At 63.5% G+C, this 226,550-nt stretch carries 202 protein-coding genes, 6 tRNA genes, 3 rRNA genes, 2 pseudogenes and 1 riboswitch (2 of these 214 running past the window's edge); of the genes and pseudogenes, 96 read left to right on the top strand and 117 right to left on the bottom strand.

Translation table 11 applies throughout. The annotated features are described in order from the left end of the window. Positions 1–604, top strand: partial view of a YciK family oxidoreductase gene (locus tag C2H86_RS18615; RefSeq protein ID WP_110639597.1) — the 3' portion only. 137 nt of this gene lie to the left of the window's left edge; 604 of the gene's 741 nt are visible here — the last part of the coding sequence; the start codon falls outside the window, past its left edge; the stop codon is at positions 602–604. A gap of 79 nt (positions 605–683) precedes the next feature. Here C2H86_RS18615 and C2H86_RS18610 read toward each other — a convergent pair whose 3' ends face one another. The 7 genes from C2H86_RS18610 to C2H86_RS18580 form a co-directional block, all read right to left on the bottom strand. Beyond that, positions 684–1,469, bottom strand: a complete 786-nt coding sequence (locus C2H86_RS18610; RefSeq protein WP_159409285.1) for a TenA family transcriptional regulator — start codon at positions 1,467–1,469, stop codon at positions 684–686. Between the two features lie 39 nt (positions 1,470–1,508). Then, entirely contained in the window at positions 1,509–3,965 is a 2,457-nt protein-coding gene (locus C2H86_RS18605) for an EAL domain-containing protein (RefSeq protein WP_159409284.1), read from the bottom strand. A 156-nt stretch (positions 3,966–4,121) separates the two neighbouring features. After that, positions 4,122–5,954, bottom strand: a complete 1,833-nt coding sequence (locus C2H86_RS18600) for an ABC transporter ATP-binding protein (protein WP_159409283.1) — start codon at positions 5,952–5,954, stop codon at positions 4,122–4,124. Then, positions 5,947–6,579, bottom strand: coding sequence for a DsbA family protein (locus tag C2H86_RS18595; protein ID WP_159409282.1), 633 nt, complete (start codon positions 6,577–6,579; stop codon positions 5,947–5,949). Before C2H86_RS18595 ends, C2H86_RS18600 begins: the two co-directional genes overlap by 8 nt. A 3-nt stretch (positions 6,580–6,582) precedes the next feature. Continuing rightward, positions 6,583–7,515 (bottom strand): rhodanese-related sulfurtransferase, encoded by a 933-nt coding sequence (locus tag C2H86_RS18590; protein ID WP_159409281.1) that lies wholly within the window; start codon positions 7,513–7,515, stop codon positions 6,583–6,585. Positions 7,516–7,624: 109 nt separating this feature from the next. Next, positions 7,625–7,921, bottom strand: a complete 297-nt coding sequence (locus C2H86_RS18585) for a BolA family protein (RefSeq protein ID WP_027918171.1) — start codon at positions 7,919–7,921, stop codon at positions 7,625–7,627. A gap of 10 nt (positions 7,922–7,931) precedes the next feature. Next, positions 7,932–8,456 carry a DUF2059 domain-containing protein gene (locus C2H86_RS18580; protein WP_159409280.1) on the bottom strand — a complete coding sequence of 175 codons (525 nt, stop codon included), beginning with the start codon at positions 8,454–8,456 and terminating at the stop codon, positions 7,932–7,934. 154 nt (positions 8,457–8,610) lie between these two features. On the opposite strand from C2H86_RS18580, the gene C2H86_RS18575 reads away from it, so the two are divergent. Next, a complete protein-coding gene (locus C2H86_RS18575) occupies positions 8,611–10,005 on the top strand; it encodes a class II fumarate hydratase (protein WP_159409279.1) in 1,395 nt (464 codons plus the stop codon). 193 nt (positions 10,006–10,198) lie between these two features. On the opposite strand, the gene C2H86_RS18570 is transcribed toward C2H86_RS18575, so the two are convergent. Together C2H86_RS18570 and pap are read right to left on the bottom strand one after the other, a co-directional pair. Further along, positions 10,199–11,152 (bottom strand): DMT family transporter, encoded by a 954-nt coding sequence (locus tag C2H86_RS18570; protein WP_159409278.1) that lies wholly within the window; start codon positions 11,150–11,152, stop codon positions 10,199–10,201. 117 nt (positions 11,153–11,269) lie between these two features. Continuing rightward, a complete protein-coding gene (pap, locus tag C2H86_RS18565) occupies positions 11,270–12,763 on the bottom strand; it encodes a polyphosphate:AMP phosphotransferase (protein ID WP_159409277.1) in 1,494 nt (497 codons plus the stop codon). A 103-nt stretch (positions 12,764–12,866) separates the two neighbouring features. Here pap and mnmC point away from each other — a divergent pair, with 103 nt between their 5' ends. The 5 genes from mnmC (at position 12,867) to C2H86_RS18540 (ending at position 20,369) form a co-directional block, all read left to right on the top strand. Continuing rightward, on the top strand, positions 12,867–14,834 hold the full coding sequence (mnmC, locus tag C2H86_RS18560; RefSeq protein ID WP_159409276.1) for a bifunctional tRNA (5-methylaminomethyl-2-thiouridine)(34)-methyltransferase MnmD/FAD-dependent 5-carboxymethylaminomethyl-2-thiouridine(34) oxidoreductase MnmC: 1,968 nt from the start codon (positions 12,867–12,869) through the stop codon (positions 14,832–14,834). Positions 14,835–15,254: 420 nt separating this feature from the next. Beyond that, positions 15,255–17,042, top strand: coding sequence for an N-acetylglutaminylglutamine amidotransferase (locus C2H86_RS18555; protein WP_159409275.1), 1,788 nt, complete (start codon positions 15,255–15,257; stop codon positions 17,040–17,042). A 3-nt stretch (positions 17,043–17,045) separates the two neighbouring features. Next, entirely contained in the window at positions 17,046–18,791 is a 1,746-nt protein-coding gene (gene ngg / locus C2H86_RS18550; RefSeq protein WP_159409274.1) for an N-acetylglutaminylglutamine synthetase, read from the top strand. 110 nt (positions 18,792–18,901) lie between these two features. Then, the gene (locus C2H86_RS18545; RefSeq protein ID WP_159409273.1) at positions 18,902–20,086 is read left to right on the top strand and encodes an osmoprotectant NAGGN system M42 family peptidase; all 1,185 of its coding nucleotides are present in this window, start codon (positions 18,902–18,904) and stop codon (positions 20,084–20,086) included. Positions 20,087–20,141: 55 nt separating this feature from the next. Next, on the top strand, positions 20,142–20,369 hold the full coding sequence (locus C2H86_RS18540; RefSeq protein ID WP_003252629.1) for a YheU family protein: 228 nt from the start codon (positions 20,142–20,144) through the stop codon (positions 20,367–20,369). A gap of 51 nt (positions 20,370–20,420) precedes the next feature. Here the strand turns inward: C2H86_RS18540 and C2H86_RS18535 are convergent, their stop codons facing one another. Then, positions 20,421–20,609 carry a carbon storage regulator gene (locus C2H86_RS18535; RefSeq protein WP_159409272.1) on the bottom strand — a complete coding sequence of 63 codons (189 nt, stop codon included), beginning with the start codon at positions 20,607–20,609 and terminating at the stop codon, positions 20,421–20,423. Positions 20,610–20,736: 127 nt separating this feature from the next. Then, entirely contained in the window at positions 20,737–21,546 is an 810-nt protein-coding gene (locus C2H86_RS18530) for an SDR family oxidoreductase (RefSeq protein ID WP_159409271.1), read from the bottom strand. 203 nt (positions 21,547–21,749) lie between these two features. On the opposite strand from C2H86_RS18530, the gene C2H86_RS18525 reads away from it, so the two are divergent. Next, positions 21,750–21,902, top strand: a complete 153-nt coding sequence (locus C2H86_RS18525) for a DUF3309 family protein (protein WP_012271016.1) — start codon at positions 21,750–21,752, stop codon at positions 21,900–21,902. A 54-nt stretch (positions 21,903–21,956) separates the two neighbouring features. Here the strand turns inward: C2H86_RS18525 and C2H86_RS18520 are convergent, their stop codons facing one another. The 3 genes from C2H86_RS18520 to C2H86_RS18510 all read right to left on the bottom strand — a co-directional run bounded on the left by C2H86_RS18520 (position 21,957) and on the right by C2H86_RS18510 (position 24,994). Then, positions 21,957–23,621, bottom strand: a complete 1,665-nt coding sequence (locus C2H86_RS18520; RefSeq protein WP_103449573.1) for a cation acetate symporter — start codon at positions 23,619–23,621, stop codon at positions 21,957–21,959. Further along, positions 23,618–23,929 carry a DUF485 domain-containing protein gene (locus tag C2H86_RS18515; protein WP_110639578.1) on the bottom strand — a complete coding sequence of 104 codons (312 nt, stop codon included), beginning with the start codon at positions 23,927–23,929 and terminating at the stop codon, positions 23,618–23,620. The genes C2H86_RS18520 and C2H86_RS18515 overlap by 4 nt, the downstream gene beginning before the upstream one ends. Positions 23,930–24,133: 204 nt before the next feature. Then, positions 24,134–24,994: a glycine betaine ABC transporter substrate-binding protein gene (locus C2H86_RS18510; RefSeq protein ID WP_159409270.1), complete on the bottom strand. Its 861-nt coding sequence runs from the start codon at positions 24,992–24,994 to the stop codon at positions 24,134–24,136. A 197-nt stretch (positions 24,995–25,191) separates the two neighbouring features. Between C2H86_RS18510 and C2H86_RS18505 the strand changes: the two genes are divergently transcribed. Further along, positions 25,192–26,757, top strand: a complete 1,566-nt coding sequence (locus C2H86_RS18505) for a beta (1-6) glucans synthase (protein ID WP_159409269.1) — start codon at positions 25,192–25,194, stop codon at positions 26,755–26,757. A 27-nt stretch (positions 26,758–26,784) separates the two neighbouring features. Here the strand turns inward: C2H86_RS18505 and C2H86_RS18500 are convergent, their stop codons facing one another. Then, positions 26,785–27,153: a hypothetical protein gene (locus tag C2H86_RS18500; protein ID WP_159409268.1), complete on the bottom strand. Its 369-nt coding sequence runs from the start codon at positions 27,151–27,153 to the stop codon at positions 26,785–26,787. A 189-nt stretch (positions 27,154–27,342) separates the two neighbouring features. On the opposite strand from C2H86_RS18500, the gene C2H86_RS18495 reads away from it, so the two are divergent. Both C2H86_RS18495 and C2H86_RS18490 read left to right on the top strand, forming a co-directional pair. After that, a complete protein-coding gene (locus C2H86_RS18495) occupies positions 27,343–28,641 on the top strand; it encodes a serine/threonine protein kinase (protein ID WP_159409267.1) in 1,299 nt (432 codons plus the stop codon). Between the two features lie 76 nt (positions 28,642–28,717). Beyond that, complete coding sequence (locus C2H86_RS18490; protein WP_430738593.1) at positions 28,718–29,461, top strand: MlaA family lipoprotein; 744 nt, start codon at positions 28,718–28,720, stop codon at positions 29,459–29,461. A 101-nt stretch (positions 29,462–29,562) separates the two neighbouring features. Here C2H86_RS18490 and C2H86_RS18485 read toward each other — a convergent pair whose 3' ends face one another. Next, complete coding sequence (locus C2H86_RS18485) at positions 29,563–30,711, bottom strand: patatin-like phospholipase family protein (protein ID WP_099814776.1); 1,149 nt, start codon at positions 30,709–30,711, stop codon at positions 29,563–29,565. A gap of 15 nt (positions 30,712–30,726) precedes the next feature. Beyond that, positions 30,727–31,662: a lipid A biosynthesis lauroyl acyltransferase gene (locus C2H86_RS18480; protein ID WP_159409265.1), complete on the bottom strand. Its 936-nt coding sequence runs from the start codon at positions 31,660–31,662 to the stop codon at positions 30,727–30,729. Between the two features lie 111 nt (positions 31,663–31,773). Here C2H86_RS18480 and minC point away from each other — a divergent pair, with 111 nt between their 5' ends. From minC to C2H86_RS18450, 7 genes are all read left to right on the top strand, one after another. After that, positions 31,774–32,541 carry a septum site-determining protein MinC gene (gene minC / locus C2H86_RS18475; protein WP_159409264.1) on the top strand — a complete coding sequence of 256 codons (768 nt, stop codon included), beginning with the start codon at positions 31,774–31,776 and terminating at the stop codon, positions 32,539–32,541. Between the two features lie 100 nt (positions 32,542–32,641). Beyond that, the gene (gene minD, locus C2H86_RS18470) at positions 32,642–33,454 is read left to right on the top strand and encodes a septum site-determining protein MinD (protein WP_054893840.1); all 813 of its coding nucleotides are present in this window, start codon (positions 32,642–32,644) and stop codon (positions 33,452–33,454) included. A gap of 3 nt (positions 33,455–33,457) precedes the next feature. After that, entirely contained in the window at positions 33,458–33,712 is a 255-nt protein-coding gene (minE, locus tag C2H86_RS18465) for a cell division topological specificity factor MinE (protein ID WP_003252572.1), read from the top strand. Between the two features lie 84 nt (positions 33,713–33,796). After that, positions 33,797–34,432 (top strand): RluA family pseudouridine synthase, encoded by a 636-nt coding sequence (locus tag C2H86_RS18460; RefSeq protein WP_159409263.1) that lies wholly within the window; start codon positions 33,797–33,799, stop codon positions 34,430–34,432. A gap of 44 nt (positions 34,433–34,476) precedes the next feature. After that, positions 34,477–35,766, top strand: a complete 1,290-nt coding sequence (locus C2H86_RS18455) for a M18 family aminopeptidase (protein WP_159409262.1) — start codon at positions 34,477–34,479, stop codon at positions 35,764–35,766. Between the two features lie 203 nt (positions 35,767–35,969). After that, positions 35,970–36,137 carry a hypothetical protein gene (locus C2H86_RS28205; protein ID WP_165837385.1) on the top strand — a complete coding sequence of 56 codons (168 nt, stop codon included), beginning with the start codon at positions 35,970–35,972 and terminating at the stop codon, positions 36,135–36,137. Positions 36,138–36,181: 44 nt separating this feature from the next. Then, a complete protein-coding gene (locus tag C2H86_RS18450) occupies positions 36,182–38,335 on the top strand; it encodes a mechanosensitive ion channel family protein (protein ID WP_159409261.1) in 2,154 nt (717 codons plus the stop codon). A 4-nt stretch (positions 38,336–38,339) separates the two neighbouring features. On the opposite strand, the gene C2H86_RS18445 is transcribed toward C2H86_RS18450, so the two are convergent. Further along, positions 38,340–39,053, bottom strand: coding sequence for a UTRA domain-containing protein (locus C2H86_RS18445; protein WP_159409260.1), 714 nt, complete (start codon positions 39,051–39,053; stop codon positions 38,340–38,342). Between the two features lie 317 nt (positions 39,054–39,370). Between C2H86_RS18445 and C2H86_RS18440 the strand changes: the two genes are divergently transcribed. From C2H86_RS18440 to C2H86_RS18415, 6 genes are all read left to right on the top strand, one after another. Next, positions 39,371–40,435: an ABC transporter substrate-binding protein gene (locus C2H86_RS18440; protein ID WP_159409259.1), complete on the top strand. Its 1,065-nt coding sequence runs from the start codon at positions 39,371–39,373 to the stop codon at positions 40,433–40,435. 126 nt (positions 40,436–40,561) lie between these two features. Then, positions 40,562–41,368 (top strand): alkaline phosphatase family protein, encoded by an 807-nt coding sequence (locus C2H86_RS18435; protein ID WP_159409258.1) that lies wholly within the window; start codon positions 40,562–40,564, stop codon positions 41,366–41,368. Next, the gene (locus C2H86_RS18430; RefSeq protein WP_159409257.1) at positions 41,365–42,204 is read left to right on the top strand and encodes an ABC transporter permease; all 840 of its coding nucleotides are present in this window, start codon (positions 41,365–41,367) and stop codon (positions 42,202–42,204) included. Before C2H86_RS18435 ends, C2H86_RS18430 begins: the two co-directional genes overlap by 4 nt. Then, a complete protein-coding gene (locus C2H86_RS18425; RefSeq protein WP_159409256.1) occupies positions 42,194–42,988 on the top strand; it encodes an ABC transporter permease in 795 nt (264 codons plus the stop codon). The genes C2H86_RS18430 and C2H86_RS18425 overlap by 11 nt, the downstream gene beginning before the upstream one ends. A 1-nt stretch (position 42,989) precedes the next feature. Beyond that, on the top strand, positions 42,990–43,979 hold the full coding sequence (locus C2H86_RS18420; RefSeq protein WP_159409255.1) for an ABC transporter ATP-binding protein: 990 nt from the start codon (positions 42,990–42,992) through the stop codon (positions 43,977–43,979). Between the two features lie 14 nt (positions 43,980–43,993). Further along, entirely contained in the window at positions 43,994–44,647 is a 654-nt protein-coding gene (locus tag C2H86_RS18415) for an HAD family hydrolase (protein ID WP_159409254.1), read from the top strand. Between the two features lie 60 nt (positions 44,648–44,707). Here the strand turns inward: C2H86_RS18415 and C2H86_RS18410 are convergent, their stop codons facing one another. After that, on the bottom strand, positions 44,708–45,670 hold the full coding sequence (locus tag C2H86_RS18410; protein WP_159409253.1) for an NAD(P)H-quinone oxidoreductase: 963 nt from the start codon (positions 45,668–45,670) through the stop codon (positions 44,708–44,710). 143 nt (positions 45,671–45,813) lie between these two features. Here C2H86_RS18410 and C2H86_RS18405 point away from each other — a divergent pair, with 143 nt between their 5' ends. Next, positions 45,814–47,895: a carboxy terminal-processing peptidase gene (locus tag C2H86_RS18405; RefSeq protein WP_205524554.1), complete on the top strand. Its 2,082-nt coding sequence runs from the start codon at positions 45,814–45,816 to the stop codon at positions 47,893–47,895. Between the two features lie 114 nt (positions 47,896–48,009). Continuing rightward, a complete protein-coding gene (locus C2H86_RS18400) occupies positions 48,010–48,984 on the top strand; it encodes an EAL domain-containing protein (RefSeq protein ID WP_159409251.1) in 975 nt (324 codons plus the stop codon). On the opposite strand, the gene C2H86_RS18395 is transcribed toward C2H86_RS18400, so the two are convergent. The 6 genes from C2H86_RS18395 to C2H86_RS18370 all read right to left on the bottom strand — a co-directional run bounded on the left by C2H86_RS18395 (position 48,966) and on the right by C2H86_RS18370 (position 53,386). Then, positions 48,966–49,334: a hypothetical protein gene (locus C2H86_RS18395; protein WP_159409250.1), complete on the bottom strand. Its 369-nt coding sequence runs from the start codon at positions 49,332–49,334 to the stop codon at positions 48,966–48,968. The two genes, C2H86_RS18400 and C2H86_RS18395, sit on opposite strands and share 19 nt — an antisense overlap. Continuing rightward, positions 49,331–49,669, bottom strand: coding sequence for a helix-turn-helix domain-containing protein (locus C2H86_RS18390; protein ID WP_159409249.1), 339 nt, complete (start codon positions 49,667–49,669; stop codon positions 49,331–49,333). The genes C2H86_RS18395 and C2H86_RS18390 overlap by 4 nt, the downstream gene beginning before the upstream one ends. A 101-nt stretch (positions 49,670–49,770) precedes the next feature. Beyond that, entirely contained in the window at positions 49,771–50,211 is a 441-nt protein-coding gene (locus C2H86_RS18385; protein ID WP_054886433.1) for a YkvA family protein, read from the bottom strand. 280 nt (positions 50,212–50,491) lie between these two features. Then, entirely contained in the window at positions 50,492–51,247 is a 756-nt protein-coding gene (locus C2H86_RS18380; RefSeq protein ID WP_027918134.1) for an FKBP-type peptidyl-prolyl cis-trans isomerase, read from the bottom strand. A gap of 266 nt (positions 51,248–51,513) precedes the next feature. Beyond that, positions 51,514–52,446, bottom strand: a complete 933-nt coding sequence (pcaQ, locus tag C2H86_RS18375) for a pca operon transcription factor PcaQ (RefSeq protein ID WP_159409248.1) — start codon at positions 52,444–52,446, stop codon at positions 51,514–51,516. 10 nt (positions 52,447–52,456) lie between these two features. After that, positions 52,457–53,386 (bottom strand): helix-turn-helix transcriptional regulator, encoded by a 930-nt coding sequence (locus tag C2H86_RS18370; protein WP_159409247.1) that lies wholly within the window; start codon positions 53,384–53,386, stop codon positions 52,457–52,459. Positions 53,387–53,680: 294 nt separating this feature from the next. On the opposite strand from C2H86_RS18370, the gene C2H86_RS18365 reads away from it, so the two are divergent. From C2H86_RS18365 to C2H86_RS18350, 4 genes are all read left to right on the top strand, one after another. Next, positions 53,681–55,021, top strand: coding sequence for an MFS transporter (locus C2H86_RS18365; RefSeq protein WP_159409246.1), 1,341 nt, complete (start codon positions 53,681–53,683; stop codon positions 55,019–55,021). A 92-nt stretch (positions 55,022–55,113) separates the two neighbouring features. Then, positions 55,114–55,824 (top strand): fumarylacetoacetate hydrolase family protein, encoded by a 711-nt coding sequence (locus tag C2H86_RS18360; protein WP_159409245.1) that lies wholly within the window; start codon positions 55,114–55,116, stop codon positions 55,822–55,824. A 16-nt stretch (positions 55,825–55,840) separates the two neighbouring features. Then, a complete protein-coding gene (locus C2H86_RS18355) occupies positions 55,841–56,599 on the top strand; it encodes an SDR family oxidoreductase (RefSeq protein ID WP_159409244.1) in 759 nt (252 codons plus the stop codon). A gap of 24 nt (positions 56,600–56,623) precedes the next feature. Further along, on the top strand, positions 56,624–57,574 hold the full coding sequence (locus tag C2H86_RS18350) for a 2-hydroxyacid dehydrogenase (RefSeq protein ID WP_159409243.1): 951 nt from the start codon (positions 56,624–56,626) through the stop codon (positions 57,572–57,574). A 62-nt stretch (positions 57,575–57,636) separates the two neighbouring features. Here C2H86_RS18350 and nirD read toward each other — a convergent pair whose 3' ends face one another. The 3 genes from nirD to C2H86_RS18335 form a co-directional block, all read right to left on the bottom strand. Further along, a complete protein-coding gene (gene nirD / locus C2H86_RS18345) occupies positions 57,637–57,999 on the bottom strand; it encodes a nitrite reductase small subunit NirD (RefSeq protein WP_159409242.1) in 363 nt (120 codons plus the stop codon). Further along, positions 57,999–60,548, bottom strand: a complete 2,550-nt coding sequence (nirB, locus tag C2H86_RS18340) for a nitrite reductase large subunit NirB (protein WP_159409241.1) — start codon at positions 60,546–60,548, stop codon at positions 57,999–58,001. Before nirB ends, nirD begins: the two co-directional genes overlap by 1 nt. Positions 60,549–60,852: 304 nt before the next feature. Continuing rightward, complete coding sequence (locus C2H86_RS18335; protein ID WP_159409240.1) at positions 60,853–64,863, bottom strand: bifunctional nitrate reductase/sulfite reductase flavoprotein subunit alpha; 4,011 nt, start codon at positions 64,861–64,863, stop codon at positions 60,853–60,855. Positions 64,864–65,204: 341 nt separating this feature from the next. Between C2H86_RS18335 and map the strand changes: the two genes are divergently transcribed. Then, positions 65,205–65,981 carry a type I methionyl aminopeptidase gene (gene map, locus C2H86_RS18330; protein WP_159409239.1) on the top strand — a complete coding sequence of 259 codons (777 nt, stop codon included), beginning with the start codon at positions 65,205–65,207 and terminating at the stop codon, positions 65,979–65,981. 77 nt (positions 65,982–66,058) lie between these two features. Here the strand turns inward: map and C2H86_RS18325 are convergent. From C2H86_RS18325 to C2H86_RS18310, 4 genes are all read right to left on the bottom strand, one after another. Continuing rightward, positions 66,059–66,135, bottom strand: a tRNA-Asp gene (locus tag C2H86_RS18325). A 13-nt stretch (positions 66,136–66,148) separates the two neighbouring features. After that, positions 66,149–66,224, bottom strand: a tRNA-Val gene (locus tag C2H86_RS18320). Positions 66,225–66,394: 170 nt separating this feature from the next. Beyond that, positions 66,395–66,471: transfer RNA gene (locus tag C2H86_RS18315), tRNA-Asp, on the bottom strand. Between the two features lie 13 nt (positions 66,472–66,484). Then, positions 66,485–66,560, bottom strand: a tRNA-Val gene (locus C2H86_RS18310). Positions 66,561–66,776: 216 nt separating this feature from the next. On the opposite strand from C2H86_RS18310, the gene rdgC reads away from it, so the two are divergent. The 3 genes from rdgC to sugE all read left to right on the top strand — a co-directional run bounded on the left by rdgC (position 66,777) and on the right by sugE (position 69,265). Beyond that, the gene (rdgC, locus tag C2H86_RS18305) at positions 66,777–67,697 is read left to right on the top strand and encodes a recombination-associated protein RdgC (RefSeq protein ID WP_159409238.1); all 921 of its coding nucleotides are present in this window, start codon (positions 66,777–66,779) and stop codon (positions 67,695–67,697) included. A 189-nt stretch (positions 67,698–67,886) separates the two neighbouring features. After that, on the top strand, positions 67,887–68,852 hold the full coding sequence (locus C2H86_RS18300; RefSeq protein ID WP_159409237.1) for a bile acid:sodium symporter family protein: 966 nt from the start codon (positions 67,887–67,889) through the stop codon (positions 68,850–68,852). A 95-nt stretch (positions 68,853–68,947) separates the two neighbouring features. Then, complete coding sequence (sugE, locus tag C2H86_RS18295) at positions 68,948–69,265, top strand: quaternary ammonium compound efflux SMR transporter SugE (RefSeq protein ID WP_103449539.1); 318 nt, start codon at positions 68,948–68,950, stop codon at positions 69,263–69,265. Between the two features lie 9 nt (positions 69,266–69,274). Here sugE and C2H86_RS18290 read toward each other — a convergent pair whose 3' ends face one another. Further along, positions 69,275–71,152: a 1-acyl-sn-glycerol-3-phosphate acyltransferase gene (locus C2H86_RS18290; protein WP_159409236.1), complete on the bottom strand. Its 1,878-nt coding sequence runs from the start codon at positions 71,150–71,152 to the stop codon at positions 69,275–69,277. A gap of 266 nt (positions 71,153–71,418) precedes the next feature. Between C2H86_RS18290 and C2H86_RS28745 the strand changes: the two are divergent. Then, a pseudogene (locus C2H86_RS28745) lies at positions 71,419–72,435 on the top strand (methyl-accepting chemotaxis protein); the annotation flags it as partial. Positions 72,436–72,474: 39 nt separating this feature from the next. Then, positions 72,475–73,338 carry a methyl-accepting chemotaxis protein gene (locus tag C2H86_RS28740; protein ID WP_430738592.1) on the top strand — a complete coding sequence of 288 codons (864 nt, stop codon included), beginning with the start codon at positions 72,475–72,477 and terminating at the stop codon, positions 73,336–73,338. A 123-nt stretch (positions 73,339–73,461) separates the two neighbouring features. On the opposite strand, the gene C2H86_RS18280 is transcribed toward C2H86_RS28740, so the two are convergent. The 3 genes from C2H86_RS18280 to C2H86_RS18270 form a co-directional block, all read right to left on the bottom strand. Next, complete coding sequence (locus C2H86_RS18280) at positions 73,462–74,295, bottom strand: amidohydrolase family protein (RefSeq protein ID WP_159409234.1); 834 nt, start codon at positions 74,293–74,295, stop codon at positions 73,462–73,464. Between the two features lie 21 nt (positions 74,296–74,316). Beyond that, positions 74,317–75,591 (bottom strand): MFS transporter, encoded by a 1,275-nt coding sequence (locus C2H86_RS18275; protein ID WP_103449536.1) that lies wholly within the window; start codon positions 75,589–75,591, stop codon positions 74,317–74,319. Positions 75,592–75,731: 140 nt separating this feature from the next. Continuing rightward, positions 75,732–76,463, bottom strand: coding sequence for a GntR family transcriptional regulator (locus C2H86_RS18270; protein WP_159409233.1), 732 nt, complete (start codon positions 76,461–76,463; stop codon positions 75,732–75,734). Between the two features lie 151 nt (positions 76,464–76,614). Here C2H86_RS18270 and C2H86_RS18265 point away from each other — a divergent pair, with 151 nt between their 5' ends. Further along, on the top strand, positions 76,615–77,793 hold the full coding sequence (locus tag C2H86_RS18265; protein ID WP_159409232.1) for an MFS transporter: 1,179 nt from the start codon (positions 76,615–76,617) through the stop codon (positions 77,791–77,793). A 196-nt stretch (positions 77,794–77,989) separates the two neighbouring features. Continuing rightward, positions 77,990–81,466 (top strand): hybrid sensor histidine kinase/response regulator, encoded by a 3,477-nt coding sequence (locus tag C2H86_RS18260; protein ID WP_159409231.1) that lies wholly within the window; start codon positions 77,990–77,992, stop codon positions 81,464–81,466. Here the strand turns inward: C2H86_RS18260 and rmuC are convergent. Both rmuC and C2H86_RS18250 read right to left on the bottom strand, forming a co-directional pair. After that, positions 81,438–82,811, bottom strand: coding sequence for a DNA recombination protein RmuC (gene rmuC / locus C2H86_RS18255; protein WP_163986035.1), 1,374 nt, complete (start codon positions 82,809–82,811; stop codon positions 81,438–81,440). The genes C2H86_RS18260 and rmuC overlap by 29 nt on opposite strands. 172 nt (positions 82,812–82,983) lie before the next feature. Further along, positions 82,984–83,325: pseudogene (locus C2H86_RS18250) on the bottom strand (sel1 repeat family protein); the annotation flags it as partial. Between the two features lie 955 nt (positions 83,326–84,280). Here C2H86_RS18250 and C2H86_RS18245 point away from each other — a divergent pair. From C2H86_RS18245 to C2H86_RS18235, 3 genes are all read left to right on the top strand, one after another. Beyond that, complete coding sequence (locus C2H86_RS18245; RefSeq protein WP_012313162.1) at positions 84,281–84,505, top strand: hypothetical protein; 225 nt, start codon at positions 84,281–84,283, stop codon at positions 84,503–84,505. A gap of 248 nt (positions 84,506–84,753) precedes the next feature. After that, positions 84,754–85,236 carry a hypothetical protein gene (locus C2H86_RS18240; protein WP_159409228.1) on the top strand — a complete coding sequence of 161 codons (483 nt, stop codon included), beginning with the start codon at positions 84,754–84,756 and terminating at the stop codon, positions 85,234–85,236. A 157-nt stretch (positions 85,237–85,393) separates the two neighbouring features. Beyond that, positions 85,394–86,647 (top strand): OmpP1/FadL family transporter, encoded by a 1,254-nt coding sequence (locus C2H86_RS18235; RefSeq protein WP_163985980.1) that lies wholly within the window; start codon positions 85,394–85,396, stop codon positions 86,645–86,647. A 43-nt stretch (positions 86,648–86,690) separates the two neighbouring features. Here C2H86_RS18235 and C2H86_RS18230 read toward each other — a convergent pair whose 3' ends face one another. Continuing rightward, positions 86,691–87,620 carry a LysR family transcriptional regulator gene (locus C2H86_RS18230; protein WP_159409226.1) on the bottom strand — a complete coding sequence of 310 codons (930 nt, stop codon included), beginning with the start codon at positions 87,618–87,620 and terminating at the stop codon, positions 86,691–86,693. Positions 87,621–87,734: 114 nt separating this feature from the next. On the opposite strand from C2H86_RS18230, the gene C2H86_RS18225 reads away from it, so the two are divergent. Next, complete coding sequence (locus tag C2H86_RS18225) at positions 87,735–87,995, top strand: DUF2798 domain-containing protein (protein ID WP_159409225.1); 261 nt, start codon at positions 87,735–87,737, stop codon at positions 87,993–87,995. A 280-nt stretch (positions 87,996–88,275) separates the two neighbouring features. On the opposite strand, the gene C2H86_RS18220 is transcribed toward C2H86_RS18225, so the two are convergent. The 15 genes from C2H86_RS18220 to cobO form a co-directional block, all read right to left on the bottom strand. Further along, positions 88,276–88,827 (bottom strand): glutathione peroxidase, encoded by a 552-nt coding sequence (locus tag C2H86_RS18220; RefSeq protein ID WP_159412952.1) that lies wholly within the window; start codon positions 88,825–88,827, stop codon positions 88,276–88,278. Between the two features lie 46 nt (positions 88,828–88,873). Then, on the bottom strand, positions 88,874–89,002 hold the full coding sequence (locus C2H86_RS28555; RefSeq protein WP_275898205.1) for a hypothetical protein: 129 nt from the start codon (positions 89,000–89,002) through the stop codon (positions 88,874–88,876). Continuing rightward, on the bottom strand, positions 88,999–90,201 hold the full coding sequence (locus tag C2H86_RS18215) for an MFS transporter (RefSeq protein ID WP_159409224.1): 1,203 nt from the start codon (positions 90,199–90,201) through the stop codon (positions 88,999–89,001). Before C2H86_RS18215 ends, C2H86_RS28555 begins: the two co-directional genes overlap by 4 nt. A gap of 63 nt (positions 90,202–90,264) precedes the next feature. Continuing rightward, positions 90,265–90,669, bottom strand: coding sequence for a MarR family winged helix-turn-helix transcriptional regulator (locus C2H86_RS18210; RefSeq protein WP_103449525.1), 405 nt, complete (start codon positions 90,667–90,669; stop codon positions 90,265–90,267). Positions 90,670–90,711: 42 nt separating this feature from the next. Then, positions 90,712–91,890 carry a glycoside hydrolase family 5 protein gene (locus C2H86_RS18205; protein ID WP_159409223.1) on the bottom strand — a complete coding sequence of 393 codons (1,179 nt, stop codon included), beginning with the start codon at positions 91,888–91,890 and terminating at the stop codon, positions 90,712–90,714. Positions 91,891–92,036: 146 nt separating this feature from the next. Next, positions 92,037–92,765, bottom strand: a complete 729-nt coding sequence (locus C2H86_RS18200; protein WP_159409222.1) for an adenosylcobinamide-GDP ribazoletransferase — start codon at positions 92,763–92,765, stop codon at positions 92,037–92,039. A 1-nt stretch (position 92,766) separates the two neighbouring features. Continuing rightward, a complete protein-coding gene (gene cobC / locus C2H86_RS18195) occupies positions 92,767–93,324 on the bottom strand; it encodes an alpha-ribazole phosphatase family protein (RefSeq protein WP_159409221.1) in 558 nt (185 codons plus the stop codon). Further along, positions 93,321–94,376 carry a nicotinate-nucleotide--dimethylbenzimidazole phosphoribosyltransferase gene (gene cobT, locus C2H86_RS18190; RefSeq protein WP_159409220.1) on the bottom strand — a complete coding sequence of 352 codons (1,056 nt, stop codon included), beginning with the start codon at positions 94,374–94,376 and terminating at the stop codon, positions 93,321–93,323. The genes cobC and cobT overlap by 4 nt, the downstream gene beginning before the upstream one ends. Further along, entirely contained in the window at positions 94,373–94,894 is a 522-nt protein-coding gene (gene cobU / locus C2H86_RS18185) for a bifunctional adenosylcobinamide kinase/adenosylcobinamide-phosphate guanylyltransferase (RefSeq protein ID WP_159409219.1), read from the bottom strand. The genes cobT and cobU overlap by 4 nt, the downstream gene beginning before the upstream one ends. A 1-nt stretch (position 94,895) precedes the next feature. Then, positions 94,896–96,350 (bottom strand): cobyric acid synthase, encoded by a 1,455-nt coding sequence (locus tag C2H86_RS18180; protein ID WP_159409218.1) that lies wholly within the window; start codon positions 96,348–96,350, stop codon positions 94,896–94,898. Beyond that, positions 96,347–97,339 carry a threonine-phosphate decarboxylase CobD gene (gene cobD / locus C2H86_RS18175; protein WP_159409217.1) on the bottom strand — a complete coding sequence of 331 codons (993 nt, stop codon included), beginning with the start codon at positions 97,337–97,339 and terminating at the stop codon, positions 96,347–96,349. The genes C2H86_RS18180 and cobD overlap by 4 nt, the downstream gene beginning before the upstream one ends. Beyond that, entirely contained in the window at positions 97,332–98,240 is a 909-nt protein-coding gene (gene cbiB / locus C2H86_RS18170) for an adenosylcobinamide-phosphate synthase CbiB (protein ID WP_159409216.1), read from the bottom strand. The genes cobD and cbiB overlap by 8 nt, the downstream gene beginning before the upstream one ends. Continuing rightward, positions 98,237–98,887, bottom strand: coding sequence for a 5,6-dimethylbenzimidazole synthase (gene bluB, locus C2H86_RS18165; RefSeq protein WP_159409215.1), 651 nt, complete (start codon positions 98,885–98,887; stop codon positions 98,237–98,239). The genes cbiB and bluB overlap by 4 nt, the downstream gene beginning before the upstream one ends. After that, entirely contained in the window at positions 98,884–100,179 is a 1,296-nt protein-coding gene (locus tag C2H86_RS18160; RefSeq protein ID WP_159409214.1) for a cobyrinate a,c-diamide synthase, read from the bottom strand. The genes bluB and C2H86_RS18160 overlap by 4 nt, the downstream gene beginning before the upstream one ends. Then, complete coding sequence (gene cobO, locus C2H86_RS18155; RefSeq protein WP_152954129.1) at positions 100,176–100,787, bottom strand: cob(I)yrinic acid a,c-diamide adenosyltransferase; 612 nt, start codon at positions 100,785–100,787, stop codon at positions 100,176–100,178. Before cobO ends, C2H86_RS18160 begins: the two co-directional genes overlap by 4 nt. A gap of 119 nt (positions 100,788–100,906) precedes the next feature. Continuing rightward, positions 100,907–101,128: riboswitch (cobalamin riboswitch) on the bottom strand. A gap of 166 nt (positions 101,129–101,294) precedes the next feature. Between cobO and C2H86_RS18150 the strand changes: the two genes are divergently transcribed. Continuing rightward, complete coding sequence (locus tag C2H86_RS18150; RefSeq protein WP_159409213.1) at positions 101,295–101,873, top strand: hypothetical protein; 579 nt, start codon at positions 101,295–101,297, stop codon at positions 101,871–101,873. Between the two features lie 12 nt (positions 101,874–101,885). Here the strand turns inward: C2H86_RS18150 and C2H86_RS18145 are convergent, their stop codons facing one another. From C2H86_RS18145 to C2H86_RS18120, 6 genes are all read right to left on the bottom strand, one after another. Beyond that, positions 101,886–104,432 (bottom strand): dermonecrotic toxin domain-containing protein, encoded by a 2,547-nt coding sequence (locus tag C2H86_RS18145; protein WP_159409212.1) that lies wholly within the window; start codon positions 104,430–104,432, stop codon positions 101,886–101,888. A 96-nt stretch (positions 104,433–104,528) separates the two neighbouring features. Next, the gene (locus C2H86_RS18140; protein WP_159409211.1) at positions 104,529–105,062 is read right to left on the bottom strand and encodes a C40 family peptidase; all 534 of its coding nucleotides are present in this window, start codon (positions 105,060–105,062) and stop codon (positions 104,529–104,531) included. 138 nt (positions 105,063–105,200) lie between these two features. Beyond that, positions 105,201–105,839, bottom strand: coding sequence for a C40 family peptidase (locus C2H86_RS18135; protein WP_159409210.1), 639 nt, complete (start codon positions 105,837–105,839; stop codon positions 105,201–105,203). Positions 105,840–105,966: 127 nt separating this feature from the next. Further along, entirely contained in the window at positions 105,967–106,674 is a 708-nt protein-coding gene (gene hda, locus C2H86_RS18130) for a DnaA regulatory inactivator Hda (RefSeq protein WP_008092169.1), read from the bottom strand. A gap of 153 nt (positions 106,675–106,827) precedes the next feature. Beyond that, complete coding sequence (locus tag C2H86_RS18125) at positions 106,828–107,901, bottom strand: AI-2E family transporter (RefSeq protein WP_159409209.1); 1,074 nt, start codon at positions 107,899–107,901, stop codon at positions 106,828–106,830. Between the two features lie 12 nt (positions 107,902–107,913). Then, entirely contained in the window at positions 107,914–108,978 is a 1,065-nt protein-coding gene (locus C2H86_RS18120) for a DUF2066 domain-containing protein (protein WP_159409208.1), read from the bottom strand. 254 nt (positions 108,979–109,232) lie between these two features. Between C2H86_RS18120 and purM the strand changes: the two genes are divergently transcribed. The 4 genes from purM to C2H86_RS18100 all read left to right on the top strand — a co-directional run bounded on the left by purM (position 109,233) and on the right by C2H86_RS18100 (position 112,015). Continuing rightward, positions 109,233–110,291 carry a phosphoribosylformylglycinamidine cyclo-ligase gene (purM, locus tag C2H86_RS18115; RefSeq protein ID WP_016391600.1) on the top strand — a complete coding sequence of 353 codons (1,059 nt, stop codon included), beginning with the start codon at positions 109,233–109,235 and terminating at the stop codon, positions 110,289–110,291. Then, a complete protein-coding gene (purN, locus tag C2H86_RS18110) occupies positions 110,291–110,944 on the top strand; it encodes a phosphoribosylglycinamide formyltransferase (protein WP_159409207.1) in 654 nt (217 codons plus the stop codon). The genes purM and purN overlap by 1 nt, the downstream gene beginning before the upstream one ends. A gap of 8 nt (positions 110,945–110,952) precedes the next feature. After that, positions 110,953–111,663, top strand: a complete 711-nt coding sequence (locus tag C2H86_RS18105; protein ID WP_159409206.1) for a DUF3108 domain-containing protein — start codon at positions 110,953–110,955, stop codon at positions 111,661–111,663. 169 nt (positions 111,664–111,832) lie between these two features. After that, positions 111,833–112,015, top strand: a complete 183-nt coding sequence (locus tag C2H86_RS18100; RefSeq protein WP_159409205.1) for a hypothetical protein — start codon at positions 111,833–111,835, stop codon at positions 112,013–112,015. Between the two features lie 46 nt (positions 112,016–112,061). Here the strand turns inward: C2H86_RS18100 and C2H86_RS18095 are convergent, their stop codons facing one another. The 7 genes from C2H86_RS18095 to C2H86_RS18065 all read right to left on the bottom strand — a co-directional run bounded on the left by C2H86_RS18095 (position 112,062) and on the right by C2H86_RS18065 (position 120,347). Beyond that, positions 112,062–112,601 (bottom strand): DUF2058 domain-containing protein, encoded by a 540-nt coding sequence (locus C2H86_RS18095; RefSeq protein ID WP_110638807.1) that lies wholly within the window; start codon positions 112,599–112,601, stop codon positions 112,062–112,064. Between the two features lie 26 nt (positions 112,602–112,627). Further along, a complete protein-coding gene (mazG, locus tag C2H86_RS18090) occupies positions 112,628–113,461 on the bottom strand; it encodes a nucleoside triphosphate pyrophosphohydrolase (RefSeq protein ID WP_159409204.1) in 834 nt (277 codons plus the stop codon). Between the two features lie 64 nt (positions 113,462–113,525). Beyond that, positions 113,526–115,766 (bottom strand): GTP diphosphokinase, encoded by a 2,241-nt coding sequence (gene relA / locus C2H86_RS18085; protein ID WP_079226867.1) that lies wholly within the window; start codon positions 115,764–115,766, stop codon positions 113,526–113,528. A 96-nt stretch (positions 115,767–115,862) separates the two neighbouring features. Next, on the bottom strand, positions 115,863–117,221 hold the full coding sequence (gene rlmD / locus C2H86_RS18080; protein ID WP_159409203.1) for a 23S rRNA (uracil(1939)-C(5))-methyltransferase RlmD: 1,359 nt from the start codon (positions 117,219–117,221) through the stop codon (positions 115,863–115,865). Beyond that, positions 117,222–118,121 (bottom strand): cysteine synthase CysM, encoded by a 900-nt coding sequence (cysM, locus tag C2H86_RS18075; protein ID WP_085675334.1) that lies wholly within the window; start codon positions 118,119–118,121, stop codon positions 117,222–117,224. Positions 118,122–118,229: 108 nt separating this feature from the next. Continuing rightward, positions 118,230–119,627 carry a sensor histidine kinase gene (locus C2H86_RS18070; RefSeq protein WP_159409202.1) on the bottom strand — a complete coding sequence of 466 codons (1,398 nt, stop codon included), beginning with the start codon at positions 119,625–119,627 and terminating at the stop codon, positions 118,230–118,232. A 3-nt stretch (positions 119,628–119,630) separates the two neighbouring features. Continuing rightward, positions 119,631–120,347 carry a response regulator transcription factor gene (locus C2H86_RS18065; protein WP_159409201.1) on the bottom strand — a complete coding sequence of 239 codons (717 nt, stop codon included), beginning with the start codon at positions 120,345–120,347 and terminating at the stop codon, positions 119,631–119,633. A gap of 193 nt (positions 120,348–120,540) precedes the next feature. On the opposite strand from C2H86_RS18065, the gene C2H86_RS18060 reads away from it, so the two are divergent. The 4 genes from C2H86_RS18060 (at position 120,541) to C2H86_RS18045 (ending at position 125,454) form a co-directional block, all read left to right on the top strand. Then, positions 120,541–123,300, top strand: coding sequence for a response regulator (locus C2H86_RS18060; RefSeq protein ID WP_159409200.1), 2,760 nt, complete (start codon positions 120,541–120,543; stop codon positions 123,298–123,300). Positions 123,301–123,594: 294 nt separating this feature from the next. Next, the gene (locus C2H86_RS18055; RefSeq protein ID WP_159409199.1) at positions 123,595–124,584 is read left to right on the top strand and encodes a 2-hydroxyacid dehydrogenase; all 990 of its coding nucleotides are present in this window, start codon (positions 123,595–123,597) and stop codon (positions 124,582–124,584) included. Positions 124,585–124,615: 31 nt separating this feature from the next. Beyond that, complete coding sequence (locus C2H86_RS18050; RefSeq protein WP_159409198.1) at positions 124,616–125,053, top strand: hypothetical protein; 438 nt, start codon at positions 124,616–124,618, stop codon at positions 125,051–125,053. After that, a complete protein-coding gene (locus C2H86_RS18045; RefSeq protein ID WP_159409197.1) occupies positions 125,050–125,454 on the top strand; it encodes an META domain-containing protein in 405 nt (134 codons plus the stop codon). Before C2H86_RS18050 ends, C2H86_RS18045 begins: the two co-directional genes overlap by 4 nt. Before the next feature lie 34 nt (positions 125,455–125,488). Here the strand turns inward: C2H86_RS18045 and C2H86_RS18040 are convergent, their stop codons facing one another. Continuing rightward, a complete protein-coding gene (locus C2H86_RS18040; RefSeq protein ID WP_159409196.1) occupies positions 125,489–125,953 on the bottom strand; it encodes a TlpA disulfide reductase family protein in 465 nt (154 codons plus the stop codon). Positions 125,954–126,038: 85 nt separating this feature from the next. Here C2H86_RS18040 and arsC point away from each other — a divergent pair, with 85 nt between their 5' ends. Genes arsC through C2H86_RS18025 form a run of 3 tightly spaced genes read left to right on the top strand, consistent with a single transcriptional unit; the run spans position 126,039 to position 127,400 of the window. Further along, complete coding sequence (gene arsC, locus C2H86_RS18035; RefSeq protein ID WP_159409195.1) at positions 126,039–126,392, top strand: arsenate reductase (glutaredoxin); 354 nt, start codon at positions 126,039–126,041, stop codon at positions 126,390–126,392. Beyond that, a complete protein-coding gene (gene wrbA, locus C2H86_RS18030) occupies positions 126,389–126,994 on the top strand; it encodes an NAD(P)H:quinone oxidoreductase (protein ID WP_016501124.1) in 606 nt (201 codons plus the stop codon). The genes arsC and wrbA overlap by 4 nt, the downstream gene beginning before the upstream one ends. Next, positions 126,987–127,400, top strand: a complete 414-nt coding sequence (locus C2H86_RS18025; protein ID WP_159409194.1) for a DUF2069 domain-containing protein — start codon at positions 126,987–126,989, stop codon at positions 127,398–127,400. Before wrbA ends, C2H86_RS18025 begins: the two co-directional genes overlap by 8 nt. A 30-nt stretch (positions 127,401–127,430) precedes the next feature. Here the strand turns inward: C2H86_RS18025 and C2H86_RS18020 are convergent, their stop codons facing one another. Further along, the gene (locus C2H86_RS18020; RefSeq protein ID WP_159409193.1) at positions 127,431–128,102 is read right to left on the bottom strand and encodes a DNA-3-methyladenine glycosylase I; all 672 of its coding nucleotides are present in this window, start codon (positions 128,100–128,102) and stop codon (positions 127,431–127,433) included. Between the two features lie 4 nt (positions 128,103–128,106). Further along, entirely contained in the window at positions 128,107–128,931 is an 825-nt protein-coding gene (gene ttcA / locus C2H86_RS18015) for a tRNA 2-thiocytidine(32) synthetase TtcA (protein WP_027918067.1), read from the bottom strand. A gap of 263 nt (positions 128,932–129,194) precedes the next feature. Here ttcA and C2H86_RS18010 point away from each other — a divergent pair, with 263 nt between their 5' ends. Both C2H86_RS18010 and C2H86_RS18005 read left to right on the top strand, forming a co-directional pair. Then, complete coding sequence (locus tag C2H86_RS18010; RefSeq protein WP_159409192.1) at positions 129,195–129,794, top strand: Yip1 family protein; 600 nt, start codon at positions 129,195–129,197, stop codon at positions 129,792–129,794. 146 nt (positions 129,795–129,940) lie between these two features. Further along, positions 129,941–130,435: a SprT family zinc-dependent metalloprotease gene (locus C2H86_RS18005; protein ID WP_110638820.1), complete on the top strand. Its 495-nt coding sequence runs from the start codon at positions 129,941–129,943 to the stop codon at positions 130,433–130,435. Positions 130,436–130,488: 53 nt separating this feature from the next. Here the strand turns inward: C2H86_RS18005 and C2H86_RS18000 are convergent, their stop codons facing one another. The 4 genes from C2H86_RS18000 to C2H86_RS17985 all read right to left on the bottom strand — a co-directional run bounded on the left by C2H86_RS18000 (position 130,489) and on the right by C2H86_RS17985 (position 134,883). Next, complete coding sequence (locus C2H86_RS18000) at positions 130,489–131,811, bottom strand: dicarboxylate/amino acid:cation symporter (RefSeq protein ID WP_060509215.1); 1,323 nt, start codon at positions 131,809–131,811, stop codon at positions 130,489–130,491. A gap of 295 nt (positions 131,812–132,106) precedes the next feature. Further along, entirely contained in the window at positions 132,107–133,453 is a 1,347-nt protein-coding gene (locus C2H86_RS17995; protein ID WP_159409191.1) for an ATP-binding protein, read from the bottom strand. Then, complete coding sequence (locus C2H86_RS17990; RefSeq protein ID WP_103449488.1) at positions 133,450–134,127, bottom strand: response regulator; 678 nt, start codon at positions 134,125–134,127, stop codon at positions 133,450–133,452. The genes C2H86_RS17995 and C2H86_RS17990 overlap by 4 nt, the downstream gene beginning before the upstream one ends. A gap of 150 nt (positions 134,128–134,277) precedes the next feature. Continuing rightward, positions 134,278–134,883, bottom strand: coding sequence for an outer membrane beta-barrel protein (locus C2H86_RS17985; protein WP_159409190.1), 606 nt, complete (start codon positions 134,881–134,883; stop codon positions 134,278–134,280). Positions 134,884–135,012: 129 nt separating this feature from the next. On the opposite strand from C2H86_RS17985, the gene C2H86_RS17980 reads away from it, so the two are divergent. Both C2H86_RS17980 and C2H86_RS17975 read left to right on the top strand, forming a co-directional pair. After that, a complete protein-coding gene (locus C2H86_RS17980) occupies positions 135,013–135,807 on the top strand; it encodes a dienelactone hydrolase family protein (protein WP_159409189.1) in 795 nt (264 codons plus the stop codon). A gap of 66 nt (positions 135,808–135,873) precedes the next feature. After that, a complete protein-coding gene (locus C2H86_RS17975; protein WP_159409188.1) occupies positions 135,874–136,575 on the top strand; it encodes a 4'-phosphopantetheinyl transferase family protein in 702 nt (233 codons plus the stop codon). A gap of 3 nt (positions 136,576–136,578) precedes the next feature. Here the strand turns inward: C2H86_RS17975 and C2H86_RS17970 are convergent, their stop codons facing one another. Further along, positions 136,579–138,180, bottom strand: coding sequence for an ATP-binding protein (locus tag C2H86_RS17970; RefSeq protein ID WP_159409187.1), 1,602 nt, complete (start codon positions 138,178–138,180; stop codon positions 136,579–136,581). Continuing rightward, positions 138,177–138,875 carry a response regulator transcription factor gene (locus C2H86_RS17965; protein ID WP_103449483.1) on the bottom strand — a complete coding sequence of 233 codons (699 nt, stop codon included), beginning with the start codon at positions 138,873–138,875 and terminating at the stop codon, positions 138,177–138,179. The genes C2H86_RS17970 and C2H86_RS17965 overlap by 4 nt, the downstream gene beginning before the upstream one ends. A gap of 639 nt (positions 138,876–139,514) precedes the next feature. On the opposite strand from C2H86_RS17965, the gene C2H86_RS17960 reads away from it, so the two are divergent. Further along, the gene (locus C2H86_RS17960; RefSeq protein ID WP_159409186.1) at positions 139,515–142,394 is read left to right on the top strand and encodes a ribonucleoside-diphosphate reductase subunit alpha; all 2,880 of its coding nucleotides are present in this window, start codon (positions 139,515–139,517) and stop codon (positions 142,392–142,394) included. A 246-nt stretch (positions 142,395–142,640) separates the two neighbouring features. Then, positions 142,641–143,891 (top strand): ribonucleotide-diphosphate reductase subunit beta, encoded by a 1,251-nt coding sequence (locus C2H86_RS17955; protein ID WP_027918055.1) that lies wholly within the window; start codon positions 142,641–142,643, stop codon positions 143,889–143,891. Positions 143,892–143,976: 85 nt separating this feature from the next. Here the strand turns inward: C2H86_RS17955 and C2H86_RS17950 are convergent, their stop codons facing one another. Next, positions 143,977–144,264: a type II toxin-antitoxin system RelE family toxin gene (locus C2H86_RS17950; protein WP_159409185.1), complete on the bottom strand. Its 288-nt coding sequence runs from the start codon at positions 144,262–144,264 to the stop codon at positions 143,977–143,979. Continuing rightward, positions 144,254–144,493 carry a type II toxin-antitoxin system RelB/DinJ family antitoxin gene (locus C2H86_RS17945; protein ID WP_103449480.1) on the bottom strand — a complete coding sequence of 80 codons (240 nt, stop codon included), beginning with the start codon at positions 144,491–144,493 and terminating at the stop codon, positions 144,254–144,256. Before C2H86_RS17945 ends, C2H86_RS17950 begins: the two co-directional genes overlap by 11 nt. Before the next feature lie 260 nt (positions 144,494–144,753). On the opposite strand from C2H86_RS17945, the gene C2H86_RS17940 reads away from it, so the two are divergent. Next, positions 144,754–146,184, top strand: coding sequence for an L-lactate permease (locus C2H86_RS17940; RefSeq protein ID WP_159409184.1), 1,431 nt, complete (start codon positions 144,754–144,756; stop codon positions 146,182–146,184). A 16-nt stretch (positions 146,185–146,200) separates the two neighbouring features. Further along, positions 146,201–147,661 (top strand): PLP-dependent aminotransferase family protein, encoded by a 1,461-nt coding sequence (locus C2H86_RS17935; protein ID WP_159409183.1) that lies wholly within the window; start codon positions 146,201–146,203, stop codon positions 147,659–147,661. A gap of 68 nt (positions 147,662–147,729) precedes the next feature. On the opposite strand, the gene C2H86_RS17930 is transcribed toward C2H86_RS17935, so the two are convergent. Beyond that, complete coding sequence (locus tag C2H86_RS17930; RefSeq protein ID WP_159409182.1) at positions 147,730–148,614, bottom strand: hypothetical protein; 885 nt, start codon at positions 148,612–148,614, stop codon at positions 147,730–147,732. Positions 148,615–148,951: 337 nt separating this feature from the next. Between C2H86_RS17930 and C2H86_RS17925 the strand changes: the two genes are divergently transcribed. The 8 genes from C2H86_RS17925 to C2H86_RS17890 all read left to right on the top strand — a co-directional run bounded on the left by C2H86_RS17925 (position 148,952) and on the right by C2H86_RS17890 (position 156,888). After that, positions 148,952–150,196 (top strand): OprD family porin, encoded by a 1,245-nt coding sequence (locus C2H86_RS17925; RefSeq protein WP_159409181.1) that lies wholly within the window; start codon positions 148,952–148,954, stop codon positions 150,194–150,196. A gap of 113 nt (positions 150,197–150,309) precedes the next feature. Further along, positions 150,310–151,116, top strand: coding sequence for an NAD-dependent epimerase/dehydratase family protein (locus tag C2H86_RS17920; RefSeq protein ID WP_159409180.1), 807 nt, complete (start codon positions 150,310–150,312; stop codon positions 151,114–151,116). A gap of 25 nt (positions 151,117–151,141) precedes the next feature. Continuing rightward, positions 151,142–152,017 (top strand): glucurono-1,5-lactonase, encoded by an 876-nt coding sequence (locus tag C2H86_RS17915; protein ID WP_159409179.1) that lies wholly within the window; start codon positions 151,142–151,144, stop codon positions 152,015–152,017. Between the two features lie 74 nt (positions 152,018–152,091). Further along, complete coding sequence (locus tag C2H86_RS17910) at positions 152,092–153,063, top strand: TRAP transporter substrate-binding protein (protein ID WP_159409178.1); 972 nt, start codon at positions 152,092–152,094, stop codon at positions 153,061–153,063. A gap of 67 nt (positions 153,064–153,130) precedes the next feature. Beyond that, the gene (locus tag C2H86_RS17905; RefSeq protein ID WP_159409177.1) at positions 153,131–153,658 is read left to right on the top strand and encodes a TRAP transporter small permease; all 528 of its coding nucleotides are present in this window, start codon (positions 153,131–153,133) and stop codon (positions 153,656–153,658) included. Beyond that, on the top strand, positions 153,659–154,939 hold the full coding sequence (locus tag C2H86_RS17900) for a TRAP transporter large permease (RefSeq protein WP_159409176.1): 1,281 nt from the start codon (positions 153,659–153,661) through the stop codon (positions 154,937–154,939). Positions 154,940–155,098: 159 nt separating this feature from the next. Continuing rightward, a complete protein-coding gene (locus tag C2H86_RS17895) occupies positions 155,099–156,019 on the top strand; it encodes an EamA family transporter (RefSeq protein ID WP_159409175.1) in 921 nt (306 codons plus the stop codon). Next, positions 156,019–156,888, top strand: a complete 870-nt coding sequence (locus tag C2H86_RS17890; RefSeq protein ID WP_159409174.1) for an aldose 1-epimerase — start codon at positions 156,019–156,021, stop codon at positions 156,886–156,888. Before C2H86_RS17895 ends, C2H86_RS17890 begins: the two co-directional genes overlap by 1 nt. Here the strand turns inward: C2H86_RS17890 and C2H86_RS17885 are convergent. From C2H86_RS17885 to C2H86_RS17835, 11 genes are all read right to left on the bottom strand, one after another. Then, positions 156,863–158,164, bottom strand: coding sequence for an MFS transporter (locus tag C2H86_RS17885; protein ID WP_159409173.1), 1,302 nt, complete (start codon positions 158,162–158,164; stop codon positions 156,863–156,865). The two genes, C2H86_RS17890 and C2H86_RS17885, sit on opposite strands and share 26 nt — an antisense overlap. Before the next feature lie 195 nt (positions 158,165–158,359). Then, positions 158,360–159,256, bottom strand: coding sequence for a LysR family transcriptional regulator (locus tag C2H86_RS17880; protein WP_159409172.1), 897 nt, complete (start codon positions 159,254–159,256; stop codon positions 158,360–158,362). A 76-nt stretch (positions 159,257–159,332) separates the two neighbouring features. Then, positions 159,333–161,345, bottom strand: coding sequence for a pyridoxamine 5'-phosphate oxidase family protein (locus C2H86_RS17875; RefSeq protein ID WP_159409171.1), 2,013 nt, complete (start codon positions 161,343–161,345; stop codon positions 159,333–159,335). A gap of 28 nt (positions 161,346–161,373) precedes the next feature. Beyond that, the gene (locus C2H86_RS17870; protein WP_159409170.1) at positions 161,374–162,045 is read right to left on the bottom strand and encodes a glutathione S-transferase family protein; all 672 of its coding nucleotides are present in this window, start codon (positions 162,043–162,045) and stop codon (positions 161,374–161,376) included. 76 nt (positions 162,046–162,121) lie between these two features. Then, positions 162,122–162,676 carry a UPF0149 family protein gene (locus C2H86_RS17865; RefSeq protein WP_159409169.1) on the bottom strand — a complete coding sequence of 185 codons (555 nt, stop codon included), beginning with the start codon at positions 162,674–162,676 and terminating at the stop codon, positions 162,122–162,124. A 176-nt stretch (positions 162,677–162,852) separates the two neighbouring features. Beyond that, entirely contained in the window at positions 162,853–164,496 is a 1,644-nt protein-coding gene (locus C2H86_RS17860) for an acetolactate synthase large subunit (RefSeq protein ID WP_159409168.1), read from the bottom strand. Between the two features lie 299 nt (positions 164,497–164,795). After that, positions 164,796–164,911: ribosomal RNA gene (gene rrf / locus C2H86_RS17855) — 5S ribosomal RNA — on the bottom strand. Positions 164,912–165,051: 140 nt separating this feature from the next. Then, positions 165,052–167,943, bottom strand: a 23S ribosomal RNA gene (locus C2H86_RS17850). Positions 167,944–168,188: 245 nt separating this feature from the next. Beyond that, a tRNA-Ala gene (locus C2H86_RS17845) sits at positions 168,189–168,264 on the bottom strand. A gap of 21 nt (positions 168,265–168,285) precedes the next feature. Beyond that, a tRNA-Ile gene (locus tag C2H86_RS17840) sits at positions 168,286–168,362 on the bottom strand. Between the two features lie 85 nt (positions 168,363–168,447). Then, positions 168,448–169,984: ribosomal RNA gene (locus C2H86_RS17835) — 16S ribosomal RNA — on the bottom strand. Together the 16S, 23S and 5S rRNA genes with 2 tRNA genes alongside form the textbook arrangement of a ribosomal RNA operon. Before the next feature lie 457 nt (positions 169,985–170,441). Between C2H86_RS17835 and C2H86_RS17830 the strand changes: the two genes are divergently transcribed. Beyond that, positions 170,442–171,323 carry a formate/nitrite transporter family protein gene (locus C2H86_RS17830; protein ID WP_159409167.1) on the top strand — a complete coding sequence of 294 codons (882 nt, stop codon included), beginning with the start codon at positions 170,442–170,444 and terminating at the stop codon, positions 171,321–171,323. A gap of 2 nt (positions 171,324–171,325) precedes the next feature. On the opposite strand, the gene C2H86_RS17825 is transcribed toward C2H86_RS17830, so the two are convergent. Next, a complete protein-coding gene (locus C2H86_RS17825) occupies positions 171,326–172,420 on the bottom strand; it encodes an MBL fold metallo-hydrolase (protein WP_159409166.1) in 1,095 nt (364 codons plus the stop codon). 130 nt (positions 172,421–172,550) lie between these two features. Here C2H86_RS17825 and C2H86_RS17820 point away from each other — a divergent pair, with 130 nt between their 5' ends. Together C2H86_RS17820 and C2H86_RS17815 are read left to right on the top strand one after the other, a co-directional pair. Next, the gene (locus tag C2H86_RS17820) at positions 172,551–173,624 is read left to right on the top strand and encodes a diguanylate cyclase (RefSeq protein ID WP_159412951.1); all 1,074 of its coding nucleotides are present in this window, start codon (positions 172,551–172,553) and stop codon (positions 173,622–173,624) included. Positions 173,625–173,679: 55 nt separating this feature from the next. Then, positions 173,680–176,250, top strand: a complete 2,571-nt coding sequence (locus C2H86_RS17815; RefSeq protein ID WP_159409165.1) for a bifunctional diguanylate cyclase/phosphodiesterase — start codon at positions 173,680–173,682, stop codon at positions 176,248–176,250. Between the two features lie 6 nt (positions 176,251–176,256). On the opposite strand, the gene C2H86_RS17810 is transcribed toward C2H86_RS17815, so the two are convergent. Beyond that, entirely contained in the window at positions 176,257–176,577 is a 321-nt protein-coding gene (locus C2H86_RS17810) for a DUF2025 family protein (protein WP_159409164.1), read from the bottom strand. A gap of 87 nt (positions 176,578–176,664) precedes the next feature. Then, positions 176,665–177,621, bottom strand: a complete 957-nt coding sequence (locus C2H86_RS17805; protein ID WP_159409163.1) for a LysR family transcriptional regulator — start codon at positions 177,619–177,621, stop codon at positions 176,665–176,667. Between the two features lie 112 nt (positions 177,622–177,733). Here C2H86_RS17805 and C2H86_RS17800 point away from each other — a divergent pair, with 112 nt between their 5' ends. Further along, positions 177,734–178,492, top strand: a complete 759-nt coding sequence (locus tag C2H86_RS17800; protein WP_159409162.1) for an SDR family NAD(P)-dependent oxidoreductase — start codon at positions 177,734–177,736, stop codon at positions 178,490–178,492. A gap of 38 nt (positions 178,493–178,530) precedes the next feature. Here C2H86_RS17800 and C2H86_RS17795 read toward each other — a convergent pair whose 3' ends face one another. The 7 genes from C2H86_RS17795 to C2H86_RS17775 form a co-directional block, all read right to left on the bottom strand. After that, positions 178,531–179,400 carry an efflux RND transporter periplasmic adaptor subunit gene (locus C2H86_RS17795; protein ID WP_159409161.1) on the bottom strand — a complete coding sequence of 290 codons (870 nt, stop codon included), beginning with the start codon at positions 179,398–179,400 and terminating at the stop codon, positions 178,531–178,533. Between the two features lie 11 nt (positions 179,401–179,411). Beyond that, a complete protein-coding gene (locus C2H86_RS17790; RefSeq protein ID WP_027918922.1) occupies positions 179,412–179,618 on the bottom strand; it encodes a DUF1656 domain-containing protein in 207 nt (68 codons plus the stop codon). Next, positions 179,605–181,602, bottom strand: coding sequence for an FUSC family protein (locus C2H86_RS17785; protein ID WP_159409160.1), 1,998 nt, complete (start codon positions 181,600–181,602; stop codon positions 179,605–179,607). Before C2H86_RS17785 ends, C2H86_RS17790 begins: the two co-directional genes overlap by 14 nt. A gap of 169 nt (positions 181,603–181,771) precedes the next feature. Then, a complete protein-coding gene (gene ccoM, locus C2H86_RS28550; protein ID WP_275898203.1) occupies positions 181,772–181,888 on the bottom strand; it encodes a cytochrome c oxidase subunit CcoM in 117 nt (38 codons plus the stop codon). A 135-nt stretch (positions 181,889–182,023) separates the two neighbouring features. Next, entirely contained in the window at positions 182,024–182,185 is a 162-nt protein-coding gene (locus C2H86_RS28200) for a hypothetical protein (RefSeq protein ID WP_165837386.1), read from the bottom strand. 67 nt (positions 182,186–182,252) lie between these two features. Beyond that, complete coding sequence (locus C2H86_RS17780; protein WP_103449455.1) at positions 182,253–182,585, bottom strand: aspartate-semialdehyde dehydrogenase; 333 nt, start codon at positions 182,583–182,585, stop codon at positions 182,253–182,255. A gap of 108 nt (positions 182,586–182,693) precedes the next feature. After that, complete coding sequence (locus tag C2H86_RS17775; RefSeq protein ID WP_159409159.1) at positions 182,694–183,389, bottom strand: M949_RS01915 family surface polysaccharide biosynthesis protein; 696 nt, start codon at positions 183,387–183,389, stop codon at positions 182,694–182,696. Positions 183,390–183,521: 132 nt separating this feature from the next. On the opposite strand from C2H86_RS17775, the gene rapA reads away from it, so the two are divergent. Together rapA and C2H86_RS17765 are read left to right on the top strand one after the other, a co-directional pair. Further along, on the top strand, positions 183,522–186,368 hold the full coding sequence (rapA, locus tag C2H86_RS17770; RefSeq protein ID WP_159409158.1) for an RNA polymerase-associated protein RapA: 2,847 nt from the start codon (positions 183,522–183,524) through the stop codon (positions 186,366–186,368). A 198-nt stretch (positions 186,369–186,566) separates the two neighbouring features. Continuing rightward, positions 186,567–188,831 carry a putative bifunctional diguanylate cyclase/phosphodiesterase gene (locus C2H86_RS17765; protein ID WP_159409157.1) on the top strand — a complete coding sequence of 755 codons (2,265 nt, stop codon included), beginning with the start codon at positions 186,567–186,569 and terminating at the stop codon, positions 188,829–188,831. Here C2H86_RS17765 and C2H86_RS17760 read toward each other — a convergent pair. Both C2H86_RS17760 and C2H86_RS17755 read right to left on the bottom strand, forming a co-directional pair. Further along, complete coding sequence (locus C2H86_RS17760; RefSeq protein WP_159409156.1) at positions 188,731–189,618, bottom strand: NAD(P)-dependent oxidoreductase; 888 nt, start codon at positions 189,616–189,618, stop codon at positions 188,731–188,733. The two genes, C2H86_RS17765 and C2H86_RS17760, sit on opposite strands and share 101 nt — an antisense overlap. A gap of 255 nt (positions 189,619–189,873) precedes the next feature. Then, positions 189,874–190,179: a DUF2288 domain-containing protein gene (locus C2H86_RS17755; protein ID WP_159409155.1), complete on the bottom strand. Its 306-nt coding sequence runs from the start codon at positions 190,177–190,179 to the stop codon at positions 189,874–189,876. A gap of 360 nt (positions 190,180–190,539) precedes the next feature. On the opposite strand from C2H86_RS17755, the gene C2H86_RS17750 reads away from it, so the two are divergent. The 7 genes from C2H86_RS17750 (at position 190,540) to C2H86_RS17720 (ending at position 197,958) form a co-directional block, all read left to right on the top strand. Next, on the top strand, positions 190,540–191,655 hold the full coding sequence (locus C2H86_RS17750; RefSeq protein WP_027918931.1) for a branched-chain amino acid ABC transporter substrate-binding protein: 1,116 nt from the start codon (positions 190,540–190,542) through the stop codon (positions 191,653–191,655). Positions 191,656–191,841: 186 nt separating this feature from the next. Continuing rightward, a complete protein-coding gene (gene livH, locus C2H86_RS17745) occupies positions 191,842–192,765 on the top strand; it encodes a high-affinity branched-chain amino acid ABC transporter permease LivH (RefSeq protein ID WP_054886946.1) in 924 nt (307 codons plus the stop codon). Then, on the top strand, positions 192,762–194,018 hold the full coding sequence (locus C2H86_RS17740; RefSeq protein ID WP_159409154.1) for a high-affinity branched-chain amino acid ABC transporter permease LivM: 1,257 nt from the start codon (positions 192,762–192,764) through the stop codon (positions 194,016–194,018). The genes livH and C2H86_RS17740 overlap by 4 nt, the downstream gene beginning before the upstream one ends. After that, the gene (gene livG / locus C2H86_RS17735) at positions 194,015–194,782 is read left to right on the top strand and encodes a high-affinity branched-chain amino acid ABC transporter ATP-binding protein LivG (protein WP_003254878.1); all 768 of its coding nucleotides are present in this window, start codon (positions 194,015–194,017) and stop codon (positions 194,780–194,782) included. Before C2H86_RS17740 ends, livG begins: the two co-directional genes overlap by 4 nt. Then, a complete protein-coding gene (locus tag C2H86_RS17730; protein WP_003254879.1) occupies positions 194,783–195,484 on the top strand; it encodes an ABC transporter ATP-binding protein in 702 nt (233 codons plus the stop codon). Positions 195,485–195,572: 88 nt separating this feature from the next. Beyond that, entirely contained in the window at positions 195,573–196,247 is a 675-nt protein-coding gene (locus tag C2H86_RS17725; RefSeq protein ID WP_159409153.1) for a COG3650 family protein, read from the top strand. 103 nt (positions 196,248–196,350) lie between these two features. Continuing rightward, positions 196,351–197,958 carry an NAD(P)/FAD-dependent oxidoreductase gene (locus tag C2H86_RS17720; RefSeq protein WP_159409152.1) on the top strand — a complete coding sequence of 536 codons (1,608 nt, stop codon included), beginning with the start codon at positions 196,351–196,353 and terminating at the stop codon, positions 197,956–197,958. Between the two features lie 112 nt (positions 197,959–198,070). Here C2H86_RS17720 and C2H86_RS17715 read toward each other — a convergent pair whose 3' ends face one another. The 6 genes from C2H86_RS17715 to dinG form a co-directional block, all read right to left on the bottom strand. Then, positions 198,071–198,535, bottom strand: coding sequence for a glycine zipper 2TM domain-containing protein (locus tag C2H86_RS17715; protein WP_009684613.1), 465 nt, complete (start codon positions 198,533–198,535; stop codon positions 198,071–198,073). A gap of 221 nt (positions 198,536–198,756) precedes the next feature. Further along, positions 198,757–199,404, bottom strand: a complete 648-nt coding sequence (pdxH, locus tag C2H86_RS17710; RefSeq protein WP_159409151.1) for a pyridoxamine 5'-phosphate oxidase — start codon at positions 199,402–199,404, stop codon at positions 198,757–198,759. 19 nt (positions 199,405–199,423) lie between these two features. Further along, the gene (locus tag C2H86_RS17705; RefSeq protein ID WP_159409150.1) at positions 199,424–200,401 is read right to left on the bottom strand and encodes an OmpA family protein; all 978 of its coding nucleotides are present in this window, start codon (positions 200,399–200,401) and stop codon (positions 199,424–199,426) included. A gap of 99 nt (positions 200,402–200,500) precedes the next feature. Then, the gene (locus tag C2H86_RS17700; RefSeq protein WP_085675258.1) at positions 200,501–201,646 is read right to left on the bottom strand and encodes a serine hydrolase domain-containing protein; all 1,146 of its coding nucleotides are present in this window, start codon (positions 201,644–201,646) and stop codon (positions 200,501–200,503) included. Positions 201,647–201,790: 144 nt separating this feature from the next. Next, on the bottom strand, positions 201,791–204,028 hold the full coding sequence (locus tag C2H86_RS17695) for a beta-galactosidase (RefSeq protein ID WP_159409149.1): 2,238 nt from the start codon (positions 204,026–204,028) through the stop codon (positions 201,791–201,793). Positions 204,029–204,109: 81 nt separating this feature from the next. Further along, on the bottom strand, positions 204,110–206,254 hold the full coding sequence (dinG, locus tag C2H86_RS17690; protein WP_159409148.1) for an ATP-dependent DNA helicase DinG: 2,145 nt from the start codon (positions 206,252–206,254) through the stop codon (positions 204,110–204,112). A 98-nt stretch (positions 206,255–206,352) separates the two neighbouring features. On the opposite strand from dinG, the gene C2H86_RS17685 reads away from it, so the two are divergent. Then, the gene (locus C2H86_RS17685) at positions 206,353–206,817 is read left to right on the top strand and encodes a CopD family protein (RefSeq protein WP_159409147.1); all 465 of its coding nucleotides are present in this window, start codon (positions 206,353–206,355) and stop codon (positions 206,815–206,817) included. A 292-nt stretch (positions 206,818–207,109) separates the two neighbouring features. Here the strand turns inward: C2H86_RS17685 and C2H86_RS17680 are convergent, their stop codons facing one another. The 4 genes from C2H86_RS17680 to C2H86_RS17665 all read right to left on the bottom strand — a co-directional run bounded on the left by C2H86_RS17680 (position 207,110) and on the right by C2H86_RS17665 (position 209,732). Next, a complete protein-coding gene (locus tag C2H86_RS17680) occupies positions 207,110–207,868 on the bottom strand; it encodes a collagen-like protein (protein WP_159409146.1) in 759 nt (252 codons plus the stop codon). After that, positions 207,861–208,136, bottom strand: a complete 276-nt coding sequence (locus tag C2H86_RS17675; protein WP_159409145.1) for a DUF1145 domain-containing protein — start codon at positions 208,134–208,136, stop codon at positions 207,861–207,863. The genes C2H86_RS17680 and C2H86_RS17675 overlap by 8 nt, the downstream gene beginning before the upstream one ends. Before the next feature lie 101 nt (positions 208,137–208,237). Next, positions 208,238–208,951: an OmpA family protein gene (locus C2H86_RS17670; RefSeq protein ID WP_159409144.1), complete on the bottom strand. Its 714-nt coding sequence runs from the start codon at positions 208,949–208,951 to the stop codon at positions 208,238–208,240. Between the two features lie 88 nt (positions 208,952–209,039). Next, entirely contained in the window at positions 209,040–209,732 is a 693-nt protein-coding gene (locus C2H86_RS17665; protein ID WP_159409143.1) for an OmpA family protein, read from the bottom strand. A gap of 159 nt (positions 209,733–209,891) precedes the next feature. Here C2H86_RS17665 and C2H86_RS17660 point away from each other — a divergent pair, with 159 nt between their 5' ends. From C2H86_RS17660 to C2H86_RS17640, 5 genes are all read left to right on the top strand, one after another. After that, positions 209,892–210,386, top strand: a complete 495-nt coding sequence (locus C2H86_RS17660; RefSeq protein ID WP_159409142.1) for a DUF6231 family protein — start codon at positions 209,892–209,894, stop codon at positions 210,384–210,386. Between the two features lie 2 nt (positions 210,387–210,388). Continuing rightward, entirely contained in the window at positions 210,389–210,865 is a 477-nt protein-coding gene (locus tag C2H86_RS17655) for a YchJ family protein (RefSeq protein ID WP_159409141.1), read from the top strand. 2 nt (positions 210,866–210,867) lie between these two features. After that, positions 210,868–211,344 (top strand): LEA type 2 family protein, encoded by a 477-nt coding sequence (locus tag C2H86_RS17650; protein ID WP_159409140.1) that lies wholly within the window; start codon positions 210,868–210,870, stop codon positions 211,342–211,344. Between the two features lie 7 nt (positions 211,345–211,351). After that, a complete protein-coding gene (locus tag C2H86_RS17645; protein ID WP_023379046.1) occupies positions 211,352–211,552 on the top strand; it encodes an SEC-C metal-binding domain-containing protein in 201 nt (66 codons plus the stop codon). 146 nt (positions 211,553–211,698) lie between these two features. Continuing rightward, on the top strand, positions 211,699–214,140 hold the full coding sequence (locus C2H86_RS17640; RefSeq protein WP_159409139.1) for a penicillin acylase family protein: 2,442 nt from the start codon (positions 211,699–211,701) through the stop codon (positions 214,138–214,140). Between the two features lie 46 nt (positions 214,141–214,186). Here the strand turns inward: C2H86_RS17640 and C2H86_RS17635 are convergent, their stop codons facing one another. Next, the gene (locus C2H86_RS17635) at positions 214,187–214,612 is read right to left on the bottom strand and encodes a type II toxin-antitoxin system HicB family antitoxin (protein ID WP_346266723.1); all 426 of its coding nucleotides are present in this window, start codon (positions 214,610–214,612) and stop codon (positions 214,187–214,189) included. Between the two features lie 17 nt (positions 214,613–214,629). Continuing rightward, positions 214,630–214,815 carry a type II toxin-antitoxin system HicA family toxin gene (locus C2H86_RS17630; protein ID WP_159409138.1) on the bottom strand — a complete coding sequence of 62 codons (186 nt, stop codon included), beginning with the start codon at positions 214,813–214,815 and terminating at the stop codon, positions 214,630–214,632. A 209-nt stretch (positions 214,816–215,024) separates the two neighbouring features. Here C2H86_RS17630 and C2H86_RS17625 point away from each other — a divergent pair, with 209 nt between their 5' ends. The 5 genes from C2H86_RS17625 (at position 215,025) to pdeM (ending at position 222,085) form a co-directional block, all read left to right on the top strand. Then, entirely contained in the window at positions 215,025–216,041 is a 1,017-nt protein-coding gene (locus C2H86_RS17625) for a ligase-associated DNA damage response exonuclease (protein WP_159409137.1), read from the top strand. After that, positions 216,038–217,696 carry an ATP-dependent DNA ligase gene (locus tag C2H86_RS17620; protein WP_159409136.1) on the top strand — a complete coding sequence of 553 codons (1,659 nt, stop codon included), beginning with the start codon at positions 216,038–216,040 and terminating at the stop codon, positions 217,694–217,696. The genes C2H86_RS17625 and C2H86_RS17620 overlap by 4 nt, the downstream gene beginning before the upstream one ends. A gap of 98 nt (positions 217,697–217,794) precedes the next feature. Beyond that, positions 217,795–218,910 carry a succinylglutamate desuccinylase/aspartoacylase family protein gene (locus C2H86_RS17615; RefSeq protein WP_159409135.1) on the top strand — a complete coding sequence of 372 codons (1,116 nt, stop codon included), beginning with the start codon at positions 217,795–217,797 and terminating at the stop codon, positions 218,908–218,910. 68 nt (positions 218,911–218,978) lie between these two features. Continuing rightward, a complete protein-coding gene (locus tag C2H86_RS17610; protein ID WP_159409134.1) occupies positions 218,979–221,429 on the top strand; it encodes a ligase-associated DNA damage response DEXH box helicase in 2,451 nt (816 codons plus the stop codon). After that, complete coding sequence (gene pdeM, locus C2H86_RS17605; RefSeq protein ID WP_159409133.1) at positions 221,426–222,085, top strand: ligase-associated DNA damage response endonuclease PdeM; 660 nt, start codon at positions 221,426–221,428, stop codon at positions 222,083–222,085. Before C2H86_RS17610 ends, pdeM begins: the two co-directional genes overlap by 4 nt. On the opposite strand, the gene C2H86_RS17600 is transcribed toward pdeM, so the two are convergent. Both C2H86_RS17600 and dcd read right to left on the bottom strand, forming a co-directional pair. Continuing rightward, positions 222,086–222,313, bottom strand: coding sequence for a hypothetical protein (locus C2H86_RS17600; RefSeq protein ID WP_159409132.1), 228 nt, complete (start codon positions 222,311–222,313; stop codon positions 222,086–222,088). Between the two features lie 99 nt (positions 222,314–222,412). Next, positions 222,413–222,979, bottom strand: coding sequence for a dCTP deaminase (gene dcd / locus C2H86_RS17595; RefSeq protein WP_003258001.1), 567 nt, complete (start codon positions 222,977–222,979; stop codon positions 222,413–222,415). Positions 222,980–223,307: 328 nt separating this feature from the next. On the opposite strand from dcd, the gene C2H86_RS17590 reads away from it, so the two are divergent. Then, the gene (locus C2H86_RS17590) at positions 223,308–223,517 is read left to right on the top strand and encodes a cold-shock protein (RefSeq protein ID WP_003254922.1); all 210 of its coding nucleotides are present in this window, start codon (positions 223,308–223,310) and stop codon (positions 223,515–223,517) included. A gap of 143 nt (positions 223,518–223,660) precedes the next feature. Here the strand turns inward: C2H86_RS17590 and apbC are convergent, their stop codons facing one another. Beyond that, positions 223,661–224,755 carry an iron-sulfur cluster carrier protein ApbC gene (apbC, locus tag C2H86_RS17585; RefSeq protein ID WP_159409131.1) on the bottom strand — a complete coding sequence of 365 codons (1,095 nt, stop codon included), beginning with the start codon at positions 224,753–224,755 and terminating at the stop codon, positions 223,661–223,663. A 156-nt stretch (positions 224,756–224,911) separates the two neighbouring features. On the opposite strand from apbC, the gene metG reads away from it, so the two are divergent. Further along, positions 224,912–226,550, top strand: the 5' portion of a protein-coding gene (gene metG, locus C2H86_RS17580) for a methionine--tRNA ligase (protein ID WP_159409130.1). Its footprint extends 401 nt past the window's final position; 1,639 of the gene's 2,040 nt are visible here — the first part of the coding sequence; the start codon lies at positions 224,912–224,914; its stop codon lies beyond the right edge, outside the window.

Here is a 226,550-nt window from a genome sequence, read left to right as displayed (position 1 = left end):
CGAAGCCAACCTCAACGAGGTCTACGACCAGATCGAGGCCGCCGGCCACCCGCAGCCAGTGGTGATCCCGTTCAACCTGGAAACCGCCCTGCCCCATCAGTACGACGAGCTGGCAGTGATGATCGAGGAACAGTTCGGACGCCTCGACGGCTTGCTCAACAACGCCTCGATCATCGGCCCGCGCACGCCCCTGGAGCAGCTGTCGGGCGACAATTTCATGCGGGTGATGCACATCAACGTCGACGCCACCTTCATGCTCACCAGCACCCTCCTGCCGCTGCTCAAGTTGTCGGAGGACGCCTCGGTGGTGTTCACCTCCAGCAGCGTCGGGCGCAAGGGCCGGGCGTACTGGGGGGCCTACGGGGTGTCGAAGTTCGCCACCGAAGGGCTGATGCAGACCCTCGCCGACGAGCTGGAGGGCGTGGCGCCGGTGCGCTCCAACAGCATCAACCCGGGCGCCACGCGCACGGCGATGCGTGCCCAGGCGTACCCGAGCGAAAACCCGCAGAACAATCCGCTGCCGGAAGAGATCATGCCGGTCTATCTGTACCTGATGGGGCCGGATAGCAAAGACGTGAATGGGCAGGCGCTCAACGCCCAATAAGCCTTCCATTGCCTGTTCCGGCCTCTTCGCGGGGCAAGCCCGCTCCTACAGCTTGCCCGCGAAGGGGCCGGAACAGGTTTCAGCCGGCGGCCAAGGCCGGGCGCATGCGCCCTTGCTGGCGCCCTTCCAGTTGCATGCACCGCTCCAGGAACAGGTACATGCAGTCATAACTCTTGCAGATCGCCTTGCGCAGCTCGTTGCGCAGCCCCAGGGTCGGGTTCTCGCCCGCCAGCGTGCAGATGATCTCCAGCGCCTCCCACGGGTGCGCATCATCGTACTGGGCATGCATCTTCAGCCACTTCATCGCACGCTTGCGTACATCCTCCGGGAAACCCATGGCATAGGTGTCCTCGGCGCACACCACCGCTGACCACTCACCGGTCGCCCCCTCGATCGCATAGTTGGTCGCCGCCATGGCAATCGCCAGCGACTCGGTGGTGCAGACCCGCCAGCACCAGTCGTTCAGCCCATTCAGTTCTGGCGGCACATCCTGCGCCTGCAGGTCGTGCAGGTGCACGCCATGGGCATGGCACCAGTTCACCCAGTAGTCGGCATGGTTGAGCTCGACGCGGATGTTGCGCATCAGCCAGCGCCGCGCCATGTCCTCACCAGGATGGCGGGCATAGCGGGTCTTGGTCAGGTTGTGGGCCATGTACAGGGAAAACTGCTCGACCACCGGCCAGCCACCGATCAGGTACTGGCGAATGGTCGACTGGCGCAGCTCGCCATCACGCAGGCGCTGATAGAACTCGTGTTCGACCACCCGGCGCTTGCTCTCACGGCAATCCTCGATGAGTTGCTGGGCCCACTGGGGGTAACTGGCCGGGTCCATCAAGGGCCCGATACGTACGAATGCATCAATCACTTTCAGCTCCTTGATCCTTGTGATTTTGCGGACGTGTTTTCAGCGAAATGTACCTGGCGCCCGATGCAACAAGGGCCGCGCAGCAATCCGTTGGCGCTGCAGACTGTCACAGGTGAACACCTGTGGCCGTTCAATCAGATAGCCCTGGGCGTAATCCACGCCGATCTCCTGCAAGGCCTGCTCTATCAACGGTGTTTCGACGAACTCGGCGATGGTCCGCTTGCCCATGACGTGGCCGATGTGATTGATCACCTCGACCATGGCACGGTTAACCGGGTCGTCGAGCATATCTTTGACAAAACTTCCGTCGATCTTCAAGAAGTCGACGGGTAAATGTTTCAAATAGGCGAATGACGACATCCCGGCACAGAAGTCGTCCAGGGAGAACTTGCAACCCAGCCCCTTCAATTCATTGATGAAGCGGATGGCACTGCCGAGGTTGGCAATGGCACTGGTCTCAGTGATCTCGAAACAGATCATGCGCGGTGGAATGGCGTATTCGACGAACAACCGCTGCAGGTACTCGAGGAACTTATCGTCGCCGATGCTGGTGCCCGAAAGGTTGATCGCGCACATCGCCAGTGGCCCGTCCCGCCCCTCGTCCAGGCATTGGCGGATGACCTCGAATACGCTGCGCACCACCCAGCGGTCCAGCGCCGTCATCAGGCCATAGCGCTCGGCGGCCGGAATGAAGCTGTCCGGCAGGATGGTGCGACCGCTTTCGTCGTGCAGGCGCAGCAAGATCTCGATATGGCCTGGGCCCTCGATGGCCTTCAACGCGGCGATTTCCTGGCAATAGAGGCAGAAGCGGTTTTCCTCCAGGGCCACATGCAGGCGCTGGATCCAGGCCATTTCACCAAAGCGCATGGACAGCTCGCTGTCGTCGGCATGGTACACCTGGACCCGGTTACGGCCCTTTTCCTTGGCCATGTAGCAGGCCATGTCGGCAGCCCGCAACGAAGCCTCCAGCGTACCCGGCGCCTGCGCCATATGCACCAGGCCGATACTGACGGTGGTCACGAACGGCCTGCCCTTCCACACGAAGTGCAGGCTCTGCACGGCCTGGCGCAGGTTCTCGCCGATGCGCTCGGCCTGGTCGGCCGGGCAGTTTTCCAGCAGCACACCAAATTCATCGCCACCCAGGCGCGCGAGTGTATCGCCTTCACGCAGCCCCGACTGCAACACCGCACAGATGTGCCTGAGCAGCTCGTCACCGGCAGCATGGCCGCAGGTGTCGTTGACCAGCTTGAACTGGTCGAGGTCGAGGAACATCAACGAATGCCGCCCGGCTTGGCGCACCAGGCCATTGAGTGCCTGCTCCAGGCGATACTCGAATTCACGGCGGTTAGCCAGGCCGGTCAGGGCATCATGGGTGGCCTGCCAGGACAGGTTGGCGATGTACTGCCGCTCCTGGGTCATGTCGTGCAGCACCAGCACGATACCGGCCAGCTGGTCGTTATTGACGATCGGCGAGCCGACCAGGTTGACCGACACCGTACTGCCATCCAGGCGCTGGATCAGCCGGGAGTGCTCGGCGCCGCCCTTGAGGCTGCCATTGAGTACCTGCTCGACCAAGGTGCAGCCTTCGCCCTGCTCCTCCTCGTCGAGCAGGCTGAACAGCGCCCCCAGCGGCAGGCCCTGCGCCTGGCCGGACTGCCAGTGGGTCAGCTGCTCGGCAGCGGGGTTCATGTAGACGATATTGCCCTCGACATCGGCGGTGATCACCGCGTCGCCAATCGACTCGAGGGTGATCTGCGCCCGCTCTTTCTCCTCCCGCAGGGCACTGGCGAAGGCCTGGCGCTGGGCCAGCAGCTTGCTCGAGCGACGCCAGGCAATGGTAATGAGGAACAGTGCGGTCAGCAGGTTGGTGACCAGCAGCACCCGCAGGAGCATTCGCGAGCCCTCACCCAAGGCATCGCTGAAGGCCTTGGCTGCGGGCGTGACGCCTTCGTTGATGGCAACGATGCGGCTCTTCCAATCCTTGAGCTGGGTGGCGTCGACCTGGCCTGCGGCGATACTCGCGTGCATTTCGCTGGCCAGCACATCGAGCTTGATCAGGTAGTCATCGCCGATGTTCCAGTAGTCGATCGCCGTCTGCATGTAGCTGACCTGGCGGAAATTGCGGTAGAACCAGATGATCCGGTCAACATCGTCCGGGTGGTTGCCACCCTGCAGCACGGCCCGGCGGGCGCCTTCCAGGTCCGGGCTGGCCTGGTCCAGCAATTCACGCAGCTCGTGGTCGCCCTCGGGCACGGTAATGGCCTGGCGATAGCGCTGATAGGTGCGCTCGTCGCGGTCATCGGCATACAGGTTGAGGTAATAGATGGCGTCTTTCTGCGCCTTGGACCACAGGCTTTCACCGGCCACGTAGGCACGGACCGCCGACAATGCATAAAGGCTGAGGCTGCCCAGCAATACCTGGAATACAACAACGGCGATGAAGGGCCAGATGATACCTACCAACCTTGGCGCTTCTTGAGTGCGATTTCCCTTCATTTAGTCCCTGTCGCAGAGCAGATAAGACTTCGAATCAACCCAGACAAGCACAGCGTAGGCCATTTGCCATCTACATGGAGGGGAATTTTGAGGGGCGTTCGCCGCAGAATGGTCGGCGCCTGGGAGATCCAGCGCCCCACTACAAAACCCAAGCCGTCAGGTCTGCTGCAAATGCCCGTACAACTTGGCATATAACCCACCCTCGGCGATCAGCTGCTGATGGTCGCCATCCTCGGCCACATGGCCGCCGTCGAATACCAGCACGCGGTCGGCCTGCTTCACCGCCGACAAGCGGTGGGCAATGATCAGCGTGGTCCGGCCACTGAGGAAGCGCGCCAGTGCCTGGTGCAGGTTGTACTCGGTGGCGGCATCCAGCGCCGAGGTGGCCTCATCGAGAATGACCACCTTGGGTTCGGCCAGCACCATACGGGCAATTGCCAGGCGCTGACGCTGCCCACCGGACAGGCGCACCCCCGAGCGGCCGACCACGCTGTCCAGCCCTTGCGGCAAGGCGGCGATGGTGGCGTCCAACTGGGCAATACGCAGTGCCTGCCAGCAGGCCTCGTCGGTGCATTCGCGCCCCATGGTCAGGTTGGCGCGCACGCTGTCGTTGAACAGCGAGGGGTGCTGCAGCACCACTGCGACGTTCTCGCGCAAGGTCTCAAGGCCGATTTCCTGCAGGCTGGCACCGCCAAAGCGGATGGTCCCGGCCTGCGCGCTGTACAAGCCCAGCAGCAGCTGCACCAGGGTGCTCTTGCCGCCACCGCTGGCACCGACAATGGCTACTTTCTCACCGGGGGCAATGACCAGGTTCAACTGGTCCAGCACCGGCTCATCGGCATAGGCGAAGCGCAGGTCGCGCACCTCGATACCCACCGTCTCGCGGCCGGCGAACGGGTCGCTGGCGGCCGGGTACTGCGGTTCGTCGGCCCGCGACAGCAGCTCGTTGAGCCGGCTCAGCGCGCCGCCGGCGGCGTAGTAGGCATATTGCAGGTTCAGCAGTTGCTCTACCGGGCCGATCATGAACCACAGGTAACTGAACACTGCCAGCATCTGGCCGATCGACAGGTCGGAGAACAGGACGGTCAGCATCGCTGCCGCACGGAAAATATCGATACCGAACTGGAACAGCAGGCCACTGGCACGGCCACTGGCATCGCTCTTCCATTGCGATTCCACGGCATAGTCGCGCACTTCACGGGCCCGCAGGCCGAGGCGGCCGAGGAAGTAGCCCTGGCGGTTGCCGGCACGGATTTCCTGGATGGCATCCAGGGTTTCCGACAGCGCCTGGGTAAAGCGCGAAGTGCTGTCGTTCTCGAGTTTCTTCAGGTGCTTGACGCGCTTGCCCAACTGCACGGTGAAGTAGATCACCAGCGGGTTGAACAACAGGATCAGCAATGCCAGCTGCCAGTGCATCCAGATCAGGATCGCCGCCGTGCCGGTGAGGGTCAGCATGGCCACCAGGAAGCGGCTGAGGGTCTCGCCGACGAACTTGTCGAGGGTGTCCAGGTCGGTGACCAGGTGCGTGGTCACGGTGCCGCTGCCGAGGCTTTCGTATTCCTTGAGCGAGATGCGCTTGAGGCGCTCGATCAGGCGAATGCGCAGGCGGTAGACGATGTCCTTGGCCAACCCGGCGAACAGCTTGGCCTGCACCACGTTGAAGGCCAGTGCCGCCAGGCGCAGGCACAGCGTGGCCGCCAGCATCAGGCCGATGTAGCCGGCCGCCACTTGCCAGCTGCTCGGCAGCAAGTGGTTCATCCATTTCAGCGCGGCGTCGCCGTGGCCCAACAGCACTTCGTCGACCAGCAACGGCAGCAGCAGCGGAATCGGCACGCTGCAACAGGCCGCCAGTACGGCGACCAGGTTGGCGGTCCAGAGGTTTTTCTTGTGATGCAGGGCCAGGCGGCGGATTTCCGCCCAGCTCAGGCGATCGGACACAGCGGCGGGCTTCCCTGGCACAGGGTCTGGCGACCCTGGCAGATCAAGCACAGACGGCCTGCTGCAGCCAGCGGCCAAGCAGGGGTTGCAGGCTGTCCAGCGGCTGATAGCCGTTGGTCAGCAACGCCAGTTGGCCGTTGCGCTCGGCCAGCAGGGTCGGGAAGCCGGCGATGCCGAGGTCCTGCACCCAGCTGAAGTCCGCGCTGGTGGCAGCGCGGATGTCATGGCTGGCGAACTGCTGGGCGAAGCGCTCGCGGTCGAAGCCGGCCTGTTCGGCCAGCTCGACCAGTTGCGGGGCGCGGGTGACATCCACGCCCTGCTCGTAGAACGAACGCTGGATCAGCGCCAGCAGCGGCCAGACACGCTCGGCGTCCAGCTCGCGGGCAGTGACCAGGGCGCGACAGGCCGGTTCGGTGTCGTAGACGAAGCCATCAGGCATGGCGCCTTCGAAACGGAACGGCTGCCCGGTGGCTTCGGCCACCGCCTGCCAGTGCTCGAGGATGTACTTGCGGGTCGAGCCGTCCAGCGCGCTGCCGCCGCTGCGCAGGCCGCCCGGCACCAGCCGCGTGCTGACGCCCGCCTCGGCGGCCTGTGCGATCAGCGCCGCGGCCACTGGCGCGAACCCCCAGCACCAGGAGCACATCGGATCCATCACATAGATCAGGCGGGCGGTCATGGCTCAAGCCTCAGCTTTGTAGTTGTAACCAATCGGGTGTGGCTGGTTGCGGGCCTTGGCCAGCTCGATCTGCTTCTGTCGGTCGATGGCGCTGCGCCGGGTCTTTTCGCTCAGGGTGTCCCAGCAATGCGGGCAGCTCACGCCTGGCGAATAGTGCTCGGACTCGCGGTCCTTGGCATCGACCGGGTGGCGGCAGGCATGGCACTGGTCGTACTCGCCTTCGCTCAGGTCATGGCGCACCGTGACGCGGTTGTCGAAGACGAAACAGTCGCCGTCCCAGAGGCTTTCTTCCTGAGGCACTTCCTCGAAGTATTTCAGGACGCCACCCTTAAGATGATAGACCTCCTCGAAGCCTTCACCGAGCATGTAGCTGGAAGCTTTTTCGCAACGGATGCCACCGGTGCAGAACATCGCGACCTTCTTGTGCTTGCTCGGGTCGAAGTTGGCCTTGATGTACTCGGGGAACTCGCGGAAGGTCTCGGTCTTCGGGTCGATGGCGCCCTTGAAGGTGCCGATGGCCACTTCGTAGTCGTTGCGGGTGTCGATCAGCAGCACTTCCGGGTCACTGATCAGGGCGTTCCAGTCCTTGGGCTCGACATAGGTGCCGACGGCCTGGTTCGGGTCGACACCCGGCACGCCAAGGGTGACGATCTCTTTCTTGAGCTTGACCTTGGTGCGGTAGAAGGGCTGCTCGTCGCAGTAGGATTCCTTGTGGTCGACATCGACCAGGCGCGGGTCGTTGCGTAGCCAGGCGAGCAGGCCGTCGATGCCTTCGCGGGTGGCCGAAACGGTGCCGTTGATGCCTTCATGGGCCAGCAGCAAGGTGCCTTTGACGCCGTTGTCGAGCATGGCCTTGAGCAGTGGCTCACGCAGTTCGACGTAGTCTTCCAGGGTGACGAACTTGTACAGCGCCGCCACGACGATAGCTTGGGACATGAAATCGGTTCTCCAGGTGGTCACCCTCGTAAGGGGCGGACCGGAATGACAAATAAAAACGCGCCGACAAGCGGCGCGTTGGGCAGTCTACCAGATTGCCGGAAAGGATTCAGTGGCCGCCGCCAGCACACACCGGCGAAGCCGGCGCCACGCCCACCTTGGCCCACTCCTCGGCCGTGTAGGTGTGGATCGCCAGGGCGTGGATCTCGCCCATCAGCTCACCCATGGTGGCGTAGACCTTCTGGTGGCGCTTGACGCTGTTCAGCCCGGCAAACTGCTCGCTGACGATCACCGCCTTGTAGTGGGTTTCCTGGCCACGGCTGTGCATGTGGCTTTCGTTGAGCACTTCAAGGTGTTGCGGGGCCAGCGCGGCCAGTTGCTGCTCGATGCGTTGCTGCATGCTCATCGGGTGTTACTCACTTCTTGGCCGGGGCGGCGGCCTTGCCAGCGTTCGGGTCCAGCTCCTTGGTCATGTCGTCGAGCAGCTTGTTGACCACCGGCACGGCCGGCTCCAGGCTCTGCTGGGTCAGCTGGGCGGACTGCTGGGTGACTTTCGGCATCTGGGTCAGGACTTTCTTGCCCAGCGGCGACTCGTAGAACTTGACCAGGTCCTTGAGCTCCTGCTCGGTGAAGGTCTGGGTGTAGAGGTCGACCATCTTCGGCTTCAGCTTGTTCCAGCCGATGGCACCGTCCAGCGCAGCGTTGGCCTTGGCCTGGTAGCTCTCCAGTACTGCCTGCTTGCTGGCCGGGGCCTTGGTCTGGGCGAAGCGCTGGGCGAACATCTGCTGGACCTGCATGTACACCGGGGTGCCCAGCTTGTCGGCATGGGCCAGGGTCAGGAATTTCTCGGCGGCAGCGTTGTGGCTGGCGGTGGCAGCGAGCACCTGGCCGCTGGCACAGGCCAGGGCGACGGCAGCACAGAGGACACGGAGACGGGTCATTGCATTTCCTTCAGGAGGGGGAGGCGGTACCTCAGAGTAGAGCATTCTGCTCCCGTCGGGGCGCAGCGCTCAAGTGGCACGACGAGCGAATGAACCGCTCGATCGCATGAGGGCCTAAACTGCTGATTCTGACTGACAAAGGAGTGAACGCAGCATGAGCCGTATCGAGACAGACAGCCTGGGCCCGGTCGAAGTTCCTGAGGACGCCTACTGGGGCGCCCAGACCCAGCGCTCGCTGATCAACTTTGCCATCGGCAAGGAACGCATGCCGCTCGCGGTGCTGCACGCCCTGGCACTCATCAAGAAAGCCGCCGCGAGGGTCAACGACCGCAACGGCGACCTGCCAGCCGACATCGCCCGGCTGATCGAACAGGCTGCCGACGAAGTGCTCGATGGCGAGCACGACGACCAGTTCCCACTGGTGGTGTGGCAGACCGGCAGCGGCACCCAAAGCAACATGAACGTCAACGAGGTGATCGCCGGGCGCGCCAACGAGCTGGCCGGCAAGGGCCGCGGCGGCAAGGCGCCGGTGCACCCCAACGATCACGTCAACCGCTCGCAGAGCTCCAACGACTGCTTCCCCACCGCCATGCACATCGCCGCCGCCCAGGCGGTGCATGACAAACTGCTGCCGGCGATTGCCGAGCTGTCGGCGGGGCTGGCCGAGTTGTCGGCGCGCCACAGCAAGCTGGTCAAGACCGGCCGCACGCACATGATGGACGCCACGCCGATCACCTTCGGCCAGGAAGTGTCGGCCTTCGTCGCCCAGCTCGACTACGCCCAGCGCGCCATCCGCGCCACCTTGCCGGCGGTGTGCGAGCTGGCCCAGGGCGGTACCGCCGTGGGCACCGGGCTGAACGCCCCACATGGCTTTGCCGAAGCCGTGGCCGCCGAGCTGGCCGCCCTCTCCGGCCTGCCCTTCATCACTGCCCCCAACAAGTTCGCCGCCCTCGCCGGCCATGAGCCGCTGACCAGCCTGGCCGGCGCCCTTAAGACCCTGGCAGTGGCGCTGATGAAGATCGCCAACGACCTGCGCCTGCTCGGCTCCGGCCCGCGCGCGGGGCTGGCAGAAGTACGCCTGCCGGCCAACGAGCCGGGCAGCTCGATCATGCCGGGCAAGGTCAACCCGACCCAGTGCGAAGCGCTGTCGATGCTGGCCTGCCAGGTATTGGGCAACGACGCGGCAATCGGCTTTGCCGCCAGCCAGGGGCACCTGCAACTGAACGTGTTCAAGCCGGTGATCATCCACAACTTGCTGCAGTCGATCGAGCTGCTGGCCGATGGCTGCAGCAACTTCCAGCAGCACTGCGTGGCCGGCATCGAGCCGGATGCGGAGCAGATGGCGGCGCATCTGGAGCGCGGCCTGATGCTGGTGACGGCGCTGAACCCGCACATTGGCTATGACAAGGCGGCGGAGATTGCCAAGAAGGCCTACAGCGAGGGCAAGACCTTGCGCGAAGCGGCGCTGGAGTTGAATTACCTGACCAATGAGCAGTTCGACCAGTGGGTAAGGCCGGAGAACATGCTGGCGCCCGGCGGCAAGGGCTGAGTCGGCTTTTAAAGCTGGCGCGATCCTTGTGGGAGCCGCGCTTGCCGGCGATGGGCCGCAAAGCGGCCCCGGCAATTTAGGCAGCAACCTTGAAATCGTGGGGCCGCTTCGCGCCCCATCGCCGGCAAGCGCGGCTCCCACAAGTACAGCGCACACCTGGAAGCCGGTGACAGTCCTGTTGAAACGCGCAATCCTATGCCAGGCGCGCTCTTCTGGCCTTCCACCCGGCCACCAGCGAAGGCCCCAGAGCCACCAGGCTAGAGCCCGCCACCACCGTCACCGCCCCCACATAGCCCAGGGTATTGATATCCTCGGCCTGCACATATTCCGGCCACACCACAGCCGCCAGCGCCACCGCGACAAAGGTCACCAGCGGTGTCAGCGCCAGCGTGGCACTCACCCGCGATGCCTCCCAGTGCGCCAGCGCCTCGGCAAACGCGCCATACGCCACCAGGGTGTTCAGGCAACAGGCCAGCAGCAGCCACCCCTGCACCGGCGTCAATTGCAGCGCCTCCAGCGGATGCACCCAAGGCGTCAGCAGCGCCGCACAGCTCAGGTAGATGACCATCATCACCTGCTGCGAATGCCATACCGTCAGCAGCTGCTTCTGGCTCAGGGCATAGAACACCCAGATGCTGGTGGCCAGCAGGACGGTCAGGACCCCCGTGGTGTATGCGCCCAGCGAAGTCAGCAACTCTTCCAGGCGCTGGTTGAAGAACAGGCCAAAACCGCCCAGCAGCACCAGCAGGCCGATGCCCTGCCCCAGGCTGAAGCGCTCCTTGAATACCAGAACGCTAGCCACCAGCAACAGCACTGGCCCCATCTGCACCACCAGCTGGGCGGTGCCAGGGCTCAGCAGGTTCAGGCCGATCAGGTACAACACGTAGTTGCCCATCAGCCCGAACACGGCCACCACGATCAGGGCCCTGCCCTTGGGTGCCAGCTTGCGCAGCGAAGGCAGGCGCCGCTGGGCCGCCAGCCAGGCGAACAGCACACCGCCGGAGACCAGCAGGCGGTACCAGGTGACGGTCATCGGGTCGACCACCTGCAGTACCTGCTTGAGTTTGATCGGCAGGACGCCCCAGAGCAGCGCGGTCAGCAGTGCCAGGAACAGGCCGTAGCCCCAACGGCCGGAAGTTGTGTGCATACAGTCCTCGAATTAGCCCTTGGTGGGGGTAACCGAATTCTAAGGGCTTGGCGCACCGAGCCGGAGGAAAATGCCGGGAAATAAATTCATCGGGTCATTCCCTCACGGCATGCCTGGCTATTTCTTGTCCTTGGCGAAGGCCGCCTCCAGCGCCTCGTTGATCGTGCGCAGCACCTTCACCCGTGCCCAGCGCTTGTCGTTGGCTTCGACCAGCGTCCAGGGCGCGATCTCGCTGCTGGTGCGGTCGACCATGTCGCCCACGGCCTGGGTGTAGTCGTCCCACTTGTCGCGGTTGCGCCAGTCGTCTTCGGTGATCTTGTAGCGCTTGAACGGGATCTGCTCACGCTCTTCAAAGCGCTCCAGCTGGGTCTGCTGGTCGATCGCCAGCCAGAACTTGACCAGCACCACGCCCGCATTGACCAACTGCTCCTCGAAATCGTTGATTTCGCCATAGGCGCGCATCCAGTCGGCTGGCGTGCAGAACCCCTCGATGCGCTCAACCAGCACCCGGCCGTACCAGGAGCGGTCGAAGATGGTGAACTTGCCGCGCGCCGGAATGTGCCGCCAGAAGCGCCACAGGTACGGCTGCGCCCGCTCTTCCTCGGTGGGCGCGGCAATCGGCACGATCCGGTACTGTCGCGGGTCGAGTGCGGCGGCGACGCGGCGGATGGCCCCGCCCTTGCCAGCCGCATCATTGCCCTCGAAGGCGGCCACCAAGGCATGCCGGCGCATATGCTTGTGGCGCAGCAGGCCAGCCAGCCGGGCCTGCTCGGTGACCAGCTGTTCCTGGTAGTCGTGCTTGTCCAGGCGCAGGGTCATGTCCAGCGCACCCAGCAAGTTGCGCTGGTCGATGCTGCGACCCAGCGGCGCGATATTGCCCTGGTGCTTGCCCTTGGGGTTGACGGCGAGTGCGGCCTGCAGGCTATCGAGCAGGATGCGGCCCACGGCCAGGCTACGGTAGTGCGGGTCGACACCCTCGACCACATGCCAGGGTGCGTAGTCGCGGCTGGTGCGGCGCAGCACACGCTCGCCGAAGCGCACGAAACGGTCGTAGGTTTCCGATTGCTGCCAGTCCAGCGGGCTGATCTTCCAGCTGTGCAACGGGTCGTCCTTGAGCGATTTCAGGCGCGCCTTCATCTGCTTCTTGGACAGGTGGAACCAGAACTTGATGATCAGCGCGCCTTCGTCGCAGAGCATCTGCTCCAGGCGCTCGGCCCCGGCAATGGCCTGGTCGAGCACGGCATCCTTGAACACGCCATGCACCCGGCCCTGGAGCATCTGGCTGTACCAGTTGCCGAAGAACACGCCCATCCGCCCTTTCGGCGGGAGCGCTCGCCAGTAGCGCCAGGCCGGGGGCCGGGCCAGTTCTTCGTCGGTCTGCTGGTCGAAGGTGAGCACGTCGATCATGCGCGGGTCCATCCACTCGTTGAGCAGCTTGACCGTTTCGCCCTTGCCGGCGCCTTCGACGCCATTGATCAGCACGATCACCGGGAAACGCGCCTGCTGCTTGAGTTCGTACTGGGCCTCCAGCAGCGCCTCGCGCAGGGCGGGGACTTCTGCGTCGTAGGTTTCCTTGTCGATGCTGTGACCGATTTCCGCAGATTCGAACATGCACTGGCTCCTTCATTGGATAAGCAAGACTAGCGGATTTGCAGAGTGCCTGTGCAAACCCAGATGGCATAAAATCCGTACATCCGCTGCAACCGAGCCAATCATGTCCACCCTTCTCCAGCATGCCCAGATCGACTGGGACGACCAGGGCCGCCCTCACTCGCGGCAGTACGACGACGTCTATTTCTCCAAGAATGAAGGCACCGACGAAACCCGCTACGTGTTCCTCGAGCAGACCCGCCTGGCGCAGCGCTTCGCCGACCTGGCGCCACACGGCTGCCTGGTGATCGGCGAGACCGGTTTCGGCACCGGCATGAACTTCTTCTGCGCCTGGCAGCTGTTCGCCGAACAGGCCCACGCCGATGCGCGCCTGCACTTCATCAGTGTCGAGAAGTACCCGCTCGGCCATGACGACATGGCCCGTGCCGTGCGCCTGTGGCCCGAGATGGCGGCTTTCACCGAACCGTTCCTGGCGCAGTACGTGGCGATACATCCGGGTTTCCAGCAATTCAGCTTCGACAATGGCCGGGTCACTCTGACCCTGCTGATCGGTGACGTACTGGAACAACTGCCGCAGCTCGACGCGCAGATCGACGTGTGGTTCCTCGACGGCTTCGCTCCCGCGAAAAACCCTGACATGTGGACCCCCGAGCTGTTCGCGCAACTGGCCAGGCTGGCGCATGCCGGTACCGCGTTGGCTACCTTCACCACCACCGGCTGGGTACGACGCGGGCTGATCGATGCCGGCTTCACCATGAAGAAGATCCCTGGCATCGGCAAGAAGTGGGAGGTGATGAGTGGAGAATACACCGGGCATCCATCCGCAGTCGGCGCAGCGCCCTGGTACGCACGCCCTGCCCCTGTGGCCGGCCCGCGCCAGGCACTGGTGATCGGTGCCGGCCTGGCGGGCAGCGCGAGTGCCGCCAGCCTGGCCGCACGCGGCTGGCAGGTGACGGTACTGGAGCGCCACGATGCGCCTGCCCGGGAAGCCTCGGGCAATCCGCAGGGCGTGCTGTACCTGAAGCTGTCCGCCCATGGCACCGCCCTGTCGCAGATGATCCTGTCCGGTTTCGGCTTCACCCGGCGCCAGCTCGAACGCTTGCAGCGTGGCCGCGACTGGGATGCTTGCGGCGTGCTGCAGCTGGCCTTCGACAGCAAGGAAGGCGAGCGCCAGGCCAAGCTTGCCGAGGCCTTCGACAGTAGCCTGCTACGGGCACTTGAGCAGGCCGAAGCCGAGGCGATTGCCGGGGTGGCGCTGCCGGCAGGCGGCCTGTTCTACCCGGAAGGTGGCTGGGTGCACCCTCCCGCGCTGTGCGAGGCGCAGCTGCAGCATCCGGGTATTCGCGTTCAGCTGCACCAGAACGTGGTCGAACTGCGCAAGGCCGACGGCCTCTGGCAGGCGTGGGATGGCGAGCGTTTACTGGCCAGCGCGCCCCTGGTGGTGCTGGCCGGGGCCGCCGATGTGCGCCGTTTCGAGCCTTGCGCGCAGTTGCCGCTCAAGCGCATTCGCGGGCAGATCACCCGCCTGCCGGCCACCGCGGCCAGCCGAGCATTGAGTACTGTGGTCTGTGCCGATGGCTACGTCGCACCGCCCCGGCGTGATGAGCACACCTTGGGCGCCAGTTTCGATTTCCATAACGACGACCTGACGCCAACGGTCGCCGAGCATCAGGGCAACCTGGCATTGCTGGACGAGATTTCCACCGACCTGGCCTCGCGCCTGGGGGTAGAGGCACTCGACGTCGAGCAGTTGCAGGGCCGTGCTGCGTTTCGTTGCACCAGCCCCGACTACCTGCCGATAGTCGGGCCGGTGGCCGACCCTGCGTTGTTTGCCGAGGCTTATGCCGTGCTCGGCAAGGATGCGCGGCAGGTGCCGGAGGTGGCGTGCCCGTGGCTGGACGGGCTGTATGTCAACAGTGGGCATGGCTCGCGGGGATTGATTACAGCGCCGTTGAGTGGCGAGCTGATTGCAGCATGGGCCAGTGGTGAGCCATTGCCGTTGCCACGGGCAGTGGCTGAAGCCTGCCATCCTAACCGGTTCATGTTACGCAAGATTATTCGTGGGAAGTGAGTGTGGTTGCAGGTGCAGGACAGTGGATTTGCAGCGCCGTTGAGATCGAGCGCCGCCCGCGCGGCGCATCGCGAGCTGCGCTCGCTCCTACGTTTGTTTCGGGCCATTAATGCCTGTGACAGGCGCGCGCGACCGCCTAGGTGGTACGGCGCGACATCGAGCCATGCGCGAAGGCGTGCGCGCGCAAATGCCACAGGAAACATTGGCCCGAAACAAACGTAGGAGCGAGCGCAGCTCGCGATGCGCCGCGCGGGCGGCGCTCGATCTCAACGCCCACAAAAAACCATCGCCAAACACCCCCGCCCTCACGCCCCATATAACATATTGATCTAAAACTCCCGCAAACCACACGGGTCAGTTCCTTACAGGGTGCCCTAATCCGGGGCACTCATTCCCCAACGGAAAAACCGGTAAGGACCTATGTGCGGATTAGCAGGAGAGTTGCGTTTCACCCCCATCGACCAAGCCCCTCGCCCAGCCGACCTGGCTGCGGTAGAGCGCATCACCCATCACCTGGCGCCTCGCGGCCCAGACGCGTGGGGCTTCCATAGCCAGGGCCCGATCGCCCTCGGCCACCGCCGGCTGAAGATCATGGACCTGTCCGACGGTTCGGCACAGCCGATGGTCGACAATACCCTGGGCCTGTCGCTGGCCTTCAACGGCGCCATCTACAACTTCCCGGAACTGCGCCAGGAGCTGCAGGACCTGGGCTACAGCTTCTGGTCCGAAGGCGACACCGAAGTGTTGCTCAAGGGCTACCACGCCTGGGGAGCCGCCCTGCTGCCCAAGCTCAACGGCATGTTCGCCCTGGCTATCTGGGAGCGCGACAACCAGCGCCTGTTCCTGGCCCGCGACCGCCTCGGCGTCAAGCCGCTGTACCTGTCGCGCAACGGCGAGCGCCTGCGCTTCGCCTCGACCCTGCCGGCGCTGCTCAAGGGTGGCGACATCGACCCGATGATCGACCCGGTGGCACTCAACCACTACCTCAACTTCCATGCCGTGGTGCCTGCACCGCGCACGTTGCTGGCCAATGTGCAGAAGCTCGAGCCCGGCACCTGGATGCGCGTCGACCGCCACGGTGAAGTCGAGCGCCAGACCTGGTGGCAGCTGAAGTACGGTCCCAACCTGGACGAGCGCGATCTCGACCTGGAAGACTGGACCACCCGCGTACTCGACGCCACCCGCGACGCCGTGGCGATCCGCCAGCGCGCCGCCGTGGACGTGGGTGTGCTGCTGTCTGGCGGTGTCGACTCCAGCCTGCTGGTCGGCCTTTTGCGCGAGGTCGGCGTGGACGACCTGTCGACCTTCTCCATCGGTTTCGAGGATGCCGGCGGCGAACGCGGTGACGAATTCCAGTATTCCGACCTGATCGCCAAACATTACGGCACCCACCACCACCAGCTGCGCATCGCTGAACACGAGATTATCGAGCAGTTGCCGGCCGCCTTCCGCGCCATGAGCGAACCAATGGTCAGCCACGACTGCATCGCCTTCTACCTGCTGTCGCGGGAGGTGGCCAAGCATTGCAAGGGCGTGCAGAGCGGCCAAGGCGCCGACGAGCTGTTCGCCGGCTACCACTGGTACCCGAAAGTGGACGGTGCCGACGATGCCTTCGCCGCCTACCGTGACGCCTTCTTCGACCGCAGCCATGACGAGTACCGCGACACGGTCCAGGCCCCTTGGCTGCTGGAAACCGATGCCGCCGGCGATTTCGTCCGCGAACACTTCGCCCGCCCCGGCGCCGCCGATGCCGTGGACAAGGCCTTGCGCCTGGACAGCACGGTGATGCTGGTCGACGACCCGGTCAAACGGGTCGACAACATGACCATGGCCTGGGGCCTGGAGGCGCGCACGCCGTTTCTCGACTACCGCCTGGTCGAGCTGTCGGCGCGCATTCCAGCCCGCTTCAAGCTGCCCGACGGTGGCAAGCAGGTGCTCAAGCAGGCCGCACGGCGGGTGATCCCTCACGAGGTGATCGACCGCAAGAAGGGCTACTTCCCGGTGCCCGGCCTCAAACACCTGGAGGGCGCGACCCTGGGCTGGGTGCGCGACTTGCTGACCGACCCGAGCCAGGACCGCGGCCTGTTCAACCCGGCGATGCTCGACCGCCTGCTGAGCAACCCGCACGGCCAGCTCACCCCGCTGCGCGGCTCCAAGCTGTGGCAGCTGGCGGCCCTGAACCTGTGGCTCAGCGAACAAGGAATCTGACCGATGAAAGCCCACGAGATCGCTTACGGTCAGCGCCTGCTGCGCGGCCAGGCGCCGTCCTACGAGCGCCTGCAGGCACGCCTGGCCGGCGACGGCAGCGAGCCCCACGACCAGCCACGCGCCTTGCACTGTGGCTGGGGGCGGCTGCTGATCGGCCACACCTACCCGGACCCCGCCAGCCTGGCCGCCGCGCTGCAGGACGAACGCCCCGGCGAGCGCGACATCGCTTTGTACGTGGCCGCCCCTCAGCAGCTGCTGGCCCAGGCACCGCAGCAGCTGTTCCTCGACCCCTCCGACACCTTGCGCCTGTGGTTCACCGACTACCGCCCGGCGCAGCGGGTGTTCCGCGGCTTCCGCGTGCGCCGGGCGCAGAACCCCGCCGACTGGCAGGCGATCAACACCCTGTACCAGGCCCGCGGCATGCTGCCGGTCGACCCCGACCTGCTCACCCCGCGCCACCTTGGTGGCCCGGTGTACTGGCTGGCCGAGGATGAAGACAGCGGCGCGGTGATCGGCAGTGTCATGGGCCTGAACCACAGCAAGGCATTCGACGACCCCGAACACGGCAGCAGCCTGTGGTGCCTGGCAGTAGACCCGCAATGCACGCGCCCTGGCGTCGGTGAGGTGTTGGTGCGTCATCTGATCGAACACTTCATGAGCCGTGGCCTGGCCTACCTCGACCTGTCGGTGCTGCACGACAACCGCCAGGCCAAGCGCCTGTACGAAAAGCTCGGTTTCCGCAACCTGCCGACCTTTGCGGTCAAGCGCAGGAATGGCATCAACCAGCAGCTGTTCCTCGGCCCCGGCCCGGAAGCCGGCCTGAACCCCTACGCCCGCATCATTGTCGATGAAGCCTTGCGCCGGGGTATCGAGGTGCAAGTCGACGATGCAGCAGGCGGCCTGTTCACGCTCAGCCTCGGCGGCCGCCGGATTCGCTGCCGCGAATCGCTGAGCGACCTGACCAGCGCGGTGACCATGACCCTGTGCCAGGACAAGCGCCTGACCCAGCATGCCCTGCACAACGCCGGGCTGCAGGTGCCGGCGCAGCAGCTGGCCGGCAATGCCGACGACAACCTGGCGTTTCTCGACGAGCATGGCGCGGTGGTGGTCAAGCCGGTGGATGGCGAACAGGGCCAGGGGGTGGCGGTCAACCTCACCTGCATCGAGGAAGTGACCCAGGCCGTGGAAAACGCCCGCCGCTTCGACAGCCGCGTGCTGCTGGAGAGCTTCCATGCCGGCAGCGACCTGCGCATCCTGGTGATCGGCTATGAGGTTGTGGCAGCGGCGATTCGCCACCCGGCCCAGGTGATCGGCGATGGCAAGCACAACATCCGTCAGCTGATCGAGGCGCAGAGCCGTCGGCGCCAGGCGGCGACCGGTGGCGAAAGCCGCATCCCGTTGGACGACGAGACCGAGCGCACCCTGCGCGGCGTGGGCCTGGGCTACGACGATGTGCTGCCAGCCGGGCAGCGCCTTGCGGTGCGGCGCACGGCCAACCTGCACACCGGTGGCACCCTGGAAGACGTCACCGAGCGCCTGCACCCGGTGCTGGCCGATGCCGCGGTGCGTGCGGCGCGGGCGCTGGAGATCCCGGTGGTGGGCCTGGATTTCATGGTCCGCGATGCCGAGCACCCGGATTACGTGATCATCGAAGCCAACGAGCGGGCCGGCTTGGCCAACCATGAACCGCAGCCGACGGCTGAGCGGTTTATCGACCTGCTGTTCCCGCATAGCCGGGCTTTGGCGTAACGCAGTGCCGGCCCTTTCGCGGGGCAAGCCCGCTCCTACAGGGGTATGCGATCTCCTGTAGGAGCGGGCTTGCCCCGCGAAAGGGCCAGCACAGGAAACGAGGAACTTCCATGACCGAACGACTCCCCGAACCCGACCTCGACTACATGAAGCGCGTCCTGCTGGAGATGCTCGCCATCCCCAGCCCGACCGGTTTCACTGACACCATCGTGCGCTACGTGGCCGAACGCCTGGACGAACTGGGCATCCCCTTCGAACTGACCCGCCGCGGCACCATCCGCGCCACCCTCAAAGGCAGGCAGAGTTCGCCCGACCGCGCCGTCTCGGCCCACCTCGACACCATCGGCGCCAGCGTGCGCCAGTTGCAGGACAATGGCCGCCTGGCCCTGGCCCCGGTGGGTTGCTGGTCGAGCCGCTTTGCCGAGGGCAGCCGGGTCAGCGTATTCACCGACACTGGTGTGTTCCGCGGCAGCGTGCTGCCGTTGATGGCCAGCGGGCACGCGTTCAACACCGCGATCGACCAGATGCCGATCAGCTGGGAACACGTCGAAGTGCGCCTGGATGCCTATTGCACCACCCGCGCCGATAGTGAAGCGCTGGGCATTGCCATCGGTGACTTCGTCGCCTTCGACCCGCTGCCGGAGTTCACCGAAAGCGGCCACATCAGCGCCCGCCACCTGGATGACAAGGCCGGCGTGGCAGCCCTGCTGGCGGCACTCAAGGCGGTGGTGGAAAGCGGCCGCCAGCCGTTGATCGACTGCCACCCGCTGTTCACCATCACCGAAGAAACCGGCTCTGGCGCCGCCGCCGCCCTGCCCTGGGACGTCAGTGAGTTCGTCGGCATCGACATCGCCCCGGTCGCCCCCGGCCAGGCCTCCAGCGAGCACGCGGTGAGCGTGGCCATGCAGGATTCTTCCGGGCCGTACGATTACCACCTGTCACGCCACCTGCTGAAGCTGGCCGGCGACCAGGATGTGCCGGTGCGCCGCGACCTGTTCCGTTACTACTTCAGCGATGCGCACTCGGCCGTGACGGCCGGGCATGACATCCGCACCGCACTGGTGGCGTTCGGCTGCGATGCCACCCATGGCTACGAACGGACCCATATCGACAGCCTGGCCGCGCTCAGCCGCCTGCTCTCGGCCTACCTGCTCAGCCCACCGGTGTTCGCCAGCGACTCGCAACCGGCCAATGCCTCGCTCGAGCGCTTCAGCCACCAGCTGGAGCACGATGCGCAGATGGAGAGCGACACCCGGGTGCCGGCGGTGGACAGCCTGGTAGGAAACAAAAGCTGATGGCCATGGAATCGCGTAGCATGCAGGGATTCCTGAACAAGACCGTGCGCTGCCCATGCTGATCCCCTACGACCAACTGCAAGCCGAAACCCTGACCCGCCTGATCGAGGACTTCGTCACCCGCGACGGCACCGACAACGGCGACGACACGCCGCTGGAAACCCGTGTGCTGCGGGTGCGCCAGGCATTGGCCAAGGGCCAGGCGTTCATCCTGTTCGACCTGGAGAGCCAACAGTGCCAGTTGCTGGCCAAGCATGATGTGCCCCGCGAGCTGCTCGACTGACAGGCCCGGCCTCTTCGCGGGCTTGCCCGCGTAGAGGCCGGCACAGGCTGATCAGGGCTGATTAGCCTTGCGCACCTGCGCTGCCTTGATCCGCCGATACACTTCGGCCCGATGCACCGGTACCTTGCGCGGTGCCTCCACGCCAAAGCGCACCATGCCATTGCGCGACTCCACCACCTTGATCCGAATATCGTCACCAATAGTGATGACTTCACCGACTTCACGCCCGATCACCAACATGCTCCGGTCCTCTCGCAACAGGAAAAACCGCAGAATGCTTGGGGATATTCGTCTGGACAATGCTTCGCCAGCAATTCAGAGCGAGCCTACAACGGCTAGTAATTTCTCCTACAGACAACTCCTACAATCAGCGTGACTGAGCCTTGGCCCGCATCTTGACTGCCATGTCCGCCATCTCATCGTACAGCCGCTCCGGCGCCTGGCGTTTGAGTTGCCAGGCCTGGCGCCCGGCCTCATGGGGCAGAATCAGGAACTCACCCGCCGCCACTTGCTGGTGGATGTAGTCGGCGATATCCGCCGCGCTGATCGGCGAGCCTTCCAGCAGCTTGCCGACCTGGGCCTTCATCGCCGGGTTCGGCCCGCGGAAGGAATCGAGCAGGTTGGTCTGGAAGAACGATGGGCACACGCAGTGCACCGCCACTTCAAGCTGGCGCAACTCCACCAGCAGGCTTTCCGACAGCGCCAGCACACCGGCCTTGGCCACGTTGTAGTTGCTCATCCCCGGGCCCTGCATCAGTGCCGCCATGGAAGCGACGTTGATGATGCGCCCCTTGCTGCGCTCAAGCTGTGGCAGGAACGACTTGCAGCCCTTGACCACGCCCATCAGGTTGACCGCGATCTGCCAGTCCCAGTCTTCCAGCGACAACTCGGCGAAGAAGCCGCCCGAGGCGACACCGGCGTTGTTGACGATCACGTCGATGCCGCCGAACCTTTCTTCGCAGGCCTGGGCCAGAGCGGTGAGCTGGCTGTAGTCGCGCACATCGCAGCGCTGGACGAAGCCCTCGCCGCCTGTGGCCCGCACCAACTCCAGGGTTTCGCGCAGGCCCGCTTCGTTGACATCGGCCAGCGCCAGGCGCCAGCCCTCGCGCGCCCAGCGCAGGGCGATCTCGCGGCCGAGGCCGGAGCCGGCGCCAGTGATCATGATGCGGTTTTGCATGGTGGCACGCCTTGTTCTGACAGGTTGTGCAACGAGTCTAATCAAGGCCTTGGCCAGAGGCAGGGTTCATCAGGGTAGTGAATGGGCGGGCATGACCGGGTGGTCGGTACACAAATGGAATCTTTCGCAAGCGGCACCGGTCCGAAGTTACAAGAGGCCAGCAGTCCGAGGCCCTTGACCCTCAACCACGCAAGGACTCCGTCATGACCACGATTCTCATCATCATCCTGATCCTTCTGCTGATTGGTGGCTTACCGGTCTTCCCGCACTCGCGCAGCTGGGGCTATGGCCCGTCCGGCATCGTCGGCGTGGTACTGGTGATTCTGCTGGTGCTATTGCTGCTAGGCATGATCTAGCCGCAGAAAATGAAAAACCGCGCCAAGGCGCGGTTTTTCAATTGCCGAGGGGTATCAGTGAGAAACCGCGCCAGAAGCCCCCAGGCCAGTCTGCGAACGGACAAACTGCGGGTAGAACAGCGCACGCTCGTCGTCAGCCGCCTTGGACTTGTCGGTGACCGAGAAGAACCAGATGCTGACGAAGGCAATGGCCATCGAGAACAGCGCCGGGTATTCGTACGGGTAGATGGCTTTTTCGTGACCGAGGATCTGCACCCAGATGGTCGGGCCGAGGATCATAAGCGTCACCGCACTCACCAAGCCCAGCCAGCCGCCGATCATGGCACCGCGGGTGGTCAGCTTCTTCCAGTACATCGAGAGCAGCAGTACCGGGAAGTTGCAGCTGGCGGCGATGGAGAACGCCAGGCCGACCATGAAGGCGATGTTCTGCTTCTCGAACAGGATGCCCAGGCCGATCGCCAGCACGCCGAGGGCGACGGTGGTGATCTTCGACACACGGATTTCATCCTTGTCGTTGGCCTTGCCCTTGCGCCAGACGCTGGCATAAAGGTCGTGGGAGACCGCCGAGGCACCGGCCAGGGTCAGGCCGGCGACCACCGCCAGGATGGTGGCGAAGGCAACCGCCGAGATGAAGCCGAGGAACACGCTGCCACCCACGGCATCGGCCAGGTGCACCGCCGCCATGTTGTTGCCGCCGATCAGGGCGCCGGCGGCGTCCTTGAAGTCCGGGTTGGTGCTGACCAGCAGGATCGCACCGAAGCCGATGATGAACGTCAGGATGTAGAAGTAGCCGATGAAGCCGGTGGCGTACAGCACGCTCTTGCGCGCTTCCTTGGCGTCACTGACGGTGAAGAAGCGCATCAGGATGTGCGGCAGGCCAGCGGTGCCGAACATCAGCGCCAGGCCCAGCGAGAATGCCGAGATCGGGTCCTTGACCAGGCCGCCCGGGCTCATGATCGCCTCACCCTTTGCGTGCACCTTGATCGCTTCGGAGAACAGCGTGTTGAAGTCGAAGCCGACATGCTTCATCACCATCAGCGCCATGAAGCTGGCACCCGACAGTAACAGCACGGCCTTGATGATCTGTACCCAGGTGGTGGCCAGCATGCCGCCGAACAGCACGTACAGGCACATCAGGATGCCCACCAGGATCACCGCGACATGGTAGTCGAGGCCGAACAGCAGCTCGATCAGCTTGCCCGCGCCGACCATCTGCGCGATCAGGTAGAAAGCCACCACCACCAGCGAACCGGAGGCCGACAGGGTGCGGATTTCCTTCTGCCCGAGGCGGTACGAGGCGACGTCGGCGAAGGTGTACTTGCCGAGGTTGCGCAGGCGTTCGGCAATCAGGAAGAGGATGATCGGCCAGCCGACCAGGAAGCCGATCGAGTAGATCAGGCCATCGTAGCCCGAGGTGAACACCAGGGCGGAGATACCCAGGAACGAGGCCGCCGACATGTAGTCGCCGGCAATCGCCAAACCGTTCTGGAAGCCGGTGATCTTGCCACCGGCAGCGTAGTAGTCCGCCGCCGACTTGTTGCGCTTGGAGGCCCAGTAGGTGATGCCGAGGGTGAAGGCGACGAACGCCACGAACATGGCGATCGCCGGAACGTTCAGCGGTTGTTTCTGCACCTCGCCGGTCAGGGCATCGGCGGCCCACACGGCGGGTGCAAAGGCTCCGCAGGCCAGTACGGCCAGGGCTTTGGCGTGGCGAATCATTGTTGCGCCTCCTTCAGGATGGCCTTGTTCAGCTCATCGAACTCGCCGTTGGCGCGGCGCACGTAGATGGCAGTCAGGACGAATGCCGAAACGATCAGGCCGACGCCCAGGGGAATGCCCCAGGTAATCGACGAGTCAGGGCTGAGCTTGGTGCCCAGAATCTGAGGACCGTAGGCGATCAGGAGGATGAAGGCGCAATAGAGGCCGAGCATGATCGCCGAGAGAATCCAGGCGAACCGTTCACGTTTGCTGACCAGCTCCTTGAAACGGGGGCTGTTTTGTATCGAGAGGTAAATGCTGTCGTTCATTGTTTTTGTCCTAGCAGCACAGGTAGGGGATGGAACCCACACCCTTACTTTATGCAGCTGTTGGACGCCAACCAGACGACCTTAGTCTTAGATGCAACGGTGTTTTACCGATTGCGTAACAAAGTGATGGCCCTTTCGCGGGTAAACCCACTCCCTGTAGGAGCGGATTTATCCGCGATGGCCCAAAACTGGCCCTGCAGGTTTTTACTTACCCGTCCACTCCTTCACCCGGTCCGGGTGCTTGGCCACCCAATCCTTGGCCGCCGCTTCAGGCTTGGCACCTTCCTGGATGGCCAGCATCACCTCACCAATCTCGTCCTTGGACTGCCAGCTGAATTTCTTCAGGAAGTCCGCGACTTCCGGAGCCTTGGTCGCCAGCTCCTTGCTGCCGATGCTGTTCACGGTCTCGGCCGCGCCATACACGCCTTTCGGGTCTTCGAGGAACTTCAGCTTCCACTTGGCGAACATCCAGTGCGGCACCCAGCCGGTCACGGCAATCGACTGCTGCTTGGCGTACGCGCGGCCCAACTCGGCGGTCATCGCCGCACCGGAACTGGCCTGCAGCTTGTAGCCGGTCAGGTCATAGTCCTTGATCGCCTGGTCGGTCTTGAGCATCACCCCGGAGCCGGCATCGATACCGACGATCTTCTGCTTGAAGCTGCTGTCGGTCTTGAGGTCGGCAATGCTCACGGCCTTGACGTACTCGGGGACGATCAGGCCGATCTTGGCATCCTTGAAGTTCGGGCCGTAGTCGACCACGTTGTCCTTGTTCTTGGCCCAGTATTCACCGTGGGTGACCGGCAGCCAGGCCGAGAGCATGGCGTCGAGCTTGCCGGTGGCCACACCCTGCCACATGATGCCGGTAGCCACGGCTTGCAGTTTCACGTCGTAGCCAAGCTTCTGCTTGATCACTTCTGCGGCGACGTTGGTGGTCGCCACACTGTCGGCCCAACCATCCACGTAACCAATGCTGACTTCTTTGGCCATGGCCTGTGCAGCGCCCATGGCCAATACCAGGGCGGTGCCCACACCCAGGAAACGGCGCATTCTTGTAAAAGTTGCCATCAAAGCATCCCCTCGTCAGGTCTTGGAGATTGCATCATCTTCCTGCAACAAAGGTCGACCTGCTCCCACTGCGACCTGTACCCGCCCCATATGCGACAGCACTGTGCCATTAGCGGCATCGACTTACGCAGCCCTGCGCGATCCTTGCATGCCAAAGGTTTGGCGCCGGGCTACTATCTAACATTTTGCGCCTGACGATGGACCGCCCGATGCCTGATGCTTCCCGCCTGCTGCTGCCGTTGTACCTGCTCGCCTGCCTGCTGGCCCTGCTCGGGCTGGGGGCGCTCTGGTACGGGCTGGGCAAGCCGGTCCTGCTGCCCGACGCTGCCAGCCCCACGCATAAACTGCAGTGTGCGTCGTACACCCCGTTCGACAAGGACCAGTCGCCCTTCGACCAGCCTTTCCGCCTGCGCCCGGCGCGCATGGACGCCGACCTGGCGTTGCTGGCCGAGCGATTCCAGTGCATCCGCACCTATTCGATGACCGGCCTTGAGGCAATCCCGGCGCTGGCGCGCAAGCATGGGCTGAAAGTGATGCTCGGGGCCTGGGTCAACGCCAACCCGGTCGACACCGGGAAGGAGGTGGACGCGCTGATCGCCGCCGCCAATGCCAACCCGGACGTGGTCAGCGCGGTGATCGTCGGCAACGAGGCGCTGTTGCGCAAGGAGGTTACCGGCGAGCAGCTGGCCACGCTGATCAATAAAGTGAAAAGCCAGGTCAAGGTGCCGGTGACCTATGCCGACGTCTGGGAGTTCTGGTTGCAACATCCGCAGGTGGCGCCAGCAGTAGAGTTCCTGACCATCCACTTGCTGCCTTACTGGGAAGATGAGCCGCGCAGTATCGACGATGCCCTGGCCCATGTCGCCGATGTGCGCCAGGTGTTCGGCAACCGTTTCGCGCCCAAGGACATCTTCATTGGCGAAACCGGTTGGCCCAGTGAAGGCCGCCAGCGCGAGACCGCCGTGCCCAGCCGGGCCAACGAAGCGCGTTTCATTCGAGGCTTCGTCAGCATGGCCGAGGCCAATGGCTGGCACTACAACCTGATCGAAGCGTTCGACCAGCCATGGAAGCGTGCCAGCGAGGGCGCCGTGGGGGGCTATTGGGGGCTGTACGATGCCGACCGGCAGGACAAGGGCGTACTCGAAGGACCGGTCAGCAACCTGCAGTACTGGCCGCAGTGGTTGCTGGCGAGCGCCCTGTTGATGGCGGTGACGCTGCTGATGGCCGGGCGCCCCGCTACACCGCTGGCGGCCCTACTGCTACCGCTGCTGGCCGCATTTGGCGCAGGCTGCCTGGGATTGTGGGGCGAGCTGATGCGCACCCATGCGCGGTTCGCCGGGGAATGGGTGTGGGCGGTGGTGCTGACCGGGTTGAATCTGCTGGTGCTGATGCATGCAGCCCTTGCCTTGGTCCGTCGTGACGGTTGGCGTCGGCGGCTGTTCGGTGGCTTGCAGGCTTGGGCGGGCTGGCTGTTGCTGGCTGCCGGTTTTGCCGCGGCGGTGAGCATGCTGGCGATGGTGTTCGACCCGCGCTACCGCAGCTTCCCAAGCGTGGCGCTGGCATTGCCAGCGGTGGTGTACCTGCTGAGGCCGGTGGCGGCTCGGCGAGCGGAGGTGGCGTTGCTGGCCTTTATCGTCGGGGCAGGGGTGTTGCCGCAGTTGTATCGGGAAGGTTTGGAGAACCAGCAGGCTTGGGGGTGGGCGGTGGTCAGTGTGTTGATGACCGCAGCCTTGTGGCGGAGCTTGCGGCTGCGCAGGGCTTGAGATTCTGGGGCTGCAAAGCAGCCCCTGTCACCCCCGGCGCGGTTGCCGAACCAGGCGCAACCCCGCCAGCACCACCACAAACACCGCAATGCTGGCGGTATACAAAACCAGGGCAGGAACGCCGAACACCAGCGCCAGCACCGCCAGCCACCAGCCGCCGCGACCGGCAATGACCTGGGCAAGCAAGGCAAACCCCAACCCGGCCCAGGCCATCACCTGAAAGTGAATGCCCAGCCCCAACCAGGAACGCACCTGGCACTGCCAGTAGTCGCCTGGCACCGCGCACAGGCCAACCCACTGTGCATCCTCCATCAACCGATAGCGCACGCCATAACTGGCCGCGAGCCAGAGCGCCAGAAACATCAGTAATAGAGCGGCCGGCAGCGATCGAGACATCCCATTCTCCAATAGCGGTAATCGAAATCATCCATGATCGCCCAAGCCCTGTTGTAAGGCAAAATCACAACCCTGCAGCTATGTTGCAGATAACAAGCACACCAAAGGCCAGCGCACTCGGCAACTTTGCCCCGGCAACCGTGGTCCTAGCCTGCATACTGCACGACCTTGATCCTTCTGGGGGAATACATGCTTCGATCTTGGCGCCTCGCCGCCCTTCTTGGCGGCCTGCTCATGGCTGCGGCCGCTTCGGCGCGGGATATCGACGCCGCAAGCTACGGCTACCCCTTGACCAACCCGTTCGAGGCGACCATCGCCACCACACCGCCAGAGCAGCGCCCGACCCTGCCCAGCGACGACGAGATCAACCAGTCCGACTACAGCCTGAACCTGCGCCCCGAGCGCGAGTTCACCCTGCCCGACAACTTCTGGGCAGTGAAGAAGCTCAAGTACCGCCTGGCACGCCAGGACCACGAGGCGCCGCTGATCTTCCTCATCGCCGGTACCGGTGCGCCCTACTCCAGCAGCATCAACGAATACCTCAAGAAGCTGTTCTACCAAGCCGGTTTCCATGTGGTGCAGCTGTCGTCGCCAACCAGCTACGACTTCATGAGCGCCGCCTCACGCTTCGCCACCCCCGGGGTCAGCCAGGAAGACGCCGAAGACATGTACCGGGTGATGCAGGCCGTGCGTGCCCAGCACCCACGCCTGCCGGTCAGCGAGTACTACCTTACCGGCTACAGCCTGGGCGCGCTGGATGCCGCCTTCGTCAGCCACCTCGACGAAACCCGTCGCAGCTTCAACTTCAAGCGCGTGCTGCTGCTCAATCCGCCGGTCAACCTGTACACCTCGATCAACAACCTCGACAAGCTGGTGCAGACCCAGGTCAAGGGCATCGACCGCAGCACCACCTTCTATGAGCTGATGCTCGAGAAGCTCACCCGCTACTTCCAGGACAAGGGCTACATCGACCTCAACGACGCCCTGCTGTATGACTTCCAGCAGTCGAAACAGCACCTGTCCAACGAACAGATGGCCATGCTCATCGGCACCTCGTTCCGCTTCTCGGCGGCCGACATCGCCTTCACCTCCGACCTGATCAACCGCCGCGGCCTGATCATTCCGCCGAAGTTCCCGATCACCGAGGGCAGCAGCCTGACGCCGTTCTTCAAGCGGGCCCTGCAATGCGACTTCGACTGCTACATGACCGAGCAGGTGATCCCGATGTGGCGTGCCCGCACCGATGGCAACAGCATCCTGCAGCTGGTCAACCAGGTCAGCCTGTATGCCCTGGAAGACTACCTGCACAAGAGCAACAAGATCGCCGTGATGCACAATGCCGACGACGTCATCCTCGGCCCCGGCGATATCGGTTTCCTGCGCAAGGTGTTCGGCGACCGGCTGACCCTTTACCCCCATGGCGGCCATTGCGGCAACCTCAATTACCGCGTCAACAGCGACGCCATGCTGGAGTTCTTCCGTGGCTAACCAATTTCTCCTCGCCACCGCGCTGCTCGTCGTCGCTGGCAATGCCCTGGCTGCGGAAACCGCGCCACGGGCCAGCGTGGTCGAAGCCGACCCGCAAGTTACCCAGGCGCCGCTGACACCGGAGGCCGACGGCTTCGTCGACCCGCTGCGCGAACTGAAATTCAACCCCGGGCTCGACCAGCGCGAGTTCGAACGCTCGACCCTGGAAGCGCTGAACGTGTACGACCCGCTGGAGTCGATGAACCGGCGCATCTACCACTTCAACTACCGCCTGGACCAATGGGTGCTGCTGCCACTGGTCAGCGGCTACCAGTACGTCACGCCCAGCTTCGTGCGCACCGGGGTGAGTAACTTCTTCAACAACCTGGGTGACGTGCCGAACCTGTTCAACAGCGTGCTGCAGTTCAAGGCCAAGCGCTCGGCACAGATCACCGCGCGGCTGATGTTCAACACCATCATCGGCGTGGGGGGCTTGTGGGACCCGGCCACCAGCATGGGCCTGCCGCGCCAGAGCGAGGACTTTGGCCAGACCCTGGGCTTCTATGGCGTGCCGGAGGGGCCCTACCTGATGCTGCCGGTGCTCGGCCCGTCGAACCTGCGCGACACCACCGGGCTGGTGGTGGACTATGCCGGCGAGCAGGCAGTCAATTACCTGAACGTGGCCGAGGCCAGCGAAAATCACCCGGAGATCTTCGCCTTGCGCGTGGTGGACAAGCGCTACACCACCAATTTCCGCTATGGGCAGCTCAATTCGCCGTTCGAATATGAGAAGGTGCGATATGTGTATACCCAGGCGCGCAAGCTGCAAATAGCCGAGTAAGCAGGCCCGGCCTCTTCGCGGGACAAGCCCGCTCCTACAGGATCTGTGTCTACGCGGTCATTGTGCGGGCTTGCCCCGCGAAGAGGTCGGCAAAGGCAACATCAAATCCCCAGGAACTGGCACAGCTCGCGCTTCTTGGCCAGGGCATCGCGGCGCCCCAGTTCGATCAGCTCACTGCAATAGCTGGCCTCGAACAACAGATAGCTCAACACCCCTGCCCCGCTGGTCCGGGTCGCCCCCGGCCCGCGCAGGAACAGGCGCAATGCCGCCGGCAACTCGCGCCGGTGCCGCGCCGCGATCTCGTCCAGCGGTTGGCTGGGCGCTACCACCAGCACCTCGATCGGCGCCAGCCCCAGGCGCCGTGCATCCAGGTGCGCTGGCAGTAGCCGGCTGAGGTGGTTAAGCCGCTGCAGCAGCTCGATATCGTCTTCAAGGCTGTCGATGAAGGTGCTGTTGAGCATGTGCGCGCCGATCTGCGCCAGGCTCGGCTGCTGGCCGCTGAACACACGCTGGGTCGGCAACGGCGCCGCCGGGCGCTGCGGGTTACCGCTGACCCCGACCACCAGCACGCGGCTGGCCCCCAGGTGCAGGGCCGGGCTGATCGGTGCCGACTGGCGCACTGCACCGTCACCGTAGTACTCGTCGCCCAGGCGCACCGGGGCGAATAACAGCGGAATGGCGGCACTGGCCAGCAGGTGATCGATGGTCAACGGCGTCGGCACACCGATGCGGCGGTGGCGCAGCCAGGCGTCGATGGTGCCGCGGCCTTGGTAGAAGGTTACTGCCTGACCGCTTTCGTAGCCGAATGCGGTCACGGCAACTGCCCGCAGTTGCTCGGCAGCGATGGAATGGCCGATGCCATCCAGGTCCAAGTGCGACTGCAGCAAGCCACGCAAGGGGCTGCTATCGAGCAAGGCCACCGGCACCTGGCCGCCCAGGCCCAGCAAGCTGTGGCCAACGAAGCGGCTGGCCTGGCGCACCACGCCGGGCCAGTCGCTGCGGATGACCAGGCGGCTGCGGAAGTTCTGCCAGAATGTGGTGAGGCGCTGCACGGCGTCGTTGAAGCGAGTGGCGCCACTGGCCAGGGTCACGGCGTTGATGGCCCCGGCCGAGGTGCCGACGATGACCGGGAACGGGTTGTGCGCGCCGGGCGGCAGCAGTTCGGCGATGCCGGCGAGGACGCCGACCTGATAGGCGGCGCGGGCACCGCCGCCAGAGAGGATCAGACCAGTTACCGGGGGTGGCGCCATGAAATCCTTCCTGGATCAGCGTTTTTTCTTATCGTACAGCCGTGGCGCACCCTCAGGTCGCGACTTGAAGCGCCGATGCGCCCACAGGTACTGCTCCGGGCACTCGCGCAGTACACCCTCGACCCACTGGTTGATACGCAGGCAATCCGCTTCTTCGCTCTCACCTGGGAAGTTCTCCAACGGCGGGTGAATCACCAGACGATAGCCGCTACCGTCCTCCAGCCGCTTCTGGGTGAACGGTATCACCTGCGCCTTGCCCAGGCGGGCAAATTTGGTGGTCGCGGTAACCGTGGCTGCCGGTATACCGAACAACGGCACGAAGATGCTCTGCTTGGCGCCGTAGTCCTGGTCCGGTGCGTACCAGATCGCGCGGCCCGAGCGCAGCAGCTTGAGCATGCCACGCACGTCATCACGCTCCACGGCCAGCGAATCGAGGTTGTGCCGCTCACGGCCACTGCGCTGAATGAAGTCGAACAACGGATTGCCGTGCTCGCGGTACATGCCGTCGATGGTATGGGCTTGGCCGAGCAGCGCGGCGCCGATTTCCAGGGTGGTGAAGTGCACCGCCATCAGGATCGCGCCCTGCCCGGCCTGCTGCGCCGCCTGCAGGTGCTCGAGGCCTTCGATGTGGGCCAGGCGCGCCAGGCGGGCCTTGGGCCACCACCAGCTCATGGCCATTTCGAAGAAGGCGATGCCGGTGGAGGCGAAGTTGGCCTTGAGCAGACGCCGCCGTTCGTCGTCGGACAGTTCCGGGAAGCACAGCTCAAGATTGCGCGCGGCAATGCGCCGGCGCTCGCCGGCCACGCGGTACATCAGCGCGCCCAGGGCACCGCCGAGCCACAGCAGGGCACGGTAGGGCAACTGCACCACCAGCCACAGCAGGCCCAGGCCCAGCCACAGGCCCCAGAATCGCGGGTGGAGGAAATAGGGTCGAAAACGCGGGCGTTCCATTGAAGCTTCCGGCAAGACAAAGGCCGAGCATTCTACAACGGATCGGCACCGGTTGCGGCCAACCGGTCTTATCGCTATAAGTCAGGGCACTTTTTTCGCAACAAGCCGTCTATGCAGACCATGAGCCCAAACCACACACCCGACACCGCCTCCGTGTTCCAGCTCAAGGGCAGCATGCTCGCCATCACTGTGCTGGAACTAGGGCGTAACGACCTGGAAGCCCTCGACCGCCAGTTGGCGGCGAAAGTGGCCCAGGCCCCGAATTTCTTCAGCAATACGCCGCTGGTGCTGGCGCTGGACAAGCTGCCGGCCGACGAAGGGGCAATCGACCTGCCCGGGCTGATGCGTATTTGCCGCCATCATGGCCTGCGAACCTTGGCGATCCGTGCCAACCGCATCGAGGACATCGCCGCGGCGATCGCCATCGACCTGCCCGTGCTGCCACCGTCCGGCGCCCGTGAGCGGCCGCTGGAGCCTGAGCCAGAGGTGAAAAAGGTCGAGACCGTCCCTGAGCCGGCTCCGACTCCGGCGCCAGCCGAGCTAGAAGTGCGCCCTACCCGCATCATCACCTCCCCCGTGCGCGGCGGCCAACAGATCTACGCCCAGGGTGGCGACCTGATCGTCACCGCTTCGGTCAGCCCGGGTGCGGAACTTCTCGCCGACGGCAACATCCATGTGTACGGCGCCATGCGCGGCCGCGCCCTGGCCGGAATCAAAGGCAACACCAAGGCACGTATCTTCTGCCAGCAGATGACCGCCGAAATGGTCTCGATCGCCGGCCAGTACAAGGTGTGCGAAGACCTGCGCCGCGACCCGCTATGGGGGGCCGGCGTGCAAGTCAGCCTGTCCGGTGACGTGTTGAACATCACCCGTCTTTAACGGATACTTGCCGTCATTTTTAGAGCAACTTTTTTATCTGTTGCCGTTTTTTGCATTTTGCAGGGACACGTGTCCCGACTTATTTTAGGGGTGAAACACCTTGGCCAAGATTCTCGTCGTTACTTCCGGCAAGGGGGGTGTGGGCAAGACCACCACCAGCGCCGCCATCGGCACCGGCCTCGCACTGCGCGGCCACAAGACTGTCATCGTCGACTTCGACGTGGGCCTGCGTAACCTCGACCTGATCATGGGCTGCGAACGCCGCGTGGTGTACGACTTCGTCAACGTGGTCAACGGCGAAGCCAACCTGCAGCAGGCCCTGATCAAGGACAAGCGCCTCGAGAACCTGTTCGTGCTGGCCGCCAGCCAGACCCGTGACAAGGACGCGCTGACCCAGGAAGGCGTCGAAAAGGTGCTGATGGAGCTGAAAGAACAGTTCGATTACGTCATCTGCGACTCCCCGGCCGGTATCGAGAAAGGCGCGCACCTGGCGATGTACTTCGCCGACGAAGCCATTGTCGTGACCAACCCTGAAGTGTCCTCGGTACGTGACTCGGACCGCATGCTGGGTATCCTGTCGAGCAAGTCGCGCCGCTCCGAGAACGGCGAAGAGCCGATCAAGGAACACCTGCTGATCACCCGTTACCACCCAGAGCGTGTCGAAAAGGGCGAAATGCTCAGCATCGCCGACGTCGAAGAGATCCTGGCGATCAAGCTCAAGGGTGTGATCCCCGAATCGCAGGCCGTACTCAAGGCCTCCAACCAGGGTATCCCGGTCATCCTCGACGACCAGAGCGATGCCGGCCAGGCGTACAGCGACACGGTCGACCGCCTCCTGGGCAAAGAGAAACCCCTGCGTTTCATCGAAGTGCCGAAGCAAGGATTCTTCGCGCGCCTGTTTGGAGGCAAGTAAACCATGAACCTTTTTGACTTCTTTCGTGGCAGACAGAAACAGACCAGCGCGTCGGTAGCGAAAGAGCGTCTACAGATCATCGTGGCGCATGAGCGCGGCCAGCGCAGCGAACCGGACTACCTGCCGGCGCTGCAGAAAGAACTGCTGGAAGTGATCCGCAAGTATGTGAACATCGGCAACGATGATGTGCATATCGAGCTGGAAAACCAGGGCAGCTGCTCGATTCTGGAGCTGAACATCACCTTGCCGGATCGCTGATTCAGGCGTTTCAGGCACAGGCGAAAACCACTGGGGCTGCATTGCAGCCCCAGTGGTTTTTGTCATTTTCACAGAGAACACGCAATGCCGCTGTCGAACATCCAGATCCTCCATGAAGACGCCGCCATCCTGGTGATCAACAAACCGACCCTGCTGCTGTCGGTACCCGGCCGTGCCGAGGACAACAAGGACTGCCTGATCACCCGCCTGCAGGAAAACGGCTATCCGGACGCGCTGATCGTGCACCGCCTGGACTGGGAAACCTCCGGCATCATCCTGCTGGCCCGCGATGCCGACAGCCACCGCGAGCTGTCGCGCCAGTTCCACGACCGCGAGACCGAAAAGGCCTACACCGCGTTGTGCTGGGGCCAGCCGGCGCTGGACAGCGGCAGCATCGACCTGCCCCTGCGCTACGATCCACCGACCAAACCTCGGCATGTGGTGGACCATGAACAGGGCAAGCATGCGCTGACCTTCTGGCGCATCGTCGAGCGTTGCGGGGACCACTGCCGGGTCGAGCTGACGCCGATCACCGGGCGTTCGCACCAGCTGCGCGTGCACATGCTGTCGATCGGCCATCCGTTGTTGGGCGACCGCCTGTATGCCAACCCGGAGGCGCTGGCGGCCCATGATCGGCTGTGCCTGCATGCCTCGATGCTGAGCTTCACCCACCCGGTTTCCGGAGAGCGCCTGAAGTTCGAGTGCCCTGCCCCCTTCTGAAGGTAACTGCGCTAAACTCGCGCCACTGCTGTTTGGAGTGAGTTATGCGCGAAGCACTGAATACCGGCCTGATCGAATTCCTCAAGGCCTCCCCGACGCCCTTCCATGCAACCGCCAGCCTGGCCCAGCGCCTGGAGGCGGCCGGCTACCAGCGCCTGGACGAGCGTGACAGCTGGGCTACGGTACCGGGTGGGCGCTACTACGTTACCCGCAACGACTCCTCGATCATCGCCATCAAACTGGGCAAGCAGCCGCCGCTGCTGAACGGCATCCGCATGGTCGGCGCCCACACCGACAGCCCGTGCCTGCGGGTCAAGCCGCAGCCCGAGCTGCAGCGCCAGGGCTTCCTGCAACTGGGCGTGGAAGTCTACGGCGGCGCGCTGTTGGCGCCGTGGTTCGACCGCGACCTGTCGCTGGCCGGGCGCGTCACCTTCCGCCGTGACGGTAAGGTAGAAAGCCAGCTGATCGACTTCAAGCTGTCGATCGCGATCATCCCCAACCTGGCGATCCACCTGAACCGCACCGCCAACGAAGGCTGGCAGATCAACCCGCAGACCGAACTGCCGCCGGTGCTGGCCCAGGTGGCCGGTGACGAGCGCATCGACTTCCGTGCCGTGCTCACCGAGCAGCTGGCCCGCGAGCACGACCTCAACGCCGACGTGGTGCTGGATTACGAGCTGAGTTTCTACGACACCCAGGACGCCGCGCTGATCGGCCTGAACGGCGACTTCATCGCCGGCGCCCGCCTGGACAACCTGCTGTCGTGCTACGCCGGCCTGCAGGCGCTGCTGAGCGCGGACAGCGACGAGACCTGCGTGCTGGTGTGCAACGACCATGAAGAAGTCGGCAGCTGCTCGGCCTGCGGCGCCGACGGCCCGATGCTCGAACAGACCCTGCAACGCCTGCTGCCGGACGGCGACGCCTACGTGCGCACCATCCAGCGCTCGCTGATGGTCTCGGCCGACAACGCCCACGGCGTACACCCCAACTACGCCGACAAGCACGACGGCAACCACGGGCCCAAGCTCAACGCCGGGCCGGTGATCAAGGTCAACAACAACCAGCGCTACGCCACCAACAGCGAAACCGCCGGGTTCTTCCGCCACCTGTGCATGGCCGAGGAAGTGCCGGTGCAGAGCTTCGTGGTGCGCAGCGACATGGGCTGCGGGTCGACCATCGGGCCGATTGCGGCCAGCCACCTGGGGGTGCGCACGGTGGATATCGGCTTGCCGACCTTTGCCATGCACTCGATCCGCGAGCTGTGTGGCAGCCATGACCTGGCGCACCTGGTGAAGGTACTGTCGGCGTTCTACCGTAGCCGCGAATTGCCTTGAGATTGATCTAGGCAGGTTCGGCCTCTTCGCGGGACAAGTCGGATCGCCGCACCGCCGCTCCTACAGGTGATCGCGTTTCCTTGTAGGAGCGGGCTTGTCCCGCGAAGAGGCCAGACCTGCAAACAGATGCCCAGGATCAATCCCCCTTCTGCCCAACCCGCTATGCTTGTTGTATGGCCCCCAATGCAGAAGGACCGCTGCCCATGTCCCCCTTTCTCTCGCTGTTCGTGCCGGTATTCCTGTTCCTGATGCTGCTGACCATCGGTTTCAGCATGCGCGAGCGCAATATCGGCGTGTTGATGATGTGGATCGGCACGCTGGGCATCTTTGGCCTCACCTGCTGGACGATCCTGGAGAAACTGCCGACATAAACCTCTACACTCGGTCAATCGTTTGACCTGAGGTAGATTTTCCGGTGCCAGCCTTTCTGCGTTGCCTAGCCCTGCTGCTGTTCATCTTCATGTCCCCGGTCCAGGCGGCGGGCTTGCCCAGCCTGCTGGGCTCCAGCGCCCCCGCCCAGCCCGAAGCCACCGAACCACTGGGCAAATCCCTGGACGAGGTGATCAAGAACCTCGAGAACGACCAGCAACGCGCCAAGCTGCTGGCCGACCTGAAGAAGCTGCGCGACGCCACCAAGCAATCGCAACCCACCGTCGAACAAGGGGTCCTGGGCCTGATCGGCGGCGCCCTGCACGACTTCGAAAAGCAGTTCAGCGGTGATTCCAACCCCTTCTACCGCTGGTCACAAGAAATCGAACAGGCCCAGGCCGAACTCACCGAGTTGATCGTGCCGGTGCATCAGTGGCCGGCCATCCTGTTCGGCTTTGCTGCGGTCATTGCGGTGTGGAGCCTGCTGGCCTATGCCTTCAACTGGGTCGGCCACCGCGTGCGGGTGCGTTTCGGCCTCACCGAGGAACTGCCGCAGCACCCCCGTACCTGGGACCTGGTGCGCTTTGCCCTGCGCAAGCTGGGGCCGTGGCTGGTGGCACTGATCTTCACCGTGTACCTGAGCTTCGCCCTGCCCCCGTCGCTGGGCAAATCACTGGCCATGGTGCTGGCCTATGCACTGGTGGTCGGCACCTGCTTCTCGGCCATCTGCGTGATCGCCTTCTCGCTGCTCGACGGCCCCCATCGCCACCGTGCCCTGCACATCCTGCGCCACCAGGCCTTCCGCCCGCTGTGGCTGATCGGCAGCTTCGCCGCCTTTGGCGAGGCCATGAGCGACCCGCGCATGCTGGTCGCCCTGGGTACCCACCTGGCCCACGCCCTGGCGACCCTGGCCAATGTCATCGCGGCGCTGTCGTCCGGCCTGTTCATCCTGCGCTTCCGCCGGCCGATCGCTCACCTGATCCGCAACCAGCCGCTTGCCAGGCGCCTGACCCGGCGCACCCTCAGCGACACCATCGAAATCCTCGGCAGCTTCTGGTTCGTGCCGGCGCTGATCCTGGTGGCGGTCTCGCTGTTCGCCACCTTCATTTCCGCCGGTGACACCAGCACCGCCCTGCGCCAGTCACTGATGTGCACCGTGCTGGTGGTGGTGTGCATGGTGCTCAACGGCCTGGTACGTCGCCACGCCGCCAACCCCAAACGCGCCAGCAAGCGCCAGGCGGTGTACGCCGAGCGCTTGCGCAACTTCGGCTACCTGCTGGTGCACCTGTTCATCTGGCTGGTGTTCATCGAACTGGGGCTGCGCGTGTGGGGCCTGTCGATGATCGGCTTCGCCGAAGGCGACGGCCATGAAGTGAGCGTGCGCCTGCTGGGCCTGGCCGGCACGCTGATCGTCGCCTGGCTGGTGTGGATCCTCGCCGACACGGCGGTGCACCATGCCCTGGTGCGGTCGCGCCGGGGCCTGGCCAACGCCCGCGCGCAGACCATGATGCCGCTGATCCGCAACGTGCTGTTCGTGGTGATCTTCATCATTGCGGTGATCGTCGCCCTGGCCAACATGGGCATGAACGTCACGCCGCTGCTGGCCGGTGCCGGTGTCATCGGCCTGGCCATCGGTTTTGGCGCACAGTCGCTGGTAGCCGACCTGATCACCGGCTTGTTCATCATCATCGAAGACTCGCTGGCGATCGACGACTATGTCGATGTCGGTGGCCACCTGGGCACGGTCGAAGGCCTGACCATCCGTACCGTGCGCCTGCGTGACATCGACGGCATCGTGCACACCATCCCGTTCAGCGAGATCAAGAGCATCAAGAACTACTCCCGTGAGTTCGGCTACGCGATCTTCCGTGTGGCCATCCCGCACAGCATGAACATCGACCAGGCGATCACGCTGATCCGCGAAGTGGGGCAAAAGCTGCGCAATGACCCGCTGATGCGCCGCAACATCTGGTCGCCGCTGGAATTGCAGGGGGTGGAGAGTTTCGAGTCCGGCTCGGCGATCCTGCGGGCACGGTTCAAAACCGCCCCCATCAAGCAGTGGGAAGTGTCGCGGGCGTTCAACCTGGCATTGAAGCGCCAGCTTGATGAGGCCGGGCTGGACCTGGCTACGCCGCGCCTGTCGGTGCAGGTGGTGACTGCCGGCGGCGGTGGAGCAACAGAAACCGGCGCATCCAGATAGGGCGCTAGCCCGCCTGGGCGCGAATGCGGATGGCATCGTGCCGCCAGTATTCCAGGTCACAGTCAATCAGGTGCCCATGCTGGTCGCTGTTGACCCGGGTGATATGCAAGCCGGGGCTGCCGGCTGACACCTTCAGCGCCCCCGCCGCGTCCACCGGCAAGGCGGTCGGCAGGATCTCGAAGCACACCTGCCCGTACTGGATGCCATACACCCGCCCGTAGATCTCGGTCAGCGACTGCGCCAGGTCCTGTTCAAGGATCCCGGGAAAGTACTTCGGATTCAGGTAGTGCTCGGCATACAACACCGCCCGCCCATCGATGCGCCGCAACCGGCAGATCCGCACCACGCTGGACAGCGCCGGCAGTTGCAGCCGCGCACAGATGGCTGCCGAAGCCGGCTGCAGGCGCGCCGAGAGCAGCTCGGTGCTGGCCTCCCGCCCCTGGTCCCGCACCATCGCATGAAAGTGGCTACGCTCGATCAGGTCGTAGGTCAGGCGCTGCGGGGCGACGAACCAGCCGCGCCGTTCTTCTCGGTAGATCAGCCCTTGGGCTTCCAGCTGCACAAGTGCTTCGCGCAGGGTGATGCGCGTGGTGGCGAACACCTCGCTGAGCTTGCGCTCGGCCGGCAATTTGCCGCCCGGCGCCAGCAAGCCGTGCTCGATCTGCTCCTGCAGGGCATGGCAGATAGCTGTTACCGCGCGCGGTGGCATCGACTGCATCAAAAGGTTACCTATCTGGACTAGTCCAGCCCCATGACGGGGCCTCTGGAGAATAGTGCAAGCCTAGGCAGGGCTGATGAACATCCTGTGACAAAGGCCTTGGCCAGCCACTGCCAGAAACGCGCCAAGCCAGCAGAGCCAGGGTGATCGGGTGGTCTACGCTGTAGCTTCAAGGCCTTTGCAAGCCCTGCCCTACATCAAACTGTCACGCAAGCGGCCTACCTTGGCTCAAGCTTTGCTGACCTAGACCAACGCTCAGCAAAAACAGCTTCATTCATAACAACGATCGCTAAAGGCACCCACCCAAGGAGCTTCGGATGAAAAAGTTGTTCATGGCGTCACTGCTCGGCTCGGCTATTACCCTGTGCACCTCGGCGATGGCCGCCGGCCCCGACCTCAAGGCCCTGGAAGACGCCGCCCGCAAGGAAGGCAACGTCAACAGCGTGGGCATGCCCGATGCCTGGGCCAACTGGAAAGGCACCTGGGAAGACCTGGCCAGCAAATACGGCCTCAAGCACAGCGACACCGACATGAGTTCGGCCCAGGAAGTCGCCAAGTTCGAAGCCGAGAAGGACAACGCCAGCGCCGACATCGGCGACGTCGGTGCCGCCTTCGGCCCGATCGCCGCCAGCAAGGGCGTGACCCAGCCGTACAAGCCAAGCACCTGGGACCAGGTGCCTGAGTGGGCCAAGGACAAGGACGGCCACTGGGCGCTGGCCTATACCGGCACCATCGCCTTCATCATCAACAAGGACCTGGTCAAGGAAGGCGATCGCCCGACCAGCTGGCACGACCTGGAAAAAGGCAAGTACAAGGTCGCCATCGGTGACGTCAGTACCGCCGCCCAGGCTGCCAACGGCGTGCTGGCTGCGGCCATCGCCTACAAAGGTGACGAGAAGAACATCGAGCCGGGCCTGCAGCTGTTCACCAAGCTGGCCCAGCAGAAGCGCCTGTCGCTGGCCAACCCGACCATCCAGACCATCGAGAAAGGCGAAGTCGAGGTGGGTGTGGTGTGGGACTTCAACGGCCTGAGCTATCGCGAGCAGATCGACCCCAAGCGCTTCGAAGTGCTGATCCCGTCGGACGGTACGGTGATCTCCGGCTATACCACCATCATCAACAAGTACGCCAAGCACCCGAACGCGGCCAAATTGACGCGTGAGTACATCTTCAGCGACGCCGGGCAGATCAACCTGGCCAAGGGGCATGCGCGGCCGATCCGTGCCGAGCACCTGAAGCTGCCGGAGGATGTGCAGGCCAAGCTGCTGCCGAACGAGCAGTACAAGGCGGCGCAGCCGATCAAGGATGCCGCGGCCTGGGAAGCGACCTCCAAGGCACTGCCGCAGAAGTGGCAGGAGCAAGTGATCATCGAGATGGAGTAATAGCGAGGGCTGCGCCCTCGTTCGCGGGTCAAGCCCGCTCCTACAGGCCCGCGCCGGACTGTAGGAGCGGGCTTGTCCCGCGAAAGGCCGCAAAGCGGCCGCTCTTGAAAACCCGCGGAGCTTCAAATGAACCACAACGTCATCCTGGTCCTGCTCGACGGCCTCAATTACCAGGTCGCCCACCACGCCATGGGCCACCTGCACGCCTACGTCGAGGCCGACCGCGCCGCGCTCTACCGCATGGAGTGCGAACTGCCATCGCTGTCACGGCCGCTGTACGAGTGCATCCTCACCGGCGTGGCGCCAATCGACAGCGGCATCGTGCACAACAACGTCAACCGCCTGTCCAATCAGCGCAGCGTGTTCCACTACGCCCGCGAAGCCAACCTGGGCACCGCGGCGGCGGCCTATCACTGGATGAGCGAGCTGTACAACCGCTCGCCCTTCGACCCACAGCGCGACCGCCACACGCACGCGCCAAAGCTGCCGATCCAGCACGGCCTGTTCTACTGGGACGACCGCTACCCTGATTCACACCTGCTGGCCGACGGCGAATACCTGCGTCGCCGCCATGCGCCGAATTTCCTCCTGGTCCACCCGATGAGCATCGACGATGTCGGCCACCGCCATGGCCTCGACAGCAGCCAGTACCGCAATGCCGCGCGCAGCGCCGACATCCTGTTGTCCGACTACCTGCCGGGTTGGCTCGAAGAGGGTTACCAGGTGCTGGTCACCGCCGACCACGGCATGAACAACGACCGCTCGCACAACGGCCTGCTGGCCGAGGAGCGTGAGGTGCCGCTGTTCGTATTCGGCGACGCTTTCAGCCTCGACCCGGCCGCCAAACCGCTGCAGACCGAACTGTGCGGGACCATCTGCGAGCTGCTCGGCGCCGCCCATGACAAGACCGTGTGCCGGGAGCTGCTCAAGTGAAGGCCGGCAACCGTGGCCGCTACCTGGCCCTGCTCTGCCTGCTGCCGTTCGCCGTATTCTTCGTGATCTTCCAGATCGCCCCGCTGGCATGGGTGACCATCAACAGCCTGCAATCGGAAGCCGGCTGGGGCGTGGAAAACTTCAGCAAGGTGTTCGCCTCCAAGTTCTACCTGCAGGCGCTGCAACGCAGCCTGGAGATCAGCTTCTGGTCGAGCCTGTTCGGCATCGTCATCGCCACCCTTGGCGCCTATTCGCTGCGCCAGGTCGACTCGAAGCTGCGCGACTTCGTCAGCGCCTTCGCCAACATGACCAGCAACTTCGCCGGGGTGCCGCTGGCCTTCGCCTTCATCATCCTGCTCGGTTTCAACGGCGCGCTGACCCTGCTGCTGAAACAGATCGGCCTGCTGGAGGACTTCAGCATCTACTCCAAGAGCGGCCTGATCCTGGTGTACACCTACTTCCAGATCCCCCTCGGCGTGCTGCTGCTCTACCCCGCCTTCGACGCCCTGCGCGAAGACTGGCGCGAGTCTGCGGCGCTGCTCGGCGCCAGCCACTGGCAGTTCTGGCGACACATCGGCCTGCCGGTGCTGACCCCGGCCCTGCTCGGCACCTTCGTCATCCTGCTGGCCAACGCCCTCGGCGCCTACGCCACCGTGTACGCCCTGACCACCGGCAACTTCAACGTGCTGCCGATCCGCATCGCCGGGCTGGTGGCCGGCGACATCAGCCTCGACCCAAACCTGGCCAGTGCCCTGGCGATGGTGCTGGTGGGGCTGATGACACTGGTGACGGTGGTTCATCAATGGCTGCTCAAGAGGAGCTACCATGCGCGCTGAAAAAACCTCCGCCGGGCTCTACCATCGGCTGGTGGTGTACCTGCTGTTCCTGATCCTGCTGCTGCCACTGGCCGGCACCCTGCTCTACTCGCTGGCCACCAGTTGGTCGGCGAGCCTGCTGCCCAGCGGCCTGACCTTGAAGTGGTACATCGCGCTGTGGAGCGAACCGCGCTTTCTGGCCGCGTTCGGCCAATCGCTGCTGGTGTGCGTGGGCGCGCTGCTGCTGTCGGTGGTGCTGATCCTGCCGCTGCTGTTCGTGGTGCACTACCACTTCCCGAAACTCGACGCCCTGATGAACATCCTCATCCTGCTACCGTTCGCGGTACCGCCGGTGGTGTCGTCGGTGGGCCTCCTGCAGCTTTATGGCAGCGGCCCGATGGCAATGGTCGGCACGCCGTGGATCCTGATCGGCTGCTACTTCACCATCGCCTTGCCGTTCATGTACCGGGCCATCACCAACAACCTGCAGGCGATCAACCTGCGCGACCTGATGGACGCTGCCCAGCTGCTCGGCGCCAGCACCTGGCAGGCCGCCCTGCTGGTGGTGCTGCCGAACCTGCGCAAGGGCCTGATGGTGGCGCTGCTGCTGTCGTTCTCGTTCCTGTTTGGTGAGTTCGTGTTCGCCAACCTGCTGGTCGGCACCCGCTACGAGACCCTGCAGGTCTACCTGAACAACATGCGCAACAGCAGTGGCCACTTCAACAGCGCGCTGGTGATCTCGTATTTCGCCTTCGTGCTGGTGCTGACCTGGGTCGCCAACCGCCTGAACAAGGACAAAACCTGACATGAGCTTCGTCAGCGTACAGAACCTGCAAAAAAGCTACGCCGGCAACCCGGTGTTCGAGCACATCGACTGCCAGATCGAACGCGGCGAGTTCGTCACCCTGCTCGGCCCGTCCGGCTGCGGTAAGTCCACCCTGTTGCGCTGCATCGCCGGCCTGACCCCGGTGGATGGTGGCAAGATCCTCCTCGACGGCCACGACATCGTGCCGGTAAGCCCGCAGAAGCGTGGCATCGGCATGGTGTTCCAGAGCTATGCGCTGTTCCCCAACATGACCGTGGAGCAGAACGTTGCCTTCGGCCTGCGCATGCAGAAGGTCAAGGCCGATGAAAGCCAGCAGCGCGTGCGCGAAGCATTGGACCTGGTGGAGCTGGGCAACTTCGCCGGGCGCTACCCGCACCAGTTGTCCGGCGGCCAGTGCCAGCGCGTGGCCCTGGCCCGCTCGCTGGTCACCCGCCCGCGCCTGCTGCTGCTCGACGAGCCGCTGTCGGCGCTGGATGCGCGCATCCGCAAGCACCTGCGTGAGCAGATACGCGCGATCCAGCGCGAGCTGGGGCTGACCACCATTTTCGTCACCCACGATCAGGAGGAGGCGCTGACGATGTCCGACCGCATCTTCCTGATGAACCAGGGACGCATCGTCCAGAGCGGCGATGCCGAAACCCTCTACACAGAGCCGGTGGACCTGTTCGCCGCCGGTTTCATCGGCAACTACAACCTGCTCGACGCCGACAGCGCCAGCCGCCTGCTGCAACGGCCGGTGACCGGCCGCCTGGCAATCCGCCCAGAGTCGATCACCCTGGGCGTCAACGGTGAACTGGACGCCGAGGTACGCAGTCACAGCCTGCTTGGCAACGTCATCCGCTACCGCGTAAAAGTGCGTGAGGTGGAACTGGTGGTCGACGTGCTCAACCGTTCGCCCGAGGACCTGCATGCCGACGGCCAGCGGGTTTCCCTGTCGATCGACCCCACGGCGCTGCGCGAAGTGGCCTAAGGAGAATCAGCAAGATGGCACTGGCAATTTTCGATCTGGACGAAACCCTGATCCACGGCGACTGCGCGTCGCTGTGGAGCGAACAGATGGCCCGGCTGGGCTGGGTCGATGGCAAGGAGTTCCTGCGCCGTGACCATGAACTGATGGAGGCCTACGGCAAGGGCCACCTGCAGATGGAGGATTACATGGCCTTCAGCCTGGAGCCGATTGCCGGGCGCACCCTGGAGGAGGTCGAGCACCTGGTGGGACCGTGGGTCGAGGAGGTGATCGAGCCGATCATCTACGGCGACGCCTGCCGCTGCATTGCCGAGCATCGCCAGCGAGGCGACCGGATTCTGATCATTTCTGCTTCAGGCACGCACCTGGTCGGGCCGATTGCGGCGCGGCTGGGGGTGGATGAGTACCTGGCGATCGAGCTGGAAGCGGTGAACGGGGTGTATACCGGCAAGACCCACGGGGTGCTGACCTACCGCGAGGGCAAGATCACCCGGTTACTGGAATGGCTGGATCAGGAGCAGGAGAATCTGGAAGGCGCGAGTTTCTATTCCGACTCGCGCAATGACCTGCCGCTGTTGCTGAAGGTGGATCATCCGCATGTGGTGAATCCGGATGCGGTGTTGCGCGAGCATGCAGAGGTCAATGGCTGGCCGATCCTGAGCTGGAGCTGAAGATATGTGTGGGCTGTGCCGGCCCTTTCGCGGGCAAGCCCGCGAAAGGGTCTGGCCTGCTTACGCCAGGCTCGGGTCGATGACCATCACCAGCTTGCCCGACACCTGGTTGGTCTCCAGTTCGGCATACGCCGCCTGGGCAAACTCCACCGGGTAGGTATCGACCAGTTGCGGCGACAACCGCCCTTCGGCGAACAACGGCCACACTTGTTGCTGCAGCTCGCGCAGCAGCTCAGCCTTGAAGCCATCGTCGCGGTTACGCAGAGTCGACCCGGTGATCTCCAGGCGCTTGCCCAGTACCTGGGCCAGGTCCAGTTCGAACTTGCGCCCGCCCATCAAACCGATGATTACCCAACGCCCGTCACGGGCCAGCAGCTTGAGGTTCAGCTCGCCGTAGCTGGCACCCACCGGGTCCAGAATCACATCGAACGGCCCGAAACCGTCCAGCGCGTCGAGGTTCTGGTTACGCACCACGCCACCCGCAGCACCCAGCGCCTCACAGTAGTCCAGGCGGTCCTGGGAACCGACACTGACCCATACCGGGCTGCCAAACGCCTTGCACAACTGGATCGCCGCCGAGCCCACGCCACTGGCGCCAGCATGCACCAGCACCTTCTCACCGGCCTTCACCTTGCCCAGCTGGAAGATGTTCAGCCAAGCCGTGGCATACACCTCCGGCAGCGCCGCCGCTTCGTGCAGGCTCAGACCCTCCGGCACCGGCAATACATGGCGGGCATCCACCACCACTTCCTCGGCCATGGCACCGCTGGCCAGCAGCGCGCAGACGCGGTCACCGACACGCCAATCAGCACCGGCACCGACTTCCTCGATCACCCCGGCGCACTCCAGGCCCATGTACGGGCTGGCGCCTGGCGGCGGTGGATACAGGCCCTTCATCTGCAGCAGATCGGCACGGTTCAGCCCCGCAGCGGCCACTCGAATGCGCACTTGGCCCGCGTCACAGGCGGGGCGTTCGGCCTCGACCCAGGCCACATGTCCGTCAACGCCTTGCAATGCCTTCACAGTGCCTCCATAGTTGAATCACAGACTGAGCCTGAGGAGCGCGCTCCCCAGGCTTTTTGCAGTATTTGTCCGGCTCCGATGGAACCGGCGAACGGAAAAGACGGCCTACTATGCGTGATCAATTGCCTCCACGTCGAATCAGCATGAAGCATTTCCTCCCTAGCACCGCCCTGGCCCTCATCGTTGGCCTGGGTAGCCTCACGCTCGGCGGCAATGCGGCGGCCGCCAACAAGTGGGACAGCCTGCAGCCGGACCGCGACGAAATCGTCGCCAGCCTCAACGTGGTGGAGCTGCTCAAGCGTCACCATTACAGCAAGCCGCCACTCGATGACGCCCGCTCGGTGATCATCTACGACAGCTACATCAAGCTGCTCGACCCGGCCCGCAGCTACTTCACCGCAGCCGACATCGCTGAATTCGACAAGTGGAAGACGCAGTTCGACGACTTCCTCAAGAGCGGCAACCTCGACCCCGGCTTCACCATCTACAAGCGCTACCTCGACCGCGTCAAGCAGCGCCTGGACTTCGCCCTGGCCGAGCTGGCCAAGGGTGTCGACAAGATGGACTTCACCACCAAGGAAACCTTGCTGATCGACCGCAAGGATGCCCCGTGGGAGAAGGACCAGGCCGCGCTCGACGACCTGTGGCGCAAACGCGTCAAGGACGAGGTGCTGCGCCAGAAGATCGCCGGCAAAGAGCCGAAGCAGATCCAGGAAACCCTGACCAAGCGCTACAAGAACCAGCTGGCGCGCCTGGACCAGACCCGTGCCGAGGACATCTTCCAGGCCTACATCAATACCTTCGCCCAGTCCTACGACCCGCACACCAACTACCTGTCGCCGGACAACGCCGAGAACTTCGACATCAACATGAGCCTGTCGCTCGAAGGCATTGGCGCGGTGCTGCAGAGCGACAACGACCAGGTCAAGATCGTGCGCCTGGTGCCGGCAGGCCCGGCCGCCAAGACCAAGCAGGTGGCACCGGCGGACAAGATCATCGGCGTCGCCCAGGGCAACAAGGAAATGGTCGACGTGGTCGGCTGGCGCCTGGACGAAGTGGTCAAGCTGATCCGTGGCCCGAAAGGCTCGGTGGTGCGCCTGGAGGTCATCCCGGCCAGCAATGCGCCAAGCGACCAGACCAGCAAGATCGTCTCGATCACCCGCGAAGCCGTGAAGCTCGAAGAGCAGGCGGCGAAGAAGTCGGTGCTCAAGCTCAAGCAGGACGGGCGTGACTACAAGCTCGGCATCATCGAGATCCCTGCTTTCTACCTGGACTTCAAGGCCTACCGTGCCGGTGACCCAGACTACAAGAGCACCACGCGCGACGTGAAGAAACTGCTCACCGAACTGCAGAAGGAAAAAGTCGACGGCGTGGTCATCGACCTGCGCAACAACGGCGGCGGTTCCCTGCAGGAAGCCACCGAGCTGACCAGCCTGTTCATCGAGAAAGGCCCGACCGTGCTGGTACGCAACAGCGACGGCCGTGTCGACGTGCTCGAGGACGAAAACCCGGGCGCCTTCTACAAAGGCCCGATGGCGCTGCTGGTCAACCGCCTCTCGGCCTCGGCCTCGGAGATCTTCGCCGGTGCCATGCAGGACTATCACCGTGCGCTGATCATCGGTGGCCAGACCTTCGGCAAAGGCACCGTGCAAACCATCCAGCCGCTCAACCATGGCGAGCTTAAGCTGACCCTGGCCAAGTTCTACCGGGTTTCCGGGCAGAGCACCCAGCACCAGGGCGTGCTCCCGGACATCGACTACCCGTCGATCATCGACACCAAGGAAATCGGCGAAAGCGCCCTGCCTGAGGCCATGCCGTGGGACACCATCCGCCCGGTGGTGAAGCCGGCCTCCGACCCGTTCAAGCCGTTCCTGGCTGACCTCAAGGCCAAGCATGACGCACGCAGCGCCAAGGATGCCGAGTTCACCTACATCCGTGACCGCCTGGCCCTGACCCAGAAGCTGATGGACGAGAAGACCGTCAGCCTCAACGAGCAGGAGCGTCGTGCCCGCCACGATGACGTCGAAGCCAAGCAACTGGCGATGGAGAACATCCGTCGCAAGGCCAAGGGCGAGGAGCCGCTCAAGGAGCTGAAGAAAGTCGACGAGGACGCCCTGCCGGACGAGGATGACAAGACCAAGCCGGAAGACGACGCCTACCTGGCCGAGACCGGTCGCATCCTGATCGACTACCTCCGGGAAAGCAGCACGGTGGCCAAGAAGTAACCTGACCGATGATGGCAGATTAATGTGACCCGTCATCAAACAGTCATCGCACTGTCGTGAAATAGAGGGGCCGGGCATGCAAATGCCCGGCCCTTTCATTTTCAGGATACCGTCATGACCGTCGCCGAACAGCTCACTGCCTTGAGCGCAATTCTGGCTCAGCGCAGCATTCACAGCCTGTTCCAGCCGATCGTCTGCCTCAGCGAACGGCGTATCTTCGGCCATGAAGCCTTGAGCCGCGGCCCGTCCAACAGCCCGCTGCATTCGCCATTGAACCTGTTCACCATCGCCCGCCAGTCCGGTCATCTGACCGAGCTGGAGGCCGCGTGCCGGGAAAGCGCGTGCCGACGCTTCAGCGAGCAGGGGCTCGACGGCAAGCTGTTTCTCAACATCTCACCTGAATCGCTGCTGGAACCGCACTACCCTTCCGGGCGCACCCTCAAGCTGCTCGAGCAAGTGGGGCTGGCACCCAGCCGGGTAGTGATCGAACTGACCGAGCAGACCCCTACCGACGATTTCCAGCTGCTGTCCAATGCCTTGCACCACTACCGCGACATGGGCTTTTCCATCGCCCTGGATGACCTCGGCGCCGGCTATTCGAGCCTGCGTCTGTGGTCGGAGCTGCGTCCCGAGTACGTGAAGATCGACCGCCACTTCATCGATGGCATCCACCGCGATCCGCTCAAACGCGAGTTCGTCGGCTCCATCCTGCAGATTGCCCGGGCGTCGAAGGCGCAGGTGATAGCCGAAGGGATCGAGCTGGCGGAAGAGCTGGCGGTGTTGACCGAGATGGGGGTGGACCTGGTGCAGGGGTACCTGCTGGGGCGGCCGCAGGAGATGGCGGTGCGGGAGAGTCAGCAGCTGCTGGCACAGGTGCTGCCTGCGGCTCTGGTCGAGCAACCGACAGTGGGGCTGAATGCCACGCTCGGCCAGGTCATGGAATTGTTTGGCCGCAATGGTGACTTGAAGGAACTGGATGTACTGGATGCCGACGGCAACCCCTGCGGCGTGATCCATCGAGATGCATTGCCTGTGCCCGCGAAGAGGCCAGCACAGGCAATGCATAACCCTCAGGCGTGCTCGGGATAGCTGTACTCAAACACCCGAACTACTTCGGAGGCATGCCAGGAAGCCGCTTCCATGCCATCCACCGGCCCGGTGAAGCGCCCCAGGCGCTCCACGCATTCGAAAAAGCCGGTGCGCGGCAAGCGACTGGCCCCCTGGCTGATGACCAGCGAACTGCGCAGCGGCTGCTCGGCACGGGCATCGAGCACCGCCAGGTACTCCAGCGCAGCGGTGAGGGTCTGCATGGCCGGGCTGGGCAACTGCAGGCGCTCGATCAGCGCACGGTAGGTGAGCAGGTGGCGTTGACGGCGGGCCAGGTCAAGCTCGTCCAGCAGGTTTTGCCAATGCTGTCGGCTGATCCTGACCTGGCTCATGACGGTTCGCTCCAGCCGGCCACCCCCAGGTGCCACGCCAGGGCACGGCGGATCGCAGCATCCGGCTGGCGCTCGCCCGATTCGATCATGGCCAGGTAAGCCGGGCTCACCCCGACATTACGCGCCAACTGCTCAGGGGCGATGCCTTTGGCCTGGCGCAGCTGTGCCACTTCACTGAACGCGGGCAGGCTGGCAGGCGGGGCGCTCTGTTGCGCTGATTCGACAGCCACCTCGGCGGGTGCCTGCCCGGCTGCCTTGAGCAGCGCCTGATACTGCTCCCAGGGCACGACGGCGTACTCGGGCTGACCGTCCCGGCTAATGACCTGAATACCCATTACAACCCCCTTACGTAAGGATTACCGCATGTAATCCGTAGGCATAACGCTTATGCCAATTATATTACCAAGCGCGGGAGTCTGTGGGGACTTGCTCGATTTCAGTGCGTATTGCGCTCCAGGCGCAGCGCTTCGGGGGTATCGGGCAGGCGTTCGACCACCCGCAGACGCTCGGGCGCCTGGCTGTCGCGCCAGGCCTTGAAACGCGCCAGCTCATCGGCCACGGTCTTCAGCACCCAGCCAAGCACGGCGATGTCATCGAGAAAGCCCACACCCAGAATCCAGTCGGGGATCGCGTCGATGGGGCTGACGAAGTACAGCAAGCCGGCGACGATGGTCACCAGTGCCTTGGGGCTGATGGCACGGTACTCACCGCGCCACCAGGCCAGGCACAGCGACTGCAGCAGCTTGACGTCGTCGCGCAGCTGGCCGATGCGCGGGCCTTTGCGGGCCACTGCGAACAGCAAGGCCGGCAACCGGCCACGGCTGAGCAGGCGTTCGGCCAGGGGCAGGAAACGGGCGAAATTCCAGGGTGCGCTCATGGAGCCTCCAGCAGGGAAAGGTTATCCACATTTATTGTGGATAACCTTGTGAACAGGGCGAAGTTTGTGACGGCTGGCGCCCACAAGGCAAGGGCCCCGGTCAGATCGGGCGTTTTTTACACAGTCGTTTCAGTTCCGCAAACGATTTGCTTCAGGACACGTGCGGCTTCTTCACACTACTCTTGCTCGGACAGTGGCAGCCGCATGAGGTTCGCCGAATCATCCCCCACAAACGACAACGCCCCGTCAGGACGGGGCGTTGTGCAGCTACCAGCCGTTATTACTTGGCAGGTGCTTCGGCCGGGGCTTCAGCTTCCGGCGCTTCGCCACCCTGCAGCTGGGCCGGGTCCTTGATGGCGATCAGTTCGAGGTCGAAGACCAGGACCGAGTTGGCCGGGATCAGCGGGCTCGGGCTCTGGGCGCCGTAGGCCAGTTCAGCCGGGATGAACAGCTTGTACTTCTCGCCAACGTGCATCAGCTGCAGGCCTTCGACCCAGCCTGGGATCACACCGCTGACTGGCAGGTCGATCGGGCTGCCGCGCTCGACCGAGCTGTCGAACACCTTGCCATCGATCAGCTTGCCTTCGTAATGAACGGTGACCACGTCGGTCGGCTTCGGCTGCGGGCCGTCGGCCTTCTTCACGACTTCGTACTGCAGGCCGGAGGCGGTGGTGACCACGCCAGGCTTCTTGGCGTTTTCTTCGAGGAATTTCTTGCCGGCGCTGGCAGCTTCTTCGCTGGCCTTGGCCAGGCGCTCTTCGGCGCGCTTCTGCAGCGCGGTGAAGGCTTCTACCAGCTCTTCGTCTTTGATGCGTTGCTCCTTCTTGCCGACAGCGTCTTCGATGCCGAGGGCGACCGCTTTCGAATCAAGGTCTTCCATGCCTTCCTGAGCCAGGCTCTTGCCCATGTTCAGGCCGATACCGTAGGAGGCTTTCTGTGCCGGAGTCTTCAGCTCGGGGCTGCTGGCTTGTTGATCACAGCCAGCCAGTACCAGGCCTACCAGGGCAACCGCAGCCGCCAGACGATGCTGTTTCATGCTATTTCCTTGTTCATGCGCCATAAGGGCAATCAGGGTAAAGCCGCGAGCTTATCAGGCGGCCATCACCAATGGCTACCGGCATAAGAGCGGGTTTTCGTAAGGAAGTTCAGTAGTTAAAGGCTTCTTCATGGAAGCTTTACAGCCATTGGCCAGTATTGACCCTTTGTGCCAGGTTTTCCTGGTTTTTGTGGGTTTTTATTTCGGGTGGTTCTGAGTGCCTGCCGCAAGATCTCACAGGCGCTGAAAATCTTGCGGCAGGCACCTCAAGGATACCGCCCTTCCCGATACTGCTCAGCGAGCTCGCGCAGCACCTCGCACACCCACTGCCCCGGCAGGCTCAGTGGCAATGCCGCATTCCGGCAGATGCCCACCGAACCACCCGGCTCACGCACACCGAGATCCAGTTCGGCCAGCTCCCCCCGGCGCAAATCCAGCAGCACCGCATCACGCGGCGCCACCCACAGCGCATCGCTACCCAGCAGGTAACGACGGCTCAATGCCAACGACAAGGTCTCCAGGCGCTGCGCCGGCATCTGGATGCCACACTGCACGAACAGGCTGTCAGCATGCTGGCGGATGGTGGTACCCGGCGGTGGCAGCACCAGCGGATACTGGCCGACCCGCTGCCGCTCCACTAGTGCGCTGGCAAGCAAGGGATGGCCAGGGCGCACCACCAGCGCCATGGATTCGCTGTACAAGTGCTCGAACGACAACCCCTGGATCTGCGGGCTGTCGGTCATGCGCCCAACCACCAGCTCCAGCTCACCCAGGCGCAGTTGCCCGAGCAACTGCGCACTGATCCCCGTGACCACGCTGATCACCAATGCCTCGTGGCGCTGATGCAGGCGGCACAGCACCTCGGGCATCAGCAACCCTTCGACCGTCGACAACACGCCAATGCGCACCTGCGACGGCGCCCGCGCTTCGCCACGCAAGCTGCTGACGCCATCACGCAGCGCCTGCACGCTAGGCCCGGCGTAGCGCATGAAACGCGTACCAGCCGGGGTCAGCTCGACGCCTTGGCGGCTGCGCTCGAACAGGCGCGCTTCAAGCAGGTCCTCGAGTTCCTTGAGGGTCTTGGAAATCGCCGGCTGGCTGATCGCCAGAATGTCGGCAGCCCTGGCCAGGCTGCCCTGCCGGGCAATCTCCAGGAAGCACAGCAGGTGGCGGTACTTGATACGGGTGTCGAGGTTCATGCCGGCAAGCTTACCGCATCGCCACCTGCGGCGTATCCGGGTCGCGCTGCTGGCGGCGGAACTGCCCGGGTGGCAGGCCGTGGATCTGGCGGAAGCGCCGGGAGAAGTAGGCTTCATCGGCGAAACCACAGAGCCGCGCCACCTCGCCCACCGGGCGGCTGCCGTTGAGCAGGTAGTTGCGCGCGGTGTGCATGCGCCGCTCCAGCACCAGCTCGCTGAAGGTCTTGCCGATTTCCTTGCGCAGCCAGTGGGTCAGGTAGGTCGGCGACAGGTAGGTGGCGGCGGCAACCTTCTGCAGGTTCAGGTCGGGGTCGTCGATGTGCCGACGCAAATACTCGCTCATGCGCCCCAGCGCGGCGCGGCGGCTGAGCTGGGCCGCATTGCTGTCAGCCAGTTCGCGCAGCGTCTCGGCGTACAGGCTGCAAACCTGGCCGATCAGTTGCAGCAACAGGCCCTTGAGCACTTCGCGGGTGCCAAAACGGCGGTTGGCATCCAGTGCGCGCATGCGTTCGAGGACCTGCCGGACCTCGGCGAAATCCGCCTCGTCCAGGCAGAAGTCGAGATGTTCCTGGAAGCGGAACGGTGACAGTTCCGGCGCCTGCAGGATCGACACCTCTTCCAGGTCCATCGGGTCGCAGGCCAGGTGCGGCAGCAGGAATGTCTGGGAGAAATTGATCACCACGAAGTCGCTGTCGGACGGGTGCGGGATCACATGCACCCTATGCGGCAGGATGAAGGCCAGGGTGTTGCGCCTGAATGGGCGCTGCACGCTGCCGATGTGCTGCACCGTGTCGCCGCCGAAATTGACCTGGATCTGGAAATACTCGTGACGATGCGGCGCGGTCTCGGCGGGGCGGCCGCGCTGGTCGCGGATGTAGAAATCCATCAGCTCGCTGCGCTGCTGCATGACGTAGGTCGGGACCTCGCGCTTGGGGGGCATGGGCAATCTCCGGGTTGCGGGGCACTAAGTTGTACGATGTCCAAACTCTGCAATTTAACCCCTTCTGCAAAAACCTGCGCAACAGCAAATCCACGCAGCCCGCCAAAAACGCGACATACAGCAGAAAAACAGAACAAAACCCCAACGGCGAATTTTCTTGGACAGCGCAGTCCTGCCCCGCCTGCCGTGAAAAAAACGGTCTAAAACCGCCGTTGCATTCCTATCGTTGTACGACCACCTTAGAAAAGGGACTGCAGCCCAACCTCTACCAACAACAACAAACGAGGTCGACTCATGTCGAGCACGCCTACCCCCCGCGCCGCGTCTTCATACGCGCTGGACGCGGCCCCTGCCCAGCGCCTGCCTACCCGCCGCCGCTGGTTCATGCTGTCGCTGCTGCTGCTGGCGACCATCATCAACTACGTCGACCGGGTGAACATTTCCATCGCTGCGCCGTTCATGGCCAAGGACCTGGGCCTGGACAAGGTCGAGATGGGCCTGATCTTCTCCGCCTTCGCCTGGACCTACGCCCTGGCCCTGGTGCCAGCCGGCTTCATCGCCGACCGCTTTGGTTCGCGCCTGACCTACGGCGTATCGCTGATCAGCTGGTCGGCGGTCACCGTGGCCCAAGGGCTTGCCAGCGGCTTTGCCTCGCTGTTCGGCCTGCGCCTGGCGGTCGGCGCCATGGAAGCCCCTGCCTTCCCGGCCAATAGCCGCGCGGTCACAGTGTGGTTCCCTGCCCGCGAGCGCGGCATGGCCAGCAGCATCTACGTGTGCGGCCAGTACCTGGGCACCGCGCTGTTCACTGGCGCGCTGCTGTGGCTGGCGACCACCTACGACTGGCGCCACGTGTTCTACAGCACTGGCCTTATCGGCATCCTGTTCGGCGTGGTGTGGCTGTGGCTGTACCGCGACCCGCTGTCTTGCAAGAAGGTCAGCAAGGAAGAACTGGCCTACATCGAAGACGGCGGCGCACTGGTGAAAAGCAGCCAGCAGCGCACCCGCTTCGACTGGCGCCAGGTGGCTGAGCTGTTCCGCTATCGCCAGGTCTGGGCCATCTGCCTGGGCAAGTTCGCCAGCACCTCTGCGCTGTATTTCTTCCTCACCTGGTTCCCCACCTATCTGATCGAAGAGCGCCAGCTGACCTTGATCAAGGTCGGCATCTTCGCCGTCATGCCGTTCATTGGTGCCACGGTCGGCATCCTCCTCGCGGGGATCGTGTCCGACCTGCTGATCCGCAAGGGCTACTCGCTGTCGTTCGCCCGCAAGCTGCCGCTGGTGGTGGGCTCGATGCTGGGCATGTCGATCGTGCTGGTGAACTTCACCGACTCCAATGTGCTGTGCATCGCCATCCTCACCCTGGCGTTCTTTGCCCAGGGCATCGCCTCATCGTCGTGGGCGGCGGTGTCGGAAGTGGCGCCCAAGGAGCTGATCGGCCTGACCGGCGGGATCACAAGCCTGGCAGCCAACATCGGCGGGATTGTCACGCCGATCGTGATTGGCCTGGTCGTGCAAGCCAGTGGCTCGTTCGCCATGGCGTTCTGGTTCATCGGTGGGGTGGCGCTGATGGGCACCCTGTCCTACTCGCTGCTGCTCGGCAAGCTGTATCGCATCGAGCTGAAGACGGCGGCATGAGCCCGGATTAGTCCAAGCCGACCCCGTTTTCGTCCAACTTTGCCGGCCAGCCTCTGACTTACGCTGGCCACTCCAGCACGGAGGATCCACCCATGACCTACCTGTTCAACCCGCCGGCCATCGTCAGCCTGCCGATCCGCGGCAGCGCAACGCGCTTCCCGGTCGGCCGGGTGTTCTGCCTGGGCCGCAACTACCCATGGCCGGAATCCTACGGCCCGGCGCCACAGGAGCCGGTGTTCTTCATGAAACCGGCGAGCAACGTGGTCGAGGCGCAGGGCGAACTGCCCTTCCCGCCGCAGACCGATGAGTTTTGCCACGAAATCGAGCTGGTCGCGGCCATCGCCAAGGGCGGCGCCGACATTGCCCCGGAACATGCCCTGGAACATGTGTTCGGCTTTGCCGCTGGCCTCGACCTGACCCGTCGCGATCACCAGCGCAAGGCCAAGGCCGAGGGCCTGCCCTGGGAAGGCGCCAAGGTGTTCGAAGCCTCGGCACCGATGACCGCCATCGTCCCTGCCGGCGAATGCGCCTGGCCATTGGACGCATCGCTGTGGCTACACGTGAACGGCCAGGAGCGCCAACGCGCCCACCTTAGCCAACAGACCTGGACGCTGGCCGAAGTGATCAGCCGGCTGTCCCGCCAGCTGCCACTGCGCCCCGGCGACCTGATCATGACCGGCAGCCCGCCCGGTGTGGCGCCACTGAATGCGGGCGACACGATCCATGCCGGCATCGATGGCATCGGCGAACTGCAACTGCATGTCGGCCCTCGCCCTGCCGGGCAAGCCGCCAACGCCGCCTGAATCTACTGGAGCCCCTATGAGCCAAAACAAGAAAGTTGCCCTGGTCACCGGCGCCGGCAGCGGCATCGGCCGCGCCGTCGCCCTTGCCCTGCTGCAGGACGGTTTCAGCCTGGTCCTCGCCGGGCGCCGTGCAGAACCGCTGCAAGCGGTGGTTGAACAAGCGCTGGCCGCGGGCGGTGAAGCCTTGGCCGTGCCTACCGACGTGCGCGATGAGCAGAGCGTCGCACAGCTGTTCGCCACCATCGAGGAGGTGCATGGCCGCCTCGATGTGATCTTCAACAATGCCGGCATCAACGCCCCCGCCGTACCGGTCGACGAGCTGCCGCTGGAGAACTGGCGCAACGTCATCGCCACCAACGTCGACGGGGTGTTCCTCTGCGCCCGCGCCGCCTTCGGCCTGATGCGCCGTCAGCAGCCGCAAGGCGGGCGGATCATCAACAACGGCTCGATCTCGGCGCACACCCCGCGCCCGTTCACCGCACCCTACACCGCCAGCAAGCACGCGGTGCTGGGCCTGACCAAGGCGCTGGCACTGGACGGCCGCCCCTACAACATCGTCTGCAGCCAGGTGGACATCGGCAACGCCCTGACCGAGTTGTCCGAGCGCATGACCCGTGGTGTGCGCCAGGCCAATGGCGAGATCGCCGCCGAACCGATGCTCGACGTGCGCCATGTGGCCGACGCGGTGCGCTACATCGCCGCGCTGCCGCTGGATGCCAACGTACTGAACATGACCGTGATGGCCAGCAACATGCCCTTCGTAGGCCGTGGCTGACACCTGTTCCTGATGGAGTGACCGATGAAACCTGAAGTCCTGCAACTGAGCCCGATCCTCATCCCGCAAATCCGTGAGCGCCTGGAACAGCTGTTCACCGTGCACCGCTACTACGAACAGGCCGACAAGGACGCCTATGTCAGCCAGCATGCCGACAACATCCGCGGCGTGATCACCGGTGGCCACACCGGCATCTGCCAGGCGCTGATGGCGCGCCTGCCCAACCTCGAAGTGATCGCGGTCAATGGCGTTGGTACCGATGCAGTGGACCTGGCCTATGCCCGCGATCGCGGCATTCAAGTGACCGCGACCATCGGCGCCCTGACCGAGGATGTCGCCGACCTCGCCATGGGCCTGCTGATCGGCTTGTGCCGCGGGATCTGCACCGGTGACCGTTTCGTCCGTGCCGGCCACTGGGCCACCAGCGCCACGCCGCTGGCGCCGTTGCCGCTGGCCCGCCAAGTGTCGGGCATGCGCGTGGGCATCGTCGGCATGGGCCGGGTCGGCCGCGCCGTGGCGCAACGGGCAGCGGCGTTCGGTTGCCCGATTCACTACACCGACCTGCAGGCGCTGGAGGTGCCGTATGGTTTCGAGGCAGATCTTGTGCAACTGGCCAAGGACAGCGATGCGCTGATCCTGGCGGCGGCGGCCGACAAGGGCGAGGCGCTGGTCAACCGCGAGGTGCTGCAAGCTTTGGGCGCCGAGGGGTATCTGATCAACATCGCGCGCGGCAAACTGGTGGATGAGCCGGCGTTGATTGCGGCGCTGGCGGCCGGCGAGATTGCGGGCGCGGCGCTGGATGTGTTTGCCGATGAGCCACGGGCGCCCGAGGCCTTGTTCGAGCGTGAAGATGTGGTGCTGCAGCCGCATCGGGCCAGCGCCACGGTGCAGACCCGCACGCGCATGGGTGAGATGGTGGTGGCCAGCCTGGTGGATGTGTTTGCTGGGCGTAAGCCGCAGGGGTTGGTCATTTAAGTGGCCTGTACCGGCCTCTTCGCGGGCACGCCCGCGAAAGGGCCGGTAACGATGCAAGAATGTCAGGCCAGCGCCAGTTCCACCGCCCCGCCATTCAGGCGCACCGGCCACACCCGCAGCCGCTGCCCGGCATCCTCCAGGCACGCCCCGCTCTGCAGGCTGAAGTGCTGCTTGTACAACGGCGCCGCCACCACCAACTCCCCCTGCAGACTACCCACAAGCCCGCGGCCGATGATATTGGCCCCCGACCGCGGATCACGGTTGTCCACCGCGTAAAGGCTCTGCTCCAGTTCGGGCAGGTAGAACAACGCCACCTGTGCCCCCTCAAGCCACACCACCACGCCAGAGTCGGCCACCAGATCATCGGCCTGGCACACCGCCTGCCAGTTCTCTTTGGTCTTCATAGCAGCATTGGAAAGATTCATCAGACAGCCTCCTCGACGGTTGGGATCAGGTGCAGCGGTGCAGCCGGCCGGCGTTGTTCGCGTTCGCGCACGAAGTGCACGTCCGGGTCGGCGCGCTTGTCGTTGACGAAGGTACGGAAGCGCTTGAGCTTCTCGGGGTCGTTGAGGGCGTTGGCCCATTCGCATTCATACTGGTCGACCACATGCTGCATCTGCGCCTCAAGCTCCGCCGCCAGGCCCAGGCTGTCGTCGAGGATCACCTGCTTGAGGTAGTCCAGGCCGCCTTCCAGGCTTTCGCGCCAGACCGAGGTGCGTTGCAGTTTGTCGGCCGTGCGGATGTAGAACATCAGTACGCGGTCGATCAGGCGCACCAGGGTTTCGTCGTCCAGGTCGGTGGCGAACAGTTCGGCGTGGCGCGGGCGCATGCCGCCATTGCCGCAGACGTACAGGTTCCAGCCCTTGTCGGTGGCGATCACGCCGATGTCCTTGCTCTGCGCCTCGGCGCACTCGCGGGTGCAGCCGGATACCGCGAACTTGAGCTTGTGCGGGCTGCGCAGGCCCTTGTAGCGGTCTTCCAGGCGCAGGGCCATGGCGACGCTGTCCTGCACGCCGTAACGGCACCAGGTGCTGCCCACGCACGATTTCACCGTGCGGGTCGACTTGCCATAGGCGTGGCCGGTCTCGAAGCCGGCCTCGATCAGCTCGCCCCAGATCAGCGGCAGCTCGTGCAACTGGGCGCCGAACAGGTCGATGCGCTGGCCGCCGGTGATCTTGGTGTAGAGGTCATACTTTTTCGCCACCTGGCCGATCACGATCAGCTTGTCAGGGGTGATCTCGCCACCCGGGATACGCGGCACCACCGAGTAGGTACCGTTCTTCTGCATGTTGGCCATGAAGGTGTCGTTGGTGTCCTGCAGCGGAACCAGCGCCGGGTCCATGATCGGCTGGTTCCAGCACGAGGCGAGGATCGAGCCCACCGCCGGCTTGCAGATGTCGCAGCCGACATGGCCCTTGCCGTGGCGTTCGAGCAGTTCGTTGAAGGTGCGGATGCCCTCCACTCGCACCAGCCCGTAGAGCTCCTGACGGGTGTAGGCGAAGTGTTCGCACAGGCTCTTGTCGACGGTCACGCCGCGAGCGGTGAGTTCGTGCTCGAACACCTGCTTGAGCAGCGCCGCGCAACCGCCACAGCCGGTGGCGGCCTTGGTGCAGCCCTTGACTGCGGCGAGGTCGCCGCAGCCACTGTCGATGGCCGCGCACACTGCGCCCTTGCTGACGTTGTGGCACGAGCAGATGGTCGCGCTGTCGGGCAATGCATCGGCGCCCAAGGCCGGCGCTCCGCCACTCTGCGGCAGGATCAGCGCTGCCGGGTCGGCCGGCAAGGCAATGCCGTTCTGGGCGTACTGCAGCAGGGTGTCGTAGTAGCTGTTGTCGCCCACCAGCACCGCGCCGAGCACGTGCTTGCCACTGGCATCCACCACCAGTCGGCGGTAGGCACTGTTGGCCTCGTCGATGAAGCGGTAGCTGCGCGAACCCGGCGTGGCCCCGTGGGCATCGCCAATGGAGCCGACATCCACGCCCAGCAGCTTGAGCTTGGTCGACATGTCGGCACCGGTGAAGGCGCTGGCGGCTTCGCCCGTCAGCAGCGCAGCCAGGTTGCGCGCCATGCTGTAGCCCGGAGCGACCAGGCCGAACACGCTGCCGTTCCACGAGGCACATTCGCCGATGGCGAAGATGCGCGGGTCGCTGCTGCGGCAGTGGTTGTCGATCACCACGCCACCACGCGCAGCGATCTCCAGGCCGCAGGCTCGGCCCAGGGTATCCTGTGGGCGGATGCCGGCAGAAAACACGATCAGGTCGGTTTCCAGGTGCTCGCCGCCGTCGAAATTCATGCGGTAGCGGTAGGCAACACCGGCGCTGATCGACTGGGTGGCACGCGACAGGTGCACGCCAACGCCCAGCGCTTCGATCTGCGCCTTGAGCGCGGCGCCGCCCTCGCCGTCCAGCTGCACCGGCATCAGCCGTGGGGCAAACTCCACCACGTGTGCTTCCAGGCCGAGGGACTTCAGCGCGTTGGCGGCTTCCAGACCGAGCAGGCCGCCACCGACCACCACGCCACGGCGCGCCTGGCCGGCGGCGGCGCGAATGGCATCGAGGTCGTCGAGGGTGCGGTAGACCAGGCGGGCGTTGCCGCTGGAGCCTTCGATCGGTGGCACGAACGGGTAGGAACCGGTGGCCAGGACCAACTGGTCATAGCCGTAACGGCCCTCGGCAGTCACCACCTCGCAGCGCTCGCGGTCGATTTCCAGCACCGCTTCGCCCAGGTGCAGGTGCACGCCGCTGTTGCCGTAGTAGTCCTGCCCACACAGGGCCAGGGTCTCGGCACAGCTGCCGGCAAAATACTCCGACAGGTGCACGCGGTCGTAGGCCCGCTGGCGCTCTTCACCGAACACGTGCAGCTCGAAGCGCTCGAGGGCGCCGCGTTCGACCAGTTGCTCCACGCAGTGGTGGCCGACCATGCCATTGCCGACGATGACCAGTCGCTCCCGTTGCCCGCTCGCTGTTGCCTTCATAAGCCGATCCTCGATCAAAAAAAAAGCGCCTGGAGCCGAAGCTCCAGGCGCCTTTGCCTGTGTTCATCACGGTGGGTGGCCCGGGTTGATCGCCGTTGATCAATGGGCTTTGTTGTATCAGGGGATAAAGCAGGGACTGTGCCAATTGGTTTGCCTGTACTGGCCTCTTCGCGGGCAAGCCCGCTCCCACAGGGTTTTCAGTACATTTGCGACATATCAAACCTGTGGGAGCGGGCTTGCCCCGCGAAGAGGCCGGTAGAGCCGATGCACTTTCCAAGTGCAGCGCTCACCATCCTGGGGCGCTTCAATACACATCACGCCGGTACCGCTTGGCCTTGCTCAACGCTTCGACATAGGTATCGGCATCCACGCCCCCGTGCACGGCGATGACCTCACGCAACGCCGCATCCACATCCTTGGCCATGCGCTGCGCATCACCACACACATAGAAGTACGCCCCCGCCTCCAGCCACTGCCACAGCTGCGCGCCCTGTTCGAGCATGCGCTGCTGTACATAGACCTTCTCGGCCTGGTCCCGCGAGAACGCCGTGTCCAGGCGCAGATGCCCGCTCGCCTGCCAGGCCTGAAGCTGTTCCTGATAGTAGAAATCCGTGGCCGCATACTGTTCGCCGAAGAACAGCCAGTTACCCCCTTTGGCACCCTGCGCCTCGCGTTCTTCGAGGAAGGCACGGAACGGCGCGATGCCAGTGCCGGGCCCGACCATGATCACCGGCACGTCGTTATCCTCGGGCAGACGGAAGTGCTTCGATACCTGCGGGAAGATCGCCACCTTCAGTGACTGCGCCCGATCGGCGAGGAAGGTGGAGCACACGCCCTTGCGCTCGCCATAGCGCACCGTGGAAACGGTCAGGTGTACCTGGTCCGGATGCGCCAATGGGCTTGAGCTGATCGAATACAGGCGCGGCTGCAGCGGCTTGAGCAGTTCGAGCCAGGTGGCCAGCGGCAATTGCTGAGGGAACGCCCGCAGCACGTCGACCAACTGCCGGCCCCACAGCCAGTCCTGCAGTTCGGCCTTGCACTCGGGTTGCAGCAGGCGCTGCAGGTCGGCGGCTTGTGGGCTGAATACCTGCAGTTGCTGCGGGGTGACCTTGGCGATTTCCAGATGGTTTTCCAGGGCCTCGGCCAGTGGCATCACCGGCTGCCCCTTCAACTCCACCAACGCCTGGCCATCGAGGTGCATCAGCGCCAGCAGTTCCTCGACCAGTGCAGGGCAGTTGCGCGGCCATACGCCCAAGGCATCACCGGCGGCATAGCTGAAGCCGCTGCCGGACAGGTCGAACACCAGCTGGCGCGTCTCCTTGCTCGCACCCGGGCCGTTGAGCAGGTGATTTTCCAGCAGCGGGGCCGAAAACGGTTGCTGCTTGCCGTAGCTCACGACTGGCGCCGGTTCACAGACCGGTGCTGGCGACCCTGCGCTGCCGAGTTCCGGCAGCAGGGCTTCAAGCCAACTGGCGAAGGCCTCATCGAAATCCGGTTCGCAATCGACCCGCTGCAGCAAACGGCGCCCGCCCAGCTCGGCCAGGCGCTGGTCGAGCTTGCGGCCAAAGCCACAAAACTGGTCGTAGCTGGAGTCGCCCAGGGCCAGCACCGCGTAAGGCAACTCTGCGCAGCAGGCGCCCTGCTCGCTCTGCAGCGCCTGCCAGAATGCCGTGGCGCTGTCGGGCGCATCACCGTCGCCGAAGGTGCTGGTGATCAGCACCACACTGGCGGCGCCTTGCAACTGGCTGGGGCTGACCGCCTCCATGCAACTGAGCTGAACCTCCAGCCCCGCGCCGCGCAAGCGCTCGGCACAACGCTCGGCCAGCGCCTCGCCGTTGCCCGTCTGCGAAGCCCAGAGCACCTGGTGACGCGGCGCGGCGATGGTCGACGTGGTGGCTGGCTGCGCAAACAACCCCGCCAGCAAACCATCGACGAACAGCCGCCGCGCAGCAGCCAACGGCGCGTTGGCCGGCAGGCTGGGCACGCCCTCGCCACACGCCTGGTCGAGGCCGAGCAGGAAGCCCTGCAGGTAATGACGCTCGTCATCGGCCAGCACCGGGGCTGGCAGGGTGTCCAGGCCAAGCAGGCGGGACAGGGTCGCGGTCGGCATGCGGGCAGGCTCCGGGATGGCAGTGTTCAGTTCAAGGGCATCGATGCGCTCGCCAGCAACCCGCTCCAGGGCCACAGCGCAATGTTTGAACGCCGGCTGCAGCGACAGCGGGTCGACTGCATCGCAGGTGACGGCATTGATCGCCAGTTGCTCGCCGATCAGGTCATTCCAGTGGAACGGCGCAAAGCAGTTGCCGGGCATGACCCGGTCGCTGATGCGCGCCGGCAACACGGCTTGGCCGCGACGTGAGCGGATGGCGACCTGATCCTTGTCGGCGATGCCCAGGCGGGCAGCGTCATCAGGGTGGATTTCAACGAAAGGCCCGGGCTCCAGCTTGTTCAGCGCCGGCACCTTGCCGGTCTTGGTCAGGGTGTGCCAATGGTGCTGCACGCGGCCGGTGTTGAGCACCAGCGGGTAGTCGGCGTCTGGCAGCTCGGGCGCCGGCAGCCAGGGCCGGGCGAAGAAGCGCGCCTTGCCGCTGGTGGTGGGGAATGCCAGGGCAGGCGCATTACCCTCGGCATCGCGCAACAGGGGCTGGCTGCTGCCGTCGTTGAGGTAACGCAGTGGGCTGCGGTCATCTTCGCGACCCGGCGCGCAGGGCCATTGCCGTGGGCCGTGGCGCAATTGTTCATAACCGATGCCGCGCAGGTCGTAGCCGGTTGCCGGGTTCCAGAAGCGCCGGATCTCGTCGTACACCGCCTCGGCGTCGGGGTAATCGAAGGCCTCGGCGTAGCCCATGGCGCAGGCGACCCGGGCGATGATCTGCCAGTCCGCCAGGCTCTGGCCCGGGGCCTGGACCGCAGGTGGCATCAATGTCAGGTTGCGTTCGCTGTTGATCATCACGCCCTCGCCTTCGGCCCACAGCGCGGCGGGCAAGAGGATATCGGCGTAGCGGTTGGTCTCGGTGTCGAGAAAGGCGTCCTGGGTGATTACCAGCTCGGCCTGGCGCAGGCCGTCGATCACTTGTTGGCGGTTGGCGACGCTGGCCACCGGATTGCTGCAGATCACCCAGCAGGCTTTCACCTCGCCCGCCTTCATCTGCTCGAACAATGCAATCGTGCCCTCACCGCCTTCGCTGCGCAGGCTGCCCGGTTGCAGGCGCCATTGTTCCTCGACGAAGGCGCGATCCGCCGCCACCAGCGCCGAACGCTGGCCCGGCAAGCCGGGGCCCATGTAGCCCATCTCGCGGCCGCCCATGGCGTTGGGCTGGCCGGTCAGTGAAAACGGCCCGCTGCCGGGGCGGCAGATAGCGCCGGTGGCCAGGTGCAGGTTGCACAGGGCGTTGCTGTGCCAGGTGCCGTGGACACTCTGGTTGAGGCCCATGGTCCAGCAGCTCATCCACTCCCCGGCAGTGCCGATCCATTCTGCTGCCTGGCGGATGTCGGCTTCACGCAGGCCGGTAATGGCGGCCACGCGCTCCGGGGTGTAGTCATCGAGGAAAGCAGGAAGCTCATCCCAGCCTTCGGTGTGGCGGGCGATGAAGTCAGGATCGGTGTGGCCGTTGTGGTGCAGCAGGTGCAGCAGGCCGTTGAGCAGGGCCATGTCAGTGCCGGGGCGTACTTGCAGGAACAGGTCGGCCTTGTCGGCCGTGGCGGTGCGCCGAGGGTCGACGACGATCAGCCTGGCGCCGGCCTTGACCCGGTCGAGCAGGCGCAGGAACAGGATCGGGTGGCAGTCGGCCATGTTCGCGCCGATCACCAGGAACACCTCGGCACGTTCGAAATCCTGGTAGCTGCCGGGCGGGCCGTCGGCGCCGAGCGACAGCTTGTAGCCACTGCCGGCACTGGCCATGCACAACCGCGAGTTGGACTCGATATGCCGGGTGCGGATAAAGCCCTTGGCCAACTTGTTGGCCAGGTACTGGGCTTCCAGCGACATCTGCCCGGACACATACAGCGCCACGGCGTCCGCGCCGTGCTGGTCGATGATGCCGCGCAGGCGCTCGCCAGCCTGGGCAATAGCCAGGTCCAGGCTGCTGCGCGCCGGCTGCTGGCTGCGTTGCTGGCGCACGTAGGCGTCTTCCATGCGCCCGGCGGCGGTCAGTGGCAGGTGCGCGGTGAGGCCCTTGGTGCACAGGCGGCCGAAGTTGCTCGGGTGCTGCTTGTCACCGCTGATCTTGCTGACCTTGCCGTCCTTGATGCTCATGACGATGCCGCAACCGACGCCACAGTAGGGGCAGACACTGCGTACTTCGTGGGTGGTCATGGGCGGTCTCCCCTTTTCAGGAACGCAAAAAGGCGCCGGCTGCCCGGGCTTGCATGGCAAGCGGGGCAACACGGCGCCTTTGTCGTGGGTTTGTTTGGGCTGTCGACGTTGATAGCCCTGGATAGCGTTCAGTCAGCAATTAGTGGGCCAGCTGTGCCGGCCCTTTCGCGGGGCAAGCCCGCTCCCACAGGATATCCGTGCGCTCGGAGCCTCTCGATTCCTGTGGGAGCGGGCTTGCCCCGCGAAGAGGCCGGCACAGGCAGCGCACCACGCGGTAGCAAGCGAGTGACCCATGGCGCTATGCTGGGGCAATTTCCAGCAAGAGCTACAGCCTGCATTCCATGTCCAAGGTGATCCTCAAGACCCCCGCCCAACTCGAACTGATGCGCAACGCCGGCCGGCTGTTGGCCCAGGTGTTCGCCGAACTCGACAGCTTTATCCGCCCCGGCATCACCACGATGCAGATCAACGACCGCGCCGAGGCCTTCATCGTCGATACCCTCAAGGCCCGCCCGGCGAGCAAGGGCCAGTACGGCTTCCCCTACTCGCTCAATACCTCGGTGGATCATGTGGTCTGCCACGGCATCCCCAAGGTCGATGAAGTGCTGAAGGAAGGCTCGATCATCAACGTCGACATCACCCTCGAACAGGGCGGCTATATTGCCGATTCGTCGAAGATGTACAGCATCGGGCCGATCAGTGAAGACGCCCGGCGGTTGGTCGACACCACCTACGACGCGCTGTGGAAAGGCATCGAACAGGTACGTCCCGGGGCGACGCTGGGTGATATCGGCCATGCCATCCAGGCCCATGCCGAAACGGCTGGCTACAGCGTGGTACGCGAATACTGCGGCCATGGCATCGGCCAGCAGATGCACGAAGGGCCGGAGGTGTTGCACTTTGGCGCGCGCGGCATGGGCATGAAGTTGCAGCCGGGAATGGTGTTCACCATCGAACCGATGATCAACCAGGGCGGGCGCGGGACGCGGACACTGAAGGATGGCTGGACGGTGATTACCCGGGACCACTGCCTGTCGGCACAGTGGGAGCATACGGTGGCGGTGACTGAAGAGGGGGTCGAGGTGCTGACGTTGCGGGAAGAAGAGCGCAGCCAGTGAGCACAAACAAAAAAAGCGACCTTAAGGTCGCTTTCTATGTTACTTCCGGGTGTTCAGTGGGCCCTGGAAGCGGAATATGGCGCAGCGGACGGGACTCGAACCCGCGACCCCCGGCGTGACAGGCCGGTATTCTAACCGACTGAACTACCGCTGCGCTATTCAACGAGTGGTGGGTGATGACGGGATCGAACCGCCGACCCTCTGCTTGTAAGGCAGATGCTCTCCCGGCTGAGCTAATCACCCATTCGTCTCGGTGAGGCGCGCATTCTACGGACGAACCAGCAGCCTGGCAAGCCATTGATGCAACTTTTTCGCAAAAAATATCAGCCGCAAATTTCAGGCACAAAAAAAGCGACCCTAAGGTCGCTTTCTTTGTTACTTCCGGGTGTTCAGTGGGCCCTGGAAGTGGAATATGGCGCAGCGGACGGGACTCGAACCCGCGACCCCCGGCGTGACAGGCCGGTATTCTAACCGACTGAACTACCGCTGCGCTATACATCGAGTGGTGGGTGATGACGGGATCGAACCGCCGACCCTCTGCTTGTAAGGCAGATGCTCTCCCGGCTGAGCTAATCACCCTTCGTCTCGGTGTGGCGCGCATTCTACGGACGGCCTGCCACCCTGGCAAGCACTTTTTTAATTTTTCTCAAAAAAAATTCCAAGCCTTTCAAAGACCTAGCGCAGCCGGGGCTTTTCTTCCCTTATATGGCCCTGCTGGCCCTCTGACAGGGTTGGCCTCGGAGCACTGCTCGGAGAATAATGCCCGCCTTATGCATTAAGGAGAGATTGCCCCCCATGTGGTTCAAGAACCTGCTGTCCTACCGCCTGACCCAGGAAGTACCGTTCGAGCCTGAAGCGCTGGAAGCCGCGCTGGCCACCAAGCCAGCCCGCCCCTGCGCCAGCCAGGAGCTGACCACCTACGGTTTCATCGCGCCGTTCGGCAAGGGCGAAGACGCTCCTCTGGTGCACGTCAGTGGCGAGTTCCTGCTGGTTGCCGCGCGCAAGGAAGAACGCATCCTGCCGAGCAGCGTGGTCAACGATGCGGTGAAGGAAAAGGTCGAAGAGATCGAGACCGAGCAGATGCGCAAGGTCTATAAAAAAGAGCGCGACCAGATCAAGGACGAGATCATTCAGGCCTTCCTGCCGCGCGCGTTCATCCGCCGCTCGATGATCTTCGCCGCCATCGCCCCGCGCCTGGGCATGATCCTGGTCAACTCGGCCAGCGCCAAGCGCGCCGAAGACTTGCTGTCGACCCTGCGCGAAGTGATGGGCTCGCTGCCAGTGCGCCCGGTCACTGTGAAGATCGCACCGACCGCGACCATGACCGACTGGGTCAAGTCGCAACAGGCCGCCGAAGGTTTCTACGTGCTGGACGAATGCGAGCTGCGTGACACTGCCGAAGACGGCGGCATCGTGCGCTGCAAGCGCCAGGACCTGACCAGCGAGGAAATCCAGTTGCACCTGAGCACCGGCAAGTTGGTCACCCAGCTGGCCCTGGCCTGGCAGGACAAGCTGTCGTTCGTGCTCGACGACAAGATGGTGATCAAGCGCCTGAAGTTCGAGGAGCTGCTGCAGGAGCAGGCCGAACAGGACGGTGGCGAGGAGGCTGCGCAACAGTTCGATGCCAGCTTCCAGCTGATGATGATGACCTTTGCCGAGTTCCTGCCGGCGCTGTTCGAAGTGCTCGGTGGCGAAGAGATTCCGCAAGGGGTCTGATTCGGTTTGAAATGCCGGTGCTGGCCTGACATTCGGTTGTCGCCAGTTCAGGCCCTTTCGCGGGACAAGCCCGCTCCTACAGGGATCTCACCGCTCTCAAGGGCAGTGCAGTACCTGCAGGAGCGGGCTTGTCCCGCGAAAGGGCCAGTGAAAATCACAAAAAGCTATAAATAGAAAAGGAATTGCCCCATGCGCGCCCTCGCCGCCCTCAGCCGCTTCGTCGGCAACACCTTCGCCCTGTGGGTGCTGGTGTTCGCCGTGCTGGCCTTCCTGATGCCCCAGTGGTTCATCGCCCTCAAGGTCGCCATCGTGCCATTGCTGGGCCTGGTGATGTTCGGCATGGGCCTGACCCTCAAACTCGACGACTTCGCCGCCCTCGCCCGCCAGCCCTGGCGTGTGGCCCTGGGAGTGGTCGCACACTTCGTGATCATGCCGGGCATGGCCTGGCTGTTGTGCCAGCTGTTCCACCTGCCGGCGGAAATCGCCGTGGGCGTGATCCTGGTTGGCTGCTGCCCGAGCGGCACGGCGTCGAACGTGATGGTCTGGCTGTCCAAGGGCGACCTGGCGCTGGCGGTGGCGATCGCCGCGGTGACCACACTCCTCGCCCCGCTGCTGACCCCGGCACTGATCTGGTTCCTGGCCTCTGCCTGGTTGCCGGTGTCCTTCATGGACATGTTCTGGTCGATCCTGCAGCTGGTGATGCTGCCGATCGTCCTCGGCGTGCTGGCGCAGCGCTTGCTGGGTGCGCGGGTGCAGATGGCGGTGCAGGTACTGCCCCTGGTGTCGGTGGTGAGCATCGTGATGATCGTCTGTGCGGTGGTGGCGGCCAGCCAGGCCAAGATCGCCGAATCCGGTTTGCTGATCATGGCGGTGGTGGTGCTGCACAACACCTTCGGCTATCTGCTGGGTTACCTCACCGGCCGGCTCTGCAACCTGCCGCTGGCCCAGCGCAAGTCGCTGGCGCTGGAGGTGGGCATGCAGAACTCGGGGCTGGGCGCGGCGCTGGCGGCAGCACATTTCTCGCCGCTGGCAGCGGTGCCGAGTGCGCTGTTCAGCGTCTGGCACAACATCTCCGGAGCGCTGCTGTCGACCTGCTTCCGGCGCATGGAAGAGCCTTCGACCGAGGCTGCAGAGGTTGAGCCGGCCAGGCATTGATGTGTACCCTGATGGCCACTGTGAGGACGACCTCACGACGCACTGCGTGACCATCCTGGGGACGGCCCCATCATTCACAACGATGGAGACGCATCATGTCCTGGATCATCCTGTTCTTCGCCGGCCTGTTCGAGGTCGGCTGGGCCGTCGGCCTGAAATACACCGACGGCTTCAGCAAACCCCTGCCTACCGTACTCACCGTCGCCGCCATGGCCATCAGCCTGGGCCTGCTGGGCCTGGCCATGAAGGAACTGCCGCTGGGTACCGCCTATGCCATCTGGACCGGCGTCGGCGCCGTCGGCACGGTGATCGCCGGCATCATCCTGTTCGGCGAGTCGATGGCCCTGGTGCGGCTGGCCAGCGTGGCGCTGATCGTCACCGGCCTGATCGGCCTGAAAGTCAGCGCCAGCTGATCCCCTTCCTTAACGCAGGCCGCCGCGCAAGCGGCTGACCTGCTCACGCAAGGTTTCTGGCTGCGCCGCCTCCACCGGGATGGCGGCGCCTGCCACGATGGTCACCCGCGACCACAGGCGCTTGAAGAAGCCCTTGGCCGGGTCGCGACTGAAGAAGCTCCCCCACAGGCCCTGCAGCGCCAGCGGAATCACCGGCACCGGGGTTTCTTCGAGGATGCGGCTGACGCCGCCCTTGAATACATCGATCTCGCCATCACCGGTCAATTTGCCTTCAGGGAAAATGCACACCAGCTCACCGTCTGCCAGGTATTCAGCAATACGGGCAAAGGCTCGCTCGTAGGTGGCCTGATCCTCGTTGCGCCCGGCAATCGGAATGGCGCCCGCCGTGCGGAACACGAAGTTGAGCACCGGCAGGTTGTAGATCTTGTAGTACATGACAAAGCGGATCGGCCGGCGGATCGCCCCGCCCAGCAGCAACGCATCGACGAAGGACACGTGGTTGCACACCAGCAGCGCCGCGCCTTCGTCAGGGATGCGTTCGAGGTCGCGGTGCTGCACGCGGTACATCGAGTGGCTGAGCAGCCAGATCAGGAAGCGCATGGTGAACTCGGGCACGATCCTGAAGATGTAGGCATTGACCAGCACGTTCAGCAGCGACACCACCAGGAACAGCTGCGGAATGCTCAGCTTGAGCACGCTCAGCAGGACGATGGTGAAGATCGCCGAGACCACCATGAACAGGGCGTTGAGGATGTTGTTGGAGGCGATGACCCGGGCCCGCTGATCCTCGGCGGTGCGTGCCTGGATCAGGGCGTACAGCGGCACGATGTAGAAACCGCCAAACACGCCAAGGCCGACGATCGACACCAGGATCCACCAAGCCTGGTGCATGCCCAGCAGCGCCAGCCAGTCGTGCGGCTGGGCACCAGCCGGCACGTCACCCGAGTGCCACCACCAGAGCAGGCCGAACAGGGTCAGGCCGAACGAGCCGAACGGCACCAGGCCGATTTCCACTTTGCGCCCGCTTAGGCGTTCGCACAGCAGCGAACCGAGGGCGATGCCCACCGAGAACAGGGTCAGCACCAGGGTCACTACAGTCTCGTCGCCGTGCAGCCACTCCTGGGCGTAGGTCGGGATCTGGGTCAGGTAGATGGCGCCGACGAACCAGAACCACGAGTTGCCGACAATCGAGCGCGACACCGCCGGGGTCTGCCCCAGGCCCATGCGCAGGATCACCCACGACTGCTTGAAGATGTTCCAGTCCAGTGCCATCTGCGGCGACGCGGCCGCGGCACGTGGAATCCAGCGGCTGGCCAGGTAACCCAGCACGGCGGTGCCGACCACGCCCCCGGCCACCACCGTGGCGTAGCTGTCGGTGGCCATCATCACCCCGGCGCCGATGGTGCCGACCAGGATGGCGAGGAAGGTGCCCATCTCCACCAGGCCGTTCCCCCCCACCAGCTCTTCTTCACGCAGGGCCTGGGGCAGGATCGAGTACTTCACCGGGCCGAACAGCGCCGAGTGGGTGCCCATGCCGAACAGCGCCACCAGCATCAGCGTGAGGTGGTTGGTGACGAAGCCGATGGCGCCGACCGCCATGATGACGATTTCGGCCACCTTGATCGCGCGGATCAGCGCGTCCTTGGCGAACTTCTCGCCGAACTGCCCGCCCAGCGCCGAGAACAGGAAGAACGGCAGGATGAACAGCAGCGCGCAGAGGTTGACCCAGATCGAACGGTCGCCGTCGCCCAGGCTGAGCTTGAACAGGATCGCCAGGATCAGCGACTGCTTGAACAGGTTGTCGTTGAAGGCACCCAGCAACTGGGTGACGAAGAACGGCAGGAAACGCCGCTTGCCGAGCAAGGTGAATTGCGAGGGGTGACTCATCGTCCTTGTTCCTGAGTGTCTTTTGTCATTGGAGGCACGTGGAGCGCTGCAAGCCACAAATCTGCATGGGAAAGCCTGCGCCTGGCAAGAAACAGCCAGCAACACGGGAACCCGCTCACAGCTTGATATCACAGTGACATTAATTTCCCTCCAATCACTGTTCAGATTCTGTCACACGCGCCGATAATTCATATAGATGACTATATCTAACAGAAGGAACAGACCTCAGGTCTCCTCCAACGCACAAGAAAAGGAGCTCGGCAGTAATGTTTACCTGGTTTGGCGACCTCAGGATCGCCCACAAACTCTTCCTCGGTTTCGGCCTGGTGCTGTGCCTGACCCTCGCGCAGTCGCTGATCAGCTGGGACGGCTTGGGCAACCTGGTGAGGCGCAGCGAGGTGGTCAGCGATGTTTCGCGCCTCAACGACGCCCTCGGCGACCTGCGCGAAGCGCGCTTGCGTCACGCCATGGCCAACGGCGGCCCGGCCGAGAGCAAGCAGCTGCAAGCTGCGCTGGAGGCCTTCAAGCCGACACTGGAAAAGCTGCGCGAAGTGATGATAAAGGCGCAGACCCATGCGCTGCTCAATACCGCCGACCAGGCATTGCAAGGCTATAGCGACAACCAGGCCGCCAGTTTCCGCTCCTATGAAAAGATGCGCGCCGCACAGAAAGAAATGGGTGCGCTGGCCACCCAGTCGTTCGCCAGCATCGAGCAGATTCGCAATCAGGTGCGTGCCTTGCCCGATGCCGAGCAGCGGTTCGTGCGCATCGAGGCGATCAACCAGATTCGCGAAAACCTGATTCTGCTGCGCTACCACGTTCGCGGTTATACCGGTAACACCAACGCCGAGACCGAGAAGCTGATGAACGCCCAGATCGCCACCACGGTGAATGACCTGCCCGGGCTGGTCGCCCGCTTCAACGGCAATTTCCCGCAGCAGTTCAAGCAGCTGGAGCAGCAGGTACAGGCCTACGCGAGGGCCGTCGAGGCGTTCCGTGGCGAGGTCAGCCACCTGGTGGGGTACCGCACCGCCATGGCCAACGACATCGAGACCCTCAACGGTGTCATCGGCCAACTGTTGGACGACCAGGCTGTGCTGGTCGCCAAGGACAGCCACTTCGCCCGCACCCTGCAGATCGCCACCACCCTGCTCGCCTTGCTGATCGGCGCCCTGGCTGCCGTGGTCATTGCCCGACAGATCAGCCAGCCGCTGCGCCAGGCACTCAAGGCCATGGAACAGGTGGCTGCCGGCGACCTCAGCGAACAACCGACCAGCCGCCGCCGCGACGAAGTCGGCCAGCTGCAGAACGCCCTGCAGGGAATGACCCGCAACCTGCGCGAGCTGATCGCCCAGGTGCGCGATGGCATTTCGCAGATTGCCAGCGCCACCGAGGAGCTTTCGGCGATCACCGAGCAGACCAGCGCTGGCGCCAACAACCAGAAGGTGGAAACCGACCAGGTGGCCACGGCCATGCAGGAAATGGCTGCCACCGTGCACGAAGTGGCACGCAATGCCGGCGAAGCCTCTGCGGCCGCCAGCGCCACCGACGAAGAAGCCCGTGAAGGCGATGGCGTGGTCAACCGCGCCGTGGCCCAGATCAGTCGCCTGGCCAGCCAGGTGGAGGCCACTGGCCAAGCCATGGGGGCGCTGCGCACCGAGAGCCAGCGTATTGGCAAGGTCATGGACGTGATCAAGGCAGTGGCCGAACAGACCAACCTGCTGGCGCTCAATGCCGCCATCGAAGCGGCGCGGGCCGGTGAAGCGGGCCGTGGTTTTGCCGTAGTGGCCGATGAAGTGCGCAGCCTGGCACAGCGTACCCAGGCGTCGACACTGGAGATCGAGTCGGCGATTGGCAGCCTTGAGGAAGGTACCCGTTCGGTGAGCGAGCTGATGGAGCAGAGCCAGAGCCTGACCGAAAGCAGCGTGGCGCTGGTGCGTGAGGCTGGTGTGGCACTGGAGGGGATTACCCAGCGTGTATCGGGGATTCAGCTGATGAACCAGCAGATTGCGGCGGCTTCGGAGCAGCAGAGCGCGGTGGCTGAAGAGATCAGCCGTAGTGTGGTGACGGTGCGGGATATCTCCGAACAGACCGCCGAGGCCAGTCAGCAGACTTCGGTGTCCAGCGTGGAGCTGGCGCGGTTGGGTGGGCAGTTGCAGCAGATGATCAGCCGGTTCCGGTTCTGATCTTCCTGTGCTGGCCTCTTCGCGGGGCAAACCCGCTCCTACAGGTTTTGCATTAACTCTGGGGCACGCGCAATACCAGTAGGAGCGGGCTTGCCCCGCGAAGAGGCCGGCACAGGCACCCGATCATTCGAAGCCGAACAGCGCCCGTGCAGTACCCACCAGCAACGCCCGGCGCAATTCAGCCGAGCAGCCCAAGGCCTCGAACTGCTCGACCGCCGTGGTAAAGCTCACCGCCGACTCATGCTGGGTATGCGGCCAGTCACTGCCCCACAGCAACCGCTCTGCACCATAGTGAGCCTCAAGCGCACACAGGGCCTGGCGTGCAAACGCCAGGTTCTGCTCCGGCGTGCCTTCCAGCCGGTAGATACCCGATACCTTGACCCACACCTTGCCCTTGCCGCCCAGCGTCAACAGCTCGGCAAAGCCCGGCTGCCCCAGGCCCAGCCGGGCATCGGGGCGGCCAAAGTGATCGACGACGATATCCAGGCCATAAGGCTCGAGCGCCCGCACCAGCGCAGGAATATCCGCCACATGGCGGTGCAGCTCCAGATGCCAGCCCTGCTCACCGATGCGTTCCAGCAGGGGCCGCCATTCGGCGCCCGTCAGGTCTGGGAGGCCCTGGCCCATGAGGTTCAGGCGCACGCCCCTGACCCCAAGCCGATCCATCTCCTGCAAGGTCTCGCGCTCGACGTCCCGGTCAAGCATCACCACCCCGCGCAGTTGCCCCGGCACGGTTTGCAGGGCGCTGAGCAAGTAGCGGTTGTCGGTGCCCAGGAAACTGGGCTGCACCAACACACCGTGGCTGAAACCATGGGCGAGCAACTGGCCCAGGTAATCGCCCAGCGGCGCATCGTAGCTGGGCGCGTAACGCCGCTCGCTGGCCAGGTTCAGCCCACGGCTGAACACGTGGGCATGGCTGTCGATGGCGGTCAGGTGTGAAACAGGAACGTCGGGCATGGTCATCACAGGACAGTCAGGTTACTTGGCGACAGCGCCAGCCATTGCCGGCGCTGGGGTGGCCTCGAGGTTACGGCCACGGGTTTCCGGCAGGCACAGCGCGGCGAGCATGGCCACGCCGTAGGCGATGCCGGCATCGATACCGATCGCGCTACCCAGCGACATGGATTCGCTCATGTGGCCAACCAGGAACGGGAACACCGCCGACAGCACGCGGCCGAAGTTGTAGCAGAAGCCGACCCCGGCACCGCGCACGTCGGCCGGGTACAGCTCGTTGAAGAACGCCCCCAGGCTGGCCGGGATGCCGGCGGCGAAGAAGCCCAGCGGGAAGCCAAGGAAGAGCATCTGGGTATTGGTCAGCGGGAAGAACACATAGGCCTGCACGGTGAGGACGCAGCACAGCGCGAACAGCAGGATGTTCTTGCGACGGCCGATGCGGTCGATCAGCAGGCCGCTGGCTACGCAACCGCACCAGAAGGCGAAGATGATCACCGCCAGGTAGCCACCGGAGTTCAGGACCGACAGGTTGCGTTCGGTCTTGAGGAAGGTCGGCAGCCAGGTCATCACCGCGTGGTAACCCCCGTGGGCGCCCAGGCCCAGCAGGCCGCCGAGCAGGGTCACGCGCAGCAGTTCCGGGCGGAAGATGCCGGACATGGACTTGAAGAAGCTGCCGGGAATGGCCTTGTCCTTTTGCAGGCGCTGGAAGCTGTCTGGCTCCGGCACGTTGCGGCGCACCCAGATGATCAGCAGCGACGGCAGCAGGCCGACAAAGAACATCACTCGCCAGGCGTACTCAGCCGGCACCAGCGAATAGATCAGGGTGAACAGGCCCACTGCCAGGCCCCAGCCCACGGCCCAGGCGCTCTGCACGGTGCCCATGACCTTGCCGCGGTATTTCGGGTTGATGGTCTCGGCCATCAGCACCGCGCCAGCCGCCCATTCGCCACCGATGCCGAAGCCCTGCATGGCCTTGACGAACAGCAGCGGGTAGAAGCCGGTGACGAACGCCGAGAGGAAGGTGAAGAAGGAGAACCAGAGGATCATCCACTGCAGGGTCCGCACCCGGCCATAGCGGTCCGACAGGGTGCCGCCGAGCCAACCGCCAATTGCCGAGGTGACCAGGGTCAGGCCGCTGATCAGGCCGGCATCGCCCTTGGTCAGGGAGAACGCGGCGATCAGCGCGGGGATGGCCAGGCCGAACATCTGCACTTCCAGCGCATCGAGCGACCAGCCACCGAAGCAGGCCCAGAACGTCTTGCGTTCCCGTGAAGTAATCTGGCGATACCAGCTGAACATGATTGTTATCCTTCTTAGTCGTGTGTGTTACGGCCGGGCGTGCCGAAGCTCTAGGCACGCTGACGACCGGGCAGGCGAAGCCACTGCGCCGTGGCAGAACGGCGCAGACGGGTAACGGGCAAAGCGGCCGGTTTAACGGCTCAGCGAATGTCGACGCGGTAGCGGAAATGCTGCGCGTGACCGCGCGAGCGGCGCCATTCCAGCGGTTTGCCGGCGTAGTCGCGGGCCAGGCGCTCGATCACCACCACCGGGCTGTCGGCCGGCAGTTGCAGCAAGCGACCATGGGCTGCATCGACAGCTTCGGCGGTCAGGGTCTCTTCGGCGTAGGCGACCACCTGGCCGCAAAGCTCCTCGTAGATCGGGTAGAGCAGCGGGCCTTTGCTGTCCAGCTCGACGTCGAGCAGCGGCTGGAAGGTCTGGCGCGGCAGCCAGATTTCCTCGGCGAGCACCGGCTGGGCGCCGAGCAGACGGGTACGGACAATGCGAATGACCTCGGCCTCGGCGGCCAGGCCCAGCGCTTCGGCAACGGCCGACGGTGCCGGTACCGGCTCGATCGAGAGAATGCGGCTTTCCGGCATCAGTCGCTCGCCGGTGGCGCTTTCAAAGCGGAAGAAGCGGAACAGCGAAGACTGAAACTGCGGGCGACGGATGAACGTGCCGCGGCCCTGCTGACGCTCCAGCACGCCTTCGGCGACCAGCACGTCCACAGCCTTGCGCACCGTGCCGACGGACATGTCGAACTCGGTGGCCAGGGCGGCTTCGGTGGGAATGGCCTCGCCCGGGCGCCAGCGGTTGTTGGCGATCTGCTCGATCAGGTGATCGCGCAGCTGTTGGTAGCGTGGCAGTCGAGCATCACCGGAGAGTGGGTGCATGGGTCGGCTCTCGTCTTGTTATGTAAACATATATATGAATTCTCCCGAGAGTATTCCCCTGCGGGGTGAGGGCTGTCAATCCTCCGCTGGTCGCCGATGCCGGCCTCACTTATCCTCAAGCATCGCAAAAACCCACAACAAGGACGTGGTAATGCTCGCCGCCCTGAAAGGCTACCCCGCCAGTGCCCGCCTGCTGCTGGCCACCACCTTCACCCTCACCGTGGCCCGGGCACTCACCCTGCCCTACCTGGTGGTTTACCTGGCCGACAACTTCCAGCTGTCGATCGGCCAGATTGGCCTGCTGATCGGTGGCGCATTGATCGTTGCCTCGCTGCTGAGCCTTTACGGCGGGCACCTGGTCGACACCGTGCGCAACCACACCCTGGTCAGCGCCAGCACGCTGGTCTTCGCCCTCGCCTTCGTGGCGGCCATCGCCAGCCGGTCGGTGTGGCTGTTCTTCACCTGCCTGGTGCTGATCAACCTGGCCCTGGCAGTGGTCGACATCGCCGCCAAGGCCGGCTTCTGCGCGCTGCTGCCAGTGGAACAACGGTCCGAGGTGTTCGCCATCAAGTACACCCTGAGCAACGTCGGTTATGCCGTCGGCCCGCTGCTCGGCGTGGCCATGCTGGAGCTGGACGAACACCTGCCTTTCATTGCTTCGGCGCTGACCGGCCTGGGGATGTGCCTGGCCTACTGGCGGCTCGGCGACCGTGGGCTGCAGGCCAGCGCCCAGGTGCAGCAGAGCGCCGGGTTCAGCCAGGTGGCGCTGGGCCTGGCGCGTGACCGTCGGCTGGTGTGCTTTACCTTGGGTGGCGTACTGAGTGCGGTGGTGTTCGGCCAGTTCACCGCTTATCTGTCGCAATACCTGGTGGTGACCAGCAGCGCCAGCGAGGCGGCGCGGCTGGTCGGCTACCTGGTGACCACCAACGCGGTCACGGTGATTGCCCTGCAGTACCTGATCGGTCGGCGCATTGGCCGCCAGCAGCTGATGCCCTGGCTGCTGGCCGGCATGGCGCTGTTCATTGCCGGGCTACTCGGCTTTGCCATGGCAGGGTCGATGGTGGCCTGGTGCCTGGCGATGCTTGTGTTCACCCTGGGCGAGATCATCGTCATCCCTGCCGAGTACATGTTCATCGACCTGATTGCACCGGAGCACCTGCGCGGGGTGTATTACGGGGCGCAAAACCTGTCCAACCTCGGGGCAGCGCTGGGGCCGGTGCTGGTGGGGTTTGCCCTGGGGCGATGGTGGCCGGGGGTGATCTTCTACCTGCTGGTGATGTCGGTGATACTGGCTGGGGTGTTCTACTGGCTGGGTACCCGTCGGAATTGATGCTGTCGGCACTGGCCTCTTCGCGGGACAAGCCCGCTCCTACAGGTATTGCATTGGCTCTGGGGCACGCGCAATACCTGAACGATGAGCCTGCGACGACTCGCCGCTGCGACCATCGTCGGCGCTGACGAACCGTCGCACGCGTGCCAGACTGATTGATCGGGACCGCGTTATCTTTTTTTGCTCCGGAGTTTTCATGTCGTTGTCCAGCGGGCTGATCGCCGTGGTCGCCCTGGCCTATATGGCCATCATGTTCGCCATCGCCTTCTACGGCGACCGCCGCAGCACACCGTTGCCGCCGCGCCTGCGTGCGTGGGTGTACAGCCTGTCGCTGGCGGTGTACTGCACCAGCTGGACGTTCTTCGGCGCGGTCGGCCAGGCGGCCGAACAGCTCTGGGCGTTCCTGCCGATCTACCTCGGCCCGATCCTGCTGCTGATCTTCGCGCCGTGGGTGCTGCAGAAGATGGTGCTGATCAGCAAGCAGCAGAACATCACCTCGATCGCCGACTTCATCGCCGCCCGCTACGGCAAGTCGCAGTCCCTGGCGGTGGTGGTAGCGCTGATCTGCCTGGTCGGCGTGCTGCCCTACATTGCCCTGCAGCTCAAGGGCATCGTGCTCGGCGTCAACCTGCTGATCGGCGCCAACGCCGACGCCACCGGCACCCGCGTGCAGGACACCGCGCTGGTGGTGTCGCTGGTGCTGGCGCTGTTCGCCATCGTCTTCGGCACACGCAGCCTGGACGTCACCGAGCACCACCGCGGCATGGTCCTGGCGATTGCCTTCGAGTCGCTGATCAAGCTGCTGGCATTCCTCGCCGTGGGCGTGTTCGTGGTGTTCAACCTGTACGACGGCTTCGACGACCTGCTGACCCAGGCGCGCCAGTCGGTGCAGCTGGACAGCTACTGGCAGGAAACCATCAACTGGCCGTCGATGGTGGTACAGACCGCCGTGGCGATGATGGCGATCATCTGCCTGCCACGGCAGTTCCACGTCACCGTGGTAGAGAACATCGAACCCCAGGACATGCGCCTGGCGCGCTGGGTGTTCCCACTGTACCTGGCCCTGGCCGCGCTGTTCGTGGTGCCGATCGCCCTGGCTGGGCAGATGCTGCTGCCGGGCACGGTGATCTCCGATTCCTTCGTCATCAGCCTGCCACTGGCCGAAGCGCACCCGAGCCTGGCCCTGCTGGCCTTCATCGGTGGTGCTTCGGCCGCCACCGGCATGGTCATCGTCGAGGCCGTGGCGCTGTCGACCATGGTCTCCAACGACATGCTGCTGCCCTGGTTGCTGCGCCGCAACAACGCCGAGCGGCCGTTCGAGGCGTTCCGCCACTGGATGCTGTCGGTGCGCCGGGTGACCATCGTGGTGATCCTGCTGCTGGCCTATGTCAGCTACCGCCTGCTCGGCTCCACCGCGAGCCTGGCCACCATCGGCCAGATTGCCTTCGCCGCCGTCACCCAGCTGACCCCGGCCATGCTCGGCGCGCTGTACTGGAAGCAGGCCAACCGCCGTGGCGTGTTTGCCGGCCTGGCGGCGGGCATCTTCCTGTGGTTCTACACCCTGGTGCTGCCGATCATCGCCCATAGCCTGGGCCTGTCGTTGGGGCTGTTCCCGGGCCTGGCCTGGCTGCATGGCAACCCGCTCGACCTGCCGATCAGCCCCTTGACCCAAGGCGTGGTGCTGTCGCTGGCGGGCAACTTCACCCTGTTCGTGTGGGTGTCGATGCTGTCACGCACCCGCGTCTCGGAACACTGGCAGGCGGGTCGCTTCATCGGCCAGCAGACCAGCGCCCGGCCCAGCAGCAAACCGCTGCTGGCGGTGCAGATCGATGACTTGCTCAATCTGGCATCGCGCTTTGTCGGCGAGGAACGCGCGCGGCAGAGCTTCATCCGTTTCGCCTACCGCCAGGGCAAGGGTTTCAACCCCAACCAGAACGCCGACGGCGACTGGATCGAGCACACCGAACGCCTGCTCGCCGGTGTGCTCGGCAGCTCCTCGACCCGCGCCGTGGTCAAGGCCGCCATCGAGGGCCGCGACATGCAGCTCGAGGACGTGGTGCGCATCGCCGACGAAGCCAGCGAGGTGCTGCAGTTCAACCGGGCCTTGCTGCAGGGCGCCATCGAGAACATCAACCAGGGCATCAGCGTGGTCGACCAGAACCTGCACCTGGTGGCCTGGAACCGCCGTTACCTGGAGCTGTTCAACTACCCCGACGGGCTGATCAGCGTCGGCCGCCCGATCGCCGACATCATCCGCTACAACGCCGAGCGCGGCCTGTGCGGCCCTGGCGAGGCGCAAGTCCACGTGGCGCGGCGCCTGCACTGGATGCGTCAGGGCCGTGCCCATTCCTCCGAGCGGCTGTTCCCCAACGGCCGGGTGATCGAGCTGATCGGTAACCCGATGCCCGGTGGCGGCTTTGTCATGAGCTTCACCGACATCACCCCGTTCCGCGAGGCCGAACAGGCGCTGCGCGACGCCAACGAAGGCCTGGAGCAGCGCGTGGCCGAACGGACTCACGAGCTGTCGCAACTCAACCAGGCGCTGTCGGAAGCCAAGAGCCAGGCCGAAGCGGTGAGCAAGTCCAAGACCCGCTTCCTGGCTGCAGTCAGCCACGACCTGATGCAGCCGCTGAACGCTGCGCGGCTGTTCTCCGCCGCCCTGTCGCAGCAGGCCGAAGGCATGAACGAAGAGGCCCAGAAGTTGGTGCAGCACATGGACAGTTCGCTGCGCTCGGCCGAGGAGCTGATCAGCGACCTGCTGGACATCTCGCGCCTGGAAAACGGCAAGATCACCCCCGACGCCAAACCCTTCGCCCTCAACGAACTGTTCGACACCCTCGGCGCCGAGTTCAAGGTGCTGGCGGCCGAAAAGGGCCTGGAGTTCCGCCTGCGCGGCAGCCGCCTGCGGGTCGACAGCGACATGAAACTGCTGCGCCGGGTGCTGCAGAACTTCCTTACCAATGCCCTGCGCTACGGCAAGAGCCCGATCCTGCTGGGGGTACGCCGCCAGGGCGAGCAGCTGTGGCTGGAGGTGTGGGACCGTGGCCCGGGCATTGCCGACGACAAGCTGCAGGTGATATTCCAGGAGTTCAAGCGCCTGGACAGCCACCAGACCCGCGCCGAAAAAGGCCTGGGCCTGGGCCTGGCGATTGCCGATGGCCTGTGCCGGGTGCTTGGCCACAGGCTGGAGGTCCGCTCCTGGCCCGGCAAGGGCACGGTGTTCCGCGTCAATGTACCGATAGCCCACCAGGCCGCGGCAGCGCCGAGCGCCCCGGTGGAAGCCGCGAGCCAGCCGCTGGCCGGCTTGCAGGTACTGTGCGTCGACAACGAAGACAGCATCCTGATCGGCATGAACAGCCTGCTCAGCCGCTGGGGCTGCCAGGTGTGGACCGCCCGCAACCGCGCCGAATGCGAAGCGCTGCTGGCCAAGGGTATGCGCCCGCACCTGGCGCTGGTGGACTTCCACCTGGATGACGGCGAAACCGGCACCGGGCTGATGGGCTGGTTACGTGCGCGCCTGGGCGAGCCGGTGCCCGGCGTGGTGATCAGCGCCGACGGCAGCAAGGAAACCTTGGCCACCGTGCATGCCGCAGGCCTGGACTACCTGGCCAAACCAGTGAAACCGGCGGCCTTGCGCGCCCTGCTCAATCGCCATCTGAGCCTGGTTCAGTAACCGCCTCGTCGGCCATTGCTTCGTCCGAAAGTGCCCGTTCCAGCAGCTCGGCCGGCAGGCTCTTGCTGGCACGGGCCCCAAGCAGCTTGAGCTGCTCGCTGCGGCTGACCAGGTTGCCGCGACCTTCGCACAGCTTGTTGCGTGCCGCGGCGTAGGCCTTGTCGACCTGTTGCAGGCGGTTGCCCAGTTCGTCCAGGTCCTGGATGAACAGCACGAACTTGTCGTACAGCCAACCGGCGCGCTCGGCGATCTCACGGGCGTTCTGGCCCTGGCGTTCCTGCTTCCACAGGCTGTCGATGACCCGCAAGGTGGCCAGCAAGGTGGTCGGGCTGACGATCACGATCTGCCGGTCGAACGCCTCCTGGAACAGGTTGGGCTCGGCCTGCAGGGCTGCCGAGAAGGCCGCCTCGATCGGCACGAACAGCAGCACGAAATCCAGGCTGTGCAGGCCTTCGAGGCGGTTGTAGTCCTTGCTTGAGAGACCTTTGACGTGATTGCGCAGCGACTGCACATGCTGCTTGAGCGCGGCTTCGTCGTTGCTTCCGACAAATTGCTGGTAGGCGGTGAGGCTGACCTTGGCATCGACCACCACCTGCTTGTCACCGGGCAGCATGATCAGCACGTCAGGCTGGAAGCGCTCGCCATCGGCGCTCTTCAGGCTGACCTGGGTCTGGTATTCGCGACCTTTCTCCAGGCCGGCATGCTCCAGCACCCGTTCGAGGATCAGCTCGCCCCAGTTGCCCTGGGTTTTCTGCCCCTTGAGTGCCTGGGTGAGGTTGGTGGCTTCGTCGGACAGGCGCAGGTTGAGTTGCTGCAGGCGCTCCAGCTCCTTGCCCAGCGAGAAGCGCTCGCGGGCTTCCTGCTGGTAGCTTTCCTCGACGCGTTTTTCGAACGCCTGGATGCGCTCCTTGAGCGGGTCGAGCAACTGGCCCAGGTGCTGCTGGCTGGTCTGGGCGAAACGTTGCTCGCGCTCGTCGAAGATCTTCGTGGCCAGGTCGGCGAACTGGGCACGCAGGGTGTCACGGGCCTCCTGGAGGTCTTCCAGGCGCTGCTGGTGGCTGTCCTGCTGTTCGCGCAGCTCGGCCTCCAGGCGCGCGCTCTGGGCCTCCAGGCGGCGCAGCTCGGCTTCGCGAGTGGCGCGTTCGAGGTGCCAGGCGTGGGCGGCATCGCGGGCGTTGTCGCGGTCGATCTGCAGCAGCTCCAGTTCACGGCCCTGGGCGGCCAGTTGGGTCTGCTTGACGGTATTGGCTTCGCTGAGGTCGCTGATCTCGTCGCGGCTGGCATCCAGTTGCGCCTGCAGGCCGGCCTGAGCCAGTTGCGCACTGCTCAGGCGCTCTTCGAGCAGGGCCTGCTCGCCCTGGCGTGCGCCCTGACGGCGCTGCACCTGCATGACCCAACCCAGGCAAGGCAAGGCCCCTGCCACCAAGCCCAGCAGAATGCTGGTCAGATCCACTGCCATGCTTACCCCGATCACACTGTTGCGAGTTGAGAGCAGCTTATCAGTCCGCTCGGTCGGGCGCCTGTTCCGGCGCATCGGCCTGGAACAGCCGCGCATACTCCAGTTGCGCCCGCCGGTCCCCGGCCCGCGCCGCCTGGCGCAGCAGTTCATGGCCGATGCGCCGGTCGCGGGCATTGCCGCAATCGCGACAGAGCATCTGCCCCAAACGGCTCTGCGCCACCACCACGCCTTCACGCGCGGGCTGCTTGAGCAGGCGCCCGGCGATGTGCTTGACCTGCTGCTTCTCACCCAGGCGCGGGCTGTCGAGCAGCCAGAGGGCCACTTTCAGGGAAAAGCGTTTGTGCGAGGGGGCTGATGAGGCAACAGCGGGGCTGGCGAGGGGTTTACCGCGAAACTTCATGACCGACAGGGATGGCAACTCGAAAGGCGCGCCACTCTACTCCTTTTTTTCGCGCATGACGTGTCGATTTCCGGAGGATTGAAATTTTTTTTCGATGATTTTTTCTTGACGTTTCCGAGTGGATGACTGGCTGGTCGGCTGATGCCTGTCGATTGTCGGACAGTTCTCTAATTTGCTGGCACGCCCGTCCTAGAGCAAGCGCTCGGGACAATCCACAGTTCCTGTGGATAACTCGGTGGACAACCCCTCCAATGAGCCAGCAAACCCCCGTGAAATGGGGGTTACAGTCAAACTGACGATTTTTTCACCAGCAAAAATTAGTGTTTTTTTTCATTGACTTAAGCTGCCAGTCAAGTCATTGGCGAGCCCGGGCAGCGCTGTTTCCGGGCTGTTACAAGTCGCTCCTCGAATGTGAACAAGTGCACCGAAAGCCTGCATTTGGATGCACGAAATTGGCTCATCAGGCCGGTTGCAGGCCAGTTGCCCGCTCTTCCCATAAGGCGAAAGACGAGCCATACTGCGCGGCTCACCTGAAGAAACGTGCAAGGCTTGCAAAGGTCGCACCTTTTCGGTAAGGTGCGCACCGTTAGTACCCAAGCTGAAAGTCAATTCTGGCCAGAAGCGTCCTTGCAGCCCCTCGCTCTCCCGAACGATCGCTGCTGAAACCAGGACCGGCCCACTCGATGATTCACTCGGCAGCCCAGCGCTGTTCAAGCACGAATCAACCGGAAGATTGATCAGGATTCCACCCCGACGGCCTAGAACCTTGGCCCCGGCGTGCTGCCTGCCTTCTGAAGTACCTACCAGTCAGCCCAAGCGCCCACACTTTGATTGCGCTCTCTCTGGCTGCCCTGTTCCAGTCAGGTTCGTTCGTCCCTTAATAAAGGCGTCACTGGAACGTTTCTATCATGCACGGATCATACCTTCCGTGTTTAAAGCAGGAACCTCCAACAATATGCAAACTCATCATCAAATTCAGGCTGCCATTGGCACCCTCTCCCAGGCCTTCTCGCCGTTGAAGTGCCTGATCACTGCCCCACGCAAGGGCAACTTCAGCTTCACCCTGGTGGACGAACACGGCGTCGCCTGCCACACCGAACGCCTGTACCCTGAACAGTACAGCCGCTCGGAACCGCTGCAGGCAGTGATCGCCCGCACCCGCCAATCGCTCACCGCGTGAGTGGCGAATATCGGGGTATTCAGAGGCTGAATGGCACCTGCCACATGCTGCCTGATCGTTCTTGGCTTAAGTGCTGCAAGGCATATAGCGCCGAATGGCAGGCAGCAATCGATTTAAAAACAGCCCTTTACACCACGATTATCACACTACACTTCAACTCGAGCGGTCCTTACCGCTTCCGGCGGGCCTGACCAATTTACAGCTGCCAAGCTCCAGCGCCCGTCGGCCCTTTACTGCTCGAGGGCATCATGGGTATCGCGGCGAATGAATTGTGTCAGTATGTGATCCGACCAACGTTGGTCTATCTGAATCGTCACTGCGCCAGCGCCGAGGCCCTTCTGCTCGGTATCGCGGCCTGCCAGTCGGCACTCGGCTCAGCCTTGCACGACCGTCGTGGCCACGGCCTCTACCGCATTGGCGAAAGCCGTCACCAGGCCGTCTGGGACCACTTTCTTGCCCGTGATCCGGATCTGGCCAGCCTGGTACGCGGGCTGGCCAGCCAGCACGCCTTCCTCGGCGGGCCCCACCTGGAACTGACGGTGAACCTGCGCTATTCCACCGCCATCGCCTGGATGCTCATCGAAGAGCAGTCCACGCCGCTGCCAGCGGCCGATGACCTGATTGGCCTGGCACGTATCTGGCGGCAGATTTTCCACCCTCAAGGTCGCCTGCGCGACTTCACTCAGGCCTGGCAATTGTGCGTTGAGCAGAAATTGCCACAAGCATCTTAAGACGCTTCCTACACCATTACCGGAAAAAAGGGAATTTTGGTCGGATTGTCCTACAAAACCGCTCTATCTCCTGTGATTCAGGCTATAGCGCGGCGCGTAAATTGTTGGTAGCTTTTCGCCCCGGAGATCACAAGGAGTTTCTAATAATGAAAAAGCAATGCTCAAAACCTCCCTCGGCGTAGCCGTTGCTCTCGCTTCCTGCCAACTGTTTGCTGCGGGCTTCGCCCTCAACGAACAAAGCATCAGCGGCATGGGTACCGGTTTTGCAGGTCGTTCTTCCGCTGCCGATGATGCCAGTACGGTGTATGGCAACCCTGCCGGTATGTCTCGCCTCAAGCGCCAGCAAGTGACCGTGGGCGGCGCAGCCGTCATTGCCAAGACCGACATCTCGGGCCCGGGTAGCAGCCCGCTGCCAGGGGAAACCGACGGTGACATGGTGCCAACGGTAGGGGTACCGATGGGCTACTACGTCAAGCCGCTCGATGAGCACTGGAGCGTCGGCTTCGGCGTTTACGTGCCGTTTGGCCTGGTTACCGATTACGGCAGCGGCGATGCCGCTCGCTATTGGGGCAAGAAGAGCCACGTCGAGGTCATCACGTTCCAGCCAACCGTCAGCTACGCCTTCAATGACGTCGTGTCGATCGGCTTTGGCCCGACCATCAACAAGATCAAGGGCGAGCTGGGGTCGAACACCATCAACCCGCGTTCTCCTGGCGTCAATGATGGCGAAGTGAAGATCAAAGGGGACGACACTGCCGTCGGCTACAACATCGGTATCCTGGTTCAGGCCACCGATCGCACCCGCCTCGGCCTGACATACCACTCGATGGTCGATTACAAGCTCGAAGGCAATACCAAGATCAACAACGCCCTGATCGGGCCTTTCAGCGGTAGCAAGTTCGACGCCACCCTGAAGATCAAGACGCCTGAGTCGGTAGACTTCTCGGTCACCCACGAGCTGGACGACCATTGGACCCTGTATGCAGGCAGCACCTGGACCCGCTGGAGCCGCCTGAAGGATATCACTGTCAACAACGAAGTCCCGGCACCACTGTCCGCGCAGTTCGGCACCATCAGCGAAGAGCAGAACTGGCACGACACCTGGGCCCACGCCATCGGCGCGTCCTACAAGGTGAACAAGGAGTGGGTCCTGCGTACCGGCTTCTCCGTCGACCAGTCGCCAACCAACAACACCGACCGCTCGCCGCGCATCCCTACGGGTGATCGCAAGGCAATCAGCATCGGTGCCGGTTACAGCCCAACCGACGACATGACCATCGACGTGGCCTACTCCTACCTGTGGGAAGAGGACACCAAGGTCAACCTGGCCAGCCCCACAAAGGGCCGCTACCAGGCCAAGTACGAGAACAGCGCTCACGGTATCGGTGCATCGCTCACCTACCGTTTCTGATTCGTACCCGCCCCATCAAGAAACCGCCCTCGTGGCGGTTTTTTCATGCCTGCACTTGCCAGCTATCGCCCAACGACTCACGCAGGTAGTCCATGAACGCACGCACTTTTGCGGTCATGGCAAAGCGATCGGCCACGCACAGGTAGATATCCATTGGCTCGGTCTGGGCATAGGCCTGGCCGCTGTCGCTGTATTCGAACAGCGGCAGCAGTGTTCCCGAGGCCAGATGCGGCCTGACGATAAATTCGGCCAAGCGGGTGATGCCGCCATCGTTGAGGGCCATCTGGGTCAGGGCATCGATGTCGTCACTGATCAGTACGGTGCCGAATTCCGCCTCGAAACGCATGCCATCACGTACAAAGCCCCAACGCAGGAAGCGGCCGTCCACCGGATAACGGAAGACCAGGCAGCGGTGATCCCGCAACACCTCGGGTGTAGTCGGCAAACCGGCACTGGCGAGGTAACCCGGTGACGCGCAGCAGATGAATGGGATGCGGGCGATGTGCCGCGCCAGCAGTTGGTCTTCCAGTTGCGGGGTGATGCGCAGGCTGACATCAACATCTTCGCGGGCGTGATTGACCTTGCGATCAGTCGTTATCAACTCTATCGAAAGTAATGGATAGCGGGCGCTGAAGGCCGGGATCAGCGACGCCAGCACATGGCGACCAAAAGCAGAGGTCGAGGCGATGCACAGCCGCCCTTGTGGCTCACTGTCGGGTGTGCTGACCGCTTGTTCAGCAAGGGCCAGGTCGCGCTCGATGTGCCTTACCCGCTCGTAATACTGGCTACCGGCAGGCGTCAGCGCCATGCTGCGGGTGGTACGGCTGAGCAGACGCACATGCAGGTGCCCTTCCAGCCGCGCCAGGTTCTGGCTGACCGCCGCCGGGCTGAGGCCGAGGTTGCGGGCGCCGGCGGCGATGCTGCCGGCTTCGACCACCTTGATGAAGCTGCGGATGGCGTTGAGCAGATCCATGGGAAGCTCTTCGATTCGTAAGAATCTCTTTATAAAGAACTCAATCCAGCGGGTCTACAGCCGCTGCCGGAGGCATTGCTAACCTGCAGCCTCAGTCAACTTGAAGGAGATCGCATGAGCAATCTGTCCCACGCGCGCAGCCGACGCAAATTACGCCCGAGCGCTACGCCGTACGTATTCGCGCTCTACATGTCGTCGATCATGGCGCTACTGATGTGCTTCGTGATCACCGCGGCGAATGCCGGGGTAAATCCGGAGTACCTGAGCAATGTGCTGAAGGCTTACCAATTGGCGATGCCCGTGGCATTCGTGTGCGTGCTGATGGTAAGGCCGGTGGTGCTGAAGCTGGTGGCGATGACGGTGCATCCACACTAACCGCCTAGCTTTTGCTTTTGCCTTTGCTTTTGCTTCTGAGCGCGCTATAGCTCAGCAAACGCCGAATGCGACTTCAGGAGGCCGAGCGCAGGTCTTGCGGAGGGAGTTGACGGGCATGGATGCCCGTCAAGCGCTGCGGCCCAGGATGGGCCGTTCAGCGCGGTCCTCCCGGGAGCAAGGCCGGAGCGTTCGGCCTCCTGAAGTCGCACTCTGTGTCGCCTGGACTACCGCGCGCTTAAAAGCAAAGCAAAAGCAGAGCAAAAGCGGTAATCCGCTTGCACTACGGATGCGAAGCTATCGCCTTCTCGATCGCGGCCCTAAAGGCGGGATCATCGGGTTTGGTCAGGCTCGAGAAGTTGCCGATCACCTTGCCCTGACGATCCACCACGTACTTGTAGAAATTCCACTTCGGCGCACTGCTCTGGCTCGCCAGCTCGGCAAACAGCGGTATCGCATCCTTGCCGCGAACCGCCTGGGTCTTGGTCATGGTGAAGGTCACACCGTAGTTGGCGTAACAGACCTTGGCCGTCTTCTCGCTGTCGGCATCTTCCTGCTTGAAGTCGTTGGACGGCACGCCCAGCATTTCCAGACCTTGCTCGTGATACTCCTTGTATGTCGACTCCAGCCCCTCGAACTGCGGCGCAAAACCGCAATAGCTGGCCGTGTTGACCACCACTAACGGCTTGCCGCCGAAGCGTTGGCACAGGTCGACCTGCTCCTTGCCTCGCAATTCAGGCAAGCTACCCTGCAACAGCGCCGGGCAATCGGCAGCCCAGCTGGAACTGGCAGCCAGCAGCGCCAGCAACGGCATCGTCAACCAATGGGCACGCATCATTCATTCCTCCGGCAAGACTCTCCTCGAACTTGCAGGGTAGCGCTTAACAAACACCCATGCCCAGTTGCATCAACGGCAACCCACCCCGCTGCCATCCCCACCACGCCAGCACCAGCACCAGCAACAATGCCGCAGCTGCCAGCACCAGCCCACGGGCCAGGTAGCGGTTCATGCCGCCTGCACCTGCAAGCGGGCAACCGGCCTTTCACGTACCGGCCAATTGAGCGCGGCAGCCAGCACGCTGAGCAGAATCGAAATCTGCCAGACCAGGTCATAGTTGCCGGTCTGGTCGTACACCACGCCACCCAGCCAGCCACCCAGGAAGGCGCCCAACTGGTGGAACAGGAAGACGATGCCGCCGAGCATCGACAGGTTGCGCACGCCGAAGACCGTGGCCACGGTGCCATTGGTCAAAGGCACGGTGGAAAGCCACAGCAGCCCCATGGCAATACCGAACAGGTAGGCACTCACCTGAGTCACCGGCAGCCACAGGAACAGCGCAATCACCACCGCACGCAGCAAATACAACGCGGTGAGCAGACGCGGCTTGGACATGCGCCCACCCAGCCAGCCGGCTGTGTAGGTACCGACGATGTTGAACAACCCGACCAGCGCCAGCACCGTGGTGCCGGTAGTCGCTGGCAGGTGCTGATCAACCAGGTAGGCAGGCAGGTGCACGCCAATGAAGACCACTTGAAAGCCACAGACGAAGAAGCCCAGGGCAAGCAGCCAGAACCCGGAGTGCGAGCACGCCTCGCGCAAGGCCTCGCCCAACGTCTGCTCCGCACCCTGACTGGGCAGCGGGCGGTCACGCAGAAGACCGACAAAGGGCACGATCAACGCCACCAGCAAGCCAAGCACCAACAGCGCCGACGACCAGCCCAGCCATTCGATCAGGCCAAGGGTACCAGGGAGCATGGCGAACTGGCCGAAGGAACCGGCAGCGCTGGCGATGCCCATGGCCATGCTGCGTTTCTCTGCCGGCACGGCGCGGCCGACCACACCGAGGATCACCGAAAACGAGGTGCCAGACAGGCCGATACCGATCAACAGGCCAGCACTGAGCGACAGCGACCAGGCCGAATCGGCGGTGCTCATCAACAGCAGGCCAGCGGCATAGAGAATGCCACCAATGATTACCACCCGCGCCGCACCGAGGCGATCGGCCAGCGCACCGGCAAACGGTTGTGCCAGGCCCCAGATCAGGTTCTGCAGGGCGATGGCAAAGGCGAACACTTCACGCCCCCAGCCAAAGTCGGCGCTCATCGGCGCCAGGAACAGCCCAAAACCGTGCCGCACACCCAGGGACAGCGCCAGGATCAACGCTGCCCCCACAAGTACCCACCCGCTGGTTCGCCAAACCGAAGTCATTGTCGTTATCTCCAGCACATCGCAAGGTTGTACGGGTATATACCCGCTTCTAGTCGTAATAATTCAGGCAAGCCGCTCCAGCAAGCGCACAAGCTCGTCACGCTGCCCTTCGCCCAATTGCTCGACCAGCATCAATTGCGCCTGCTCCCAGGCTGGATGAGCCTCTTGCAAGCGTGCCGCACCCGCCTCGGTCAGCAACACCACACGGTTGCGCTGGTCATCGCCATCGGCGAGGGCGACCAGGCCTTCGGCCTCCAGCACGCGCAAGTTACGGCCCAAGGTACTGCGCTCCAGGCCCATGGCCTCGGCGAGCGTGGTAATACTGGGGCGGTCGAGCCGTTGCAGGTGGCGCAACAGGGAAAACTGGGCGACATTGATGCCGAAGCCGGCAAGGGCCTCGTCGTAATGCCGGCTCACCCCACGGGCGGCGCGACGCAGGTGGGTGCAGATGCATTCACTGGTCAACATGAATACGTGTATATACCCGCACCCAGGCTGTTGCAAGAAGTTTCAGTCTGCCAGACGTCGCCGAATCGGCTCGAATTCCGCTGTGGCCTTGCGTACCAACGGGTCTGGAGCCCCTTGCTCTATGGCTTGCCAATACCGCCAAGGCACCTTGGCCGATCCCAGTTCGTAGTCCATGCCATCCCAGCTGTCTTCACGGAAGCTGTAGAACGCCCAGTGCAACCGATGCCGGTCCATGACCGAGAGGACGTCTTCCAGATATTCGCTGCAACCGGGCAGTCGGCGCATGCACCCGAACTCCCCCACGACCAGCCGGGAAGGCGGCAGCTTCATGCGCTCCATCCAGGCCAATGGCAGGTTCAGATACTGACGAACCCGTTCGGCATCCCACTGCTGGTTTTCACCCCCAAACGGCGCCGGGCCGGGGTAATCGATGGGGGGCTTGCGCAGCAGGTTCGGCGCACTGGTGGCCGCATAGGGTTCATACATGTGCACGCTGTAGAGCACGCGATCATCCTGCAAGGGCGCTTGCCAGTAACCGAAGGCGTCGGCGCTGGCGAACCAGCCCGCGTCGACCATGATCGGCGTCTTGGCATCCACCTCGCGTATTGCTGCGATCAATTGCGCGTACAGCGCAGGCAGGTCACGCGCCCCACCCTGCACCTGGGCGTACCATTGCCGCATGTGTTCAGCCGCAGCATGTTCGGCCAGGCCGCCAAGTTTTTCGGGGGCAGGTTCGTTGACCAGGTTGTAGGCGGCGATGGCAGGATGATCTTTCAGCTCCTGGGCCAGGTCTCGCCAGAAGCGGGCCGCTTGCCGAGCGTATCCGTCACCTTGCCAAAGACGGTCATCGAACTGCCCCTGGTTGTTTTGCGACCAGCGCATGCCAGGTAGCGATAGCGGCGCAATGACCACCTTGAGCCCTGCCCTGTGTGCGCGATCGAGAGCATCGCGCAGTTGTTTGAGATCGGCAGCAGGCAACTGTTCATACCGGTCCGCATCGCCCAACAGGAAGTCACGCTGCGCCGGCTTCCACTTGTCGTAGGACAGCCGTACCCAGCTCGCGCCATATGCACTCAATGCATCGAAGTAGCCCTGGTCCGGCGGCAAGCGATTGAAGCTGTTGCCGCCGTGGCGCGGGGTGTTCCAGAAGTCGATCAGGTCGGCTGCAGTAACGGAGCCGCTGACAGTAACCAACAACAAGGCCAGCAGGAGTCGTCGCATTGTCCATGCCTTCGCGGTGGAAGAAAAACCGCGAGCATAGACAGCTGCAGAAAAGGCGTCATTTCCTGAATTTTTTCAGCATTTTTCCGCAATTCTGCAGCCAGTTTCATCCGAAAGGATTTTCGCCAAGCACTGTAGGACTGTTCCTAAATCGCCAAGCCCAACAGCACAGTCAGTTCGAGAATCTCAAGCGTGGCGCCTGCGGTATCACCCGTGGTCCCACCCAGACGCTTACACATCAACCGGCGTAACCCGATGAAAACCACGATCGCCGCCAGCATCGGCAAGATCGCGCGCGCGCCACCCGCCAACAGACACAACAGCAAACTGGCCAGCAGAACCCACACGGCCGTACGCCGCGGCAAGTGCTCGGCCAGCGCCTGCCCCAGTCCCCCGCGACGCACGTAAGGCGTGCCGAGAAACAACCCGAGCATCGCCGCCCGCCCCACCACCGGCGCCAGCAGCAAGGCCATGCCCGCCCCCTGCTCCACCAGCACCCACAGGGCACAGAACTTCAACAGCAATACCAGCACCAGGGTGACCACGGCTATCGGCCCGCTGCGTGGATCTTTCATGATCTCCAGCGTGCGCTCGCGGTCACCGAAGCCACCTAGCCAGGCATCGGCACTGTCGGCCAGGCCATCCAGATGCAAAGCGCCACTGAGCAACACCCACAGCGTCAGCAACAGGGCCGCGTGCAACGGCGCCGCCGTACCTTGCAGCAGGTGGCTGGCCAGCCACAGCAACAGGCCAAACAACAGCCCTACCAGTGGGTAGCACAACAACGAGCGGCCCATTTCACGTGGCTCGGGCATCCCCGGCAAACGCACCGGCAGGCTGCTAAGGAACTGCAGGGCAATCCAGAACGGCAGCATGTCAAAGCACCTCGTGCATCGCGCCACTCTCATCCACCGCCAGGCGCATCAGGGCGCCATGGCCAACCTCGACCTGCAGCAACTGCTCCCTGGGCAGCCCACGGGCACGCGCCAGTAGCAGGCGCATGACACCGCCATGGGTGACCAGTAGCACGCGCTTGCCAGCGTGCTGCTGGCGCAGGCGCCCGACGGCAGAGAGCACACGCTCGGCAAAGGCAGCGACAGGCTCCCCTGCAGGCGGCGTGTAGCTGTATGGATCGGCCCAGAAACGCCCAAGCTCGTCAGCATGGGTTTGCATGATCTGCAAGGCACTGCGCCCTTCCCACTCACCAAAATGCAGTTCCTGCAGATCGGCCTCCAGCTGAACCGGCATGCCCAGCTGCTCGGCAAAACGCGCACAGCGCTGCAACGGCGAACTGACCAGCACATCCCAGGGGCCAGCACCTGCCAGCGCGTCACGCATCTGGCCCCAGCCCTTGTCGGTCAAGGCATCGTTCAGGCTGCCACGCAGGCCGCCGCCCTGCTCCGTTTCACCGTGGCGCAGCAGGTCGAGGATCATGCCGGGCGGTCCGCCACCGCCGCTTCGGCGAAGGTCGCCATCTGCCCATGCAGGGCGCAGGCCAGGCGTATCAGCGGCACCGCCAGGGCGGCGCCACTGCCCTCGCCCAGGCGTAGGCCCAACGCCAGCAATGGCTGGGCTTCCAGTGCCGCGAGCAGGGTCTTGTGCCCAGGCTCGGCGCCTTGGTGAGCGAACAGCAGCCAGTCACGGCTCTGCGGATTGAGGCGCACCGCCAGTAATGCCGCGACGCTGCAGATGAAGCCATCCACCAGCACGGCGATACCTTGCTGGGCGCAGGCCAGGTAGGCACCGGTCAGCGCAGCGATCTCGTAGCCACCGACACAGGCCAGCGCCTGCAGCGGCTCATCGGCGCGCAGGCCGTGCAGCACCAGGGCGCGTTCGATCACTTCGGCCTTGTGGCGAACGCCTGCGCTGTCCAGGCCGGTACCGGGCCCGCTCAGCTCACGGGCAGGGCAAGCCAGCAAGGTGCTGGCCAGGGCGGCGGCGGCAGAGGTGTTGCCGATGCCCATCTCGCCACCGATGAACAACTGCGCGCCACTGGCCGCTGCACGCAGGGCACTGTCGCGACCGGCCTGCAGGGCAGCCTGCAGCTGGGCATCGGTCATGGCCGGCTGGCGGGCGAAATTTGCGGTGCCGGCGCCGAGGCGAAGGTGCAACACCCCTGGCAGTTCCAGCTCAGGGTCGATGGTGCCCAGGTCGACCACTTCAAGGTTGGCCTGCAGCTGGCGCGCGAGCACGCTGATCGCCGCGCCACCGCCGACGAAGTTGCGCAGCATCTGCCCGGTGACTGCCTGCGGGTAGGCCGAAATGCCCTCTTCGACCACACCGTGGTCGCCTGCGAAAATAGTGATGGCGACCTGATCCAGGGACGGCCGCTCGCGGCCTTGCAGGCCAGCCAGCTGCACGGCCAGGCCTTCCAGCTGGCCGAGCGAGCCGGCAGGTTTGGTCAGCTGCTGCTGACGGGCGCGGGCCTGGTCCATGGCGGCGTTGTCGAGGGGTTGGCAGGCATCACGCCACCAGGCTTGGTTCATAGAGCGGGTCCTTTGAGCATGAGAGGTAGGCCGGCCACGGTCAGCACCACGCGCTGGCAGCGTTCGGCAACGGCCTGGTGCAGCCAGCCGGCCAGGTCGACATAACGGCGGGTCAGCTCGCCCAAGGGCACCACGCCCAGGCCGGTTTCGTTGCTGACCAGAATCAGGGTGCCAGGCAAGTGCTCCAGGCAGTCGAGCAGCGCATCGCGCTCTGCGGCCAGCCGCTGGGGATCTTCAAGCATCAGCAGGTTGGTCAGCCACAAGGTCAGGCAGTCCACCAGCAGGCAACGGCCTTCGGCGGCTTCTGCACGCAGCACGGCGGCCAGGGCCAAGGGCTCTTCGATCAGCCCCCAGTGTTCAGGCCGACGCTGACGGTGCAAGCGTACGCGCTCGTTCATTTCGCCATCGAGCGGCTCGCTGGTGGCGATATAGGTGACGGGCAGGCCGCTGTCGCTGGCCAGTTGCTCGGCCAGGCGGCTCTTGCCCGAGCGGGCGCCGCCGAGGATCAGGTTGCGCATGTCAGGCGACTCCACACAGCGTGCGCAGGTGCGCGGTATCCAGGTGCGTTTCCACCAGGTCGGCCAGGCGCTCGATGTCACGTTCGCGCAGGGCTTCGTAATCGATGGACTGCACATTTTCCAGCCCCGCCCAGCGCAGCAGCGCGGCACACGACTGGCTGCCCTCGAACAGGCCATGCAGGTAGGTGGCGAGGATCTGGCCATCGGCACTGACCGCACCGTCACAACGGCCATCGGCGAGCTGCACGGCGGGCTGCTCCAAGGCAGGCCCTGCGGTGACGCCAGCATGGATTTCATAGCCGGCGACCGGTGCGGCTTGCAGGTTCAGGGTCCCGGCAACGTTGCGCAGTTGCTTGTCGGCTTCGAGCACCGTCTCGTAATCGAACAGGCCAAGTCCAGGGCTGGAACCGGGGGCGCCCTCGAGGCCAAGCGGGTCGTGGACTTCACGGCCGAGCATCTGCAGGCCGCCACAGATTCCGATCAGTTTGCCGCCATAGCGCAGGTGCCGCTCGATGGCCTTGTCCCAACCGCGCTCGCGCAGTTGCGCCAGGTCGCCACGCACGCTCTTCGAGCCGGGCAGGATGATCAGGTCGGCGGCCGGAATCGGCTGGCCCGGGCCGATGAACTGCAGATCGACCTGCGGGTGCAGGCGCAGCGGGTCGAAATCAGTGTGGTTGCTGATGCGCGGCAACACCGGGACGATCACCTTGAGCACACGGTCCTGCTTGGTACCCTGACGGATGTCGATGCCATCCTCGGCTTCCAGGTGCAGGTCGGTGACATAGGGCAGCACGCCCAGCACCGGTTTGCCGGTGCGTTGCTCCAGCCAGTCCAGGCCCGGCTGCAGCAGCGCGATATCGCCGCGGAAGCGGTTGATGACGAAGCCCTTGACCCGCGCCTGCTCGCTCGGCGACAGCAGTTCGAGGGTGCCGACCAGGTGAGCGAACACCCCGCCACGGTTGATGTCGGCCACCAGGATCACCGGGCAATCTACCGCCTCGGCAAAGCCCATGTTGGCGATATCACCGGCGCGCAGGTTGATCTCGGCCGGCGACCCCGCCCCTTCGACCATCACCACCGGGTAGGCCGCACTGAGGCGCTGGTGCGAGGCCAGCACCGCCTGCATGGCGATGGCCTTGTAGTCGTGATAGGCCACCGCGTTCATGCTGGTGACCGCACGACCGTGGATGATCACCTGGGCGCCCGTGTCGCTGTTGGGCTTGAGCAGCACCGGGTTCATGTCGGTGTGCGGCGCCAACCGGCAGGCCTGGGCCTGCACCGCCTGGGCACGGCCGATTTCGCCACCATCGGCGGTCACCGCGCTGTTGAGCGCCATGTTCTGCGGCTTGAACGGCACCACGCCGACGCCCTGGCGCAACAGCCAGCGGCACAGGGCGGTAACCAGCGTGCTCTTGCCCGCATCGGAGGTGGTGCCTTGCACCATGAGGGTGGTCATGCCGTTTCCTTCTGATAATCGGCCAAGGCCTGGGCCAGGCGCTGCTCGTCTGCAGCAGTGGCCGGCAGGCCAAGGCGCACGGCGGCCGGCTGCTCGAACAGGCGCACGAGGATGCCACGGCGGGCGAGAAAGTCATGCAAGTGGGCTGCACGCTCGCTGCGCACGTACTGGAACAGGTCGCAGCCGCCGCTGGGCGCCAAGCCGCAGCCTTGCAGCAGCGCTGCCAGGCGCTGGCTGGCCAGGGCGCAGCGTTCGATCTGGGCCTGATGCGCCGCGTGGTCGGCGAAGCAGGCTTGCGCCAGCACCCGGGTCGGGCCACTGACGGTCCAAGGCCCGAGCAGCTCTGCAAGCCGCTGCAACAGCGGCAGCTCGGCCACTACGCAGCCCAGGCGCACACCGGCCAAACCAAAGAACTTGCCAAACGAACGCAGCACGATCAGGCCCGGGCGCTCGGCGCAATCAGCCACGCTGTGTTCCGGGGAGTTATCCATGAACGCTTCGTCCACCAGCAACCAGCCACCGCGCTCTGAGAGACGCGCATGCCAGGCCAGCAGCCGTTCACGCGGCACCAGCCGCCCGGTCGGGTTGTTCGGATTGACCAGCACCAGCACGTCGAGCTGATCGAGCTGCGCCTCGACCTGGCTTTCATCCAGCTCGATCAGCTGATGCCCCGCCCGCTGCCAGGCATGCGGGTGCTCGGCGTAGCACGGCGTCAGCACACCCACGCGCCCCAGCGGGCGCAACAGGGGCAAGGCCTGGATGGCCGCCTGGGAGCCTGCCACCGGCAATACTTGCCGTACGCCGTAATAGTGTCGCGCAGCGTCTTCGAGACCGTCGTCGGCTTCCGGCAGGCGTGCCCAGGCGTCCAGCGCAATGGGGGGAATCGGGAAAGGCCAAGGGGCAATGCCGCTGGACAGGTCCAGCCAGTCTTCGCGGGCGATTGCGTATTGCCGCACTGCCCGCAGCAGGCGGCCACCGTGTTCAAGCATTCAGATAGGCTCCCACGCAGATCAGCAGTACCCACAACCAGACGCCTCGCTGCACCAGGCTCCAGCCGCGCTCGATGGCATCGGCATCGGCCATCGGCCCTTCACCCAGGCGCGGGCGCTCGTGCAGTTCGCCGTGGTACACCGCCGAGCCGCCCAGTTCGACACCCAGCGCACCGGCACCCGAGGCCATGACCGGCCCGGCGTTGGGGCTGTCCCACAGCGGCGCCTGCTTGCGCCAGCAGGCCAGGGCCAGGCGCGTCTTGCCCAGCAGCGCGTAGGTCAGCGCCACGAGCCTTGCGGGAATGTAGTTCAGCCCATCGTCAATGCGCGCGGCGCACCAGCCGAAGCGCTCGAAGCGTTCGTTGCGGTAACCCCACATCGCATCCAGGGTATTGCTCAGGCGGTACAGCACCACACCCGGCGCACCAGCGACGACGAACCAGAACAGCGCGGCGAACACCGCATCACTGCCGTTCTCCAGCACCGATTCAGTGGCTGCGCGAGCCACGGCAGGCTCGTCCAGTTCGCGGGTTTCCCGGCTGACCAGATAACCGACACGGCGCCGCGCCTCTTCCAGGTCACCTTGGCGCAAGGCATTGGCCACCGGCAGCACATGCTCGCCAAGGCTGCGCAAGCCGAGGGCGCAATACAGCGCCAGCACGTCCACCAGCCAGCCGACGTAGGGCAGCCAGGACAGGATCAGCGCCACCAGGGTCAGCGGTACCACGGCCAGGAACCAGGCGCTCACGCCATGGCTGCGCCAGCCGCGACCACCGGCATTCAAACGGCGCTCCAGGCTCGATGCCAGGTTGCCGAAGCCCACCAGTGGATGCCGACGCCGAGGCTCACCCAGCAGCGCATCCAGGGCCACACCGGCCACGGTCAGCAAAGCGACGCTCATGGGCGCTCTCCCCATTGGTTCTCGAACAGCATTTCACTCAAGGGGCGTTCCTCAGCCCAGTTTTCCTGTACCAGCATCGGCTGTGTGTAGAATTCGGTGACCGGCCCCAGGCACAACACCGCCACCGGCTTGGCCCCAGCGGGCATGCCCAGCAGCGCGGCCAGGGCCTTTGGGTCGAACAGCGAGACCCAGCCCAACCCCAGGCCCTCGGCACGGGCGGCCAGCCACAGGTTCTGGATGGCGCAGGCCAAGGAGGCCAAGTCCATTTCCGGCAGGGTGCGGCGGCCGAAGATGTGCGGCTCGCGGTTGTCCATCAACGCCGCTATCAGCACTTCGGCGCAGTCGCTGATGCCCTCGACCTTGAGCTTCATGAAGTCATCGGAGCGTTCGCCCAGGGCTTTGGCGGTACGCACCCGCTCCTCTTCGACCAGGCCCTGAATGTGCCCGCGCAGCTCGCGTTGAGTGATGCGGATGAAGCGCCAAGGCTGCATCAGGCCGACACTGGGCGCCTGGTGCGCGGCAGCCAGCAGGCGCCCGAGCACCTCCGGCGCGACCGAGCCACCGGCAAAGTGGCGCATGTCTCGGCGCTCACCGATGGCACGGTAGATCGCGGCGCGCTCGGCGGCGCTATAGGCGTGATCACTCATGGCCGCAACAGCGCCGCCGCCGCATCAGGGTTGGACGGGAAGTAGAAGTGCACGTAGGAGGCGGTCAGCCGGCCCAGTCGATACACCGCTTCGTTGCCGCGCCCGCCATTGGGGCTCAGGCCCCGGGCGATCGGCTCCAGTTCGGTGGTCGTCAGCGAGTGGTGATAGGTATGCCCGCGCAGGGTGCCTTCCGGCAGTTCCACGGCCTGCAAGGCCAGGGCCGCCAGGCGCTTCTGCATGGTTGCCTCGCCGGGCAACAGACCAAGCAGTTCGGCACGCTCGCCTGCGACATCGGTCAGTGCATCGAGCAGATAGAGCATGCCGCCGCATTCGGCCAGCAACGGCTTGCCCTGGGCGTGATGGGTACGGATCGCTTCGCACATCGGTGTATTGGCAGCCAGCACGTGGTGATGCAGTTCCGGATAACCACCCGGTAGATACAGGCTATCCACTGCCGGCAGTTCATGATCGTGCAGAGGGGAGAAAAACGACAGCTGTGCGCCCAGGTCGCGCAGCAGATCGAGGTTCGCGCCGTAAGTGAAGGCAAACGCTTCGTCACGCGCCACGCCGATGCGCACACCGCTCAGCGACGCAGCACATGGCTGTGGTTCAGGCGCGGCAAACGCCACTGGCGGCGGCAAGGCAGCGTCGCAGCTGGCGCCGAGGGCTTCGGCAGCGGCATCGAGGCGGGCATCCAGGTCGTTCAGTTCGCTGGCCTGGACCAGCCCCAGGTGGCGGCTGGGCAGCTCGATGCCGCGCTCGCGCGACAGGCCGCCATACCAGCGCAGGCCCTCGGTCAGGCTGCCTTCGAGCAATTGCGCGTGGCGCAGGCTGCCAACCCGGTTGGCCAGCACACCGGCGAACGGCAGGTCGGCCTGATAACGCGCCAGGCCCAGGGCCAGGGCGCCGAAGGTCTGGGCCATGGCCGTGCCATCGATCACCGCCAGCACCGGCACACCGAAGTGGCGGGCCAGGTCGGCGCTCGACGGGGTGCCATCGAACAGGCCCATCACCCCTTCGATCAGAATCAGGTCGGCTTCTTCGGCGGCTTGCCACAGCAGTCGACGGCTTTCTTCGGCACCGATCATCCACAGATCGAGCTGGTACACCGGCGCGCCACTGGCACGCTCCAGGATCATCGGGTCGAGGAAATCAGGGCCGCACTTGAACACCCGGACGTTACGCCCAAGGTTGCGGTGCAAGCGCGCCAGGGCCGCAGTCACGGTGGTCTTGCCCTGGCCGGAGGCGGGTGCTGCGATCAGCACCGCCGGGCAGCTGCGCGTTTCACTCACAGTTCGACGCCCTTCTGCGCGCGGATACCGGCCTGGAAGGCGTGCTTGAGCATGCCCATCTCGGTGACGGTGTCGGCCAGCTCGATCATTTCCGGCTTGGCTGCGCGGCCGGTGACGATCACGTGCTGCATCGGTGGCCGTGCCTGGATGTCACTCAGCACCTGGTCGAGGTCGAGGTAGCCGTGCTTGAGGGCGATGTTCAGCTCATCGAGCACCACGAATTGCACACTCGGGTCTTGCAGCAGCTGGCGCGAGACCGCCCAGGCGGCTTCAGCGGCGGCGATGTCGCGTTGGCGGTCCTGGGTCTCCCAGGTGAAGCCCTCGCCCATCACGTGATAGCGCACCTGCTCGGGGAAGCGGCGGAAGAACAGCTCTTCGCCAGTGCTGTTGCGGCCCTTGATGAACTGCACCACGCCGCACTGCATGCCATGGCCCAAGGCGCGGGCAAGCATGCCGAAAGCCGAGCTGCTCTTGCCCTTGCCGTTGCCGGTGAGCACCAGCAGCAGGCCGCATTCATTAGGGGAGTTGGCAATGCGCTCGTCGATGACCGCCTTCTTGCGCTGCATGCGCGCCAGGTGGCGTTCGTCGCGTTCGGTGGATTCGCTCATGAAGGGTTCTCCGCAGGCTGACGCCACGTGAACAGCGGCGACAGGTAATAGGCGGGCAGACGGAGAACGCGCAGGAGCCATGGCCGGAGCCACGGTGCACCGCGCATCACCCTCCGTGATGCCGTTGGCAGTATCAGGCCGGTCTCCGGGCTCGTGAGCGGGCCATTCGGCCCACGCCTGCGCGCCTTCCCGGGTGCTTTTACCCAGTGGCCCTGCGCAGCTGCTTCTCACCTACCGTTGCGGGGGCAGCGCCGGAATCGCGCCATGCTGGCGCCCACCGGCTTCCCAGTTTCACCCTGCCCAGACGGGGCTGGCAGGGCACCTGAAACACGCCGCGAAGGTTAGAGGGTTGCACTGGGAGCGTCAATCGAACGGGGCCTATTACTTTGGCAGAACTGGCCTGGGTCAATGGCCGATCCGCCAGGTTGTGCCACACTGATCAGAGTGATATCACATAGCCATTATTTTGCGCTGAACGCGACCACAACGATAACAGGAGTGCGCAGCATGCAAGGCCAGATCATCAACAACCCGAAGCTGGAATTCCTCCGCCCCGTACTGGAACGCTGGGTCGACTGCATCGACCGCTTCAACCAGTTCAATGGCGATGCCGAGGCCCCGTACTGGCATGGCACCCAAGCCAACATCGGCATGCTTGCTGCGGCCGCCTGGCAGGCCGAACTGGCGGCGCTGCAGCAGTTCACCAGCAAGAAACAGCGTGACGAAGGCGAACAGGAGGGGCGCTGCGACCTGTCGATCTGCAGCGCCGATGAAACGCTGTACCTGAATGTCAGCCAACGCTGGCCGAAAGTCGCGCGGCTGGACATGGCCTCGGCGCTGCAGGAAACGACTGCCCTCGCCCGCCATAAGGCCTATGCCAGCCAACTGAAAGCGGGGGCTCTGTTCATCACCCCGTGGAAGTTTGGCCAACATGCCAGCCCCGAGGAGTTGCAGGATCTGGTGGACGACCTGCAAAAGCACACGGCCTGCGCCATCGCCTGGTACTTCCCGTACGCCTACCGCAAGCTGCACAACGATACGGGGCAGTACTATCCGGGCGTGGCACTGCTGTTCAAGCAGGCCTGAACCCAGCGACCATCATGTCGGGAAGAATCGCTCGACCACGGCAGCGCTTTTGAAGCGGCTACGGTAGCCCGCATCGTCGAACAACAGCCCTGTGCGCAAGTCGTAGAAAGGGCCCGACGCTGGCTTGGTGATTTGCCTGAGCGTTACCTTGATGAAGCGGTAATCCTCGCCCTTGACCTCCTCCAACTCCTCTATACGGAAATAGTGACCTGGGAGGAACAGGCTCTCGGCCTCATCCCAATAGAGGGAAAATGCACTGATCGGTGTCGCGTCACGATAATGCCCGGCAGGCAGTTCGAACACTACCGAACTGTCGTCGAAGCGACCGGAAACCGCGCCGGACACATGCGATTCAGGCAGCGCGGCAAACTCCGCGACCTTGTAAGGGTTTTCCGTAAACGAGGTTATATCTGTATTGACCAGCACATCGCCAACGCCAAGCTGACCTGCCCGGTAGTGTTCGCCACTGGTACTGCGAGTACGGTTTCCACCTCTGTAGAGACTGAACTCGTTACTCTTGGGCAACAATCCCAGGCTGTCGGCAAAGTCGTGAATGTATGCATCTTCATCACCGTATTTGTAAACGCCTGAACGGAACACATTGTTCACCTGCGACTCGTCACTGGTGTAGTACTCGATCATGGTATTAAAGAAATCGCGCCCGTAACGATAGGAGTAGTTAGGCCGACCGTCGACCATCACGCAATCCAGCCCGCGCGCATCGACATCCGGTGCCTGCCCGCGAGGCAGCTCGGCGACCGGCCATTGCGCCAACAGGGCCTTCTGCCTTTTCAACGAATTGGCGGACAGCTTTGCACTACGTACGCCGTTCTTGACCGTGTAGGTATCCCAGAACGCCGAGCGTACAACGGGTATGCCTGTCTCCTCCGGCGGTGCGCCACCCAACAGGCGCGGCGGTGCCAACAACTCCCATTCACTTGCTGCATTCAGCCGCACGGGCTGCAGTGATACAAACGCAAAAGGGTTATCCGCCGGCACCACCAGCCAGATCGCCAGTTCCTGACTGTAGCGCACACGATAGGTCAGGCGATTGAGGGTGATCCAGCAACTGCCATCCGGCCTGACCTGTATGCCACGCAAGCGGCCGCTGTCTGCCGCCACGCCAGCAAGCACGGCATTGCTTGCGCGATCCTCCACCTCCAGGCTGGCCGACTCCACCGGCTGCCACTCTCCAAGGTTGACGTCGATCTCATGAGGCGGGGCTTCATAAGCCAGTGAAGCGAACATCGAGGTGAAGCCGATATCCACCATGTCAAAGGTTGCATACACACTTTCCAGCATCGCCGAGCGCAAAGCGCTCTTGCGCTCTTGCTCATCAGTGGCATGCAGTGCAGTGTCTACGTCCAGCCCGACCTTCGCGACCGTGGCACCGAGCAAGATCAGCGACATTGGCCAACCCAAGGGGGCGAAGCCACCGAAGAGGTTGAGGAAGGCCGACAGATAACCGCTGTACATCGCCCTGCGCAGCCTGGCGTTGTCCTTCAGAAGCCTGCCATTACGCCGCAGCTCCGCGACAGCCTGGTCAGCCAGCCAGGCAAACAGGTCGTTGCCGAGCGCACGCTTGAACAGTGACAGCGCGACCTGTCCGGCCTCATCCGAACGGCTGTCGGCGATGCCCTGCAGATGCACCCTGATCAGTTGGTTGGCCGACCTGTCACGAGGATTGCTGTGCGCCACCTTGGCGAAATTGTCCAACGTACCCGGGACCTGCAATTGCGAGCGAAGCCAAGCGGCCATCGCCAGCTCAGAGTCAAATCCCCTCAGCGCCTCTTCTGCCCATGGCAGATAGGCGATGAAGCGGCCGCTCGGTGTCTGCATCGAAATCAGGCAGCCCCTGTCTCCCTCACCGAATGGGTATCGGTTCAAGGTCAGGGCATGATCACCGCTTTGCCGCTGCAGCATGGCAAGGGAAGGCATGACGAGGTCGGCCAGCTCAGCTGACACCAGGGTACGCAGATGCCGCGCGTCCTCGGCCGTGATCCACCCCTGGTGCAATGCGCCCGCCACCTGCCCAAGCAAGTTGACCTTGGCCAGTACACGAAAGTGCTCGCCATTGGCTGACCCGAAACGCTCGACTGCCTCACGGTAGAGTACTGCGAAGTCCAGCGCCCAGAGATCCTTCTGCACCTCGCTACCGAGCATCCGCACTTCATGGCGCTCATCGTAGGTCGCGGCATGTGGGCCCTGCAGGTAAAAGCCGCCTCGCTGATCGAGTTCATCGGCGGCATCCTGGTAATACAGGTCGAACCGCTCGATCACCAGTTCAGTCATCACCATCGATTTCTGTGGCGGCCCGCTGTGCTGCCAGCCAGTGAAGCTGCGCGCACTTGAGCTTGAGCTGTTGAACTGATGCCACCAGACAAACCGCGGATCCATCTGCTTGCCGGTGTGCCTGCGCAGGATCTGTGCAGCCTGCTGGCTGGCCAGATCATGCAGGTCAGGGAAGTTCGCGACAATCTGATCTATCAGCCCCACCATTGGACGCGCGGCATCCAGTGCGCTCAGGCTGCGGATCATTCGTTCATTGACGGTATTCATGGCCCACTCCAGACCGTTGCAATCGGAGGCACATGCTGGTGCCCCGAACGCAACGTGGAGTGGTAGATGTGTGTCGCCGCCGCCGCGGGAGAGAAATCAGCGGTTCTGCGCCAGATGCCCTTGCGGGATGACCCGCTTGGCCTGCAGGTAGGCTTTGGACCAATAGCTATTGGACAGGTAATCCAGGCGCACGGTACCGCCCGTGCGAGGCGCATGCACGAAGCGCCCTTCCCCCACGTAGATGCCGGCATGGCTGACCTGTGATCCGCCACCGGTGGCGAAGAACACCAGATCACCCGACTGCAGTGAGTTGATGTCCACGGTGGGTGCGCGCATGACGATCATTTCGCGCGTCGAACGCGGCAGGCTGATGCCTGCGGCATCGCGGTACACATAGCCGATCAGGCCACTGCAGTCGAACCCGGAATCCGGTGTGTTGCCGCCCCAGCGATACGGTGTGCCGACCAGGCCGATCGCGCGTATCAGCACGTCGTCGGCGAGTGGCGAGCCTTCGGGTTGGCTGTAGGTAATCCGTGGCTGTACCACAGGGGCCGGTGCCGGGGCATGGCTGGAGCAGGCAGCAAGCAGTGCCACCAGGGAAAGGAATGCGAAGCGCGCCATCATCGCCATGGCCAGAACTTCCTGTCTGAGACCGAACGGCCGCAGCCGAAAAGAGTTGAGAATTTAGATTAGACGCTTTCTGTAAATGCGCACGGCGGCGAGCTTTTTTCAAGCTACGCCGCCGCGAGAGGATATATCATTTTGATATCAGTTGCGCGCAATATTGGTGGTCGGCGCCATGGCCAAGGCACGCTTGGCTTCGATGAAGGTCTTGCTCCAGTAGCGATCACCGAGGCTGTCGATGCGCACACCACCGCTGCGGCGGCTGCTGGAGTGGATGAACTGGTTGTCACCCAGGTAGATGCCAGCATGGCTGACACGGCCACGGCCATTGGTGCTGAAGAACAGCAAATCGCCTGGCTTGAGCTTGTTGCGGGCCACTTTGGGCGCATCGACGTTGATCATTTCGCGGGTCGAGCGCGGCAGGTTCATGCCAGCCTCTTCGCGGAACAGGTAGCCGATGAAACCGCTGCAGTCGAAACCGGAGGCTTCCGAGGTACCACCGAAGCGGTAGCGGGTGCCGATCAGCGACATGCCACGCTCGAGGATGCTGTCTGCCAGCACCGGGAGCTGATAAGGCTTGCTGCTGGAGAAGGTCTCCAGCTCATCTTCAGTGGCCTGTTCTTCTTCGCCGAAAACGGACGAAGGGGAAGCCTTGGCCTTGTTGACCGATTGCGAGGCAATCGGGGTGTGATCCTGGGGCTGGGAATCGGGGCCGTGGGCCGCGCAGCCAAAAAGCAGGGTCACGAGTGCGAGTGGCACGAGGGGTGCGAAGCGCTTCAGCATGGGCACGACCGTGTCTGTAATCCTTTAGAAGGGTGAAACTATGCCCTCTATCATGGCCATTTGCAAATTTTATCGAAAAAGATGTGACTTTTTCGTTTTGCGCCTCAGAGCCCAGTGTTTACGGGCGTTACCAGCCGAGGGTTTCCTTCAGGAAAGGGATGGTCAGCTTGCGCTGGGCTTGCAAGGAGGCCTGGTCGAGGCGCTCGAGCAGGTCGAACAGCGCGCTCATGCTGCGCGTACCACGGGTCAGGATGAAATGGCCGACTTCGTCGGTCAGGTGCAGGCCGCGGCGCGAGGCACGCAGTTGCAGGGCACGCAGCTTGTCTTCGTCGGACAGGCCGCGCATCTGGAAGACCAGCGCCAGGGTCAGGCGCGACTTGAGATCAGGCAGCTTGATCGGCAGTTCGCGAGGTGAAGCGGAGGCCGCCAGCAACAGCCGCCTACCGCTGTCGCGCAAGCGGTTGAACAGATGGAACATCGCCTCTTCCCAGTCCGCCTTGCCGGCGATCACATGCAGGTCGTCGATGCACACCAGTTCGTACTGAGCCAGGTAATCGAGCAATTCCACGCCGCGATCGAGCAATTGCGCCAGTGGCAAGTACACGGCGGGTTCGCCGCGCTGCTGGAAACGGTGCGTGGCTGCCTGCAGCAGGTGGCTGCGCCCAACGCCCTGCTTGCCCCACAGGTAGATGAGGCTCTCGGTCCAGCCGGCGTCGGCTTCGCATAGCCGCTCGACATAGCCCAACGCCGCGGCATTGGCGCCCGGATAGTAGTTGATGAAGGTGGCGTCATCGCGCAGGCGCACACCCAGGGGCAACTGGATCGGTGGTTTCATGCTCGCGGGCGGTCGTCAGGACCGCAGGGGGCCTTTGGTGAACAATGTGCAAAGTCTATACCCGCATTGCAGGGCGCACAATCATGCAGGCGGATAGCGCAAGCAAAATCAACGAGTTGCGCCACTTTGGGGCGACGCAACCCGGTACTCAGCTCACAGATCCGGGTCGACATCCCCGGCATACATGTCCGATTCCTTGTACAGATCATGCACATGCCGCAGCAGAACCATGATCACCGCCGCCACCGGCAGCGCCAGCAACACCCCGGTAAAGCCGAACAGTTCGCCACCGGCCAGGATGGCGAAGATCACCGCCACCGGGTGCAGGCCGATGCGGTCACCCACCAGCAGCGGGGTCAGCACCATGCCCTCCAGCGCCTGCCCGACCATGAATACGGCAACGATGCCAAGCATCGGGTACAGGTCACCCCCAAACTGGAACAGCCCCGCCACCAGCGCCGCGCCGATACCAATGATGAAGCCCATGTACGGCACGATGGCCGCCAGGCCCGCGAGCATGCCGATCAGCAGGCCCAGTTCGAGTCCGACCAGCATCAGGCCGGCGGAATAGATGACGCCCAGGGCGAGCATCACCATCAATTGCCCCCGCACAAACGCCCCCAATACCTCGTGGCACTCTCCAGCGAGCCCTACCACCTGCGACTCACGCTGGCGAGGCAGCAGACTGCGCAGCTTGGCCATCATCAAGTCCCAGTCACGCAGTAGATAGAAGCCCACTACCGGGATCAGCACCATGTTGGCCAGCCAGGCGATCAGTGCCAGGCTCGAGGCCGTTGCCTGGGACAGCACCACGCCGACAATGTCAGTGGTTTGCCCCATGTGTTCGCCAATGGCAGCCTTGATCTTGTCGAACTTCCAGAAACCGTCGGCCAGCCCCAGCCGGTGCTGCACCCACGGCAGCGCCACGTGTTGCAGCCAGTCGAGCATCTGCGGTGCCAGTTCATAGAGGCGCAGCAGCTGTTTGGCCAGCATCGGCACGAGTACCAGCAGCAAGGCCATGAGTATCAAGGTGAACAGGCCGAAGACCACGACCACGCCCCAGGTACGGGAAAGGCCGAGCCGCTCGAGGCGGTCGACCAGTGGGTCGGCCAGGTAAGCCAGCAGGATCCCCACCAGAAACGGCGTGAGGATGTTATGCAGGCTGTAAAGCAGCACGGCAATCAGCAGTGCAGCGATCATCCAGATCCAGCGACGCATGTCAGTCAAGCTCCACCTCCCTTACCAACGGAACCGCAAACCGTCGAACGGCTTGGCTGGAGCAGGGGCAGGCGTGGCAGGTTGACCTGGCACGGCTTGTGGGGCCGGCGCAGGCGTGGCTGCAGCAGCCTGCTCGGCCGGCAGCTCCTGCAACTTGGCCAGCCCCAGCTGGGCGCGCAGTTGATCGCGGTTACCGGTAACCGCATAGGTCAACGTGCCGCCCTCTGCAAGCTGCAACCGCGGACCATAAGGCTCGAGCACACGGTTCAATTCGGCATAGCGTTGCAGGTTCATGCCTTGCACCTGCACCTGCAACTGGCTGCTGGTACCGGCCTTGACCACATAACGCGGCGCCAGACGGTTGCTGACCGCCAGCATGACGGCGTCCGCCAGGGCCGCCTGGTCAGCGCCTTCGGCGTTGCCCTGCTCGCGTTTGTCGCCCAGCCACAGCTGCCATGTACCCTGCCATTTGCCATCGGCTTCATGGGCATGCACCGCCAGCATGGCGTCGGCGCCGTAGCGCTCCGCTGCTTCGCGCAGGGGTGCCGGATCATTGCCTTCGAGCTGCTTGGCATTGGCCACCAGTTGCTCTTGCAGGTCGGCCAGCGGCAAGCGCAGCGGCAAGCCACGGTGCTGGGCGGCTCGACGCAGCGGCTGGGCGCTGGCCTGGCCGTCACCGACCAGGTTGCTGCCTTCGGCGCTTTCATTGAGCCACCAGCCGAGGATGGAGGGCCGGTTACTGCCCCACAGCGCCAGGCCGGCCTTGCGCAAAGCACGCTCGGTGCTGCCAGGGTCGAACTCGACCAGCACCGATTCCGGCGGCCCGGCTTCGGTGCCGACCTGGTTGATGATCTGTTGCGGGTCTTTGCGCACGTCGGCCAGCGCCGGGTTCTGCGCCACCTTTGGGTCGCCCGTCAGGCGCAGTACCAGGGTATCGAAGGCCTTGGCGGTGGCTGCGGAGCGGGCTTCGGCGCCCTGCCCTTCGACCGGCTCGCGCACTTGATAGAGCCCGGAGACGGTTTCGGCCTGCGCAGTGAGGCAGGCCAGTGCAAGGCACCCTGCTGCCAGATAATTGAATAGTCGCATGGGGATTCCTGTCCGATTGCGCATGAAGCATGTGGCTTGCAGCTTATACAGAAGGAGGCGCATCAACCACCCACACACCTTTTTCAGCAATTTACCGCCCTGCCCGTCGGCCTGAGGATGGCCGCTGCACGGCAACCCTGATAAAATCGCGCGCCTTCACAGACCACAGACGTTTCAGGCAGCCGCCGCTTTCCAGCCGGCCTTGGCCGTCATGGTCGTTTTTACGAATCCCTCCCTCTTAAAGGCCTGGATCAATGAGCAAGCAACCCTCCCTGAGCTACAAGGACGCCGGTGTAGACATCGACGCCGGCGAAGCACTGGTCGAACGCATCAAGGGCGTGGCAAAACGCACCGCACGCCCTGAAGTCATGGGTGGCCTGGGTGGCTTCGGCGCCCTCTGCGAGATCCCGGCCGGCTACAAGCAGCCGGTGCTGGTCTCCGGCACCGACGGCGTCGGCACCAAGCTGCGCCTGGCACTGAACCTGAACAAGCACGACAGCATCGGCCAGGACCTGGTCGCCATGTGCGTCAACGACCTGGTGGTCTGCGGCGCCGAGCCGCTGTTCTTCCTCGACTACTACGCCACCGGCAAGCTGAATGTCGACGTGGCCGCCACCGTGGTCACCGGCATCGGCGCCGGCTGTGAACTGGCTGGTTGCTCCCTGGTCGGCGGCGAAACCGCCGAAATGCCAGGCATGTACGAAGGCGAAGACTACGACCTGGCCGGCTTCTGCGTCGGCGTCGTGGAAAAGGCCGAGATCATCGACGGCTCCAAGGTTGCCACCGGTGACGCGCTGATCGCCCTGCCGTCCTCTGGCCCGCACTCCAACGGCTACTCGCTGATCCGCAAGATCCTCGAAGTGTCCGGCACCGATATCGAGAACACCCAACTCGACGGCAAGCCGCTGACCGACCTGCTGATGGCGCCGACCCGCATCTACGTCAAGCCACTGCTGCAGTTGATCAAGAAAACTGGCGCAGTCAAGGCCATGGCCCACATCACCGGTGGCGGCCTGCTGGACAACATCCCGCGCGTCCTGCCGAAAAATGCCCAGGCCGTGGTTGACGTGGCCAGCTGGCAGCGCCCGGCGGTGTTCGACTTCCTGCAGGAAAAAGGCAACGTCGACGAGCACGAGATGCACCGCGTCCTGAACTGTGGCGTCGGTATGGTCATCTGCGTGGCCCAGGATCAGGTCGAAGCGGCCTTGAACGAACTGCGCGCCGCCGGTGAGCAGCCTTGGGTCATCGGCCACATCGCCGAAGCCGCCGAAGGCGCCGCTCAGGTCGAGCTGCAGAACCTCAAGGCACACTGATGCCGAGCAAGCCCTGCAATGTAGTGGTACTGCTGTCGGGTTCCGGCAGCAACCTGCAAGCCTTGATCGACAGTTGCCGCGCGCAGGACAGCCAGGTGCGCATCGCTGCAGTGGTCTCCAACCGCGCCGATGCCTATGGCCTGCAACGGGCCGAGGCGGTCGGTATCGACACCGTGGTGCTCGACCACACCCAGTTCGACGGCCGCGAAGCCTTCGATGCCGCGCTGATGGCGCGTATCGACGGTTTCACCCCGGACCTGGTGGTGCTGGCCGGCTTCATGCGCATCCTCAGTGGCGACTTCGTGCGCCACTACCAGGGCCGCCTGCTCAACATCCACCCGTCGTTGCTGCCCCGCTACAAGGGCCTGCATACCCACCGTCGGGCACTGGAGGCAGGCGACGCCGAGCATGGCTGCAGCGTACACTTCGTCACCGAGGAACTCGATGGCGGGCCTCTGGTCGTACAGGCTGTGGTACCGGTGTTGTCTGATGACACGGTAGAAAGCCTGGCCCAAAGGGTCCACCATCAGGAACACCAGATCTACCCGCTGGCGGTGCACTGGTTTGCCCACGGGCGTTTGCGCCTGGGTGAACAGGGTGCGTTACTGGATGACCTGCCACTGCCGGCCAGTGGTCACTTGATCCGACCCTAGGAGAATATATGCGTCGCGCCCTGCTATTGGCTCTCGCCGTGCTCGCCCTGCCCCTCCAGGCAGCTGACCTCAAGCCGTTCTCGGCCAGCTATACCGCCGACTGGAAGCAACTGCCCATGAGCGGCACCGCCGAGCGCAGCCTGGTCAAGAATGCCAACGGCACCTGGGACCTTAATTTCAAGGCTTCCATGATGATTGCCAGCCTGACCGAGCAAAGCACCCTGCGCATGGACAACGACACCCTGCTGCCGCAGAAGTACCACTTCGAGCGCGGCGGCCTGGGCAAGGCCAAGAAGGTCGACCTGACGTTCGACTGGAGTGGCAAGAAAGTCACTGGTAGCGATCGTGGTGATGCGATCAGCCTGCCGCTCAACCGTGGCGTACTGGATAAGTCGTCCTACCAGCTGGCCCTGCAACACGATGTGGCCGCCGGGAAGAAGAGCATGACCTACCAAGTGGTCGACGGTGATGAAATCGATAACTACGATTTCCGCGTTCTGGGCAGTGAAAAGGTCACCACCAAGACCGGCCAGGTCGATGCGATCAAAGTCGAGCGTGTACGCGACCCAAGCCAGAGCAAGCGCATCACCGAACTGTGGTTCGCCAAGGATTGGGATTACCTGCTGGTGCAACTGCGCCAGGTTGAAACCGATGGCAAGGAATACGTGATCGTGCTGCAGGATGGCACGGTCAACGGCAAATCGGTGAAGGGTAACTGATCCGCCTCAGCCCGCAGTATCCGGAGCCCCGCCCTGTGCGGGGCTTCTTTTTACCTGACGTTCATGAAACTTGTTTCATGCGCGTTTTATTTACTTAGCCTGCTAACAAACTCTATAAAGGGGTTGTGCGACACAGTGTCGCAGCCAACTCAAGCAGTGGAGTTTACCGATGACAGTCAAAGTAACCGAACACGACGAATCGAAAATGTCCCACGAAGCCCAGGCCGCCGGCCTGCGGATCTGGGATGTGCATCAGCAAGGCCAGCTGGTAGGCATGTTCCACAATGAGCACGAGGCTCACCAATACCGGGTGGAGCTGGAAGACCTGGAAAACCAGCGCGACACGCAATGACTCAGCCTTTAAGCAAAAAACCCCGCCAAGGCGGGGTTTTTCGTGTTTACCACATCAGATCGTCCGGGATCTTGTAGGCCGCGTACGGATCGTCCTCGTCCGCTTCCTCAACATGGGTATTGAGCAGCAGGATGCGGTTCGGGTCGCGCTCCTGAATCTTCACCGCCGCCTCGCGCGGGATCACTTCGTAGCCGCCGGCATGGGACACGATGGCCAGCGCGCCGTTGCTCAGGCGGGTGCGCATCAGGGCGTTGACTGCAATGCGCTTGACCTTCTTGTCGTCGACGAAGTTGTAGTAGTCCTCGGTGGTCAGCTTGGGCAGGCGGGTGGCTTCGATCAACTGCTTGATCTGCGCCACGCGAGCCTTCTGCTCGGCCTTTTCCTGCTGCTGGCGATTCAGCTCCTGGTCACGCTTGGCCTTCTCGGCCATGGCTTCCTTGGCCATGCGCTGCTGGCTGTCGTCGACTTCGACCTGGCCTTTGTGCTCCATGCGCTTCTGTTTCTTTTCAGCTTTGTTGGTCTGCGAGACCTGTTTCTGGTTGACCAGACCGGCTTTGAGCAATTGGTCGCGAAGGGAAAGGCTCATGAATGTTCACTCACTTATGCAACAGCTCAGCCGCAGCTGGGCAGGTTCTTTTCCTGACGCTTGGCTTCACCCCAAAGGGCGTCCAGCTCGTCAAGGTTACAATGTTCAATCGGTCGGCCGCTGTCGCGCAATGCCTGTTCAATAAAGCGGAAACGCCGCTCGAACTTGCGGTTGGCGCGGCGCAGGGCGTTTTCCGGGTCTTGCTTGAGGTGGCGGGCCAGGTTCACGGCGGCAAACAGCAGGTCGCCGACTTCATCCTCGAGGGCCTCGGCGTCATTGTCAGCCATGGCCTGCAACACTTCGTCGAGCTCCTCGCGCACCTTGTCCAGCACCGGCAGTGCCGCTGGCCAGTCGAAACCGACGGTGGCCGCGCGCTTCTGCAGTTTGGCCGCCCGCGACAGCGCCGGCAATGCCGCCGGTACGTCATCGAGCAGTGAAAGTTGTTCAGGGGTGCTTTTCTCGGCGCGCTCCTCGGCCTTGATCTCCTCCCAGCGCGACTTGACCTGGGCCTCGTTCAGGCTGGGGGTGTCCAGCGGCGCGTACAGTTCGCCCGTCGGGAATACGTGGGGGTGACGGCGGATCAGCTTGCGGGTGATGCTGTCGACCACGCCATCAAACTCGAAACGCCCTTCTTCCCGGGCCAGCTGGCTGTAGTAGACCACCTGGAACAACAGGTCACCGAGCTCGCCCTGCAGGTGATCGAAATCGCCGCGCTCGATAGTGTCGGCGACTTCGTACGCCTCTTCGATGGTGTGCTGCACGATGCTCGCGTAGTTCTGCTTCAGGTCCCACGGGCAGCCGTACTGAGGATCGCGCAGGCGGGCCATGAGGTGCAGCAGGTCTTCGAGGGTGTAGGTCATGGTTAGGCAGGTCCTTCGGTGGTGCCTTCTTCGCGGGTTTACCCGCGAAGCAGGCGCCGCGGTCTCAAGGGGTACGATTACGCCGCGTCTCGATGATGTTTGGCAACTGCGAAATCCGCCCCAGCAAGCGCCCCAGCGCATCCAGGCCCGGAATCTCGATGGTCAGCGACATCAGCGCGGTGTTGTCTTCCTTGTTCGAGCGGGTGTTGACCGCCAGCACGTTGATCTTCTCGTTGAGCAACACCTGCGACACGTCGCGCAGCAACCCTGGGCGGTCGTAGGCGCGGATGACGATGTCGACCGGGTAAGTCTGCACCGGGATCGGCCCCCAGCTTACCTGGATCATCCGCTCCGGCTCGCGCCCGGCCAGCTGCAGCGCCGAAGCGCAGTCCTGGCGGTGGATGCTGACGCCGCGGCCCTGGGTGATGTAGCCGACAATCGCATCGCCCGGCAGCGGCTGGCAGCAGCCGGCCATCTGCGTGAGCAGGTTGCCGACGCCCTGGATCTGGATGTCGCCACGCTTGCCGGTACGCGGGCCGGTAGGCTTGCGCGGCACCAGCTCGATCTGCTCTATGCGCTCGGGCTCGAGCAGCTGCTGGGCGGCGTTGACCAGGTGCGCCAGGCGCAGGTCACCGGCACCGAGCGAGGCGAACATGTCTTCGGCGGTCTTGACGTTGGTCTTCTCGGCCAGGCGTTCGAAGTCCACCTGCGGCAGGCCCAGACGGCTGAGTTCGCGTTCGAGCAAGGTCTTGCCGGCAGCGACGTTCTGGTCACGCGCCTGCAGCTTGAACCAGTGGACGATCTTGGCCCTGGCCCGCGAGGTGGTGACGTAGCCGAGGTTGGAGTTCAGCCAGTCGCGGCTCGGGTTGCCGTGCTTGCTGGTGATGATCTCCACCTGCTCGCCGGTCTGCAGGCTGTAGTTGAGCGGCACGATGCGCCCGTTGATCTTGGCACCACGGCAGTTGTGGCCGATCTCGGTGTGCACGCGGTAGGCGAAGTCCAGCGGCGTGGCACCCTTGGGCAGGTCGATGGCGTGGCCATCCGGGGTGAACACGTAGACCCGGTCCGGTTCGATATCGACCCGCAGCTGCTCGGCCAGGCCACCGATGTCGCCCAGCTCTTCATGCCATTCGAGTACCTGGCGTAGCCAGGAGATCTTCTCTTCATAGTGGTTGGAGCTCGGCTTGACGTCGGTGCCCTTGTAGCGCCAGTGGGCGCAGACGCCAAGTTCGGCTTCCTCGTGCATGCCGTGGGTACGGATCTGCACTTCCAGCACTTTGCCCTCGGGGCCGATCACCGCAGTGTGCAGCGAGCGATAGCCGTTTTCCTTGGGGTTGGCGATGTAGTCGTCGAACTCCTTGGGGATGTGCCGCCACAGGGTGTGCACGATGCCCAGCGCGGTATAGCAGTCACGCACCTCCGGCACCAGCACGCGCACCGCACGCACGTCGTAGATCTGGCTGAACTCCAGGCCTTTGCGCTGCATCTTGCGCCAGATCGAATAGATGTGCTTAGCCCGGCCGCTGATGTCGGCCTTGACCCCGGTGGCCAGCAATTCGTTCTGCAGCTGGTTCATCACGTCGCTGATGAAGCGCTCACGGTCCAGCCGGCGCTCGTGCAGCAGCTTGGCGATCTGCTTGTACTGGTCAGGCTCCAGGTAGCGGAAGGACAGGTCTTCCAGCTCCCATTTGATATGGCCGATGCCCAATCGGTGGGCCAGCGGCGCATAGATGTCGAACACCTCGCGCGCCACGCGCAGGCGTTTTTCGTCATCGGCGGACTTCACCGCCCGGATCGCGCAGGTACGCTCGGCAAGCTTGATCAGCGCCACGCGCACGTCGTCGACCATGGCCACGAGCATCTTGCGCAGGTTCTCGACCTGCGCCTGCGAACCCAGCACCAGCGACTGGCGCGGGCTGAGGCTGGCGCTGATGGCGGCCATGCGCAGCACGCCGTCGATCAGCTTGGACACCACCGGACCAAAGCGCTGACCGACTTCGGCCAGGGTCACCTTGCCTTCACGTACCGAGCGATAGATCACCGCCGCGACCAACGAATCCTGGTCGAGCTTGAGGTCGGCGAGGATTTCAGCGATTTCCAGGCCGGCCTGATAACTGGACGTACCATCGGCCCAGGAATGCTTGGCCGGGTTGCCCTTCTTTTCGATTTCCTGGGTGAACTCGCAGGCTTCTTTCAGCGCCACGCGATCCAGTGCCGAATCGACGCTCACCACATGATCCAGCCATGCTTCGAGATTGATACTGCCGTCTGTGTTGACCGGCTGGTGCACTCTCACCTGTACCATCTTTGTTTTACCTTTCCATACAGCGCACCACACGGGTGCGCTGGCTATCACCGTGCAGCTTCGCTTCCGTGGAAGCCGCACCAAGGGGCCAGTTCGCTAGCCCGCTTCGAATAACGCCATGGCTTCGACATGCGCCGTCTGAGGAAACATGTCGAGAATCCCGGCCCTTTTTAACCGGTACCCCTGGCCGACCAGCACCTGGGCGTCTCGCGCCAGCGTGGCCGGATTGCACGATACATACACCAAGCGCTTGGCGTTGAGGCGGGCGATGCCTTGCACCACCTCGTATGCACCGTCGCGCGGTGGATCCAAGAGTACCGCAGAAAAGCCCTCGGCGGCCCATCCGGCGCCTGCCAAAGGCTGCGATAAATCGGCCTGAAAAAACGCGGCGTTATGCACGTCGTTATTCCGGGCATTGGCCGCGGCCCGATCGACCATGGCCTGTACACCTTCCACCGCCACCACTTCACGTGCCTGACGCGCCAGCGGCAAGGCGAAGTTGCCCAGGCCGCAGAACAGATCCAGCACACGCTCGTCAGCCTGCGGTGCGAGCCAGGCCAGGGCCTGCTCGATCATTGCCGTGTTGACCTGGGCGTTGACCTGAACGAAATCGCCCGGGCGCCAGGCCAGTTCCAGTTGCCAGGGGGCCAGGGCAAAGCCCAGTTTCGCCTCGGCGTCCACCGGTGCCGGCTCACCCTCGCCCTGCAGCCAGAGCTGCGCCTTGGCCTCGTCACAGAATGCCTGCAAGCGTGCCAGGTCATCCGCCGGCAGCGGCGCCACATGGCGCACCAGCACGGCTTCGGCGGTGCCACTGAACAGCTCCACATGGCCGATCGCCTGCGGCTTGCCCAGCGAGCGCAGCACGGTCGGCAAGTGGCGAAGAATAGATTGCAAAGGCTGTACCAGCACGGCGCAGTCATCGATGGAGACAATTTCCTGGCTAGCTTCGGCGCGGAAGCCGACATCCAGGTGCTTTGCCTTCACATCCCAGCGCACGGCCACCCGCGCCCGGCGCCGGTAGCCGAATTCTGGCCCGCTCAGGGGTGCGGCCCATTCTTCGGGCTGCACGCCGGCAACCCGTTGCAGCTGTTCGGCCAGGGTGCGCTGCTTGAGCGCCAGCTGGGCGTCGTGAGGCAGGTGCTGCAGGTTGCAGCCACCGCAACGCTCGTAGTGGCGGCACGGTGCCTGTCGGCGTTCGGGGCTGGCTTGCAGCACACGCTCCAGGCGTGCCTCGACGACCTTGCCGCGAGCATTGAGCACCCGTGCCTCGACCGCTTCACCGGCAAGGGCGCCACTGACGAACCAGGTGCGCCCCTCCAGGAAGGCGATACCACGGCCGTCACCGGCCAGGCGCTCGATATCCAGGCGCTGCTTCTTGCCCACGGGGACCTGGGGCGTGCGGTTGCCGCCGGCCGGCTGGAAGCGCAGGCCGCTGTTGCTCTTTTTCTTGGACATTTAGCTCGGATCAAACAGGCCGGTGGACAGATAACGGTCGCCGCGGTCACAGATGATCGCGACCATCACGGCGTTTTCCACTTCGCGGGACAGGCGCAGCATGGCTGCCACCGCACCACCAGAAGACACGCCACAGAAAATGCCCTCTTCGCGCGCGAGGCGGCGAGTGGTGTCCTCGGCCTCCTGCTGGGACATGTCCATCACGCGGTCGACGCGGGTGGCATCGAAAATCTTTGGCAGGTACTCCTCGGGCCAGCGGCGGATCCCCGGAATGGCCGAGCCCTCCATCGGTTGCAGGCCGACGATCTGCACGTTGGGGTTCTGTTCCTTGAGGTACTGCGAGCAGCCCATGATGGTACCGGTGGTACCCATGGAACTGACGAAATGGGTAATCGTGCCCTGGGTCTGCTGCCAGATTTCCGGGCCGGTACTGGAGTAGTGGGCAATCGGGTTGTCGCCGTTGGCGAACTGGTCGAGGACCAGGCCGCGGCCTTCGGCCTGCAACTTCTCGGCGAGGTCGCGGGCGCCTTCCATGCCCTCTTCCTTGGTCACCAGGATCAGCTCGGCGCCATAGGCAGTCATGGCTGCCTTGCGTTCGGCGGTGGAGTTGTCGGGCATGATCAGGATCATCTTGTAACCCTTGATCGCCGCCGCCATCGCCAGGGCGATGCCGGTATTGCCGGAGGTGGCTTCGATCAGGGTGTCGCCTGGCTTGATCTGGCCGCGCAATTCGGCGCGGGTGATCATGGACAGTGCCGGGCGGTCCTTCACCGAGCCGGCTGGATTGTTACCTTCGAGCTTGAGCAGGAGGGTATTGCTGGTTTCGCCAGCGATGCGCTGCAGGCGAACCAGGGGCGTATTGCCGACGCAATCGGCGATGGTTGGGTACTGCAAGGTCATGGCGTATTTCACAATCCGGACGGCAGGGGTGCCTATCATACCGGCAAACCCTTCCCGGCCATATCACGCAATCTGTGGTCGCTATAGCTACAAGCTATAAGCCGCAAGCTACGAGCAACTTATCGTTGCCCCTGTAGGAGCGGGCTTGTCCCGCGAAGAGGCCGGCACATGCATCGGCAATCTCATGCACAGCCGCAGCCCGCGCTTGCCATTCTCCGCCCACAAGGTCCCGCCTTGGCGCTGGATGGCACTGCGGGCAATGCTCAGCCCCAGACCAAATCCGCCATCACCCGGTCGTGAACCATCTAGCCGGGAGAACGGTGCAAAGATCCGCTCCAGGTCTTCATCGGCCACACCCCCGCCCTCGTCTTCTAGCCACAAACGCCAATACCCGCCCTCGCGTTGCCCACCCAGCCGTACCAGGCCGTTTTCCGGCGAATGACGGATGGCATTGCGCAGCATGTTCTCCACGGCCTGGGCCAGGTGGTTGAGGTTACCCTCCACCCAGCAATTGCCCGGCAGCTCGCAGCGCAACCGCTCGGCCGACCAGCCGCTCTCATAGCTGGCGTCCTCGGCCAGCAGGTCCCACAGTGCCTGGACCTGGATTGGTTCAAGGTTCATCGGCGTACGCTCGGCATCCTGCCAAGCCAGTTGCAACGTGTTCTCGACCAGCTGCTGCATGCAGTCCACCTCACGCCCCAGGCGTTCTCGCAGGCGCGCAAGGTCGGTCTCGCCGTCACAGGCCACGCGCAGACGGCTGAGCGGCGTGCGCATTTCATGGGACAGGTCGCGCAGCAGCTGCTGCTGCATCACCACGGTACCTTGCAGGCGCTCGGCCATCTGATCGAAAGCTCGGGCCAGTTCGCCCAGCTCGTCGTGGCGGGCCGTGGTCCGTGAATCCAGGCGGGCAGAAAGCTGGTCGGCACGCCAGGCATTGGCCTGCTCGCGCAACTGGTTGAGCGGGACGATCAGCATGCGGTACAGGCCGACACACAGCAGCAAGGTAAACAGGCCGGGGATGATGCCGTTGGTGACGATTTGCCAGGCCAGCCGGTAGTGGCCCGGGTTGAGCCGTTGTGGCAGCTCGATCACCAGCATGCCCTGCTGCGGTGCACCGGGGAACGGAATGCGCAGCCACGGCTGGTCGACGCTGCGCCGGCTCATGGGCCAGTCGACGCCACGCAGGCGGGTGAGCCGCTGCATGATCTCGGGGCCGAGAATGGCACTGTCGAGAGGCCGCAGGTTGAGGTCGAGCACACCGACCCAGCCGCGTTCGCGCTGCTGCATCGCCGCCACCCAGCGGTCCAGCCCCTCCCGTCCACCGCCACGCCAGGCCGTTTCCGCCTCGCTGGCATAGTCGCGCAGCACCTTGCGGGCCGGCTCGTCGAGAAAGGCGTTCTGGGTTTCCATGTGGCGGCCCCAGGTGTAGCTGAGGCCGATCATCAACAGGCAGAAGCCCACCAGCAGGATGGCCAGCTTCCAGAACAGCGAATGGCGATCGAGCATGGCCTACTCCGCTTCGCCAACGCTGAGCACGTAGCCTTTGCCCCACACGGTACGGACCTGCCGCTCGTGGTAGCCGATACTCTTGAGTTTGCGGCGGATCTGGCTGATGTGCATGTCCAGGCTGCGGTCATGCCGCGAGTAGCCGCGCTGCAACACCTGCTGATAAAGGAAGGGCTTGCTCAGCACTTCATCGACATTGCGGTAGAGAACGTCGAACAGCCGATATTCGCTGGGGGTCATGCCGGCTAGCTGGCCGCCCAGGCTGACGTCACACAGGCCTTCGTCGAAATGCAACGCATCTTCGGCGGCCTCCAGCGGCGGCTGATGACGCCGCTCAAGGGCGACCCGGCGCAGGATCGCCTCGATCCGCACCTGCAGCTCGGCCATGCTGAAAGGCTTGGGCAGGTAATCGTCGGCACCACGCTGGAAGCCGCTGATACGGTCGGCCTCGGCGCCCAGCGCCGACATCAGGATCACCGGCGTGGCGCTATGCTGGCGCAACCGGGCCAGGGCATCCAGGCCATTGAGGCCAGGCAGCAGGATGTCCATCAGCACCACGTCGAAGCTTTGCCGACCGGCCGCCTCCAGGCCATCCAGGCCATTACGGCACCAGGTGACCTGGAAGCCGCCCCGCTGCAGCTCTTCATGCAGGTACGCCCCCAGGACCGGATCGTCCTCGATCGCCAGGATGCGGGAGGTGTAATTAGCTACAGGATTCATTGGCAACTGCCATCCATTCTCAGTTACGCAATTATTGTGCATGCTCTCCTTCCAGGCAACCGCCCTGCGACCAACGCCTTGGCCAGGCTACGAAATGACATTCAATGAGTGCATTAGCGCAGCCAGCGGAGTAACTTTCCGCTTTGTTCCGTCGCAGTGACGACGGCGTCCAGGCACATCACAGGAGGCGAGTGTGCTCGATCGTTTGGGAATCAGAAGCCGGGTGCTGCTGCTGGCACTGCTGCCGGCCAGCCTGATGGCACTGGTGCTGGGCAGCTATTTCACCTGGCTGCAACAAGACCAGTTGCGCACCCAGTTGCTGCAGCGCGGCAAGATGCTCGCCGAGCAGCTGGCACCGCTGGCCGCACCGGCCCTGGCACGGCAGGCACCCGCCCAGCTGGAGCGCATCGCCGCGCAGACCCTGGAGCAGGCCGACGTGCGCGCCGTGGCGTTCCTCGCCCCCGACCGCAGCCGCCTGGCCCATGCCGGGCCAAGCATGATCAACCAGGCCCCCAGCGGCGGCACCGGCACCCAGTTGCTGCAGCGCACCGGCAACGACGCCACCCGTTACCTGATGCCGGTGTTCGGCCACCACCGCGACCTGGCCACCGATGCCGTACCGGCCGAAGCCGAGCGCCTGCTGGGCTGGGTCGAGATCGAGCTGTCCCACGACGGCACGTTGTTGCGCGGCTACCGCAACCTGTTCACCAGCGTGCTGCTGATCCTCGCCTGCCTGGCCCTCAGTGGCCTGCTGGCAATACGCATGAGCCGCACCATCAATGACCCGATTGCACGCATCAAGCACGCGGTCAATCAGCTCAAGGACGGCCACCTCGAGGAACGCCTCCCGGCCATGGGCAGCCATGAACTGGACGAATTGGCCCGCGGCATCAACCGCATGGCCGAAACCCTGCACGGCGCCCACGAGGAGCTGCAGCACAGCATCGACCAAGCCACCGAAGATGTGCGCCAGAACCTGGAAACCATCGAGATCCAGAACATCGAGCTGGACATGGCGCGCAAGGAGGCCCTGGAGGCCAGCCGCATCAAGTCGGAATTCCTCGCCAACATGAGCCACGAGATCCGCACGCCGCTCAATGGCATCCTCGGCTTCACCCACCTGTTGCAGAAGAGCGAGATGACCCCGCGGCAGCTGGATTACCTGAGCACCATCGAAAAGTCCGCCGACAACCTGTTGGGGATCATCAACGAGATCCTCGACTTCTCCAAGATCGAGGCCGGCAAGCTGGTGCTCGACAGTATTCCGTTCAACTTGCGCGACCTGGTCCAGGACACCTTGACCATCCTCGCCCCCGCCGCCCACGCCAAACAGCTCGAACTGCTGAGCCTGATCTACCGCGACACGCCGACGTCGCTGATCGGCGACCCGTTGCGGCTGAAACAGATCCTCACCAACCTGGTGAGCAATGCGATCAAGTTCACCCGCGAAGGCACCATCGTCGTCCGGGCCATGCTCGAGGACGAACAGGATGACAGCGCCCAGTTGCGCATCAGCGTGCAGGACACCGGCATCGGCCTGTCGCCACAGGATGTGCGCACGCTGTTCCAGGCGTTCAGCCAGGCCGACAACTCGCTGGCCCGCCAGCCCGGAGGTACCGGCCTGGGGCTGGTGATTTCCAAGCGCCTGATCGAGCAGATGGGCGGTGAGATCGGCGTCGACAGCACGCCGGGCGAAGGCTCGCAATTCTGGATCAGCTTGAGCCTGCCCAAGGCCCACGACGACATCGAGGAACAACCGCTGCAACCGTTGCTGGGGCGCAGAGCGGCCATTGTCGACAGCCATGAGCTGGCGCGCCAGGCCCTGGAGCACCAGCTCGAGGACTGCGGCCTGAGTGTCAGCCTGTTCGCCTCCTACGACCAGCTGCTGCAGGGTGTGCAGGCGGGCTTCCAGGCCGGTTTGCCATTCGAGTTCGCGGTACTCGGCGCCAACCTCGGCACGCTTTCGCCGGAGCAACTCGGTCAGTACAACCAGCAGCTGGAACGGTTGCACTGCCAGTGCGTGGTGCTGTGCCCGACCACCGAGCAGGCGCTGTACCACCCCTTCCTGCCTAACGGTCATGGTCAGTTGCTGTCCAAACCGACCTGCACGCGCAAGTTGCGCCGCCTGTTGCTGGAGCTGGTGCAACCGCGCCGGCCGCTGGCCGAACCGGCACTGCCCAGCAGCAGCCAACGCCGGGCGAAGATCCTGTGCGTCGACGACAACGCCGCCAACCTGCTGCTGGTGCAGACGCTGCTCGAAGACCTGGGCGCCGAAGTGCTGGCTGTCGACAATGGCCATGCCGCCGTGCACGCGGTACAGGCCGAGCCTTTCGACCTTGTGCTGATGGACGTGCAGATGCCCGGCATGGACGGACGGGCCTGCACCGAGCAGATCCGCCTGTGGGAAAAGACCCAGAGCGGCAACCCGTTGCCGATCGTCGCCCTGACTGCCCATGCCATGGCCAACGAAAAACGCGCCTTGTTGCACAGCGGCATGGACGATTACCTGACCAAGCCGATCAGCGAGCGACAGTTGGCCCAGGTGGTCATGAAGTGGACCGGGCTGAGCTTGGGCGCGTCGCCACAGGAGCATGCCATTGGGCCGCATGGCAATAGTCATGAGCTGCCGGTGCTGGACCCGGACGAAGGCTTGCGCCTGGCGGCGGGCAAGCCGGACCTCGCTGCCGACATGCTGGCCATGCTGCTGGCGTCGCTGGAAAGCGACCGCCAGGCGATTCGCGCTGCGCGCGAAGCGGATGACCAAGCGACGCTGATCGAACAGGTGCACCGGCTCAACGGTGCCTCGCGTTATTGCGGCGTACCCCAGCTGCGCGCGGCCTGCCAGCGCAGCGAGACCTTGCTCAAGCAGGAAAACCCGCAGGCAACGCAGGCGCTGGATGAATTGGATGCGGCGATCAACCGCTTGGCGGCGCAGGCGCGCCTGAGTGCTTGACTGGATATTTTCGGCGCCTGTGAGATCGAGCGCCGCCCGCGCGGCGCATCGCGAGCTGCGCTCGCTCCTACGTTTGTTTTTGGCCAGTAACGCCTGGGATAGGCGCGCGCGACCGCCTTGTTTGTACCACGCGATATCGAGACAGGTGCCAAGACGTTCGCGCGCAAATCCCACAGGAATAAATAGCCCGAAACAAACGTAGGAGCGAGCAAAGCTCGCGATGCGCCGCGCGGGCGGCGCTCGGTCTCAATGGCACCACACAACCCAAGACATGCACTGCAAAGGACTCTAACGATGCGCGTTCTGTTGTTCAGCAGCCAGCACTACGACCAGGAAAGCTTCACCCAGGCCGCCCAAGGCAGCGTCCTTGACCTGCACTTCCAGCCCACCCGCCTTACCCTCGACACCGCCACCCTGGCCCAGGGCCACGAGGTCGTCTGCGCCTTCATCAACGACGAGCTCGACGCCCAGGTGCTGCAGCGCCTGGCCGCTGGCGGCACGCGGCTGATCGCCCTGCGCTCGGCCGGGTACAACCATGTCGACCTGGCAGCCGCTCAGCACCTTGGCCTCGCGGTAGTGCGCGTGCCGGCCTATTCGCCGCATGCCGTGGCCGAGCACGCCGTGGCCCTGATCCTTGCGCTCAACCGCCGCCTGCACCGGGCCTACAACCGCACCCGCGAAGGTGACTTCACCCTCCACGGGCTGACCGGCTTCGACCTGCATGGCAAGACCGTCGGCGTGGTCGGCACTGGCCAGATTGGCGCTGCCTTCGCCCGTATCATGGCCGGCTTCGGCTGCCAGTTGCTGGCGTATGACCCCTACCCCAACCCGGAACTTCTGGCCCTGGGGGCCCGCTACCTGGACCTGCCCGATCTGCTGCGCGAGGCGCGAATCATCAGCCTGCACTGCCCGCTGACCGAGCACTCCCGGCACCTGATCAATGCGCAAAGCCTGAACCAGTTGCAGCCAGGCGCCATGCTGATCAACACCGGCCGCGGCGCGCTGGTCGACACGCCGGCGCTGATCGATGCCCTGAAAAGCGGCCAGCTCGGCTACCTGGGCCTGGACGTGTATGAAGAGGAAGCCCAGCTCTTTTTCGAGGACCGTTCCGACCTGCCGCTGCAGGATGATGTGCTGGCGCGGTTGCTGACCTTCCCCAACGTGATCATCACCGCGCACCAGGCATTCCTGACCCGCGAAGCACTGGACGCCATTGCCACCACCACCCTGGACAACATCATCCGCTGGGCGGCGGGTAATCCGCAGAATCTGGTCTCCGGTTGATGCTAGGATACGCGGCATTTCTGGAGGACCCATGGTCGAGCACGATTTCCGCTACACCCTTTTCAACCCGCAACACACCTTGATCGAGTGCCGCGCCCTGGTTCCGGGCCGTTACCAGGTGACCGGCAACGGTGGTTCGATGCACAAAGGCGACGTCCTGATCGTGACCCTCAAGGGCAGCAAGGACCTGGCCATGCGCCTGATCGTGGAGAGCGTGCGCCACCTGATCAACCCACGCGGCCAGTGGGTGGCCGTGGCCAGCGGCCCGGTGTTCAACGAGCTGGAGATTCTTACCTGGAAGGTCGAGTGCGACAGCTGCGACGCGGTGTTGGACTTCGAGTTCGCCGTCGACGCCAAACTTGGCAAGGTAGCCCGTCAGCCGGCCGCCAGCGCCCGTATCGCTGAACTGGGCTGGGCCAGCCGTGGCGACAAGCACCTGTGCCCGCGTTGCCAGGAGAGCGCCGAGTGAAGAATCTGCTGACCGGTGTGGTGATTGCCACCGGCCTGCTCGGCTGTGCTGCCGAACCGTCGAAGCTGCAGCAGGAACGCAGCTACGTACTGGAGTGGATCGGCGAGCGTCCGCTGATCGACTACAGCCACCTGACCCTGACCCTGGCCAGCGATGGCCGCGCCTACGGCAATGCCGGCTGCAACCACTGGTTTGCGCCGTATACGCTGGACGGTGAGCACCTGAGCTTCGGCAAGGTCGGCAAGACCCGCAAACTGTGTGCCCCGGCGTTGATGGAGCAGGAAAAGCGCTTCCTGCAGGCGCTTGAGACCGTGCAGCGCTGGGATGTGTCGCCCGTCGAGCAGATGCGCTTCTGGCCGGCCGAAGGCAAACCACTGCGCTTCTGGCCTGAAGAGGGCTGAGAATGTTTGGGGCCGCAGTGCGGCCCCAATTGCATCAGGCGCCTTTAAGCGCCTTGATCTTGGTCTGCAGCCCCTCCAGGGTCTGCTCGCCCAGCAGTTGCTCACGCACCTTGCCCTTGTCATCGATGATGTAGGTCACCGGCAGCGCCTCGCTGCGTGGCAGGTCATAACGCTCGGCCGGGTCCTGCGCCAGCACGGTGAAGCCGATGCCCAAGGCCTCCGCTGCCTGCTTGAGTTCCGGGCCCTGCAGGCCATCGAAGTTCACCCCGACCACCTTGATGCCATCGGCCGCCCATTGCTTGGCCGCCTGGTTCAGTTCAGGCACCTCGGTACGGCACGGGCCACACCATTCGGCCCAGTAATTGAGCACTACCCAGTGCCCGTCGATCTGTTCCGCCTTTACCGTCTTACCATCTTGGTCCACGCCGTAATCGGCACCGCAACCACCGAGCAACAGGCTCGCGGTGATGGCCAGTACTGCTGCCAGACGCCTTGCCATGGGTCAATCCTTCTCGAAGTTTCAAGCAAATTGGTCAGTCGCTGCGGTTAGAATAGCCGCCACACCCAGCTGGATGCGACCCGACATGACTGACTTGACGCTCTATCATAACCCGCGCTGCTCGAAATCCCGCGGCGCGCTGGAACTGCTTGAACAACGCGGCCTGGCACCGACCATCGTGCGCTACCTGGAAACCCCGCCCGACGCCGCCACTCTCAAGGCCCTGCTCGGCAAGCTGGGTATCGCCCCGCGCCAGCTGCTGCGCACCGGTGAAGACGAATACAAGTCCCTTGACCTGGCAAACCCGGCACTGACCGACGCGCAGCTGATCGACGCCATGGTCCAGCACCCCAAGCTGATCGAACGGCCGATCCTGATCGCCGGTGACAAAGCCGTCATCGGCCGCCCGCCAGAGAAGCTGCTGGAGATCCTGCCGTGAGCGCGCCCTACATCCTGGTGCTGTATTACAGCCGCCACGGCTCGACCAGCGAGATGGCCCGGCACATCGCCCGCGGCATCGAGCTGGCCGGCATGGAAGCGCGCCTGCGCACGGTACCGGCGATTTCCACCGAGTGCGAAGCGGTGGCGCCGGACATTCCGGCGAGCGGCGCGCTGTACGCCACCCTCGACGACCTGCGCCACTGCGCTGGCCTGGTGCTGGGCAGCCCGACCCGCTTTGGCAACATGGCCGCACCGCTGAAGTACTTCCTCGATGGCACCAGCAGCTTGTGGCTGGGTGGCGAACTGGTCGGTAAACCGGCTGGCGTGTTCACTTCCACCGCCAGCCTGCACGGCGGCCAGGAAACCACCCTGCTGTCGATGATGCTGCCGCTGATGCACCACGGCATGCTGGTAATGGGCCTGCCTTACAGTGAATCGGCACTGCTGGAGACCCGTGGTGGCGGTACCCCATACGGCGCCAGCCACCATGCCGGTGCCGATGGTAAGCGTGAGCTGGACCAACACGAGATCGCTTTGTGCCGCGCCCTTGGCCAACGCCTGGCGACCACCGCCAAGGCCCTGGAGGCCGCGCGTGGCTAAAAAGCCCAAGGTGTTGCCGCCAGTCGAATGGCTGGCACCACGGCTGCGCCTGACGCGGGCGTTGAGCCTGGCGTTCTTCTTTGGCCTGATCGCGCTGCTGGTGGTGAACAACCTGTGGTTCGCCAACCTGCACGGGGCGCGGGTTGAAGTGATCCTGGCGATCGAACTGGTGCCACTGCTGCTGTTGCTGCCGGGCATGTTGATGGGCAGTGCCCGGGCGCATGCCTGGACCTGCTTCGTGGTGAATATCTATTTCATCAAGGGCGTGCTGGCGGCGTTCGACCCGGCGCGTGCAGTGTTTGGCTGGGTGGAAGTGCTGGTGAGCCTGGGGCTGTTCATTGCCGGGCTGCTGTATGTGCGCTGGAAATTCCAGCTCGAACGGCGTATGGCGGGCGAAGGCAATTGAGTTCGGGGGCCGCTTTGCGGCCCCAAAATTTCAATGATTGACGGTATGCGCCAGCATCACCGACAACTGGCACAGCGGTCGCCCGCTCTCTTGGTGCCATTGATTGAACGCTTGCTGTACCAGGGCCAGGTCGCGCTGGCTGGTCGGCTGCTTGTCGATCACCTTCTGCGCGATCAACGCCGCCGCCATGTCTTCAGTGGGGATGAACGTGTCCTTGCCAACCATGCGCAGGAAGCGCGGCGCCGACAACCCTCCCAGCTGGTTGCCGTGCTTGGCCAGGTACTTCCACAACCCGACGATGTCGGTCTCCGGCCAGTCGGCAATGAACGCGCCGAAGCTGCCCTTCTCCTTAGCCACGTCGAGAATCATCTGCGCATTGCGCGGCACGCTCTTGAGCTTGCCCAGATGGCGGATGATGCGCTCGTCGTGCATCAACCGTTCCAGGTGCTCCGCGCCCATCAGCACCACCTTTTCCGGGTCGAAGCCGAAGAACACCTGCTCGAACGCTGGCCACTTGGCATCCACCAGGCTGTGCTTGAGCCCGGCGCGGAACACGCGCAGGGCCAGGGTCGACAGGTAGCGGTCGTCAGCGATTGCGCGCAGCTGCACCGGCGTGCGCGGCTGCGGCAGGAAGGCCTCCAGCGCCTCGGCCGAGCCAAAGCGGTTCAGGCAGTATGCGTGCAGCCACTGGTAATCGCGCATGGCCTCAGATGTTCACCACGTCGAGGAAACGCGGGGTGGCGTTCTCGTCGATCTTCAGGCTGGTGAAGTCGAACAGGTTGCGGTCGGCCAGCTGCGACGGGGCCACGTTCTGCATGGCGCGGAAGATGCTCTCGGTGCGGCCCGGGTGCTTGCGCTCCCACTCCACCAGCATGTCCTTGACCACCTGGCGCTGCAGGTTCTCCTGCGAACCGCAGAGGTTGCACGGGATGATCGGGAATTCCTTCATGTCCGAATAGGCCTGGATGTCCTTTTCGCTGCAGTAGGCCAGCGGGCGGATCACCACGTTGCGGCCGTCGTCGGCGCGCAGCTTCGGCGGCATGCCCTTGAGCGCGCCGTTGAAGAACATGTTGAGGAAGAAGGTTTCGACGATGTCGTCGCGGTGGTGCCCCAGGGCCATCTTGGTCGCACCGATTTCATCGGCGAAGGTGTACAGGGTGCCACGGCGCAGGCGTGAGCACAGCGAGCAGGTGGTCTTGCCCTCGGGCACCAGCTCCTTGACCACCGAGTAGGTGTCCTTCTCGACGATGTGGTACTCGACGCCCAGCTCCTTGAGGTAGGCCGGCAGCACATGTTCGGGGAAGCCTGGCTGCTTCTGGTCCATGTTCACCGCGACGATCTCGAACTTGATCGGTGCCACCTTCTGCAGGTGCAACAGAACGTCGAGCATGGTGTAGCTGTCCTTGCCGCCAGACAGGCAGACCATGACCTTGTCGCCATCTTCGATCATGTTGTAGTCGGTGATGGCTTCGCCAGCGAGACGACGCAGGCGTTTTTGCAGTTTGTTCTGGTTGACCGAGAGGGTGCCCATAGCGCTTGGATCCGCGAGGTGTGACAAAAGCCGACTATTTTACGCACAAACCACGCGCACCTGTAGGGATTCCGATAAAGACTTCAAGGGAATCAACATCGGCCCTGACAGCGCAATTTGCTCTAAAAACCGGGGTTTGTGCCGGGATTGGCTTCCTATACTGCGACATAAGGCCACATTACCGCTTTGCTTCGGTGTCCTGGCCTCGGGCCGCTTGCGCTCCATCTGGGGGGCGGTTGGCAACAATGAGAGGAGTGACCGGCATGATTCATCACGTTGTGGGGCTGTTTACCCATCCCGATCAGGAATGGCGGGAGATTCGTGGCGAAGAAGAAAGCATCAGCCACATGTACCTGACACATACACTCATTCTGGCGGCGATTCCCGCCATTTCGGCCTTTATCGGCACCACCCAGGTGGGCTGGGTGATCGGTGGCAGGCCGGCGGTGATGCTGACCATGGAAAGCGCGGTCTGGATGAGCATCATGTCCTACCTGGCAATGCTCGCCGGTGTCGCAGTGATGGGAGCATTCATTCACTGGATGGCCCGCACCTACGACGCCAACCCGTCCATGGCGCAATGCATCGCCTTTGCCACCTACACCGCCACCCCGCTGTTCCTCGGTGGCCTGGCGGCGCTCTATCCGCACCTGTGGCTGGGCATGCTGGTGGGGACCGCTGCCATTTGCTACACCGTGTACCTGCTGTATGTCGGCTTGCCGACGTTCATGAACATACCGTCAGATGAAGGCTTCCTGTTCTCCAGCTCCGTGCTGGCAGTAGGCCTCGTGGTGCTGGTGGCGATCATGGCTGCCACCGTGATCATCTGGGGTTTGGGCGTGGGGCCCGTGTACACCAACTAGATCAGATCCAAGCCAACATAGGGCATCAAGCCAGAGGCCGCCGCAAGGCGGCCTTTGTCTTTGTCATCATGCCTGCCTGCTGACCGGCGGCTCGGCAACCGCGACAGGCATCCGGCATAATGCCCGGTCAGGAGAACCACCCCGCCATGCCCGAGCTGCTCAAACAACGCGTCGAAACCTGTTACCAGCAAGCCGAAGCCTTCTTCAAACGCCCCTTCCCGCGCCCGGAAGTCAGCTTCAAGCTGCGCGGCCAGAAGGCCGGCGTCGCCCATCTGCACGAGAACCTGCTGCGCTTCAACCTGCAGCTGTATCGCGAGAACCAGGACGACTTCCTGCGCCAGACCGTGGCCCATGAAGTGGCGCACCTGGTGGCCCACCAACTGTTTGGTGACCGCATCCAGGCCCATGGTGAGGAGTGGCAGCTGATCATGCGCGGGGTGTATGAGCTGCCGCCAAATCGCTGCCACAACTATGCAGTGCAGCGGCGGGTGGTGACCCGTTACATCTACCGCTGCCCATGCCCGGAGGGTGATTTCCCGTTTACCGCGCAGCGGCACAAGCTGGTGCGCCAGGGGCGGCGCTATCTGTGCCGACGCTGCCGGGGGATATTGGTATACAGCGGCGAAACCCGCGTCGAATAGGCAGGCACAAGAAAGGCGACCCGAGGGTCGCCTTCTTTTTTACCGCGTCGGGATCAACGCACCGGGGTTTCTGCAACGCCCAGGTCATCGGTAGGTACCGACAACTCCAGCGGCGCGCCACCGGAAGCCAGCTCGGAGGCCAGCTTGTCGTCGTCCATCTCTTTCACCCACTTGGCCACGACCACGGTGGCCACGGCGTTGCCGACCAGGTTGGTCAGTGCGCGGGCTTCGGACATGAAGCGGTCGATGCCGAGGATCAGCGCCAGGCCGGCAACCGGCAGGTGGCCGACGGCCGACAGGGTGGCAGCCAGCACGATGAAGCCCGAACCGGTCACGCCGGCAGCACCTTTGGACGCGACCAGCAGCACCAGCAGCAGGGTGATCTGGTGGGTGATGTCCATGTGGGTGTCGGTGGCCTGGGCGATGAACACCGCAGCCATGGTCAGGTAGATCGAGGTACCGTCAAGGTTGAACGAGTAGCCGGTCGGGATCACCAGGCCGACGACCGACTTCTTGGCCCCCAGGCGCTCCATCTTGGCCAGCATGCGTGGCAGGGCCGATTCCGAAGAGGAAGTGCCCAGCACGATCATCAGCTCTTCACGGATGTAGCGGATCAGCTTGAGGACACTGAAGCCGTGGGCGCGGCAGATACCGCCCAGCACCACCAGCACGAACAGCAGGCAGGTGATGTAGAAGCAGGCCATCAGGTAGCCCAGCTGCACCAGCGAACCCACGCCGTACTGGCCGATGGTGAAGGCCATGGCGCCGAAGGCACCGACCGGGGCCAGCTTCATGATCATGTTGATGATGTTGAACATGACATGGGCGAAGCGATCGATCAGGTCCAGCACCGGCTTGCCGTAGCTGCCCAGGCGGTGCAGGGCGAAGCCGAAGATCACCGAGAACATCAGCACTTGCAGGATGTCGCCGTTGGCGAAGGCACCCACCACGGTGTTGGGGATGATGTTGAGCAGGAAGCCGACGGTGGTCTGCTGCGCGCCGGCGGCGGCGTAGGCGGCCACGCTGCTGGCGTTCAGGGTGCTGACGTCGATGTGCATGCCTGCGCCCGGCTGAACCACGTTGACGACAACGAGGCCGATGATCAGGGCGATGGTGGAGACGATTTCAAAGTACAGCAGCGCGTAGCCGCCGGTCTTGCCGACCGACTTCATGCTCTGCATGCCGGCGATGCCGCTGACCACGGTACAGAAGATGATGGGCGCGATGACCATCTTGATCAGTTTGACGAAACCATCACCCAAGGGTTTGAGGGCGACGCCGGTCTCGGGGTAGAAGTGGCCGAGCAGGATGCCGATGGTGATGGCGACCAACACCTGGACATACAGGGATTTGTACAGCGGCTGACGTGTCGTCATGGCTCATTTTTCCTCAAGTGTGCTGGCTTCACCCTTCCCAGGGTGTGCAAGCACCTGAATCGCTAACCCTCCTGCACCCGGAGGGATTTGTCGTTGTGTTCGAGCTGCCTGGGCAGGCCTCTGCCAAGTGGAATAGCAAGGGCGATGCCAAAGTGCCCAGCAAGGGTGCAAAGGCAGTGTTTGCTAGGCGTAAATGCCCAACGACGGGGCGAATTGCCCGAGGAAAGGTGGCGGATTTCCGCCCGGTGGCGGGAAATGTACAGGGGATGTGGCGGGATTCCGCCCGGGCAGCAGATCAATCGAGGTGCAAGGTGATGCAGAAGGCGGCCCCGCCCAGCGCGGATTCATCCAAGGTCAGCTCGGCGTCATAGCTGTCGACGATATCCTTGACCACCGCCAGGCCAATGCCCTGCCCCGGATGCTGCCGGTCCAGCCGTTCACCGCGCTCGAGAATCCGTTCACGCTGGTCGGCCGGCACCCCGGGGCCGTCGTCCTCGATGCACAGTGTCAGCGTGCCGCGCGCCTCCTGCAGGCTCACCCGCACGTGCCCCAGGCTCAGCCGGTAGGCATTCTCCAGCAGATTGCCCAGCAGTTCCAGCAACGCGCCCTGCTCCATCGGCACATGCGACTGCGCAGGCACATCCAGCTCGACCTCGACCCGCTTGTCTCGATAGACCTTGGCCAAAGTGCTGCACAAACTCTCCAGCACCGGCAGCAGCAGCACGCTGTGGCGCACCAGGCCGCTCTTGCGCAGGCTGGCACGCTGCAGCTGGTAATCGATCTGCTGGCTCATGCGCTCGATCTGGCTCTGCAGCACCTGTGCCTGTTCACGTTCGCCTGCACGTTGGTGCATGCTTTCGCCCACGCCCTGCAACACCGCCAGGGGCGTCTTCAGGCTGTGCGCCAGATCGCCCAGCGAATCGCGATAGCGCGTGCGCTGTTGCCGTTCACTGCTCAGCAGCCGGTTCAGCGAGCGAGTCAGGCGCAGCAGTTCGCGTGGGTGCTCGCCGCTGAGGCCGTCGCGTGCGCCAGACTCCACCTCATCCAGCTCGATGCTCAACCGACGTAATGAGCGCAGCCCCCAGGTCAGGCCGGCCCAGAGCAGCACCAGCAAGGCCAGCAGGGCCGCGCCAAAACCCAGGTAGAGTTTTTCGCGCAGGCCACTTAGCGTGGCCTTGTACTCGCTCACTGGCTGCAGCGCCACGATACTGTAGGCCGCGCTCTGGCCGCCGAGCAGTTTGATCTCGACGTCGTAGACGAAGAACTCTTCGCCGTCGTCCTGGTGAATGCGAGCGAACTCATTGCCTCGCCCGTCGTAGCGTGGGCGGTAATTGATGTGCCGGTCGGCGGTGGCACGTGAGCGCCAGACCAGGTTGCCGTCGCGGTCGAAGATATAACCCAGCAGGCCGGTGTACGGCAGGTTGTAACGCTCGTCCGGCAGCAGGTTGGGCATCTGCAGCCGGCCGTGCTCGATGCGCGCGGCAGAAATCAGTGTGGTCACGTCCGAGGCCAGGCGCTGCTCGATCGATTCCTGCAGGGCCAGGCTGAAGGCCTTCTGCAGGGCCGGCAACAGCCCCAGCATGAACAGCAGCGCCAGCACTGCCGCCGCGAGCATCAGCCGCACCCGCAGCGAGCGGATCATCTGCAGCGCTCGGTGAACAGGTAGCCGAGGCCGCGCACCGTGTCGATCGGCTTGAAACCGCTCTCGCCCTCGAGCTTGCGGCGCAGACGGCCAACCAGCACCTCGATGACGTTGGGGTCGCGTTCCTCGTCGCCGGGATAGAGCTGCTCCATCAGGCGGTCCTTGGCCACCACTTGCTGGTGATGACGCATGAGGTACTCAAGGATGCGGTACTCGTAGGCCGTCAGTGCCAGCGGCTGTTCATCCAGGGTTGCCTGCTTGCGATTGAGGTCCAGCACCAGGGGGCCAGCGGCGATGGTCGACTGGGTGAAACCGCTGGAACGACGCAGCAAGGCGTTCAGGCGCGCTTCGAGTTCCTCGAACTGGAACGGCTTGACCAGATAGTCGTCGGCGCCGGCGGCCAGGCCTTCGACCTTGTCCTGCCAGTTGCCACGGGCGGTGAGAATGAGGATGGGAAAGGTCTTGCCCTGGCTGCGCAGGCGGCCGATCAGCTCGAGACCGCTGATGCCGGGCAGGCCAAGGTCGACGATGGCCAGGTCAAAATGGAAGTGTTCGGCCTGGTACAGGGCTTCTTCGGCATTGGCCACGGCTTCGACGACGTGGCCGCTTTCACCCAGGCGTGTGTGGAGGTGGTGCCTCAAAAGGGCTTCGTCCTCTACCACCAGCAGTTTCATGTAAAGCTCCTATTCATGTTTGCCTGCACCGGCCCTTTCGCGGGACAAGCCCGCTCCTACAGGGTTTGCACAGGTTCGAAGGCTGTGCAAACCCTGTAGGAGCGGGCTTGTCCCGCGAAAGGGCCGGTACAGGATAACCCGGCTTGCCGGTCAGAACTTGTAGCTTGCAGCCAGGTAGGTCTGGGCACTACTGGTCAGGCGCAGGGTGCCTTCCTTCGGCCCACCACTGGCGCCCACTTCCGTCGCAGCATTGGTACGCAGGTAACGGTAGCCCAGCTCGACCGAAGCCTGGTCGGTGATGTCCTGGATCACGCCGGCCTGCAAGCCGTAGGCATAACCGTAGTCGGTATCACGGCTGGCCCCCGGCGAATCCTGGGTCAGCTTGGTCATGCCCAGGCTGCCACCGCCGAACAGCTTGGTGGTATCCCCCACCGGGAGGAACAGGTCGTAACTGCCCAGCAGGTTTTCCTGACGCAGCTTGAGGCCGCTGTGGTCGCCTGACACGTTGTCGTAGGTCATGTAGTAGCGACCCTGATCATTGATCTTGCCCAGGCGCACGCCCCAGGTATCGTCCTTGCCGATGATGCCATCGGCGTTCAGATGGTCGGTATTGCTCTGCAGCAGGCCGGACTTGCGCACCTTGTCGCTGGTCTGGCCATAGGTCAGGCTGGCGAAGTTGTCGTCGGCGGCCTGGGCGGAGGTCATGCCAGCGGCACAAACGGCCATGGCAGCGAGCAGGGTATTGAAGGTTTTCATGGCTTCTTACTCCAGTTGAATGCGTTGTTGCGGTCTGGAAGCTAGAGTAAGCAGGGTGCCCTGAACCGCGGCTGAACCCTGGCTGAACCGCGGCTGAACGATCTGTTGGCAAAACAAGGAGTAGTGAACATGCGTGCCCTGCTGGCCCTGACCCTGATGTGCAGCGCCGCCCTCGCCCAAGCGGCGGTCGTGACCCGCGAAATCCCCTACCAGGACGCGGACGGCAAACGCCTGATCGGGTATTACGCCTATGACGATGCACTAAAGGGCAAGCGCCCCGGCATTGTCGTGGTGCATGAATGGTGGGGGCTGAACGACTACGCCAAACGCCGCGCCCGCGACCTCGCCGCCCTGGGCTACAGCGCGCTGGCCATCGACATGTACGGCGACGGCAAGCACACAGAGCACCCACAAGATGCCCAGGCGTTCATGGCCGCCGCGATGAAAGACCCGAAGGCCGCAGCCAAACGCTTCGACGCTGGATTCGAACTGTTGCAACAGCAGCCCTACACCGACAAGAGCAGCTTGGGTGCCGTCGGTTACTGCTTCGGCGGAAAGGTAGTGCTGGATGCCGCGCGGCGCGGTGTGAACAAGCTGGATGCGGTGGTGAGCTTCCACGGCGCACTGGCCACGCAGACACCGGCCGAGCCCGGCAAGGTGAAGGCCTATGTGCTGGTCGAGCACGGTGCCGCAGATAGCATGGTGACCCCGGAACAGGTCAGGGCATTCAAGGCGGAGATGGACGCGGCCAAGGTCAACTACCAGTTCGTCAGCATTCCCGGAGCCAAGCACGGCTTCACCAACCCGGACGCCGACCGCCTGAGCCATGGCGATCATGGCGGGCCTGACATTGGCTACAACGAGGCGGCGGACAAGAGCTCCTGGGCGGACATGCAGGCGTTCTTCAAAAAGGTGTTCGAGTAGAGATCGCCGGGGCCGCTGTGCGGCCCCATCTCCCACATGAGACTCACGGCTGGCACAATACCGGTCATGAACACACTCCCCGCCTGCTGCGCCCCGCTCCAGCACCACTGGCCCCTGCCCCGCCCGCTGCCCGGCGCGGTGCTGGTCAGTTGCGCCTTCGATCCCGCCCACCTGGCCACCGATGACTTCCAGCGCGCCGGCATCGTGCCCAGCGCCAGCCTGCAACGCTCGGTGGCCAAGCGCCAGGCCGAGTACCTGGCCGGCCGTGTTTGCGCCCGTGCCGCGCTGCTGCACCTGGATGGCCGCGACTACGTCCCTGGCACCCATGAGGACCGCTCGCCAATCTGGCCCGCGGGTATCCACGGCTCGATCACCCATGGCAAAGGCTGGGCCGCCGCCGTCGTCGCTGCCGATGGCGCCTGCCGCAGCCTGGGCCTGGACCAGGAAGCGCTGCTGGATGATGAGCGCGCCGAGCGGCTGATGGGCGAGATCCTGACGCCTGCCGAACGCGAGCGCCTGGACCGCAGCCAGCTGGGCCTCACGGTCACCCTGACCTTCTCGCTCAAGGAAAGCCTGTTCAAGGCGCTCTACCCACTGACCCGGCAGCGCTTCTATTTCGAGCACGCCGAGGTGCTGGAATGGTCCGGCGATGGCCTGGCGCGCCTGCGCCTGCTCACTGACCTGTCACCCGAATGGCGACACGGCACCGAAGTCGAAGGCCAGCTCTGCCTGCAGGATGGCCACCTGCTCAGCCTGATCAGCGTCTGAGCCCTACTGCGGCGCCTGCTCACGCGGCCAGTTGAGGCTGAAGCAGGCCCCGCCCAGCGCCTCGCTGCGCCCTACCGTGGCGCGGCCGGCATGCCAGTAGATGATCCGCCGCACGATCGACAGGCCCAGGCCGTGCCCACCAGAAGCGCGGGTGCGGCTGTCGTCGAGCCGGGTGAAGGGGGTGAAGATGCGATCCCAGAAACCCTCGGGGATGCCCGGGCCATCGTCTTCCACATCGATGCGGCAGCGCTGCTGGCCCAGCTGATAGCTCAGGCGTACTTCACTGCCAGCATGGCGCAGGGCATTGCTCACCAGGTTCTGCAGCGCACGATGCAGGTAACGCGGCTCGGCCTCGACCCAGCAGCCGTCGCTGGCCTGGCACGCCCCACGCAGCAAGTGCACCTTGCTGTTGAGCGGCGCCAGCTCTGCGATCACCCGATCGAACAGGGCATCCAGCTCGACACGCTGGAACTTCAGCGCCGGGGCGCCCTGTTCCAGGCGTGCGTAGGTCAGCATCTCGTCGACCAGCTTGTCCAGGTCCTGGATATCGCCATCCATGCCGGCCAGGTGCTTGGCGCGGGCCTGCTCGGTGGTCGCGCTTTCGATCATCTCCAGGCCAAAGCGCAAGCGTGCCACCGGCGTGCGCAGTTCGTGGGACACCGCGCGCACCAGCTCGCGCTGCATGTTCAGCGAACGCTGCAGGTGCTCGGCCATGCCATTGAACGCAGCGGCCAGGCGCCCCACCGAATCGGCATCACCGGCCGGCACGCGGGTGTCCAGGCTGCCCTGGGCGATGCGCGTGGCGGCGATCTCCATGCCCGACACGCGCCGTTCCAGCTGGCGCACCAGCAGGTACACCACCAGGCCGATCAGGCACAGGCCAAGGAAGGCGATCAGGATCAGCAACTGTGGCGGATAGGGGTTGAGCTGATACAACGGGCCGATCTCCAGCACCAGTGGAGAGCCCGGCAGGCCTGCGAACACGCGGATGGAATCGCCATCGCGGCCCAGCGCCATCACCGTGTCACCCTCCTCCACCCGACGCCGCTGGTCATCGTCCAGGCCGACCCGCTCGATGCGTTGCAGGGCGACGCCGAAGCCGAAGCCCTTGCTCTGGGTGATTTCTGCCAGGCGCTGTTGCTGCTCGGTCACCGGGTAGCGCACCAGCTCATCGGCCAGCAGGTAAAGCGTGGCACGCGCCAACTGCTCGCTGACCTGCTTGACCTGGGCCACCAGCAACAAGTCCTCCTGGCCGACCTTGCGCAGCACCTGGGCGGCGTGCGGCCCGGTCTTCTCCACCACCACCAGGCCACGGTACAGGCGGGCGCGCTGGCCGCCATCCAGTGTGCGCGCCGACATCGGCTGCAGTTCAAGCGGCACGCCCAGCAAGCGCCCCCACATCAGCAGCGAGCGCTTGCGCTCGGTTTCATTCTGCTGCGCCAGGTTGCCGGCCATCAGGCTGAACGTGCCCTGGGCCAAGCGCTCACGGTGCTGGGCCGCGCGCACTTCGTTGACCAGGTGCAGGCTGAGCACGCCGAGCAGTGCCACCAGCACCAGCACTGCGAGCATGCCGCCGTAGATGCGCAGGAAGATCGAACGGTTCATGGGGCATCGCCGACGAACAGGTAACCCTTGCTGCGCAGCGTCTTGATCAGCCGCGGGTGGATCGGGTCGTCGCCGATCTTCGGGCGAATCCTGGAAATGCGCACGTCGATCGAGCGGTCCTGGCCGTCGTAGCCGACCCCGCGCAAGGCGGTGAAGATCTGTTCGCGCGTCAGCACCCGCCCGGCGTTGCTGGCCAGCAGCCAGAGCAGGTCGAATTCAGCGCCGGTGAGGTCGATCTGCTGCGCGTCGAGCCAGGCTTCACGCAGGCGGTTGTCAATGCGTAGCGGGCCAAAGGCCAGGTCGTGGCGTTTGTTGTCGGGGCCTTCGCTGCGCCGCAGCAGGGCCTGGATCCGCGCCAGCAGCAAGCGCGGCCGCACCGGCTTGCACACATAGTCGTCGGCCCCCAGGTCCAGGCCCTGGACCTGATCGAGCTCGTCGCTACGGGCCGTCAGCATCAGAATCGGGCCGGGGTACTGGCCACGCACGCGGCGGCAGATGCTCAGGCCGTCTTCGCCGGGGAGCATCAGGTCGAGGATCACCAGGTCCGGCTGACTGTCGACAATGCGGCGAGCGGCGCGGGCGCCATCGCCCTCCACGGCGACCTCGTAGCCGTTGGCCTGCAAGTATTCGGCAGTGAGTTCGGCCAGGCGCTGGTCGTCTTCGACAATGAGGATGCGGTTGCTGGGTTGGTCCATGGCGTTTTTTGTCTTTTTTTTGGGGGGATCGCTAGGGCTGAGGGTATGACTGTAGATCTCATAGCACATACACCTCTAGAGCCATACACCTGCCCCACTCGACTGAACCGTTTTTTGTGGTAGGGTTCGCGCCCGAAAAAATCTGCCTGGGGGCAGCGATCGAGAGAAAAATAGTGCACACCACTTGGCACTAGGCCTACAGCGATTACCCACTATTCACTCACAAAGTACGCACAAGTTATCCACAGGCGATCGCCTTGCAAAGACCCCTGTACCGCATTATCTTGTATCCCCAGCACAGCAAACCACTAGATGTTGGGTTTCAGTCACCAACGCCAAGCATGAGTGAGCAGAAAAATTCAAGCGATTTTTCTGGCAGAACTCGTCGTGGTTTCATCGATCCAACCGCTCCTAGCGGATACTGAACAGCCTGCTCTGGCTCACCCCAGGGCATTTGACTTCGGCCAGGGAGCGGCAAGGTTCTTGCCCCCATTTCCTGATCTGTCCCGAAGTCGGTACGCCCGAGCGGGTGGATGCGCGTGCATGACGCATCCTCGCGAAGGCCATCGAGCAAGTGGACGGAACGGTGGGCGCCCAAAAGGCGCCTGAACACTATAGAAACTGTGGAGACACCCACCCATGCAAACCGACACAACTCGCGAGAACCCGCTGGCTTCGGCGCCGCAGGCCGCCGATTCCAACCAGGATCTGGCCGCCACCGCTCCGGGCCAACTGCGCGTGATCAAGCGCAACGGCACTGTCGTCCCCTACACCGACGACAAGATCACCGTGGCCATCACCAAGGCGTTCCTCGCAGTTGAAGGCGGCACCGCCGCTGCCTCGTCGCGCATCCACGACACCGTCGCGCGCCTGACCGAGCAGGTCACTGCCACGTTCAAGCGTCGCATGCCATCGGGTGGCACCATCCACATCGAAGAAATCCAGGACCAGGTCGAACTGGCCCTGATGCGTGCCGGCGAGCAGAAAGTCGCCCGTGACTACGTGATCTACCGCGACCAGCGCGCCAAGGAGCGCGCTACGCGCAGCAACGCCGATGCCGTGGTCGAGCCGCACCCAAGCATCCGCATCACCCTGGCCGACGGCAGCCTGGCGCCGCTGGACATGGCGCGCCTGAACACCATCATCAGCGAAGCCTGCGAAGGCCTGGCCGAAGTCGATGGCGACCTGATCCAGCGCGAAACCCTGAAGAACCTGTACGACGGCGTGGCCATCAAGGACGTCAACACCGCCCTGGTGATGACCGCCCGTACCCTGGTCGAGCGTGAGCCGAACTATTCGTTCGTCACCGCCCGCCTGCTGATGGACACCCTGCGCGCCGAAGGCCTGGGCTTCCTCAACGTCGCCGACAGCGCCACCCACCACGAGATGGCCGACCTGTACGCCAAGGCCCTGCCGGCCTATGTGGCCAAAGGTATCGAGTTCGAGCTGCTGAACCCTGCCCTGGCCGACTTCGACCTGGAAAAACTGGGCAAGGCGATCAACCACGAGCGCGACCAGCAGTTCACCTACCTGGGCCTGCAGACCCTGTACGACCGCTACTTCATCCACAAGGATGGCGTGCGCTTCGAGCTGCCGCAGGTGTTCTTCATGCGTGTGGCCATGGGCCTGGCGCTGGAAGAGAAAGACAAAGAAGCCCGTGCGATCGAGTTCTACAACCTGCTCTCGTCGTTCGACTACATGGCGTCGACTCCGACCCTGTTCAACGCCGGTACCCTGCGCCCGCAGCTGTCGAGCTGCTACCTGACCACCGTGCCGGACGACCTGTCGGGCATCTACCACGCGATCCACGACAACGCCATGCTGTCGAAATTCGCCGGTGGCCTGGGCAACGACTGGACCCCTGTGCGTGCACTGGGCTCCTACATCAAGGGCACCAACGGCAAATCCCAGGGCGTAGTGCCGTTCCTGAAAGTGGTCAACGACACCGCCGTCGCCGTGAACCAGGGTGGCAAGCGCAAAGGCGCCGTGTGTGCCTACCTGGAAACCTGGCACCTGGACATCGAAGAATTCATCGAGCTGCGCAAGAACACCGGTGATGACCGTCGTCGTACCCACGACATGAACACCGCCAACTGGATCCCTGACCTGTTCATGAAGCGCGTCTTCGATGACGGCAAGTGGACCCTGTTCTCGCCATCGGAAGTGCCTGATCTGCACGACCTGACCGGCAAGGCCTTCGAAGAGCGCTACGAGTACTACGAAGCCCTGACCGAGTACAACAAGATCAAGGTGTTCAAGACCATCCAGGCCAAAGACCTGTGGCGCAAGATGCTGTCGATGCTGTTCGAGACCGGCCACCCGTGGCTGACCTTCAAGGACCCGTGCAACCTGCGTTCGCCGCAGCAGCACGTGGGCGTGGTCCACAGCTCGAACCTGTGCACCGAGATCACCCTGAACACCAACAAGGACGAGATCGCGGTCTGCAACCTGGGCTCGATCAACCTGCCGAACCACATCGTCGACGGCAAGCTGGACACCGCCAAGCTGCAACGCACCGTGAACACCGCCGTGCGCATGCTCGACAACGTGATCGACATCAACTACTACTCGGTGCCGCAAGCGCGTAACTCGAACTTCAAGCACCGCCCGGTCGGCCTAGGCATCATGGGCTTCCAGGACGCGCTGTACCTGCAGCACATCCCGTACGGCTCCGACGCTGCCGTCGAGTTCGCCGACAAGTCGATGGAAGCAGTCAGCTACTACGCGATCCAGGCTTCCTGCGACCTGGCCGACGAGCGTGGCGCCTATGAGACCTTCCAGGGTTCGCTGTGGTCCAAGGGCATCCTGCCGCTGGATTCGCAACAGATCCTGATCGAGGCCCGTGGCCAGAAGTACATCGACGTCAACCTGGAAGAGTCGCTGGACTGGGCGCCGATTCGTGCCCGCGTGCAGAAAGGCATTCGTAACTCGAACATCATGGCCATCGCGCCAACCGCGACCATCGCCAACATCACTGGCGTGTCGCAGTCGATCGAGCCGACCTACCAGAACCTGTACGTGAAATCGAACCTGTCGGGCGAATTCACCGTGATCAACCCGTACCTGGTCCGCGACCTGAAGGCCCGCGGCCTGTGGGACTCGGTCATGATCAACGACCTGAAGTACTACGACGGTTCGGTGCAGCAGATCGAGCGTATCCCGCAAGAGCTGAAAGACCTGTACGCCACTGCGTTCGAAGTCGAAACCAAGTGGATCGTCGACGCCGCCTCCCGTCGCCAGAAGTGGATCGACCAGGCTCAGTCGCTGAACCTGTACATCGCCGGCGCCTCGGGCAAGAAGCTGGACGTAACCTACCGCATGGCCTGGTACCGTGGTCTGAAGACCACCTACTACCTCCGTGCCCTGGCCGCGACCAGCACCGAGAAGTCGACCATCAACACCGGCAAGCTCAACGCCGTTTCCAGCGGTGGCGACAGCGCCCCGGTCCAGGCAGCCGGCCCAGCGCCAGTGCCGAAGGCCTGCGCGATCGACGAGCCTGACTGCGAAGCCTGCCAGTAAGGCCAGGCCGAGGCTTCCTTCGGGAAGCCTCGATGCGTTTTCCGCATCACTGCGGACCCTGTGGGAGCGGGTTCACCCGCGATGAGGCCGGCATTCCTGCCGCCTCTCCACAGCCAGACACAATAAGCCGTGACTGCAAAGCCCCGGCCAGCCCTCCCCGGGCACTCCAGATTTGCGTGCACCGCACCGCAACCAAGATCCACCGGCCATACTCCATAGATGGCCCTCGAGCAGGAGAATCTCACCATGCTGAGCTGGGACGAATTCGATAAAGAAGACGGCGAAGTCGCCGCCAAAGGCAACACCCCTGCGCAGGCTACTGCCGCCGCCACCCTCGACAAGCTCGACAGCGCCGGCGGTGCCGCCGCCCTGGAAGCCCGTGCCGCCACCGCCGCCGACTCCGACGCAGTGAAGCGCGCCAAGGCCGCCCTCGACGCCCTCGACATCGCCGAAGGCCTGGCCGAGCTGGAAGGCTCCTCGGCCCGCGTCGCCGTTGACGAAAAGCGCATGATCAACTGCCGCGCCGACCTCAACCAGCTGGTACCGTTCAAGTACGACTGGGCCTGGCAGAAGTACCTCGACGGCTGCGCCAACCACTGGATGCCGCAAGAGGTCAACATGACCGCCGACATCGCCCTGTGGAAGAGCATGGACGGCCTGACCGAAGACGAACGCCGCATTGTCATGCGCAACCTTGGCTTCTTCTCCACCGCCGACTCCCTGGTTGCCAACAACCTGGCCCTGGCCGTGTACCGCCTGATCACCAACCCGGAGTGCCGCCAGTACATCCTGCGCCAGGCCTTCGAAGAGGCGATCCACACCCACGCCTACCAGTACTGCATCGAGTCGCTGGGCATGGATGAAGGCGAGATCTTCAACATGTACCACGAGATCCCGTCGGTCGCGAAGAAAGCCGCCTGGGGCCTGAAGTACACCCGCGCCATCTCCGACCCGGAATTCAACACCGGTACCGTCGAAACCGACAAAGAACTGCTGCGCAACCTGATCGCCTACTACTGCGTACTGGAAGGCATCTTCTTCTACTGCGGCTTCACCCAGATCCTGTCCATGGGCCGCCGCAACAAGATGACCGGCGTCGCCGAGCAGTTCCAGTACATCCTGCGTGACGAGTCGATGCACTTGAACTTCGGTATCGACGTGATCAACCAGATCAAGATCGAGAACCCGCACCTGTGGGATGCGGCGATGAAGGAAGAAGCGACCCAGATGATCCTGCAAGGGACCCAGCTGGAGATCGAATACGCCCGTGACACCATGCCACGCGGCGTACTGGGCATGAACGCAGCGATGATGGAGGACTACCTCAAGTTCATCGCCAACCGTCGCCTGACCCAGATTGGTCTGAAGGAAGAATATCCGGGGACTACCAACCCGTTCCCGTGGATGAGCGAGATCATGGACTTGAAGAAGGAGAAGAACTTCTTTGAGACTCGCGTGATCGAGTATCAGACTGGCGGTGCGCTGAGCTGGGACTGATTGTCCGGGCTGAGCATCGAGAAGGCTGCCGAATGGCAGCCTTTTTTGTTGCCTGGTCAAGGCGAAAACTTGGCGTCCCATGGAGTTACTCAAGTCGCTCGGCTGCCTTCCGATAAACCTGGTCACGTTCGCGGCGATCAACGGCCACCACAAACACCACCACTTCTAGATCAATGACCTGATAGACCAAGCGGTAGCCACTACTGCGCAGCTTTATCTTGTAACAGTCGGGAAGCGAACTGAGACGATTGGCCTCCACTCTCGGGCTCAGCAGAACCTCGGCCAGTTTCTTCTTGAACTGCTGACGAACCGTATCGCCAAGCTTTTTCCATTCTTTCAACGCGCGTGAGTCGAACTCGAGGCTATAGGTCATCCAGCTGTACCCTAACGCGCTGCGGAGAAGCAAGCCGCTCTCTCACAATTGCGATCAGGTCTTCGTCTTCTTCAGTCATCAGGACGGGTCGAAAAGGCAGCTTTCCTCGCTCGGCCACGTATTGCAGCGCTTGGCGCATGAGTTCGGAAGGGGTCACGCCAAGTCGTTCGAGCTCCTGGTATGCACGAGCCTTGAGTTCGTCATCGACGCGGATATTGATGGACGCCATGAGATGATCCTCTCAGTAAAGACATTCGTCATTACAATGCGCTTATCACAGCCATTGCGCAACCGCTCTCTGTCTTTCAGCGACCAACCGACTCCAGCCGATCCACTACCTCCCCCCTCCAGTGTGATCATCACCGGGCCGGAGATCGCGGCAGAAGACACCTGGGCTGTATTGAAAAAGCCCCCAGGCCTGTATCTGTCGCCCCCCCCTTCTGCCCTTCACCATCTCTGACACCCCCGCTGGCTGAAGGAACCCGCATCATGGCTGCTCTACTGTTGCAGATGACTCCCATAGGGCTGGTAATCGCCCTGATCCTGCTGCTGCGCCGCCCACCCGTGCAGGCGGCGCTGGCCGGGGTCGCCGGGGTGTTGCTGCTGTGGGGGCTGGGCGCCGCGCAGCCGTTATCGGCAGCCGTGTCGGCGAGCATCCTGCAAGACACTCTTATCCTCTTCTTCAGCACCGCCTGCGTCATCATCCCGGGCCTGGCATTCGTCATCCTGGTCGAGCGTGCAGGGGCACCGCAGGCGATCGGGGCCTGGGTGCGCGAGCTTGGCTGGACACCGCCGGCACAGGTGATCTTCATCCTGCTGGGGCTGGCCCCGCTGCTGGAGGCGATGACCGGTTTCGGGGTCTCGCTGATCGCCACCGTACCGCTGCTGATGGGCCTGTTTTCACGGCAGATCGGCATGAAGATGGCGTTGGCGGGCATGGTGATCATGCCATGGGGCACATTGGGGCTGGCCACGGTGATCGGGGCACTGCTGGCGCACGTGCCTGCAGCGGAACTGGGTAGCCATTCGGCACTGGTCAGTGCGCCGGTATTCCTCTGTCTGGCAGCCGTAGCCCTGGGGCTGGCGGGCGTTCGCAGCGCACTGGCCTGGGCAGGGCTGGCAGCGATTGCAATGCTGTTCAGTGCGGTGCTGTACGCAGCCAACCTTTGGGTCGGGCCAGAAGTGTCGGGGGTACTGGCCGGCCTGACGGTGGTGTGCGTAGGGCTGGGCATTTCGTATGCGCGTCGCCGGGGGCTGGCGCGCTGGCCACAGGCGGCTTGGCCGTATCTGGCACTGCTGGGGGTGATCATCGCTTCGCGTGGGCTGTTCCTGGCCACCGGCTGGGATGGATTGTGGATGGTCCAGGGCGCGTCGGTGTCCTGGAAGCCGCTGGCATCGCCAGGGCTTGCGCTGCTGTTGGTGACCGTGATGATGGTCGCTCGCCAGCAGTCGGCATTCACGTGGAATGTTCTGTTCAACCGGGCACGCTTTCCAGTGGCGACGATCTTCCTGTTCCTCCTCCTCTCACAGGTGATGGTCAAGGCAGGCTTCCTGATCGAGGCGCAGCGAGCCCTGCACGCGCTGTCGGGTATGTGGCAAGTATCGACGGTCTCACTCTTGGCGGGGCTGGCCGGGTATGTCACCGGGTCGAACGTCGGCGGCAACACACTGGTGATGCCATCCATTGCGGCCTTGGCCAGCGCCCATGGGCCGTGGCTGGCGGCCATGGTCAACAGTGCCGCCGGGCACGGGGCCCTGGGGTCGTTGTCGATCCTCTCGCTGATCACCGGGCTGGCGGGGGCCAGCCGTGAAGAGGAACACGGGCTGATTCGCTTCGCCTTCGCCCTGGTGCTGCTGAACATCGTGATGGTTGCTGCATCCGGTTGGCTTTTGCTCTACCTTTCGGGAGCCTTCACCTGACCCGACGCGAGCCCCCATGGAACGGAACCCCAGGCCCGACAAACGCTGGCACACCCTCAAGGACTGGCTATTGCGCCAGATCGACAGCGGCGACTGGCCGGCCGGCACGCAACTGCCCTCGGTGCGTGAACTGGCGCGAATGTTCGGCAGCAGTATCGCCACCGTGCAACGCGCACTGGCGGAGCTGGAGAGCAATGCCTACGTATTGGCCACGCCCAGGGTCGGCTACTTTGTCGCCAAGGGCGCCACGGGGGCTCAGCAGTTCGATCTCGCCAGTGTCAGCGTCAACGTCAATCACGCAGTGGTTGCCATGCTTTCTCAAGCGGCCACACACACCAGCCTGTCGTTGAGCTCTGCCGTTCTGCACGGCGAGCTAACGCCCGAGGTGCTGTTGAACAAATGCCTGGCGACGCTGGCCAGCAAGCCCGATGCATCGCTGGCTGGCCTGATCGCCCCGCCCGGCCTCGCTTCACTGCGCAGGCGTATTGCCGGCCTGATGCTGACCCGCGGCGTGGCCTGCGGCCCGGACGATATCCTGGTGACCTCGGGCGACACCGTGGCCCTGGAGCTGGCCCTGGCGGCGGTCGCAGACAGCGGGGCAATCGTGGCCATCGAGACCCCCACCTATTACGGCATTCTGCAAACCATCGAGCGCCTGGGGATGCGTGCCCTGCCCATCCGCACCCACGCCGACAGCGGCATGGACCTCGATCATCTGGAACAGGCGCTGGCGCAGAAGAAAGTCGATGTGATCTTCCTCAACCCGACACTGCAGAACCCACGCGGCTTCATCATGCCCAACGCGGCGCGGGCGCGGCTATCGCAACTGGCCCAGGCGGCGCAGGTGCCGATCATCGAAGACGACATCTTTTTCGACCTGGTACCCGAACACCTGCGCCCGCAGGCCATCAAGCACTATGACAAGACCGGGCAGACCCTCTATTGCTCATCGTTCTCCAAGACCGTTGCACCTGGGTATCGGCTTGGCTGGTGCGTGGCGGGGCGCTATCGGGATGCAATACTGGCCCAGATGTTTTCACGCAATCTCGCGGTGTCGAGCCTGGCGCAACGGGTGCTGGACGCGTTCATCGGGCGCGGCTACATGGAAACGCACTGCGCGAAGCTCAGGGAACGCCTGGCCGCGCAGACCGCAACGGTGGCAGCTCGGGTCCTTTCGCAGTTTCCTGCAGGGACGCGCTATCTCCCACCGCAAGGTGGCTTCATCCACTGGATCGAGTTGCCCGCCGGGACGGACATGGCTGCGTTGCAGCGGCTTGCCGGCGAACGCGGGTGCCATGTCGCCGGGAGCGGGATGTTCCATGCCGACGGGCAGTGCGGCAACGGGCTGAGGGTGTGCCTTGGCAGGGTGATCACGCCTGACGTGATACAGGGGCTGGAGGTACTGGCGCAGACCGCTCGGCAGCTGGCCATGGCACAAGGTCGCCAGGGGGAGGCAACGGACTCGAAGACTGAATGATGGCTGGGGGCGCGCCGCGCCCCCTTTCGCGGCGCAAGGCCGCTCCTACAGTGGATCGTGCCAGGGCGTCAGGCGGTGACCCGGGCCGGCTCTGCTTCGAGCAGGTTGTGCAGCGTATTGAGGAACAGGTCGAAGCTCATGATGCCGTTTGCGGCAGTGGACAGCACGGTCTTGCCGCTCTCGTCCCTGATCACCACCAGTTCGGTCCAGGCACTGAGGTCGATACTGCGCAGGCTGGCCATGGGCACCTTGCTGCCTTCGACTTGAAGGGCATCGCGGGTGACCAGGATAGGTCGGGTGGTGACCTTGAGGAAGTTGCCGCTGGCGCGCTTGCTCCATACCTGGCCTGTGTCGATGTAATTGAACTGCACGGCACCGCCCTGCTCCAGCGTGGCCATGGCCTGCGGCAGTCGTTCGTTCAGGTGCAGGTCACGTACCAGGTCGATGAACCGGTACAAGTCCTTGAGGTGGGCATTGACGCGGCGGAACGCTTCACTGTCGTTGCGACGGTACGCCAGGTTGTTGATCAGGCCGGCGGCTGCCGTCTGGCCCGAGGCGAACAGGTACAGGTCGTTCATCTCGCTGAAAGGCACGTAATCGCGCTCGCTGCCAATGATCTGGCAGATGCCCTTCTCGTACACCTCATAGCGTGCGACGCGAAGCTTCTTCTGCCACAGGGCCAGGCCGAACATGCTCAAGCCGAGGACCAGAAGCAAACCGATGCTGAAATAGAACAATTGCAGCGGGCCACTGAAGTGCAGCGTGGTACCACGACGGGTTTGCAGGTCGACCGGGCCACTCACGTCGGGCGACACAATAGTGCTGAGATAGCCGACGAAAGCCGCCAGCCCCACGCAGATGATGCCGAGGGTAAGCAGGCTGATGATCAGTGCCTTGCCGTAGCCATAGCTGCCAAGCAGCTTGCCGGTGGACGTAGCTGGGGTGGGTTGCATGGTAGAGCCTCCTTGCTTGTGGAATGAAACGTCATGTCTGTGCTGGCCATGAGACATGCCTTGTTGCAATTTGTTCAGCGGTGATCGGGATGCCGCCTCAGTCGAATACCTGAAAATCCTGCGACTGACGCTCCCGCAAACCCATCAATGTGCCCGCTGTCATAGTATGACCTTTAATTCATCCAAGTCCTTGAGCTAGAGCCATCCCCGGTGATTATTCACTTGACGGCGCTAATTTATTGCGCCTCCAAGCGTTGACAGTTGATTTTCTGCTTGATAAAAAACGCCGCAGTTGTACGACAACACATAACAAAAACAACAACAGCGGACGCACTCCATGTCGAAAATCTGCCAGACAACCCTCCCCTTTGCGCTGCTTGGCGCCAGCCTGCTAGGCGGCATGCCAGGCACCAGCCTCGCCCAGGGCTTCGTCGAAGACAGCAAGGCCGTGCTGGGCCTGCGCAACTTCTACATCAACCGCAATTTCACCAACCCCAGCAACCCGCAAAGCAAGGCCGAAGAGTGGACCCAGAGCTTCATTCTCGATGCCCGATCCGGCTTCACCGAGGGGCCGGTGGGGTTTGGTGCGGACGTGCTGGGGCTGTGGTCGGTGAAGCTCGATGGCGGTGGCGGCACCTATGGCACGGCGCTGCTGCCGCGCCATGACGATGGCAAGCCGGCGGATGACTACGGCCGCCTGGCGGTGGCAGGCAAGGCACGTATCTCCAAGACCGAACTGAAGATCGGCGAATGGATGCCGGTGTTGCCGATCTTGCGCTCGGACGATGGCCGCTCGCTGCCGCAGACCTTCCGCGGCGGCCAGGTGACCTCTAACGAAATTGCCGGGCTGACCCTGTACGGCGGCCAGTTCCGTGGCAACAGCCCACGCAACGACGCAAGCATGGAAGACATGAGTTACGGCGGCGGCGTGTCGGACCGCTTCAACTTTGTCGGCGGCGAATACAAGTTCAACCAGGACCGCACCCTGGTCGGGTTGTGGAACGCGGTGCTCAAGGATGTCTACGAGCAGCAGTACCTGCAACTGAGCCACAGCCAGCCGCTGGGCGACTGGACCCTCGGCGCCAACCTGGGTTACTTCCACGGTGGCGAGGACGGCTCGGAACGTGCCGGCAAGCTGGACAACAAGACCTACTCGGGCATGTTCTCGGCCAAGTACGGCGGCAACACCTTCTGGGTCGGGCTGCAGAAAGTCGATGGCGATACCTGGATGCGGGTCAATGGCACCAGCGGCGGAACCCTGGCCAACGACAGCTACAACTCCAGTTTCGACAATGCCGAAGAGCGCTCGTGGCAGGTGCGCCATGACTTCAACTTCGTGACGCTCGGGGTGCCGGGGCTGACCTTGATGAACCGCTATATCAGTGGCCACGATGTGCACACCGGGGCGGTGACCGACGGCAAGGAGTGGGTGCGCGAGTCGGAGCTGGCCTATGTGATCCAGAGCGGGCCGTTCAAGGACCTGAGCGTGAAGTGGCGCAACTCGACCATTCGCCGGGACTACAGCAACAACGAGTTCGATGAGAACCGGTTGATCTTCAACTATCCCCTGTCGTTACTGTAACGCTCCCACAGGGCTTTCGAAACGCCAAAATGCAGCATTGACAACCCCGGAAAGCGCTGCCGATAATCAGCACAGTCATACGACAACTTACAACAATCACAAGTAGAGCCGCCATGACCACCACCCCCTTCAAGCGCCTGCTGCTCACCGGAGCCGCAGGCGGCCTGGGCAAGGTGCTTCGCCAACGCCTCAATGGCTGCGCCGAAGTCCTGCGCCTTTCCGACATCGCGCCGATGGCCCCCGCCACCGGCCCCCATGAAGAAGTCATCCCCTGCGACCTGGCCGACAAGGCTGCGGTCCATGCCCTGGTCGAAGGCGTCGACGCCATCGTCCACTTTGGCGGGGTGTCCACCGAGCACTCCTTCGAGGACATCCTCGGCCCCAATATCTGTGGCGTGTTCCACATTTACGAAGCGGCGCGCAAGCATGGGGTCAAGCGCATCATCTTCGCCAGCTCCAACCACGTGATCGGCTTCTACCGCCAGGATCAGCCAATCGACGCCCATGCCCTGCGCCGGCCCGACAGCTACTATGGCTTGTCCAAGTGCTATGGCGAGGATGTCGCCAGCTTCTACTTCGACCGCTACGGCATCGAGACCGTCAGCATCCGTATCGGCTCCTCGTTCGACGAGCCACAAAACCCACGCATGCTCAGCACCTGGCTGAGCTACGACGACCTCACCCAGCTGATCGAGCGCGGCTTGTTCACCGCCGATGTCGGCCACACCGTGGTCTACGGCGCTTCCGACAACCGTACCGTCTGGTGGGACAACCGCCATGCCGCGCACCTGGGCTACCAGCCCAAGGACACCTCGGAAGTGTTCCGCGCCGCGGTAGAGGCCAAACCCGCGCCTGCCGCCGACGACCCGAGCATGGTCTACCAGGGTGGCGCCTTCGTCGCTGCCGGCCCATTCAGCTGACACTGCCCTGCCAGGAGGCTCCAGCATGCACTGCGAACTGATCGTCGACGCCCGCAACGGCACCGGTGAAAGCCCGGTGTGGCACCCCAGCGAACAGGCCCTGTACTGGGTCGACATCCCGGCCCGCCAGCTGCACCGCTGGCAGGACGGCGCCCATCAGGTCTGGCAGGGCGACGAGATGCTCGCCTGCATCGCCCGTACCGAGCTGGGTTGGGTCGCCGGCATGGAGAGCGGCATCTTCCAGCTGCAGGCCCAGACCGACGGCAGCCTCGACAGCCGCCTGTTCGCCGCAGCCGAACACCCGCAACACGGCATGCGCTTCAACGATGGCCGCTGCGACCGCCAGGGCCGTTTCTGGGCCGGCAGCATGCTCATGGACATGCAGCAAGGTGCCCACGTCGGCGCACTGTACCGGGTCGATGGCGAAGGCCAGCTGTACCAGCAGCTCAAGGACATGATCGTGCCCAACGGCCTGGCCTTCAGCCCGGACGGCACGCGCATGTACCTTTCCGACTCGCACCCCAACGTGCAGAAGATCTGGACTTTCGATTACGACATCGACAGCGGCACGCCGCACAACCAGCGGCTGTTCGTCGACATGCGCGCCTTCCCCGGCCGCCCCGACGGCGCCGCCATCGACGCAGACGGCTGCTACTGGATCTGCGGCAACGACGCCGGGCAGATCCACCGTTTCACCCCCGACGGTCGCCTCGACCGCTCGCTTAGCGTGCCGGTGAAGAAGCCAGCGATGTGCGCCTTCGGCGGCGCCAACCTCGACACCTTGTTCGTCACCTCGATCCGCCCTGCCGGCAACGACCTCAGCGACCAGCCCCTGGCTGGTGGCGTTTTCGCCCTGCGCCCCGGCGTCCAAGGCCTGGAGGAACCTGCCTGGCGCGGCTGAACGCGACCTGCACAACCCTGCAGCACCCAACACTCACGCGCGAAACCAGATAATAAAAACCACGGAGTTTCACCATGACCTTCAAACGCAAGCTGCTTCTTGCCGTACTCCCGTTCGCTTTCAGCCTGTCGTTGCCGGCCTCGGCACTCGACATCAAGTTCGCCGAGATCCACCCGGCCGGTTACCCGACCGTGGTCGCCGAACAGAACATGGGCAAGAAGCTCGAACAGGCCAGCAATGGCGAAATCACCTTCAAGATGTTCGCCGGCGGCGTGCTGGGCTCGGAGAAGGAAGTGATCGAACAGGCGCAGATCGGTGCGGTGCAGATGACTCGCGTCAGCCTCGGCATCGTCGGCCCGGTAGTGCCGGACGTGAACGTGTTCAACATGCCGTTCGTGTTCCGCGATCATGCGCACATGCGCAAGATCATCGACGGCGAGATCGGCCAGGAGATCCTCGACAAGATCACCAATTCCGAATTCAACCTGGTGGCGCTGGCGTGGATGGATGGCGGCTCGCGCAGCCTGTACACCAAGAAACCGGTGCGCAGCCTTGAAGACCTCAAGGGCATGAAAATTCGCGTGCAGGGCAACCCGCTGTTCATCGACATGATGAATGCCATGGGCGGCAACGGCATCGCCATGGACACCGGCGAAATCTTCAGCGCCCTGCAGACCGGGGTGATCGACGGCGCCGAGAACAACCCGCCAACCCTGCTCGAACACAACCACTACCAGAGCGCCAAGTACTTCACCCAGACCCATCACCTGATCCTGCCGGAGCCGGTGGTGATGTCCAAGACCACCTGGAACAAGCTCACGCCTGAGCAGCAGGCCCTGGTGAAGAAAGTCGCCCGCGAAGCGCAGATGGAAGAACGCGCACTGTGGGACGCCAAGTCTGCCGCCAGCGAAGAGAAGCTCAAGGCCGCCGGCGTCGAGTTCATCACCGTCGACACCAAGCCGTTCTACGACGCCACTGCCCCGGTGCGCGAGAAGTACGGTGCGCAGTACGCCGACCTGATGAAGCGTATCGACGCGGTCCAGTAACCCCGCCCTCCTTCCAAGTTGAACCCGGCAGTGCGACGCCCGTCGCCCTGCCGCTTTGGTGATGCCTATGAAAATGCTTTTCCTGAGCGTCAACGACACGCTGTACCGCACATGCATCTGGGTCGCCGGGCTGTCGGTCCTGACCATGTCGCTGATCATCCCCTGGGGCATCTTTGCCCGCTACGTGCTGGGTACCGGCTCCAGCTGGCCGGAGCCGGTGGCCATCCTGCTGATGGTGCTGTTCACCTTCATCGGCGCTGCCGCCAGCTACCGCGCCGGTGCGCACATGGCGGTAGCGATGATCACCGACCGCCTGCCAGAGCCGGTTCGCCGGGTGGTGGCGGTGTTCACGCAACTGCTGATGGTGGGCGTCTGCCTGTTCATGACCTGGTACGGCTACAAGCTGTGCGTCACCACCTGGAACCAGTACATGGCCTCGCTGCCCAGCGTGCGGGTGGGCATGAGCTATGCGCCGATCCCGGTCGGTGGAGTGCTGACGCTGATTTTCGTGCTGGAGAAACTCCTGCTGGGCGACCAGAGCCAGCGCAAGGTGGTGCAGTTCGACCTGGTGGAAGAAAACGAGGGGGCGGCGTAAATGGATGCGTTCATTCTGTTGGGCAGTTTCATCGCGCTGATCCTGCTGGGCATGCCGGTGGCCTACGCCCTGGGCCTGTCGGCGCTGATCGGCGCCTGGTACATCGATATCCCGCTGCAGGCGATGATGATCCAGGTGGCCAGTGGGGTTAACAAATTCTCGCTGCTGGCCATTCCGTTCTTTGTGCTGGCCGGCGCGATCATGGCCGAGGGTGGCATGTCGCGGCGCCTGGTGGCATTCGCCGGGGTGCTGGTGGGCTTCGTGCGTGGCGGGTTGTCGCTGGTGAACATCACCGCGTCGACCTTCTTCGGCGCCATCTCCGGCTCATCGGTGGCTGACACCGCGTCGGTGGGCTCGGTGCTGATCCCGGAAATGGAACGCAAGGGCTACCCGCGCGAATTCTCCACCGCCGTGACCGTCAGCGGCTCGGTGCAGGCGCTGCTGACCCCGCCCAGCCACAACTCGGTGCTGTACTCGCTGGCTGCGGGTGGCACGGTGTCGATCGCTTCGCTGTTCATGGCCGGGGTGATGCCCGGGCTGCTGTTGAGCGCGGTGATGATGGGCCTGTGCCTGATCTTCGCCAAGAAGCGCAACTACCCCAAGGGCGAGGTGATCCCGCTGCGCCAGGCGCTGAAAATCGCCGGTGAAGCGTTGTGGGGCCTGATGGCCATGGTGATCATCCTCGGCGGTATTCTGTCGGGCGTGTTCACCGCGACCGAGTCGGCTGCAGTGGCGGTGGTGTGGTCGTTCTTCGTGACCATGTTCATCTACCGCGACTACAAGTGGCGCGACCTGCCCAAGCTGATGCACCGCACGGTGCGGACCATCTCGATCGTGATGATCCTGATCGCCTTCGCCGCCAGCTTCGGCTACGTGATGACCCTGATGCAGATCCCGTCGAAGATCACCACGGCGTTCCTGACCCTGTCGGACAACCGCTACGTGATCCTGATGTGCATCAACTTCATGCTCCTGCTGCTGGGCACGGTGATGGACATGGCGCCGCTGATCCTGATCCTCACGCCGATCCTGCTGCCGGTGATCACCGGTATCGGCGTGGACCCTGTGCACTTCGGCATGATCATGCTGGTCAACCTGGGGATCGGCCTGATCACGCCGCCGGTGGGTGCGGTGCTGTTCGTCGGGTCGGCGATTGGCAAGGTCAGCATCGAGGCCACGGTTAAGGCGCTGCTGCCGTTCTATGTGGCGCTGTTCCTGGTACTGATGGCGGTGACCTACATTCCGGCCATCTCGCTGTGGCTGCCGAGCGTCGTCCTGTAATTCTGGTATTAGGGCTGCTTTGCAGCCCATTCGCGGGACAAGCCCGCTCCCACAGTGATCACGCAAGCCCGGGCTTGTGCGATCACTGTGGGAGCGGGCTTGTCCCGCGAATGGGCCGCGAAGCAGCCCCAGGTTCTTCACTGCAAATGGATCCTGCACATGGCTGTCGCCTCTTCTGCCGTAACCCCATTCCCGCGCAAACTGGCCATCGCCCTCCTGGCCCTGCTGGCCTGCTCGTTCGCTGGCAACCACATCGCCGCACGCATCGCCTTCGACAACGACACCGGCGTGCTGCTGGCCATTCTCTGCCGCTCGGGCATCACGTTCCTGGTGCTGGCCTGCCTGGTGCTGTGGCAGCGCCAGCCGCTGCGCCTGCCTTCCGGCACACGGCGCTGGCAGCTGCTGCTGGGCCTGCTGATCGCGACCCAGAGCCTGTGCCTGTACTCGGCAGTGGCCCGCATCCCGGTGGCCCTGGCGCTGCTGGTGGGCAACACCTTCCCCATGCTCCTGGCGCTGCTGACCTGGGCATTGGGTGGCACCCGCCCGAGCGGGCGCACGGTGTTGTTCATGGGGCTGATCCTGTGTGGCCTGGTGCTGGCGCTGGATGTACCGGCACGGCTGGCCGACGGTGGCGATGCCAACCCGCACTGGACCTTGGGGGTGGGCCTGGCGTTCTGCGCCGCCTGTGTGTTCGCCTGTGCCCTGTGGATCACCGACCACAAGCTCGCCGCCGTACGCGGCCCGGTGCGCAGCCTGCTGACCTTGCTGATCGTGTTCACCAGCATGTTGGTCGCCGGCATCAGCGGCGTGATGCCGGCCGGCTTGTCGTTGCCGGGCAGCGCCAGCGGCTGGATGGCGCTGGCCAGCCTGGTGGTGTTGTATGGCGTGGCCTTCACCTTGCTGTTCGTCTGCGTACCCAAGCTGAACATGGCGCAGAACGCGCCAGTGATGAACGTCGAACCCATCGCTACGCTGCTGCTGGGCTGGGCGTTGCTCGGCCAGCAACTCAGTGGCATGCAATTGATTGGCGGTGCCGTGGTGGTGTGCGGCATCGTCCTGTTGACCTACCGGAGGCCTTGATGAGCGTCCCCCTGCTGCACCTGCAAGACCGCCTTACCCGCCTGAGCATCGCACCCGAACTGGGCGCCAGCCTGGTCAACTGGCAGGCCAGCGCCACTGGGCAAGCGTTGCTGCGCCCTGCCGACGAAGCCGCCCTGGCCAGCGGCAGCCCGCGGCGTCTGGGCTGCTACCCGCTGGCGCCGTGGTCCAACCGCATCGCCGAGGGCGGCTTCCAGCGCCCCGATGGCTGGCTGGCCCTGGCACCGAACACCGGGCATGACCCCTACCCGATCCACGGCAGTGCCTGGCAGCAACCCTGGCAGGTGGAGCAGCACAGCGAGCACCACGCCCGCCTGAGTCTCGACAGCACAATGCCGTTTGCCTACCGGGCAACGCTGGATGTGCACCTGCATGAGGGCTGCCTGAACCTCGACCTGCAGGTGACGCATCTGGATTCGGCGGACACCTGGTATGGGCTGGGGCTGCATCCCTACTTCCCGCGCCATGCCGATACGCGACTGCATGCACAAGCGCGCACCGTGTGGCTGGCGGAGAATGGCGCGTTGCCGTCACGGCAAGCTGAGATACCTGATCACTGGAGTTTCACCACCGCACGGACTCTGCCGACAACGGTGGTCGACCATGCCTTCAGCACATGGCCCGGCAACTGCGTGATCGAGCAACCGGGCGCGGGGTATCGGCTGGTGTGCAGCGCCAGCGGCGCCGAGCACTTTCTGTTGTTCTGCCCCCATGAGCAGCCGTTCTTCTGCTTTGAACCGGTGAGCCACCCGATCAACGCGCATCACCTACCGGGGCGACCGGGGCTGAGACTGTTGCAGAAAGGCGAAGCAACCAGCCTGGGATTCAGGATGCAGTATCAGGCATTGTGACTTCCTGATAATGGGGCTGCTTTACAGCCCCATTCACCTCGCGTGCAACCTTCCACACCAACACAGCCGCCACGATATCGAACGCCGCCAGCACCACGAACAGCGGGCTGTAGCCGATCTGCGTGACCAGGATGCCAAACACCAGGGTAAACACCGCCGCCCCCAGGTAACCGCACATCCCGCCCATGCCGGTCGCAGTCGCCACCTGGTCCTTGCTGAAGGAATCCGAGGTGATCGAGTACAGCGCTCCCGACAGGGTCTGGTGGGCAAAGCCGCCAATGCACAGCAGCAGAATCGCTGTGTACGGGCTTTCGACCAGGCCGATGCAGGCCGGGCCGATCATGCAGCTGGCGCCGAACACCAGCACCATCTTGCGCGAGGTGAACAGCGACACCTTGAAGTAACGATGGAACATCGGGCTCAGGTAACCCCCGAGCACGCAGCCGATATCGGCAGCAAGGAACGGCAACCAAGCGAACATCGCCACTTCCTTGATGTTCATGTGCCGCTCGGTCATCAGGTACAACGGAATCCAGGCGTTGAAGGTCTGCCAGGCCGGCTCGGAGAGGATGCGTGCCGAGGCGATGGCGTAGAAGTTGCGGGTCTTGAAGATGCGCTTCCAGGCCCCCTTCTCGCGCTGCTCGGCCTTGAAGTGGGCTTCCTGGCCGGACAGGATGTAGTCACGTTCCTCGTCACTCAGGCGCTTCTGATCACGCGGGTGCTTGTACAGCAGCATCCACAGCAAGGTCCACAGCACACCGGACACACCGACGATGACGAACGCCAGTTGCCAGCCACTGTGCAGGATCGCCCAGACCACCAGCGGTGGCGCCAGCAAGGCCCCCAGCGACGAACCGATGTTGAACCAGCCGATGGCGACCGAGCGTTCCTTGGCCGGGAACCATTCAGTGGTGGCCTTGACCCCGGCCGGCAAACCGGCGGCCTCGGTCATGCCCAGCAACCCGCGCAGGAACGCCATGCTCTGCCAACCGCTGGCCAGGGCGGCCCCGGCACAGGCCAGCGACCAGGCCAGGGCGAACACGGCAAAGCCCAGTTTGGTGCCGATGAAATCGATGAGCCAACCGGCGATCGGCTGCATGAGCGCATAGCACATCTGCCAGGTCGCGACGATCTTGGCATATTGCTCGGTGGTGATGGAGAGGTCGGTCATCAGCGTGGGGGCTGCCACCGAGAGAGTGTTGCGGGCGAGGTAGTTGACGACGAGCCCGGCCGTGACAAGGCTGACCATCCACCAACGGATGCCTTTGATCTTCATTGTTCACCTGAATCTTGTTTTTAGAGTGACGGGTGATCTGCCTCACGCGCCGGCAGGGCGAAATGAGACAAATTGTTTCAGGCGAAGAGTGCCACGTCATAGGTCGTCGTACAACAACAATCGTTATCGGTGAGTAAAACGGGAGGCAATCTTTGAAAGTGAAGACAACCCAGTTGCGTTGTACGACCTCAATGATCAATCCAATTGCCGGGCCCGCAGGTCCTGCGCCAGCATGTCGATGAACGATCGCACCTTGGCCGAGCCGTACTTGCTCTCGCGGTGCAAGACATGGATCGGCCAAGGGGCCTCCTCGTACTCGGCGAGAATGACCTGCAACTGACCGCTGGCCAGTTCATCGACCACCTGGTACGACAGCAGCCGGGCGATGCCCAACCCGCCCACTGCCGCAGCGATCGCACCATCATTACTGGTGACCGTCAGACGCGGCCTCATGCGCACCAGGGTCGGTTCGTCGGCCAGGCCGAAGCGCCAGCCGGCGCGTGGCGAGAGGTTGGTGGTGGCGATCACCGCATGGTCCGGCAAGTCCGACGGGTGCTGCGGCTCGCCCATGCGTGCGAGGTAGTCGGGCGATGCGCACAGCATCCGCCGCACCCGGCCTACACGCAGCGCCTTGAGGCCGGAGTCAGGCAGCGGCCCGATGCGCACGGCCACGTCCATGCCCTCCTCGACCATGTTCACCACGCGGTCGAGGAAGTACGCCGACACATCGACCTCAGGGTATTGCTGCAGATAACGCACGATGCAAGGCATGACGAATTTCTTGCCGAACAGGATCGGCGCAGTGATCGCCAGTTCACCTTTGGGCGTGGCGTTGATACCGGCTGCGGCTTCGTTGGCTTCATGGATGCTGGCGAGGATAAGCCGGGTGTCTTCCAGGTAGCGGCCGCCCGCCTCGGTCAGGCGCACGCTGCGGGTGGTGCGCAACAGCAGCTTGACGCCGATCTGTTCTTCGAGGGCGCTGACGGCACGGGTGACAGCGGCGGGCGAGATGTCCAGGCGACGGGCGGCAGCGGCGAAGCTTTCCAGCTCGCCGACGGCGACGAACACCTTCATCAGGTGGATCTGGTCCATGCGGGTTCCTGGGCAATCGAGGGGCGGGGATTATCGGCTATTTGCGTTACCCGCGAAGAGGCCGGCACAGGCACCATCATAACTCCAGCACCAGCGCCTGGGCCGGGACTGCACAACAAATCAGGGCGGTGCCACTTTCGGGCATCTCGGCGGGTGGAATCGGGTAATGTACTGCTCCGCTGAGCACTTTGGTCTTGCAGGTACCGCACGACCCGCCCCGGCAGCTGAACTCCGGCGACAACCCACGTGCCTCGGCCAGCTCCAGCAAGGTCCCAGAGCCCGGTGCCCAACGCGCCTCCTTGGCAGAGCTGGCAAAGTACACCGGCACCGGCTCGCTGGCAGCCGGTGGCTGTTGCAGCGTGGGCCGGTTGTCGTCGCCATGCCGCCGCAGGGTCGATGGCCCGAAGGTTTCCGCATGTATGCGGGCATCCGGCACATGCACACCGCGCAATCCCTCATACACGTCCTGGGTGAAGCTGGCCGGACCGCACAGGTAGAAGTCATAATCATCCAGCGCCAGGGTCGCCTTTATCTGCGCGATGCCCAAGCGCCCGCTGTGCTCGTAGTCACGCCCTTGCACCGCCTCGGCTTCTGGCTGGCTCAACGAGCGATGCACGCTCAAACCAGTACCGGCTTGCTGACGCAATTTCGCCAGTTCCTGCTGGAACGGCAGATCACTCAGGCTGCGGGCCCCCTGGAACAGATGGATGCGACGCCCTTTTCCGTTCGCCAACAGCTCGCGCAGCATGGCGATCAGCGGTGTGATGCCCACGCCTGCACCGATCAGCACCACAGGCCTGTCGCTGGAGCTATCCAGGGTGAAGCTGCCCATGGGCAGACGCACCTCCAGCCTGTCCCCTGCCCTGACACGCTCATGCAGATAGCGCGACGCCGGGCCCTGTGCCTTGACGCTGATCCGCAGGTAGCCGTCGGACGGCGCGCAGGACAGGCTGTAGGTGCGAACCAGCGGTGCATCGCTACCCAGCGGGATACGCACGGGAATGTGCTGGCCGGGCAAAAACGCCACCGGCTCGTCCGCAGCGAAATAGAAGGAGCGGATGTCGCGACTCTCCTGTTCCACACGCACCACCCGCCAGGTCAGCCACTGGCGCTGCCGCTCACGCTGCTTAAGCCGCTGCTCCGCCTCGGCCCAGGTGCCGGTCATCAGGCTGGTTGGCGCATATTCCTGAAAGGCCCAGCGCAAACTCACCGCCGCACGGCGCAGTACCACGTGCTCTATGTCCAACGTCCACAGCCGCTCGGCGCCCTCGAATGCCGCGATCAGCGGGCTATCGAGAATCACCTCGGTGCGCCCGGTCACCTGCAGTACATCGCCGCTGCTGAAATCGACGAACAACAGCCCGGCTCGCGGATTCTCCAGCAGGTTGCCGAGGGTGTTGAAATGCAGGTTGCCGGCGTAATCGGGAAGGGTCAGGCGGTTGCCTTCGACTCTGACGAAGCCGGGGCGGCCACCACGGTGTGAGACGTCCACCGAACGCACGCCGTGGGGGTGATCGATATAACTGGCAACGAACAAGGTGTCTGCGTTCGCGATCATCTGGGTGGTCGTGGCATCCAGCCCTTGCCCATCGATTCGTCCTTGCGCAGGTTCATCGACGCGCGTGTATTCGCGCAGCTGGATGTACTGCGGGCAATTGCCGAACGACTGCTCCACCTGCACGTCCAGCCGCCCTTCAGCGGCGTGAGCGATCAGCCCGTTGATGCGATTGCGCCGACGTGTGTGCAGCTCGATGCCGAGCAGGCCTATGGCCCCGCCTGTTACCAGTCCGGGCGTTGCCGGGTCATCGCTGACCGGGTGGATATCGATCAGCAGTTGCCGAGGGTCGGGCGAGCTGATGAAACCCTCCGTGCCTTCGAGCAGCGTCGCCCAAGGCGTGCCGCCCTGATCCACAGCGCCGGCGACGATAAACGGCAACTGCTGGTAGAACGTGCGGTGCTGGTCGGGCATGTGGTCACGAATGACCTTCTGCCCGAACACGTCCATGCGCTCCGACACACCTGCATGCTCCTGCAGGCGCTTCTCGCCGGCATGCCAGGGCGAGGTGCGATGATCGGGGAGTTGCGCCATGGCGGCATTCCTCGCGTGGGGTGGCGGCTCAGACGGTGGTCTGCAGGCCAATGGCAGTGCGTGGCATGGCGACGAAGCCAGGCAACGCTTCGATCCGTGCCAGCCAGGCACGCACGTTGGGGTAAGGTTCCAGCGAAACATTGCCCTCGGGGGCGTGGGCGATATACGAATAGTTGGCGACATCGGCGATGGTCGGTTCATTGCCGACGAGGAACGCCGACTTGGCCAGCTCAGCGTCCATCACCTTGAGCAAGGTGTGCGCGCGACCGATGACTTCGTCGGTGTTGAACGAAGCACCGAACACCGTCACCAGGCGAGCGGCTGCAGGGCCGAAGGCCAATGGCCCGGCGGCAACCGACAACCAGCGCTGTACGCGGGCGGCATTTACCGGGTCATGGGGGAGCCATTTGCCCGTCTTGTCGTAGGTGCTGGCCAGGTAGACGAGAATGGCATTGGAATCGGCGATCACAGTGCCGTTGTCATCGATCACCGGTACCTGGCCGAACGGGTTGAGGGCGAGGAAATCCGCCTGCTTGTGCGCGCCTTTGGCCAGGTCGACGAGTACCAGTTCGGTGGGCAGCTTCAGCAACGACAGCATCAGCTCGATGCGATGGGCGTGGCCGGACTTGGGGAAGTTGTAGAGTGTGATCACGGGCTGGGCTCCAGGGTTGGCACCGGGGTGGTGCCGACTGGAGCCCATGCTGCGCTGATTCGGCTGGCAGCAGAATCAGTGCCAGGAACAAACCATAATTTCGCTGGGCGAAATAATCGGGTGATCAGTGCCGCGACTGCTTCTGATAGCGATACAGGCCTCGCGCAGCCTCGATCACATGCGGCACGCAAGCCTGCAACTCATCGAAGCTCATGGCATCGAGCAACTCGAAGTTGTCTTCCAACCCATGCAGTGAAATCGCCTTGAGCAGCTGATCCTGCTCGGGCGGCAACTCGCCCCAAGCCGCTACCTGCGTGCCACGCATGTAGCCGAAGCACCACTCTTCCATGATGATCGCCGGGCCTTCCTCGGCCTCGCTCTCTTCGAACAGCGGTTCGAAGCCTTCGAGGTTCTCTGCCAATTGCTCGGCAACCTGATAGGCATAGCGCAGCATCAAGGCGGTGTAGGCCTCCTCATGGGCGGGCTTCTTGAACTTCGGTACCTTGCCGCCAGCGACGGTGGGCAGCCATTGCTCTGGCAGCACGTCGACCGGGGAGCTGGCCAGGGCGGTGAAAAAGCCGTTGAGCTCGGCCAGGTTGAGCACCGAATAGTCGTTGCCGTAGGTGATCAGCAGGTCTTCGAGGCGGGCGAGTTCTTTTTCGCTGAGGGCGGGGAGCATGTGCGGGTGTCCTGGGGTGAAGATTTGCGTGCACCCTAGCACATGGGGAATCAGCTTGAGGGAATAGTTACCTTACAAAATATTCGCGGGTGAACCCGCTCCCACTGGTATCGCACAAGGCTGGAAAGCCGTGCGCTCCTATAGGAGCGGGTCACCCGCGAATAGGCCGCTAGGCCTTATACCGCCAGCGCGCGCTCACGCAGCTCGCTGTTGAGGATGCGGTCGTTCTCACTGTAGTCGACCGGGCAGTCGATCACGTGCACGCCTGGGGTCTTGATGCAGTGCTCGAGCAGCGGCAGGAAGGCTTCGGCGCTCTCCACGCGGTGGCCATTGGCACCGTAGGCTTCGGCGTATTTGACGAAGTCCGGGTTGCCGTAGTCCAGGCCGAAATCGGTGAAGCCCATGTTGGCCTGCTTCCAGCGGATCATGCCGTAGCCGTCGTCACGCAGGATCACCACGGTGATGTGCATGCCCAGACGAACTGCAGTTTCCAGCTCCTGGCTATTCATCATGAAACCGCCGTCGCCGCACACCGAGATGACCGGGCGATCCGGGTACACCAGGTGCGAAGCCATTGCCGATGGCAGGCCGGCACCCATGGTCGCCAGGGCGTTGTCGAGCAGCACGGTGTTAGGCTTGTGCGCCTTGTAGTTACGGGCGAACCAGATCTTGTAGATGCCGTTGTCCAGGGCCACGATGCCTTCGGACGGCAGTGCGCGACGAATGTCGGCGACCAAACGCTGCGGGTAGACCGGGAAGCGGTTGTCGTCAGCGCCTTCGGCGATCTGCGCTTCGTTGGCTTCACGGATCGCCATCAGGCGGGTGAAGTCCCAGTGCGCGGTGTCGTTCAGCGCTTCGCTGATCTGCCACACGGCGTTGGCGATGTCGCCGATCACTTCGACCTGCGGGAAGTACACGGCATCGACTTCGGCGGAGCGGAAGCTGATGTGGATGACTTCGGTGCCGCCACGGACCATGAAGAACGGTGGCTTCTCGATCACGTCGTGGCCGATGTTGATGATCAGGTCGGCCGCTTCGATGGCGCGGTGGACGAAGTCACCGGAGGACAGCGCAGCGTTGCCGAGGAAGCGCGGGTGGCGCTCGTCGACCACACCTTTACCCATCTGGGTGGTGATGAACGGGATGCCGGTCTTGTCGATCAGTTGCTTGAGGACCTTGGCGGTCATCTTGCGGTTGGCGCCGGCGCCGATCACCAGGATCGGGCTGCGGGCCTTCTGCAGTTTCTCGACGGCAGCTTCGATGGCCACGTGCTCGGCCAGCGGGCGACGGTGCAGGCTGCGTGGGATCGGCAGGGCGTCGGTCTGCTCGGCGGCGATGTCTTCCGGCAGCTCAAGGTGCACTGCACCCGGCTTTTCTTCTTCAGCCAGGCGGAACGCTTCGCGCATGCGCGCCGGGATGTTGTCGGCCGAGGCGAACTGGTGGGTGTACTTGGTGATGGGGTCCATCATGCCGCACACGTCGATGATCTGGAAGCGGCCCTGCTTGGACTTCTTGATCGGCTTCTGGCCGGTGATCATCATCATCGGCATGCCGCCCAGGTAGGCGTACGCACTGGCAGTTACCAGGTTGGTTGCGCCAGGGCCCAGGGTCGACAGACTGACGCCGGTCTTGCCGGTCAGGCGGCCGTAGGTGGCAGCCATGAAGCCCGCGGACTGCTCGTGGCGGGTCAGAACCAGCTTGATCTTCGACTTGCGCAGGGATTCCAGCAGGTCGAGGTTTTCCTCACCAGGAATGCCGAACACATACTCGACACCTTCGTTTTCCAGGCATTGCACAACGACATCGGCGGCCTTGGCCATCTTGCTTGTAACCTCAAGTGATCGGACAGTGAAAGTCCAGAAATGCGCAGCACGGTACGCTGGCATCGCTCGGCTCGGGGGCCAGGATTGCCCCGAACTTAAGTCTTGACGCAGCTTAAGCGCAAACAAGTCACGTTAATTTGCGAGAAATATTGTCGCACCGTACAAACGGAGCAGATAGGAGGATACAGACAAAAGACATTTGGCTGCAGCGCCAAAGCGCCGCATGACGGGAGGGCAGAGGGTCGAAAAGACAAAACCCCTACCTGCATGCGCAGATAGGGGTTTTGCGAAATGAATCTTGACGATGACCTACTCTCACATGGGGAAACCCCACACTACCATCGGCGATGCATCGTTTCACTACTGAGTTCGGGATGGGATCAGGTGGTTCCAATGCTCTATGGTCGTCAAGAAATTCTGTAGCCAGAATGTCCAGATGGACAGCCCAGCGAATTCGGATATGTGAATTTGTGCTGCTCTTGTGAAAAGCGAATCTTCGGTTCTTTCGTCTTCACCACCGCAATCTGCATGAGCAAATTGCTTGGGTGTTATATGGTCAAGCCTCACGGGCAATTAGTATTGGTTAGCTCAACGCCTCACAGCGCTTACACACCCAACCTATCAACGTCGTAGTCTTCGACGGCCCTTTAGGGGATTCAAGATCCCAGTGAGATCTCATCTTGAGGCAAGTTTCCCGCTTAGATGCTTTCAGCGGTTATCTCTTCCGAACATAGCTACCCGGCAATGCCACTGGCGTGACAACCGGAACACCAGAGGTTCGTCCACTCCGGTCCTCTCGTACTAGGAGCAGCCCCTCTCAAATCTCAAACGTCCACGGCAGATAGGGACCGAACTGTCTCACGACGTTCTAAACCCAGCTCGCGTACCACTTTAAATGGCGAACAGCCATACCCTTGGGACCGGCTTCAGCCCCAGGATGTGATGAGCCGACATCGAGGTGCCAAACACCGCCGTCGATATGAACTCTTGGGCGGTATCAGCCTGTTATCCCCGGAGTACCTTTTATCCGTTGAGCGATGGCCCTTCCATACAGAACCACCGGATCACTAAGACCTACTTTCGTACCTGCTCGACGTGTTTGTCTCGCAGTCAAGCGCGCTTTTGCCTTTATACTCTACGACCGATTTCCGACCGGTCTGAGCGCACCTTCGTACTCCTCCGTTACTCTTTGGGAGGAGACCGCCCCAGTCAAACTACCCACCATACACTGTCCTCGATCCGGATAACGGACCTGAGTTAGAACCTCAAAGTTGCCAGGGTGGTATTTCAAGGATGGCTCCATGAGAACTGGCGTCCCCACTTCAAAGCCTCCCACCTATCCTACACAAGCAAATTCAAAGTCCAGTGCAAAGCTATAGTAAAGGTTCACGGGGTCTTTCCGTCTAGCCGCGGATACACTGCATCTTCACAGCGATTTCAATTTCACTGAGTCTCGGGTGGAGACAGCGCCGCCATCGTTACGCCATTCGTGCAGGTCGGAACTTACCCGACAAGGAATTTCGCTACCTTAGGACCGTTATAGTTACGGCCGCCGTTTACCGGGGCTTCGATCAAGAGCTTCGCTTGCGCTAACCCCATCAATTAACCTTCCGGCACCGGGCAGGCGTCACACCCTATACGTCCACTTTCGTGTTTGCAGAGTGCTGTGTTTTTAATAAACAGTCGCAGCGGCCTGGTATCTTCGACCGGCATGGGCTTACGGAGCAAGTCCTTCACCCTCGCCGGCGCACCTTCTCCCGAAGTTACGGTGCCATTTTGCCTAGTTCCTTCACCCGAGTTCTCTCAAGCGCCTTGGTATTCTCTACCTAACCACCTGTGTCGGTTTGGGGTACGGTTCCCAGTTATCTGAAGCTTAGGAGCTTTTCTTGGAAGCATGGCATCAACCACTTCGTCGCCTAATGGCAACTCGTCATCAGCTCTCGGCCTTGAAATCCCGGATTTGCCTAAGATTTCAGCCTACCACCTTAAACTTGGACAACCAACGCCAAGCTGGCCTAGCCTTCTCCGTCCCTCCATCGCAATAACTGGAAGTACAGGAATATTAACCTGTTTTCCATCGACTACGCTTTTCAGCCTCGCCTTAGGGACCGACTAACCCTGCGTCGATTAACGTTGCGCAGGAAACCTTGGTCTTTCGGCGTGCGAGTTTTTCACTCGCATTGTCGTTACTCATGTCAGCATTCGCACTTCTGATACCTCCAGCAAGCTTCTCAACTCACCTTCACAGGCTTACAGAACGCTCCTCTACCGCGTCATCAAAGATGACACCCGTAGCTTCGGTGCATGGTTTGAGCCCCGTTACATCTTCCGCGCAGGCCGACTCGACTAGTGAGCTATTACGCTTTCTTTAAAGGATGGCTGCTTCTAAGCCAACCTCCTAGCTGTCTAAGCCTTCCCACATCGTTTCCCACTTAACCATGACTTTGGGACCTTAGCTGACGGTCTGGGTTGTTTCCCTTTTCACGACGGACGTTAGCACCCGCCGTGTGTCTCCCATGCTCGGCACTTGTAGGTATTCGGAGTTTGCATCGGTTTGGTAAGTCGGGATGACCCCCTAGCCGAAACAGTGCTCTACCCCCTACAGTGATACATGAGGCGCTACCTAAATAGCTTTCGAGGAGAACCAGCTATCTCCGAGCTTGATTAGCCTTTCACTCCGATCCACAGGTCATCCGCTAACTTTTCAACGGTAGTCGGTTCGGTCCTCCAGTCAGTGTTACCTAACCTTCAACCTGCCCATGGATAGATCGCCCGGTTTCGGGTCTATACCCAGCGACTAAACGCCCTATTAAGACTCGCTTTCGCTACGCCTCCCCTATTCGGTTAAGCTCGCCACTGAATATAAGTCGCTGACCCATTATACAAAAGGTACGCAGTCACCTAACAAAGTAGGCTCCCACTGCTTGTACGCATACGGTTTCAGGTTCTATTTCACTCCCCTCTCCGGGGTTCTTTTCGCCTTTCCCTCACGGTACTGGTTCACTATCGGTCAGTCAGTAGTATTTAGCCTTGGAGGATGGTCCCCCCATGTTCAGACAAAGTTTCTCGTGCTCCGTCCTACTCGATTTCATTGACAAGAGATTTTCGTGTACGGGGCTATCACCCACTATGGCCGCACTTTCCAGAGCGTTCCACTAATCTCAAATCAACTTAAGGGCTGGTCCCCGTTCGCTCGCCACTACTAAGGGAATCTCGGTTGATTTCTTTTCCTCAGGGTACTTAGATGTTTCAGTTCCCCTGGTTCGCCTCTTGCACCTATGTATTCAGTACAAGATACTCAGCTTATGCTGAGTGGGTTCCCCCATTCAGAGATCTCTGGATCACAGTCTGTTTGCCGACTCCCCAAAGCTTATCGCAGGCTACCACGTCTTTCATCGCCTCTGACTGCCAAGGCATCCACCGTATGCGCTTCTTCACTTGACCATATAACCCCAAGCAATCTGGTTATACTGTGAAGACGACATTCGCCGAAAATTCGCATTTCGCTCAATTAAGAGCAGAACTCACAAATTTTACCTTAGCCTGATCCACCAGCAGTGAAACTGGTGTTCAGTCTATATCTATCACATATCCGAATTTTTAAAGAACGATCTGACAAAAGTCAGAAATCAACATTCAAACTGAATGCTCATTTCTAAGTTCTGACAAGTTACTGCGTACTGCGAAAGTGGTGGAGCCAAGCGGGATCGAACCGCTGACCTCCTGCGTGCAAGGCAGGCGCTCTCCCAGCTGAGCTATGGCCCCGTATACGGCTGAACCAAGTAATGGTAGGTCTGGGCAGATTTGAACTGCCGACCTCACCCTTATCAGGGGTGCGCTCTAACCAACTGAGCTACAGACCTATAACAGGGTCGCGTTACAGCATCGTCTTTTACAATGAATCAAGCAATTCGTGTGGGAGCTCATCAGCAGGCTGATGTCGTCGATTAAGGAGGTGATCCAGCCGCAGGTTCCCCTACGGCTACCTTGTTACGACTTCACCCCAGTCATGAATCACACCGTGGTAACCGTCCTCCCGAAGGTTAGACTAGCTACTTCTGGTGCAACCCACTCCCATGGTGTGACGGGCGGTGTGTACAAGGCCCGGGAACGTATTCACCGCGACATTCTGATTCGCGATTACTAGCGATTCCGACTTCACGCAGTCGAGTTGCAGACTGCGATCCGGACTACGATCGGTTTTGTGAGATTAGCTCCACCTCGCGGTTTGGCAACCCTCTGTACCGACCATTGTAGCACGTGTGTAGCCCAGGCCGTAAGGGCCATGATGACTTGACGTCATCCCCACCTTCCTCCGGTTTGTCACCGGCAGTCTCCTTAGAGTGCCCACCATTACGTGCTGGTAACTAAGGACAAGGGTTGCGCTCGTTACGGGACTTAACCCAACATCTCACGACACGAGCTGACGACAGCCATGCAGCACCTGTGTCAGAGTTCCCGAAGGCACCAATCCATCTCTGGAAAGTTCTCTGCATGTCAAGGCCTGGTAAGGTTCTTCGCGTTGCTTCGAATTAAACCACATGCTCCACCGCTTGTGCGGGCCCCCGTCAATTCATTTGAGTTTTAACCTTGCGGCCGTACTCCCCAGGCGGTCAACTTAATGCGTTAGCTGCGCCACTAAAATCTCAAGGATTCCAACGGCTAGTTGACATCGTTTACGGCGTGGACTACCAGGGTATCTAATCCTGTTTGCTCCCCACGCTTTCGCACCTCAGTGTCAGTATCAGTCCAGGTGGTCGCCTTCGCCACTGGTGTTCCTTCCTATATCTACGCATTTCACCGCTACACAGGAAATTCCACCACCCTCTACCGTACTCTAGCTTGCCAGTTTTGGATGCAGTTCCCAGGTTGAGCCCGGGGCTTTCACATCCAACTTAACAAACCACCTACGCGCGCTTTACGCCCAGTAATTCCGATTAACGCTTGCACCCTCTGTATTACCGCGGCTGCTGGCACAGAGTTAGCCGGTGCTTATTCTGTCGGTAACGTCAAAACAGCAAGGTATTAGCTTACTGCCCTTCCTCCCAACTTAAAGTGCTTTACAATCCGAAGACCTTCTTCACACACGCGGCATGGCTGGATCAGGCTTTCGCCCATTGTCCAATATTCCCCACTGCTGCCTCCCGTAGGAGTCTGGACCGTGTCTCAGTTCCAGTGTGACTGATCATCCTCTCAGACCAGTTACGGATCGTCGCCTTGGTGAGCCATTACCCCACCAACTAGCTAATCCGACCTAGGCTCATCTGATAGCGCAAGGCCCGAAGGTCCCCTGCTTTCTCCCGTAGGACGTATGCGGTATTAGCGCTCCTTTCGAAACGTTGTCCCCCACTACCAGGCAGATTCCTAGGCATTACTCACCCGTCCGCCGCTGAATCAAGGAGCAAGCTCCCGTCATCCGCTCGACTTGCATGTGTTAGGCCTGCCGCCAGCGTTCAATCTGAGCCATGATCAAACTCTTCAGTTCAATACTGCTTGGGTTTTTAAGAAACCCTAAACTTGGCTCAGCAATCTCAAATGACTATGTGATTTCTCGCATGGCCACTTGTGATGCTGATAATCTTTGTGACTATCAGTCCGTACTCACAAGCACCCACACGAATTGCTTGATTCGATTTGTTAAAGAGCGTTTGGTTAAGAGCTTTTCGTCTCAACCGAGGCGCGCATTCTACGCTTTCCTCATTTGCTGTCAAGCGTTATTTTGAAGTTTTTTCGAAACTGCTTTCTTTCAAAAGCGTTCAACTTCAACAACTTACCGCTTGCCTCGTTGCGTTCAACGCTGCGAGGAGGCGAATAATACGCGCTTTGAAATCAGAGTCAACACCTTGATCTGAAAAAACTTTCGATCTTCATCTGCGGCCACCTGGCAACTAAATGCATGAAGCGCCGCTCTGTAGAGAAACAACCCGTGGAGCGTGACGGCCATGAGCGATGCGCAGAGCGAAAAGACCCCAGGCCTGTCGGCGGATGAAGAAAAGGAAGTCAGCCATAACCAGCCGCCGCGGGCTGCGGTATTGCACGAGATCATTCGTTCCCAGGGCGATCAGGAACTGCAGCGCACGCTCGCGGCGCTGTGGTGGTCTGCCCTTGCCGCCGGCCTGACCATGGGCCTGTCATTAATGGCCATGGGGCTGTTCTATGCCCGACTGCCTGAAGGTGAAAGCGCCCAGGTCATCGCCAGCATCGGCTACAGCGCCGGTTTTCTTGCAGTTATCCTGGCACGCCAGCAACTGTTCACCGAAAACACCCTCACCGCCGTGCTGCCGGTCATGACCACGCCAACCCTGGCCAACCTCGGGCGCCTGCTGCGGCTCTGGAGCGTAGTACTGCTCGGCAACCTCGCGGGCACCCTGCTGGTGGCCTGGGTGATGCTCGAACTGCCGATCTTCGACAGCAAGACCGACGTAGCCTTCCTCGAAGTCGGGCGCAAGGTAATGAAGAACGACATCAGCCAGATGTTCGCCAAAGGCATCGTATCGGGCTGGATGATCGCCACCATGGTCTGGATGATCCCGTCCATGGAGCAGGCCAAGATCTGGATCATCCTGATGATCACCTACCTGATGGCGCTGGGTGACTTCACCCATATCGTCGTTGGCTCGGTAGAAGTCTCCTACCTGGTATGGGCGGGCGACGAAACCTGGCGCAGCTTCTGGCTGGCATTCGCCTTGCCGACCCTGGCTGGCAACATCATCGGTGGCAGTTTCATCTTCGCCCTGATCAGCCATGCCCAGGTTCGCAGCGACAGCGGCAAGCCGCCATCGCAACTATTAAAGGATAAAGAAGGTCAGCAACACCGGGACTGAACTCAGCGCGCCGCCAATGCCCGTTCGGCCGCCCTACCCCGCTGTCGCGCCGGGTGCGGCTGCCACCAGTTCTGCCCCTCGTGCGGTGAGTCGATACTGACCTGCTCGCCCATCTGTGGCGTACTCAGCCGCACCTGGGCTGCAGCTGCCAGCGCGACGATGCGCTCGAACGGCTCCTGCCAGCCATGGATGGACAGGTCGAAGGTGCCATTATGAATCGGCAACATCCAGCGCCCGCGCAAATCCAGGTGTGCCTGCAAGCTCTGCTCAGGTTGCATGTGCACGTTGGGCCAGGCCACGTTGTAGGCTCCCGTTTCGATCAACGTCAGGTCGAACGGCCCGAAGCGCTCGCCGATTTCAGCAAAGCCGGCGAAGTAACCGGTATCACCGCTGAAGAACACACGCGTCTGGTCATCTATCAGCACCCAGGAAGCCCACAAGGTGCGGTTGCTGTCGAACAGGCCACGCCCGGAGAAGTGTTGCGCGGGCGTGGCAACGAAACGCACACCCTCGACTTCGGTTTCCTGCCACCAGTCCAGTTGCACGACCTTTGCAGCAGGCACCCCCCACTCGATCAGCAGGTCCCCCACCCCGAGCGGCGCAAGGAAGCGCTCGGCACGCGGAGCCAGCCGGCGTATCGCCTGCTCATCGAGGTGGTCGAAATGGTCGTGGGACAGAATTACCGCCGTCAGCGGCGGCAGCTCATCCAGCCCCAGCGGTGGCGCATGAAAGCGCAGCGGCCCGGCCCATTGCACCGGCGAGGCGCGCTCGGCGAAGACCGGGTCGGTAATGAAGTAGCGACCACGCAGCTTGAGCAATACTGTGGAATGGCCCAGGCGCCAGAGGCTGTGGTCCGGCGCATCGAGCACCTGCTGGCGGGTCATGGGCTGCACGCTGATTGCGGCCGCCGGCCGGGTTTCCGGCGGCTTGCGCAGGAACAGGTACTTGAGGCCGATGCGCAGCTTCTTCAGCACGCCATCCTGGGGCAGGCTGGCCTGGTTGTGAAAGCGTCCGTCCCGCTGCGGCGCCGATCGGTCGCCAGGATTCGCCATGGGAGCCATGAGCAGCAACACTCCAAGCAAGAGGAAAGGCTTCATGTTACCCCACTGGGATCACATCAACCGTGAATTGGCTTGTAAGGTCATTTTTCGCCGATGAAACACTGTTCAACAATATTCACGTGAGTTATGCGATAAACGGCACCCCAGCAGAAGATCAACGACCATGATGGACAATCGCAGCGGCAAGGGACTTTCTTTCGTCAGGCGCATCTACCTTCCGCGTGTCATCGGCCTGGGGATCGGCCTGTTCAGCGTAGCCGCTGCCGTGGCGCCGCTGTCGCCGCCAACCTGGGTCTGGGTGCTTCTGCTGTTCAATGGCCTGCTCTGGCCACATGTCGCCTATCAGTGGGCATCGCGTTCGGCGTCCCCTTATCAGGCGGAACAGCGCAACATGCTGCTGGACTCGCTGCTAGGCGGTTTCTGGACTGCGGCCATGCACTTCAACCCGCTGCCGAGCGTGACCGTACTGTCGATGATGACCATGAACAACGTCGCGGCGGGCGGCAAGCGCCTGATCGTTCGCGGGATCATGGCTCAACTGGCCGGCATCCTGCTGGCCAGCACGCTACTGGGCACCGGGCTGCAGCTGAACGCCACGGCGCTGCAGATCTACGCCTGCCTGCCCATGCTGACCCTCTATCCGTTGGCCCTTGGCTGGGTTTGCTACCGTCTGGCAATCAAACTGGCCGAGCACAAGCGCCGCCTCAGCGCCCTGAGCCTGACCGACAGCCTGACCGGCCTGCTCAACCACGGCGCCTGGAAAGACCTGCTGCTGCTCAGGTTCCAGGCCTGCCGGCAACAACAGTCGCCCGCAGTGATCGCGCTGATCGACATCGATCACTTCAAGACCATCAACGACACCTTCGGCCACGTGGTCGGCGATTGCGTACTGCGCCAGATGAGCGAGCAGCTCAAGCGCAACCTGCGCGAGTCCGACCAGGCCGGGCGCTACGGCGGCGATGAGTTCTGCGTGATCCTCCCCGCCACCAGCGAGGCTCAGGCCTGCCAGGCCATGGAGCGCCTGCGCGAACAGGTCGCCAGCTACCGCAACCCGCAGCTGCCGCACCTGCGCATCAGCCTGAGCATTGGCCTGGCGGCGTTCCATGCCGACCTCCAGTCCCCCGAGCACTGGCTGGAGCAGGCCGACAAGGCGCTGTACAGCGCCAAGCGCCGCGGTCGCGACCAGGTCAATTTCGCCCAAGGCGAGGCCTCCCCGCTCAGGCTGGCCTATCCTGACTGAACCTCCTTGCTGATTGCCCGGCAGGGGACTGCAGTCAACAAGGAGTTGTTCGCGCATGGCCAGGACCGCCAGCCCCCTCCCCCGCCTCCAGGTGCGTCATCTGATTGGCGGCTTCTGCGTCGTTTTCGGCCTCGCCTGCCTGGTCACGCTGGGTGCCTTGTTCAATATCGCCGCCACGCTCGACGAACAGGAGCAGCAACGCAGTGCGTTCCATGCCACCCAGGCGCTGGAACAACGGTTGCTGGCCTCCAGGCAGTTTCTTTCCAGCTACGCGGTGTGGGACGCCGCCTTCGAACACCTGGCTGGCAAGGTCGACTGGCAGTGGGCCTATGAAGAAAAGAATGTCGGCGAGTCGCTGTACAGCGCCAGCGGCTACGAAGGGGTATTCGTGGTGGAGGACCAACGCACCACCTATGCGCTTTTCAAGGGGGCGCCGACCCAGGCGGATGCTGGCAGCTTCATCGATACCCCCCTGGCCGCAGTCATCGACGCGGCACGTGGGGCCGCCAGCGCCCGCGAGCAGATTACCCGCTTCGTCATGTTCAACAACTGGCCAGCAGTGCTCAGCGCTGCCGCCGTGCGCCCGGACCGGGATGTTTCCGCGCAGGAGGTGAGCCAGGCACCGGTCATGCTGTTCGTCGACCAGCTCACCGAAGCCAAGCTAGAGCGCCTGGGCGCGGGTGCAGGCCTTGCGCACATGCACATCGAAAAGAACGGCGAGCACGACCGCCCCCAGCAACAAATCGCCCTGGGCGACACCGGCTACCACCTGACCTGGACCAGCCCGCAGCCTGGGCGACAACTGCTATGGGCCGTGCTGCCGCCCTTGATTTGCGCACTGCTGATACTGGCCTTGGTCATGCTCTATCTGTTTCGCCATGCGCTGCGCAGCTCCCGCGCCATCGACCTCAGCCTTGAGCGCCTGCAGGAAAGCAACCAGGCGCTGGAAGCCAGTGAACAGCGTTTTCGCGCGGTCGCCGAGGCTGCGTCCGACTGGATCTGGGAGACCGACCGCCAGCAACGGCTGACCTATCTGTCACAACGATTCGTCAAGGTCACCGGCGACCCGGTCGAGGTCTGGCTGGGCCAGCCGCTCAACCAGTTGCTCAGCTGTGAAACCACTCCCCTTTCTCCGTGGCTCGACGCCCAGGCCGAGGCCGATTCGGAGCAACCGGCCAACCTGCGCTGTGCCTACCTCGACCACAACGGCCTGAGCCGCTACTGCCGGATTTCAGCCCGGGCGATCCGCTTCGATGGCAAGCTCGCCGGCTTTCGCGGCACGGCCAGCGATATCACCGACGAAGTCGAGGCCCATGCGCGCATCCAGCACCTGTCGCTGCACGACCCGCTGACCGGCCTGGCCAACCGCAACAAGCTGGCCCGGCACCTCGAACAGGCATTGCTGCGCGGCAGTGACTCGCCGCCGCTGACCCTGCTGCTGCTCGACCTCGACAACTTCAAGCCCATCAACGACTCCCTTGGCCACGCGGCAGGTGATGCAGTCCTGCAAGAGATCGCCGCGCGCCTGCGTGACACCACGCGTGACGTTGACCTGGTGGCGCGTCTGGGCGGTGACGAGTTCGTCCTGGTGCTCACCGGCATGGATAACCGCAGCGAGATCGACAAGCTGTGCCGGCGGCTCATCGAATTGCTGCAACAGCCCATCGCCTTCGAAAGCCATCAGTTGCACATCGGCGCCAGCGTCGGCATCGCCCAGACACGCAATCAAGGTTTCGATGCTGGCGAGCTGATCCGTTGTGCGGACATCGCCCTCTACCAGGCCAAGGCCGATGGCAAAGGCACCTGGCGCTACTTCAGCGCCGAGATGAACCAGCAGATCCAGTATCGCCGCCAACTGGAAAATGACCTGCGCCGCGCGCTGAACAACAACGAGTTCGTTCTCCATTACCAGCCACGCTACCGCCTGGGCGACTTGCGCATCGTTTCGGTCGAAGCCCTGCTGCGCTGGCAACATCCGCAAGAAGGCCTGCTTGCCCCGGATACCTTCATACCGCTGGCCGAGCAAAGCGAGCTCATCGTCACCCTGGGACGCTGGGTACTGCGCGAAGCGTGCCGCAGTGCACTCGACTGGCCGGAGCACCTGCTGGTGTCGGTAAACCTGTCACCGGCGCAGTTCATGCGCAGCGACGTGGTTGCCGACATTCGCGAGATCCTTCTGGAAACACGCTTCCCCGCCCAGCGGCTGGAGCTGGAGATAACCGAGAACGTGATGCTCAACGATATCGAAGGCGCCCTGGGCACCATGCTCGCGCTCAAGGAGCTGGGCGTTCGGCTGAACATGGACGACTTCGGTACAGGCTACTCGTCGCTGGGTTATCTGCGCACCTATCCGTTCGACAGCATCAAGATCGACAAGCGCTTCATCGCCGGCCTGGCCAACGCCACCGGCAACGACCGGGCGGTGGTGCAGGCCATCATCAACCTGGGCCAGGCGATGGGGCTTACCGTGACCGCCGAGGGGGTGGAAACCGAACAGCAGCTGCAAACCCTGGCCAGGGACAATTGTCATGAAGTGCAGGGTTATTACCTGAGCCGGCCACTGGACAGGGCCGGCTTCGAGCAATTGTTGCAACACAGGCCGGGTTGCTCTGCCGATGCCACCTGAACCTGCTCAGCGCAGCGAGCGCTCGGCCACGATCTCCGGCAAATCGCTGCGCCGCAGGTAGATGCGCAATGGCTCGCCGATGTTCAGCCGGTCATCCACATGCTGCTCCAGCAACAGCGCCAGACGCTCCCGGCACAGTGCCATGCGCGCGCCCTGTTGTGGCCGCCAGACGAATTCGTTGCAGGGGGTGATGCTGTCATCCGCCACGTCCATGCCGAACGCGTCCTCGGAAAACCGCACGATATGGACGCCGCGCTTGCCGTGAAAGCCGACAAAACCATTGAGCTGGTCGGCAGCGCTGCAGATGTCCTGGGAAGTGATGGCCATGGCGTAACCTCGCAAATGAACGGAAGTGACGCACGCCAGGCAGGCAACGGTCGCCTCTGATGGGCGACGCGCAGTGGGCAGCCTAGCTCATGTGCTCATCGTTGTGCCAAGGTTTTCGTCGTCTGGCATGAGATCGACTGGCATGGCGTCGACCTGCGACGCCAGCAGCCCGCCCAGCCAGCCCATGAAAGCCTGGACCCTACGTGGCACATGCCGTTGCCGGGCATACAGCAAGGACACCGGCATGGCCTGTGCCTGCCAGCCGTGCATCACCTCCACCAGCTCGCCGCTTGCCAGGTGATGCGCCACACCCACTGCCGGCACCTGGATCAAGCCAAGGCCCGCCAGGCATGCCGCCGAATAGGCCTCGGCATTGTTGACCGTGACCACGCCGGCCATGGGCTGAAAGCATACCTGGCCGGCCTGCATGTATTCAAAGCCCGCGCTGCGCGCCCCCAGGTTGCGCACATAGTGGACCAGGCGGTGCTCCTCCAGATCGTCCAGGTTCTGTGGCACGCCGTAACGGGCAAGGTAGCTGGGGCTGGCGCAATTGCGCATGCTCAACTGGCCGACAGAACGCGCCACGACATCCAGATCACTTAGTGCACCGATGCGCATGACACAGTCGAAGCCTTCACGCAGCAGGTCAACTTGTCGATCGGTGCAACTGATCTCCACCTCCAGCCTGGGAAACCGCGACAGGAACTGCGGCAAGGCCGGAATGATCACACGGCGGGCCATCATGGTCGGCATGTCGACCCGCAAGCAGCCGGCCAGCTCGGCATCGTCCGCGCGGAACAGGCTCTCGATCTCGTCCATGCCCGACAGCAGGTCCTTGCTACGCTCATACAGCAACGAACCGTCCTGAGTCGCCTGGACGCGCCGCGTAGTGCGGTTGAACAGGCGCGTGCCGAGCAAATGCTCCAATGCCCTCACCTGCTCCGATACCGTCGAGCGCGGCAGGCCCAGGCTGTCTGCCGCCAGTGTGAAACTGCTCAATTCACTGACGCGAACGAAGGTGCGCAGCAGTTCCAGCTTGTTCATATCCACTCCGACTGTTCGGTAAACGCGAACAGTATTTCCGATTCCGCTGGATTTAACAGCAGCAGCACGATCAATAACCTGTCCGTCATCCACCACCGACGAGGGATACGACATGACTCGCAAGATCGCTCTGATTACTGGCGCCAGCCGTGGCCTGGGCCGCAATGCCGCCGAACACCTGGCTGCACGCGGTATCGACATCATCGGCACCTACCACAGCAAGGCTGACGAAGCCCAGCAGGTGGCCAAGGCCCTCGAAGAGGCTGGAGCCAAGGCGGCCATGCTGCAACTGGATGTCGGCGACAGCAGCAGCTTCGCCAGCTTTGCCGAACGCCTGGGCACCACCTTGCAACAACACTTCGGCCGTGAGCGCTTCGACTTCCTGGTGAACAATGCCGGTATCGGCCTGAATGTACCGTTCAGCGAAACCACCGAGGCGCAGTTCGACCAGTTGTTGAACATTCAGCTCAAGGGGCCGTTCTTCCTCACCCAGCGGCTGCTGCCGTTGCTGGCCGATGGCGGGCGCATCGTCAACATCTCGTCCGGGCTGGCGCGTTTCGCACTGCCTGGGTATGCCGCCTATGCGGCCATGAAGGGGGCGATGGAGGTCTTGACCCGGTATCAGGCCAAGGAGCTCGGGGCACGCGGCATCCGCGTCAACATCCTCGCACCGGGGGCGATCGAGACTGATTTTGGTGGCGGGGTAGTGCGCGACAACCAGCAGGTCAATGACTTCATTGCCGGCAATACGGCGCTGGGGCGGGTCGGGTTGCCCGATGATATCGGCGCCGCCATCGCGCTGTTGCTCGAAGAGGGCAATGGATGGATCACCGGGCAGCGGCTGGAAGTGTCTGGCGGGATGTTCCTTTAAAGCAGAAATTCTGCGGCCGTTTTGCGGCGCCCTGGCCATCACTGTTCTGCCTGATCCTCATGCACCTGCACGCTGGCGGTCATCCCCGCGCTCAGGTGCACGCCTTCGGGAATCTGGTCCAGCCTGATCCGCACCGGGATCCGCTGCGCCAGCCGCACCCAGTTGAAGGTCGGTTCCACCACTGGCAGCAGCTGGCTGTCCGGGTTGCTGTTGCTGTCGGTGATACCGCGGCTGATGCTTTCTACATGGCCCTGCATCGCATCGCCCGCGCCCATCAGCCAGACCTTCACCTCATCGCCAACCCGAATGCGCGGCAGCTTGGTTTCCTCGAAATAGGCCTGGATGTAGAACGTCGAATCATCCACCAGCGCCATCACCGATTGACCGGTATTCACATAATTGCCCTGCGCCAGACGCAGGTTCGTGATATGACCGCTACGCGGCGCCCGCACTTCGCTGCGCGCCAGGTTGATCTTCGCCACCTGCAACTGGGCTTCGGCCTCATGCAATTCGCCGCGGGCTACGGCGGCGTTGATCTGGGCATTCTCGCGCAGCTCGGCACTGATCGCCTCCGGCCCCAAGGCTGTGCGCCGCGCTGCTTCACGCTCGCGCAGGTGCAGCTGTTGAGCGCGAGTTTCAGCCACCGCGCTGGCTTGGTCGAACGCGGCCTGGAAGCGCTCGCGATCGATGCTCATCAGCAGGTCGCCAGCCTTGACCTGCTGGTTGTCCTGCACCTTCAGCTCACGCACCCAGCCAGACACGTCCGGGGCGATCACCACCACATCGGCACGCACCCGGGCATCACGCGTCCATGGCGTGAGCATGTAGTACTGCCAGAGCTTGAAGCCGGCCAGAACGGCAATGGCGACCACGCACAAGGTCACCAGGGTACGGACGACGGCACGCATTGAATCACTCCTTACAAAGGCCCCAGCAGGCGAACTACCAGGAACAGCACACAAACGAACAACGCCGTGTCGAACAGCGCCTCATGCCAGATCCAGCGCCCCAGCGGCGTGGCCTGCACCACCAGGCGCAGCACGCCGGTCAGCGCCAGCGCCATCAGCACATAAATCAGGAACGGGCTGAGCAGCACACCGCCCAGCTCCCACTCACGCAAGCCCATGGGCATCCTCCTGCGAACGGCACCACTTCCCCCAGCTTTTCTGCAACTGCAGTACCGCGCCCTGGGCGAGACGCAACGGGTCGCTGGCCGGCGCCCGCTGCAAGGCGGCGATGAACTGCTCGCTGGCTGCATCCAGGCGCTGCCCGCGACCCGCTGCCGGGCCTTTGGCCAGCACCGCCTCGACCTGCTGCAGGTACTCGCGCTCGGCGCCAGCCAATGCCACCTGGGCCACCTGGGCCACCGCCAGGCACATGCGCAAGTGCACCAGTTCGTCTCCGATATCCAGCCCATGCAGGCCGTCATCCCAGCGCTTGCGCTCGGTGGCCGGCAATTCACTGGCATGCCGGGCCAGCTGCATCAGGCGGTCGGCCATGCGCCCGCCAAACCAGCTGTCGGCACCGCGCAAATCGCGTCGGGTCAAGCGCACCAGGTCGCTCTGGGTCGCGGCGCGCAGGCGCCGGCCAAGCCAGGCCGGGTGACGGAACACCAGCAGGCGGAACGCCAACACGGCGGCGCCCACACCCATCAACATGGCCAGGGCGCTGTTGAGCATGGTCGCCACACCAAACGTCATGGCATTGAGCGGCGAGACCAGCACGATGAAATGCAGGCAATATGAAGTCGCCGTGGCGCCGGTACGTGGATGGGCCATGCCTAGCGCCCCGAAGAACAGCGGCACGCCCATGCCCAGGCAGAGCATGGCGAAGCTGCTCCACTGCGGCAGGATGATCTGCCCGACCAGGAAGGCGGCCGGGATCGCCAGGAAGATCCCGCGCAAGAAACTCAGGCCGATCTGCGCGCCGTTCTCGCGGCTGGCGAACAGGCTGCAGACCACGCAGGTCAGCACCAGGCCGCCTGGCGCCGACGGCCAGGCAGTGGCCAGCCAGAAGCTGCTCATCACCAGGAAGGCCAGGGCACTGCGTGAACCGAACAACAACGCCAGCGACCAGTCGCGATGCACCGCCAGGCCCTGGGCGACATCCTTCGGCGCCCTGCCCGCCTCGACATCGTCCAGGGCCTGGGTGGCGGCCATGGCGAAGTCCAGCAGCAAGGCCATGCGCGCCAGGCAGAAGTGCTCGGCCGAGCTGATCTGCTCGTCATGTGCGGCGTCCCAGATACGCTGGCGCAACACCAGCAGGCTCGGCTGATCGGGGTTGACCAGCAGTGCACGCAGTTGTTCAAGCCAAGGACCAAGGCGCCCGGCTTCGTGCTCGTCCAGTTGCCGCCACTGCCGGCGGACCGAGCGTGAAATGCGCAGCAGCACCATGAGTTTCTGGCTCAGCCCGCGAATGGCCTTGGCCCGCAGCCGCCCGCGCGGGCCCTCGAACCAGGCGTGCTCGCGCTGGGTATCGATGGCGACGATGCGACCGAGGCTGTCCAGCAACCCTTTGCGCGCTTCATCCTCGCCGCCCAGCATCGCGCTTGCCGCCTGCAACCCGTTCTGCCAGGCCTGACGGGCCTGCCCGGCGAGCTGCTGCTCGACCCGCATCGGCCAGATCAAGGCACTGCTGGCGGTTGCGCAGAAGATCCCCAGGCAGATCTCGGTGCAACGCGCCACCGCCTGGTCGAACACCTGCAAGGGATGACTGATGGCGGGCAAGGCAATGATGGCTGCGGTGTAGCCGGCCAGTACGAACGAATAGGCCCAGGCACTGCGTAACTGGGTGGAGGCCGCCGTGCACAGGGCCAGCCACAGCGCCAGGGTGATCAGGAACAGCCATGGGGTCTGGGCGAACAGGCCGATGAACACCACCGACATGACCGTGCCGACCAAGGTCCCGGCCATACGCGCCAGGCCCTTTTGCACCACCATCCCCGACAACGGCTGGGCGACGATGAATGCGGTCATCAACGCCCAGGACGGTTGCTCCAGCCCCCAACGCATGGCCAGCCACAGCGCCAGGCCCGCCCCAAGCAGGGTCTTGATGGCGAACTTGATGGCGAGGCTGCTGGGTGCGAACAGGGCCTGGAAGGTGATGGGCACGAATCGGACCTTGCGGGGGATGGTTACATGAACGATAGACAATGGAGAGAAGGATACTGTCGAAACGATTGGTTAGCTAGCTAATCATCTTTATCGACAAAAATCGCAGGCAAAAAAATAGGCGACCGAAGTCGCCCAAAATGCCTTGCGTGCTCGTGAAGCCGGAAGGTCAGCGCGGCTTGCGCTTTTGCGAGTCCTTCCAGATGAAAATGCCCAGACCGGCAAAGAATGCAAACATCAACCCGACCGTTACCACGCCCGCGATAACCACATTGTCGAAAAACATGCTGGCCTCCCGATTCGTTTGCCGTTGTCCGATGGATGCAAGGTAACGAATACGGGGGCGGGGAAAATTGATCAGGGTCAATGCTGCCCGGGACCGGGCACGCGAGGCGGGTGCAGGGTTGACCTGCGTCAAGTTTCAGCGCTTCTTGGGCTTGCCCTTGGGCTTCTTTTTCTTCGCGGTGGCAAGCGGCATGGCCTGCTCGAACGCCTGGCGCACTTCGTTCAGGCGTTTTTCCTTGAGGTCATGGATGCGCTTGGCGCGCTCGGCATCGAAGTCGATGAGGTTGTCTTGGCTCATGGGTGGGCTCGACGATCTACAGAGACTTGCATCATGAAGCCAGGCGCCGGCCGTGACCAGCCCCGCGTCAGACTTCGATATCGACCAGCAGGCCCTGACGCTGGTGCTCGCCCATCAGCGGCGCCACCGGCACGGTATTGTCGGCGTTGACTTCATCACCCGGCACCGCGTTGTAACGCTCCTCATCGCCCTTGCTGTTGCGCCGTTGCTGCTGCCGGCGCTGCTCTTCACGCAGCAGCAAGGCCTGCTCCTGCGGGTCGCGCTGCTGCTTGAGGTCGATGGCGCTTTCATTGGACGACGGCTGCACGGGCACCACCGGCTTGATATCGGGGGTCTGCTTGACCGGGTCCTGTTGCGAGGTCACGGGGGCGGCACTGAGCGGGATGATCGGCGGCAGCATGGAAGTTCTCCTGTGCCCACTGTATCGGCCATCCGTTAGCCAGCTTGAGCGTCAAAAGGTAAGGATGTGCGGCCTTTCACGGCCGCGCCATGCCAGTATAGACAGCCGTTATTCGGCTTCATCCTCAGGGTCGTCGTTGGCCGGCGGGCTGGCTTCGCTCCAGGGCCGCTTGTAGACCTGCTGCCAGACCGAATCCATGTGCTCACGCAGCACCTGGGGCGCGTTCTTCAGCGAAGCGCTGTCTTCACGTTCGCCGCCAACCGGTTCTTCACCTGCCGGAGTGATCAGCGACTGACCAGTGATGGTGTAGGTGTTCTGCCCCTCACGCATCTCGATGGCGATGTCGTGCGGGTCGATGCCGCCGCCACAGAAGGCATGGCTGGCCACGGTCACCTCGGCGACACCGTCCTTGTTCAGGTCACTGACGTCACTGACATCGGTATAGAAGTCGACATCCAGGTCCAGCCCCGGGCAAGTGGTTTCCTGCTCGATCTGCCAGCGCGGCTTGAACGCATCTCCCTCGGAGGTGCGCCCGTACAGGGTGGCCTTGAGCACCACCTTGTCGACCTCCTGCTCGGACTCGGCATCGACCGCCTGGCCGTCGCTGCGGCTGAGCACCAGCAGCCCCTCGCCGTCGCGGTCGCGGAAGTGCACGCTCTTGATCGGCGTCTGCACGCCCAGCACTTCGAGCTGCTCGACCGGGATCGCAGGCAAGGTTTCGAAATTTTTCTGTTCACAGGCAGCCAGCAGCAGAAAGCTGCCCAGGGCCAGGGAAGTGTGCAACCAGCGGTGCTTGAGCGGCATATCGGTACGTAGCCCTCGTCAGCAAGACAGTGTTCTGCGATGAAACAGCTAGACTCATGGACTTCTGGTCTATGGTCCGCCCGGCCTATCCGTTAACATAGCCGGCTTTTTCATCGCGGGAGTTCAGGCAGTATGGCGCAGCAGTATCAACCGGGGCAACGCTGGATCAGCGACAGTGAAGCGGAGCTTGGCCTGGGGACCATCCTGGCGCAGGATGGCCGCCTGTTGACCGTGCTCTACCCGGCCACTGGCGACACCCGTCAGTATTCCCTGCGCAATGCGCCGCTGACCCGCGTGCGTTTCTCGCCGGGTGACCAGATCACCCACTTCGAAGGCTGGAAGCTGACCGTGCGCGAGGTCGAGGACATCGACGGGCTGATGGTCTACCACGGCCTGGATGGCCAGAACCAGGCGCGCACCCTGCCAGAAACCCAGCTGTCGAACTTCATCCAGTTCCGCCTGGCCAGCGACCGCCTGTTTGCCGGGCAGATCGACCCGCTGTCGTGGTTCAGCCTGCGTTACAACACCCTGCACCACACCAGCAAGCAGATGCAGTCCTCGCTATGGGGCCTGGGCGGTTGCCGCGCGCAACCGATCGCCCACCAGTTGCACATCGCCCGCGAAGTCGCCGACCGCAGCGCCCCACGCGTTCTGCTGGCTGACGAAGTAGGCCTGGGCAAGACCATCGAGGCCGGCCTGGTGATTCACCGCCAGCTGCTGTCCGGCCGCGCCAACCGCGTGCTGATCCTGGTTCCGGAGAACCTTCAGCACCAGTGGCTGGTGGAAATGCGCCGGCGCTTCAACCTGCAGGTCGCTCTGTTCGACGCCGAGCGCTTCATCGAAAGCGACGCCAGCAACCCGTTCGAGGATGCCCAGCTGGCGCTGGTCGCCCTGGAGTGGCTGGTCGATGACGAAAAGGCCCAGGACGCGCTGTTCGCCGCTGGCTGGGACCTGATGGTGGTCGACGAGGCGCACCACCTGGTGTGGCACGAAGAGCAGGCCAGCACCGAATACAGCCTGGTCGAGCAATTGGCCCAGGTCATCCCGGGCGTGCTGCTGCTGACCGCTACCCCCGAACAGCTTGGCCAGGACAGCCACTTCGCCCGCCTGCGCCTGCTCGACCCCAACCGTTTCCATGACCTCGCGGCGTTCCGCGCCGAGAGCGAAAACTACCGCCCGGTGGCCGAAGCCGTGCAGGAACTGCTTGAAGAAGGCCGCCTGTCACCCAAGGCCCATGCCACCATTCAAGGCTTCCTCGGCGCCGAAGGCGAAGCCCTGCTGGCCGCAGTCAACGATGGTGATACCCAGGCCAGTGCCCGCCTGATCCGCGAACTGCTCGACCGTCACGGCACTGGCCGCGTGCTGTTCCGCAACACCCGTGCGGCCGTCCAGGGCTTCCCCGAGCGCCAGCTGCATCCATACCCGCTGGCCAACCCGGCGCCCTACCAGGACCTGCCAGCCGGCGAACATGCCGAGCTGTACCCGGAAGTGGCCTTCCAGGCCCAGGGCGAAGTCAGCGATGACGAACGCTGGTGGCGCTTCGACCCACGTGTCGACTGGCTGATCGACACGCTGAAGATGCTCAAGCGCACCAAGGTCCTGGTGATCTGCGCCCACGCTGAAACCGCCATGGACCTGGAAGACGCCCTGCGCGTGCGCTCCGGCATCCCGGCCACGGTGTTCCACGAAGGCATGAGCATCCTCGAGCGTGACCGCGCCGCGGCCTACTTCGCCGACGAGGAATTCGGCGCCCAGGTGCTGATCTGCTCCGAGATCGGCAGTGAAGGCCGCAACTTCCAGTTCGCCCATCACCTGGTGATGTTCGACCTGCCGGCCCACCCGGACCTGCTCGAACAGCGCATCGGCCGTCTCGACCGTATCGGCCAGAAGCACACCATCGAACTGCACATTCCGTATCTGCAGGACAGCCCGCAGGAGCGCCTGTTCCAGTGGTACCACGATGGCCTGAACGCTTTCCTCAATACCTGCCCGACCGGTAACGCCCTTCAGCACCAGTTCGGCCCGCGCCTGCTGCCGATGCTCGAAGGCGGCGATGCCAAGGCCTGGACCGCATTGGTCGACGAGGCCCGTGGCGAGCGCGAGCGCCTGGAGGCAGAACTGCACAGCGGCCGTGACCGCCTGCTGGAGCTCAACTCCGGTGGTGCCGGCGAGGGCCAGGCGCTGGTCGAGGCAATCCTCGAGCAAGACGACCAGTTCGCCCTGCCGATCTACATGGAAACCCTGTTCGACGCCTTCGGCATCGACAGCGAAGACCATTCGGAGAACGCCCTGATCCTCAAGCCGAGCGAGAAGATGCTCGACGCCAGCTTCCCGCTGGGCGACGACGAAGGCGTGACCATCACCTACGACCGCGCCCAGGCGCTGTCGCGTGAAGACATGCAGTTCCTCACCTGGGAACACCCGATGGTGCAGGGCGGCATGGACCTGGTGCTGTCCGGCTCGATGGGCAACACCGCTGTCGCGCTGATCAAGAACAAGGCACTCAAGCCAGGCACCGTGCTGCTCGAACTGCTGTTCGTCAGCGAGGTGGTGGCGCCGCGCAGCCTGCAACTGGGCCGCTACCTGCCGCCAGCTGCGCTGCGCTGCCTGCTCGATGCCAACGGCAACGACCTGGCTTCGCGGGTGGCGTTCGAAACCCTCAATGACCAGCTCGAAAGCGTGCCGCGGGCCAGCGCCAACAAGTTCGTGCAGGCCCAGCGTGACGTGCTGGCCCAGCGCATCAGTGGTGGTGAAGCCAAGGTCATGCCGGTCCACGTCGAACGCGTGGCCGAAGCCCAGCGCCGCCTGGTCGCCGAGGCCGATGAAGAGCTGGCACGCCTGACCGCGCTGCAGGCAGTCAACCCGAGCGTGCGTGACAGCGAGATCGATGCGCTGCGCAAGCAGCGTGAGCAAGGCCTGGCGATGCTCGACAAGGCTGCGCTGCGCCTCGAAGCGATTCGTGTGCTGGTCGCTGGCTGACCGACTTGCCACATGACTGGGGGGCGCTTTGGCGCCCCCCAGTTCGTTATACCCACTGGCTATAGACTTCAGAGCCAAATCATTGAAGCCAAAGTGCCACTAGTCAGGAAGGTTTAACCACCTGTTTCTATACTGCCCCAGAACAGTCTCCACAGGGCTTGAACGGAGACGAGTGAAAACTCGAGCAAAGGGCAAGCAATGGACTGGCTGGGACTGCAACTGTTCACCGAACTGCCGGTAACCGGGCGCATCGTCATCGACTGCCGCCATGAACCGCTATTGGTGCTGATCGCTTTTGCCGTGGCCAGCGCAGCGTGCTTCGCCACCCTCGACATGGCCGAGCGCCAATCCCACACCGAGTTGCGCGCTGCCCAGCGACAATGGCGTGTGCTCGGCGCCTGTTGCCTGGCCGGCGGCATATGGGCCATGCACTTCATCAGCATGCTGGCCTTCCAGGCCCCGGTGGAGATGCATTACGACGTGTCGCTGACCGGCCTGTCGCTATTGATCGCCTTAGTGGTGGCCTGGCTGGCGATGAACAGCCTGGACCGCAGCGAAATGCGCCCGCAGCACTACCTGCAAAGCGCACTGCTTATCGGCATGGGCATTGTCATCATGCATTTCGTCGGCATGGCCGCGCTGCAGACCGGTGCCCAGCAGTATTACCAGACCGGCCTGCTGCTAAGCAGCGCCGTCATCGCCCTGCTCACCAGCCTTGTCGCGTTGTTGCTGGCCCGCTACTTCCGCAACGGCAGCGGTACCCTGCACCAGACCATGAAATATGGCGCCAGCCTGATCATGGCCGGCGGCATCGTGGCCACCCACTTCACCGCCATGTCGGCCATGACTCTGGTAATCCCTGCCGACACCGCCTTGCGCCTGCCCTCGGGCGACAACAGCCTGCAGCTGGGGCTGACCATCGCCTTCATCACCTTGCTGATCAGCGGCAGCAGCATCAGCGCCGCCCTGGCCGACAAGAAGCTGCAGAGCAAGGAAGACGACCTGCGCCGCTATGGCGTGCTGCTCAGCCAACTGGACCAGGCCCGCGAGTCGCTGCAACTGGCCGCCCACTATGACGCCCTGACCAACCTGGTCAACCGCCGTGGCTTCAACCAGATCTTCGCCGAACGCCTGGCAGAGCAGGATCCTGGCGAACACCGCCTGGCCGTGATGTTCCTCGACATCGACCACTTCAAGCGGATCAACGATAGCCTCGGCCACGACGCCGGCGACGAATTGCTCAAAGTGATCGCCAACCACATCACGGCTGCCACCCGCAGCCACGACCTGGTGGCCCGCTTCGGCGGTGACGAATTCTGTGTGGTCACCAGCCTCAACAGCCACGACGAGGCGCGCCACCTGGCCCAGCGCATCATGCAACGAATGAAGGAGCCGATCGACCTGGGCGGCCGGCGCATGGTCATGACCACCAGCATCGGCATCAGCATCTACCCCGATGATGGCCTGACCACTGAGGAACTGCTCAAGCACGCCGACCTGGCCCTGTATCAATCCAAAGGCAGCGGGCGCAACAGCCTGCACTTTTTCAACAGCAGCCTGAAAAGCCGTGCCAGCCTGGCCTTGCAACTGGAAGAGGAACTGCGCATTGCCCTGCTCGAAGAACGCGGCCTGTGCGTGCATTACCAACCCATCTTCGACCTGCGCACCGGCCAGGTGGCCAAACTCGAAGCGCTGGTGCGTTGGCAGCACCCGCTGCACGGGCTGATGGGGCCTGACCGGTTCATCGGCATTGCCGAAGCCAACGGCCTGATCGTCGACCTCGACCTGTGGGTGCTGCGCCACGCCTGTCAGGACCTGGCCCGGCTTCAGCAGCATGGTTTTACCAGCCTCAAGGTCACGGTCAATTGCTCGGCGGTGACCCTGGGCCATGAAGCCCTGCCCAGCGAAGTGGAAGTGGCGCTGTTCCAGGCGGGCCTGGCGCCTCGCCAGCTGGAACTGGAAGTCACCGAAAACGCTTTGATGGGTGACATCGAGCATACCGTCAGCCTGCTCAAGCGCATTCGCGGCCAAGGTGTCGGCCTGTCGATCGACGATTTCGGCACCGGCTATTCGTCGCTGGCCTACCTCAAGCGCCTGCCTCTGGACGTGCTGAAGATCGACCGCTCGTTCCTGCAGGATGTGCCCGGCAGCCTGAAGGATCGCGAGATCATCGAGGCCATCATCGCCATGGCCCACACCCTGCACCTGGAAGTGGTCAGCGAAGGCGTCGAAACCGTGGAGCAACATGAATTCCTGGTCAGCAAAGGCTGCGACTACCTGCAGGGCTACCTGCTCAGCCGCCCCGTGCCGCTGAGCGAGCTACGCTCGCTGCTCGATCAGCTCGACCGCCAGGAAAGTGTGTTCAGCCCTTGTTGCGATACAGCTCTACCAGGGTCGCCGGATCTTTTTGCAGATTCCCCTGGCTACCGTGCAGGCGCATCAGCTGCGCGGCAAGGCCACTGAGCGGCGTTGCCGTACCTTGCTCGCGGGACAGCTTGACGGCACCGTCAAGGTCCTTGAGCAAAGTGCGGACATGCCACTTGACCGGTTCGAAACGGCTTTCGGCCATCTGCGGCGCCAGGATCTGCAGCGGCTTCGAATCGGCAAAGCCACCGGCAAGGGCCTCGGCGATCAAGGTGGCGTCCACGCCTGACTGCTCGGCCAACGCCACTACCTCGGCAATTACCAGGGCATTGCAGGCCACGATCATCTGATTGCAGGCCTTGGTCACCTGCCCTGCCCCCACAGCGCCCATGTGCGTGACCCGCTGGCCAAGCACCTGCAGCACCGGGCGCGCCCGCTGCAGGTCAGTCGCTTCGCCACCCACCATGATCGCCAAGGTGCCCGCCTCGGCCCCTGGCGTGCCACCGGAAACCGGGGCGTCCAGCCAGGCCATGCCGCACAGCGCAGCCAGCTCGGCAGCCATTTCCCGGGTGGCGGTCGGCTCGAGGCTGGAGAAGTCCACCAGCAACTGGCCGCTGCGCCCGCCCTCGGCGATGCCTTGCTCGCCAAACACCACCTCGCGCACCACCGCCGTGTCGGCCAGGCACAACAGCACCATGTCGCTGTCACGACACAGCTCGGCCGGGCTGGCCGCCAACCGAGCACCTGCGGCCACCAACGTGGCGCATTTGTCCGGGCTGCGGTTCCAGACCCTCAGCGGATAACCCGCGGCCAACAGGCGCCGGCACATCGGCAGTCCCATCAGGCCAATCCCGGCGAATCCCAGCGTAGGCAGTGCAGTACTCATGAACGACTCCAGGCAGAAGATTAATGAAGCGTGACAAGCGGGCGAGGCAATGCCGGCAAATGCCGCACTATGACCTCTGCCAAAACTTCTGCCAATGCGCGAGGGTCCGCAGAGCGGCCCCCATTACGCATGCCGTAAACTGTTACCGCAGCGCCGAATCAGCCCAGCAATGTTACCAACTTCCACCTTACGTGAGCGTCAACAAGCACCACCATGGGGCAGCTGCGTATTTTTACGCACTAAAAAAGCGCGCCGTTATTCCGCTTGCTTGGCTTGAATCACGATGAACGGTGAAACCACCACGGCCCAGATCTCTGGATCGCGGCTTTGCAGGTCAATTGCCTGCTCGGCGCTGACCGGCCCGACAGTGCCATCAGTACGCCACTTGGCGAAGATCTCGCTGCGATTCTCGGCCATTGCCGCAGCAACCTCGATCAGGTCGAGACTGGGGTCGACCCAAATCAGGTCACCCTTGGCCCAGAAACGCTCCAAAGCCTTCCACTCGATTGTCGCCGTCTCGCCGAGCAATTTGGCATAGAGGGTGCTTGTTTGATCAGTCATGGGTTTGTACCCGCAAATTCGGCCAATGAAAAAAGGCCGGCATTTTTGCAGAAAAACCCGGTTTCAAATATGTAATTTGGTCGATTGGCCCCGAAGTTGTGGGGTGGGGCCCGGAATGCAGGCAAAGTGATGGCGCTTTTCTGTATCTTTGTGTCGACCATGCGACAATCCGCAGAACAGGCACTTTTTGCCCGCTTTTCAAGCGCGCAAACAGCGCTCTACACTGTACCGGTACAGTTCCGGGACATGTTCCGGGGGAAGGTGGGCATGCAGTGTGGCGTGGCCATGCCGCAAATCCCGCCCGGTCTGTAGCCCTGGCCGCCAGGACTATAAGAATTACAACAGAATGAGTGGAGCACTATGATCAAGATTTCCAAGCTGTTCGCCGCAATGGTACTGGCCGGGGTAGCCAGCCATTCGTTTGCCGCCGATACCATCAAGATCGGGATCGCAGGCCCTAAAACCGGCCCTGTGACCCAGTACGGCGACATGCAGTTCATCGGCGCCAAACAGGCCATCAAGGACATCAACGCCAAGGGCGGCGTCGATGGCAAAATGCTTGAAGCCAAGGAATACGACGACGCCTGCGACCCTAAACAGGCCGTGGCAGTCGCCAACAAAGTGGTCAACGACGGCGTCAAGTTCGTCATCGGCCACCTGTGCTCCAGCTCCACCCAGCCTGCGTCCGACATCTACGAAGACGAAGGCGTGATCATGATCACCCCGGCCGCCACCTCACCGGAAATCACCGCCCGTGGCTACAAGCTGATCTTCCGCACCATCGGCCTGGACAGCGCCCAGGGCCCGGCTGCCGGCAACTACATCGCCGACCACGTCAAGCCGAAAGTGGTTGCCGTGCTGCACGACAAGCAACAGTACGGTGAAGGCATCGCCACCGCGGTCAAGCAGACCCTCGAGAAGAAAGGCACCAAGGTGGCCGTCTTCGAAGGCCTGAACGCCGGTGACAAGGACTTCTCCTCGATCATCCAGAAGCTCAAGCAGAACAACGTCGACTTCGTCTACTACGGCGGCTACCACCCAGAGCTGGGCCTGATCCTGCGCCAAGCCCAGGAAAAAGGCCTGAAAGCCAAGTTCATGGGTCCGGAAGGCGTGGGTAACGACTCCATCTCGCAGATCGCCCAAGGTGCTTCCGAAGGCCTGCTGGTCACCCTGCCAAAGTCGTTCGACGCCGACCCTGAGAACAAGGCCATCGTCGACGCCATCAAGGCTGACGGCAAGGACCCGAGCGGCCCGTTCGTGTTCCCGGCCTACTCGGCTGTGGAGCTGATCGCCAAAGGTATCGAAGCGGCCAAGTCCGAAGACACCGACAAGGTGGCAGCCGCCATCCACGCCGGCTCCTTCAAGACCCCGACCGGCACCCTGTCGTACGACGAGAAAGGCGACCTGAAAGACTTCAAGTTCGTGGTCTACGAATGGCACTTCGGCAAGCCGAAGACCGAAGTCTCCCCTCAGTAACTGCGTGACTAATAGCTGACCGTAAAAGCCCACTGTGCGAGCAGTGGGCTTTGTTTTACGAGGTTCATGGGCCTGATCCCCGCGATCCGGGGGCCGACCCACCTGAAAATCTTAAAACCGTCACCCGCGGTTTCCTGGCCGTACCCCTGCCAGCGAAATGCAAATCAGGTTTTTAGGAGCGCTGTAATGCCTGAGATCTACCATTTCTTCCAACAACTGGTTAATGGATTGACCATCGGCAGCACCTATGCCTTGATCGCCATCGGCTACACGATGGTGTACGGCATCATCGGCATGATCAACTTCGCCCACGGCGAGGTGTACATGATCGGTTCCTACGTGGCCTTCATCGCCCTGGCGGGCCTGGCCATGATGGGTATCCATTCGCTGCCGATCCTGATGACCGTCGCCTTCGTCGCGACGATCTGCGTCACCAGTGCCTATGGCTACAGCATCGAACGGGTTGCCTACCGCCCCCTGCGCAACAGCAATCGCCTGATCCCGCTGATTTCCGCCATCGGCATGTCGATCTTCCTGCAGAACACGGTCTTGCTGTCGCAAGACTCGAAGGACAAATCCATCCCCAACCTGATCCCAGGAAGCATCTCCTTCGGGCCAGGTGGTGCGGAAGAGGTCCTGGTTTCCTACATGCAGATCCTGGTGTTCGTGGTCACCCTGGTGGCCATGACCTGCCTGACCCTGTTCATCTCCCGTTCCCGCCTGGGCCGCGCCTGCCGCGCCTGCGCCGAGGACATCAAGATGGCCAACCTGCTGGGCATCAACACCAACAACATCATCGCCCTGACCTTCGTCATCGGTGCCGCCCTGGCGGCCGTGGCGGCCGTGCTGCTGAGCATGCAGTACGGGGTCATCAACCCCAACGCCGGTTTCCTGGTGGGCCTGAAGGCCTTCACCGCGGCGGTGCTGGGCGGCATCGGCAGCATCCCGGGCGCCATGCTCGGCGGGCTGGTGCTGGGCGTGGCCGAAGCCTTCGGCGCCGACATCTTCGGCGACCAGTACAAGGACGTGGTGGCATTCGGCTTGTTGGTTCTTGTCCTGCTGTTCCGGCCGACCGGCATCCTCGGCCGCCCGGAGGTTGAAAAAGTATGAACAGAAATCTCAAACAGGCGTTCTTCAGCGCCTTGCTGGTATGGGCCGTGGCCTTCCCGGTGCTGGGCCTGAAACTGAGCATCGACGGCATCAGCCTGATCGTGCACAGCCAGGGCTCGTTCACCATCAGCATCATCGCCGTGTGTTCGGTGCTGATGTTCTTGCGCGTGCTGTTCGACAAGCAGTGGAGCGCGGTGATGGGCCGTGGCTCGGATCGCAAGCTGATTCCGCCAGCCGTCAGCAACTACCTGACCCTGCCGAAAACCCAGCGCTACGTGATCATTGGTCTGATCGTAGCGGCTTTGGTGTGGCCGTTCTTCGGCTCGCGCGGAGCGGTCGACATCGCCACGCTGATCCTGATCTACGTGCTGCTGGGCCTGGGGCTGAACATCGTGGTCGGTCTGGCCGGCCTGCTCGACCTCGGCTATGTCGGTTTCTACGCCGTCGGCGCCTACAGCTACGCGATGCTCTCGCACTACCTGGGCTGGAGCTTCTGGGTCTGCCTGCCGATCGCCGGCCTGATGGCTGCCACGTTCGGCTTCCTGCTTGGTTTCCCGGTACTGCGCCTGCGCGGTGACTACCTGGCGATCGTGACCCTCGGCTTCGGCGAGATCATCCGCCTGTTCCTGCGCAACCTCACCGACTGGACCGGCGGCCCCAACGGCATCAGCAACATCCCCAAGCCGGAGTTCTTCGGCCTGACCTTCGAGCGCCGCGCCGCCGAGGGGATGCAGACCTTCCACGAGTTCTTCGGGCTGGAATACAACTCGATCAACAAGGTCATCTTCCTCTACCTGGTCGCCCTGCTGCTGGCCCTGCTGGCGCTGTTCGTGATCAACCGCCTGCTGCGCATGCCGATCGGCCGTGCCTGGGAAGCGCTGCGCGAGGACGAGATCGCCTGCCGTGCGCTGGGCCTGAACCCCACCGTGATCAAGCTCTCGGCATTCACCCTGGGTGCCTGCTTCGCCGGTTTCGCCGGCAGCTTCTTCGCGGCGCGCCAAGGCCTGGTGACGCCAGAGTCGTTCACCTTCATCGAGTCGGCGATCATCCTCGCCATTGTCGTGCTCGGCGGCATGGGCTCACAACTGGGCGTGATTCTCGCGGCCATCGTGATGATCCTGCTGCCCGAGCTGATGCGTGAGTTCAGCGAATACCGGATGCTGATGTTCGGTGCGCTGATGGTGTTGATGATGATCTGGCGTCCGCAAGGCCTGCTGCCTATGCAACGCCCCCATATGGAGCTGCATCGATGAGCCGTGAAATTCTGCAAGTCAGCGGCCTGAGCATGCGCTTCGGTGGCTTGTTGGCGGTCAACGGCGTGGCCCTGACCGTCAAGGAAAAACAGGTGGTGGCGCTGATCGGCCCGAACGGCGCCGGCAAGACCACGGTGTTCAACTGCCTGACCGGCTTCTACAAGCCCAGCGGCGGTACCATCCTGCTCGACGGCCAGCCGATCCAGGGCCTGGCCGGCCACCAGATCGCGCGCAAGGGCGTGGTGCGCACCTTCCAGAACGTTCGCCTGTTCAAGGAAATGACCGCGCTGGAAAACCTGCTGATCGCCCAGCACCGTCACCTGAACACCAACTTCTTCGCCGGCCTGTTCAAGACCCCGAGCTTCCGCCGCAGCGAGAAGGAGGCCATGGAGCGCGCCCAGTACTGGCTGGAGAAGGTCAACCTGACCGAATTCGCCAACCGTACCGCCGGCACCCTCGCCTACGGCCAGCAACGCCGCCTGGAAATCGCCCGCTGCATGATGACCCAGCCACGGATCATCATGCTCGACGAACCCGCCGCGGGCCTGAACCCGAAAGAAACCGAAGACCTCAAGGCACTGATCGCCTACCTGCGTGAGTCGCACAACGTCACCGTGCTGCTGATCGAGCACGACATGAAGCTGGTGATGAGCATCTCCGACCACATCGTCGTGATCAACCAGGGCACGCCCCTGGCCCACGGCACGCCGGAGGAGATCCGCGACAACCCTGACGTGATCAAAGCCTACCTGGGGGAAGCGTAAATGCTGAAGTTCGAGAACGTTTCCACCTTCTACGGCAAGATCCAGGCGCTGCACAGCGTCAACGTGGAGATCAACCAGGGCGAGATCGTCACCCTGATCGGTGCCAACGGCGCTGGCAAGTCGACCTTGCTGATGACCCTGTGCGGCTCACCCCAGGCGCACAGCGGCAGCATCAAGTACCTTGGCGAAGAGCTGGTAGGCCAGCCGTCCTCGCACATCATGCGCAAGAGCATCGCGGTGGTGCCGGAAGGCCGCCGCGTGTTCGCCCGCCTGACCGTCGAGGAAAACCTGGCCATGGGCGGTTTCTTCACCGACAAGGGCGACTACCAGGAGCAACTGGACAAGGTCCTGCAGCTGTTCCCACGGCTCAAGGAGCGTTACATCCAGCGTGGCGGCACCATGTCCGGTGGCGAGCAGCAGATGCTGGCCATCGGCCGGGCGCTGATGAGCAAGCCCAAGCTGTTGCTGCTCGACGAACCTTCGCTGGGCCTGGCACCGATCATCATCCAGCAGATCTTCGACATCATCGAACAGCTGCGCCGCGATGGCGTGACGGTGTTCCTGGTGGAGCAGAACGCCAACCAGGCGCTGAAGATCGCCGACCGGGCGTATGTGCTGGAGAACGGCCGGGTGGTGATGCAAGGCACCGGTGAGGCATTGCTGACCGACCCGAAGGTGCGCGACGCCTACTTGGGTGGTTGAATGAAAAAGGGCCTTCGGGCCCTTTTTTCTGCCCGCAGGACGTGTATCGTGGCCAGCTATTTGGCAAAGATTCCCCGGAGCCCGCCCCATGCGCCTCACCCCTACCCTGCTGCTCACTGCCCTGCTGCCCCTGTTCGCCGGCTGCCAGTTGCTGGCCGAGCAGCCCCGCGACCCGAACATCGGTACCACGCGCATGCAGGGCGAACTGAGCGCAGGCGGCGGCCGGCTGTTGTTCAAGCCCTGCGGTGAAAGCCGCCACTTCGTGATCAATGACGTCGCCGGCACCGGCATCCTCCAGGAGTCCGTCAGCCTGGCCAAGGACGCCAACGCCAAATTGTTCGCCGACGTCCGTGGCCGCCTCACCGGCGCCAAACAGGCCGACAACGACGGTCAGCTGGAAGTCAGCCGCCTGTACCGCCTGGAGCCCTCCACCCGCGCCTGCGACGACCCCAACTTCAAGCAGCTGACCCTGCGCGCCAATGGCCACGAACCGGACTGGGACATCAAGGCCAGCGGCAAGGGCATGGTGCTCAACCGCGTCGGCAAGGAGCCGCTGCCCCTGCCGTTCCTCGAAGAAGAAGTGCCCGGCGGCGGCCTGACCCTGACCAGCGAAGCCAACGGCCAGCACGTGGAACTGTGGGTCGCCCCGCAACGCTGCGTCGATGGCGCCACCGGCGCCGTGCGTCACCTGCGTGCCGAGCTGCGCATCGACGGCCAGACCCTGCGCGGCTGCGGTTACTACGGTGGTGCGCGCGACAACTGATCGCCGGGCGCTTTTATCCTGCCAGTCGGGGCGGCTAAAAGCTTATACTTGGCGGTTTGTGTAAAGCCGCCGGCCGCCCATGGCCGGGATACTGGACCCTGCCATGCTACGAATCACCGAACTGAAGCTGCCCCTGGACCATCCCGACGAAGCCCTGCGTGAAGCCATCGTCCAGCGCCTGGGCATCCGCGACGAGCAACTGCTCAGCTTCAACCTGTTCAAGCGCAGCTACGATGCGCGCAAGAAGAACAGTGAGCTGCTGTTCATCTACACCATCGACCTGGAAGCCAGCAACGAAGCCGAGCTGCTCAGCAAGTTCGCCGACGATCACAACATCGGCGTGGCACCCGACGTCACCTACAAGTTCGTCGGCCAGGCCCCGACCGACCTGCAGCAACGCCCGATCGTGGTCGGTTTCGGCCCGTGCGGCATCTTCGCCGGCCTGCTGCTGGCACAGATGGGCTTCAAGCCGATCATCCTCGAACGCGGCAAGGAAGTGCGCCAGCGCACCAAGGACACCTGGGGCCTGTGGCGTAAAAGCGTGCTCAACCCCGAGTCCAACGTGCAGTTCGGCGAAGGCGGCGCCGGGACCTTCTCCGACGGCAAGCTCTACAGCCAGATCAAGGACCCGAACCACCACGGTCGCAAGGTCCTGGAAGAGTTCGTCAAGGCCGGCGCGCCGGACGAGATCCTCTACATCAACAAACCGCACATTGGTACCTTCCGCCTGACCGGCATGGTCGAGCAGATGCGCCAGGACATGATCGCCCTCGGCGCCGAAGTGCGCTTCCAGGAAAAGGTCACCGACCTGCTGATCGAAGACGGCCAACTGACCGGCGTGGTGCTGGAAAGCGGCGAGCAGCTGCACTCGCGCCATGTGGTCCTGGCCCTGGGCCACAGCGCCCGCGACACCTTCCGCATGCTGCACGCCAAGGGCGTGTACATGGAAGCCAAGCCGTTCTCGGTGGGTTTCCGTATCGAACACCCACAAACCCTGATCGACAAGGCGCGCCTGGGTAAATACGCCGGCCACCCGAAACTCGGCGCCGCCGATTACAAGCTGGTGTACCACGCCAAGAACGGCCGTTCAGTGTACAGCTTCTGCATGTGCCCAGGCGGCACCGTGGTCGCCGCCACCAGTGAACCGGGCCGCGTGGTCACCAACGGCATGAGCCAGTACTCGCGTAACGAGCGCAACGCCAACTCCGGCATCGTCGTCGGCATCGACCCCGAGCGCGACTACCCGGGCGGCCCGCTGGCCGGCATCGAGCTGCAGGAGCGACTGGAAGCACACGCCTACGTCATGGGTGGCAGCAACTACCAGGCACCGGCGCAGCTGGTGGGCGACTTCGTCGCTGGCAAGCCGTCCACCGCGCTGGGCAGCGTCGAGCCGTCGTACAAGCCAGGGGTGACTCTGGGTGACCTGGCGCCGAGCCTGCCGGACTTTGCCATCGAGGCAATCCGCGAAGCGCTGCCAGCGTTCGACCGCCAGATCAAAGGCTACAACCTGCATGATGCGGTGCTGACCGGTATCGAGACGCGCACCTCGTCGCCACTGCGCATTACCCGTGGCGCGGACTTCCAGAGCCTGAACATGAAGGGGCTGTTCCCGGCAGGTGAAGGTGCGGGGTATGCCGGTGGGATTCTGTCGGCGGGTGTGGATGGTATCCGCATTGCCGAGGCCGTGGCTCGCGACATCCTCGGCCTCTAAAGCTACCGGCCTCTTCGCGGGGCAAGGCCGCGTGCCCGCGAAGAGGCCGGCGCAGGACAACAAAAAAACCCGAACAGGCCTGGCCCGTTCGGGTTTTTTATTGCCACGACGATCAGTGCGAAACGCGGCTGGTACCGTCAACGGTCATGATGCGCACGCGGTCGCCAACGCGGAAGATTTCATTCTCCTGCACGGCCTGCACATAAGCGCGCATGCTGCCATCGTCCTCACGCACGGTGATTTCCACACCCTGGGTACGGGTCAGGCCTTCCTCGGCAGCAGAGCCCGCCAGGCCACCGGCCACGGCACCGATCACGGCTGCAACGATGCTGCCACGGCCGCCGCCAACGGCGCTGCCGGCCACGCCACCCACGATGGCACCAGCACCACCACCGATCGGGGTCTTGGTACCTTCGATCTTGACCGGGCGCAAGGATTCGATGGTACCCATGCGCACAGTCTGCACGCGACGGGCCTCATCACGGGAGTAGCTGTCGCCGGTCAGGCTCGAGGCACAGCCACCGAGCAGCAGCGACATGGTGGTGAAAGTCGCCACCAGCAAAGCGGATTTACGCATGGGTACAATCTCCAGAAAACAGGTGTCCATTAGACGCTGCGCGTTGACGGCTGTCACGGCGCCAGCACAAAAAAATTATTTCCATTCAGCCCCTGTACAGCCTTGTACCGACAGTAATGCGGGCGTTACAGCTCAGACCAAGAATAGCCACGGATTACTTCATCGTCTGTGAGAAGTGCTGGCTAGAGGAGGGACTGGGGCTGCCAGGCAGCCCCGGGATCTCAGGGCGCCAGGCGCTCGCGCGCCCACTGGCCGTCGACCAGGCGGTAGTTCAGGCGGTCATGCAGCCGGCTGGCCCGCCCTTGCCAGAACTCGATCCGCTCAGGCAGCAAGCGGTAGCCACCCCAATGTTCCGGGCAATGCGGCTGGGTATCGGAGAAGCGCGCTTCGGTGGCCTTGACCAGGCCTTCGAGTTCCTCACGATTGGCAATGACACGGCTCTGCGGCGAAGCCCAGGCCCCCAGGCGGCTGCCCAACGGGCGCACCTGGTAGTAGTCATCCGATTCCTTGGCCGTGACCTTTTCCACCTGCCCTTCGATCCGCACCTGTCGCTCCAGCGCCGGCCAGAAGAAGGTCATGGCAGCGAACGGGTTAGCCAGCAGCTGCTGGCCCTTGGCGCTGTCATAGTTGGTGAAGAAAGTGAAACCACGGTCATCGAGGCCCTTGAGCAGCAACACACGACAGTGCGGGCGGCCCTCGCCATCGACCGTGGCGAGGGTCAGGGTGTTGGCCTCCACCGGTGGCTGCTCGGTTTTCACGGCATCGGCAAACCACTGGTGGAACAGGGCGAACGGCTCACCCGGGGCCTGGGCTTCGGCCAGGCCATCACGGGTGTAGTCGCGGCGCATATCGGCCAGGGATTGGGTCATGGCTGCGTTTCCTTGACGATCAGTTGGTCTTCGCAGGGCTGTTGGCGGCTACTTTCTTGTCAGCGGTAGCGGTTTTCTTGGCGGCTGGCTTGGCTGGCGCAGCTTTCTTCTTGGCGGTGGCCTTCGCCGCAGGCTTGGCAGCGGCTTTCTTCGCAGCTGGCTTGGCGGCTGGTTTCTTGGTCTCGACAGGCTTGGCGGCTGGCGCCTTGGCATCCTGCACGGCAACCATCGAAGCCGGGGTTGCCACCGGAGCTGCCTGCTGATACTTGGCCAGCAGGGCAACCATGGTGTTCTGCGGCGTCAGCAACATTTCGACACGGCGGTTCAGAGCACGGCCTTCAGCGCTGTCGTTGGCGGCACGTGGCATTTCCGAGCCCATGCCCTTGAGCGACAGGCGGTCCCGCTGCAGGCCACTCAGGCGGAAGATGGCCGATACCGAGGCGGCACGCTCCAGGCTCAGCTTCTGGTTGGCGGCTGCTACACCGCTGGTGTCGGCATGGCCCAGTACCAGCACCGCAGTTTTCGAGTCACCTTCGACGGCCTTGGCCACGCGGGTGATCGGGCCCAAGGTCATCGGCAACAGCATGTTCGGGCGATCCGGGTTGTACGAGCTGTCGACCGGAATAGTCACCACCAGCACATTGTCGCGGCGCTCCAGCTCCAGCTTGCTGTCCTTGACGGCTTCACGCAGCTTCGGCTCGTACTGGTCAAGCCAGGCCTGCGTGGCCTTTTCATCAATCTTCGGCACCACCGGCCCTTTGGCCTGCTTGTCGTCACCGCCAAACGGCCACCACCAGTGGCTGGCGCTCTCGGACTTGGCGTCGGCCTTGGCGACTTTCTCAGTAACCGCCGCTTTCACTTCCTTGTCGGCAACCTTGTCCGAACCGAACGGCCACCAGCTGCTGCCGCCGTCCTTGGAGGCGTCCTGGGAATGGCTGGCGCAACCGGTCATGGCGGCCAGGCACAGGGCGAGAGCTAAGGTTTTATGTGAAGACATCAGCGATACACCATGAAATTGAAAGATATTTTGCCAACGCACTTCAGGCGTTGGCATTGAGGATAGTCAAAGGGGTTGCGTAATACCCGCTTTACCCGATCAAAGGCAAGTGCCAAGCACGCGTACCAGCTGCTGGGCTCTTGGATCCATGAGCACGTAGGGGCCGAGGGTATTGACCACGAACCCGAAGGCCACATCGTGCTCCGGGTCGGCGAAACCGACCGAGCCGCCAGCGCCTGGATGGCCGAAGGCACGGGCGCCGAGGCCGAAGGTGGCGTTGGCCACATCGGGCTGGTCGAGCATGCAACCCAGGCCGAAGCGGGTCTGGGTCAACAGGGTACGATCCTGGCCGAGGCTGTGTTCGCGGGTCAGTTCGTCGAGCAGTTCGGATTCGAGCAGGCTGCCGTCCAGCAGGCCCGCATAGAAGCCGGCCAGGCTGCGTGCATTGCCGTGGCCATTGGCCGCCGGCTGCTGCATGCGCCGCCATTCGGGCTTGTTGGTGCTGGTCAGGATTGCTGGCGGGTTGGTGAAGGCGCGAGTCGACAGTGCCTCGGGTTCACGCATGGTCACCTGCAGCAGGCGTTGGGCTGCGGCATCACCCGCGTTGCCCTTGCCACGGGCAATATGTGCCACACGGTGGAACTCTTCGTCGGCCAGGCCGACATGGAAGTCCAGACCCAGCGGCCGGGCGGTACGGGCGACGATCGACTCACCCGGGCCACGGCCATCGACGCGGCGGATCAGTTCGCCGATCAGCCAGCCGTAGGTGATGGCGGCATAGCCATGCTCGGTGCCGGGCGTCCACCACGGCGTTTCCGCAGCCAAGGCATCGACCATGGTCTGCCAGTCATACAGGGCTTCAGCCGGCAGCAGCTCGCGGATGGCCGGCAGGCCCGCTCGGTGGCTCAGCAACTGGCGCAGGGTGATGTTCTGCTTGCCGGCCTGGGCGAACTCCGGCCAGTAGCGCGCCACCGGGGCATCCAGGGCAAGCTTGCCCTCACCCACCAGCTGCAGCGCCGTCACGGCGGTGAAAGTCTTGGTGCAGGAAAACAGATTGGCGATGGTATCGCTGTGCCAGGCCTGCTGGCCGTCCTTGTCGGCACTGCCCGCCCACAGGTCGACCACGGTCTCGCCACCGACCTGGATGCACAGCGCCGCGCCACGCTCCTGGGGATCCTCGAACAATGCCGCAAACGCTTCGCGCACCGCTTCGAACTTCAGCTCATAGTGACCCTGGATCTGCACCCGCTGTTCTCCGTACGACCTTGCTGACAAAGGCGTGCATTGTTTCAGTAGTTGGCGCTTTTGCCTACTGGGCAAGGCCGGATGGTCCGTGCCGAACCAGCGGTGTCATCTGTGCCCGGGGCGCTGAGCGCCCCCGGTAGACCTTCACGGAGCGTTTTTCTCCAGCTCCCCGCGCAACTGACCAACGGCCTGCAGATTGCTCTTGCGCACCGCGTCGACGAACCCCGGGTACGGCACATCGGTGATCGCCACCAGGCCCAGGTGGCCGTTCTCGCCATCCAGCAGACGACCACTGGCGGGTTGGTCGAGATACTGGAACCAATGCACGCCGACGATCATCGGCTGTGCCAGGGCAGCCTTGAGGAAATTGCCGTAGGCAGGCCCACGGTCCTCTTCCCTGGCCACTTCCACCGGCCCTGGCCAGAACGGCCCACGGTCGCGGGAACCGAACTGGAACTCGGACACCAGCACCGGCTTGTCGAGTTCGGCCAGACGGGCAAAGTCATAGCCATCCTCGGGCTTGAGGGTATAGAAGTTGAAACTCAAGACATCGCAGAACTCGGCGCAGGCCTTGACCGCTTCCGGTGTGCTCACGGCGTAGCGACCGCCCAGCAGCAGGTGATTGGGTGCATGCCACTTCAGTGCATCGGAAATAGTCTTGAAGTAGGTTTCGGCGAATACCTGCTGGAAATACTGGTAATCACGCTCGATTTCCGGGTGCTCGGGGTTGGGCAGCGGCGCCTCGAAGCCTGGGTCTTCCATCAGCTCCCAGGCCTGCAGGTCGATGCCCCAGGCCTTGGACAGCCCCTCCTGGTTGCGATACTTGTCGCGCAATTGCTTCAGGAACGCGCGCTTGGCCGGCACGTCGGTGGTCAGGCGCAGGGTGCCATAGGCCAGGCCATAGCGCGCCTTGGGGTCACTCCCGGGCGCGGCCCAGGCCAGTTCATTGTCGGCGAAATAGCCGATTAGCCAGGGGTCGTCACGGTGATCCCGCGCGGCAATGGCCACGGCGCGCTCCGTGGCCATTGCAAACCGTGGGTCGAACGGGTCAGGCATGCGGCCCCACCAGTCCATGCCGGTGCTGATGCTGGCATAGTCACCGACGATCGACAGCGGCAAGGTATAGGGCATGCGTTTGGCCTGGCCGATGGCCGGGTCACTCCAGTTGCCCAGGGTGTTGAAGCCCCAGGCCTGCAGCCTGTCCAGCGTATGAGCCTGCCAACGCTCGGCGTCCAGTACCAGCGGTGGGCATACGGGAGGCGCTTGCCCCTCGACGGCTGGCAGGCAAGGCTTGCCATAGGTGCGCTGGATGTTCGCGGCGTAGAAGTCGAACCAGCGCCCCTGCTTGAAGCTGCGCCCTTGCGACGAGGCGTTGCCATCGTCGTTGTTGCCGTCGCCATAAAAGGCCGTCAGCGCGTCACCTTCACCTGGCAAGGCCTTGAACATCCCCTCGCGGCCGGCGACATAGGTGCGCCCGCCATCGGCGGCCACGGCATTGACGCCCAGCGAGTAGAACGGATGGCCTTCCGGCGTGACCAGGTACCAGCGGCCATCGCGCTTCTCCGTGCGGAAGAAGCCCTTGGCGGCGAAAGTCGGCCCGGCCTGCAAGCCCCCGTAGCTGTCCAGTTGCTGCTTCTGACGATCGGCCAGCCAGCTCTTGAGCTGCTGCTGTTCGCGAGTGTCAGCAGCCTTGAGCTGATCGTCTGTGACAATCTTCTCGGGCCAATGCCCCCGGGTCGACTGGCCGTAGGTATCGATCAACTCGTGGTAGGCCGCCTGGTAGGCCTGGTCGTCGTCCTGGATGCCAACCTTCTCGATCAGCAGGTTCTGCGCCACCTTCGGGTTGGGTATGGTCAAGCTGACCGACACCACCTGCTTGAGGTCTACCTCACCGGCACTGCTGGTCAACAGCAACCGCTGCCCTTCATAGGCCCATGGCATGGGCGGGCCGGCACGCATGCCCTGGCTCAGCGGCGAACTGGCCTTGAGCGGCACCATGACGGTTTGCGCAGGCCCTGCAGGCAGATCGATACGGCTGGTCAGCGTGCGTCCATCGCTGCCGAGCACCGTGACGTCGACGGTCAAGGCCCAGTCCTGGGCGCTTTGCATGCGCAAGGTGAGGAACTGCCCAGCCGACCAGTCCCACACGCCACTCTGCGGGCTAAGGCGCAGGGTCGGCCGTTCGACCGGGTTGAACACCACCCGCCTGAGCACCTCGCCTTCGGCCGTCTGCTCCGCATTGTATTGCGGCATGCCGGTACCCTCGGTCGCCACATTGACCACCGAGGCCGGGCGGACGAAGCTGAACAGCGTCTGTTGGCCAGCCAGCAAGGGCGTGCTGAACAACAGCGTGAATACCATGGGCAAGGTACGGCGGATCATAGGGCTGGGGCTCTCCTTCCAGGCCCTCATGGGCCCGCGACTGAGTAATGGACAACGGGCCGGCGCATCGTGCTCCGGCCGTCAGGAAATCTCCCGCCGGAATGGCGGCAGCGCATTGAGAATAGCCTTGCCGTAGCGCTGCGTGACCAGGCGCCGATCCAGCAAGGTGATGACGCCGCGATCCTGCTCGGTACGCAGCAGGCGACCGCAGGCCTGGATCAGGCGCAGCGAGGCGTCGGGGACGGCAATCTCCATGAACGGGTTACCACCGCGGGCTTCGATCCATTCGGCCAGGGCAGCTTCGACCGGGTCGTCGGGGACGGCGAAGGGGATCTTGGCGATGACCACATGCTCACAATAGGCGCCTGGCAGGTCGACACCCTCGGCGAAGCTGGCCAGGCCGAACAGCACACTGTGCTGGCCGTCGTCGACCCGCGCCTTGTGCTTGTTCAAGGTTTCCTGCTTGGACAGGTTGCCCTGGATCAGCACCAGCTTGCGCCAGTCACGGTCCAGGCCGTCGAACACTTCCTGCATCTGTTTGCGCGAAGAGAACAGCACCAGTGCGCCACGGGCATCTTCGACGATGCTCGGCAGCTCGCGGATGATCGCCGCGGTGTGTGCCGCTGCGTCGCGTGGGTCGGCCTTGAGGTCGGGGACCCGCAACAGGCCGGCATCGCCATGCACGAACGGGCTTGGGACCACACAGGTGACGGCATCGCGGGGCAACCCCGAGCGCATGCGAAAACGGTCGAACTTGCCCAGCGCGGTCAGCGTGGCCGAGGTCACCAGGGCGCCGTGGGCGACACTCCAGAGGCTGCGCCGTAGCATTTCGGCGGCGAGAATCGGGCTCGCATTGACCTCTATGTCGAACAGCGCGCCGCTTTCGGCCAAGGTCAGCCAACGCGCCATGGGCGGGCTGTCTTCCGGGTCTTCGGCGGTGAACGCGGTCCACAGCTCCCAGTTGCCCTGGGCGCGGGTGACCAGGCTGCCGAACAGCGGGTACCACTCCTCGGCCTGGTGGCTGGCGATGCCGATGTTGACCTCACCGTCCATGCCTTCCTTGAGCAGGTCGGCCAGGCGGGTGAACAGGTCATTGAGGCGAGCGAAGCCCTTTTTCAGCTCGATGCCGACTTCGCGAATCTGCTCCGGCACCACGCCGCCCTCGAAGCGGTAACGCGGGCGCTCTCGGCCTTCGGTGTCCTCGCTCGGGCGGAAGTCGGCGACCTGCTCGCACAGGGTGAACATGAACTGCTGCTGGGTGCGCACTTCCCGCGCCAGCTCCGGCACCTGTTCGATGTACTTGCCCAGGTCGCCCGGCAACGGGTGCTGGGCCAGCAGCTTGGTCAGGTTCTTGGCCGTTTGCTCCAGCCAGTCGGCAGTGGAGCGCAGGCGCGAATAATGGGCGAAGTGGCCGATGGCCTTGTCTGGCAGGTGGTGGCCTTCGTCGAACACATACATTGTGTCGCGCGGGTCGGGTAGCACCGCACCACCGCCCAGGGCCAGGTCGGCCAGGACCATGTCGTGGTTGGTGACGATCACATCGACCTTGCCCATGCCTTCGCGGGCCTTGTAGAACACGCACTGCTGGAAATTCGGGCAGTGGCGGCCGGTGCATTGGCTGTGGTCAGTGGTCAGGCGCGCCCAGTCCTGGTCCTCGATGGCCTCCGACCAGCTGTCGCGGTCGCCGTCCCAACGGTTGCCGGCGAGCTTTTCGATCATGCTGTTGAACAGCTTCTGGCTGCGTTCGTCGACCTCGATGTGGAAGCCTTCTTCTTCGAACAGTTGGGCAGTGGCCGACTGCGCGTGGCCTTCCTGCAGCAGGATGTCGAGCTTGGACAGGCACAGGTAGCGACCGCGGCCCTTGGCCAGGGCGAAGCTGAAGTTCAGGCCGCTGTTACGCATCAGGTCCGGCAGGTCCTTGATGACGATCTGTTCCTGCAAGGCCACGGTGGCGGTGGCAATCACCAGGCGCTTGCCAGCGGCCTTGGCGGCCGGGATCGCGGCCAGCGCGTAGGCGACCGTCTTGCCGGTACCGGTGCCCGCCTCCACCGCAACCACGGCGGGCTCGCCGGCACGGCGGCCGTCGTCGTCACAGGCGATGTCGCCGAGCACCTTGGCCACTTCGGCGATCATCAGGCGCTGGCCATACCGCGGCTTGAGGCTCTTGGCTTCGAGAAAACGCGTGTAGGCGCCCTGGATGGTGGCTTTGAGTTCGTTGCTGATCATGGTCTGCAGGCGCCCGGAGGGCTGGATATATTTTCAGTGTTTCGCATGGGGCGGCTATCATACCCCGCTATTGCCCTTTGTGCCGCATGGAGATCCGGATGCTAGCCTTTGCCCTGCCCTACACATTGCATGTCCTCGCCGCCGTGGTATGGATCGGCGGCATGTTCTTCGCCTGGCTGGTGCTGCGCCCGGCAACGGTTGCAGCCCTTGAAGGGCCTGCCCGGCTGCGGTTGTGGGTGGAAGTTTTCCGACGTTTCTTCGTCTGGGTCTGGCTGGCCGTGGCGATTCTGGCGATAAGTGGTATCGGCATGTTGCACGTGCGTTTCACCGGCTTCGAGACAGCGCCCAAATATGTGCAAGTGATGATTGGCGGCGGGATTGCCATGTTTGCGCTGTTCATGCGCATCCAGGCACTGCTGCTGCCGGAGCTGAAGGCGGCGGTGTTGGCCGAGGACTGGCCGGCAGGCGCCGCCGTGCTGGGGCGCATTCGGCGGATGGTAGGGATCAACCTGCTGCTTGGCCTGGCGGTCGTCGCAGTGGCCAGTTCACGGTTATTGGTCTGAGAGGTCCGGCTTTGGATTATCAGCGTTTTTGAGACCGAGCGCCGCCCGCGCGGCGCATCGCGAGCTGCGCTCGCTCCTACGTTTGTTTCGGGCCAATTCGTCCAGGGAGATTTGCGCGCGTACGCCTTGGCGCATGGCACGAGATCGCGTCGTACCAACAAAGTGTTCGCGCACGTCTGTCCCAGACGTTACTGGCCCGAAACAAACGTAGGAGCGAGCGCAGCTCGCGATGCGCCGCGCGGGCGGCGCTCGATCTCACAGGCGCTACATCTCTAAAGACAGATGTTCAAACTCAGAGGCGCTGCAGGATCAGTTCACCCTCGGCGCCAGCCAACCCAGGCTGCCCCTCCTGCCCCGGCCGGCCATTGGCCCCGGCATCGGTGCGATACACCAGGCAGCCCTTGCTCGCCCCGCCTTTACCGGCCTTGCCGGCAGCCCCGGCCTTGCCCGGCGCACCGCCTTCCAGGCGGACCATGACGCGCTCCTGCGGGAAGCCCTGCGGCAGGCTCAGGCGAATCCGCCCGCCAGGCGCACCGTCATGCCCGTTGCCACCATCATCGCCATTCGCCCCTTTGCTCGCCTGGCCCCAGGTACAGCCTCCCGCCTGGCCATTGGCGCCATCAAGGCCCACGTAGCCTGGCGCTCCGGCGCCACCCCGGGCATCGATGGCCAGGCGCTCGGCATCGACCTCGGCAAGCTTCAACTCCAGACTGCGCCCAGAGCGGGCAGCACGTTCATAGGTGCCGGGCGCTCCTGGCGCGCTGATCTCGCTGCCTTCGCCCAACACCGCTCTGCGAACATCGATGAGCAGCGGTGCTTCGGCGGGCGCGATGGCAATGCGCGCATCGCGGCCCAGTTGCAGATGATCGACCTTCAGATCGGTCAATGTGGCCGGCAACAGCAAGGTCGCCGAGTCCGCCACTCGCAATTGCTCCAGGTGCACGCTGGCCGATTTATTCGGCAGGCGCAGCATGGAATGGGGGGCAACTTCCAGGCTCTGTGCCTGGGCCATGGGGGCGGCCAGCATCGCCAGCAACATCAAATTACGCATGGCGAGGTGCCTCCTGCGGACGGGGAATGGACATGACATGAAAGATACCGGTCAGCAGGATCTGCAGCCGGTCGAACCAGCGATGGCTGCGGCCTCGCAGGCTGCCATTGAAAAACAGCATTTCAAGAAAATGCAGGCTCAGCACAAAAATGCCCAAGGCATTGATCAACAGATTCAACGGCAACGGTTGCGGCATCATCAGGTTGAACAGCACCACGCCCCAGAACGCCACGGTCAGGAACTTGCCCAGACCCAGGATGAACTTCATATCCCGCCCCTACGTGTCTATTTATTGTTATGGCTGCGCGGCCCGAGCAAGCGTGCCGCGCAGCCAACACTACCTGTATGCCCAAGCACACGCCAGCGCAGTCAGTTGAGGTGCAAGTCCACCCGTCGGTTGTGCGCACGCCCTTCATCAGTGGCGTTGTCGGCGATGGGTTCATGGGCGCCACGGCCTTCGCTGGTCACCTTCTGCGGTGCCAGGCCCTGACTGATCAGGTACTCGGCGACACTGGCGGCGCGGCGTTCGGAAAGCGCCTGGTTGTAGCTGTCGGAACCCACGTTGTCGGTATGCCCGACCACCTTGATGCGCGTGACCCCCAGCTCGTTGAGGCGCGGCAGCAGGCTTTTCAGGCGCTCCTCGCTACCTGGGGTGAGGTCGGCGGAGTTGAAGGCGAACATCACCTGGCCCTGGTCGTCGAGAGTGATCACCTCAGGCTTGGGCTCCGGTGCGGGCTGGGACGGTGGGTACTGCGGCAGCGGGCAACCCATGTTGTCGACCGGGGTGTTGGCGGGGGTGTCGGGGCAATAGTCACGACGGTCGAACACGCCGTCGCCATCTTCGTCGCCGTCCTGGGCATAACAGATCAGCCCGCCGGTGATCGCGCCAAGGGCACCGAGGCCTGCCGCCCAGCTCGAGTTTTCGATGGCGCCAAGGCCACCACCCACCGCACCACCGAGCAGGCTGCAGATGGGCCAAGTCCTTTGATTGAGCGGCGCACTGCCATCACTGTGGGTGGCGCAGCCTGCAAGCAGGCCGGTAACCAACAGCAACGGCATCGCCGCCTTCGACATTACACTCATGATGAATGCTCCTGTGTCATCGGCCGCAACCGGCTAGCAGGATTAAAGACGCGCCCGCGCCACTTCTCAAGGCGCGGGCGCCGGGACGTCAACGCTGGATCTTGATCTCGGTGCGACGGTTCATGGCACGCCCCTCGGCCGTGGCATTGTCCGCCACTGGCTGGGTTTCGCCAGCACCTGCCACCGACACGAAGCTCGCGCGAGGCACACCGCTTTCGATCAGGTAGTCGGTTACCGCGTGGGCACGATGCTCGGACAACTTCTGGTTGTACTTGTCGGAGCCGACGCTGTCGGTGTGGCCGGTCACGGACAGACGAGCGCTCGGCGCTTCCTGCTTCAGGCGAGTGGCAATCGTGTTCAGGCGCTCTTTGTCCGCCGCAGTGAGGCGCGAAGAGTTGAACTCGAAATGCACGTCACGAATGACGATCACTTCTTCCTTCTGCACTACCACTTCTTCGACCACAGGAGGCGGCGCAGGCGGGCAGCCATCGGCATCGACCTTCACACCGCGCGGCGTGCCCGGGCACTTGTCACGGCTGTCCGGCACGCCATCACCGTCCTCGTCGCCATCGCCGTGAGCCCAGCAGTAGCCCGCCGCCAGCCCACCACCGAGCAACGCACCCCAGCCAGCCCAGCTGGAGCTCTCGATGGCGCCCAGGCCGGCACCGGTGATACCCCCGACGGCAGCACATTTCGGCCAGTCGGTTTTTTGCAAACCTGCACAACCAGTCAACACACTGGTAAGCAGGACCAGGGGTAACGCTGTGCGTACTATGCTCATTTTCGTAGCTTCTCCTAGGGGAATCGGCACAAGACCGATCTCTGGGAGTAAAGACCGCGCAATTGATCCCTGCCAGCAATAAGCCACGACGCGGCCGCTTGCCTCTATGCCGGCGGACGGCAGCCCGCTAGTCTTGGATGACTTGAACGAGGATTGGCAATGACCGACGGTTTTTCCCAGCGCACCCCGCAACAAGCCCTGGCCGCCCTGCTAGAGCGCTTCACCCCGCAACGCCTGCTGCTGGTGGGTACCCGCTTCCCGGCCCTGGATGCCTTCGCCCAGGCTCACCCCCAGGTGACCATCGAAACCTGTGCGCCGGGGCCATTGCCGGCAGCGCTGGCGGCCCAGCGTTTTGACCTGGCAGTGCTGGTGGACTGCCTGGAGCACTTGCCCAAACGCACCGGCCAGCAACTGCTGGGCGGCATCCGCAACCTCAACGCAAGCCGGGTTGCAGTGCTGGCCGACCTGCCCGCCTGTGGCTGGCAAGACACCGATTTCTTCTCCCTGGCATTGTCGGCCAGCGAGAAATTCCGCCGTGATGAGCAGGTGTTGAGCTTGTTCACCTATGATCTACATGACTACAAGCAGGTCCCGGACTGGCTCAACGCCAAGTTCTGGGCCAACCCCGAAAACTTCGGCAAGTATTGGTGGTGATGATGAGTGTCTCGGTTTGCCCTTGTGGCAGCGGCAACCTGCTCGACGCCTGCTGCGGGCACTACCATGCCGGCACCCCGGCCCCCGACGCCCAGACGCTGATGCGTTCGCGCTACAGCGCCTATGTGCTGGGGCTGGTCGACTACCTGGTCGCCACCACCCTGCCGGCCCAGCAGGCGGAGCTGGACCGCGCCGCCATGGCGGCCTGGAGCGCCCAGAGCACCTGGCTGGGGCTGGAGGTGGTAAGCGCCGAAGTGCTCGGCGGCCAGCCTGAACACGCCTTCGTGACCTTCACGGCCCGCTGGCATAACCAGGAGGGCGACCACCAGCACCGCGAGCGGTCTGCTTTCGTGCAGCACGAGCGACGCTGGTACTTCATCGACCCCACCGTCGCGCTCAAGGCCGGCCGCAACGACCCCTGCCCCTGCGCCAGCGGGCAGAAATTCAAGAAATGCTGCGCCAGCTACGTCGGTAACTGAGCATGATCGCCGCCACCCGCCTGCTCTTGCTCAGCGTCCTGCTGGCGCTGCTGGCGGGCTGTGCGAGCTGGGGCGACGACGACTCGCGCGAGCCGGAGCTGCACCTGGACAAGGTGGAAACGGTGAAGGCGCGGCTGCTGCAACAGGAATTCGTCCTGCACCTGCGCGTCGACAACCCCAACGACAGCCGCCTGTTCATTCGCAACCTGAGCTATTCGGTGTGGCTCGACGACCTGCTGCTGGCGCAGGATGACGTCAGCCTCTGGCGCAGTGTCGGCGGGCATGCCCGGCGCACCTTCAAGATCACGGCGCGAACCAACCTGTGGCAACACCTCAAGCCATTGGCCAAGCTGCTCAAGAACGGGCAGCCGCTGCATTACCGCCTGCAAGGCGAGCTGGAGACCGGGCTGATCTTCCATCAGGACCTGCACTTGTCGCGCAGTGGTGAGATAATCCCCGGCGATCTCATACCGGAGTAACCCTGCAATGACCCAGCAACCCCATGTTCATGGCCCGGACTGCAACCACGGTCACGATCATCATGATCACGACCACGGCCATGTACACGGCCCGCACTGCAATCACGGCCACCAGGAGCCGGTGCGCAACGCCCTGAAGGACGTTGGCCGCAACGACCCGTGCCCGTGCGGCAGCCAGAAAAAGTTCAAGAAGTGCCACGGCGCTTGATCCATTGAACACGGGTACCTGCAGCGGCGATCTCGGCGGTGCAGGTACCGCTGGTAAATAAACCTCCACCGCACCTTGCACGGCGCCTGCGCGCTCACTACCTTAGCGCCTTTCGAACCCCGCTACGCCTCGCAGGAGCCCTTGTCATGGCCGCCCCCGTCCTTCCTCCCTTCCGCCCGCGGTTCACCACCGCCGCAACGCTGCTCGGCATGCTCGGGCTCGCCGGCTGCCAGATGGGTGGCTATCAGGACAGCGTGCCACCGACCACCGGCATGCAGCCGCTCAAGGGCCTGGCGCAGAACGTCTCGGTCCGGCGCAATGCCATGGGCACCCCGCTGATCGAAAGCAGCAGCTTCCATGACGCCCTGTTCACCCTCGGCTACGTGCATGCCAGCGATCGCATCGAACAGATGCTCGCCATGCGCCTGCTCGCCCAGGGCCGCCTGGCAGAGTTGGCCGGCAGCGAAGCGCTGGATATCGATCGGCTGATGCGCGCCGCCAACCTCAAGCAGAGCGCCGCCCAGCAGTACGCCGATGCCTCGCCACGCCTGAAGCGCTTCTTCGAGGTGTATGCCCGTGGGGTCAACGCCTACCTGTTCCGCTACCGCGACAAGCTGCCGGCCAACCTGGCCAGCAGTGGCTATCGCCCGGAGTACTGGAAGCCTGAAGACTCGGCACTGATTTTCAGCCTGTATGCCTTCAGCCAGTCGGTAAACCTGCAGGAAGAACTCAGCGCACTGACCCTGGCGCAGAAAGTCGGCGACGACAAGCTGCCCTGGTTGCTGCCCGGCGCGCCGGACGAGCCCCTGGCTGAGGCCGAGGTGGAAAAACTCAAGGGCCTGAACCTGAGCAGCCAGTTGCCAGGCCTGCCGGCACTGGCGGCGGCCAGCCAGAAACTGGCCGACCTCGATCTGCTCGGCAGCCCCGGTTCAGCCAACCTGGCGCTGGGCCCGCAACGCAGCCGCAGCGGCAAGAGCCTGCTGGCCAGTGACAGCCGCGCAACCTGGGCTTTGAGCCCGGTGCAGATCCACACCGGCAAGTACCAGGTCGCCGGCCTGTCACTGCCGGGCCTGCCCATCGTGCTGGCCGGCTACAACGGCAAGCTGGCCTGGAGCAGCAGCGCGGTGATGGCCGACAACCAGGACCTGTACCTGGAACAGCTGCGTCATGCCGGCAGCCAGGTGACCTACCTGGCCGACGGCAAGTGGCTGCCGGCCCGCGCCCGCAGCGAAACCTTCTTCGTCCGCGGCCAACGCCCAGTGCGCGAGGTGATGTACGACACCCGCCACGGCACCCTGCTGCCCCAGGCGGGGAACGCCAGCCTGGGCCTGGCGTTGAGCCTGCCGCAGCTCAAGGGCGACCGTAGCCTCGATGCGCTGTTCGACCTGACCCGCGCACAAAACATAGAGCGCGCCTTCGACAGCACCCGTGAAGTCGCAACTGCCGCGCTCAACTTCGTCTTCGCCGAGCCCGAACACATCGGCTGGCAAGTCAGCGGCCGCTATCCGAACCGCCGTGAAGGCCAGGGCCTGCTGCCGTCACCGGGCTGGGACGGGCGCTACGACTGGGATGGCTATGCCGACCCGATGCTGCACCCCTATGACCAGGACCCGCCGGCCGGCTGGGTCGCCCACGCCAACCAGAGCAGCCTGCCGCGTGGCTACGGCATGCAGCTGTCCAGCACCTGGTACTACCCCGAGCGCGCCGAGCGCCTGGGCCAGCTGGCCGGCAACGGCCGTCACGACAGCCGCAGCCTGATGGCCCTGCAGAACGACCAGGTGACGCTGCTGGCCGACAAGCTCAAGCAGATGTTCGACGCCCCCGGCATGGCCCAGCCACTCAAGCAGGCAATCGACGCGCTGCCTGCGGCCCAACGTGACAAGGCACGCGACGCCCTGGCCCGGCTGAAGGCCTTCGATGGCCGCCTGAGCCCGGTGTCGGCGGATGCGGCGCTGTACGAGCTGTTCCTCCAGGAAGTGACCCGGCAGACCTTCCTCGACGACCTCGGCCCGGAATCGAGCCCCGCCTGGCAAGCATTCGTCAGCAATGCCCGCCTGTCGTACTCGGCACAGGCCGACCACCTGCTGGGCCGTGACGACAGCCCGTTCTGGGACGATCGCAGCACGCCGCAGAAAGAAGACAAACCGACCATCCTCGCCCGCAGCCTGGCCGCTGCCGTGGATGCCGGCACCGCGCAACTGGGCAGCGACCGCCGTGCCTGGCAGTGGGGCAAGCTGCACCAATACCGCTGGCCGGCCCCTGCCTACCACGGCCTGGGTGATGCACTGAGCCGCTCGCCGATGGCCGCCGGTGGCGACTTCAGCACCCCAGCCTTGACCCCTTACGCCTGGGGCAGCGATTTCGACACCCGCCTGCCGGCCTCGGCGCGAATGATCGTCGACTTCGGCCAGACCGAGCCGCTGCAGGTTCTGACCAGCAACGGCCAGTCGGGCAACCCGGCCAGCTCGCACTACGGCGACGGGCTGGACGCCTGGTTCAAGGGGCGGTTCATGAGCTTGCCGCTGCAGCCGCAGAACTTTGGGCGGGCCTATGGCAGCCAGCGGTTGACGCTGGTGCCGGGCCGCTAGTGAAAAAAAGCCGCCTGGACTGGCGGCTTTTTGTTTCGTGGTGGCGTCAAGCAGTGACGACAGCGAGTTCGATTCGCTGACCGAGCACATGCAATGCATGCTCGACCTGCTCAATCTTGGAACGATGCAACAGATCCACCAGGCGATCGACCTGAGGACGATTGACGCCCAGCCGCCGTGCCATCTCTGTTTTGCTCACTTTCTGTTCAATCATGGTGTTCCAGAGAGCTGCCTTCGCCGCCGTCAGAGCCGGCAAACGTACGACAGGCTGATCAGCCGATCTCATTGCAGGCAGCGGTATCGCAATCTTCTGGTCAACATAGAACGAAAGCGCGGACTCCATGGCGTCCACAGCATCGAACAGGGCTTCTTCCTCGGTATCGCCTGCACTGGACATCTCAGGCACATCCGGGCAACTGATCCAGACACTGCCCGCCTCCCGATGAATGATTACTGGATAGTCGAAGATCATTGTGCTCTCCCCTAATTTCAACTTTCGCTCAGGCCCAGGTCGCTAAGAATCTTTCTTCTGAGCCCTTCGCTAATTTCTTTGGCACCATGGTCCGGGAAAATTGTCTGGCGATTACCGAGGTAAACCTTGAAATGGCTGCCTTTGGCCGGAACGAACGTAGCACCTCGGGCACGAAGCCATCGGCGAAATTCACTGTATTTCATATGGGCCTTGGATCATCTACTGTGCGGTGGACGCACCCAGAACGCAACATTTTTGTTGCGCAAAATCAATGGAGCCCATAGTTAACCGCGAATGCCGCTTCTGCGTTCCTGTATGCCGTGTAGTCCATTTCCTTCAATCAAACCGCTCGAACTTCCTTCACCCCGCGTCACTCCTAACAATTACTCCCTGCAACCAGCGCACCCAAGCCATGGACCTCGTCATCGCCCGCCCCGAAGGCCTGTACTGCCCGCCCGGCGACTTCTACATAGACCCCTGGCGCCCGGTCGAACGTGCCGTGATCACCCATGGCCATGGCGACCATGCCCGCACCGGCAACAGCCACTACCTGACCGCAGCCCCCGGCGCTGGCATCCTGCGTAGCCGACTGGGCCAGGACATCGACCTGCAGACCCTGCCGTACGGTGAACGCATCCAACATCACGGCGTCACCTTAAGCCTGCACCCGGCCGGCCATGTGCTGGGTTCGGCGCAGGTGCGACTTGAGTATCAGGGCGAAGTCTGGGTCGCTTCGGGTGATTACAAGGTCGAGCCGGATGGCACCTGCGCAGCCTTCGAGCCGGTGCGCTGCCATACCTTCATCACCGAGTCCACTTTCGGCCTGCCCATCTACCGCTGGCCGAGCCAGGCGCACATCTTTGCCGGGATCAATGCCTGGTGGCGGAGCAATTGCGAGCAGGGCAAGGCCAGCGTGCTGTTCTGCTACGCCTTCGGCAAGGCTCAGCGAATTCTCCACGGCCTGGACCCGGACATCGGGCCGATCCTCGTGCATGGCGCTGTCGAGCCGCTGAACCGGGTCTACCGCGAAGCCGGTGTACATCTGCCGAGCACCCGCTATGCCGGTGATGTCCCGCGCAATGACCCGCTGCTGCGCCAGGCATTGATCCTGGCGCCACCCTCTGCCGCAGGCAGCAGCTGGATGCGCCGTTTCGGCGAATACAGCGATGCCTTTGCCAGTGGCTGGATGCTGTTGCGCGGTACCCGGCGACGGCGCGGGGTGGACCGCGGCTTCGTACTGTCCGACCACGCCGACTGGCCGGGGCTGCTGTGGGCCATCGGCCAGACCGGAGCCGAACGGGTCATGGTTACCCACGGCTCGGTAAACGTGTTGGTGCGCTACCTCAGCGAACAAGGGCTGGATGCCCGTGCGTTCATCACCGAGTACGGCGAAGAGGATGACACTATTGCCAAGGAGCCAGAGGCATGAAAACCTTCGCCGAACTGTACCTGCGCCTGGATGCCACCACCTCCAGCAATGCCAAGCTCGAAGCTCTGCGTGACTACTTTGCGGCAGCGCCCGCCGCAGATGCCGCCTGGGCTGTCTATTTCCTCGCTGGCGGGCGTCCCCGCCAGCTGGTGCCGACCCGTGTGCTGCGTGAGCTGGCCACGGCGTTGGCGGGGTTGCCCGAATGGTTGTTCGAAGAGAGCTATCAGGCGGTGGGCGACCTGGCCGAAACCATCTCGCTGCTGTTGCCCGAAGCCGCCCATGCCAGCGACGACGGCCTGGCATACTGGGTCGAAGCCCAACTGCTGCCCTTGCGTGGCCTGCCTGCCGAAGAACTACAGCAACGCCTGCTCCCCTTGTGGGCACAACTGGACCGTCCCAGCCTGATGCTTTGCCTGAAACTGATCACCGGCAGCTTTCGTGTCGGGGTGTCCAAGCTGCTGGTCACCCGCGCCCTGGCACAACTGGCCGGGCTGGATGCCAAGCGCGTGGCCCAGCGACTGGTCGGCTATACCGATATCGGCCATCGCCCGACAGCCGCCAGTTATCACAAGCTGATCGCCGAAGAATCCGCTGATGAACATAGCCAGCGCGGCGGCCAACCGTACCCATTCTTCCTGGCTCACGCCCTGCAGGCCCCACTAGAACAATTCGAAGCCCTGCTCGGTCCGCCAGCTGCGTGGCAAATCGAATGGAAATGGGATGGCATTCGCGCCCAGGTGGTAAAGCGCGAGGGTCAGCTGTGGGTCTGGTCACGGGGCGAAGAACTGGTCACCGAGCGCTTTCCCGAGCTGCACGGCCTGGCCGAAAGCTTGCCGGACGGCACGGTGCTCGACGGCGAGATTCTGGTCTGGAAGCCGGGCGTCAGCGCCGATGCACCGGCTGTGCAACCGTTCGCCGTGCTGCAGCAGCGCCTTGGCCGCAAGACTCTGGGCAAGAAGCTGCTGGCTGACGCCCCGGTCGTACTGCAAGCCTATGACTTGCTGGAATGGCAAGGCGAGGACTGGCGCAGCCGCCCGCAACATGAACGGCGCCAGCAGTTGCAGCGTCTGGTGGCAGAGTGCCCGTTGGCCCCACTGCTGCTTTCACCGCTGCTCGATGGCAACGACTGGAGCGACCTGGCCCGGCAACGCGAGCAGTCGCGCAACCTGGGGGTGGAGGGGCTGATGCTCAAGCAGCGTGATGCCCTGTACGGTGTAGGCCGGACCAAGGACATGGGCCTGTGGTGGAAATGGAAGATCGACCCGTTCAGCGTCGATGCGGTGCTGATCTATGCCCAACGCGGCCATGGCCGCCGCGCCAGCCTTTACAGCGACTACACCTTCGCTGTGTGGAATGGGCCAGCGGGCACGCCCGACCGCGCGCTGGTGCCCTTCGCCAAGGCTTATTCCGGGCTCAGCGACGAAGAGATGCGCAAGGTAGATGCGATCATTCGCAAGACCACGGTGGAAACCTTCGGGCCGGTGCGTAGCGTCACCCCGACGCTGGTGTTCGAATTGGGCTTCGAGGGCATTGCGCTGTCCAAACGCCACAAGAGCGGCATTGCCGTCAGGTTTCCGCGGATGTTGCGCTGGCGCCTGGACAAGCCGGTCGAGGAAGCCGATGACCTGGCCAGCCTGCAGGCATTGCTGGTCTGAAAGAAGGCAACGCGGTGAGGCGCGATATCGCAAATTATGCTTCTATCTTTGAGCCGACCCGTGTCGCAGACCGTTTTCGCCACGCAGCCAGGACCACCATGCACCATTCGACCCACGACCTGCTTTCGCCCGTACCGGGCATTACCCGCCAATTGCACAGCTTCCACTTCGGCCCACGCGGTGGCGCCAAGGTGTATATCCAGGCCTCGCTGCATGCCGATGAACTGCCCGGCATGCTGGTGGCCTGGCATCTCAAGCGCCGCCTGGCCGAGCTGGAACAGCAGGGTCGCCTGCTGCGCGAGATCATCCTGGTACCGGTGGCCAACCCGGTCGGCCTGGAGCAGGTGATGCTGGACGCCCCCCTTGGCCGTTTCGAGCTGCAGAGCGGCGAGAATTTCAACCGCAATTTCGTCGACCTGTCCGACAGCATCGGCGACCAGATCGAAGGCCACCTGACCCAGGACCCAGCCCACAACCTGGCGCTCATCCGCGAATACCTGCGGCGTGGCCTGGACGCCCACCCGGCGCGCACGCCCTTGCAGTCCCAGCGCCTGACCCTGCAACGACTGGCCTGCGATGCCGATCTGGTACTGGACCTGCACTGCGACTTCGAAGCGGTCGAACACCTCTACACCACGCCGGAAGCCTGGCCGCAGGTCGAGCCCCTGGCGCGCTACCTGGGCGCCCAGGCCAGCCTGCTGGCCACTGATTCCGGCGGGCAGTCGTTTGACGAATGCTTCAGTCTGGTCTGGTGGCAACTACAGCAACGCTTTGGCAAGCACTTCCCGATCCCGCTGGGCAGCGTTTCGGTCACCGTCGAACTGCGTGGCCAGGCCGACGTCAGCCATGACCTGGCCAACCAGGACTGCCAGGCGATTCTCGACTACCTGACCCACGCCAGTGTCATCGAAGGCACTACCGCACCACTGCCGGAGCTACCACGCCCGGCCACGCCACTGGCCGCCGTCGAACCCGTGGCCGCGCCCCTGGGCGGCCTGCTGGTGTACCACGCCCGCCCAGGCGAGCACCTGGAGGCCGGGCAGTTGATCGCCGAAGTCATCGACCCGCTCAACGACCGGGTGACTGCCGTGCGCAACAGCCAGCCCGGCCTGCTCTATGCCCGCAGCGTGCGGCGCATGGCCACGGCCGGCATGGTCATCGCCCATGTCGCCGGTGAGCAGGTGTTGCGCAGCGGCTACCTGCTGGCCAACTGATCGGGTAAAACCAATGCATGCGGCGAGTGGTCTGTAGAAACACAGCCTTCTCAGGACTGCTTGCACGCATGCCCGCCTCTTCCGACCTTGCCAATGCTTGGTTCACTGCCCGTGGCTGGAAGCCCTTCGCCTTCCAGCGCCAGGTATGGGCTGCGGTTGGCCGTGGAGACTCCGGGCTGCTGCATGCCAGCACCGGAGCGGGCAAGACTTACGCGGTCTGGCTGGCGGCATTGCGTGCCTTCGCCAAGCCAGCCGCCGGGCGCCAGCCTGCGGCGCTGCAAGTGCTCTGGATCACGCCCATGCGCGCACTGGCCGCTGATACTGCGCGCGCCCTGCACACGCCGCTGGATGAGCTTGGCCTGAACTGGACGGTCGGCGTGCGCAGCGGCGATACCGGCAGCGCCGAGCGCGCTCGCCAGGCCCGGCGCCTGCCAAGCGCCCTGATCACCACGCCGGAAAGCCTGACCCTGCTGCTGACCCGGGCGCAAGCCGCCGAAGACTTCGCCAGCCTGCGCCTGGTGGTGGTGGATGAATGGCACGAACTGCTTGGCAACAAGCGCGGCGTACAGCTGCAACTGGCCTTGGCCCGGTTGCGTCGCTGGCAACCAGGCCTGATCACCTGGGGCTTGTCGGCCACGCTCGGCAATCTGCCGCACGCCCTTGAGGTGCTGTTGCCGGGAGGAGGCCTGCTGGTGAAAGGCCGCCAGGACAAGCAGCTGGTCGTCGACACCTTGCTGCCCGATGCCATCGAGCGCTTCCCCTGGGCAGGGCACATGGGCCTGAAGATGCTCGACCAGGTTGCCCAGCAACTCGACGACAGCGCCAGCAGCCTGGTGTTCACCAACACCCGCGCCCAGGCCGAGCTCTGGTACCAGGCCCTGCTGGATGCCCGCCCCGACTGGGCAGGGCAGATCGCCCTGCACCATGCCTCGCTGGCTCGGGCCACACGCGACTGGGTAGAACTCAGCCTCAAGCAGGGCACGCTCAAGGCGGTGATCTGTACCTCCAGCCTGGACCTCGGGGTGGACTTCCTGCCAGTCGAACGGGTGCTGCAGATCGGCTCGGCCAAAGGCATTGCCCGCCTCATGCAGCGCGCCGGGCGCTCTGGCCACGCGCCAGGGCGCCGCTCACGCATCACCCTGGTGCCGACCCATAGCCTGGAGTTGGTGGAAGCTGCCGCAGCCCGCGCCGCACTGGCTGCCGGCCACATCGAAGCGCGCCGCTCGCCGCGCCTGTGCCTGGACGTGCTGGTTCAGCATCTGGTCAGCATGGCCCTGGGCAGTGGCTTTCGCCCCGGCGAACTGCTCGAGGAAGTGCGCAGCACCTGGGCTTTCCGTGACTTGCGCGACAGCCAGTGGCAATGGGCACTGGATTTTGTCAATCACGGTGGCCACGCACTGACTGCCTACCCCGACTATCAGCGTGTCGAAGCACACCCCGACGGGGTCTGGCGGGTGGCCAGCGAGCGTCTGGCGAGGCGTCACCGCATGGGCATCGGCACCATCGTCAGCGAAGCCAGCCTGCAGCTCAAGTATTGGAGCAAGGGTGGCGGCGGCAAGCACCTGGGCAGTGTCGAGGAAGCCTTCATTGCCCGCCTGCGCCCTGGCGACACGCTGGTATTTGCCGGCCGGGTCCTGGAGTTGGTTCGGGTGGAAGGCATGACCGCCTACGTGCGCCGCAGCACCGCGCGCAAGGCCGCCGTGGCGCGCTGGAATGGCGGGCGCATGCCGCTGTCCAACGAACTGGCCGATGCACTGGTCGAGCAGCTCGATGCTGCCGCCCATGGGCGCTACCTCGGCCCGGAGATGCAGGCCGTACGGCCGTTGCTGGCCTTGCAGGCGCAGTGGTCGGCCTTGCCCAGCTGCAGCACGCTGCTGGCCGAAACGCTGGCATCGCGCCAGGGCTCGCACCTGTTCCTCTACCCCTTCGCCGGGCGCATGGCCAACCTGGGCCTGGCCAACCTGATCGCCTGGCGGGTGAGCCGGGTGCAGCCGCTGTCGGTCTCCATCGCCGTGAACGACTATGGTTTCGAGCTGCTCAGCCCCAGTACCGTGGATTGGGCCAGCTGCCTGCCTGAGGCGCTGTCTGGCGACAACCTGCTGGAGGATGTGCTGGCTAGCCTGAATGCCGGCGAGATGGCGTTGCGGCGGTTTCGTGAAATCGCCCAGATCGCCGGGTTGGTATTCGGCGGTTATCCGGCCGCGCAGAAGAGCACGCGACAGATTCAGGCCTCCAGCGGGTTGTTCTATGAAGTATTCCGCAAACATGACGCCGACAACTTGCTGCTCGGCCAGGCACGCGATGAAGTACTGAGCGAAGAACTGGAGATCGAGCGCCTGCACCGCCAGTTGCTCAAGATGCACAGCCTGCAACTGGACCTGCGCACGCTGCAGCGGCCCGGGCCCCTGGCGTTTGCCCTGCTGGTCGAAGGCATGCGCGAGACCCTGAGCACGGAAAAGTTGGCAGACCGCATTGCACGAATGGTCGCCGACCTGGAAAAAGCGGCAAACCGGCCATGAACAGTTACTTGTCGATCGAGCACTGCGGCGAAACGCTCTGGCTGTTGCCGGACAAGGCCATCTACTGGCCGGCCCGCCGCACCTTGCTGGTGGCTGACGTCCATATCGGCAAGGCGGCAAGCTACCGAGCCCTGCATCAACCCGTTCCGCGAGGCACCACAACCGCCACCCTGGCACGCCTGGATGCGTTGCTGAACACCTATGACTGCGAGCAGTTGGTCATCCTCGGTGACTTCCTTCATGCGCGCGCTGCACATTCGCCCGGCACGCTGGCCAGCCTGCACAGGTGGAAAAAAAGCCATGGCGCGGTGAAGGTGGTGCTGGTACGTGGCAACCATGATCGCCATGCCGGCGACCCGCCTGAGGAACTTGGAATCGAGGTAAGGGATGAGCCTTTGTTGCTGGAACCCTTTGCCCTGCGGCACGACCCCCTGCCTCACCCCACCCACCCGGTGCTGGCCGGCCATGTCCATCCGGTCTATGTGCTGCGAGGGCGGGCACGGCAACGGCTCAGGCTGCCTTGCTTTCTGATCGACGCTCAAGTCAGCCTGTTACCGGCGTTCGGCGAATTTACCGGGGGATGGACGATCGAGCCTGGCTCGGGCGCGCGCGCATTCGTCGCTGGGGGCGATCGGGTGTGGGCACTCGCCTACTAGTCAGGCTACGGGAGACGGTGGTGGCTCGTCCGGCAGGGTCGGCTCACCCGGTTCCATGGGCGGATGTTCGCCTGGCTCTGGCGGTTGCGGCGTATCGGGGTCAGGCTGGTGCGGAACGCCACCGGCCTGCAGTGGCAAGGGATGCGCCAGCAGTGACCACGCCAGCAACCCGATCTGGTTGGGCTGCAGTACGGCCAGCTTGGCACTGATTGTGGGGTTGAGTTTCATAGGCAGCTCCTGGACGAGGGCCGACACGCTGCATACGTATCGGCGCTGTTCAAACTCTTGGAGTGCCATCAGGGAAACTAATTCCCCGCGCTCGTCGGATCAGGTGCGAGGCAGGGTGACGCCGCGCTGCCCCTGGTACTTGCCGCCACGGTCCTTGTACGACACTTCGCATTCTTCGTCGGACTGCAGGAACAGCATCTGCGCCACGCCTTCGTTGGCGTAGATCTTCGCCGGCAGCGTGGTGGTGTTGGAGAACTCCAGGGTCACGTGGCCTTCCCACTCCGGCTCGAGCGGGGTGACGTTGACGATGATGCCGCAGCGGGCGTAAGTGCTCTTGCCCAGGCAGATGGTCAGCACGTCACGCGGGATGCGGAAGTACTCGACGGTACGGGCCAGGGCAAAGGAGTTCGGCGGGATGATGCAGACGTCGCTCTTGATGTCGACGAAGCTGCCGGCGTCGAAGTTCTTCGGGTCGACGGTGGCCGAGTTGATGTTGGTGAACACCTTGAATTCGTCGGCGCAGCGCACGTCGTAACCGTAGCTGGAGACGCCGAAGGAGATGACCCGGCTGTCCTGCTCGCCGCGCACCTGGCGCTCGACGAACGGTTCGATCATGCCGTGTTCCTGCGCCATGCGGCGAATCCACTTGTCCGATTTGATGCTCATGGCGGGGTGTCCTGAAGAGTTGCGAGGGGAAAATCCAGACGCGCATCTTACCGGTCCCGGCGCCCGGGTTAAAGTTCCAGTGCCTCATCCCACGCCAGACGGGGGCTGCAGCCGCCGTCGATCCGAATTTGCGTAAAGCGTTCACAGACCATTGGCAGCTCGTGGAAAGTGGGGTAAGGTGGCGCCACTGTGCTGCACGTGACACCGAGAATCTCTAGTTTGATGCACGATCCTGATCGGCCCATCGCTGAATTTTCTGCTCTCTTTGCGCTCAGTCCCGGCCAGGGTTTTTCCTGACCGTTATCAAATTGTCCAAGGAGACAGAAAAATGTCCAACCGTCAATCCGGTGTTGTTAAGTGGTTCAACGATGAGAAAGGCTACGGCTTCATCACCCCTCAGTCGGGCGACGACCTGTTCGTGCACTTCAAAGCCATCCAAGCTGACGGCTTCAAAACCCTGAAAGAAGGCCAGGCTGTTACTTTCGTCGCTACCCGCGGCCAGAAAGGCATGCAGGCTGAAGAAGTTCAAATCGCCTAAGTCGATTGAGCTTCCTAGCTTTCAAAAAAACCCGCCTTCTGGCGGGTTTTTTTATGCCTGTCAGAAACACATGCGAGGTCCTGTGGGAGCGGCCTTGCGTCGCGAAAGGGTCGCGAAGCAAGGCCACTCCCACAGATACCGCGTCAATCTTCGCTGATGGTGATGCTCGGCATCGCCGGCGCCGCCGCTTCTTGCAGCACGATCCGTGCGCCCACCTGACGGGCCAGCTCCTGGTAGACCATGGCAATCTGACTTTCCGGCTCGGCGATCGCCGTCGGCTTGCCGCTGTCGGCTTGCTCGCGGATCAGCATCGACAGCGGCAGCGAGGCCAGCAGTTCGACGCCGTATTGCGCTGCCAGCTTCTCGCCACCGCCTTCACCGAACAGGTGCTCGGCATGGCCGCAGTTCGAGCAGATGTGCACGGCCATGTTTTCCACTACGCCCAGCACCGGGATGTTGACCTTGCGGAACATCTCCACGCCCTTCTTGGCATCCAGCAGGGCCAGGTCCTGTGGCGTGGTGACGATCACCGATCCGGCCACCGGCACCTTCTGCGCCAGGGTCAGCTGGATATCGCCGGTCCCCGGTGGCATGTCGATGACCAGATAATCCAGGTCGTCCCAGGCAGTCTGGGTCACCAACTGCAGCAACGCACCGGACACCATCGGCCCACGCCAGACCATCGGTGTGTTGTCATCGGTGAGGAACGCCATGGACATGACTTCCACACCATGAGCCTTGATCGGCACGAACCACTTCTGCTCACGGATCTGTGGGCGGGTACCCTCGGCGATACCGAACATCACGCCCTGGCTGGGGCCATAGATGTCGGCATCTAGAATGCCCACGCGGGCGCCTTCACGGGCCAGGGCCAAGGCCAGGTTGGCGGCGGTGGTCGACTTGCCGACCCCGCCCTTGCCCGAGGCCACGGCAATGATGTTCTTGACGTTGGCCATGGCTGGCACCTGGGCCTGGGCCTTGTGCGCGGCGACCACGCAGTCGATCGACACCTGGGCCGAACTGACACCGTCGAGGTTCTCGATCGCGGTCTGCAGCACCTGGGCCCAGCCGTTCTTGAACAGGCCGGCGGCATAACCCAGCTGCAACTGCACAGCGACCTGCCCGCCCTGGATGTCGATGGCGCGCACGCAACCGGCGCTGACCGGGTCCTGGTTCAGGTAGGGGTCGGTGTACTGGCGAAGCACGCCTTCGACGGCGGCACGGGTGACGGCACTCATGGACACTCCCATTGGCAAACTGAGTACGAAACAGACGCCTATCCTAACCCGTCAATCGTCAGCAGATGCGTGCTTGGGGTGAAATATCTTCGCCGGCCCTTTATAGTGGCCGATCACCCTCATTTTTACCCGAGCCAGATAAGTAGCCGAGCCACCATGTCCGAGCCACGTCAGATTCTCGTTACCAGCGCCCTGCCCTACGCCAATGGATCCATCCACCTTGGCCATATGCTGGAGTACATCCAGACGGACATGTGGGTGCGCTTCCAGAAGCTGCGCGGCAACCAGTGCATCTACGTCTGCGCCGACGATGCCCACGGTTCGGCCATCATGTTGCGTGCCGAGAAGGAAGGCATCACCCCGGAGCAGCTGATCGCCAATGTCCAGGCCGAGCACAGCGGTGACTTCGCCGACTTCCTGGTGGACTTCGACAACTTCCACTCCACCCACAGCGACGAAAACCGCGAGCTGTCGAGCCTGATCTACGGCCGCCTGCGCGACGCCGGGCACATCGCCACCCGTTCTGTGACCCAGTACTTCGACCCTGAAAAGGGCATGTTCCTCGCCGACCGTTTCATCAAGGGCACCTGCCCGAAATGCGCGGCTGAAGACCAGTACGGCGACAACTGCGAAAAATGCGGCGCCACTTATGCCCCGACCGAGCTGAAGAACCCCAAGTCGGCGATCTCCGGTGCCACCCCGGTACTGCGCGATTCCCAGCACTTCTTCTTCAAGCTGCCGGACTTCCAGGCCATGCTGCAGCAGTGGACCCGCAGCGGTACCCTGCAGGACGCCGTCGCCAACAAGCTCGCCGAATGGCTGGATTCCGGCCTGCAGGAGTGGGACATCTCGCGTGATGCGCCGTACTTCGGCTTCGAGATCCCAGGCGAACCAGGCAAGTACTTCTACGTTTGGCTGGACGCGCCGATCGGCTACATGGCCAGCTTCAAGAACCTCTGTGCGCGCCGCCCGGAGCTGGACTTCGACGCGTTCTGGAACGAAGGCTCCAAGGCCGAGCTGTACCACTTCATCGGCAAGGACATCGTCAACTTCCACGCCCTGTTCTGGCCAGCCATGCTCGAAGGCGCCGGCTTCCGCAAGCCGACCGCAGTCAACGTGCACGGCTACCTGACCGTCAACGGCGCCAAGATGTCCAAGTCGCGCGGCACCTTCATCAAGGCCCGCACCTACCTGGATCACCTGCAGCCGGAATACCTGCGCTACTACTACGCAGCCAAGCTTGGCCGCGGCGTCGATGACCTCGACCTGAACCTCGAGGACTTCGTGCAGAAGGTCAACTCCGACCTGGTCGGCAAGGTGGTCAACATCGCCAGCCGTTGCGCCGGCTTCATCCACAAGGGCAATGCTGGTGTGATGGTCGCGGGCGATGCTGCGCCGGAGCTGACCGAGGCCTTCCTCGCGGCCGCCCCGTCGATCGCCGAAGCCTATGAAGGCCGCGACTTCGGCCGCGCCATGCGCGAAATCATGGCCTTGGCCGACCGTGCCAACGCCTGGATCGCCGACAAGGCTCCTTGGTCGCTGGCCAAGCAGGAAGGCAAGCAGGACGAAGTCCAGGCCATCTGCGCCCAGGGCATCAACCTGTTCCGCCAGCTGGTGATCTTCCTCAAACCGGTGCTGCCGCTGCTCGCCGCCGATGCCGAGGCATTCCTCAACGTCGCGCCGCTGACATGGAACGACCATCAGTCGCGCCTGGAAAACCACCAGCTGAACCCGTTCAAGGCGCTGATGAGCCGTATCGAACCGGCCAAGGTCGAAGCCATGGTCGCCGCCAGCA

The sequence above is a fragment of the Pseudomonas putida genome (assembly GCF_009883635.2).
GTDB lineage: Bacteria > Pseudomonadota > Gammaproteobacteria > Pseudomonadales > Pseudomonadaceae > Aquipseudomonas > Aquipseudomonas putida_W.
Note: the sequence above shows the minus strand (reverse complement) of the source record. Positions and strands in the feature narration are given on the sequence as shown.

What these genes read in the sequence shown, in the direction of transcription:
- C2H86_RS18605 (WP_159409284.1), bottom strand. Translation starts at nt 3,965, where the DNA reads ATGAAGGGAAATCGCACTCAAGAAGCGCCAAGGTTGGTAGGTATCATC.
- C2H86_RS18595 (WP_159409282.1), bottom strand. Translation starts at nt 6,579, where the DNA reads ATGACCGCCCGCCTGATCTATGTGATGGATCCGATGTGCTCCTGGTGC.
- C2H86_RS18590 (WP_159409281.1), bottom strand. Translation starts at nt 7,515, where the DNA reads ATGTCCCAAGCTATCGTCGTGGCGGCGCTGTACAAGTTCGTCACCCTG.
- C2H86_RS18585 (WP_027918171.1), bottom strand. Translation starts at nt 7,921, where the DNA reads ATGAGCATGCAGCAACGCATCGAGCAGCAACTGGCCGCGCTGGCCCCG.
- C2H86_RS18580 (WP_159409280.1), bottom strand. Translation starts at nt 8,456, where the DNA reads ATGACCCGTCTCCGTGTCCTCTGTGCTGCCGTCGCCCTGGCCTGTGCC.
- C2H86_RS18575 (WP_159409279.1), top strand. Translation starts at nt 8,611, where the DNA reads ATGAGCCGTATCGAGACAGACAGCCTGGGCCCGGTCGAAGTTCCTGAG.
- C2H86_RS18570 (WP_159409278.1), bottom strand. Translation starts at nt 11,152, where the DNA reads ATGCACACAACTTCCGGCCGTTGGGGCTACGGCCTGTTCCTGGCACTG.
- pap (WP_159409277.1), bottom strand. Translation starts at nt 12,763, where the DNA reads ATGTTCGAATCTGCGGAAATCGGTCACAGCATCGACAAGGAAACCTAC.
- mnmC (WP_159409276.1), top strand. Translation starts at nt 12,867, where the DNA reads ATGTCCACCCTTCTCCAGCATGCCCAGATCGACTGGGACGACCAGGGC.
- C2H86_RS18555 (WP_159409275.1), top strand. Translation starts at nt 15,255, where the DNA reads ATGTGCGGATTAGCAGGAGAGTTGCGTTTCACCCCCATCGACCAAGCC.
- ngg (WP_159409274.1), top strand. Translation starts at nt 17,046, where the DNA reads ATGAAAGCCCACGAGATCGCTTACGGTCAGCGCCTGCTGCGCGGCCAG.
- C2H86_RS18545 (WP_159409273.1), top strand. Translation starts at nt 18,902, where the DNA reads ATGACCGAACGACTCCCCGAACCCGACCTCGACTACATGAAGCGCGTC.
- C2H86_RS18540 (WP_003252629.1), top strand. Translation starts at nt 20,142, where the DNA reads ATGCTGATCCCCTACGACCAACTGCAAGCCGAAACCCTGACCCGCCTG.
- C2H86_RS18535 (WP_159409272.1), bottom strand. Translation starts at nt 20,609, where the DNA reads ATGTTGGTGATCGGGCGTGAAGTCGGTGAAGTCATCACTATTGGTGAC.
- C2H86_RS18530 (WP_159409271.1), bottom strand. Translation starts at nt 21,546, where the DNA reads ATGCAAAACCGCATCATGATCACTGGCGCCGGCTCCGGCCTCGGCCGC.
- C2H86_RS18525 (WP_012271016.1), top strand. Translation starts at nt 21,750, where the DNA reads ATGACCACGATTCTCATCATCATCCTGATCCTTCTGCTGATTGGTGGC.
- C2H86_RS18520 (WP_103449573.1), bottom strand. Translation starts at nt 23,621, where the DNA reads ATGATTCGCCACGCCAAAGCCCTGGCCGTACTGGCCTGCGGAGCCTTT.
- C2H86_RS18515 (WP_110639578.1), bottom strand. Translation starts at nt 23,929, where the DNA reads ATGAACGACAGCATTTACCTCTCGATACAAAACAGCCCCCGTTTCAAG.
- C2H86_RS18510 (WP_159409270.1), bottom strand. Translation starts at nt 24,994, where the DNA reads ATGGCAACTTTTACAAGAATGCGCCGTTTCCTGGGTGTGGGCACCGCC.
- C2H86_RS18505 (WP_159409269.1), top strand. Translation starts at nt 25,192, where the DNA reads ATGGACCGCCCGATGCCTGATGCTTCCCGCCTGCTGCTGCCGTTGTAC.
- C2H86_RS18500 (WP_159409268.1), bottom strand. Translation starts at nt 27,153, where the DNA reads ATGTCTCGATCGCTGCCGGCCGCTCTATTACTGATGTTTCTGGCGCTC.
- C2H86_RS18495 (WP_159409267.1), top strand. Translation starts at nt 27,343, where the DNA reads ATGCTTCGATCTTGGCGCCTCGCCGCCCTTCTTGGCGGCCTGCTCATG.
- C2H86_RS18485 (WP_099814776.1), bottom strand. Translation starts at nt 30,711, where the DNA reads ATGGCGCCACCCCCGGTAACTGGTCTGATCCTCTCTGGCGGCGGTGCC.
- C2H86_RS18480 (WP_159409265.1), bottom strand. Translation starts at nt 31,662, where the DNA reads ATGGAACGCCCGCGTTTTCGACCCTATTTCCTCCACCCGCGATTCTGG.
- minC (WP_159409264.1), top strand. Translation starts at nt 31,774, where the DNA reads ATGCAGACCATGAGCCCAAACCACACACCCGACACCGCCTCCGTGTTC.
- minE (WP_003252572.1), top strand. Translation starts at nt 33,458, where the DNA reads ATGAACCTTTTTGACTTCTTTCGTGGCAGACAGAAACAGACCAGCGCG.
- C2H86_RS18460 (WP_159409263.1), top strand. Translation starts at nt 33,797, where the DNA reads ATGCCGCTGTCGAACATCCAGATCCTCCATGAAGACGCCGCCATCCTG.
- C2H86_RS18455 (WP_159409262.1), top strand. Translation starts at nt 34,477, where the DNA reads ATGCGCGAAGCACTGAATACCGGCCTGATCGAATTCCTCAAGGCCTCC.
- C2H86_RS28205 (WP_165837385.1), top strand. Translation starts at nt 35,970, where the DNA reads ATGTCCCCCTTTCTCTCGCTGTTCGTGCCGGTATTCCTGTTCCTGATG.
- C2H86_RS18445 (WP_159409260.1), bottom strand. Translation starts at nt 39,053, where the DNA reads ATGCAGTCGATGCCACCGCGCGCGGTAACAGCTATCTGCCATGCCCTG.
- C2H86_RS18440 (WP_159409259.1), top strand. Translation starts at nt 39,371, where the DNA reads ATGAAAAAGTTGTTCATGGCGTCACTGCTCGGCTCGGCTATTACCCTG.
- C2H86_RS18435 (WP_159409258.1), top strand. Translation starts at nt 40,562, where the DNA reads ATGAACCACAACGTCATCCTGGTCCTGCTCGACGGCCTCAATTACCAG.
- C2H86_RS18425 (WP_159409256.1), top strand. Translation starts at nt 42,194, where the DNA reads ATGCGCGCTGAAAAAACCTCCGCCGGGCTCTACCATCGGCTGGTGGTG.
- C2H86_RS18420 (WP_159409255.1), top strand. Translation starts at nt 42,990, where the DNA reads ATGAGCTTCGTCAGCGTACAGAACCTGCAAAAAAGCTACGCCGGCAAC.
- C2H86_RS18415 (WP_159409254.1), top strand. Translation starts at nt 43,994, where the DNA reads ATGGCACTGGCAATTTTCGATCTGGACGAAACCCTGATCCACGGCGAC.
- C2H86_RS18405 (WP_205524554.1), top strand. Translation starts at nt 45,814, where the DNA reads ATGAAGCATTTCCTCCCTAGCACCGCCCTGGCCCTCATCGTTGGCCTG.
- C2H86_RS18400 (WP_159409251.1), top strand. Translation starts at nt 48,010, where the DNA reads ATGACCGTCGCCGAACAGCTCACTGCCTTGAGCGCAATTCTGGCTCAG.
- C2H86_RS18395 (WP_159409250.1), bottom strand. Translation starts at nt 49,334, where the DNA reads ATGAGCCAGGTCAGGATCAGCCGACAGCATTGGCAAAACCTGCTGGAC.
- C2H86_RS18390 (WP_159409249.1), bottom strand. Translation starts at nt 49,669, where the DNA reads ATGGGTATTCAGGTCATTAGCCGGGACGGTCAGCCCGAGTACGCCGTC.
- C2H86_RS18385 (WP_054886433.1), bottom strand. Translation starts at nt 50,211, where the DNA reads ATGAGCGCACCCTGGAATTTCGCCCGTTTCCTGCCCCTGGCCGAACGC.
- C2H86_RS18380 (WP_027918134.1), bottom strand. Translation starts at nt 51,247, where the DNA reads ATGAAACAGCATCGTCTGGCGGCTGCGGTTGCCCTGGTAGGCCTGGTA.
- pcaQ (WP_159409248.1), bottom strand. Translation starts at nt 52,446, where the DNA reads ATGAACCTCGACACCCGTATCAAGTACCGCCACCTGCTGTGCTTCCTG.
- C2H86_RS18370 (WP_159409247.1), bottom strand. Translation starts at nt 53,386, where the DNA reads ATGCCCCCCAAGCGCGAGGTCCCGACCTACGTCATGCAGCAGCGCAGC.
- C2H86_RS18365 (WP_159409246.1), top strand. Translation starts at nt 53,681, where the DNA reads ATGTCGAGCACGCCTACCCCCCGCGCCGCGTCTTCATACGCGCTGGAC.
- C2H86_RS18360 (WP_159409245.1), top strand. Translation starts at nt 55,114, where the DNA reads ATGACCTACCTGTTCAACCCGCCGGCCATCGTCAGCCTGCCGATCCGC.
- C2H86_RS18355 (WP_159409244.1), top strand. Translation starts at nt 55,841, where the DNA reads ATGAGCCAAAACAAGAAAGTTGCCCTGGTCACCGGCGCCGGCAGCGGC.
- C2H86_RS18350 (WP_159409243.1), top strand. Translation starts at nt 56,624, where the DNA reads ATGAAACCTGAAGTCCTGCAACTGAGCCCGATCCTCATCCCGCAAATC.
- nirD (WP_159409242.1), bottom strand. Translation starts at nt 57,999, where the DNA reads ATGAATCTTTCCAATGCTGCTATGAAGACCAAAGAGAACTGGCAGGCG.
- nirB (WP_159409241.1), bottom strand. Translation starts at nt 60,548, where the DNA reads ATGAAGGCAACAGCGAGCGGGCAACGGGAGCGACTGGTCATCGTCGGC.
- C2H86_RS18335 (WP_159409240.1), bottom strand. Translation starts at nt 64,863, where the DNA reads ATGACCACCCACGAAGTACGCAGTGTCTGCCCCTACTGTGGCGTCGGT.
- map (WP_159409239.1), top strand. Translation starts at nt 65,205, where the DNA reads ATGTCCAAGGTGATCCTCAAGACCCCCGCCCAACTCGAACTGATGCGC.
- rdgC (WP_159409238.1), top strand. Translation starts at nt 66,777, where the DNA reads ATGTGGTTCAAGAACCTGCTGTCCTACCGCCTGACCCAGGAAGTACCG.
- C2H86_RS18300 (WP_159409237.1), top strand. Translation starts at nt 67,887, where the DNA reads ATGCGCGCCCTCGCCGCCCTCAGCCGCTTCGTCGGCAACACCTTCGCC.
- sugE (WP_103449539.1), top strand. Translation starts at nt 68,948, where the DNA reads ATGTCCTGGATCATCCTGTTCTTCGCCGGCCTGTTCGAGGTCGGCTGG.
- C2H86_RS18290 (WP_159409236.1), bottom strand. Translation starts at nt 71,152, where the DNA reads ATGAGTCACCCCTCGCAATTCACCTTGCTCGGCAAGCGGCGTTTCCTG.
- C2H86_RS28740 (WP_430738592.1), top strand. Translation starts at nt 72,475, where the DNA reads ATGACCCGCAACCTGCGCGAGCTGATCGCCCAGGTGCGCGATGGCATT.
- C2H86_RS18280 (WP_159409234.1), bottom strand. Translation starts at nt 74,295, where the DNA reads ATGCCCGACGTTCCTGTTTCACACCTGACCGCCATCGACAGCCATGCC.
- C2H86_RS18275 (WP_103449536.1), bottom strand. Translation starts at nt 75,591, where the DNA reads ATGTTCAGCTGGTATCGCCAGATTACTTCACGGGAACGCAAGACGTTC.
- C2H86_RS18270 (WP_159409233.1), bottom strand. Translation starts at nt 76,463, where the DNA reads ATGCACCCACTCTCCGGTGATGCTCGACTGCCACGCTACCAACAGCTG.
- C2H86_RS18265 (WP_159409232.1), top strand. Translation starts at nt 76,615, where the DNA reads ATGCTCGCCGCCCTGAAAGGCTACCCCGCCAGTGCCCGCCTGCTGCTG.
- C2H86_RS18260 (WP_159409231.1), top strand. Translation starts at nt 77,990, where the DNA reads ATGTCGTTGTCCAGCGGGCTGATCGCCGTGGTCGCCCTGGCCTATATG.
- C2H86_RS18245 (WP_012313162.1), top strand. Translation starts at nt 84,281, where the DNA reads ATGCAAACTCATCATCAAATTCAGGCTGCCATTGGCACCCTCTCCCAG.
- C2H86_RS18240 (WP_159409228.1), top strand. Translation starts at nt 84,754, where the DNA reads ATGGGTATCGCGGCGAATGAATTGTGTCAGTATGTGATCCGACCAACG.
- C2H86_RS18235 (WP_163985980.1), top strand. Translation starts at nt 85,394, where the DNA reads ATGCTCAAAACCTCCCTCGGCGTAGCCGTTGCTCTCGCTTCCTGCCAA.
- C2H86_RS18230 (WP_159409226.1), bottom strand. Translation starts at nt 87,620, where the DNA reads ATGGATCTGCTCAACGCCATCCGCAGCTTCATCAAGGTGGTCGAAGCC.
- C2H86_RS18225 (WP_159409225.1), top strand. Translation starts at nt 87,735, where the DNA reads ATGAGCAATCTGTCCCACGCGCGCAGCCGACGCAAATTACGCCCGAGC.
- C2H86_RS18220 (WP_159412952.1), bottom strand. Translation starts at nt 88,827, where the DNA reads ATGCGTGCCCATTGGTTGACGATGCCGTTGCTGGCGCTGCTGGCTGCC.
- C2H86_RS28555 (WP_275898205.1), bottom strand. Translation starts at nt 89,002, where the DNA reads ATGAACCGCTACCTGGCCCGTGGGCTGGTGCTGGCAGCTGCGGCATTG.
- C2H86_RS18215 (WP_159409224.1), bottom strand. Translation starts at nt 90,201, where the DNA reads ATGACTTCGGTTTGGCGAACCAGCGGGTGGGTACTTGTGGGGGCAGCG.
- C2H86_RS18210 (WP_103449525.1), bottom strand. Translation starts at nt 90,669, where the DNA reads ATGTTGACCAGTGAATGCATCTGCACCCACCTGCGTCGCGCCGCCCGT.
- C2H86_RS18205 (WP_159409223.1), bottom strand. Translation starts at nt 91,890, where the DNA reads ATGCGACGACTCCTGCTGGCCTTGTTGTTGGTTACTGTCAGCGGCTCC.
- C2H86_RS18200 (WP_159409222.1), bottom strand. Translation starts at nt 92,765, where the DNA reads ATGCTGCCGTTCTGGATTGCCCTGCAGTTCCTTAGCAGCCTGCCGGTG.
- cobC (WP_159409221.1), bottom strand. Translation starts at nt 93,324, where the DNA reads ATGATCCTCGACCTGCTGCGCCACGGTGAAACGGAGCAGGGCGGCGGC.
- cobT (WP_159409220.1), bottom strand. Translation starts at nt 94,376, where the DNA reads ATGAACCAAGCCTGGTGGCGTGATGCCTGCCAACCCCTCGACAACGCC.
- cobU (WP_159409219.1), bottom strand. Translation starts at nt 94,894, where the DNA reads ATGCGCAACCTGATCCTCGGCGGCGCCCGCTCGGGCAAGAGCCGCCTG.
- C2H86_RS18180 (WP_159409218.1), bottom strand. Translation starts at nt 96,350, where the DNA reads ATGACCACCCTCATGGTGCAAGGCACCACCTCCGATGCGGGCAAGAGC.
- cobD (WP_159409217.1), bottom strand. Translation starts at nt 97,339, where the DNA reads ATGCTTGAACACGGTGGCCGCCTGCTGCGGGCAGTGCGGCAATACGCA.
- cbiB (WP_159409216.1), bottom strand. Translation starts at nt 98,240, where the DNA reads ATGAGCGTCGCTTTGCTGACCGTGGCCGGTGTGGCCCTGGATGCGCTG.
- bluB (WP_159409215.1), bottom strand. Translation starts at nt 98,887, where the DNA reads ATGAGTGATCACGCCTATAGCGCCGCCGAGCGCGCCGCGATCTACCGT.
- cobO (WP_152954129.1), bottom strand. Translation starts at nt 100,787, where the DNA reads ATGAGCGAATCCACCGAACGCGACGAACGCCACCTGGCGCGCATGCAG.
- C2H86_RS18150 (WP_159409213.1), top strand. Translation starts at nt 101,295, where the DNA reads ATGCAAGGCCAGATCATCAACAACCCGAAGCTGGAATTCCTCCGCCCC.
- C2H86_RS18145 (WP_159409212.1), bottom strand. Translation starts at nt 104,432, where the DNA reads ATGAATACCGTCAATGAACGAATGATCCGCAGCCTGAGCGCACTGGAT.
- C2H86_RS18140 (WP_159409211.1), bottom strand. Translation starts at nt 105,062, where the DNA reads ATGGCGATGATGGCGCGCTTCGCATTCCTTTCCCTGGTGGCACTGCTT.
- C2H86_RS18135 (WP_159409210.1), bottom strand. Translation starts at nt 105,839, where the DNA reads ATGCTGAAGCGCTTCGCACCCCTCGTGCCACTCGCACTCGTGACCCTG.
- hda (WP_008092169.1), bottom strand. Translation starts at nt 106,674, where the DNA reads ATGAAACCACCGATCCAGTTGCCCCTGGGTGTGCGCCTGCGCGATGAC.
- C2H86_RS18120 (WP_159409208.1), bottom strand. Translation starts at nt 108,978, where the DNA reads ATGCGACTATTCAATTATCTGGCAGCAGGGTGCCTTGCACTGGCCTGC.
- purM (WP_016391600.1), top strand. Translation starts at nt 109,233, where the DNA reads ATGAGCAAGCAACCCTCCCTGAGCTACAAGGACGCCGGTGTAGACATC.
- purN (WP_159409207.1), top strand. Translation starts at nt 110,291, where the DNA reads ATGCCGAGCAAGCCCTGCAATGTAGTGGTACTGCTGTCGGGTTCCGGC.
- C2H86_RS18105 (WP_159409206.1), top strand. Translation starts at nt 110,953, where the DNA reads ATGCGTCGCGCCCTGCTATTGGCTCTCGCCGTGCTCGCCCTGCCCCTC.
- C2H86_RS18100 (WP_159409205.1), top strand. Translation starts at nt 111,833, where the DNA reads ATGACAGTCAAAGTAACCGAACACGACGAATCGAAAATGTCCCACGAA.
- C2H86_RS18095 (WP_110638807.1), bottom strand. Translation starts at nt 112,601, where the DNA reads ATGAGCCTTTCCCTTCGCGACCAATTGCTCAAAGCCGGTCTGGTCAAC.
- mazG (WP_159409204.1), bottom strand. Translation starts at nt 113,461, where the DNA reads ATGACCTACACCCTCGAAGACCTGCTGCACCTCATGGCCCGCCTGCGC.
- relA (WP_079226867.1), bottom strand. Translation starts at nt 115,766, where the DNA reads ATGGTACAGGTGAGAGTGCACCAGCCGGTCAACACAGACGGCAGTATC.
- rlmD (WP_159409203.1), bottom strand. Translation starts at nt 117,221, where the DNA reads ATGTCCAAGAAAAAGAGCAACAGCGGCCTGCGCTTCCAGCCGGCCGGC.
- cysM (WP_085675334.1), bottom strand. Translation starts at nt 118,121, where the DNA reads ATGACCTTGCAGTACCCAACCATCGCCGATTGCGTCGGCAATACGCCC.
- C2H86_RS18070 (WP_159409202.1), bottom strand. Translation starts at nt 119,627, where the DNA reads ATGCTCGATCGCCATTCGCTGTTCTGGAAGCTGGCCATCCTGCTGGTG.
- C2H86_RS18065 (WP_159409201.1), bottom strand. Translation starts at nt 120,347, where the DNA reads ATGAATCCTGTAGCTAATTACACCTCCCGCATCCTGGCGATCGAGGAC.
- C2H86_RS18055 (WP_159409199.1), top strand. Translation starts at nt 123,595, where the DNA reads ATGCGCGTTCTGTTGTTCAGCAGCCAGCACTACGACCAGGAAAGCTTC.
- C2H86_RS18050 (WP_159409198.1), top strand. Translation starts at nt 124,616, where the DNA reads ATGGTCGAGCACGATTTCCGCTACACCCTTTTCAACCCGCAACACACC.
- C2H86_RS18040 (WP_159409196.1), bottom strand. Translation starts at nt 125,953, where the DNA reads ATGGCAAGGCGTCTGGCAGCAGTACTGGCCATCACCGCGAGCCTGTTG.
- arsC (WP_159409195.1), top strand. Translation starts at nt 126,039, where the DNA reads ATGACTGACTTGACGCTCTATCATAACCCGCGCTGCTCGAAATCCCGC.
- C2H86_RS18020 (WP_159409193.1), bottom strand. Translation starts at nt 128,102, where the DNA reads ATGCGCGATTACCAGTGGCTGCACGCATACTGCCTGAACCGCTTTGGC.
- ttcA (WP_027918067.1), bottom strand. Translation starts at nt 128,931, where the DNA reads ATGGGCACCCTCTCGGTCAACCAGAACAAACTGCAAAAACGCCTGCGT.
- C2H86_RS18010 (WP_159409192.1), top strand. Translation starts at nt 129,195, where the DNA reads ATGATTCATCACGTTGTGGGGCTGTTTACCCATCCCGATCAGGAATGG.
- C2H86_RS18005 (WP_110638820.1), top strand. Translation starts at nt 129,941, where the DNA reads ATGCCCGAGCTGCTCAAACAACGCGTCGAAACCTGTTACCAGCAAGCC.
- C2H86_RS18000 (WP_060509215.1), bottom strand. Translation starts at nt 131,811, where the DNA reads ATGACGACACGTCAGCCGCTGTACAAATCCCTGTATGTCCAGGTGTTG.
- C2H86_RS17995 (WP_159409191.1), bottom strand. Translation starts at nt 133,453, where the DNA reads ATGATCCGCTCGCTGCGGGTGCGGCTGATGCTCGCGGCGGCAGTGCTG.
- C2H86_RS17990 (WP_103449488.1), bottom strand. Translation starts at nt 134,127, where the DNA reads ATGAAACTGCTGGTGGTAGAGGACGAAGCCCTTTTGAGGCACCACCTC.
- C2H86_RS17985 (WP_159409190.1), bottom strand. Translation starts at nt 134,883, where the DNA reads ATGAAAACCTTCAATACCCTGCTCGCTGCCATGGCCGTTTGTGCCGCT.
- C2H86_RS17980 (WP_159409189.1), top strand. Translation starts at nt 135,013, where the DNA reads ATGCGTGCCCTGCTGGCCCTGACCCTGATGTGCAGCGCCGCCCTCGCC.
- C2H86_RS17975 (WP_159409188.1), top strand. Translation starts at nt 135,874, where the DNA reads ATGAACACACTCCCCGCCTGCTGCGCCCCGCTCCAGCACCACTGGCCC.
- C2H86_RS17970 (WP_159409187.1), bottom strand. Translation starts at nt 138,180, where the DNA reads ATGAACCGTTCGATCTTCCTGCGCATCTACGGCGGCATGCTCGCAGTG.
- C2H86_RS17965 (WP_103449483.1), bottom strand. Translation starts at nt 138,875, where the DNA reads ATGGACCAACCCAGCAACCGCATCCTCATTGTCGAAGACGACCAGCGC.
- C2H86_RS17960 (WP_159409186.1), top strand. Translation starts at nt 139,515, where the DNA reads ATGCAAACCGACACAACTCGCGAGAACCCGCTGGCTTCGGCGCCGCAG.
- C2H86_RS17955 (WP_027918055.1), top strand. Translation starts at nt 142,641, where the DNA reads ATGCTGAGCTGGGACGAATTCGATAAAGAAGACGGCGAAGTCGCCGCC.
- C2H86_RS17950 (WP_159409185.1), bottom strand. Translation starts at nt 144,264, where the DNA reads ATGACCTATAGCCTCGAGTTCGACTCACGCGCGTTGAAAGAATGGAAA.
- C2H86_RS17945 (WP_103449480.1), bottom strand. Translation starts at nt 144,493, where the DNA reads ATGGCGTCCATCAATATCCGCGTCGATGACGAACTCAAGGCTCGTGCA.
- C2H86_RS17940 (WP_159409184.1), top strand. Translation starts at nt 144,754, where the DNA reads ATGGCTGCTCTACTGTTGCAGATGACTCCCATAGGGCTGGTAATCGCC.
- C2H86_RS17935 (WP_159409183.1), top strand. Translation starts at nt 146,201, where the DNA reads ATGGAACGGAACCCCAGGCCCGACAAACGCTGGCACACCCTCAAGGAC.
- C2H86_RS17930 (WP_159409182.1), bottom strand. Translation starts at nt 148,614, where the DNA reads ATGCAACCCACCCCAGCTACGTCCACCGGCAAGCTGCTTGGCAGCTAT.
- C2H86_RS17925 (WP_159409181.1), top strand. Translation starts at nt 148,952, where the DNA reads ATGTCGAAAATCTGCCAGACAACCCTCCCCTTTGCGCTGCTTGGCGCC.
- C2H86_RS17920 (WP_159409180.1), top strand. Translation starts at nt 150,310, where the DNA reads ATGACCACCACCCCCTTCAAGCGCCTGCTGCTCACCGGAGCCGCAGGC.
- C2H86_RS17915 (WP_159409179.1), top strand. Translation starts at nt 151,142, where the DNA reads ATGCACTGCGAACTGATCGTCGACGCCCGCAACGGCACCGGTGAAAGC.
- C2H86_RS17910 (WP_159409178.1), top strand. Translation starts at nt 152,092, where the DNA reads ATGACCTTCAAACGCAAGCTGCTTCTTGCCGTACTCCCGTTCGCTTTC.
- C2H86_RS17905 (WP_159409177.1), top strand. Translation starts at nt 153,131, where the DNA reads ATGAAAATGCTTTTCCTGAGCGTCAACGACACGCTGTACCGCACATGC.
- C2H86_RS17900 (WP_159409176.1), top strand. Translation starts at nt 153,659, where the DNA reads ATGGATGCGTTCATTCTGTTGGGCAGTTTCATCGCGCTGATCCTGCTG.
- C2H86_RS17895 (WP_159409175.1), top strand. Translation starts at nt 155,099, where the DNA reads ATGGCTGTCGCCTCTTCTGCCGTAACCCCATTCCCGCGCAAACTGGCC.
- C2H86_RS17890 (WP_159409174.1), top strand. Translation starts at nt 156,019, where the DNA reads ATGAGCGTCCCCCTGCTGCACCTGCAAGACCGCCTTACCCGCCTGAGC.
- C2H86_RS17885 (WP_159409173.1), bottom strand. Translation starts at nt 158,164, where the DNA reads ATGAAGATCAAAGGCATCCGTTGGTGGATGGTCAGCCTTGTCACGGCC.
- C2H86_RS17880 (WP_159409172.1), bottom strand. Translation starts at nt 159,256, where the DNA reads ATGGACCAGATCCACCTGATGAAGGTGTTCGTCGCCGTCGGCGAGCTG.
- C2H86_RS17875 (WP_159409171.1), bottom strand. Translation starts at nt 161,345, where the DNA reads ATGGCGCAACTCCCCGATCATCGCACCTCGCCCTGGCATGCCGGCGAG.
- C2H86_RS17870 (WP_159409170.1), bottom strand. Translation starts at nt 162,045, where the DNA reads ATGGGCTCCAGTCGGCACCACCCCGGTGCCAACCCTGGAGCCCAGCCC.
- C2H86_RS17865 (WP_159409169.1), bottom strand. Translation starts at nt 162,676, where the DNA reads ATGCTCCCCGCCCTCAGCGAAAAAGAACTCGCCCGCCTCGAAGACCTG.
- C2H86_RS17860 (WP_159409168.1), bottom strand. Translation starts at nt 164,496, where the DNA reads ATGGCCAAGGCCGCCGATGTCGTTGTGCAATGCCTGGAAAACGAAGGT.
- C2H86_RS17830 (WP_159409167.1), top strand. Translation starts at nt 170,442, where the DNA reads ATGAGCGATGCGCAGAGCGAAAAGACCCCAGGCCTGTCGGCGGATGAA.
- C2H86_RS17825 (WP_159409166.1), bottom strand. Translation starts at nt 172,420, where the DNA reads ATGAAGCCTTTCCTCTTGCTTGGAGTGTTGCTGCTCATGGCTCCCATG.
- C2H86_RS17820 (WP_159412951.1), top strand. Translation starts at nt 172,551, where the DNA reads ATGGACAATCGCAGCGGCAAGGGACTTTCTTTCGTCAGGCGCATCTAC.
- C2H86_RS17815 (WP_159409165.1), top strand. Translation starts at nt 173,680, where the DNA reads ATGGCCAGGACCGCCAGCCCCCTCCCCCGCCTCCAGGTGCGTCATCTG.
- C2H86_RS17810 (WP_159409164.1), bottom strand. Translation starts at nt 176,577, where the DNA reads ATGGCCATCACTTCCCAGGACATCTGCAGCGCTGCCGACCAGCTCAAT.
- C2H86_RS17805 (WP_159409163.1), bottom strand. Translation starts at nt 177,621, where the DNA reads ATGAACAAGCTGGAACTGCTGCGCACCTTCGTTCGCGTCAGTGAATTG.
- C2H86_RS17800 (WP_159409162.1), top strand. Translation starts at nt 177,734, where the DNA reads ATGACTCGCAAGATCGCTCTGATTACTGGCGCCAGCCGTGGCCTGGGC.
- C2H86_RS17795 (WP_159409161.1), bottom strand. Translation starts at nt 179,400, where the DNA reads ATGCGTGCCGTCGTCCGTACCCTGGTGACCTTGTGCGTGGTCGCCATT.
- C2H86_RS17790 (WP_027918922.1), bottom strand. Translation starts at nt 179,618, where the DNA reads ATGGGCTTGCGTGAGTGGGAGCTGGGCGGTGTGCTGCTCAGCCCGTTC.
- ccoM (WP_275898203.1), bottom strand. Translation starts at nt 181,888, where the DNA reads ATGTTTTTCGACAATGTGGTTATCGCGGGCGTGGTAACGGTCGGGTTG.
- C2H86_RS28200 (WP_165837386.1), bottom strand. Translation starts at nt 182,185, where the DNA reads ATGAGCCAAGACAACCTCATCGACTTCGATGCCGAGCGCGCCAAGCGC.
- C2H86_RS17780 (WP_103449455.1), bottom strand. Translation starts at nt 182,585, where the DNA reads ATGCTGCCGCCGATCATCCCGCTCAGTGCCGCCCCCGTGACCTCGCAA.
- C2H86_RS17775 (WP_159409159.1), bottom strand. Translation starts at nt 183,389, where the DNA reads ATGCCGCTCAAGCACCGCTGGTTGCACACTTCCCTGGCCCTGGGCAGC.
- rapA (WP_159409158.1), top strand. Translation starts at nt 183,522, where the DNA reads ATGGCGCAGCAGTATCAACCGGGGCAACGCTGGATCAGCGACAGTGAA.
- C2H86_RS17765 (WP_159409157.1), top strand. Translation starts at nt 186,567, where the DNA reads ATGGACTGGCTGGGACTGCAACTGTTCACCGAACTGCCGGTAACCGGG.
- C2H86_RS17760 (WP_159409156.1), bottom strand. Translation starts at nt 189,618, where the DNA reads ATGAGTACTGCACTGCCTACGCTGGGATTCGCCGGGATTGGCCTGATG.
- C2H86_RS17755 (WP_159409155.1), bottom strand. Translation starts at nt 190,179, where the DNA reads ATGACTGATCAAACAAGCACCCTCTATGCCAAATTGCTCGGCGAGACG.
- C2H86_RS17750 (WP_027918931.1), top strand. Translation starts at nt 190,540, where the DNA reads ATGATCAAGATTTCCAAGCTGTTCGCCGCAATGGTACTGGCCGGGGTA.
- livH (WP_054886946.1), top strand. Translation starts at nt 191,842, where the DNA reads ATGCCTGAGATCTACCATTTCTTCCAACAACTGGTTAATGGATTGACC.
- C2H86_RS17740 (WP_159409154.1), top strand. Translation starts at nt 192,762, where the DNA reads ATGAACAGAAATCTCAAACAGGCGTTCTTCAGCGCCTTGCTGGTATGG.
- livG (WP_003254878.1), top strand. Translation starts at nt 194,015, where the DNA reads ATGAGCCGTGAAATTCTGCAAGTCAGCGGCCTGAGCATGCGCTTCGGT.
- C2H86_RS17730 (WP_003254879.1), top strand. Translation starts at nt 194,783, where the DNA reads ATGCTGAAGTTCGAGAACGTTTCCACCTTCTACGGCAAGATCCAGGCG.
- C2H86_RS17725 (WP_159409153.1), top strand. Translation starts at nt 195,573, where the DNA reads ATGCGCCTCACCCCTACCCTGCTGCTCACTGCCCTGCTGCCCCTGTTC.
- C2H86_RS17720 (WP_159409152.1), top strand. Translation starts at nt 196,351, where the DNA reads ATGCTACGAATCACCGAACTGAAGCTGCCCCTGGACCATCCCGACGAA.
- C2H86_RS17715 (WP_009684613.1), bottom strand. Translation starts at nt 198,535, where the DNA reads ATGCGTAAATCCGCTTTGCTGGTGGCGACTTTCACCACCATGTCGCTG.
- pdxH (WP_159409151.1), bottom strand. Translation starts at nt 199,404, where the DNA reads ATGACCCAATCCCTGGCCGATATGCGCCGCGACTACACCCGTGATGGC.
- C2H86_RS17705 (WP_159409150.1), bottom strand. Translation starts at nt 200,401, where the DNA reads ATGTCTTCACATAAAACCTTAGCTCTCGCCCTGTGCCTGGCCGCCATG.
- C2H86_RS17695 (WP_159409149.1), bottom strand. Translation starts at nt 204,028, where the DNA reads ATGATCCGCCGTACCTTGCCCATGGTATTCACGCTGTTGTTCAGCACG.
- dinG (WP_159409148.1), bottom strand. Translation starts at nt 206,254, where the DNA reads ATGATCAGCAACGAACTCAAAGCCACCATCCAGGGCGCCTACACGCGT.
- C2H86_RS17685 (WP_159409147.1), top strand. Translation starts at nt 206,353, where the DNA reads ATGCTAGCCTTTGCCCTGCCCTACACATTGCATGTCCTCGCCGCCGTG.
- C2H86_RS17680 (WP_159409146.1), bottom strand. Translation starts at nt 207,868, where the DNA reads ATGCGTAATTTGATGTTGCTGGCGATGCTGGCCGCCCCCATGGCCCAG.
- C2H86_RS17675 (WP_159409145.1), bottom strand. Translation starts at nt 208,136, where the DNA reads ATGAAGTTCATCCTGGGTCTGGGCAAGTTCCTGACCGTGGCGTTCTGG.
- C2H86_RS17670 (WP_159409144.1), bottom strand. Translation starts at nt 208,951, where the DNA reads ATGAGTGTAATGTCGAAGGCGGCGATGCCGTTGCTGTTGGTTACCGGC.
- C2H86_RS17665 (WP_159409143.1), bottom strand. Translation starts at nt 209,732, where the DNA reads ATGAGCATAGTACGCACAGCGTTACCCCTGGTCCTGCTTACCAGTGTG.
- C2H86_RS17660 (WP_159409142.1), top strand. Translation starts at nt 209,892, where the DNA reads ATGACCGACGGTTTTTCCCAGCGCACCCCGCAACAAGCCCTGGCCGCC.
- C2H86_RS17655 (WP_159409141.1), top strand. Translation starts at nt 210,389, where the DNA reads ATGAGTGTCTCGGTTTGCCCTTGTGGCAGCGGCAACCTGCTCGACGCC.
- C2H86_RS17650 (WP_159409140.1), top strand. Translation starts at nt 210,868, where the DNA reads ATGATCGCCGCCACCCGCCTGCTCTTGCTCAGCGTCCTGCTGGCGCTG.
- C2H86_RS17645 (WP_023379046.1), top strand. Translation starts at nt 211,352, where the DNA reads ATGACCCAGCAACCCCATGTTCATGGCCCGGACTGCAACCACGGTCAC.
- C2H86_RS17640 (WP_159409139.1), top strand. Translation starts at nt 211,699, where the DNA reads ATGGCCGCCCCCGTCCTTCCTCCCTTCCGCCCGCGGTTCACCACCGCC.
- C2H86_RS17635 (WP_346266723.1), bottom strand. Translation starts at nt 214,612, where the DNA reads ATGATCTTCGACTATCCAGTAATCATTCATCGGGAGGCGGGCAGTGTC.
- C2H86_RS17630 (WP_159409138.1), bottom strand. Translation starts at nt 214,815, where the DNA reads ATGAAATACAGTGAATTTCGCCGATGGCTTCGTGCCCGAGGTGCTACG.
- C2H86_RS17625 (WP_159409137.1), top strand. Translation starts at nt 215,025, where the DNA reads ATGGACCTCGTCATCGCCCGCCCCGAAGGCCTGTACTGCCCGCCCGGC.
- C2H86_RS17620 (WP_159409136.1), top strand. Translation starts at nt 216,038, where the DNA reads ATGAAAACCTTCGCCGAACTGTACCTGCGCCTGGATGCCACCACCTCC.
- C2H86_RS17615 (WP_159409135.1), top strand. Translation starts at nt 217,795, where the DNA reads ATGCACCATTCGACCCACGACCTGCTTTCGCCCGTACCGGGCATTACC.
- C2H86_RS17610 (WP_159409134.1), top strand. Translation starts at nt 218,979, where the DNA reads ATGCCCGCCTCTTCCGACCTTGCCAATGCTTGGTTCACTGCCCGTGGC.
- pdeM (WP_159409133.1), top strand. Translation starts at nt 221,426, where the DNA reads ATGAACAGTTACTTGTCGATCGAGCACTGCGGCGAAACGCTCTGGCTG.
- C2H86_RS17600 (WP_159409132.1), bottom strand. Translation starts at nt 222,313, where the DNA reads ATGAAACTCAACCCCACAATCAGTGCCAAGCTGGCCGTACTGCAGCCC.
- dcd (WP_003258001.1), bottom strand. Translation starts at nt 222,979, where the DNA reads ATGAGCATCAAATCGGACAAGTGGATTCGCCGCATGGCGCAGGAACAC.
- C2H86_RS17590 (WP_003254922.1), top strand. Translation starts at nt 223,308, where the DNA reads ATGTCCAACCGTCAATCCGGTGTTGTTAAGTGGTTCAACGATGAGAAA.
- apbC (WP_159409131.1), bottom strand. Translation starts at nt 224,755, where the DNA reads ATGAGTGCCGTCACCCGTGCCGCCGTCGAAGGCGTGCTTCGCCAGTAC.